Source organism: Teredinibacter turnerae T7901, assembly GCF_000023025.1.
In the GTDB taxonomy this organism is placed as follows: Bacteria; Pseudomonadota; Gammaproteobacteria; order Pseudomonadales; family Cellvibrionaceae; genus Teredinibacter; species Teredinibacter turnerae_B.
The window spans coordinates 3747900-3978585 of record NC_012997.1 but is presented as its reverse complement, the minus strand read 5'-3'; the positions used below and the strand labels follow the sequence as shown (position 1 = coordinate 3978585).

Genomic DNA, 230686 nt, shown 5'->3' with positions numbered 1-230686 from the left:
TACTTCCGGCTCGGGCTATGGCATCGGTGATCACGTGATACTGCTGGCCTATGCAAGTGGGGCCGAATCGTTCGATGACGTCAACGGAAATAATATTTACGACGAAGGCGAACAGTTTGTCGATTTCCACGAAGCATTTGCCGATGAAAACTTTAATGGCATGTACGACTTGGGTGAGTTCTTCGTCGATGCTAACAGCAATGGTGTTTTTGATGCCGTGGGTAATGGCGTGTGGGATGGCCCGTGCCTGACCGACAGCTGTGCTGGCCAGGACTCTACCATTATCTGGAACACTCTGGTTCTGGAATTGGGTAGTTGCCCAGAGGACGGTTGTTCGGCTAACTAAACTTCCTGTGGATCTACATCCACAGACCAGCGGGTGCGGCGTGCCAGTGCCTGCTGGTCGATTTTCTCGATTCCCTCCTTCAATAATTTTTGCAACGCTTTGCGACTTCCTGCTGTGATATGCAGTTGGTAGCGGAAACGTTCGTTTACTCTCTCCATTCGTGCTGGGATCGGTCCCAGATACTGTAACTGCTGTGAGGGCGGCATTAAGCTGGACAACTGTTGACGAGCCATTTTTAGAAAATCTATTGCATTTTGCGGTCGTTTGGATTCCGCGCGTATCAGGCACTGGTGAGTAAATGGTGGCAAAAAAGCGGTTTGGCGTTCGTTGAGCAGTTGACGGGCAAATAAATGGTAGCCCTTGGTAAGCAGCAGATCTAACAGGGGATGATCCGGGCTGTGGCTTTGGATAAGAACCTGCCCAGGGATTTCTCCCCGGCCTGCTCGGCCTGCAACCTGTATCACCAACTGAGCCATCCGCTCCGGGCCGCGATAATCCGCGCTCATGAGCCCCTGGTCGCAGTCGGCGATAACGACCAGCGCGATATTGGGGAAGTGGTGCCCTTTGGCGAGCATTTGGGTGCCAATCAGAATGCACGGCTTGCCGGATTTCACCACCGCAAGGGTCTCTTGCAGGCTATTCTTTTGTCGCGTTGAATCTCTATCAATGCGGATAATCGGTGTGTCGGGAAACCGCTCCTCCAGCCACTGCTCCGTTTGTTCCGTGCCCAAACCTCTCGGGTTTAGATCGGGACTGTTGCATTGCGGGCAGTGTCGGTTAACCGGTTTTTGTGCATCGCAGTGGTGGCAGTGCAGGTGGTATGGTGCTTTATGCAGCGTGAGGTTGGCGTCGCACGAGGGGCATTCGGCGATCCAGCCGCAATGGTGGCAGAGCAGGGATGGCGCGTACCCGCGACGGTTCACGAAAACAATCGCTTGCTGGCCTCGCTCTATGGTTTTTTCAAGCACTGCAACTGATGCATCACACAAGCCGGCCGTTAGCGTTTTACCGCGTAAATCCACCCGACTAATTGTGGGGGGCTTGGCTGCACCGGCGCGGCGTGTTAGGCGCAAGTGGGCGAACCTGCCGTGGATGGCGTTGTAAAAGCTTTCCAGTGAGGGTGTGGCTGAGCCAAGCACAATGGGAATCTGCAGTTGATTAGCGCGGTAAATTGAGAGGTCTCTCGCGGAGTACCGCAACCCATCCTGTTGTTTAAAAGACAGGTCATGCTCCTCATCGACAATAATTATTCCTAAATCCTGCATCGGGCACAGGGAAGCCAAGCGAGTGCCAATAACGATGCGTGCTCTGCCATCGCGGGCGGCGAGCCAGTTGTTGGTACGCTGGCTGTCGCTTACATTTGAATGCAGCTCTGCTACCGAGCACGCGAATCGTTGCTCGAACCGCGCCACCGTCTGGGGTGTGAGGCCGATTTCCGGTATTAGGACCAGCGCCTGTTTACCCGCTTGCAGGGTGCGTGCAATAGCTTGTAAGTAAAACTCAGTCTTGCCGCTACCGGTTGCCCCCTCCAGCAAGTAGCAGGTATAGCGATGAAAACTCAATTGACTGAGAGCAGCCTCTTGCTCCTCTGTAAGAGCTAACGGTGACTCGCGCAGCAGCTGATCTGCTGCGTCTTTGGGCGCTTGATGCTCTGGAACCCGTTCGACTTTTTCCACCAGCCCTTTTTTCTGCATCGCCGCCATGGTTGTACTGTTGATGTCCAGCTTGCGCGCGTCGGCGTCTAATAAGAAATCGTTGTGCAGGAGATATTGCAGCGCTATTTGTTGTTTTTTGGCACGCTTGAGCGCGGTTTCCGGTAACCCTTTCCCTTCTGTCGTCAGTTGCCAGGCTGCGAGTGTCGGCGCACTGGATTTGCCTTGCCGGAGCGGGGTTGGCATCGCGGTTGAAAGGGTTTCACCCAGCGGGTGCTGGTAGTAATCCGCGGCCCACCAGCATAAATTTAATAGTTCAGCGGTGAATAGCGGTTTATGGTCCAGGATTTCGAGCGCCGCAACGATCTTCGCCGGATCGTATGTTGAAGTCTGGTGGCAAGAGAGAATAATGCCAACCATCGCCTGGTGGCCGAAATTAACCGCAACCCGACATCCCATGTAGTTCGCAGTTGGGTCTGCCTCGGTCGGGAGCCGGTAGTCGAACGTGTTGCGCAGGGGAACGGGTAGTGCAACGGAGATGAACCAGTCTTGGGTGGTTGTCATCTTGAGTGTGAAATTGGCAGTGTTGGGGCTGCAGATTCTATAACGAAAATACCCGCCTGGTTAGGCGGGTATTCGGGAACGCAAGAGCGAATTACTTGCTGCGACGAGTAAAGCGCTTGTTGAAGCGATCAATACGGCCGCCGCTATCGACAACTTTTTGCTTGCCGGTATAAAACGGGTGGCACTCGGAGCAAACGTCGACATGAATGTCTTTCGCCAGAGTAGAACGGGTTTTAATGACATTGCCACAGCTGCAGGTCGCAGTCATGTCGCCGTATTTTGGTTGAATATCTTCTTTCATTTTCGCCTCTTGCCTTATTCAGGCCTTGCTGGATGCCGCCACCTGATCTATTGCCAGGCACCGCACCTCGTGGGTAAGACTATTGCCGGATGTCCGGACTTAGGGAGGCGGCATACTACCAGAAAGTGCCGCCAGTGCAAGTAGCTAGCGCTACGGGTTGACTAAAACAGCTCTTCAGTAATGGTGGCACTGGTATCGTAAGGTGATTTCCCGTTGGGCTGCTCTTCGTCAATTTCTGCGGGCGCGAATTCGCTGCGGAAAATTTCGAAGATGGCATCGGGATCGCCGGCGCGTGCCCGCAGTCCGGTCTCCGGATCGATTCGGACCGTGACAATGCCCGCAGGTTGAGGTCGCGGTGTTTCCGGGGTGTTTTCTAGTGCGGTTCGCATAAAATCTATCCAGATGGGAAGCGCCGCAGAGCCGCCGTATTCGCGATTTCCCAAAGGCTCAAACTGGTCAAATCCAACCCAGGTGGTGGTGACTATCTCGCCGTTATAACCAGTGAACCATGCGTCGTTGGGTCCGTTAGTCGTACCCGTTTTACCGGCCAGGTCGCCGCGGCCAAGCGCTTTGGCTCGCACACCTGTGCCTTTGCGAATGACATCCTGGAGGATGGAATCCATGATGTAGGCAACGCGATCATCGAGCACCTTTGCTGCGCGGGGGAAATCTTGAGGTTCGAGCAATCCCAGTAACCGCTTTATATCAAAAGGCAACTCGAACGCGTCGCCGGTAAAGGCAAAGGGGGCGTTGAGGTTGGTTTCGCTGCTATCGTCGCCACCTGTCTCTTGATCACAACTCTTGCAGACAGTGTGTGGCAGAGCTTCATACACCACGTTAGCATCGTAATCTACAATTCTCTCTATTAGGAAAGGCACTACACGGTACCCGCCGTTTGCAAACACGGCGTAGCCATTGGCGATGTCCAAGGGGGCCAGGCCGGGGCTGCCCAAGGCCAGCGATAAGTCACGAGGCAGCTCTGCTTCATTGAAGCCATAGCGGTGCATGCCGCTGATAGCAGTAGATACCCCTATTTCACGCAGTATGCGTACTGATACCAGGTTGCGCGAGCGGTAAAGTGCACGCCGCAAGCGCGTTGGCCCATCAAACCGGCCGCCATCGTTTTTGGGCCGCCAGGTACTCTCCAGTGCATCGTCTTCAATAACAAATGGGGCATCGTTAATAATGGTGGCAGCTGTCATGCCATTTTCTAACGCTGCGGTGTAAATAAAGGGTTTGAAATTGGAGCCCGGTTGGCGCCTGGCCTGAGTAACGCGATTAAAGTGGCTTTGATTGAAATCGAAGCCACCCACGAGTGAGAGCACTGCGCCATTGTGCGGGGAAAGTGCCACTAGCGCTGATTGCGCAGCCGGTATCTGTGACAACTGCCAATGACCATCCAGTTGGCGCAGGCGTATTAGAGCGCCTGGCTCGAAGATCTCCTGTGCGGAGTCGGGCCGCGGCCCCACACTGCTTTCATTTATATATGGGGCTGCTGTTTTAAGACCTTGCTCCCAGCCGAGTTCGAGCTGTGTTCCGTCCTCGAGCAGTACCCTGGCGGTTTGCTCGCCAACGGCGATCACGACGGCGGGAATGAGACCGCCGTACACGGGTATGGTTGAAAGCTTCTCTTGCCAGGGGGTGTAGTCAATCTCGATAGCGGTCGTTTGTAAGCGCTCGCTATCGCCAGATGGCTCTTCCTCGTTAGCTTCTGGTTCCGGCGTATTCATTCCAGGCAGCAGCGGCCACTGCTGCTCCGCGCCGCGATAGCCGTGCCTTTCATCATAGAGAATGAGCCCGTCGATCACTGATTGCTGGGCTTTGTTTTGCAGCCGGCTGTCGATTGAGGTGTATACTTTGTAGCCTTCCGTGTAGGCATCCAGGCCAAACAGTTCAATTGCTTTGGTGCGCGCCATTTCGGCGACATAGGGAGCGTTTACATCGACGTTACTGCTATGGTACTCAGCGGTTACGGGTTCGGCGACCGCCAGGTTGTATGCTGCGTCATCGATCTTTTCCAGTTCCAGCATGCGGCCCAAGATCCAGTTGCGTCTTTCCAGGGCTCGCGGAGGATTAGCAATGGGGTTCATCGAGGACGGGCCCTTGGGCAGGCCTGCGAGCATTGCAATTTGAGCTAAACTTAAGTCGTGCAGTTCCTTGCCGTAATAAACCTGACTTGCCGCTTTAATACCGTACGCACGATTGCCCAGAAAAATGACATTGACGTAAAGCTCCAGGATTTCCTCTTTGCTCAGTTCTTGTTCTATTCGCAACGCCAGTAAAATTTCATTGAATTTTCTAGCGAAAGTCTTGCGCCGTGAGAGGTAATAGTTGCGCGCAACCTGCATTGTGATTGTGCTGCCGCCAGAGGCGCGCCGTCCGGTGGTGACTAACTGGGTTGCTGCCCGCATCAAGCCTTTGAGTGACACGCCGCCATGCTCAAAGAAAGTGTCGTCCTCAGCGGACAGCAGGGCGTCAATATAGGCTTGCGGGATTTCATCATACTTGACTGGGTTTCGTCGTTTTTCGCCAAATTCGGCGATCAACTTTTTGTCCCTCGAGTAGATACGCAGGGGGGTTTGCAGTTTGACGTCGCGAAGGCTATCGACGGACGGAAGCTGCGGGCTGAGATAAAGGTACATGCCGGCCAACAGCGATAGGGCGGCTCCGGTGCCGGCCAGCACTAACCATGCTGTGGCTATTAGGTAGGGGTTCTTATGACTCATTCGGCTATTGTAATTCAGAAATTAAGGCGGGAATGGCGTGAGTTTGGTCATTATAAGACCTTTTTCACACTTTACCTACGTAGTATCCGGTTGCAGCCTCTACTTAAAGTGCTATAACATAAACATAACCTAAGTAGCGGATATAGATAGAAAAATGGGCATTCTCAGTTTGTTCGACAAAAAAAAGAATCCCGTACTCGGCTTAGATGTGAGTTCGACAACAGTTAAGTTGTTAGAGTTCAGTCAGCAAGGTAACGGCTATAGGGTCGAGAACTATGCTGTGCGTGCTCTGCCACCCAATGCAGTAGTCGAAAAAAACATCAATGACGTTGAGGCGGTCGCCCAGGCTATCAAAGCTGTGGTGCAATCGTCGCGGACCAAAGTCAAAGATTGTGCCGTTGCTGTTCCAGGTTCCTCTGTTATTACTAAAGTGATTGAAATGCCCGGAGATTTGGGAGAAGAAGCGCTGGAGTCGCAAATCTCTCTCGAGGCAGATCAGTACATTCCTTACCCGCTCGAGGAAGTCGCGATCGACTTTGACGTGTTGGGGCCTTCCGCTAAAAATCCAGACCAGGTCGAAGTATTGCTTGCAGCTTGTCGGCGTGAAAACGTTGATATACGAGCGTCTGTTCTTGAACTAGCTGACTTACGCGCCAAAGTGGTTGACGTGGAAGCCTACACCATGGAACGCGCGTTCGGGCTCATTCAGGAGCAGCTGGAGGATCAGGAAGAGCAGGTGGTGGCGATTTTAGATATTGGCGCCACTATGACCACCCTGAGTGTGTTGGTGGATGGCAAGACTATTTATACGCGCGAGCAGTTGTTTGGCGGTAAGCAGCTAACTGAAGAAATTCAGCGCCGCTATGGTTTGTCCGCGGAAGAAGCGGGTCTGGCGAAAAAGCAGGGCGGTTTGCCCGATGATTACGAGCCGGAAGTGCTCGAGCCTTTTAAAGATGCCGTCGTTCAGCAGGTAACACGTTCGTTGCAATTCTTCTTCTCATCCAGCCAATACAACGATGTCGACCACATTGTTCTCGCTGGGGGGGTGGCTTCTCTCTCCGGCTTGGCCGGTTTAATTGAAGAAAAGCTGGGCACATCTGCGACAGTCGCAAATCCGTTTGCGAATATGTCGGTTTCATCGCGGGTAAATGCAACCGCGCTTTCAAACGACGCGCCTTCGCTGATGATTGCAACGGGGCTGGCTATGAGGGGCTTTGTGTAACATGGCTCAGATCAACCTTTTACCTTGGCGCGAAGAGTTTCGTCAGGAAAAGAAAAAAGAATTCCTTACTCAGTTGGCGGGGGTTTGCATACTCGCGGTGGGTGTCGCGTTTTTATGGGTGCGCTCGGTAGACGGTTCCATCCAAAATCAGAATGCGCGCAACAATAAGCTTCAGGGCGAAATTAATTTGCTCCAGAAGCGGGTTGTCGAAATCCAGGATTTGAAAAAGAAGCGCCAACAGTTATTAGACCGAATGAAGGTCATTCAGGATCTCGAGGGTAAGCGGTCGATTATTGTGCATTATTTCGATGAGTTTGCGCGTGCCGTTCCCGACGGCGTGTTTGTAACCACCTTGTCGAAATCGGGCAATCGCATCTCAGTAGAAGGTGTAAGCGAATCCAATAACAGGGTCTCCACCTTTATGCGCCAGCTGGATGAATCCCCGTGGTTTTCGGATCCAAACCTTCGCTCGGTCGTGGCCTCTCCGGCGGACGGAGAGCAGGCGAGCCGGTTCAAAATGGATCTGATGGCTGTTTTACCTAACGCTGAGGCGGAAGAATAATATGGCTGACCTCAACCAACTACTCGAGCAAGCGCAAAACTTCGATATAAACGATGTGGACTGGGATCGTGTCGGCGTATGGCCGGTGCCGGTGCGCGCGCTACTATGCTTGCTGGCTGCCGCGCTGATCGTTGCCGCTGGTTATTTCTTCGTTGTAAAAGATAAAAACTTGCAGCTGGAGGCCGCGGAGCGGCAGGAAACGACACTTCGTCAGTCGTTTGAGCGCAAGGCTTTTGAAGCGGCAAACCTGGATCGTTACCGGTTGCAGATGCAGGAAATGGAAGAGTCATTTGGCGCCTTAGTATCCCGCCTACCCAGCGATACTGAGGTGCCGGGTTTGCTTGAAGACATCGACGAAAAGGGTGTGGAAAGCCGTTCTGTCATTGAAAGTATTGAGCTTCAGCCTGAAGTTTCGACCGAATTCCATATTGAGCTTCCCATCAAGATAAAAATATCTGGGGGCTACCACGAATTTGGTGCTTTCGTAAGCGGTGTAGCTGGTATGCCTCGAATCGTGACTTTGCACGATTTTACAATTACCAAACCACGTGAAGACGGGCCGGCGCCGCTCAATATGGACATTATCGCCCGAACCTATCGCTATAAATCCCAGGACGATCAGTAATGTTGCGCGTACGTACACACTTAGGATTGGTCGCGGTTGTTCTGCTGTTGGGCGGTTGCGATACAGGTAACGATTCCGATTTGGATGCCTATATTGCAGAAGTTAAGCAGCGCCCTGCGGGAAGTATTGAAGCATTGCCCGGTTTTCGACCCTATGAGTCGTTCGTATACAGTGCTGCGCGTTTGCGGAGTCCTTTCGAGTTGCCGGTTGATGTGGAACGACGAATTTACTCGCAGTCATCCAGTGATGTGAAGCCGGATTTCAACCGCGAAAAAGAATATCTCGAAGGCTTTGATCTCAGCTCATTGCGCATGGTGGGTACCCTTGAAAAAGGCGGTACTTTGTGGGCATTGGTGCGGGACGATGCCGGGATGATCAACTGGGTTACCGATGGTAATTACATTGGTAAAAACCACGGCAAAATAATTGAAACCACCGAATCAAAAATTGAAATCCTCGAAATCGTCTCCGACGGCCTAGATGGTTGGGTGGAGAGACCAAGTGTTCTCGCTTTATCGGAGAAGGAATAATCACATGTTAGCTAATAAAGTAAGAATTCTGCTCGCCGTTGCGCTGCTGTCGATGTGCAACCTGGCTGGAGCGAGCAGCTTGAATGATATTTCTTTTTCGGAGCTGCCCGGGGAGCGCGCAGAACTGAGACTTAAATTCGGTGGTGATGTAGTAGCGCCACAAAGTTACACCATCGATCAGCCTGCACGTATCGTGTTGGATTTTGTTGATGTGGACAATGCTCTGAGTCAGAAAAAATACAACATGTCAGTGGGTGAAGTGGCCAGCGCAGTTATCGTTGCCGGTGGCGGCCGCACCCGAATGATCGTGAACCTGAATAAATTAGTGCCATTTGTTTCTCGTGTTGAAGGCAATGAGCTGGTGTTGGAGGTTGGTGAGGAGTCAACTGGTATCGGCTATGCCCCGCGCAGTGAAGTGGCGGATTTGGGGGTTGTTGAACAATCCAGCCCGGCCGAAGTTTCGGGGGCTTCAGTTATTCGCAATATTGATTTTCGTCGCGGCGAGACGGGTGAGGGTAAGGTAATCATTACTTTATCTAATCCCAACATCAGTATTGATGTTCAAGAAAACTCCAAGGGCATAACGGTGCGCTTTGTCGAAACCAAAATCCCAATGGAAATGCGACGCAAACTGGATGTGGTTGACTTTGCGACTCCGGTCAGCATCGTGTCTTCTTCGATGGAAGGCAGCACTGCACTCATGGAAATCGAAGCGTCCGGTGACTACGACTATCTGGCGTACCAGGCGGACAACGAGTACGTGCTCAGTGTAAAACCTTTAACCTCGCAAGAAATCGCCGAGAAGAAAAAGGCCTTTGCTTACACTGGAGAACGCTTGTCGCTCAATTTCCAAGACATTCAGGTGCGCTCTGTCCTGCAGTTAATTGCAGACTTCACTGAGCTGAACCTGGTTGCCAGCGATACCGTCTCAGGCAGTATCACACTGCGGTTGGAGAATGTGCCCTGGGATCAGGCGCTGGATCTGGTTCTGAAGACTAAAGGGCTGGACAAGCGCCAGGTAGGCAATGTGTTGATGGTTGCCCCGGCCGCTGAAATCGCTGAACGTGAAAAGCAGGAAATCGAAACCAAGAAGCAACTACAGGAGCTGGCGCCACTGCGCACCGAATATATTCGGATCCGTTACGCGAACGCCCGTGAACTGTTTAACCTGTTTTCCGATAGCAGTGCTGGTGGCGAAGGTGGTGGCACCGGCGGTGGTGGTGCAGCAGGTGGTAGTAACGAGCGCAATTCGACCGGCAGCATCCTTTCCGAGCGCGGCCAGGCGATTGTGGACGAGCGTACCAACTCCATTATTCTTACCGATACCGAAGAAAAAATTGATCAGTTCAAGCAATTGATCGACCGTATTGACATACCTGTACGACAGGTAATGATCGAAGCCCGTATTGTGGTCGCGAATTCAGACTTCCGCAAAGAGCTGGGTTTTAGAATTGCTGGCGATGCGGTGGAGTCAAGTAAGTCTGGTAGTCATATTCATGAATTTACCGGCTCGCTGGACAGTGTTTATGCGGATGAAACCAGTATCACTGGTGCTTTCGTGGATTCTGACGGCGATGGTACCGCCGATCGGGCACACACCTTCCCGCAAAACTCTTTTGTCGATCTTGGTGTGTTCAATCCGACAGGCTCTCTGGCGTGGAACGTGATCAGTAATAATTTCATGATCGGCATGGAGCTGTCTGCGCTACAGGATTCCGGTTTTGCAGAGATTGTTTCGCAGCCCAAAGTGATCACTGGCGATAAGCAGCAGGCGTCTATCCAGTCTGGTACATCTGTGCCATTCCAAGAAGAGTCGGCAAGCGGCGGCACTACAATCTCATTTAAAGATGTTGTGTTGCGTCTGGATGTGACCCCCCAGATTACGCCTGACAACCGTATTATTATGGATCTGGAAATTCTTCAGGACTCTGTGACCGGTTATGAATCCGGTGTCCCAATTATCGATATTACCCACCTGGATACTTCAGTCCTGGTTGCGGATGGCGATACGGTGGTTCTTGGGGGTATTTATGCGACCGAGCAGCGCAAAGGGCAATCGAAAGTGCCTTTGCTCGGCGATATTCCCTTGCTGGGCCGACTCTTCCGCTACGATATTAGTCAGGAAGATAAGCGCGAGCTGTTGATATTTATCACTCCTCGCATCATGAATTCAGATTTCGTCGAATAGTTGTGACCCGTCCTGTGTTTCTTGTCGGCCCGATGGGGGCCGGCAAATCCACCATTGGTCGCATGTTGGCCCAGCGCCTCGAGGCTGAATTTCACGATACGGATCAGGTGATTGAAGCGCGCACCGGTGCCGATATTCCCTGGATATTTGACGTGGAAGGTGAGGCGGGCTTTCGTGATCGTGAAACCAGTGTGCTGGACGATTTAGCCCAGTATCAGGATGTGGTGATTGCGACTGGGGGTGGCATTGTTACTCGGGAGCAAAACCGGCATATTCTACAGGCTGCGGGTACCGTCATTTATCTCACTGCTAGCATCGATCAACTGGTAAACCGCACTTATAAAGATAAAAAGCGCCCCTTGCTTCAGGTCGATAATCCTCGCGAAAAGATCGTTGAACTGTATACCGTGCGAGACCCGCTCTACCGAAGTGTCGCTGATTACGTGTTGGTGACCGACGGTCGCAGCCCCAAGTATGTTGTCCAGCATATCGCCGAATACCTGCAACGCTAAACCACTCAGGGTGATCCTCGCTGGTTTCTTATATACAATGCAGCTTTATTCAGGCATTGATATAAGAGAGACAAATTGTGCGTACGCTGAATCTCGATTTAGGTGAGCGGAGCTATCCGATATTTATCGGTCAATCACTGTTGCAGAATCCTGCACTTTTCACACCTCATCTATCTTCACAGCAGGTGTTAGTTGTTACCAATACGACTGTCGCGCCGCTCTATTTGGCGCAGCTGAAAGCCACCTTGTCTCATTGTGACAAACTTGATTCGGTCGTCTTACCCGATGGTGAGCAACACAAAACTCTGGGTGTGCTCAACACTATTTTCGATACGCTGATAGCGCAGCGCCACAATCGAAAAACGACCTTGATTGCTCTGGGAGGTGGTGTCGTTGGTGATATGACTGGCTTCGCTGCGGCCTGTTACCAGCGCGGAGTGAACTTCATCCAGGTGCCTACCACTTTGCTGTCGCAAGTTGACTCTTCCGTAGGCGGCAAGACTGGAGTCAATCACCCGCAAGGCAAGAACATGATCGGCGCTTTTTACCAGCCGCAAGCGGTGGTTATCGATACGCAGGTGTTGGACACCCTGCCGGAACGAGAATTAAGTGCAGGTTTGGCGGAAGTCATCAAATACGGAATAATTGCAGATATCCCATTTTTTGAGTGGCTCGAAACGAATATGCCAGCGCTGTTAGCGAGAGAGTCAGAGGCCTTGGCGTATGCGATTGAAGTGTCATGTGCGATTAAAGCCCGGGTTGTTGCCCAGGATGAAAAAGAGTCGGGAATTCGCGCAATTCTAAATTTGGGTCACACCTTCGGTCACGCTATCGAATCTCATCAGGGGTATGGTGATTGGGTGCACGGCGAGGCCGTGGGCGCAGGTATGGTGTTGGCTTGCGAGCTTTCTTCGCGATTGGGGTGGCTTGACGCGAAGGAGTGTGATCGCGCAGTAGCATTGATCGCCGCAGCAGGCTTGCCGACTGAGCCTCCGTCAGGTATGAGTCCCGATGCCTTCATGAGATATATGGCTATCGATAAAAAAGTGCTCGACGGGGGGCTCCGCCTGGTGTTACAGCGTGGTTTGGGTAATGCCGTGGTGACAGGTGACTTCGATGCCGTGGTATTGCAGCAGTTGCTCCGGGATCGCTGCATAGGCTAAGTGCTCTGCAGGGTGAAGACATTCTTTGCGTGCGATAGCAAAACACCTATTCAGCGATGTAAGCGGACATTTACACACATTATTAGCCAGGCGAGGTCTTTATGGGGGAACGTACGGACAGGCACGAAGACATCGTCGTATCTTCTCCCGCTGATTCCAACAGCCCTTACTATACCAGTCACGAGAGAGATGCTCTGCTCGATCAGGTGGTGCATCTTGTCCAATTTGGCGATGGTCTGCCAATTGTTGTTGGAGCAGAAGCCACCGGTAAAACCACGTTGATTCACGAACTCGGTCGTCAATTCGATAGTGTCGACGAGTGTATTCTGGTTACCCTCTCTTCAAAAACAGAGCTCGGCGATCTGCTTGCTAAAATTTTGCGCGCCCTTGGTGTCCTAGCCAAATCAACCGCCGGTGAGCTTCTGGCTCAAGTGCGGGTTTGGTCGCAGCAATTGGCTGCAGAGCAGATGAAAGCGGTCGTGCTCATCGATAATGCAGATTTTGTGGACGATGCTGCGCTGGGTGCGCTGTTGAGTCTACTTCAAGGAGGCGGCAATTCGGGTTTTGGATTGCGGCTTGTCTTCTCCGCCGAGCGAGGTTTTCTAGAGCGTGTCGACGCTCTGCAGTTGGTTGATGTGCCGGTTTACGATTTTGAGTGCCCGCCTCTGTTGCGCGATGACTGGGTGGCTGGATTCCTCCGTGCCGGCGGCGATGACTATTCTGCAGAGGTGTTTGATCAGGCATGGGATCAAGCGCAGGGTAATCCTGGGAAAGCCGAAGTTTTGTTAGCGATTAGTGCCGAAGCACAGGGTAACCAGTCGATGTCGCAGGTCACTTTCGATTTGCCCGAGGTCGGCGATCTGGACCCAATAGAAACGCAGCGGGCGCCTCGAAAAACGTTACCTGTCGGGCATATCGTTGCGCTTGCACTGCTGACCACTGTTTTAGTTTGGGCACTAGTATTGCGCGACGATAGTGAGCCTTCGATAAATCATACGCCTCTGCCTGCGCCAATTTCAGATGGTAAAACGCTAATCCCGGCTGATAGTGATGCTGAAAGCGCGTTCAAACCTTCTTTCGCACCGGAGAGCGAAGTTGATCAGGTTGCTGGCGATCTCGATGAAGGCACTCGTGCTGCAGTTCAGGGAGAGCGCGAGGTGAATGAACCGCTCGAGATGACTGTCGCGGAACCAACTCCCACTCCTGCACCAAGTGTTACCCAAGTGTCATATCCAAAGAAATCTACGGTGAAAGTAGACGGTTTAACATCGGACGAGGTATTTTTACTTTCACGAAAGGACACAGAATTCACTCTGCAGGTTCTCTCCGCGACCAAAAAAGGCGCACTCGAGGCCTATTTGGCACGACAATCTAACAAAAAAGACCTTCATTTATATCGCGTTTTGCGTGCAGGGCGACCCGTGTATGTGGTTTTGGCGGGCGTTTATGAGTCTAAAGAAGCGGCACTTTTAGCATTAAAATCTCTACCTAAAGAACAAAAAAGCGCCGGACCCTGGCCTAGAGCAATTGGCGATGTTAAGCGCGAAATAAAAGAAAATCGATGATTTTAGGTGCGTTTTACGTATTTTAAATGCTACATCAAAGGCGTTCGCCGATATTCTTCTTGCTATCAGAGGGACATGCAGTTAACATTCTGCGCCCAAATCTCAAGAAGCCCCAGTACTGGGGCTTTTTTGTCTGGCGGGAAAAGATTTCCAACGCCGTTTTCTGGGACAGTTTCTGAAGGTGCCGCATTGCGGTGCGAAACATGCACTCGCATTGCTTTGGCGATTTCGGATCTAACTGATCAAGCGAAAGTATGACAAAAGTGAATGATTCTATGAGTACAGGTCTTTACCGTCTGGATGAGTTTAAGGATAACTGTGGTTTTGGGTTGATTGCCCACCTCAAAGGCAAACCCAGCCACAAGTTACTTCAAACCGGCATCGAAGCACTCACCTGCATGACCCACCGTGGTGGTATTGCGGCCGATGGCAAAACAGGTGATGGTTGCGGTCTGCTAATCCAAAAGCCCGACAGTTTTTTGCGTACCATTGCCCGAGAGGAGCTAAACCTCGAGTTGGGCAGTGATTACGGTATTGGCAGCATTATGCTGAACCGTGATGAAAAGTTAGCAGACGCGTCGCGCAAAGTTTTGGAAGAGGAGCTGGCCGCGCAAGGTTTAACAGAGATTGCGTGGCGCGAAGTGCCGACAAACTCCGATTGCCTTGGCCCCATTGCCTTAAAAACCTTGCCATCAATCTTTCACGTCTTTGTCAACGCTGACGGAGCAGACGCGCGCGAGCTTGGCGCCAAGTTGTTCGTTGCTCGCCGCAAAGCCGAAATACGTCTGGGGCAGGACAAATCATTCTATGTGTCGAGCCTGAGCAATAAGGTCCTTTCTTTTAAAGGGCTGATGATGCCGGTCGATCTACCTTCCTTTTATAGGGATTTGGCGGACGAGCATTTGGAGACCGCAATTTGCGTGTTCCACCAGCGTTTCTCCACCAATACCGCGCCTGAATGGCCGCTGGCCCAGCCGTTCCGCATGCTTGCCCACAACGGTGAAATTAACACCATTATGGGTAACCGCAACTGGTCTGTGGCGCGGACTAAAAAATTCCAGACGCCACTGCTGCCAAATGTTGAAGACATTGTGCCGCTGGTCAACCGTGTGGGTTCAGACTCCTCCAGCCTCGATAATATGCTTGAGTTGTTGCTGGTTGGCGGTATGGAACTGCACCGCGCAGCGCGGATGCTGGTTCCGCCCGCGTGGCAGAATGTAGACCACATGGACGCAGATCTGCGTGCATTTTACGAATATAACTCAATGCATATTGAGCCCTGGGATGGCCCGGCGGGCCTGGTGCTGACCGACGGCCGCTACGCCGTCTGTACGCTGGATCGCAACGGTTTACGCCCGTCCCGGTGGGTTATCACTAAAGACGATATCATTACGGTGGCCTCCGAAATCGGCGTTTACGATTATGCGCCGGAAGATGTGGTAACCAAAGGCCGCTTGGGGCCAGGTCAAATCCTGTCTGTCGACACCTTGACCGGTGAACTTCACGGCACCGAAGAAATCGATCAACTGCTGAAGAAGGGGCAACCCTACCAGCAGTGGATGAAAGCCAAGGCTTTCCGTATTGAAACAGGTCTGGATAAAGAGCTGCCGGAAAATCACTTTACCGATGCTCAGATTACCGCAGCGATGAAGCTGTACCAGGCGAGTTTCGAAGAGTGTGATCAGGTTGTACGCCCGCTGGCGGAATCTGGCCAGGAAGCGGTTGGTTCGATGGGGGACGACACCCCGATGGCCGTGCTTTCGCTAAAAAATCGCTCGCTCTACGATTATTTCCGTCAGCAGTTTGCGCAGGTCACCAACCCGCCAATCGATCCCCTGCGGGAAGCGATTGTGATGTCGCTGGAAACCTGTATTGGACGTGAGTTGTCGGTTTTTGACGAAACCGAGGATCATGCCAACCGAGTGATCCTGACTAGCCCGGTGTTGTCACCGACCAAGTTCCGCGCGCTTATGACGCTGGATCGCCCCGGCTATGAAGTCGCGCAAATCGATTTGCACTACGACCCGGCAACCATCGGTCTGAAGCAGGCCATCGAGCTGATGCTGGAGAACGTGATTGCCCAGGTTAAAGCGGGCAAAACCCTGGTGGTACTGTCGGATCGCAAGTTTGTTGAAGGCAAGCTGCCTATCCACGCGCTCTTGGCGACCGGTGCTGTGCACCATCGTTTAACGCGCGAAGGCCTCCGCTGCGACGCCAATATTATTGTGGATACCGGTACCGCGCGTGACCCACACCAGGTCGCGTCCTTGATCGGATACGGTGCCACCGCGGTGTTCCCTTACCTGAGTTACTACATCATCGAGCGACTGATCAAGTCTGGCGAGTTGTTGCGTGACTATGCCGACGCGGCCACTAACTATCGCAAAGGCTTGGACAAAGGGTTGCTTAAAATCCTTTCTAAAATGGGAATTTCTACCGTCGCCTCTTATCGTGGTGCGCAATTGTTTGAAGCGATTGGCCTGTCTGAAGATGTGGTGGATATCTGCTTTAGCGGTACCGCCAGTCGTTTGAAAGGTGCTGAATTTAGCGACCTTGAGGCGGACCAAAAAGAACTGGCAAAAGTTGCCTGGAAAGCGCGCAAGCCAATCGCCCCTGGCGGTCTGCTCAAGTACGTGCACGGGCAGGAGTACCACGCGTTCAACCCGGACGTGGTTAAAACGCTGCAAACGGCGGTTCAGTCGGGCGATTACGCCACCTGGCGGGATTACGCCGAGCTGGTGAACAAGCGCCCTGTGGCGACACTGCGCGATATGCTGCAGTTGAAAGTGGGCCAGTCGATTCCGCTGGAGGAAGTCGAGCCTGTTGAAAGTATTGTTCGCCGTTTCGATTCCGCGGCTATGTCCCTCGGGGCGCTCAGTCCTGAAGCGCACGAAGCGCTGGCGGAGGCGATGAACAGCCTGGGCGGCCGCTCCAACAGTGGTGAAGGCGGTGAAGATCCCGCCCGTTTCGGCACCAACAAAGTATCGAAAATCAAGCAGGTGGCTTCCGGCCGTTTCGGTGTGACCCCGCATTACCTGGTCAACGCGGAAGTATTGCAGATCAAGGTTGCGCAGGGGGCAAAACCTGGTGAGGGCGGTCAGCTACCCGGCGGTAAGGTCAATCAACTGATTGCGCGGCTGCGTTATTCGGTGCCTGGCGTGACTCTGATTTCTCCACCACCGCACCACGATATTTACTCGATTGAGGATTTGGCGCAGCTGATTTTCGACCTGAAACAGGTTAACCCCGATGCGCTGGTATCGGTGAAGCTGGTGTCTCGCCCTGGTGTTGGCACTATTGCCGCGGGTGTGGCCAAAGCTTATGCAGACTTGATCACGATCTCTGGCTACGACGGTGGTACCGCTGCCAGCCCGCTCACGTCGATTCGCTATGCCGGTTCGCCCTGGGAGCTCGGTCTTGCCGAAACCCACCAGACGCTGCGCGCCAACGATTTGCGCGGCAAAGTTCGCGTACAAACCGATGGCGGTTTGAAATCCGGCCTGGATGTTGTGAAAGCTGCGATCCTCGGTGCGGAAACCTTTGGTTTTGGTACTGCGCCTATGGTTGCGCTGGGCTGTAAATATCTGCGGATATGCCACCTGAACAACTGTGCGACCGGCGTTGCTACTCAGCAGGACCGGCTGCGGCAGGACCACTATATCGGCACTGTCGAAATGGCGAAAAACTTCTTCCTGTTTGTCGCGCGTGAAGCGCGGGAATGGATGGCTCAGATCGGTGTGCGCACTCTGGATGAATTAATCGGGCGCGTGGACCTGCTGGAAGCGATCGACGGGAACACTCAGAAGCAGCAGAAGCTGGATCTGTCGCCAATGTTATACACCGACGCCCTGCTGGACTCTAAGCCGCAGTTCTGTGTCGAGCCGCGCAACGCGCCTTTCGACAAAGGCGAGCTGGCTGAGCGTATGGTGGCTGAAGTGCTGCCAACGATCGATGCGAAGTCTGGCGGTGAATTTGCGTTTAATGTCACCAACTGTGACCGCTCTATCGGGGCGCGCATCAGTGGTGAAATTGCCAAGCGCCACGGCAATCTGGGTATGGCCGACAAGCCATTGGTGCTCAAATTGACCGGTGTGGCAGGCCAGAGCTTTGGTGTCTGGAATGCGGGTGGTTTGCACATGTATCTGGAAGGCGATGCCAACGACTATGTCGGCAAAGGCATGGCTGGCGGCAAGCTGGTGATACGTCCTCCAAAAGGCTCTGCATTTGCCAGCCAGAAAACCAGCATTATGGGTAACACCTGCTTGTATGGTGCTACCGGCGGTAAATTGTTTGCGGCCGGCCAGGCGGGCGAACGCTGCGGGGTGCGTAACTCCGGTGCGCACGTTGTGGTTGAAGGCGCAGGCGATCACTGTTGTGAGTATATGACTGGCGGTATTGTCACTGTGCTGGGCGAAACCGGGGTTAACTTTGGCGCGGGTATGACGGGTGGCTTTGCCTATGTGCTCGATGAAGCCAATACCTTTGTCGACAAGTACAACCACGAGCTGGTCGATATTACCCGCGTGAACACCGAGCTGCTGGAAGCGCATCGCGTACACCTGCGCGATGTTATTAAAGAATTTGTTGCGGAAACCGAGAGCGCCTGGGGCCAACACCTGCTGGATAATTTCGATGATTACATCGGCAAATTCTGGTTAGTGAAGCCTAAAGCGGCGAGCTTGGACAACCTTCTTAACAGTGTTAAGCAACGATCTGAATAAGTTTTCTCTTGCGATGATGGGTATCGCAGTTGATTTAAAGGGCTGAATTTTATGGCTGAAAGACTCAACAATAATTTCCAGTTTCTCGACGTGGGTCGTCAAGACCCGCAGAAGAAAGAAATCGACACCCGCAAGAAAGACTTTGTGGAAATTTATCAGCCCTTCACCGAACCTCAGGTGCAAGGGCAGGCACATCGTTGTTTGTCTTGCGGCAACCCCTATTGTGAATGGAAATGCCCGGTGCATAACTACATTCCCAATTGGTTGAAGCTGATTTCTGAAGGCAATGTTATTGAGGCGGTAGAGTTGTGCCATCAAACCAACTCGCTGCCGGAAGTGTGCGGACGCGTATGTCCGCAGGATCGTTTGTGTGAAGGCGCGTGTACCCTGAACGACGGGTTCGGTGCCGTCACCATTGGCAATACGGAGAAATACATCACGGATACCGCTTTCGCCCTGGGCTGGAAGCCGGATATGTCCAAAGTGGTTTGGACCAACAAGAAAGTTGCGGTAATCGGTGCTGGCCCGGCTGGGCTTGGCTGTGCCGATGTGCTGGTACGCAATGGTGTTAAGCCGACCGTGTTCGATATTCATCCGGAAATTGGTGGCTTGCTCACCTTCGGTATTCCTGAATTCAAGCTGGAAAAAGGCGTGATGCAGCGACGCCGTGAAATCTTCACTGAAATGGGCGTGGAATTCCGTCTTGGTGTTGAAGTAGGCAAAGATATTTCCATCGAGGAAATTCTAGAGTCCTACGACGCGGTGTTTATGGGGATGGGCACCTACAATTATATGAAGGGCGGCTTCCCTGGTGAGGAATTACCGGGGGTGTATGATGCGCTGCCGTTCCTGATTTCCAATGTAAATCGCAACCTTGGTTTCGAGAAAGATCCGGCTGATTTTATCAGTGTAAAAGGTAAGAAAGTGGTGGTGCTGGGAGGTGGCGACACGGCGATGGACTGTAACCGTACTTCCATTCGCCAGGGTGCAGACAGCGTAACCTGCGCCTATCGTCGCGATGAAGAAAATATGCCGGGCTCCCGACGGGAAGTTGCCAATGCTCGCGAGGAAGGTGTGCAGTTCCTGTTTAATCGCCAGCCTATCGCAATTGTCGGTGAAGATCGCGTTGAGGGTGTAAAAGTTGTAACAACACAGCTGGGTGAGCCGGATGAAAACGGTCGTCGTCGACCAGAGCCGGTCGCCGGGAGCGAAGAGGTTATCCCCGCGGATACGGTGTTGATTGCATTTGGTTTCCGCCCTAGTCCGGCGCCCTGGTTCCAAGAGCAAGGCGTGACCGTTAACAGTTGGGGTGGTGTGGTTGCTGAGGAGCATCAGGAATTTAAATTCCAGACATCTAACCCGAAAATTTTTGCCGGTGGTGATATGGTGCGTGGATCAGATCTCGTGGTAACGGCAATTTGGGAAGGCCGCCAGGCGGCGGAAGGTATTCTCGATTTCCTGAATGTCTAAACCCTGTAGATGTTGAACCCCGACGATTAAAGGTACAACCGGTAAACCAAGGGCCGTAATTAGAGTATGACTGAATTAAAAAACGACCGCTTTTTACGAGCCCTGCAGGGACAGCCTGTGGATGTAACGCCCGTTTGGATGATGCGTCAAGCGGGGCGCTACCTTCCCGAGTATCGGGCTACGCGCGCCCGGGCCGGTGATTTTATGGGGTTGTGTACCAATCCCCAATTGGCTTGTGAAGTGACATTGCAGCCTCTGCAGCGGTATCCGCTGGATGCGGCCATCTTGTTTTCCGATATTCTCACCGTGCCAGACGCTATGGGGCTCGGCTTGTACTTCGAGACCGGCGAAGGGCCGAAATTCCGCAACCCAGTGCGCACGGCGGCGCAGGTGGAAGCATTGCCTGTGGTCAACGCCGAAAACGAGCTGACCTACGTCCTCGATGCGGTGAAGACAATTCGCCACGAACTGAATGGCGCTGTGCCGCTTATAGGCTTTTCTGGAAGTCCGTGGACTTTGATGACCTATATGGTTGAAGGCGGTTCGAGCAAAGATTTTCGCCGCTCTAAAGCGATGCTCTACAGCGAACCTGAGGTTGCCCGTTTGCTGTTGGACAAACTGGTCGCGTCGGTCACAGACTACTTGAATGCGCAGATTCGGGCTGGTGCGCAGGCTGTGCAGATATTCGACTCCTGGGGCGGCGCTTTGGCTCATGACGCATACCTCGAGTTCTCTCTCAAGCCTATGCAACAGATCGTTAACGGGTTGATACGCGAACACCAGGGTCGCCAAGTGCCGGTTATCCTGTTCACTAAAGGTGGTGGGCAATGGCTCGAAGCGATGGCCGAGACGGGTGTGACGGCCTTGGGGCTGGATTGGACCACCGATATTGGCAATGCTCGTGAGCGTGTAGGCGGCAAGGTCGCGTTGCAGGGAAACATGGACCCCAGCGTTTTATATGCCTCAACCTCTGCAATTCGCGATGAAGTCGGCCGTATTCTGGCATCCTATGGTCACGGTAGCGGCCATGTTTTCAACCTGGGCCATGGGATTACACCCGAGGTCGATCCCGTGCATGCAGGAGCGTTCATTAACGCTGTTCACGAACTGTCCGCCGGATACCACCAGTAACGGCGTCTTTGGCGCGGTCCGGCGCATTGCCGACCGCAGCCGCCTCTCTATTTTTTTGTCTTTCGGTTACATTGATCCATTCGAGCACACCGATCTTCACCAATATCCTGGTTCTGGCGCACGTTGTCTGGCTCAGTGTGTGAATGCCCGTTTATCGATTGGGTATTCCGTTAGAGGCTCGCTCGTATATAATTTGTCCATTACAGGACTTTTTTAGATCCCCTAATTCTTAACGCGGATTAGCAAATTGCAAGGATGTTGGCAGTTTAGGCTTACCAAAGTCGATACGCTGGGATCGTTTCTCCTACCTCTCGAGGAAGCATACTTGGGTATCAAGCAAGTCAAAGTTGAAGTTAACGAGCTCACAGTTGGGATGTTTGTGTCTGGCCTTGATCGGCCATGGACGCAAACGCCGTTTCCTCTGCAGGGGTTCTATATCCGCGATCTGGACGAAATTAAAGAACTCAAAGTTCATTGCAATTTTGTTTACATCGACGTGGTTAAAGGCTCCGCTCCGGTAAAGACCGATCTGCGAAAATTGACCGGCGCAAGTGGTATGCGCAAACCGCAACGCGCTGCCCGCCAAACGCGGATGGTCGATGTCGCACCACTGAAAATACGCCGCGACGTGTACCGCGAAGTGCAGCCGCTGGAGAAGGAGATTGAGCCGGCCAGGGAGCTTCACCAACAGGTTTACAATGCGGTTGGTTCTGTGATGGAGCAGGTCAACCGCGATAATTACAGCGTACCCATTAATGAAACTAAGCGCGCAGCCAGCCAGATGGTGGACAGTGTACTGCGCAGTCCCGACGCTTTCACCTGGCTCAGCCGCGTGCGGGAGAAAGACCAATATACATACGCCCACGCCGTCCGTTCGGCGGTATGGGCGATTCTCTTCGGGCGTCATATTGGCTTACCCAAGTCTGATCTTGATGTACTGGCGTTTGGCGTATTATTAAAAGACATTGGTAAAACTCGTTTGCCACAGCATTTGCTGGAAAGCCAGAAGCGATCGGAGACGGAGCAGCAGGCCTACGAAAAGTTTATCGATTACGGGGTAGAGATTTTACGCAAGTTGCCAGACGTGCAGCCGCGCGTTACCTCGGTGGTAAAAACCCATTGCGAGCGAGTGAATGGCAGTGGTTTTCCTCAGCACTTGCGCGGCGATAAAATCCCATTACTCGGTAAAATCGCAGGTGTGGTTACTTTTTATGATGAGACAATCAACCCGCGTGGGCAGTCCAAGCCGGTGTCGCCATCGAAAGCCGTTGGTAAACTGTATGATCAACGGGGAATTGAATTCCAGGAAGAGTTGGTGGTGGAGTTTATTCGCGCTATCGGCCTATATCCCACCGGTACCCTGGTGGAGCTCTCGACAGGCGAAGTAGGCGTTGTTGTAGAGCAGAACTTCGAGCGCCGTCTCAAACCTATTGTGATGGTTGTGATGGACGCATATAAGCAGCCCTTGCGCGAGCCTCAGCGCTTAGACCTTGCGGTTGAAGAGCGAGAAACACAGGCAAAACTGGATTCGGGCAAGTACCTCGCTTCAGAAGTTCGCCGAGTAGATATATTGCAAGATCTGGAGCCGGGTGCTTACGACGTGGATATCACATCTATTCGCGATCAATATATTCAGGGCAAGCAGGGTAAGGGGTTGCTCGGGCTCTTTAAACGTAAAGGGTTAAAACTCCCAGGCTTTTCCTGATAAACAGTTATACCTTATGAAAAAGCCCCGATCGTCGGGGCTTTTTTTTGTCTCTTAGCTCTCGGTTGGGTTCTTCGGGGTAAGTTGTGCGAGGGGTTCGCCCAATCGCACGGGGGTGCCGCTGGAGAGTGATTCCCATTCAGTTACGCCGGGCGGGAGTACGAGAATGACGGTGGAACCCAGCTTAAAGCGACCCATTTCTTCCCCTTGATGTAATTCAACCGGAGCTTGCGGCCGGTAGTTAAAGTGGGTGGGTTGCTTGCCTCTTGGTGCGATCTCGCCTGCCCAAACGGTTTCGATCGACGCGACAATCATAGCTCCCACCAGTATCACCGCAACCGGTCCAAGGTGCGTCTCAAAAACCGAGACGACCCGTTCATTTCGCGCAAATAAATTGTCAACGCCCTCAACAGTGGTTGGATTTACCGAAAACAATGCACCGGGCACGTGAGTCATGGTTGTGAGAGTGCCGCCGATAGGCATGTGCACCCGATGATAATCCTTTGGTGAAAGGTACACAGTGCAAAACGAGCCGTTGTGAAACTGCTCTGCGAGTTCAGCGTTGCCGCCAAGCAAAGCCTTCAGGCTAAAGCTGCGCCCTTTAGCCTGAAAAATCGTTTGCCCGTCGATAGTGCCAAGCTGGCTGATAGCGCCGTCTGCCGGACAGAGCAGGCGGTTTGCATCCAGAGTCATAGGGCGTGCATCGGCGCGCAGCGGGCGGCAAAAAAATTCGTTAAAGCTGGCGTAACTCGAGAGGTCGGGATTCTCGGCTTCCGCCATATTGACCGCAAACTGTGCGGCAAATTTTTCGATAAAAAGGCGCTTAATCCATGTGATTTCGGTGTTCGCAAACCAGCCCACCAGGCGCGAAAGCAGGTGGTGTGGGGTGATGTATTGGAGCAGAATAAATAAGGTAGACTTCACAAACTTGCCTCTTCAACGGGGGTATCCGGATGATTGCCCCACTCAGACCAAGAGCCGTGGTAGCCCTTGATAGAAAAACCTAAAATTTTACCAACCAAGTAAGTGAACCCCGACCGGTGATGAGATTGACAGTGGGTGACTATCGATTGTCCTTTTCTTATGCCGAGTATTCCGAGGCGTTCTTCGGCATCGGTGAGAACGCGGAAGTGGTTATCCGGGTCCATCAGGCTGGTCCATTCACAGTTTATTGCACCTGGAATATGGCCACCTTTTTGAGCTAGAATTTTTTCGCCGCGATATTCTTCTGGTGAACGGGCATCCCAGATCACAAAACCTTGATTCCCCAGTTCACCGAGGATGTAAGGTATTTCTGCAATGGGCTGTTCGTGTATCTGCACATTGACATCTGTTGGCTGGGCTAGATTTTCCTGGGTTTCGACCGGCAGGCCTTCGCCGCGCCAGGCCAGGATACCGCCGTTTACGTAGGAGTATTGCTGGTGGCCAATAACATCCAGGGTCCAGATAAAACGGCCGGCCCAGCCACCGCCCTCATCGTCATACACAATGAAGTGCGTGTCAGGCGTTAACCCCAAATGGGAAAAAACGCGATTAAGCTGCTCATCGCCCGGTAGCTTTCCTGCCGCCGGGGGGTAACCGCAAATCAGTGCTTGGGCAGGTAAATGCACTGCGCCAGGTATATGGCCCGACTGGTAGGATTGTTCAGAACTCAAGTCCACAATACAAATTGGAGTGTCGGGTTGGGGGTTCTCGGCCAAAAACGCAGCGAGATCTTGCGGTTCAATCAGCAAAGGAAGTTCTGTGGTCGCCATCGGGGCTCCTTTTTAGTTTGGATGCTTAACCTGTACATCATCCAGTGTGGCAGCAATACGCAGGAAGCTCTCGTAGCGCTGGGGCTGTATTTCACCAGCGTCGACGGCTTCGCGGATAGCACAACCGGGGTCGTTGTTATGGCTGCAGTCGCTAAATTTACAGGAACCACCGTATTGACGCAGCTCCACAAAGCCATTCAGCAGTTGTGTTTTGTCGAAGTGCCACAGACCGAATTCGCGTATGCCCGGAGAATCTATGCAATTTCCGCCAGAGCTAAAGTGGTATAAGCGAGCGTAAGTCGTGGTGTGTTTACCTTTGCCGACCTGTTCGGAAAGATCGCCAATTTTGAGATCTTCTCCAGGCAACAGGTTTTGCAAGAGTGATGACTTACCGACGCCGGACTGGCCCACAAAAATACTGGTGCGGTTTGCCAGTTGCGCCTCGAGCGCTGCCATACCCATATCTGCTTTGGCCGACACATGTAATATTGGGTAGTGGAGCGAGGAATACAATTGGGCTATTTCAGTGAGCGTCTCATGCGAGGACGGGGCTATCAGGTCGGATTTGTTGACCAGCAACAGCGGTTGAACATCAAGATTTTCTGCTACTACCAGATAACGATCGATGAGATTGGGGTGGGCCTCAGGCTGCGGAGCGATAACAATGACCATTTGGTCGATGTTAGCTCCGATCGCTTTGAGTTTTCCGTAGCTGTCTGGGCGTTGTAAGCGGTTTTTTGCTGGCTCAACCGAAACAATAACAGCGCCTTCGTCTTCCAGTTGGAGCGCGACCCGGTCGCCGGTGACGAGATCTCCCAGGTTGCGTCGCAAATGACAACGGTACAATTCACCGGAGGCGGTTTCCACGTCGGCCTGTTTGCCATACCGGGAAATGACCAAACCCGGTAGCACATTCTCCAATTCTGTCGTCTGGCGCAGCGCTTTTTGCTGCTTGGCGATGCGCCGGCTTTGTTGCTGGGTCAGCTTGCGCTTAGCCATGGTAGCCTCGTGGAAGGCCGATTGTAAGGACGCTAATGGGATATACCCCGTTTATACTGATAAAATAATTTTTCTATTGTAATGGAAATGATTATGGGTAGCAGCGAAAACAACCTTATCTGGGTCGATTTGGAAATGACCGGCCTGGTTCCCGAGCGGGATTTTATAATTGAGATAGCCACCGTTGTCACTGACGAGCATCTGAATATTTTGGCGGAAGGGCCGGTGATGGCGATCCACCAGCCGGATGCTGTGCTCGACTTGATGGACGAGTGGTGTACCAATCAACATGGAAAATCCGGGCTGACGCAGCGTGTACGCGATAGCGACGTGACAACGGCGAACGCCGAAGTTGCGACGCTGGCGTTTTTGTGCGAATGGGTACCTGCGGGTAAGTCACCCATGTGCGGTAACTCAATCGGGCAGGACCGGCGTTTTCTGCAACGCTTTATGCCAAAACTGGCGGACTATTTTCACTATCGCAATCTGGATGTCAGTACCTTGAAAGAGCTGGTAAGCCGGTGGCGACCCGAGTTGAAGGATGGCTTCACAAAGCAGGGCACGCATCTGGCACTCGATGATATCCGCGAATCTATAGCGGAAATGAGCTATTACAGAGACCACTTTATACAGATGGGTTAGCCTCTGCTCGCGCGCGGCTCTTCTCTTAAGTGCTTAAACGGTTCGGCGGCGCATTGCCACTGTTGTTATCGCGGTGGCGCGAATGCTAAGGGGGGCAGCGTACCGCCGTTCGTTTTGTCTCGTCTTCATTGCGCAAATCGTGTCAGTACGATCTCCTGCGAGCCAATATCCGGTGTTTAGATTTCCCAAGTTTATGGTGAATATGTCCTTGAGCAGGTTGGCGCTTCGCCGCTAATCTACTGGGCAATGCTTCAGCCTGTCGTTTAAAAATCTGCAGTTTAAAAATCTGTCGTTTCCAAAAACGCAGTAAACCGGAGGGTTTCTCGCCGCAGACGGAACTTGCTACTGTCAGGGGTGGGGCCAAATCAGAGTGTTATCTCGAAGGAATGAATGCCATGCGATCTAATTTCCAGTCCCGCCTTCCGGGCTACACGGTCATTGAGACCGATGAGCCCTATCCCAGCTCCCTGACTGTCGCCAGGCACGCGAATCGCGATCGCCGCAACCGCTGTCAACCAGTGCCATTCAACCTCTCAACTTATCTCAATGATGAACAAACCCTGTCGCTCAGGCATTTGGAAAGTTTTGGCTGGCAATTGGCATTCGTCCGTCGGCAGCTTTTCCGGCGGCCAACCGTTGTCGTTTTGAACTGCAACGATAACCGCTATGGCGTATTGGACGAAAGCGGCTCCATTGATATGGATCGGCGTTTGTCGCTGCGACACTAACCTCGGAAATTTTATTGCGGCACGGCATATTGCGAGCCTGATCGGTATAATGGCGCTCCATGTTGTATTACAGGTGTTGCACCATTGCCCTCCGCATTCTTATCTAACGGAAAGTATTTGCTCGCGTTCGGCTTTTTAGCCGTATTTGTGGGTAATTTTGGCCAATCCTTCTTTGTCGGTGCATTTGGCGCACCCATTCAAGCTTCCCTCGGGTTAACAGCCTCCGGTTATGGGCTGATTTATTCGCTGGCAACATTGCTCGCCGGGACCAGTTTGATGGTGGCCGGCAGCTGGATAGATCGTATTTCGCTCGCTCGTTTCACCTTGTTCGTGTCGATTGGTTTGATCCTCGCTTGCGCCCTGTTCACCGTGGCGATGCACCCGGTAATGCTAGTGGCGGCACTCTATTTTTTGCGGCTTTGCGGTCAGGGGTTACTGCCTCACACCGGGGTGACGGTCATGGCGCGCTGCTTCGACAGTCATCGCGGCAAGGCAATCAGCGTTGCCGCTTCTGGGGTTCCGGTCGGAGAAATTGTTCTGCCACTGCTGGCTGCGCTATTGATTACCCAGTTCGGGTGGCAAATGACTTGGCTTTTTGTCGCCGGTTTTGTAATCGTCATATTCTTGCCGATTTATCCTTTTCTGCTGAGCCGCGCGGCGGCGGCCGGGTATCAGTTTAACCCAGCGCCAAGTAGCGTTGATCAAGGCAAAAGCAACGGTAGAGCCGGGGCAGCCCGGCGCGAGTTATTGACGGACCGACGCTTCTGGTTTGCTCTGCCAGCATTGGTGGCGGCGCCTTTCGTTGTGACGGGTATTTTTATCCACCAGAATTTCGTTATGGACCAGCGCGCATGGAGTAGTGATTTTTTTGCGATGGGGTTTGTGCTCTATGGCATCGTACACTGGGTTAGCTCGATTGTGGCTGGGATTGCCGTGGATCGATTTTCGGCCAGTCGCTTATTGCCGCTGTACAACTTGCCAATGTTTCTGGCGTTAGCTGCGGTTGCTTTTTTAACCGGCGACTATTTAGTTTTCGTCTTGCTGGGGCTTCTCGGTGTGTCTATCGGTAGTAGTGGCCCTGTCGGTGGCGCCCTCTGGGCGGAGACCTACGGAACCGCTCGCTTGGGAACCATACGCTCAATGGTCGCGTCATTTGGGGTCTGGTCCACATCGCTCTCGCCGTTTCTGTTTGGCCTATTGATCGACGCAGGGGTAACACTGACCGAGTTATCTGCAGCTCTGGCGGTGTATGTGCTGCTAGCTTGTATTCTGGCTTCGCGCTCCTATCGCGTATCTGCGACGGTGTTAACACGTTAATTGTTTGCTTCATCTGGTAAACTTGCCGCCCGTCGGCGGGTGAAGTTTGTCCAGTATCAAATTCTCCCTCCGCAGCACGACTAACATAGCGCATCTGGCCGGCACATTTTCGCACGCGAAGTCGCGTGCGCCTCTCCACCTGACCCTCTCGATGTCCGCCAGGATAATAAAGCTCGCGCAAGTCGTGCAGCTCCAACAATAAAAATAAATTTACTCTATCAATCAGTCTTACTACATGAGGACTTCTTATGCCTAAGACGTATATAAAACCTTTGATGTCTGCCGGGCGAAATCTGGCGATTGCCGCTCTGTGCATTGCCCCATTTGCTCAAGCAGACTGTGAATATCGTGTCGACAGTGCCTGGAACAGTGGCTTCACCGCCACAATAACGGTAACTAACGACACCGGAAGCAGTGTGAACAACTGGCTGGTGAGCTGGGAATACAGCGGCAATAATCGCGTGACCAACGGTTGGAACGCTAACTTCTCTGGCACCAATCCATACAGCGCCAGTAGCCTGAACTGGAATGGGAATCTCAGCCCTGGCGGCAGTGCCTCATTCGGCTTTCAAGGTCAGGGTAATCCCGCTGAGATAGTCACTGTGATGGGGGATCTTTGCGGTGGTGGATCGACCAGTTCCTCGTCCAGTAGCAGTTCGTCCAGTAGTTCTTCCTCAAGCAGTTCTTCGAGCAGCAGCTCCTCAAGCAGTTCATCCTCGAGCAGCTCTTCATCCAGCAATAGTTCATCGTCGAACAGCTCCACGACCTCGAGTTCCAGTTCATCCAGCAGTTCCAGCTCGTCAAGCTCCTCGTCGAGTAGCAGTTCATCTTCCAGCAGTTCCTCCAGTAGTTCCTCCAGCAGTAGCTCTTCTAGCAGTAGCTCTTCTAGCAGTAGCTCGGGGCTTCCAGTTGCCGGTGACTGGTTGCACGTGGAAGGCAACACCATTGTCGATAACCGCGGCCGCGCTGTATGGCTGACTGGGGCCAACTGGTTTGGGTTTAATGCCTCTGAGCGGGTGTTCCACGGTTTGTGGAGTGCGCATCACGAAACCTTTATGCAAGCGATTGCTGATCGCGGCATTAACATCATACGGGTACCTATCTCTACCGAGTTGCTGTACGAGTGGAAAAACGGCATCTTCAAGCCGGTTAATGTCAACACCTATGCGAACCCGGAACTGGAAGGGCTTAATTCGCTGCAGATTTTTGATCGTACTTTGCAGCTGGCCGATCAAATGGGTTTGAAAATTATGCTCGATGTACACAGCGCAAAAGCTGACAACAGTGGTCACGTCGCACCTCTGTGGTACAACGGTGATATCACCGAAGAGATATTCTACGAAACCTGGGAGTGGGTGGCTGCGCGTTATAAAAATAACGATACGCTTATTGCCTACGACCTTGAAAACGAGCCCCACGGTAAAGCGCACGCAGAGACTGCAGCGGCACGGTGGGATAATTCGAATCATCCGAACAACTGGAAGCGCGTTGCAGAGGAAGCTGCGAATCGGATTTTGGCGATTAACCCGAATGTGTTGATTCTGGTTGAAGGGGTGGAAGTGTACCCGCGAGACAGTGTGAACTGGGAATCTGATGATTCACACGATTACCATTTCACCTGGTGGGGGGGTAACTTGCGTGGCGTAAAAGACTACCCATTAAACGTGACGGGTAACCAGATTGTGTTCTCTCCTCATGACTACGGCCCCTCTGTGTGGGATCAGGATTGGTTCTACGATGGGTTTGATCGCAACACATTGTTGTCGGATGTGTGGTACGACAACTGGTTCTATCTGCACGACCAAAATATTGCCCCCTTGTTGATTGGTGAGTGGGGTGGCTTTATGGACGGTGGACGCAATGAACACTGGATGACGGAGCTGCGCGACTTTATGGTTGAGCACAAGGTGCATCATACCTTCTGGTGTATCAATCCTAACTCTGGTGATACGGGCGGTTTGATCGGTTACGACTGGGCCACCTGGGATGAAGCCAAATACAACCTGTTCGAGAAGTCGCTTTGGAAATTCGGCAGTCAGTATGTGGGGCTAGATCAGGATACTCCGCTGGGTAGCAATGGCCTCTCTGTTAATCAGTATTATCAGAATGGTGGGGTGGAGCCGCGCGGTAATTAGTTGTTAGAGTAATTTTTACTGCGAATAAAAAGCTGAGCGCACAGGCAAAGTATCGCTTGTGCGCTTTATTTTGCGCCGCCGCCGGCGAGGGTTTTGCTGGCGGTGGATTGCCCAGTCAATATGTTCCTCTACTAAAGGCGAGACGCCAACTTCCTTCTTTTTTTGTAGTGCGGCTATCACTTCCACTGACGGGTTTGCATTACCCAGTCCAACCGCCAGATTTCGCAACCATCGCTCGTAACCGATTCGACGAATTGCGGAACCTTCGGTATGTTTTAAAAACGTCCTCTCGTCCCATAAAAATAAATCGATCAGGCGGCTGTTTTGCAGTCCGTGCCTGGGGTGAAAATCCTTTTCACAAGTGGGCTTGGCGAATTTATTCCACGGGCAGATCGCTTGGCAATCGTCGCAACCGAACACCCGGTTGCCTATGGGTTCACGATACTCCTCGGGAATCGGCCCTTTATTTTCAATAGTGAGATAGGAAATACAACGGCGCGCATCCAGTTCATAGGGTTTTGGAAATGCATCAGTGGGGCAGATCTGAAGGCACGCCTGGCAGGTGCCGCACTGGTCTTTGTGCCGTTGGTTGTTTACCGGCAACGGCAGATTTGTGAATATCTCCCCCAAAAAAAACCAACTGCCAGCATGGGGATTCAGTAGCAAAGTGTGTTTGCCCACCCAACCAAGACCCGCCTTCTGCGCGAGCGGGCGTTCCATCACTGGCGCGCTGTCCACAAACGGGCGCTGCTCAATGCCAACCGCGTCGCAGTGCTGGCGAATGTTGTCGGCAATTTTTGCCAGGCGTTTGCGTATGAGCTTGTGGTAATCACGGCCCAGACTGTAGCGGGATATATATGCCTGATCAGCCGATTTGAGTACCTTGATCTGATCTGTGTCTGGCGGCAGGTAATCCATGCGCGCAGATATAACCCGCCGTGCACCGGGTACCAACTGATCAGGCTTGGTGCGCATTTCGCGATGCTCTGCCAGCCACTGCATACTGCCGTGGTACCCCTTATCCAGCCAGGATTCCAGCCGGGACTGCTCTGCATCGAGGTCGGTGTCGGTGATTGCGATTTGCTGAAAGCCCTGCTCCCGCCCCCAGAGTTGGATCAGTTCAGCAAGCGCGTTTAATTGCGTCTGATCGAGTGCGGTTACAGTTTTTTGATTTTGGGGGCTGATATAAGTCACGTATACTTTGGCCAGTTTTTGGGGAATCGGCAGATGGCAAAAAATAATTTACCTACTTCATTGTACACCGCCGCACAGGTGCGGCAGCTGGATAACCTGGCAATTGAGCAGGGGGGAATTCCCGGAATACAGTTGATGAAGCGCGCAGGGCGAGCGGCATTCGACTATCTGCTTGCGCGCTGGCCAGAATGCTCAAGTCTGATTGTGTTCTGTGGTGGCGGCAATAATGGTGGCGATGGTTACGTGATAGCAGCGTTGGCTGCCCAACGCCAGCTGAATGTCGTGGTGGTGGCAGTAACGGAGCCCGCATCACTGGTGGGTGACGCCATGCGTGCTTATCAGTATGCGCTACAGGAAGGTGTCGCCATAAAGCCGATTACGGAACTCGCCGCGCTCGAACCCGATGCCTCGACGGTGTTTGTGGACGCGTTGCTGGGTACTGGTATACACGGTGCTGTCCGTGAGCCTTTTAGTCAGGTGGTGGAATATATTAACCAGCAGGCGCAGCCAACTCTTGCTGTTGATGTGCCATCAGGTATCTGCAGCGATTCGGGGCGTGTATTGGGATGCGCGGTAAAAGCGGATGCAACTATCACGTTTATCGGTGTGAAACAGGGGTTGCTGACTGGCCGTGCCCCTGCATTTGTGGGCGAGCTTATTTTCGATGATTTGGCGACGGTAAATATTGAAAGCGATGATTATCAGTCGGCTCGCGCACTGCTTAAAGCGTCTGCGCTCAGGATCGACGGTGCCCAAATGCAGGGCCGTTTGAGGCAGCGCGAACAGGATGCGCACAAAGGTCTGTTCGGGCATGTGATGGTGATCGGCGGAGACAGCGGCTTTGGTGGCGCGGTTGCTATGGCGGCGGAGATGGCGGCTCGTTCCGGAGCCGGGCTCACCAGCGTCGCCACTCGGCCTGAACATGTCGGCCCTGTATTAACCCGCTTGCCGGAATTGATGGTATCGGGTGTTTCTTCCGGGCAATCGCTGGAACCGCTACTTGCGCGTCCGTCAGTCCTTGTGGTCGGGCCAGGTTTGGGGCGCAGCCCCTGGTCGGAACAGATGCTACAGCAGGCTGCAAAAAAAGATTTGCCTATGGTGGTCGATGCCGACGCACTGAATATTATTGCTGAAGGCCGGGTTCTGCCCTCGCCCTGGCGGGAAAACTGGATACTCACTCCTCACCCGGGCGAGGCCGCCCGCTTACTCGATACCGATATTGCAACGGTACAAGCCGATAGATTTAAAGCCGCGCGCAAATTACAGTTAAATTTTGGTGGTGTGGTTATTCTTAAGGGGGCGGGTACGGTGATTGCCGCAGACGATAGCGTTTATCTCGCGAATGTCGGCAATCCCGGGATGGCAACCGGAGGTATGGGCGATGTACTGGCTGGTCTGTTAGGTGGGTTGTTGGCGCAGGGCGTCGCGCCACTGGAGGCTGCAATGATTGCGGTATGCGCGCATGGAGATGCGGCAGATTTAGCGGTTGCCGACGCAGGTATGCGTGGCCTGTTAGCCACCGACCTCATTCCTTATATTCGGGAATTACTCAATTGAGTCAGTCAACTACCAGCCAGTCAACAATCAGCCTGTTAACAACGGCAGTCTATCTCGCCGATGAAGCTGCGACTGTTGCCGCGGGTCGGGCGTTGGGTGAGTGTCTAACCCCAGGAGTGGTGGTCTACCTGGATGGTGTACTGGGCGCAGGTAAAACGACTTTCTGCCGTGGTGTGTTGTCTGCGTTTGGTCATTCAGGTGCGGTTAAGAGCCCAACTTATACCCTTGTGGAACCTTATGCTTTTTCTGCGGCCAATATTTATCATTTCGATCTCTACCGGCTGGCGGATCCGGAAGAGCTGGAGTACCTCGGTATCCGGGATTATTTTTCCAGCGACGCGATCTCGCTGATAGAGTGGCCGGTGCGGGGCGAGGGTTTTTTGCCATCAGCTGACTTTATCGCTAAGGTATTACCAGAGGGTCATGGCCGCCGATTGGAACTAATTGCGCTGAGCAAAAAAGGCATGAGTGTTGTGCAGACCTTTACAGATAAAACGGGTTAACGAGGAGAGGGTAGTGGGAAATTCCCGTAAAAACAGGTTGTACGGCAGTGTTGTTGCCTTGTGCCTGCTTTTTCTGGTTGCTGCCTTTTCATCGCAACTTAGCTACGCCGCAGACGTTAATAGTGTTCGCCTGTGGCGAGCACCAGACCACACGCGCTTGGTTTTCGATCTTAGTGGGCCGGTGGAACACAAAATTTTCCCATTGAAATCACCCGCCCGCCTTGTTATCGATATAGCGGATTCTGCCATTAAGTCTGCACCGACGGATCTCGAATTTAGCGAAACGCCTATTTCCAAGCTGCGCTATGGTCGTCGCAACGATAAAGATTTACGTGTAGTGCTGGATCTCACCGACGACATCAAACCACGTAGTTTTGTGCTGGCGAAGCACGGAGATAAACACGATCGTCTGGTGATCGACCTGTACGACAAAGAAAACGAAACCGTGAAAACGGTGAATGAAGTAACCGACATTGGCCAGGGGCGTCGGGATATTATTGTCGCTATTGACGCCGGGCATGGCGGCGAAGATCCCGGTGCGCTGGGGCCGAAAAAGATTCGCGAAAAAGACATCGTCTATAAAATCAGTCAGCAACTGCAAAAGATGGTGGACGCAGAACCTGGCTACAAGGCGCATATGGTGCGCAGCGGCGATTACTATATTCCGCTGCGAAAACGCCGCAACACCGCACGTGAGGTGCGCGCAGATATTTTTATTTCCATTCATGCGGACGCGTTTAAAAATCCCCAGGCTAGCGGCGCGTCCGTGTTTGCGTTGTCCCGCCGTGGTGCTACGTCTGAAACCGCCCGCTTTCTAGCGTCAAAAGAAAATGAGGCCGACCTAATTGGTGGTGTTGGTGGTGTCAGCCTCGGCGATGTGGATGAGATGCTCGCTGGCGTGCTGGTGGACTTATCCATGACAGCGTCTTTGGCGCACAGCCTGGATGTGGGCGCAAGAGTGCTCGGCGAGATTGGCAAAATCACCAAATTGCACAAACATCAGGTGGAGCAGGCAGGGTTTGCGGTATTGAAATCCCCGGATGTGCCCTCAATTCTTGTCGAGACTGGCTTTATTTCCAACCCTGAAGAGGCGCGCAAGCTTAATACTTTTGGGCACCGGAAAAAGCTGGCGGAAGCGATTTTGAGTGGCGTTAAAGCGTATTTTCAGGATACGCCTCCGGCGGGCAGCCTTGTCGCCTGGAAAAAATACGTCTCGGGTGAGGTGAGCCACACAATCGCCAAGGGCGATACCTTAACCGGTATTGCAAACCATTATCGTGTCTCTGTTAATGATATTAAAGCGGCCAACGGTTTGACCAACACGCAAATTAAGATCGGCCAAATTCTCAAAATTCCTGCATCCTAATGAATAAAATATTTACCTTGAGCCCGCGGCTAGCCAACCAGATAGCTGCGGGTGAGGTCGTTGAGCGACCGGCGTCGGTTATTAAAGAGTTGGTTGAAAACAGCCTGGATGCTGGCGCTACCCAGCTTGATGTGGAAGTTGAACAGGGCGGCGTGAAGTTAATTCGCGTGCGCGATAATGGCCATGGCATCAGCAAGGAAGACCTGCCGTTGGCGTTGAGCCGTCACGCAACCAGTAAAATTATTAACCTGGACGATCTCGAGGCCGTTGTCACTCTTGGTTTTCGCGGTGAGGCCTTGGCAAGTATCTCCTCTGTCGCGCGCTTGCGTTTGACTAGTAATACCGGCGAAGAGGAATCTGGCTGGTGTGTGGAAGCCGAAGGGCGCGATATGGAAGCCCGTTTGGCGCCCGCAGGTCATCCGCAGGGCACTTCGGTTGAGGTGCGTGATCTATTTTTTAATACACCCGCCCGACGAAAATTTTTGCGTACTGAGCGCACCGAATACGGCCGCGTAGAAGACGTGCTGAAGCGGTTGGCTTTGTCTCGGTTTGCCCAAGGCTTCAGCTTGAAAAATAATGGGCGAGTGGTGCACAGCTGGCGCCCGGCCACAACGCAGCCAGAACAGGAGCGTCGGGTAGCACAAATATGTGGCCCTGCGTTTATGGAAAACGCTGTTCATGTGGATATTGATCGTGCCGGTTTACGGTTGTGGGGGTGGGTGGCACTGCCGACTTTTTCTCGCAGCCAGGCAGATTTGCAACACTTCTACGTCAATGGCCGCGCGATCAGAGATAAGCTGGTGAGCCACGCGATTCGGCAGGCCTACCAGGATGTGCTTTATCACGGTCGCCATCCGGCATTTGTACTTTATCTTGAGTTGGACCCTGGCAACGTGGATGTGAACGTCCACCCGACAAAACACGAAGTGCGGTTTCGCGATAGCCGTTTGGTACACGACTTTTTATTCCGCAGTTTACATAAAGCGCTCGCAGACGTTCGTCCGGGCAATGAGCCGAGTGCGCAAGAGGACATCGGAGCGGAAGCCGATACGGCGTCGGAGCTTTCAGCCCAACAATACTCGCCCACGGAGCAGCCCGGATTATCGTTTTCAGCCCAGCGGTCAGAGCCCTCTGCGGTCGCAGAGCGCGCCCCGAGCTGGAGCCCGACATATACAAGCGCGGGTTCAGCAACTAGCAAACGACCTTCGATGGGTTCACCGGCATCTGTAATGCCACCCGCATCCGATAATGAAACTGTGCCGCCATTGGGGTATGCGGTCGCTCAGCTCAAAGGTATTTATATTCTGGCGGAAAACGCCGACGGCATGGTCGTGGTGGACATGCACGCGGCTCACGAAAGAATTACCTACGAGCGCATGAAAGAGCAGCAGCAGGCGCAAAAAATACAATCGCAACCGCTGTTGGTGCCGCAAGCCATGGCTGTCAGCGAAAAGGAAGCGGATTATGCCGATGAATTCGCCGATATTTTTGTGAATCTTGGTTTTGAATTGGAACGCGCCGGGCCCGAGTCGCTGTTAATTCGCCAACTACCGGTGATCCTTAACCGGGCAAATGTTGAGCAATTGGTGCGGGATGTCCTCTCGGATCTGATTGAGTATGGTTCGAGCCAGCGCATCCAGCAGAATATTAACGAAATCCTGGGGACTATGGCGTGTCACGGTTCTGTGCGCGCGAACCGACGTTTGAATATTGCGGAGATGAATGCGTTATTGCGTGATATGGAAGCCACCGAACGCAGCGGCCAGTGCAATCACGGTCGTCCAACCTGGACCCAGATGTCCCTTGCTGAACTGGACAAGCTTTTTATGCGAGGCCAGTGACTGTGGTTGATAGGCAAACTAAACCGCTCGCCATCGCACTTATGGGCCCGACAGCTGCCGGCAAGACTGATCTTGCCATGGCGCTTCACCACCACCTTAATGCAGAAATTATCAGCGTGGACTCGGCGCTTGTGTACCGTGGCTTAAATATTGGCGCCGCCAAACCCAGTGCGGCTGAATTGGCTGCGGTACCGCATCGACTCATTGATATACGCGACCCCGCTGAGCCTTATTCAGCGGCCGATTTTTGTAAGGACGCGACGCACGAAATAACGAATATTGTGGCTGCGGGCAGAACGCCGCTGCTGGTTGGCGGTACCATGCTTTATTTTAAGGCATTACTCGAGGGGCTCTCTGACATGCCGGCGTCGCAACCGGCGGTTCGCGCCCAAATAGAGCAAGAGGCGTTGGCGATTGGCTGGCCGGGCATGCACCAACACCTAATGGATATTGACCCCGAAACCGCTCGCGAGCTGCATCCTAACCACTCTCACCGGATCAGTCGGGCGCTGGAGGTCTATCGCATTTCGGGAAAAACCATGAGTCATTTTCGCGCCAATTCTGGCTCGGGATTGTTGGATAGCTACCAATGGGTACAGTTAGCGGTAGCGCCTAGAGATAGAGCGGTTTTACATCAGCGAATTGCAACCCGATTCGAAAATATGCTGGACGCGGGGTTGCTCGGCGAAGTTGAAGCGCTGTATCGGCGCGGTGACCTGCACCCGGATCTGCCGGCAATCCGCGCTGTTGGATACCGTCAGGTCTGGGAGTATTTGAGTGGCGAGATCGACCGGAGTGAAATGGTCGCGCGCGGCGTGGCAGCAACCCGGCAGCTGGCAAAGCGGCAATTGACATGGCTGCGAGGTTGGCCGGATCTTTGCTGGATTGACACTCAAAATGCCTCAGGTGATTTATTAGAGGTCGATGAAATTGTGAATAAAGCCTTGAGTTTTTTACCCCAAAGGCCCATATAATGGTGTACAGTTTGAGTAAATATGCGCGGGTTCCAGGACGCATAGTGTTTGCACAAATCTGGTTCGCTCTGGATTGAGCCAGTGACAAACACGTACCACCGACTATTATTCAATTTATACGCTTAGAGACTAAAGTGCGCTTACGCTAACTTGAACGAAGATTTTATCGATGTTCGACAGGGTTTAGTGGAACGAAGGTTAGTGCTTACTTATTATAATTCCTATCCTTATAAGGAGAACTGACATGTCAAAAGGGCATAGCTTACAAGACCCTTATTTAAATGTATTACGTAAAGAAAGAATCCCAGTTTCCATCTATTTGGTCAACGGCATCAAGCTCCAAGGACAAGTGGAGTCGTTCGATCAGTTTGTTGTTTTACTGAAAAATACCGTGAGCCAAATGGTTTACAAGCACGCGATTTCTACAGTCGTGCCTTCTCGTCCCGTACGTGTGCCTATGCTGAATCCCGAAAGCACTGGCAATGACGATATGGAAAGCGGCGCTTAAGTTACGTTGTTGCATGGCTAGTAGATATCCCTTGTTCTACAACGGAGAGCTATTTGTTTTTTGATAGACCTGATTCCGGTGAGCTGGCAGTGCTGGTTCACTTGGAAATACCCCAAAGCGCAGAGTCAGACGATCCACGTGAGTTCGAAGAACTGGTGTTATCCGCCGGTGGCGACCCAGTCGAATTACTGTCCGGACAAAGATCCGCCCCCCACCCCAAATACTTTATCGGAACTGGCAAGCTTGAAGAATTGCAGGCTCTGGTGCAGCAGCATCAGGCGGAGCTTGTTATCTTCAATCACGAGCTGTCACCGAGTCAGGAGCGCAATCTCGAAAAAGCACTGGAATGTCGCGTGTTAGACCGTACAGGCCTGATTCTCGATATTTTTGCCCAGCGTGCTCGCACTCACGAAGGTAAGTTACAGGTGGAACTTGCCCAGCTTGAACACATGTCCACACGCTTAATTCGTGGGTGGACACACTTGGAGCGACAGAAAGGCGGGATTGGCTTACGCGGTCCCGGTGAGACCCAGTTGGAAACTGACCGTCGATTACTGCGTGCGCGGATTAAAACAATCGGCAAACGTCTGGAGAAAGTCCGCAAGCAGCGTGAGCAGGGCCGCAGGGCGCGCAACCGCGCGGACATTCCTACCGTGTCACTGGTGGGTTACACCAACGCCGGCAAATCGACCCTGTTTAACGCAATCACTGATGCGGGAGTCTTTGCGCAGGATCAGCTGTTTGCTACGTTGGACCCCACGATGCGGCGTATAGGCTTGCCCGACGTCGGGCCTGCCGTACTGGCAGATACAGTGGGATTTATCAGTAATCTGCCACACCGTTTGGTTGAGTCGTTTCGCGCAACTCTTGAAGAAGCGTCCAGCTCAGATCTGCTGTTGCACGTAATTGATGCCGCGGATGACGAAAGGCAGCGAAATATTGAGCAGGTTAACCTTGTGCTGGAAGAAATTGACGCACATGAACTTCCTTGTTTAATGGTGTACAACAAAATTGATCTGCTGAGTGACATGGCGCCGCGCATAGATCGTGATGACCAGGGACGCCCGGTCGCGGTCTGGCTCTCCGCAAAGAACGCTGCAGATAACCCCGTGAACATCTCGCTCCTGTTTCAGGCGCTCGCCGAATTGCTCGCTGAGGATATTTTTCAGCAGTCGGTCTACTTAGGCGCGGCTATGGGGAGTTTGCGGGCTCGACTCTATCGTCACAATGCGGTGCTGAATGAAAGCTATACTCCGGATGGGATCTGTGAGCTGGAGATTCGAATACCAGAGGCCGATCTCAAACGCATGCTGTCGGCAGAAAATATCGCGTTGGACGACCTGCTTAAACAGCCTGAGCAAACCGACTACCAACAACTAGCCGTATAAAATAGCAGCGAGTTCTCAGGGGGGAGTATTGAAATACGCCTCCCCACCTCAATATCGAGCAATCAAAACTTAAAAAAACGGAGACTCTCTATGGCCTGGAATGAACCGGGTGGGAACAAAGACCCCTGGGGAGGCGGCAACCGCGGCAACAACGACGGACCGCCAGATCTGGATGAGGCGTTAAAAAATCTGCAAAAAACGCTAGGTGGATTATTTGGCGGTAAAAAAGCCGGCAATACTGGTGGCAGCTCGGGCGGAACATCAGGTTTTGGCTGGACGTTAGTCGCGCTAGCACTTATTGCCTTTCTACTGATTTACGGGTTCCTGGGCGCAGGGATCGTTAACGAACAGGAACGAGCGGTAGTACTGCGGTTAGGTGTGTACAACCAGACACTGCAACCAGGGTTTCGCTGGAATCCACCGCTGATTGACAAGGTTTACCCTGTTAACGTGACCAAAGTACGCCAGTGGTCCACCTCAGAGCAGATGCTCACCAAAGACCTGAATATTGTCGACATCAAACTCTCGGTGCAATACATCATTAGCGACGCGCAGGAATTTGTACTCCGTGTGAGAGATCCTGAGTCGAGTCTCAAACAGGCGACGAACAGCGCATTGCGCCATGTCGCAGGCTCTACGTTAATGCACGATATTCTTACCGAAGGCCGTGAGCGAGTGGCTTACGAGATTCAAGACCGTTTGCAAGCTTATCTGAATGCCTATCAAACCGGTATAAGTGTCGAGAAGGTCAACATCGAAGATTCGAACCCTCCTCGTGAAGTGCAAGACGCTTTCGACGATGTGATTAAAGCGCGTGAAGATGAAGAGCGCTACAAAAATCAGGCGCAAACCTACGCCAACGGTATTCTGCCCGAAGCACGTGGTGCCGCGCAGCGCGTTATTGAGGAAGCAACCGCCTATAAAGAGCAGGTGATCGCGAAAGCGGAAGGTGAGGCTAAGCGCTTCGAGTATCTGCTGAATGAGTATAAAAAAGCGCCGGAAGTTACCCGTCAGCGCCTGTATCTTGATGCCGTTGAGGACGTTATGTCTAATGCGTCGAAAGTGCTGGTGGACGTCGAAGGTGGTAATAACATGCTTTACCTGCCGCTGGATAAGATTGTTAATACCAGCCAACAAGCCACCTCGCGCGGTTTGAGTTCGTCGGAAATGGATCAGGTGGTCAATGATGTTATGGACCAGTTGCGCCGTGAAGCCGCGATAAATTCGCGCCGTAGAGAGGGGAGGTAAGCTATGTCTGGGAAATCGTTTTTTATCATTATTGGAGCGTTACTGGCCATATTCCTCCTTTCGAACTCACTTTTTATTGTTCAGGAATATGAACGTGGCGTGTTGTTAAGGTTTGGTAAGGTTGACAACGCGGATCTAAAACCTGGGCTAGGTATAAAGCTGCCGTTTGTTGACGAGGTGCGTACCTTCGATGGCCGGGTGCTTACGCTGGACGCCCGTGCAGAGCGTTTTTTGACTGTCGAGAAAAAGAGCATGATGGTCGATAGCTTTGCTAAATGGCGTATCATCGAAGTGGGCACTTACTACAAAGCCACTAACGGCGAAGAGCCCAGGGCTGAACGCCTGCTTGAGCAGCGTATTAACGAGGGCTTGCGCAACGAATTTGCAGCCAGATCTCTGCAAGAAGTTGTGAGCGGCGAGCGCGACCAGCTTATGGTTGATCTCACCAAAGCTCTCAACCAGTTCACTCAAAACTCATTGGGTATTGAAGTGGTTGACGTCCGGGTTAAACGCATCGACCTCCCTACAGAGGTGAGTGGACCTGTGTTCAGCCGAATGTCTGCCGAGCGTGAGCGCGAGGCGCGGGAACACCGCTCTAAAGGTAAGGAACAGGCTGAGATCATTAAGGCAGATGCAGATCGACAGCGGACGATTATCGAAGCGCAGGCCTACCGCGACTCTGAGTTGTTGCGCGGTGAAGGTGACGCAAGTGCTGCAGCCATCTACGCGGAAGCTTATAATCGCGACCCTGAGTTTTACGCCTTTGTGCGCAGTTTGACGGCCTACCGCAAATCCTTCAGCGGCAAAGAAGATATTATGCTGGTAGATCCGGGCAGCGAATTTTTCCGTTACATGAAAGACTCGAAAGGGAAGTAATCGTCTAAGCGTAACAATTCGTGGTAAAATTTCGAACCGGCCAATTGGCCGGTTTTTTTGTGTTCGGATTCTGCCGGCGGCCCGTACATTGGGCGTGCCAAGAGGGGTATTCCTATCCGTCTGGCACCTGAGGGCTTTCGGCGACCCACTGGTTTAGCGTACACCACTTCAGGCGATATTCACTTCATGTGGCACGAGCTGGCAAAAGCCTTCTGTCTGGTATTGATCATTGAGGGAATTCTTCCTTTTTTGTATCCCAATCGCTGGCGCGAACTTGTTGCGAGCCTCGCGCAAGCCGATGATCGCGTGCTCCGGCTTATCGGTTTCATAAGTATGCTGGCGGGTGCGGTTTTTTTGTGGGTTATCAAGTAACTGACGAGTAAACAAAGAGAGAATAATGAGTAAAGTAGACCGATGGCTATTACCTGAAGGTATCTCCGAGCTCCTGCCGGATGATGCCTTGCAAGTGGAAACCCTGCGACGCCGTCTGGTCGACGTGTTTCAGCGCTGGGGCTATGAATACGTTATTACTCCAATGATCGAATTTACCGATTCGCTGCTGACTGGCTCGGGCGGTGACATCGATTTGCTGACATTCAAACTGACTGATCAACTTACCGGTAAAACGCTGGGTATTCGGGCAGATATCACGCCACAAGCCGCGAGAATGGATGCGCACAGCTTGAAGCGCAGCGGTGCAAACCGGTTGTGCTACGCTGGCCACGTAGTCCATACCAGGCCGCAGGTGGCGCTTGGGTCTCGTACACCAATTCAAGTGGGCGTCGAGTTGTTCGGTGAGCCTGGCTTAGATGCGGACATTGAAGTTATCAGTTTACTGTTAGAGGTGCTTTCCTTGGTGGGAATGCCAAAGCAGTATCTCGATATTGGTCACGTCGGAGTTTTTCGCGCTTTGACGGAAGCCGCCGGGTTTTCCAAAGAACAGGAAAATACACTGTTCTTACTGTTGCAGGCGAAAGCAGCTACTGAGATTAAAGACTGGGTTACCACCCATGTCCGGGAGCCCAAGTTGCAACACTGGTTCCTGGAGTTACCAAAATTGTCTGGCAGTGCCGGCGTCTTGGACCGTGCACGCGATGTGTTTGCAGACGCGCCGGCTGAAGTGATGGTCGCTCTTGATGAGTTGAGTTCCATCGCCGATGTGGTTCAACCACGCTACCCCGATGCGCAATTGTACTTTGATTTAAGCGAACTGCGCGGCTATCACTACCACACAGGTATTGTTTTTGGTGCGTTTTCGCCGGGTGTGGGCAACGCTATTGCGAAAGGTGGGCGCTACGATCATATCGGCGAAGCTTTTGGCCGTGCGCGTCCGGCAACTGGGTTTGCCGCAGACTTGTCTGTGATTTGTCGAACGCTGAATGTTGAAACTGCACCACCGAATCCTGGTGTATTCGCTCCAGCATCGACCAACGCAGCACAATGGCAGGAGATTCAATCGTTGAGAGAGGCTGGCGAGCGCGTAGTGAGCGGTCTCTCCATTCAGGATGCACCTTACGATCATCAAAATTGCGACCGTATTCTGATCGAAACAGATACGGGCTTTCAGGTTAAAGCTCTCTAGGAGCCAACTTTTCGTTATACAGGTTTAAATCATGGGTAAAAATGTTGTGGTTTTGGGCACCCAGTGGGGTGACGAAGGCAAAGGGAAAATTGTTGATCTTCTGACGGAGCAGGTCACTCACGTTGCACGTTTCCAGGGAGGTCACAATGCTGGACACACTCTGGTGATCGACGGCAAAAAAACTGTACTGCACTTAATTCCCTCGGGCATTTTGCACAGCGGAGTAACCTGTTTTATCGGTAATGGTGTCGTGCTGGCGCCCGACGCCTTAATGAAAGAGATACACGAACTGGAAGCGCAAGAGGTTCCTGTACGAGAGCGCTTGAAGCTCTCGCCGGCATGCCCGTTGATTCTTCCTTATCACGTGGCTCTTGATCAGGCGCGTGAGTTGAAGCGTGGTGAAGCCAAGATTGGGACCACCGGACGCGGCATCGGACCCGCGTACGAAGACAAGGTATCGCGTCGTGGCCTGAGGTTGGGCGACCTTCTGCATGAAGAGCGCTTTGCAACCAAATTGAAAGAAGTGATGGAGTACCACAATTTTGCACTTACGCAATATTACGGTGCCGAAGCCGTCGATTATCAAGCCGTGTTGGATGAGGCTCTACTGCTGGCTAAAGAACTGCGGCCAATGATCGTCGACGTATCGGACGAGCTACACCTGGCGCGTGAAGCCGGTAAAAATATTTTATTCGAAGGAGCGCAAGGTTCGTTGCTCGATATCGATCACGGCACCTATCCGTTCGTAACTTCGTCCAACACTACGGCTGGCGGTACGGCGACTGGATCGGGTTTTGGCCCCCTTTATTTGGACTATGTATTGGGCATCACCAAAGCTTACACCACCCGTGTTGGTGCAGGACCCTTCCCTACAGAGCTGGATTGTGAAGTCGGTGAGCACCTGGGTGTTAAAGGGCACGAATTTGGCGCCACAACCGGGCGTAAGCGACGCACGGGGTGGTTCGATGCGGTAGCGGTTAAACACGCGGTTCGTATCAATAGTATGAGCGGAATGTGCCTGACCAAGCTGGATGTGCTTGATGGGCTCAAGGAAGTAAAAATCTGCGTGGGCTATAAGAACAGCGCAGGTGAAGACGTGGGCATACCATGTGACGCCGAAGGTTGGGAAGATATTCAACCAGTGTATGAATCTCTCCCTGGTTGGAGTGAATCCACCGTTGGAGCAAAGAGTGTTGATGCGCTACCGCAGGCTGCACGCGATTATATTGCTCGGCTCGAGGCGCTGGTGGGTATTACTGTGGATATTATTTCGACCGGGCCAGACCGCGTAGAAACAATCATACTGAAAAGTCCGTTTGCATAAACCGAACAGAGCCCGCGCTAATGCGGGCTTTTTTTTGGAATTGATTCTTCTGCTCGGACGAAACAACTCATTTCAAACTTTGGTTAGCAAGTGGCGAAGTGTTTTAGTAAATCTTGCTTAAGCAGGGTGGTTCTTTCAATATATATTTCGGTTTCAAGTCGCTCGCTTAATTCTGGCTAACAGGTCCAGAGGTATTAAATATCGGTACCGCAAGCTGATTTAGATTATCTTTTTTTAAAAACCCTCTTAGATCTTTATTCTTATTGCCTTGCAATATGTATTTGTAGATACCGGCCTTAATGCATAGTTTTGTATGTGCTAACGCGTAGCACTCTACCGGTTTGGAATCCCGTCGAATTTTAAAGCCTATACATACATGTGCGCTAAGCGATTGTTTTTGTTAATGCCGGAAAATTGTCGATGAAAAGATAGTTAAAAAGATGTGTTGATATAAACCAAAACTTCACAGCGCTTTAAATTTTAGGTTTGCCTATACTGAGCTTAGATTCTGCTGGGATTGTATTATTTGCACGTTATTTATGAATTGGGCCTGCTGGTCCAGCACATCTTGCCTGTGACTTGATGTGTAAATACTAGCCCGCGCTTTTTGTGCGGGCTTTTTTTGTCATTGAATTGTCATGTTAAATAAATAACAAACCTAAGACTGAGTTCGTTAGGGATTTTTTTAATACGATTTTTAAATTAAGAAAATTAATGTAGAACTTAATAATAAGGTGTAATTGTTGTTTTTGATGTCAACAAATTGCTCGTCACGACCGATAGGAAATTTTCCGTGATCTGTTACCGATTTACTCGAAAAAAAATTAAATGCCCAAGAATAAAGATTCTATTGCTGAAGTTTGTGGGTATAATGTTACTCGAGGTAACGAAATGAGTAAGTCGATTTTTTCGGCAAATCAAAGAGAAGTGCATAAGCGGACATCTAGGAGGTACATCTTATGCGAGTTTTGCTGGCGCTGACCATGTTGATAGCTGTTCAAGCTCAAAGTGCAAACGCAACTGAGCAGGAGATCGCATCTGCAAGGGTGACGGTAGAAGAATACAGAGAATTACGCAGACAGTGTTCAGATTCAATCGGCGATGAAAGAAAAGCCTGTTTTCGTGAACTTAATGCAGCCACTGAATCTTATCAGGTTGCGAAAGGTTTGTTGGCAACCAGCCACACGCACGATTCTAACAACTTGCATTTGGTGTCTTACGTAGATTACTGATCGGTGCGAGTCACAGCCATGACAAAATCGTATCAATAAAAGCCCGCTTATTCGCGGGCTTTTTATTTTTCCGGTTTGCTTCTGGATAGTATTAAGCGGGGGTTTTATCAAGTTTGTGAGTTGTATAGCCTTCGTAGGCCGGGTGAACTCTTTTATCCTGTAGGCTGTGCGCGACTTCAGCAACAGTTCTACGCAACCATTGGTGGGCTGGATTGAAGTGTAAAAGCGGGCTCCACGCCATGGTGAGTTCCAGCGGTGGTATTAAAAAAGGTGGTTCTGAAAAGCACATCTTCGGATTATCTTTCATAAGCTCGGCAGCCTTGGTGGGGATTGTCAGCAGCAGGTCACGCTGCTCCGCCATCCGCATTGCAGCTTGGTAATGCCGCGTATAGATTTTGATGCGCCTTGTTTCTCCGATCCGGCTCAATGCAGCATCAACCCAGCCAAGCCGCTGTACATCTTCAGGGTTTACCCCTACGCCAACACCCATCCCCGTTTTACTGACCCACACATGATTGGCCTGCAAATAGGTATCGAGGTTGAAGTTGTCTGCGATAGGGTTATTCCTGCAGTAAACACAGGTGAAGCTATCGCGCCACAACAGTGTTTGATAGAAAGACTGGGGCAATTCATCAAACCGGTTAATGACAAAGTCTACATGGCCCTGTTCCACATCGTGATAGCTCACATCACTGGGTGTTAGGATATCCAGCGTCAAATTGGGGGCGGAGTCGCGCAGGCGGTTCAGTACTTCGGGGATTAGAGTGGACTCCGCGTAGTCTGTAACTGCAATACGAAAAAAGTGGTTGCTATCTAGTGGCTTGAATTCACTGACCGGTTGAACCACCTGTTCAACCTGGATGAGAAGGTCGCGAATCTGAGGCTCGAGTTCTTTCGCGCGTTCTGTGGGCTTCATTCCTTCACTGGTTCTCACCAGAAGCGGGTCATCAAACAATTGCCGCAACCGTTTTAGGGCATTTGACATGGCAGGCTGGGTTATACCCAGATAATCTGCGGCGCGTGTTACGCTTTTTTCCCGGAGAAGTACGTTGAGCGCTACCATCAAATTCAAATCTACGCCGTGCAAATTCATATGTCGGATACCATGCCAATGTGCTATCAATGCTTTGAATGATTATGTACGAAACGCGTACACGGAACATTCCCGATACCTTATACCCTAGGCTGGCAATATCCACGGTGTTCGATCAAATAAATGTGTATTTTGGCGGAAAGGCGCGTGTTATGCAGCTCTTTGCGGGGTTTTGAGCCAGCGGAATAGGCGGTAACCGAGCAAAGCACAGAGTGCCAGGGCGTAGGGCACCACTTCACGGTAATCAGCCCGGATAAGCCAAATGTAATGGAATAGGGCTAGCAATCCAACAGCATAGGCCAGTTTGTGAAGTGTCAACCAACGCTTGCCGAGTCGTTTTCGCCAATTTTGCGTAGAGGTGATAGCGAGGGGCAGCAGGAAGAGCCAGCCGAGAAATCCCAGTGTAATGTAGGGGCGATCAGAGATGTCCTCCCATAAATAGGCGACGGAGAGTGATTGATCAAACACCCAGTACACTAGAAAGTGCAGCGTGGCGTAGAAAAACGCGTAAAGCCCAACCATTCGTCTTAACAGCATCAGCTTTTTAACGCCGGTAAGTTGACGCGCTGGTGTGATAGCAAGGCTCAGTAGAAGGCAAATAAATGCCCACTTACCGGTTTGGTGAGTGAGTGTCTCGACTGGGTTTGCGCCAAGGTTGTTGGAGAAGAATCCGTAAACCAGCCAAACACACGGAGAAAGCAGCAAAAAGAAGGTCGCGAAGCGCCAGCTAGTGAATGGCATGGGGTCTCTTAATTTTGTGTTTGTAATGCGCTAAAAATACTTCTGCAGATCCATCCCTTTGTAGAGTTCAGCGACTTCCGGGGCATAACCATTAAGCATTTCTGTACGTACCCGGAATAACTCGCCTATGCGCCTCTCGCGTTTCTGGCTCCACCGCGGGTGGTCGACTTCTGGGTTTACGTTTGAGTAAAACCCGTATTCCTGCGGCGCAAGCATATTCCAGCTTGTTTGGGGTTGATCGCGGGTGAACTTGATTTTTACGATGGACTTTATACTCTTGAAGCCGTATTTCCATGGTACTACGAGCCGAAGCGGAGCCCCATTCTGGTTGGGTATGGGTTTGCCGTAGAGCCCAACAGCAACGAATGTCAGCGGGTGCATGGCCTCATCCATGCGTAAACCTTCCCGGTAGGGCCAGTCGATGACGTTGCGGCGTTGGCCGGGCAATGGACGTGATTTGTCGTAGAGCGTTTCAAATGACACGTATTTCGCATCGCTAGTTGGTTGGAATTTTTTTAACAGGCTGGCAAGCGGAAACCCGCTCCAGGGGATAATCATCGACCAGGCTTCGACACAACGCAATTTATAGATCCGCTCCTCCATTGTCTGCCCGGCAATCAGATCTTCGAATGTGAGCTTGCCGGGGTTTTGGCATTCTCCTTCAACGGAAATACTCCATGGGTCGGTGCGTAACGCCTCAGCATTGGCCGCTGGGTCGCCTTTGTCTGTACCTAACTCGTAAAAGTTGTTGTAACCGCTCACATCTTCAAAACGCGTCAGTTTTTCATTATGGCTAACGGTCTTTGTGGCGCCACTCAGCCGGTCCGCCAGATCGCCAACTTTCGCCGAAGCTAGCATTGGCAAATAGGCAGCTGTCGCCACTAGAGTGGACTGCGTGAGAAACTTGCGTCGATTGAGGAACAGGCGCTCGTCGGTCACCTGGTTTTCGGGGATAGCCCATCTTGGAAGTTGGATGATGTGTGGGTTTCGCGCCATGGTGGTTCCTCAAGCGTGGGGACATGACTTTGACACAAATTGGCGGCTAAGTTCCCGCAGGCTACACTTTGGGTAGTTGTATCTTGCAGTTGTCCTGCGTAAGGCGGCCAATTTCGCGTGTGAAGTCCAGCTCTTTATCGAGTGCCGCCATTTCATCGCGGTATTGCTGCTTGGCGTGCTTGCGATACTTACCTTTTACAAAGCGACGAATTTCTGCTTCGCTCTCAAGAATAAGCCCGGCTACTTCTACCGGTTGGCGCGTATCTTCGTTGAGGGCAACCATCGAAAAATAGGATGTGTTGGTGTGTTTACAGTGCTCGTTTTTGAAGTCCTCAGACTCAACACGAATACCGACCTCCATGGAAGACCGCCCCACGTAGTTAACTGAAGCATAGAGCGTAAGAAGTTCGCCAACCTCCACGGGGTTGAGAAAATTTACGGAGTCGACAGAGGCGGTTACGCAATAACTTTTGGCGTGACTGGCGGCACAGGTGTAGGCAATTTTGTCCATCAGGGAGAGGATAACGCCGCCGTGCACTTTCCCGCCGAAATTGGCGTAAGAAGGAACCATCAGCTCTTTTAGAATGACTTGGGATGATTTTACAGTACGAAAAACACTCATAAGGCTCTACAACAGTGATCCGTTACAACGTAGGAGCCTTAACAGTGCCTTAAATCCCCATTTTGTTCAAGGCATCGAGTATTTCTCTAACGCAGCGTTCTGCAATAGGGTGATCTACCGCAAATCGGGACTCCAGTTCGGTGAGTGTATCTTCGATTGTTGGGTCGATCGGGCTACTGGTGTTTAGTACGGCCTGGAGTTGCGTATCCAGGCTCAGCATGAGGTCGCGAGTTTCTTCGTCGGCATTTTTCGCATCCCGTAGCTCGGACTTCAATTCCTGTAAAAGAGACTTTAATTTTTCCGTAGGCATATCTACTCTCGGTCGATTAGTGGCGCTGCCAGGCTGGTAGAGCTGGATCATAGCGCTAACGCTTGCCTGTTGCCTTGTGATTTCACCCCGTTCCAAAGTTGAGTAAACAACCAGTTTACCCATGCGGTAATTTTAAGCACTCATCGTCGGTCAAGCGCTTTATATTGGCTGTGTTGTCGTCGGTTAGTGTTAGTACCCCGCAAGATGCAGTCTGGCGGGGCGCAGTTGCCAGTCTAATCTAAACTTGGCTTGCTGTGTGTGTTAGCGCTTACTGACCCTTTGCGGTGTTTGAGTGCCGATTCGAGCTTTTTAACGGTATTACCAATCGCTACATAGAGGTCTTTGTCTGAAGCGTGTACAGCAACCGTTGCACCGAGAAACTGGGTTTGGGCTTCAACTTTTTGTTCGTGCTTTTCGACGGTGAGAATGACGCCGAGTGCGTCAAGTTGCGGGAAATGGTTTTCTATTTTTGCGAAGCTATTGTTGACTGCCTCACGAATGCCGTCGGTAATGTCTACGTGGTGACCAGAGAGATTCAATTGCATATAACCATTCCTATTGTCGTTATGTCGTCGGCCCAGAGGGCGGTTAGGTCCTAATTCGAATTATGACCATATTGTTAAGTTATGGTGAACTTAGCGGTTTTTCAAGCGCTGGCTTATTTGGGTTTGCGCTGACACAAGCAATAAAGCGACAATGTCTTTGTCTGTAACTTTTATCTGGAATACAGGTAAGCACAATCAGGAGACCTCATGCCTTCATTTGATATTGTTTCTGAAATCGACAACCAGGAGGTACGTAACGCTGTGGAAAATGCCCAGCGTGAGCTCGAAACCCGTTTCGATTTTCGTGGCGTGGAAGCCAGCTTTGAGTGGACCTCAAAGGAAACAACCCTGTCGGCCGAAGCCGATTTTCAACTACAGCAGATGCTCGATATCTTGCGGAACAAACTCATCAAGCGCAATGTTGACCCGGATACCATGGAAGTTGGAGATCCAGAGCACTCGGGTAAAACATTCAGCCAGAAGATCACCTTCCTCGAAGGTATAGACGCGCCAACTGCGAAAAAGTTAGTAAAATTAATTAAAGACAGCAAATTAAAAGTCCAGGCCTCTATTCAGGGGGATCAGGTCCGTGTGACGGGTAAGAAAAGGGATGATCTGCAAGCCGTGATGGCGCTGGTTCGAGAGGGTAAGCTTGGTCAGCCATTTCAGTTTAATAACTTCCGCGACTGATGTTCGACAAACAATGGTTAATCAAGCTCGCCAACATGACTATGCCGTTTGGCAAGTATCAGGGCAGAGTATTAATTGATCTCCCAGAAGAGTACTTGCTCTGGTTCGCCGACAAAGGGTTTCCGGAAGGAGAGTTGGGGCAATTGCTCGCGCTGGCGTTGGAAATCCGCATCAATGGACAGGAAAATCTGTTGGACCCGTTGCGCAACTACCCTTCTATCCATTAATTTGCTCGCTGCCTTGGTATGTTTTGGCAGCGACAATTCCTGCAAGCCTCAGCCCCGCAAATCCATGCCCGTGCGTCTCAAGCTTGCAGGTTTGTAGTCACCCACATCACTCGTTCTCACTTTCACTCTTTTAACGCACGCTGCGCTGGCGCGATTCGATAATAGTAGATTTGGATCGAAAAATATCGTTGGATCGACATAGCGTAGTAAAACGCGTTGAGCTGCTGAAAATAGAAAATACGTTTTTAGAAATATCGCACAGCCCTTTTATTGAAAAACAATGTCGTGGTTTGATGATGATTGTCGCTGTAAAAATTGAAAAATCAAAGGGGCGACGTGAGATTCACATTTGCTTGAGTTTTATTTTGACCCGGGTCACTTTTACAGGTTATCAATAGCATCCTTTCGCCGGGTGTTCAGTGTTGGAGCGAGAGTGCCGTTGTTTTTTCTTTTAATAAAGCTACTGGGTGACTCTATGAATAAATCCACTAAAAAACTGTCGCACATGTTGTTTAGTAAGCTGACTAAAAAAATACGGTTCGGAGCCGTTGTTGTTTGCGCTGGCGCATTGCCGTGTGTTGGCGCGGAAATTAAAGGTGAATCGGAAATATTAGATTTGATCAATCCTAGGCCGACAAATATCGTTCTCGAACGCGTCGGCGAGGGTAGCGCGGTGTTGCGCGCGATGTTTACATCGGCACCAAACCAGGAGGTATTGCACGTCTTTGTTGAAGGCGAACCTGTGCCCTTTTTCGATGATGGCAAAAAATTTGATAGTCGTGCAGGGGACGGTGAATTTACCGCTGAGGTGCCTTTTGATTTTGAACTTTTTGCGCAAGCCAATCAGACGCTGGCTGAAACGCGTCGAAAAAATAGTGAGCGGCCATTATTTGCTGCAGGAACGCGGCAAAAAATCGGCACCCAGTCGTTTACAGAAATGGGTGACGGGTTGTTAATCGACAGTCAAATGGATGACTCCGAAGCTTCCGTCTTGCTTCCGTTTAACGATTCTCAGCTGCGGTTGGGGGAAAGGCTCTCGATAAACTTTACCGGGCTGCCGCTCGGCACAATATCTCCTTCCAGCAGCCTGTTGCCGACCGATCCTGCGCGCTCTCTAATGATTACTGATCTCAGTGTGGTTTCGGATCCGACGAGAACCTGGGCATGTCGTCGTGCAGGCCTTCCGCCAATGGGCAATGCAACAGGTAGCTGGACCTTCTGGACATTGATGGCAAACGTCGCGAATGGGTCCGCATCAACATCAGACTATATTAAACACTTGTTTAAGCACTGGGCTTCATTGCAAACGGTAAACAACTTTGGGGTGCCGGCGCGGCCGAATGTTTATCAGCAAATCATTGAACAGTGGGAAATGCGCAGTGGTGGCCCTGGAGTCAGTCTCGACCCTCGACAAAGCCCCTTTCGGCTGCTGGGGATAGTTCTGCGTGCCGACCTGCGCAGCGATGGTAGCGCGACATATGGTGGGGGCGACGCTGGCGAAGGACGTTTTGTGTTCGCTTTGCACGACGGTGAATGTCACAGTGAGCGAATGACTCTGATTATGGAGTACAAGGTGCCCATTGACGGGTGCGAAAATGTGAGGGACTGGGCAATTAAGTGGAAGAATCTCGCGAATTCAACGCAATACAATGATGATCTTGCGTCGTTGACCGATGTTTTTGCCAGCGCCGGCGCTGCGCCCTCGCGCCCGAATCAAAGCGCAATCGGCCAGGTCAGAACCAACGAATTACTCGCGGGTTCGCCATTTTGGGAACTGCGTGAATTCTTCCTTCCAGACGCCGGGGGTTTTCTGGCGCAAACCACGGTGAAACAGGAGCCGGACAATGGGCATAATAATACGGGTTTGCTGGCTAAATACGTCAACAGTGAGTGGCCTAACCTCGTCGGCCCTCCCGCGGCACAGCACCTGGTTCCCGATAGCTTTCTTGGGCAAGACTTTCTTGCGGGTGCGGCCCCGGCGCCAACCTTATGGGATGCGCCAAACAGCCTGCTAACGGTGCCTACCACACCGTCACCCATTTCACCTCCTCCCGCAACCATACGAGATGACGCGCTTTTCCAGCTTGCGCTTAATACCTGTAGCGGTTGTCACACGGTGGAAACGAATACCAATTTCGCCCACCTCGATTACGGCACGCCTGCGGGCACGCCAGCAATTCTGTCCGGGTTTCTCACAGGTATTTCGTTATTGGATCCCCGTGATGGCGCGCTTACCCGTAGTTTCGATGATTTGGCACGTCGTGCTGATGACCTGGACATTCTTGCCGCGTCCAGCTGTACACGCTCCTCCGCCAGGGTTCCCACTGGAAACCTGGTGTTGCACGCACTCACGGCGCCCGCTCCCCAGCGGTCTCCGCATTAATCGCGCGGTCGGTAAAGAAAAGTAAAGCTGGCCTGGTGACGCGTGCTTCTTGGAACTCGGGTGCCGGCTTTGCTTCTAAGTAACTACCTCGCCTTGCGCCCCTGGAAATAGTCCTTGTACCTAGGGGTAGAGGCGCACCTCCCCAGGAGTGTTAAACCGCTCCGATCTAGTTAGCTTTATACGAAGCCTCTCGGGAGCCTTTTAGGCTCCCATTTTTTTGTCCTATTGTTTACCGTTAATTGGTGCAATGGTTGCAACAGCGCTAACGAATACAGGCGAACGCCCGGGATTTCCGCTTAGATTGTGTGATTGCCACTATATTGAGCGGAGTTATATTTGAGAATTGTCGGTTCTCAGACAACCCTGATGCATAACTTGGGCGCAATAGAGCTTTATTCCTGATATTCAGACTGTTTGGAAATCACATCTCGTCTTCAATCTGGAACTGCGTGAACATGGATAAAATCGGCTTCTTTTTTGGTACCGAGACGGGCACAACCCGACTGGTCGCGAAAAAGCTCTACAAACTTATCGGCGATGAGCGCATTGCCAAACCGGTAAACGTCAATCGAATTACAGCGGAAGAATTTCTTCAGTACGATGCCTATATTCTCGGCACGCCCAGCTACGGTGTTGGCGAAATTCCGGGCTTGGCTGCGGGCTGTCTGGAGAAAAACTGGGCTGAGTTCCTGGCGCAACTCGGTTCCCCAGATCTGTCCGGCAAACGCATTGCTATGTTTGGCCTGGGTGCACAGGAACGCTACGCCGAGCGATTTGCCAGTTCGCTGAAAGCACTGCACGATGTTTTTGCGGGTTTGGGAGCGGAGATGATTGGTCAGTGGCAGAATGAGGGTTATGAGTTCGAGAATTCTGCCGCTCTTGTGAATGATAAATTTGTCGGGCTGGTGATCGATCAGCGGACGCAAAGCATGTTTACTGATGAACGCTTAAAAGCCTGGATCGCTGATGTACTGCCAGCCTTGGAGGCTAAGCTCACAGATACGGTTTGAGCCGACACGCTCATAAGTATTTAAGAAAGCACGAGATAACCCTGAGCGTGAAGATACTTCAGTAGCATAGACGCGCTCATAGTTATTACGAGCCAGCGCAAATATTTGGGGTTGATGCGATACAGAAAGTGGGTACCCATATAAGCGCCGATCATCTGCCCGCACATCATCGCGGCGCCCACCTTTACCAGAATACTCCCACTCAGTGCGAATACTGCCAAAGAGCCAATATTGGTTGCAAAATTCAGTGGCTTTGCTGTCGCCGTCGCAAACACCAGTTGCGCTTTTCTAAACATCACCCCAGCAAGCGCGAAAAATGACCCTGTACCCGGTCCGAACATACCATCGTAAAAACCAATTCCTCCAACAACCCAACGGGCATAGCGTCGCGCCGGCATTTTGATTTTAGGCAACCAGCGAGCGCCAGGTCGATACAGTAAAAAGTAAACCAGGATAAAGCTGAGCACTGCAGGTACGATAAGCGTCAGATATTGTTGATTGATGAATAGCACAGTGGTACTGCCCAGAACGGCCCCTAAAAACGCCATTGGGAGCAGTTGCCGAATATGCCGCCAACGGAGTCTGCGTCGCTTAAGGAGCAGAAATGTCGCCGTTCCCGTGCCCAGGCAGGCCTGGAATTTATTGGTACCCAATGCCATCACTGGCGGCAGCCCACATACCATAAGTGCAGGAATGGTGATGAGGCCGCCACCTCCCGCCAGCGTGTCGATTAGGCCGGCGACCATCGCAACGGCAAATAGGATGAACAAAAGATCAATGCTGATTTCCATGGCAATCTGAAAAACTCGCTTTATCGCCTGGGCACTCAGGCTTAATTAAAAGGGAAAAGTAATTGTCAGCGAATTTTTACCAGGCGCGCCCGGAATGATCGACCTTTGATTTTTCCTGTTTGAATTTTTTCCAGGGCTTCGCGAGCATGTGAGCGCTTTACGGCCACAAAACTGTGAAATGGAAAACAATGAATTTTGCCAAGTGTTTTTACAGACAGACCGCCATCGCCGGTGAGAGCTCCAACAATATCCCCAGGTCGGACTTTCTGTTTTTTTCCGCCCTCTATTTCTAATGTTACAAATTCTGCTTTTTGAGGTGTTTGCAAGCGGTTGACCGGTGGATTTTTGAGTTCTGGGCTAGCGTCGCTATCAGCGCAGATCAACTCCACTTTGAACTTTTCATTTTCGTTGAGCATGCTAACCGCGCGGCCGCGCTTGCCTGCACGCCCAGTGCGACCGATACGGTGCACGTGCACTTCGGGGTCCCGTGACAGCTGGTAGTTCACAACCAAGTCAACTTCGGCAATGTCCAGCCCGCGAGCGGCAACGTCTGTTGCGACCATTACGGATGCGCTTTGGTTGGCAAACAAAACCAGGGTGCGATCACGGTCTTTTTGGATCATATCGCCATGGAGTGCCACCGCAGAGAAACCCTGCTGCAAAAGCGCGTCGGCCACGTCCTGAGTTTCGCGCTTGGTATTGCAGAACACCATGCAGGACTCTGGCAGATATTTCTGCAGCAGCAGCCCCAACACTTGGGTGCGGTTCTCCAGTGGAACCTTGTAGAACATTTGCTCAATGTCATGGTCTGAATGCACGGCTTCAACTTCAATAACCTGGGGGTTGTGCTGCACACGCTTGGCCATGCTTTCGATGGCTTCTGGGTAAGTTGCGGAGAAGAGCAACGTCTGTCTTTGTTTGGGCGCCAGATCTAAAATAGCGTCGAGTGTTTCGGCAAAGCCCATATCGAGCATGCGATCCGCTTCATCCAGTACCAGGGTTTGTAAATCTCCCAGTTGCAGGTTCCCTTTACGTAAGTGGTCGTGCACTCTGCCGGGGGTACCGACAATAATGTGTGCGCCGTGCTCAAGTGAACCGACTTGGGGGCCAAAAGCGGCGCCCCCACACAAGGTCAGGATTTTGATATTGTGGATGCTTCGAGCGAGCTTGCGTAACTCGGCGGCAACTTGATCAGCCAGTTCACGGGTTGGGCACAATACCAGCGCTTGTACACGAAACCGCTCCACTTCGAGTCGCTGAAGTAAACCCAGGCCAAAGGTCGCCGTCTTGCCCGAACCGGTTTTAGCCTTTCCCAGAACGTCCGACCCTTGAAGTATGGCTGGTAGGGCCGCGGCCTGAATCGGCGTCATGGTGTTGTAACCCAGGTCACTCAGGTTGGAGAGCAGGGCGGGTTTCAGGTTTAAGCTGGAAAATTGTGAATCGCTGGCCAAAATACGGCTCCATCGGTGGTAATACGTCGATCCGCTATTATAGATGAAAGCACAGTCGTAGATGAAACCATAACCGCACTGGGGATTGTTTCATTCTTGGCGCAACCAAAGCCGCTGGGTACACTTGCGGATGCCGTGCCTTAGTGGCGCTTCGCCGGTTTGTCCTATTCGAATAACGCGTTGGGGGGATTTATGCAAAGCCATTTTTTCGCTTATATCAGTAAAATTCGCTGGATTGTCCGCTGGGGCCTCAAGCGCAATGCCATTCCCGAAAACGTGATGGAGCACAGTTGGGAGGTGGCGACGATCGCGCATGTACTGGCGGTTATCGGCAATAAACGCTATGGGGCCGATTACGATGTAAACGCGGTGGCGACTGCGGCCCTCTATCATGATGTCTCTGAGGTTATTACCGGAGATATGCCAACGCCAATTAAATATCACTCTGCAGGCATGCAAAAAGCCTTTAAAGAGGTCGAAATTCAGGCTGAACAAGAGTTGGTAAATCTCCTGCCGGAAGACTTGCGCGATGCCTTTGAGCCTCTGGTCGTGTCTTCCCGAGTGCCAGCCGATGTGACTAAGTTGATTAAAGGCGCAGATACGATTGCAGCTTTTTTGAAGTGTCAGGAGGAATTAAAAGCCGGTAACCCCGAGTTTGCGAAAGCTGCAGAAGACATAGCGATGCGCCTTAAGGGATTTGCTATGCCGGAAGTAAACGACTTCCTTGCGATCTTTGCGCCCAGCTACAAGCTAACGCTGGATGAGTTGTTAAACGGCAATGACAAAGTTCGTCATTTACCGTTGCAACAATAAAATTTTGTGCACGAGTAAACGCTCCACAATTGTTTCACTATTTTTGCGCAAGCGATGTTTTACCATTAACCCAGTTATGAGATTTAACAGGCCCTAAGTTTGTTGACGTTGCAGGCACGAAAAAGATTATGAACAAAGCTAAAACCGCTGCACTCTATTCTGCGTTTATTTTTCCTGGTGCTGGGCAGGTGTGGTTAAAGTGCTGGCTTACCGGTGTACCTTTTATTCTGGGCACTGTGTGGGCTATTTATCTGCTTTTGGATGTGGTTTTTAGTATTGCGTTTAAAGTCGTTGATCAAATTCAATCGGGTCAGGTTTCGCTTAACCCATTAAGTATTCGCGAAGCTATTTCCTACGAGATCGCGCACACAAGTGGTCTGCTTACCAGTATGCCGATGATCATTCTGGTCGGATTGTGGTTACTTAGCATCGCAGATGCTTATCGCGTTGGACGCACAAAGGATAAACAATCCGCCGAATAAACCCGGTTTCCCCACCGAAATTCGAGTTTCGCTGTCGGTATTCGTATGGCACGTAACTTGATACTCCTCTCTTTGTAAAATCAACTTTCGAAATCAATTAGCGTGAATTCTGCTGCAAAAACAGTCAGTTAAATTTTCCGTGTCTACGGATCATCCAGCAGGGCGGGCCAAAGTGGACACAAGGGGAAGGGGTTTTGTCTCACAACACACAAACTTGTGATATTGCGATTGTGGGTGGCGGGCTCAGCGGCCTCTACCTGGCGCACTGTCTTACGGAGCAACGCGGAGAGAAATGGGCGGCGACTAATTTGCGGCTGTTTGAGGCCGGTCCTCGGCTAGGTGGGCGAATTCTCAGCCTGGAACTTGAGGACGATTACGGGTTGGATCTTGGCCCGAGTTGGGTTTGGCCAGAAGATCAGCCGTTGATATACAGCTTGGTTCGGAGCCTGGGTTTGTCGCTGTTGCCCCAATGGCAGGAGGGGAATGCGATATACCAGCTTTCAGGGGATCTACCTGCGCAGACCTATCGCGACCAGCGGGGTTATGCAGGGGCTTACCGCATTGCTGGCGGAACGGGGCGAATTATCGAAGGTCTTCAGCAAACGCTGCCTATCAGCTTGTGTACCCGACACCGATTGGTAAGCCTAGAGGACGCTGGCGATAGGGTAGAACTTATTTTCAATAACACCCTTACGGGAGTGACGCATGTGGTTTGGGCGCGGCAGGTGGTGTTGGCGATGCCTCCCCGCATTGTGGCGAGTCGCATCCAGTTTTTTCCGGCTCTGCCGCAAAAACTTTTCGATACGCTGTTGAAAACCCCAACCTGGATGGCCGGTCAAGCGAAAATGGCGGTGAGCTACGAGCAGGCATTCTGGCGTCAGGACGGCTGGTCCGGTACGGCTATGGCGAATTTCGCTGGGGTCGCGATTGCAGAAGTTTTCGATGCGTGTGGCCCTGACGCCGCGCCTGCCGCGCTGGGTGGTTTTATTGGTGCACCACCCGGTGCACGTCAGCAGGATACTGGCGCCTTGCGTGAGAAAATAATGCAGCAGCTGGTCAGCTATTTCGGAGAACTGGCGGCAAGCCCGCAACGCTTACACTTATATGACTGGTACGGTAACGAAGATATCGCCCATCCGCTGGATGCCCAGCCGCTTTATTCGCATCCGCGTTACGGCCATCCCTGGCTGAGCCTGGATCACTGGAATGATAAGTTGTTGTTGTGCGGAACTGAAACAGCCCGTGAGTCAGGTGGGTATATGGAAGGCGCGTTGAACTCGGCTAAACGGGTTTGCGCGCAGCTGAGCGTCTCTTTGGAGTCTGTGAGGAGTCGTTGATCGCGATTGAGCGAGACTTGAACTGTAGGACACAAGCGTTCACCCGCCATTAAAACACGATTGATTTGGAGATGAAGAATGGACGATTCAGCTGCGGCTAACCCGGAGGAACTGGCGTCACTGTTACAACAGAAACTCCCACAAATGCATCGTCACTATATTCGGCAGGTCAATATAAGCTTGGCAAAGCAGGACGATCAGGGGATGTTTGGCCGTGCGAGTGTTGCGGTGGTAAGAGATGCCCTGGCTACCATCAGTCCATTACTTTCGCAAACGCATGTCCAGACAGCGGAGGTGACTCTCAAGCGCTGGATAGATGAGTTTTTACAGCACGCCCTCCAACATAATAGGAGCTCCTGCGCGATCTCGAATTTTCCGCAGGAACATTCGCCTTCGCAAGTTTATTTAAACGCGGTCTCGACAGAGTGTACGGATCTCTGTCGGGCCTGGCTCAATGATTGAGGAAAGTCGTTATGGCCTGTGTTCAATTAATAGTTGGTACGGTGGGCGGTACTGCCTGGAAAACAGCGCAGGCGGCAGCCGTTATTCTTAACCAACTCGGGCACAGTGCGCGGGTAAACGAAGAATCTCAACCCAAGGACTTGCTCAACCCTGAAGAAATGCTGCTCATATGCACATCGACAACTGGTAATGGTGAGTTGCCGCCGAATATTCGCGCACTCTATTCCGTGTTAGACGACGAAGCTGTACAGCTCACTGGCCGGCGTTACGGTGTTATTGCGCTGGGCGACACTGGTTACCCTAGGTTTGCGCACGCGGCATTTCTGTTGGAGGACGCGCTCTATCGGTGTGGAGCAACGCGCGTGGGCGAGATTTTACGCCTGGATGCCCAAGTCGATGATCGTCCCCATGTAACCGCTGCACACTGGGTGAAAGACTGGATTAACAGTTAGTATCTGCCGATTCTTAGCGAGTACGTCTCTGTACTCGCGTATTCTGAATATGAGCCTGCCGCAATGCTTAATCGGATAACTTGTCGATTTTGTCGGTAGTCAAATCCAGTTTGAAGTGATTATCAGGGGCGCCCTGCTGAAAGCCGGATAATACCGCCAGAACATTCTTTAAACGTTGCTGCAATGGCGTTGGTGATGCTTGCGCGCGATAGGCTTTGAGCAGGAGCTGGTAATCCGCCAGATTTTGTGACGATATATCTGCTAATGCCAGGCTCCCTGCGTTGCGTAACCGATAAAAATCTTCCGCAAGGTTTTGTCCACGCCATTCGCGCAAGTTATGATTTTTCCCAGTGTTTTTCTTTAGCCATTGTTGGCACTGCGTTTGTGCTGATGCCCACTGTGGATCTGATTTGGCAAAACCATATGACGCGGTGGATTTTTCGTTCGCCTGCCAGAACGCTAGCGTGAGAAGCTCCTCGCCAGTAAAAGTGCGCAAGGTTTCCCGCAGATCCGCCGGCCATTCCCCTGGGAGAAAACGCAAGCGAACCAGTTCTCGCAAATGCCACTCGGTAAACTCCCGGTAGGTTTGTGCAGCGAGTATCGCTTCGTTCCAAATAGGAGCGTTTAAAGTACCAGAAGGCCTGGTTTCCAGTGCTTTATGCTCTGTACGGTAGTGTTCGAACAATTCGCGAAAGCGGGGTACCTGATCTACGACGACCGTTTCCACTTCCACACTTTTTTGTCCGCGGAGTGTTACCAGCTTGAATGCGGGCACATAAGCCGCAAGGCTAGGCGCTTGAATATTCACAAGGGTGTTTCCGGCGGAGGATGTGATGATGCCGGTATCGTTCATATGCATGTGACCGCCAATATGAATTTTGAGACCGAGATCGGCAAGCCAGTCACTGGTGGTTATTTCCGGTTTGCGGGCAAGTTGAAAATTGGTATTCCCGAAGATGTCGGCAATAGTATTTGATTGGCCGTCGTAAAATTCAACCATCGGGAAATGGCTGAACGCAATAAGCGTTTTTCCTCGCTTATTGGCTTCGCCAACAACCGCTTTAATCCATTTTTCAAGGTAGGGTTTGTGTTTGCGAACGGCATTGTAGCCCGCGTTACCCGAGCCAGAGAAAACCCATTTGCCGGTAGGGTCGATGCGCGCTTGTGGCAAATATACATTGGCGTCGATAGCTAATAGCCAGAGCCCTTCAACCGGCTCGACCAGATAGCTTGCGTCCAGCATTTTTTCGCAGAGCACCTGTTTGTCTGCTGTAATTCGCTGGCAGATATCGACACGTCTTTTACTCAGGCGTGCCGCGGATAGCGCACGGGTGAAGGTATAGTCTTCTGGTGTGTAAGATGCGAAAGGGGTGGTCCAGAAAAGATTTTTTTTACTGGGCGTAAAACCAAAGTTGGCCATTTCCCGCAGAATATTCTCGTACCCCCATTGACGAATATCGGGCGTGCAAACGAGCGACTTTCCTGTTGTGGAATGCGTGTTGTTTTGCTTGCTTTGGCAGCGTTCTGAGTCCGGACTGTAGATCGCGATGGGGGTGCCATCCGCTGCCATAAAATCAGGCTTGCCGCCCGGTGTATCGAACGGTCGCACCGGATCGTGGTTGCCCGGCGTGGCAAAAAATTGGAGGCCATAGGTGCTGTGGTAGTAACTCAACAATTTAGTCAGACCGCGAATATGAACCGGCTGACCATCGTCACTAAAGTCCCCCGGCAGAGCGATATAGGTTATCTTACGTTTAACGATTTCATCGAGCGCGGCGATCAGCACAAAGTAATTTTCGTTAAACAAGCGAGTCGAGGTAAGCTGCGCTTGCATGGTTCTTATCAGGGCCGGATGGCCCATTGGGCCCGTTGGAATACCTTTAAACGCGCTGCCTTCCAGTTCACCATACACATCGTGAAAATGAATATCTGGCATAAATGCGATCTGCACACCATCCAACGGATTTGCGTGAACTGGCGTTGTTAGCGCAAGACACACCAAGCTGGTACAGGCGGCGGTGTTAATGTTTCGAATGGCTGAACGTGCACTGCTTGCGCAGATAAAAAGACGTTGTAATGTGTGGTATCTCAGCTGTGCTTGCAGCCGTTGGAGAGAGTCAAGTGTGGCATTAAACATGGATGCTCCAAATAAAAATCCCGCCTGGAGCCAGATAATTTTGATCGACGGCTCGCGGCGGGATGTTTAGGGCCAACAGGCCCTAATTAACCTGCTTAGAAGTTGGCGCGCACGCCCAGGGATATACGTCGGCCCGAGACTTCGTACATGGTCGGGAATTTCGGATCCATGGTGTAGCCTTTGGTCACTTCGTCTGTCAGGTTGATCACTTCCAAGTTTACTTTAACGTTATCGAGCACGCGGTATCCCATAGATAGATCCATTTGTCCATAGGCGTCGCGGTATACCGGGTACATGTCGCGCTCGATGGTCTCTACGTACTTATCTTTATAGTTGTAAGAAATTCGCGCATCGAAAGTGTCGTTTTCGTAGTAGAACGTCATATTGTAGGTATTCTCTGCCAATCCGACTGGCGCAGTTGGAATATCCAGATCCGATTCACCGGTAAGTGAGTTGTCCAGCATCGTATAGTTGGCGTTGATCCCGAAGCCTTCCATCGATGGGTGGATCAACGAGAGTGGAAATTGCGCAACTAATTCCAGTCCGGTTACATCGTATGAGCCGTCCGCATTAACCTTCTGATAAATCTCAAAATCGTATACACCGTCAAGTGTGCCGTTGTCGTTGTACTTGGTTACGTCTGGCTCAATACCAGTTAGTGCTTCACGCACAACACCTTCGATTTCTTTACTGAAATACGAAATCGCGAACACACCACCGTCGTCGATATAGTGTTCTACACCGAGTTCCCACTGGTCTGCGTAAGTCGGTTGTAGATCAGGGTTGCCATCACGGTATTTGAAATCGTTGACACTGACGGTGCGTTTGTAGGCAATGTCCCCCAGCGCTGGTCGCATCAAGGTTTTTGACGCGGCAGCGCGGAACAAGGTTGATGGGGTGATTTCAAGTACATAGTTCATGCTGGGGAGAAGGTCGGAGTAACTGCCTTCTTTTGACACCGGGGATGAGGTATACCCTGTGGAACCATCAGCATTTTGTACCTGGTGATACCCGGAAGACAGCACCTCGGTATCTATGAAACGCGCACCTAAATTTAAAGTGGATGGCAGACCTGCGACGGTGAAATCAAGATTAGTCATCGCGTAAAGTGCAACAGTCTCTTCATCAACTTTGTAGTACTGGTCTGGTTCGTAGTCCACGTGGAATCCGTCGTAGCGGAAGAAATCACGCGCGTAGCCGTTGGAAATTTGCGACCAGGTGGGACTGTAAGAAAGCTCTGGCAGGAAGTCGCCGCCAGGAACCAAATCGTCAATTGGTGTGAGTTCGCTGTCCTTTAGAGTGCGTACACCGCTCCAGCTGCTGTCACCTTCAGATGGCCCTTTAACCTGGTTTGTGCCCTGGTTGCGTTCTTTGGCTTTATCGGTATAGCGCACACCGAACTGAATATCGGAAAGCGCGGGGAAGTTACCCAGATCGAATTCGCGGCGGAAATCCAACTGCGCAGCATATTTATCGTCTTTAATTTCTTCCAATACAACTTCATAGAAATCGAACAGATACGCATCTGGCGAGTTGTACATGTCGATGGTGCCTTCCTGTTCGCTGGGGACGGTTTCACCACCTTGGGAGGTATAGCGTGTGCGGGAAGGCGCATAAGCTGTATGTTTGAGGTTGGTGCGATCAGACAATTTTTCAGCGCCGGAATAACCCACTAAACCGGTGATATCAAACCCCCATTTTTGCCAATCGAGGTTCACACTATATTGGCTGTAGTCCGTCTCGTTGACGTTTTCTTTGCTCAGGAATTCGTGCTGGGTATAGGCGTATGAGGTATCGGTTAATACAGTGATGCCGTAGCGGGAAAGCGTGTCACTGTCATAGTCGTGAATCCGGTAAAGAGTGCTGGGGCTGGAGGCGGCATACGCTGCTGCGTCGTACTCGTCTTCGGTGGCATCGTAGCTGCCCACCAGCAGATCAAACCCCAGTGTGAAGGTATCGCTGGGTTTGTATTGTAATGCGGCCGTTGCTCCCCACTTATCCTGATCATTTAAATAAGCTCGGTTGCCGACTTTATCCATAAATACGACGCGGCTGGTTTCGTCAGCATCGAAGCGGTCATTAATCACAATGCCGGTATCTCGCTCAAGTACGGCGGCAGCCTGATCCGATTGAGCTTGTTTGGAATCCGAACCTTGTTTTTCCAGCCAGCGGGACAGCGGGCGGAAATTAACACCGGAGTTGCTGTCGGTGCGGTTGGTCCGCTTGGCGCTGGAGAAGGATACCAGTCCACCCCAATTGCCAAAAGTATCGCTGGCAAGAAATGCAATATTCGGGTCGATCTCTTCGGAGATGGAATTGTGAGCGGCTTCTGCGGATACAATTAATTTGCGACCATCATAATCGAACGGTCGTGCTGTAGTGATCTTTACAGAGCCGGCGATACCGCCTTCTTCATCGGCGGCGGTGGGGGATTTTTGCACGTTCACAGCTTGAATAATTTCAGATGCAAAAACGTCGAATTCTACATCGCGGCCGCCGCTGCCAGAGGCTGTTGCCAGGTTGTTGATAGACACATGGGTAAATTCAGTAGGTAAGCTTCGCACGTTAACTTTGGTGCCCAAACCCTTGTTGCGTTCGATGGTTACACCGGGCATTCGCTGCAGTGCTTCTGCGAGGTTCTGTTCGGGAAAATCGGCGATATCGGATGCGACCACGGCGTCGGAGAAGCCGATATTGGAGCGCTTCAACTGCTCAGCTTGTTTGAGACTGCGAGCATAGCTGCCGGTAACAACAACTTCTTCCAGCTGTGCTGATGTGGTTTCTTCCGCACTGACGGCTGAGCCACTGAAAGCCGCAGCGATCATAGCGATAAAAGCGGGTAATTTTTTTTGCTGAAACTTCACGTTTTCTTCCTCGTTCGGCGGTAACTCACTTACCGCTATGGTCAGAATCCGGCTACTACTGAAAACAGCGCGCAGGCCTGTGTCGGCCAGCAATTTGTCGATGGCTTCCACTAACGTAAAGCGACCGACAACGGCATTTGTTTGTATTCCCTTAACCCTCGCGGATGGAAACAGCACTTGTATTTCAGCTTGTTGGGCGAGCTCAAAAAGACTTCGCTCTGCCGGTTTTTGATGTATTTCAAATGTCATTAATTGTGCTTCGCGCGCTTCTGCCAGGCAGGCTTCACTCGTTCCGAGCAAGCCCAAAATACTTAACACGAGCGCAGCGACATTAAAGCTAGCGATGCGTAAACACGGCGAAGTCTTGGGGGGCCTTCGCGGTGCGTTTACGCATCGCCCAATAAGACAAATGAGGAAGATAAATCTGCCAATTAAGTTTTTATTACAATTTAAATTCACCGCTATGAATAAAAAAAATGCGGAACAAAGTTCCGCAGCTGGTTTGAATAAACAACGACAAACCTGGAAGGAGGATGAGTTCATTTTTTAGACAGCAGAATACGGTTGCCCTGGTGTTCTGCGCTGAGGTTAAAGCTGAGCTCCAGCACTTCTAGCATGGCATCTACTTCCCCGGCTTTAAAATACCCGCCAACAGGCAGCTCTGCGAGTGCAGGGTCTTCGATAATGATGTGGGTGTCCGTGTAGCGAGATATTTCTCGTACAGCTTCTGCCAGGGGAGTGGAATCGAAAGCAAGCATTCCCTGTTGCCATGAAAGCTGACGGTCTATCTCTTGCTGGCTCGGGTTGGTATGGTGTTGAGTTGTGTTGCCAAAGCGCAATTTTTCGCCGGCTGAAACGGCAACAATCTGCTGCGCGCTACGGTCGGGCAGCTCGGTTCGCGTGCTAGGTTTATCGTCATATCGAACTGGCTCAAGCACACTGCTTGCGGCGTCCACCTTAACCTTGCCTTCCGTCACGACCAGATCAATGCCAGACGACTGAACGCGAACATTAAAGGCGGTGCCGACTGCCGTGATTGAGCCGCGGTTGGTATAGACCACAAACGGGCGCTTTGGATCTTTAGCTACCTCAAAATTAGCTTCGCCTTCCTGTAAATGGATAGCGCGCTCGTGTGCCGAGAAATCTACGACAACATTCGAGCGTGTGTTGAGTTTTATGCGCGAGCCATCGGGTAGCAGGTATTGCTCTATTTCACCGGTTGCCGTTTGGTATTCGGCGTGGATGTCGGGCACATTCGCCGTGCGCAAATGGAAAGTGAATAACGCAATGGCAAGAAGCACAGCCGCCGCGGCCGACCACACTATCGGCATTTGTTTTTGTGATGGGCGCGCTGCCTGCTGGGTAACGGCTTCGCTCTCGCTAGTGAGGCCATCCAGCTCCTGCCAGACATCCGCCAAAGCTAAAAAACTGCGGCGGTGGGCCTGACTTTGTGCGAGCCAGCGCTCCAACTCATCGCGTTCGCTCGCGCTGAGTGGCTTTTGATCAATCTTGATCACCCACGCTGCCGCTTCCTGCTCAATGTGTTCGCGGCTTTTAAAGTGTCGAATCTGATTCATAACATGTATCTGGGTGATTGGCTGCCTGCGAGTTGCTCGAAGGTGCTTTGCGGGGCACGCGATGCATATCTCCGTGGCCTTGTTTGCGCAGGTGCTTGCTACAGGCGATAAGCCCGCGTGCCAAGTGAGTGTCAACTGTACTCAAGGATATTTTTAGGGCTGCTGCAATGTCGCTGTTGCTGCGACCTTCTATCTTTTTCATGATAAATACGCGTCGACATTGTGCCGGCAGCGCGTTTACCGCCTGGCAAAAATGTTCGTAACGCTGCTGCTGTTCGATTACGTCATCAAGACTGACACTCTGCATCAGATTCTCTTCCTGTGCGAGCGTGAGCGATTCGCCCTGGCGTTGATGAGCGTAGGCGCGCTGGTTGAGCGATAGATTGCGGGCGACTTTGTACACAAAGGCGCGCGGATGGCGAATATTTTCAGCACCGTATTCGCGTTCGACTAAGCGCAAGTAAAGATCTTGTATGACATCTTCAACGTCCTGTTCGCTGGTGAAAAAAGAACTGACGTAATGGCGAATGGCTTTCATATTTTCGATAAATACGCCACTCATGGTTACTGCAGTCTGTTTTCCGCCCGCTGCGTGATATTCCTGCTCCGATACCGACATGAGGAAAACTCCGAGGCGAAGTGTGCCGGCCACAGTGGCGTCGCACCTGGCGAGCCGGGCACTGTGGCGTCGTTTAATGATTTTCTACAATTCGACGACAATACCCAGCTTAGATTGCAGATTTGTGACTAATTTAAGGCCTTGTCTTTACGCAAGCGTTCCTGCATCAATTCGATGAACGCGCGCACCTTGTGAGAGGAGAGCCGGTCTTCTCTGTGGACAATATGGATAGGCAGTGGCTGTGAACAAAATGGATCCAGAATACATTTGAGCCGTCCATCGGCCAGATAGTCCGCAACCTGGTAGGAAATAACCCGAGTGATACCCAACCCGGCCGCAGCGGCATCTATCGCAGCCTGGTTTGTGGTGACCTGCAGCCGCGGGGTGATCCGCAAGGATAGATTCTTACCCTCGCAGCGAAAATGCCAGTTTTGGGTGAAGTTGTTGGAATTGGAGCTGATCAGCGTGTGGTTTTTCAGGTCGTCTGGAGTTTGCGGAATGCCTTCTGCTTTTAGGTAAGCAGGTGAAGCGACGAGAATGAGATTGACATTGCCCACGTGGCGCGCACGCATGCTGGAGTCGGCGAGCTCGCCAATGCGGATTCCCACATCGAACCCTTCTTCTAACAAGTTAACAACCCTGTCGAGAAAGACTGCGTCGACCGATGTATGACGGTAGCGCTTTAAATACTCAACCACTCCGGGAAGCACGTACTTTTGCCCGAACAGCACAGGTGCGGTAATGCTCAAACGGCCCCGCGGCTCGCTGTTAACCCCCTGAGCTGACTCGTTGGCGAGCTCTACCTCGCGCAGGATGCGGTGCGCATCGTCGTAGTAGTGCACCCCTGCATCTGTTGGGCGCACATGCCGGGTCGTCCGGTGCAGCAGCTTCACACCCAGTCTGGATTCCAGCGTTGCTATTGCCCGCGTAACTGCGGGAGGGGAGAGCCGCAGCTGGCGGCTTGCTGCGGCAAACCCTTGTTCGTCCACAACAGCCACAAATACTTGCATGAGATGTAGTTGGTCCATAGCCGGTCGATTATTCCAGTTAGCGTAATAGTCTATTGTGCAAAATGGATATTCTTTAATCAAGCGATACGGTAGATACTTTCTCTCACTTGAGGAGCACTGCTCCACAACAACGACCAACATCGTCAAAGGAGAAAATCATGAGTCGTATCAACGTAGTTAAAAACGACACCGCCAACGTTGAACAGGCGGCGTTATTTGAAGCAATTAATTCAAAATTGGGTGTGGTTCCCAATGTAATGCGCGTTATCGCAAATTCACCATCGGCACTGCGTGCCTTTCTGGGGCTGCACGCGATTGCGGAAGAGGGCGAACTCGAGCCAAAAACCCGCGAGCGCATTGCGCTGGGCGTGGCAGAGCAAAATGCCTGTGAATATTGCGTTTCCGCGCACACCGCCATCGGCCGCAAAGTGGGCCTTTCCAGTGCAGAAATTGAAGCCAACCGAGCAGGTGGCAGCCAGGATGCGAAAGCAGCTGAGGCTGTAAAGTTTGCCCGTTCGGTAGCGAAAAATACCGGCGAAGTCACCACCGCGGAGCTTATGGCTATCCGCGAAGCTGGCTTTAGCGATGCAGAAATAATCGAAATCATCACGCACGTAGCGCTGAACCTGTTTACCAACATGATTGGTAAAACCAGCCGAGTGGAAATTGATTTCCCAAAAGTTCAACTCCTGGGTGCAGCGTAATTTTTTCGCATCCAATGGAATTGTTTTATCTCTACTAAACCTCTCAAACAAAAGGACCTCTGTTATGAAATATTCAACGTTTGTTCGCGCACTCGCAGTTAGCGGAGCGCTATTGCTTAGTTCGGTAAGCTTTGCATCGGCGGTAAACACTGGTGTAAATGATGTTGCTATTCACGGTTACGATCCTGTTGCCTACTTCACTAAAGACAAAGCAGTAAAAGGCAAAGAAAAATTTACTGCGATTTATAACGGAGCGATATATCGCTTCGCCAGTGAAGAAAATCGAGACCTGTTTAAAGCGAATACCGATAAGTATGCTCCGCAATTTGGCGGCTACTGCGCGATGGGTGTTGCGCTGGACAAAAAACTCGACGTAGACCCGGATGCATTTTACATCGCCGATGGCAAACTCTATCTCAACCTGAACAAAACCGTACAGCAAAAGTGGCTGGAAGACGTGCCTGGACATTTAAAAACGGCATCCCGCAAATGGTCCGGTATTCAGGATTTATCAGTGGCAGATGCAAACGCTGAAGAAGAGTAATTACTACTGACGCGTAAATGGATTGCTATCCGTAATTTGAGCGATCTCTGCGGGGCAAATAAGCAAACTCCGCAGAGAAAGTAAATATATAGGAGAAAGACCAATGAATTACAAATCAACTCTCGCGGCTGCGGCTGTCATCTTAGCCGCTACCTCAGGTGCGGTATCACCAGCCATGGCTGCGGGTAAAGAGAAATGCTATGGCATTGCAGCGGCAGGCCAAAATGACTGCGGTAATCTTGCAGGTACGCACTCGTGTGCGGGCCAATCCTCTGTCGATAATGACCCGGGTGAATGGAAATTAGTTGCGAAGGGTAGCTGTAGCAATTTAGGCGGCATGTTAAAAGCTGAAGCCAAGCAACGCTATCAGGAACAGCAGGAAGGCGCGTAGGGAGGATTAGCTATGCCACAAGCCGACCGCTCTGTCATTCAACCGACGCCCGTGCCGAAGGTTGGCGTCGGTTTGCGTCACCCTCACTACCGCGAGGCTCTGACAGGAGAATGGAATCTCGATTTCATCGAAGTACATACGGAAAATTTTTTTGCTGAAGGCGGTTTAACGCGCGTTTTATTGGAAGATATTCGCAGCAAATTTTCGGTGAGTTTTCACAGTACTGCGATGGGGCTCGGCTCGGCTGTAGGAATATCGGACAAATATTTACAACGACTGAAAACACTTGTTGACGAGTATCAGCCGTTGTTTGTTTCCGACCACTTGTGCTTCGCCTGGGCGGATATAAAGGGAAATCAATCGCACGCCGGGGATTTGTTGCCCTTGCCGTTTAACGAAGAGACATTGTCTATCCTGGTCGATAATGTTCGGCGTGTGCAGGATATGCTTGGGCGTCAATTACTTGTGGAAAATATTGTCAGTTATATCGAGTTGGATGCTAACACTCTGACTGAAACTGAATTTATAACCGCTTTGGTTGAGCGCACTGGATGTGGATTGCTAGTGGATTTAAACAATGTATTAGTCAACGCGCGGAACAGGAATGAGCGTGATCCGATCGAATTCGCACGCGATTGGTTGAGTAATATTCCGGCCAAAGCGGTGGTTGAGTTGCATCTCGCAGGTTACGCGCCGCCACCAGATGGCGGGTTGATTATCGATGATCACAGTCAGCCAATAAACGATGAGTGCTGGTTGCTTTATAGGGATGCTTTGGCGCTCAACCAGACTGTGGCCACGCTCGTAGAGTGGGATAACGATTTGCCCACCTGGCAAATTCTGGTCGCTGAAGCCAACAAGGCGCGACTGCACCAGCGTGCTCTTCATCAAAACGCCTAAAACTGATACGCACAGAACCAACATGCATAGAACCAACACGTATAGAACCAATGCAGTGGCATTGCAACTCAGCCAAGCTGTGCAACTTATTAACGGATAAATCAAGTATCGAGGAATGATATGAACAGACCACTTAGCCGAATCATAAATTTTCAAGCGGAGGTGATGAAGAGAATTTTATCTGCTCCAACTCCGTCGCTTGATAGCGATAGCACTGAAAAAGGTTGGCAGGTGTACCGGCACAATCGCCTTTTTACTGCGGCCCGCTCGCTTTCAATATCGTATCCAGTTGTTAAGAAAATGTTAGGACCCGACGCGATGAAAGTGCTGGCCAAACGTTTGCTGGACAACGACGGCCCCGCAACTGGCGATTGGGCTGAGTGGGGAGGCGCATTAGCGCAGCTTTTGAGGGACAGTGAACTTATGGAGCCACTACCGTTTCTCGCGGACATGGCGGAGCTCGAATGGCGTGTTCATCTGGTAAAGCGTGCGGGTATCGATATCGGGCATCCCACACGCATTGATTTGTTGCACTCTCAGGCGCTGGATACAGTGCGCTTTACTTTTCAGGAGAAAGGTTTGATTTTTGGTTGTAGCCAGTTTCCTGTGGTCGCTCTGTGGCAGGCTCATCGCCCCTGGGACGAAGATTTTATCCCAGACGATACCGCGCTCATGGAAATTTTCTCTGCCGGGGCGATGCGATGTCATTATCAAATACATCAGCATGGCTATATTGCGCATGTGAAGGAAATTACACTAAGTGAATACCACTGGATGGAAGATGTGGCTGAGGGCTTTGATATAGCCCGTCTTATTGATCGGCATCTCACATTCGACATCGTCGGTTGGCTGCAAAAGGCGGCAGAACTGGACGGTCTTATTTATCTTGAAAAAATTTGTGAAGGAGGAATTTGTAATGATTAATTATCGAGTATCCTACGGCGCTGCATACCAATGGCTTTTTAGTAAAGCAAGTGTACTTCATCACCTTGCAAGTCTGGCTGGTCGGCTTTACGTCGCGAATGTTTTCTTTAGCGCGGGCCTGGTAAAAATTCGCGATTGGGAGACAACGATTTTTTTATTTGAAGAAGAATATCAGGTGCCGTTGCTATCTCCTGTTCTCGGCGCGTATCTAGGTACATTTGGGGAGCTTTTCTTTCCCATATTGTTATTAATTGGGCTGGGTACAAGATTTGCTGCAGCGGGGCTTTTCGTTGTTAATGTTGTGGCTGTATTGAGTCTTGCGGAGATCGCTCCAGCCGCATATTACTTGCACGTGATTTGGGGGCTAGTGCTTGGACATCTGGTCATTTACGGCGGAGGATGGTTTAGTGCCGATGCGTACTTGAAAATTGAGTGCCCCAAACTCATTAGGCGTCAAACAGCACTTTATTAGTGCGTGGAGGCAATTTATGCCGCACAAGTATTCGGAGATTGTTTTTACAGAGACGGTAAAACAACTGCAGTCTGCATACGGGTCGCGTGAAGGCTATGCGGGTATGGCGAATGGCCCTGATTACAACGATGTATTAGGGCCAAGGGAAGCTGCGTTTATATCTGCTCGCAATAGTTGCTATATGGCGAGTGTGACTGAGACGGGATGGCCCTATGTACAACACAAAGGTGGGCCGGACGGATTTATGCGTGTTCTCGATGAGCGCACCTTGGGATTTGTCGATTTCTCGGGCAATCGTCAGTATGTTACCGCTGGGAATGTCATTAATAATAATCGAGTTTCTTTATTTTTTATGGATTATCCCCATCGCATGCGACTAAAGCTAATGGGCATTATATCGCTTCTCGATGACGAAGATTCTCGGGCTCGGACGCTTTATGAACTCGGCGGCTATCGGGCCGCTATTGAACGAGCTTACGTTATTCATGTTGAGGGTTTTGATTGGAATTGTCCTCAACATATTACGCCGCGTTACTCTGAGTACGAATTGGAGCCGGTAGTCAATGCATTGTTAGCGAAGAGATTGAAGGACGCGAGCACTTCGCACCAATATCCGCAGGAACTTGGCGCAGGTGCATTGCCGCTGGTGGTTACAGGAATACGCCAGCTGAAGGGAGGTATGCGCGCTTATCTGTTGAGTCATATTGATGGGGTGGCACTACCTGAAGTTTCGTCAGGAAAAAAGCTCCGAGTACCTGTGCAATTGCCCGACGCTAGTCTGGTGCTGCAAAACTATGTGATTACTTCTGTGGGCGAAAGCGGCGAATATTATGAGATTGCGGTGGGTGAACGTACGCCGGATAGCAACTGTGCGAAAGTAATAATCAGCCATTTTAGTCTCGGGCTGAAGCTGAATTGTGATTTTTCGGTGTAGTAGGAGCCCAGCCAAAGCATACTTATTGGTGCTTAACAAATAAAAGGTTGTTAGGGAGGCTCTTTGGGAACAGCAGATTTGTAACTGCTCTCTAATAAAACTGATGACTAAACCAGGTTTTGAATTACTTTATTTTTAAATTACCCTCGTTTTAAGTGAGAAAATTATCTTTTGACTGATTTTCGCTCTTGAGTTGATTCAATATCTTAACGAGAAAGTTTTGTAAATCGTATACGACGACTACCAAGGAGATGATCTATGAATTTTGATTTGTCAGTTGAAGATGTGCGCGAGCCGCTGCCCCCGTTTACCCGGGATACGGCGATAAAAAAAATTCGTCTCGCGGAAGATGCGTGGAACCTGAAGAACGCGGAGAAAATTGCGACTGCCTACAGTCTGGACAGTCGCTGGAGAAACCGTGATGTGTTTCTACAAGGCCGCGACGATATTGTGACCTTTCTGCAAGGTAAGTGGCGGAAAGAGTTGGATTATCGTCTGATAAAAGAGTTGTGGTCGTTTAGTGAATATCGTATCGCTGTTCGCTATGTCTACGAATGGCATGATGAGAATGGACAGTGGTTTCGATCTCACGGCAATGAAAACTGGGAGTTCAATGACCGGGGACTAATGGCGCAACGGCATGCAAGTATTAACGATGTGGCTATTGCTGAAAGTGATCGAAAGTTCCATTGGTCATTGGGTCGACGCCCTGATGACCATCCAGAACTATCTGAATTGGGCCTTTAGTGGACTGACGAATCAGATTGTATTCCCCCAAGGTTTGCAGCGCATTTCGCGCTGCTTTTTTTCGACCGGAGCGCTTGAGTTGGTGCTATTGTGTTTTGTATCGGCTGACGCGTTTTGAAAGATCGCTAGCGATATTACTTAAATTTCGACTGTGTTCCGAGGTGATATCGGACTGACTGCTCACGTTGTTGGATGCATCGGCAATCTCGTGCATATCCTCGGATATTTGCTCGATGGCAATCTGTTGTTGCTGGGCTTCATGAAGGATTGCGTTACTCAATTTTCCTACATTGACGACCGAAGACATAATTTGCTCAAGCACATCAAACATAGAGGATATTTGCGCTACATTTTTTTGCGCGTTCTCACTGTTTTCATCCATAGTTGCTTTGGCTTTTTCTGCTCCCGCCTGCAGGCGTTCAATCATTTTATTGATCTCGCCGGTCGATTCCTGAGTACGGCTGGCCAGTGAACGAACTTCATCCGCGACCACAGCGAAACCTCGACCTTGTTCACCCGCTCTCGCGGCCTCAATGGCGGCGTTGAGTGCAAGCAGGTTGGTTTGTTCTGCAATATTCTGGATAACCTCAAGAACTTTACCAATACCTGAGCTCGCTTCGTTAAGATCACTGATTACCCGTGCTGATTCTTCGAGGCTTTTTGACTGGATGCGAATGGCTTCAACACTGGCTTTGAGCTGTGCGCTACTGTCTGTTGCCAGTTCGTTGGTCGAGCTGACCGACTCGTTTACTGTATTTATTCGTTGATTAACTTCATTCAACGAGTAGGATATCTCGGTGACAGCGCTCACAATACGCTCAGTACGTTGGGATTGATTGGCGATTTCTGCATGAGATTTGTTTGCACTTTCTTTAAGTGCGGAGCAGGATTCAGTGAGCGAAGCCGACATGCTTTTTACGGCGCTGAGCATATCGCACAATTGACCCAGTAGCGAGTCGAAACCTTGCGCCATTTTTGAAAGCTCATCTTCACCGCGCATGTTAAAACGCAAGGTAAGGTCGCCATCCCCTTTGGTGATTGCATGTAGTCGCTGTGAAATCTCGCTGAGCGGGCGGGTTACCGATTGGCGCAACAGGAATGTTATCAATGCAATAAGACATATTAACGTAATAATGCATATCGTAATTATCTCCACACTTTGCGCGAGCAATGCGTTGCTGATTTCGGATTTGGGGTAAGCCAGAACAACTTTATAATCCCAGTTGCCAAAGGTCGCTTCGCGTACTTCCCAGTCGTTATTTCCGTTTATCGCGGTGACGACCTCTGGTTCCGGGACATTGTCTGAATGGCTGCGAATTCGCCCCTTATCGTCGATTAGGGCAACAAAACCACCTTGCATAATTCGTGAACCTTCAAGATAGGTGGTTAGTAATTCAAGGTCGGCCTTGTAACCAACGTACCAAATTCCAATTACGCTGCCGTCTTTATCGTGCATTGGCTCGTAGCCAGTAATATATGGCGTACCTAGAATATCGACGTCGCCGTAGTAGGCTTGGTTGCGTTTTATTTTTTGGATGGCGGCCCCTTGAGGGGCGAGGATAGTGCCTATCGCTCTTCCGTTTTTGGTCATGACATTCGTTGTAACGCGTACAAATTCATCGCCGCTTAAAACAAATAAAGTTGCAGTACCACCCATTTTTTTCGTGAGATTGTCCACCAGATCAAAATTGTTTGCTTGAGGTTGATATCCTAGATAGAGCTGCGGCACGGATTTCTCTTTGACCTTCACCTCCTCATCGCCGAGAAAGGGTGTTCCGATGCTGAGTCCGGACTCTTTTAACTGCGCCATACTGCTGCGTACTTGTTCCATTTTAAGCTGGTCGATAATCGTGAGAATACGCAATGTTTGCGATTCGGCTTCGCTCATGTGTGCCGATGCTTGTTCTAACAAATAGGTGCGTTCGCTTTTGATGCTCAAAGCAATCGCGACCACGGCAACACCACTGAGTACGCCGGCAATAGTGATATTGAGTTTGCGCGCAATAGTCATGAATAAATTACTCAATCGATTATCAAAATGATTTTAAAAATCAGACGGTTCTCACGAAACTCTAGTTCAAGAGCCCATGGTTCGGTAGAAAAAAAGAAAAAAACGTCAGAAAGCGACTTTCTTAATACAAACGAGTTTTAAACGGTAGGAGGTTTACTACTTTTTAGGCTTATTACGCGTTGTCACTCCCCGGGGCGATACTTGTTCTCTCCCGCCGAATAACTCAGTGGATGTGTATGAACTGCACTCGGCTCCGGAATAGATGAGAGTTGTTATTACTTGATGTAACCGATTACAGGGGGCGTGGGCGACGAAAGTAGTCAACCTGGTTAATCCTTTGGTTATATAAGGGGATGTAGAATCAGGTTAATTTATTTGCAATATCTCTTGTTTTCTGTAGCAAAACTTTTACAATCAGGTCGAATACTGCGTCACTGTATACATGTGTGCCAGTATTCAAATTTAATAAAAGCAATAAGTTACGATTTGTTAAGTACCAAAAGACACACTGAATAACCATAAAAACATAAATAACACGGGGTTTTAGACGCCTGTCTTCCGCCCTGTTCTTGCTTCTCAGTCATAGAGGAATTTTCATGAAAACTATAAAAGCATTTGCTGTGCTTTCCGCGGTAGCCCTGTTGGCCGCCTGTGGTGGCTCAGATGATAATGACACGCCTGCAGGAGGGTCCAGTTCGAGTTCGTCCTCCAGTTCATCAAGTTCTTCATCAAGCTCTTCGAGCTCATCTTCGGGTATGCCCGCGACTCCTGAGCTGGTTTACGCGATAAATGCGGGCGCCGAAGAAATTACCATGAGTGGTATTGTTTTCCACGAAGACCGCTTTTCTACAGCAGGTACAGGCCACACGCATGGCAAAGATATAGCTAACGCGCCAGCAAATGGGGTTTATCAGTCGGAGCGCTATGGTACCTATTCCTACGAGATTCCCGTTACTGATGCGTCTTACAATGTCGTTCTCTACGTGGCTGAAAGCTACCAGGACCAAGTAGGTGGCCGTGTATTTAATGTAACAGTGGAGGGTAACACTGTCGCCAGTAACTATGACCCGGTTGCTGAAGTCGGTGCATTTGCCGCCGATGAGCTGACCATTGATGATGTGGCAGTCTCCGATGGATTCCTCACTGTTTCAGTCGAATCGATTGTGGAAAACGCAACCCTTTCCGGTATTGCGATTTACTCAACTGATGGTGAGTTCGTGGAGCCGCCTCCGACAGTCCCGGAACCCCCAACTTTACCCGACCCAACAGCTGCCACACCTGAAAATATGGGGTCTGACTGTGATGTTAGTGGTTTAGTCGCTGTTGAAGATTTGGCCGTCAACCCGAACTTGCCAGATCCTTTCACCAAGCTGGATGGTAATCGCATGACGGCTAAATCCGAGTGGCGCTGCCGCCGTCAGGAAATACAGCGTGAAGCGGAAGCCTATATGTATGGCTTTAAGCCGCCTAAGCCGGAAAAAGTCACCGGTTCGGTCACCTCTGATACGATTACCGTCAACGTTGAGAACGGCGGAAAGATGACGTCATTCACTGCTGAAGTTGATCTCCCGGATGGCGACGGTCCTTTTCCTGTGTTGTTTATGTACTCCAGCTTTGCGCACGCAGATCTCGCAAAAGCTGAAGGCGTGGCGGTAGTTAAATACAACCCCTACGATGTTGGTGCAGAGAGCTTTGGTGGTGGTAGCAGAGCGAGCAAGAAAGGCGCGTTTTACGATATTTACGGTTCTGACAGCGAAACCGGCCTGCTGGTTGCTTGGGGTTGGGGGGTCAGCCGTTTGATCGATGTGATCGAAGCGTCGGATGGTTCGATTTTGCGTGCAGCCGATACTGCGGTTACGGGCTGTTCACGATTTGGTAAAGGCGCCTTCATTGCGGGTGCTTTCGATCAGCGTATCGACTTAACGATTCCATTTGAATCCGGTTCTGGCGGCGTGCCAATTATGCGTGGTCTTCCTGGTGAAGGTGCTCAATCTCCAGGTAGCATCTATGGCGAGCAATACTGGATGGGCGATGCTTTCAAAGATTTCGCCACCAACACCAAGGTGAAGAAATTGCCGATCGATACTCATGAAGTCGTTGGTATGGTCGCTCCTCGCGGCTTGTTGATTCTGGATAACCCGCATATCGACAACCTTGGGCCACTGTCTGCGCACGTGGCAGCGTTGGGCGGTGCTGAAATTTATAAAGCGCTGGGTGCAGAAGCCAATATTTCGTATCAGTCCAATGTTGCTGATGGCGGTCACTGCTCCGCTCGCCCTGAGTTCGAGCAGCCCTTACGCGACAATTTTGCGAAGTTCCTGCTGCACACTGGTGATGTACCTGGAGAAATGAATCCACACACCAATAAAACCGGCGACCTGTCTAGCTGGATCGATTGGACGACCCCGACGCTGGCGGATTAATCGTTAGCTGAATTGGGTATCTCAAAAGGCCGGTCACTCTGAAGAGTGATCGGCCTTTTTATTAATTGGCGCGCTCTTTATGAGGAAGTTTGTCCGAGATCATGGTTACGCATTGTGTGAGGATTAGAATACGCGCGCGAACTTAAGCTGTTTGCACTTATGAGTTTTGGCGTGCTGATCGTGCGCCAAAACGTCTAGAGGTTCTCTCCAATCATCTCATTCAGGGAGAAATCGAAATGGAGTATTTTGTCGCTTTAACCCTATGTGCTGTGCCTTTAGTTTTTTTGTCTGCGACACTGTATGTTGCCTGTCGTAACGTCAATCGACTACACGCTAAAGCCGCTTAAATCGAAAACGTGTATAAAAAGACGCCTACCACGGGGTGCAACGTTTATCGAGTCATCGTTTCAATCAGTCCCAGCTTCAATTGCAGTAAAGAACTCAGTAGCTAACTGGGTTCTTCTGGCGGCTGGCATTCCTGCTTACTCATTTTCTGGCTAAGTGTACTGCGGCCAATTTTCAGTATTTTCGCCGCGTGGGTGATGTTTCCATCTGTTTTCGCGAGCGTCTCGTTGAGTATCTGAGTTTCATACTCCTGTAGTACTTTTCTAAGCCCTCTGTCAGGCTGCGCGACTGATTCTGCCAGGGAGCGTAATATCCGGCTTTCCCTGGAAAATGGCATATAGCTCATTAATAAAAATTGATTTTTTGCGATGTGTGTGAAGCAAACGAACCACAAGGTGATGGCAAATAGTATCGAGGTGACTCCTGAAATGTAGATTGGTAGGCTGGAAGTGAACAGATTAACAATACCGGGAGCCGCAGCTAGTAAGGGCAGTAGTGCCACGAGTAGCGATTTTACTCTTAGCCGCACGTTATGAGTTTTGGTCGATGCCATGGTGTAAAGGAGCACCGTAACAATAATGAAGGGCTGTAGGTAGTATCCCAGCTGCACTATAAAAAAGTAGTGTCCTGACAGTTGGGTAAAACTGTCGTCCCAACGAACTATGGTAGTAATCCCTATACCCGTCAAAAGAACGAATAATTGAGGGGCGAGTAGTAATCCGGTCGTGATGATCTGCCACCAGAGTTGGAAATGTGGTGAAAACTGAATGGCGTAGGATAGGACAGCATAGATCCCCAGCAGGGAAAAGACATAATAAAGCGTTACCACCGTATAGCCGCCATCTTGTTCAAGAAGAACATGTTGGAAGCAGAGTTCGCAGAGATTCATCGCTATAAACGAGAATGCAATTAAGAGAATGCACACGGGAAATGTGCGAAAACATTTCCTGAATTGTAATAATGTGAGTAGCTTGAGCAGCAATGAAATGCCACTAAGAAAAAAAAGGTGCGTCACTGAACCTGTCCTCTCCTAAAAGACAGCGCGCTCCTGCGGTCTGTGCTCTTAGAATAATTGTTTACGTCTTCCTTAACTTAAGGTTTTCAGTACTTTCTGGTGTGCCTTAAATTTGTGTTAAATCACTGGAAACTAATACTTCGGGATGGCTTAGCCTTTGTCCCTCCTCCTTGGGCTTAACCACCATTAGCCACTTGCTCATGGTGGCCTAATACTTTTCACCGCCCTTGATGCTTGCGTGTGAACAATTTTTTATGTGGCGCGTTTTAGCAGTGTCGCAACATAACTCAAGCAAATTTAGTTGCTATACCGCCAAATCTGCTGCTCTAACATTTATTGGTAATTCACTGTAACAAAAGACATCCAACCTTCCGGTCTATACTTGTTTCAGATGCCTTCGCCAAACAGGAAATGCTCGCGAGTGGAAGAAGCGCTCCTCTACCCAGGCATGGGTAGCTGCAATATAGACGGTTTTGATTACAAATTAATTGTATTGAAATTCGCGTTATGGCAGTAAAAATGCTGGTGAAAAATGGACAGACAGCGAAATTCTTACCACTTTTCGCGAAGTTTGGTGTGCTGGCGACCAGTATATTTATTTAAAAGTTAGAGTTTTGGCAATTTAAAAATATTTTTGGTTTAAATAAAAGAATTTTGGCGCGCATAAATTTTTATTGGCGTGTTCGCCATGTCGAAAACTGGACGCCTATGTCTATGCACCAAATATGTTGACTCTGGAGCGATCCGAACTAATCTCTAGATCCGGAGCAAATGGAATTTGCTGAAATCAGGATGTTAAAAAAGGGTACGATATGAAAATCAGAGGTTTTGATGATGTAGTTGCTGACGAGGTCGATTTATTGGTTTCCGCCATGCTGGAATCGATGCCTCCTGCAGAAGTAAGGTCTTTACTTGCAAACTTTCGCGCTTTGCGTTCTGGCTGTGCCCCCGTTATGCCTCTCGAACCGGAAATTCCTCACCCTCAGGCCGAACTCACTTCTTGACGAGCGCATGCCCTGCTGGCGTATCGAAGACATCTTTAGACGATCCAGATTTAGGTGGCAGACAGTCGGGGATGTGTGAGAGATCCGCGCGTATGTTGTTGAGTGGAGTGGCTTGTTTAGTATCGGTAGACTATTGCCGACGCGCTTTACCGCATTGGTAACCCGTGTTTATCTGATCGAGCTGGTGAAATACTGTCAAACCTATACCGTTAACGCAGAGCGTGGTAGAACTGTGGGAGGTTGATTGGTGTGAGGGTGAATGATAGGAGGTTGAGCTGCGGGAATACAAGGGTCGTCTGGCTTAAGTCCGGGTTGACCCAGCGTTGGATGGGAAGGGCTAAAAGGTTCCTGGGGACAATGGGCTTCGGGGCTTGGATTCCGGGCGTAGATTCCCGGCTTAGCCACGGAAGTAATTATAAGCCGGCACTGCCGCTATTGGTGCTCCATCAAATACTGAATTACAAGCTTCACCGTAAATCCAAACAACCCTGCGCCCAGTCCAATAAAAAGTATCAGAGTGCCGAATTTCCCGGCTTTACTCTGCCTGGCAAGGTCCCAAATAATAAACACCATAAAGCCCATCAGCGCTGTTAGGCCCAGAGTGAGGCCCCATTCGCTTATAAAGTGCTCTAACGTCATACCTACCTCATGGAATCTAGCCCTGGCCCACAAATTTTCGCCGAAGGCGCGGCCGATCGATTTCGGCCCTAACGCAAAATGTAAACCTGCCTGAGCCTCTTGGCTGCTGGAGACGGCCTGGGGGCGAGTAGCGACTTAAGACGCTACTCGCCCAGTCGTAAAGCCCGCCATCATACAGATTGATCCCGTGTTTTCAAACGGCCTTAGCGTCCACGTTTGGGTATGGTCATTGGGAAATACCCATTTGCCATCAGTTCGGACCGTTCTTTCTGCGGTGCCATTATTGCAGGAACACCCACACGCCCATGCATAGCATTAGTAGATTTTCTGTTAGTGATACAGCACCCAGGGGGACGCGGCTATTTCCGCCCACACAGGCGCATTTAAGCTCTCGTTCATCAATATAGACGGCTTTAATTACTGAGATTGCCCCCAGCAAACCGATAAATATTGCGGGCGGGCCGACTAGCATCGCTGGCAGTGAGGCCAGCATGCCGATTCCAGCGTAAGCCTCAACAAATGCGTAAACGTAAGCATAGCGCACCCAATGCATGGCTAGCAGGTCGTAGGTGATAAATTGCATGGAAAAAGCGCGTAAATCTCGCAATTTCTGTATTGCCAGAATACACATGCTCAACGCGATAAATGTTTGCGCAACGCCAGTTGCGGTGAAAGGTTCGGGGTTGCTCAATTGCAGCCCCAGTGCCATCAAAAAGGCAGTTGCGAAGATGGCGATAACGGGGGTATAGCTGGGTTCATCGTCGTTGGGTAAGGGTTCTCCGAAATACGCTTTCAGATCGCTATAGCCTCCGATGCGTTCGCCGTCGATAAATGTTTGGGGTGTAGTTTCGACGTTGTGCTCAGCTTTAAACGCATCAGTTGCCTCTCGGGTTTTAAGCAGGTGATCCTCTAGTTCAAAACCTTTACGTTTTAGCAACGCGCGGGATTTCAGTCCATACGGACAGATATGTTCAGGTGTGCTCATTCGATAAAGTACAGCTTTCGATTTCATGGTCGCATCCTGTTGGGTGTTCTGTTTTTGGCAATGGCTTTGCACTTACATCCTGCGGTCTTGTTGCTGATTGGCAGGTCTTGTGCATTCGTGCTGTAGTGGATTTCCACTAGCTTTAAATAAGGTTACGCAAGCGATGTGCCACCCGATTTTGTATCGAATTTTGCCCAAAAGACCCGGCAAAAGGATTTTAAGTTACAGTTTTTTGTAATGTTTACACGGACCGCGTTCCCCATAGTGCTTATTTCAGTTCACGGAGACATCTCAGGTATGAAGCGCTTTAAAATTACTCACACAACTCAGTACGACTACAATGAAGCGGCAACGTTCGGCTCCCATGAGTTACGGTTGCGTCCAAAAGAAAGTCACGAACTACGTATTGAATCCTCCAAATTGGATATTCAGCCTGCGGCGCTTCTTTATTGGTGCCGGGATGCGGAAGATAATTCGATAGCCTTCGCAGAATTTACTGAGCCTGCGATGCAACTGGTAATAAAAAGCGAAGTGGTCGTACAGCAATACAACGAGGCTCCGCTGGATTTTATTTTGACAAAAAACGCCGAATTGTTCCCTTTCACCTATGATGCTAGAGACCAGACCTATTTGGATTACTATCTCAAAATCCCTTACGGACACGCTGGACGCCGTTTTAGAGAGTGGGCCGCTGGCGTGCTAAACAGCGCTGAAAACCTGGAAACTTACGCATTTCTCAGCCACTTGAGCAAAAAAATTCAGAGTGAATTTAAATACAATGTCAGGGAGGACGTCGGTGTCCAGACCCCGGAGGAAACCCTGACGCTGGGAACGGGTTCATGTCGTGATTTTGCTACGCTCTTTTTGGAAACTGCAAGATTCTGGGGGTGTGCAGCGCGATTTGTCAGTGGCTATTTACACACCCCGTCATCGAGTGAAATACCGGGAGCCACCCACGCATGGGCGGAGGTTTATCTTCCCGGAGCGGGGTGGAAGGGATTTGATCCTACTATTGGCTCAATTGTGGGGGCTGAGCATTTTCCCGTGGCAGTAACCGCGGACCCTGAATCGGTACCGCCAATTGCTGGCGAAGTCCTATGTAGTGCGCCTGGTCAGTTAACGGTGGGTGTTTGGGTTGAAGAGTTAGATAGCGACGAGCCTGCAGTTCAATAGTTCGCTAACGAGAACAGCTTTGTTGGCAGTGGATGCCCAGCTTAATATTTCGCCGGGCATTTTTTTGGGTAACGGTGTATAACTCTTTTGTGTGCCGCTAGGGCGTCACTTTGCGGTACAGTGGGTTTTATGCGCTGCTTTTTAGTAGTCCCAGCTTTTATATTCTGCGTTATTGTTTTTCATCGATTCATAGAGCCAGACCATCCGGTCCAGGTACCAACTCTTGCCTATGTAAGCAAGAGAAACACCCAGCACTGCGCCCCAAACGGAGTAGTAAACGATGGCCCATATTGCCAACAGCATCCCCACTGAAGAAATCAGGTTGAGTAAGGAAAACAGTGGGGTTTTGTGAATATCTGGGATGTCGATTTTGTCTCGATTTAGGTATACCCTCTCACCGAGCACGGATTTTGAAGCCCAGTTACGCGTAGAGGCGGGGCGATTGAAAAAAATAGGATTCAAAAACATCCAGAATAACGATGCCAAACCTGGAATTAAACACCACCAGCCGATCCAGGTGCGGCTCCAAAATGCCAATACAATAAAGGGTAGAACAGAATATCGAGTCCATACACTCCAGGGGTTGGAGTGCTTCATCCAATTTTCGTCATCCAATTGAAATACGTTCGCTACTTTACGTTCCAGAGTCATGATTATTCCTTATCGCTGCGTCTAACGGTGTTGCGAAATTTGACAGTGGTAGTTGCGTGTTAACAGGGCGCCTGGTTATTTCGCCTGTAAAGCCTATCACAGGCTATTCCTTAAGTTGCGGCGAGATGATTAAACTCGGTCGTGCTTCACACGAAACATGTACGCATAAATGAAAGTGCAGAATTTACTAGGTGAAGCAGAGGTTCCTATATTAAGACTTAGGAGAAAGAAAACTGTAACGGTTTATTTCATTAATACTCGATAAAAACCTTAGTATATTGGTAAGCCCGCCATTTGCATTGCACTAATGGCGGTCTAATTTCCTGGTATTTAATATGACAATCAAAGTGAATTTTTGCGCGAGGAAGAATTGGTGTTAACAGGCTTTAGGTAAAGCGTCGTGCATGCCGAAGCACGACGCTTCGTGTCAATTAGAACTGATACCCGAGGCCTATTCCCAGCGTTGTTGCGCTGGTTTCGTCCAATTTAAAATATTGGTAACTCACATTTACCGAAACAGCTTGATAATTTAACTGAATTCCCAAGCCACCCCATGGGTCCAGCCCCTTCTGTTCCGCTTCTATATCGCTTTGGCCAACGTGAATTTTTGAGCGCCAGTAATAAAGTCCTGCATCTGCATAAATTGTAAATGCAGAGTGCAGGTCGTAGTGGAATCGGGCATTGGTGGTAACACCTTTGCCCAGGTGAGGGTAAGACTCCTCCAACGCCTTGGATACAATCGCATCATCCTCGTCCAGGAAGCTTAGTTCTGTGTCTGCCTTGCCCAGATCCAAGTAGCCAAACATGGATGAAACAAAAGGGGTGAAGGTGTGGCCTAGATTGATGTGGTAGCCGTTGGACTTGGCATCGTAGTTCAGTACCGTTGTTTCCACCCCGTTGGCAGTCATAGTGGACGCGTAGTCGCCGGCGCTGTGCTGTGATTCGCTCGTAAGGGCGGTTGCGCTCACAAAAAACGTTTCCGGTTCGTAGGCTTGTGCTGGGGCAGGAGCTGTTCCAGTCAAGCCGCCAGCCAGCAGTGCGGCCAATGGCAGTTTACGGCTGACTTGTGTGCGTCTTCCGATCGCCAGCAGGGCAATTAGAAGCATCAAAACACCGCTAGTGGCACCACCGCCAGTTTTGATAGTACGGCGTTTTTGTGTTGCCACCGCGCCTGGATCGGAAACGCTGCCGTTCACCTCGCCATCGGCATCGTTGGGGCCACCATCTTCAATGGTGAGCTGCACACACCAGTGACCTTCGGTAAGCCCTGGCTGCCAGGCGCTGTCACCGGGTGGAGGGCAGAAGCCCTCGGTGCCTGCGGTCGAGTGCAACAGGTTGTTGGTATCCTCGATAAAGGTACGCCACTCGCCATTTTGAAATTTACGGTACAACGCGTTGGCGGGAATTGGCGCGATTTGCGGAATCACCACCGACGTGCTGCGCCCGGCTTCGGGCAGGTCCGCCAGCTCAAAGTCAAAAATACCCGAGCTGTTGAAGTGAGTGTCCTCGTTGAAGTCGTTAAGGGCAGATCGCTCATCTTCCAGCAATCGCGCACCGCTACTCGGCGTTTGGATGGAAAATTCGCCGAGGCGGCAGCGGACTCCGGGATCGCACTCGATCAGGAACGAGTCGGTCTGGCGCGCTCGTTCGGGAAGCACATTGGTCGCAGTAATGTTATCGAGATAATCGGCGATGCCATCGTCATCGCTGTCGGCGGTACCTTCGGTTTCATCGTCAATACCGTCGTTGTCGGTGTCGTCCGTTGCCAATAGCTGGGGCAAGCTCTGCACAACCACAAAGTGCAGGACGGCGGTGTTGCTGCCATTTGCGCTATCCGTGGCTTTGGCTTTTACCTTGTAGCGGCCGCTGGCGAGGTCTGCGGGGGAGAACGTCAGTACCGTTGGTATAGCGCTGGTGTCGTTCAGGAGGCTGTCAGTGCCGCTCCAGTCGATACTGTGGGTATCGTTTGGATTTGGGTCAACAACGGCGCTTGTGACCGTAACTTCGCCACCATTGGGCGTTACCTGGATGGTCTGTTTACCCGCTTGACGCAGGGTAAGTGTCAGCTTGGGCGGCACGTTGCGTTCAACAATGGTGAGTGCGAATGTGGTTTTCGCACCGGCGTTGATATCGTAAATATCTGCGTCGAAGCCATCGCTCAAGTCTTCAGCTGCGCTGGTGCGATCATCCAATTGCACGCGCAGTACTTCATCGTTTTCAGTCGTGGTGTCTGCCAGGGTGCGGATCGCGACAGAAACCTCGGTTTGCCCCTCATTAAATACAACACTGGTTGGCACTGGCTCGTAATCTGTCTCTGTGGCTGTAGACGAGGTATCGATCATTAGAGGCACTTCAAACGGATAGCTGATCGCCGGGCCGTTCAACAGCACCTGAAAGCTTGCGGTTGCACCTTCAACCGAAGTCTGATCTTTACTCAGGCTCACCAGTGGTCGCACAAACACAGTTTGGGTAACCTGGCTGCTGTTGCCCATAAAGTCTTCGGCGGTCCAATGGGTGGCATGGACACCTGGGCGAAGCTGATAGCGACCGTCAGTGATGCCTTGGGGAGCAGCGTTGCAGCAGCCATCGCCATTCACATTGTCGGTTACCAGCGCAGCAACCGCCTCGTCGAGCTCTGCTTGGGTTGCATCCGCAGCCATTGACAGCAGCTGCGCCAGGGTTACCCGGGTGAACAGACCGGTCGCATCCACAATAATATCTGCCGGAGCGAGCAGGTCTGGCGGCGTCAAGTCGAGATAATCCAGCGGGTCGTTCGGGTCGGTACCGTCGAGCTGCTCCTGGTAGTCGCTGATGGTGTCGTTGTCCGTATCGACATCAGCGAACACCTCCACACTAAACGCGCTGAGCACACTGGTGTTAACGCCGTCAGACACACTCAGAGTGATGTTGTCATAGGCGCCGACGTCGTCGCGGGTAGGTGTGCCGGATAAGCTTCCGGTGGCGCTGTCGAATGCCATCCAGGCGGGCAGGTTCTGCACACTGAAGGTGAGCGTGAACAGGCTGTCAGCGTCCATCACGGTAGGTGTGAAGGAAAACGCCTGACCTTCGATGATGTCCTCCGCCGGAGCGCCGGTAATCACCAGTGTTGAGCCAGGTACAAACGTGAGGGTAACGGTTGCGGTGTTTGAGCTTTCGCCATCGTTGTCCAACACGGTGTAGCTGAAGCTGTCGCCATCAAGCGGCGCAATACCCGCACTGGGGGTGTAGCGCAATGTGCCATCGTTGTTGTTAGTCAGCGTGCCCTGAGCGGGCGCAGCCACCACAGTAATACTTGCGGCGTCCAGGCTGCCATCGATATCGGCGTCGTTTTCCAGCACCACCAGATCGCTGGCACTTGCGGCTAGGATAGTGAAGTTATCGTCAGCGGCTTTAGGCGCGTCGTTAACCGGGTCAACGGTGAGCGTTACAGTTGCCGTGTTGGACACGGTGCCCGCGTTATCGGCCACGGTGTACGTGAACGTATCGCTGCCAACATAGTCATCCAACGGCGTGTACACCACTTGGCCGTTGTCCACCCCGGCAATGCCGGATGCTGCGTTGGTCACAATTACCAGGGTCGCAGGGGCCAGGGTGCCGTCCACATCACTGTCGTTACCGAGCACATTGATGGTGAGGCTTGCATCCTCCAGCAGTCGCACAGTGTCGTCGTTGGCCTGTGGTGCGTCGTTCACGCTGTTGACTGTTATGGAAACTGTTGCTGCTGCAGATACGGCGCCATCATCATCGGCGACAGTGTAGGTGAAGCTATCGCTGCCGAAGTAGTTGCTGGCGGGCGTGTAGTTCACCGTGCCGTTGCTGGTCACACTCGCTGTGCCGTGCATTGGCGGCGTGGCGATTGCGACGCTGCCAGGGACCAATGATCCGTCTGGATCAGAATCGTTGCTGAGGACGGCGATGGTTACCGGTGTATCTTCATTCGTGGTGGCAGAGTCGTTTGCGGCACTCGGTGAGCTGTTGGGGTCGATAACACTTATGGTGACCGTTGCCGCGTTGGAACTGAGGCCATTAGTGTCGTCAATGGTGTAAGTGAAGCTGTCGTTGCCCAGATAATCCGTGGTCGGCGTATAGCTAATACTGCCGTTAACAACTTGCGCGGTGCCGTGCGCTGGCGCATTTACGACGCTCAGGCTCGCGGTATCCAGACTGTCGCCCACATCAATATCCGAATCATTCGCTGCCACATCAATCGTGACAGGGGTGTTGATGTCGGTAGACACCGCGTCAGCGACAGCGACAGGTGCGTCGTTTACCGCGCTAATTGTGATCGACACCAGGGTCGAGGCAGAGGTGTCACCGGTTGTATCCTGCACGGTATAGCTGAAGCTATCCACGCCGTTAAAGTCTGCGTTCGGTGTGTAGGTGATATCACCGTTGGCTGTATTAACGCTTGCCTGACCGTTACTGGCAGCCGCAACAATCAATACGCTGGCGGCGTTAATGGTATCGTCCGGGTCAACATCGTTGGCCAGTACGTCCACGGTTACCGGGGTATCCTCATTGGTTGTGGCGGTATCGGCTGTGGTGTCTGGGGCGTCGTTCTGTGGCGTTACCGTGATCGCAAACGTTTGTGGACTGCTGGTGTTATCCAGTGCATCGGTCAGCGTAAAGCTGAAGCTGTCGCCGGTGCTTTCGCCGCCGTCGTGGCTGTATTGAATGTTTCCTTGGGTTATTTCCGTTTGATAAAAGCTGCTACCGGCGCTAAGTGCGACACCGTTGCGACGCAGATTTCCATTCGTAGGGCTACTGCTCAGAGAAATCAGAATATCCGCTACGGCAGTGGTCTGATCAGTCGCCGAAAGCAGGCTGGCGCTAATGGGGGCACTGGCGCCTTCATCCAGGGTCAGGCCTGCATTGGTGGCGAGTACTGGCGCAGTTGCATCTATGGTAAACGCACTCAAGCTGAGCTGAGTGCTCAGGTTTCCGGCGCCGTCACTAACGCTAATAGTGCAATTGCTGTAAGTACCGTCAGCAAGAGCGTTGATATTGTCGGGTTGAGTCAGGGTGATGGTGTGAGTGCCGCTGGCCAGCGGGCCCTCGTCCGAACTGCCACAGTCACCGCCGACAGTAATGCTGCCCGCTTCTGACAAAGTGATGCTCAGCGTTGGGGTGGCATCGCGGTTCGGGCTGGTTACAGCGGCAGACTCGGTGACAACTGGCGCTGCGGTATCCACCTCGAAGCTGCTTAACAGGAGTGGCGTACTCGCGTTGCCGAGGTTGTCAGTCACAGTGACTGCACAATTGCTGTAACTGCCATCAGCCAATGGCGTTACCCCGTCGAGTTGGGTGAGAGTAATTGTCACACTGCCGCTGGCGACCGAGCCAGTATCGGGGCTGCCGCAGTTACCAGTAATGGTTAGTACACCGGCTTCACTGCTGGTAAAGGTCACGCTGGGCGAACTGTCAGAGGTCGGAGTGTTTACGGCGCTGGTTTCGGCCAGTACCGGGCCAGCACTGTCGATAGTAAAGCTCGACAAGGTAACCGGGGTACTTAAATTACCGGCGCTGTCGGTTGCCTGAGCAACGCAGTCACTGTAGGTGGCGTCGCTCAGCGTTGCCAGAGTTACGCTGTTATTGCCGGTGATCAGTGCGCTAGTACTGCCGAGGGCACAACTGCCCGTGATCTGCAGGGTGCTGGTTTCGTTCACCGCCAGCGTCAGGCTGGGCGTTGTGTCCGCCGTGGGTGTGCTGACTGCAGTTGCTTCCGTTAAGGTAGGCGCCTGGGTGTCTACCTGGAACGCAGATAGGGCGGCGGGCGCGCTGCTGTTGCCTGCCGGGTCGGTAAGGCTCACGGTACAGTCGCTGTAGGTGCCATCTGCCAGCGCGCTGCTGTTGTCTGTCTGGGTCAGCGTGATGGTTTGGCTACCTGCGCCTATGCTGCCTTCCGCCGCGCTGCCACAACTACCATTCACCGCCAGAATACCCGCTTCACTCAACAGTAAAGCCACATCCGGTGTTGCATCATTGGTGGGTGTTGCTACGGCGGTTGCCTGGGCGATAGATGGCGGTGTGGTGTCGATGGTGAACTGTGCCAGCGCCAGTGGGGTACTGCTGTTGCCGGCACTATCAGTCACAGTCAGAGTACAGTCGGCGTATGTTCCATCGCTCAGACTGCTGCTGTTGTTGGTGGCGGTGAGGGTGATAGGGGTGTTGCCACTACTTATCGTGCCTATGTCGCTGCTGCCACAACTGCCGCCGACAGCAAGTGTGCCCGCTTCTGAGCTGGAAAAGGTGAGGCTCGGGGTTGAGTCCGTACCCAGACTCGGCACCGCGGTCACCACGGCCAATGTCGGCGCACTGGTGTCGATAGTGAAGCTGCTGAGACTCAGCGGGCTGCTGGCATTGCCTGCGGCGTCGGTGAGTACTGCCGTACAATCGCTGTAGGTACCGTCCGCTAAATCGGCGGACGCGGATGAATTGAGCAGCGTGACACTGTTGTTGCCTACACTCATAGCTGGACTGCTGCCCAGGCCACAACTCCCACCGATCGCGAGGCTGCCGACTTCGGACGCCGCGACTACGAACGCTGGTGAGCTGTCGTTGCCAAGTGTTGTTACTGCCGTGAATTCTGTGAGCGTTGGCGAGGTTCGATCAACTGTAAAGCTGCTCAACGATAGCGGCGGGCTGGTATTGCCCCCCGCGTCGGTAGCCGTAATTGCACAATCGCTATAAGTGCCTTCAGTGAGGCTGGTGGTGTTATCCGGCTGGGTGAGCCGCAAGCTGACATTGCCCGCGCTCACACTGCCCGCATCCAGGCTGCCACAACTGCCGGAAAACGCGAGGGTTCCGTCTTCCGAAACATTGACCACCACACTTGGCGTTGTTGCATTGGTGGCACTCGCCACGGCAGTAAACTCCGTGAGCGAGGGTGCTAGGGTGTCGACCAGCACCGAAGTCAAGCTGCCTACACTGGCGAGCGTGGTGCTGATACTGTTGCCCGCGCTGTCGGTTATGGCGCCGCTGTTCAAGTCCAGCGAACCATTTAAGGAAATGCCATCGCTGTCGTTAAGGCCAGACTCAACAGAGTAAGAAAAAACCAGTGACGAGGTACCCGAGCCGGAAACATAGCTGGCGTAACGTGTAGCTGCGCCAATGGTCATTGCCAGCCGCGGCGTGCCGCCTGAGGTGTTGACCACAACCGTGTCGTCCAGATTAACCACGAAGCTAAGCGTGTCGCTCAAGCCATAGGTATTGTTGACTGGCACGGACACCGAAGTAACAGCCGGTGCGGTGGTATCGATAGTGACACTCAAACCTGCCGATGCCGCCGATGTATTGCCTGCAATATCTGTCACGGTGCTGGTTATTGTGTGCGCCCCTTGAGACAGGGTTGATGCGGTAACCGTCCAGTTGCCGCTGCCGTCAACGGTTGCCGAGCCAATACTGCCATCCAGAGACGACTGCAGGCTCAGCAGCCCGTTTGCTTCAGCGGTGCCGGTGAATTGTGGTGTTGTGTTCGACGTCAGATCGTCCGAACTCGAGGTGCCGAGATCGCTCGCAGCGGCGAGATCCGCGGTGGATGGCGCTGATGGCGCGAGGGTGTCGATAAGGATGCTTAAACTGGTTGAGGAACCGGAAGTATTTGTCGCCTGATCAGTTGCCGTCGCGGAAATCTGATGCGCACCGGCGCTGAGCGTTGACGCGGTCACCGTCCAATTGCCGCTGCCATCCGCGGTTGTACTCCCAACAATGCCATCTACGTTGGAAGACAGAGTGATTGTTGCGCTGGCCTCGCTGGTACCCGTGAAGCTCGGTGTGGTATCGGCTGTGGTGTTATCGGTGTTCGAGCTGCCGCTGTCACTGCCAGCCTGCATATCTGGCGTGGAAGGGTTGGCGGGTGCAGTGGTATCAACAATAAACGTGCTGAGTGCCAACGGACTGCTGGCGTTACCTGCGCTATCTGTCACTGTTAGCGTGCAGTTCGTGTAGGTCGAATCGGTTAGCGGTGTGCTGTTATCCGCTTGTGTTAGCGTAATTGTATGATTGCCCGTGGCGCTGATCGTTGTCGATGTACTGGTGCCGCATAAACCGCCGACGGAGAGGGTGCCTGCTTCGTTCGTCGAAAAGGTCACGTTGGGCGTGGCGTCGTTGGTTGGGCTGACGACTGGTGTCACCTCGCTCAACACCGGCGCACTCGCATCGACTGTAAAAGAGTTGATGGCCAGCGGAGTACTGCTGTTGCCGTAAGAATCCTGAACCGTGACCGTGCAGTCGCTGTAAGTGCCATCTGCCAAGGGGGTGCTGTTGTCGGTTTGGGTCAAGGTAATAGTGTTGGACCCGGAGCTTATTGCCCCTTCGTCAGAGCTGCCGCAAGAACCGCCGACAGTCAGGGTTCCCGCTTCATCCGTGCTGAAGGTGTAGTCTGGCGTCGAGTCCGTTGTGGGCGAGGGTACCCCGGTGACAGCGGTTAGCGTCGGTGCAGTTGCGTCAGGGGCTTGCAGGTTATCGACGGTGAACGAGGCGATAAGGAAATAGCGGTTGTTGGGGGCTGTGCCCTGATACTTAACCACAAACCGCGATAACGCCTTGCCCGCGCCAAAGGTTGAGGAAACATCGACGGTATCCACGTCCCCGTAGCCGCAAAAGGTGGTAGGCGTTGCCACGGTTACATTCTGGGTCCCGGCTGAAGAGTTGTTGGGGTAATAACCTTCAATAGTGACGTTTACCGAAATGTCCGATGCGGTGCAGCCCAATTCACCCACGGAAAGCTGTAAGGTATTGAGTTCGAAGGTACCTACATTGGTACCGTCGGCGGCAATTTGTAGGGTTTTACCGTAGAGCCCGGAGCCTGTCGATGCATAGAGGTATCCGTAACTGCCACCACCGTCCACGGCTGAGACTCTGCCGCCGAGGTTGGTAGCATCAAAATAACCATCGCCCGTTGATATCACTGTCTGGTAGTAGTAACTCGATGGTGTGTTGTCGTTATACAGCTGCTGCGCTGTGTATGTTTGTGGAGCCAGCACGCCGGAGAAATCTCGCAGCGCCTGCTCACTGAAAGGCGTTTTCGCGGTAATGTCTCCGCGGGCTATTTCAAGGTCCCAGTCACCGTCATTCGCCGTGTTGCCGGTGAGGTCTGCGGAAGCTGCAGTGTCCAGACCCGTTGTATGACTCACCAGGTCGAGAAAATCCTCACCCTCTGCGTTCGCAGCAAAATTACAGCCGTACAACAAAAAGTCTCCACCTGGACTTACCGCATTTTCCAACGTTGCGAATAATTCAGTTTTTTCGCGCAGTTCTGTCGCTGGAATTTGCCGACCCGCAAGCTGTAAATTGCCGCTGTTGCCGTGGCTGAAAAGATGTACTGCGTCCAAGTGTTGGTACTTAGCGAGAATCTCCACGAGCTGTGTTACGCCATCCTCGCCAGGAACAATCTCTGCGACAGCCACTCCCGGCGCGATACCGTTGAATAAGGTCTGCTTGTCCTGCACCGCAGAGTCAATGATCACCAGCTCTCGCACCGGGTTGCCGTGCATTAACACTGGCGCGTTTGTGTTCAACGTCTCTGGCGAATAAGGGGCAGCGACAGAGTGAGCCTTGTCGTTTGACCACAGCAAGGCTGCCTGTTGTGGTGTTTGTGCCCGCGCATTGCGCTGATAGGTGTTGGCGTAGCTGCCTGTTGCCGCGTAGGCGGTGAACGGGAGAAGTATCGAGGTAATTCCTTGTGCGAGAAAATGTTTCATAAACAGGCTCAGGTTTTAGTCGCTAAAAATATTAAGGGTATAAGTCTTATCGAGGGGCGATAGTGCTGGCGGCGGTGCCGGTCGTATCCTGCCAAAAGGCCATATCCTGGTATTTGTTAAACAGATCCGGCGGTAACAGGCTGCGCCTGGGCGAAAACTCCACTTTGCGCTGCACCGTATGTAAGTCGCGCACCCCAAGTTGCTGATCGAATTCGGTTGCTTCGTATTCCACATTGTCAAAATCGTGCTGATAAAAATCTTCGCCGATAAACTGGTATAGCAGCTCCAGCGTGCGGCTGGGATGCTGGGTGAGCAGTTGATAGTCGATGAGAAGTAAACGATCGGAAAAATCGCCGTAGTAGGCTTCCTTCAGCGCAGTCCAGGCTCCGCCCAATGCGCCGTTTGAATTGGCGAGCGTTTCGCAGCGCGAGTAGACAGTGGCGCGATTGCCAGCGGAGAACATGCGGCTGTAATCAAAAGGATTCTTACGATGGATACGTTCGAAACTGTCCATAATCCAAGCTGGGTTACGCACGCAACAAATCACTTTAAAGTCACCGAATAGTTCGACCAGTTGGTGCAGACGCGCAGTCCAGGCACGACTGGTATCAAAAATAATCGGCGGATTTTCCTCTTCGGCGTAGTAAGCCTCAAATAGACTTTTACACAAGCGCTTGCGCTTATCAGCATTGAAAAAAGAATAAAATTCGCTGCCTGCGCCTGTTTGTTCCAGGATGGAATTCATTAAATTTGAGACAGGGCTGCTCATCGCAGCGTGGAATCGGGGATTTTGTCGCAATAGGCCTGCGAGCAGGGTCGAGCCTGATCGTGGCAGACCTGAAATGAAGTGAAATTGAGACACCTGGCTAACCTTCTTGTTCTTGGCACGTTGCGTAAACGCGCGGTGTAGTACACGTTTTAAGCTTAGCAGGCGGATTCAGAACTGTTAGAAATAAGCCCCTCTGGTTATAAAAATAAGCCAATTCATTTCAATAGTAAGAAGACAGTTTTTATCTTGGTAACCTGGGTAGTGCGTTTGTCGCGAATTTGTTGCGTTTTGTCGGAGGAGCGAGCCATTAAATAGTGCCGCCCGCACGCTTAAACATCGGCTTCCACATTTCGATTTAGAATTTTATCAGCCCAGCTTTAAACGTACGGGTCAGTCTGTAAGTAACTGCCGGTGGTGCAGTGTCAAAAGGTGTTAGGTTAATCAGGTTCCCTAGGGCCTGTTAACACTAATTCAATTCGCTCTGCTGGAGCCTGTATTTTCAGGATGAAAGGCATTTTTGGCGTTGTTTAGCGGGCTAAACGAGCGAAAAATAACGCATCAGCCTGGAAATACAGACCCAGCCCTGCGGGTTGCGGCTAAAATCCCGCTCTCAGCGTTGTTTATCGCTCATTTGGAACAATCAAACTATGCTCCAAACGCCTTGATAGCGAAATTTTAGCCGCAACAGAATGAATCGAATTAGTGTTAACAGGCCCTAGCTTCTATTCGGGTACACACCCTCGGTGGCGATTGCGTAGCTGACCGCCAGGCAGGGTTGCAACAGGCTAAATAAACTGGAATTACCTGCGTTACCCACTTGCACTTCTCCGGTGACATCCAGGCCGCCGAGGGTCACCGGGTTTGCGGTAGTAACCGTGTAAATTTTTTCGGGTTTATCAGCTCCCGTGCCACCGGCAACTACATTGGCCAGTACGGCGCCTGTTTCTGGCGTTGTCAGGTCTGCGGGCTCGGTAGTACCGAAGAGACTCGATTGTGAGCTAAAGTTAGCTGGATGGCTGTGGGTCGGCATTTGCGATTCCTGGATGACACAGGTTTCCGCGCCTGCATCGCGCCCCATCGGCCATTGGCTGCCGCCGGGGGGATTTCCTGTTCCCAGTGGCACACGACCTCGCAAGTCGGGAATACCGAAGCTCGAACGGCCATCGCCACCGTATTGGGTGCCGATTAGCGAATACAGTGCGGTGTTATCCTGGATGGCCATGAGCTGTCCCTGGCAAAGTGCCCAGCCTTCCTGTCCGAAGTTAAAGCCGAAAAGATGTATATCACCTATGATGGGTTGCATTGTGTTCCCTCATGTCACGTGAGTCAGGACTTCAGTTGAATTCCTGCGTCCAGAGAAAACCGTTCTGCAAAGGCATAGCCAGTAAACAGACCGTCGGCGCAGGAGATGATGTCAAGGCGAACGGCATTTTCCCGAGTTGCGACAATTAACCCTTCGGGTTCGCCAATAAATAAAATGGTGCCTGCTGTAATACCAAATTGTGGGTAATCGACAGGCGTAGCCTGCTGCAACAGCAGTGGACAATTGTTGTAATAAAACAGCGCAGAAAATGGCTGCCCGGCGCCGGCACGGCACATCGCACTAATCGCTTCTGCAGACATGTTGTGCCAAATAATTTGCAGATCACTCGCGCGCGGCCGGCGAGCATAGTTTTTCCCTGGCATCGACTCCCAGTTTTTGTCTGCCGTAAGTTGTGGCTGGTAAGTAAGTTTCTGGCCCGCTAAAACCTGCTGTAATTCGGCGATGAGCGGCAGCGCCAGCCACGCCATTTGGTTGGAAAGGCTTTGTAGCGTGTCCAGCGGATGAATCGGAATCTCCCGCGTAGCCACGATGTCTCCTTGATCCGGCTCGTTGGTTGCCTTGTGAAGTGTGAGTGTGAGTACGGGCTCGCGATTGCGAATTTGCCAGTAGAGCGGGCAGGGTCCGGGATAGGCCGGTAGGCGAGAGCCGTGGAGATTGAAAACACCGTGCGCAAAATAAGCAAGTAATTTTTCTGGTAACACGTGTGGGTAGGTGAATATAACCCCGACCTCTACTTGCATGCGATCCAGATCGTGCACCAACTCGGAGAGTTGCTCTTTGCCGCAGTTCAGGTAGGGAATACCTTTTTCCTGTAGTCGTGCACGCAGGTTGAAAACTTCATGAGCGAACGGCGAGCTACTCTCCAGTGCGGGTAGCACGACCGTCGTCAATTGTCCGTTTTTCTGCAATTGGTTAAGTAAAGGAAGCGCGAGAGACGAGGCGGTGAACACCACCAGTGGTTTAGTATTGTTATCGTTCATGAGGCCACTCCACTTTCGCAGCCCGATTCGCTGGTGATTACCTTCACAGGAAGAAACCCTGGAATACCCACATGGCAGTAATAAAATTGCAGGACATCGCCAGAGTGCGCGATAAAATCTCCAGGTTCGGGTGAATTTGGTTGATAGTCGATACACACTTGCGGATCGGGTAGCGGATGAGTAATACCTGATTCGTATTCGGCGATGTCCAGGCCATCGCATACGCTCACGGTGGAATGAATAATGAGTGTGTAGGGTCGCTGTGAAGCAGGAAGTGTTGGTAGTGTGATCTTGCCACAGGGAATGGGCTCGTCGCCGGCATAGTCAGTTGCCTTATTCCAGCGTCGTATCTGCTCAATATCCAGTGCGAGCAATTGCCCTAGAAAAAGACGTTGGGCGCGCGCGGATGTTGGTTGTGCGTGCAGGAATCGATTTCCTGTTTCGCTGTGCCATTGATCGACAAATTCCGTTTGCGCATTTACCAGTGAAGCGCCTACGATTATTTTTTTGGGCAGCAGCACACCATCGGGAGTCAGGTGGCGCGCGAATCGCATCGCGAGTTGCAAATGCGCCTCTCGGCTAAAACCGTGTTGCATGGCTTCCAGCACTACAATATCGAAAGGTTGTGTGGGAGTGTACTCTAGCGCATCTACGCAAACTGTATCCTCAACAAAGCGGCTCATGCCCATTGTTGTCAGCAAAAATTTTAGTGCGTGTACTGCGCCGGGCTGTATATCGATAAATGTGAATGTGCAGGTGGGTGAATCTCGTATTGCGGAGTAATACGCCAGCAGCGGTAACACAAATGGGGCGAATGGCCCGCACGCAGGGTAGGCAATTCGTACTGGATGACCATCGCGCGCCATATATACAATTTGTTGATGTAAGCCTTTAATAAAACAATACACTCGCTTCGCGTCTTTGATGGTATTCACGCAGTGGTCCGGCGAAATAACGAGGCCGCCCTTGTTGATAAAGCGACGTGTACGCATATTTCTGGGTACATCGGCAGCCACATATAATTTATAAAGAGTAGGGAAAATCGCTGCGAGCTTTTCTTCCACCGCCAGGGAAAAGTCCTGTTGCAATATTAAATGAACGAGTTGATTTAGGTCTTCGAGCACTGACTCGCCAAGTTGTGCCACGGATTGCGCTGTGCTTGTCGCTATCTGGTTACGGATATGTTCCTTGAATTCACCAATCGACATGCCAAGCTGCGAAATGACCGTTGAGCGGGTTGCGCTCGTGGCGGAAGTACCGACATTCAGTGGTCGCGACATTATTATTCTCCTTGTTGGCTACCTCAAGCGTAGACGCGCTAGTCCTCAGCTGCTGAAGAAAACCAGGAACGGGATTATGTACGTGACAAAATGTTTATGCAGGGAATTTGGGTAATTCATTTGTTTCGTTTCTACCCGGATTGCGCAGGCGTCAGGGAATCCTTTATGGTTGTTGCAGGCACACCCTGAATGAAGGGACTATCAACAGTCATGAAGCAACAGACGTAAAGCGAATTTAATTAGATGCAGGTGAAATAAAACCAGGGAGTTGTTAGTGTTAACAGGCTCTAAGCGAATTACCTGGGTACCGAGACGATAGGGGGCAAGAATGATTAGACATTTTCGAGTCCGGGGTAAGGTTCAAGGGGTAAGTTTCCGCGCTAACGCACGTAAGCGGGCGCGGGCATTACAGTTGCGAGGATGGGTGCAGAATTGTGAGGATGGTTCGGTGGAAGCCTGTGCTTCCGGTGACGAGTCTGCGCTCGAGGAATTTGAGCGATGGCTTGGTCGGGGTCCGGTATGGGCAAGAGTTGACTCGGTGGAAGCCAAAACACTTCTCGAAAGCCAGATAGAAAAAGAGCAGGCGCAATACCTGCTCACAGAATTTACTATTCGCTACACAGATTAAACCGCGCTACGCGAGTAACGGATGTCGATTGCAGTGCACCAGGTTGTGCACTATGTTGTGCATTAATAAAAAGTAAGCAGATACAAACTTAGTACGTGTATACGAAGGTGACCGCAGTCTGGGTATCTGTTTGCTCTATATCCTCATCGGATACTACAGAATTATGCTCGTATTTAAACGAAGTTTTAATCGCAAAAGAGCCGTTTAGTGCGGCGGTGATCGCGGTTTCTGACTTGGTGCGCGTATTGTCTTCGTCACCAAATGCAATATCACTGCTCAAGCTCTGGGTGAACTTGGTGTTTGGATTAAACCGATAGACGTATTTAGCGGATACGCGCAGTATAACGGCATCTTGTTTGTCCGCAGGCACGTATACGCCATCTTCGTCTTCGCTGGGCTCGGTTTCAGCCATGGACATACCAGGACCCACGCTGTAATCCAGATGCTGGTTTTGCTTTTCGAACGCCCGGTCTGAATAACCGAAAGCGGCGGTTGCCTGGTATTTGTAGCCGCTGAATTTATTTTCCTCATAGGAAACGTAACCGAACACACCCTGGTACTCTGAATTCAGCTTGTAGTCTGTTTGCGCTGAAAAGAAGTATTTTTCTGCAGTGACCTGATCTTCTTTGTAGGCGTTGTCCCCGTCACCAACAGTCACTTCATCGCGTTTATACAGACCCTCTACGATATACTCGTTACGCCAGTGCTTTAATTCGTGATTGATGTCCACTTTGCCTTTGAACGCGCTGGATTGGGTGTTGCCGTTAGTGAGCAGTGCACCTACTTCCGCATCGACCGATACGGGACCCTGATGTTCTTCATGCTCGGTGGCAAGGGCGTGGACAGATACAAAAAAGGATGGAATTAAGAACAGCGGTACAGCTCTGTTGGTCATGCAGAATCCTATGTGATTACTTTGGCTTGGCTTAACGATAAAACGGAAGTGTTACGGGTTTGTGTGCTTTGCCGTAAAATGGCGGAAAGCGAAAACGCCGAAAAAATGGTCAACTTTTTGCTGACGTGATTTTGCCACGAAGTATTGATATTACAACCCTTATGAGCCAAAAAAGTTCACATTCCCGCTACGAGTTCCCCGTCATTGGCGTTGTTCAATCCTGCTTTAAGGAAAAATTCGGGGTGCCGAGACAGCCGGGCCTGGCACCGGCAGCGCGCGCGAGTATCGCGATGCAGGCCCCGTACAGCGTGAAGGCTGCATTCGATGGGCTGGAAAGCTGTTCCCACATTTGGCTGCAGTTTGTGTTTCATCTGTCATTGCGCGAGCAATGGAAGCCGAAAGTGCGGCCGCCCCGGCTGGGCGGCAACGCCAGCCTCGGGGTGTTTGCGACCCGCTCCCCGGTGCGGCCTGCCGCAATTGGTCTTTCTGTCGTACGCCTTGAATCCATAGAAGACACCCGCGACGGCATATTGGTGCATATCGGCGGTTGCGATCTGGTAGAGGGTACCCCGATACTCGATATCAAGCCCTACGTACCCTACGTGGATTGTGTTGCCGACGCCCATTACGCTATTGCAAGCGATCAGCCTCCACACATCCCGGTTCGATTTTCACTCGCGGTGGAGCGGCAGCTGGAAGCGTGTGATAACCATTCTCAACTAGTGCAACTTATCGTTCAGGTGCTCCAGCAGGACCCTCGGCCCAAATATCAAAAGCACCAGCCCGACCGGGTTTATGGCATGCTTTTGCTGGAATATAACCTGCAGTGGTGTTATCGCCAGCTTCCTCATGGCGAAGAAATCGAAGTCCTCGGATTACACGCTTAAGCGTTTCACGCCACATTCTTTTCCCCTCTGGGTTTAAAAGCTGCCGCCGGTTGCGTCAGGTCAATACCTTCGCTCGCGCATTCGCCTAATTTGATTCTGGGCGAATGTGAACCCCTGGCCCGACGGAGCATCGCACCGAGGCGAAGCCGCTCTGTCATCCACATCATTTAGCGACACCCGCTGTTCCAGGTGCGCACACTCGCATCCTCCAAATTCAGCACTGCGGTACGACGTACCGCATCTCGCCCCAGCTATGGCAATTAGCGGGGAATCACAGAATAAACCACGAGTGAGGCAATCATGAGAATACGTTCCACGGATATGACGGCACCGCCGGATTTAACGCTGAGTAAAGGTACGGGGCCAGCGGCAAACCAGCGCCCGGTGTATCAGGACTATATGCCGCCCTGCAACAACGCATGTCCGGCGGGCGAGAACATTCAGGGCTGGCTGGCTCTGGTCCATGATGGTAAGTACGAGCAGGCCTGGGATCTCCTGATGGAGAACAACCCTATGCCAGCAGTACATGGCCGGGTGTGTTACCACCCATGTGAATCCGGCTGCAACCGGGATCAGGTCGATGGCGCTGTCAGTATCCACCAGGTGGAGCGCTTTCTTGGCGATATGGCCATTGAGCAAGGCTGGATGCCCACGTTTACCACTCGCAAAACGGGTAAGCGGGTGCTGGTGATAGGAGCCGGCCCCAGTGGCTTAAGCGCGGCCTATCATCTGGCCCGCCTCGGACATACGGTGGAAATTCGCGAGGCCGGTAGTGTAGCCGGTGGCATGATGCATTTTGGTATTCCCGCGTACCGACTGCCGCGCAATATTCTCAAAGCGGAGATTGCACGCATCGAAAAAATGGGTGTAAAGATCACCCTCAACTACAAAGTGGAAGACCTGCAGCGGGAAAAAGACGAAGGCGCGTTTGACGCGGTATTTGTCGCGGTAGGCGCGCACATTTCGAAAAAGGTGGAAATTCCCGCGAAAGAAGCGGGCCGCATTCTTGACGCGGTGACCTTTCTACATGAGGTGAGTGAGGGCAACCAGCCGCTGATTGGTCGCCGCGTTGCAATTTACGGTGGCGGCAATACCGCGATGGACGCCGCGCGCACAGCCAAGCGCCTGGGGGCCGAAGAAACCCTCATTATTTACCGCCGCGATATGGAGCATATGCCAGCCCATAAATTCGAAGCGGAAGAGGCGATGGAAGAGGGCGTGAAAATAAACTGGCTGCGCACTATCCACGAATTTGAAGACGACCAGATTAAGGTGGAAAAAATGGCGCTGGACGACGATGGTCGGCCACAACCTACTGGCGAGTTTGAGACCCTGTCTGCGGATGCGCTGATTCTGGCGCTCGGACAAAATATCGATTCCAAACTGATGCAACATATTCCCGCCATCGATTTTTCCAAAGACGGCACAGTGCAGGTCGACCCGAACATGATGACCGGTTCGCCGGGAATATTCGCCGGGGGTGACATGGTGCCCAGCCAGCGCACCGTTACTATTGCCACTGGGCACGGTAAAAAAGCTGCACTGAATATTCATGCGTTTATCAGCGGGCAAACACCGCTAACCAAAAACAAAGCCAAAATTGTCGATCTGGAAGAGCTGAATATCTGGTACTACGCCAATGCCAGCCAGTCGCAGCAGCCAACTGTTCCGGCCGAAGAGCGCAATAAAAGTTTTGATGAGGTGCTGGGCGGCCTGAGCGAGCAAGAGGTGCAATACGAAGCCAGCCGCTGTTATTCCTGCGGCAACTGCTTTGAGTGTGATGGCTGTTACGGCGCATGCCCGGAGCACGCCATTATCAAACTGGGGAGCGGGCGTTTTTATCAAATCGATTATTCCCGCTGCACCGGGTGTGGTGCCTGCACCACCCAGTGCCCAACCGCCGCCATCCACATGACTGAAAAAGCCTGAGCCACAAGGAGTTTGCCGTGTTAGATCCCAATATCAAACAAGTGACGCTTGATGGTGGTGAGGCAACTGCCTACGTTGCTTATCGAACCAACGAAGTGTGCGCTATTTACCCCATCACACCCTCATCACCCATGGCCGAGTTTGCCGATCAATGGTCGGCGAAAAATGTGAAAAACCTTTGGGGAGAAACGCCGTTAATCGCCGAAATGCAAAGTGAGGGCGGTGCTGCGGGTGCGGTGCATGGCGCGCTGCAAACCGGTGCCCTGACCACCACATTTACCGCATCACAGGGACTCATGTTGATGATCCCCAATATGTATAAAATTGCGGGGGAATTAACGCCCACCGTATTTCATGTAGCGGCCCGTTCGCTGGCCGCGCAGGGGTTGTCCATTTTTGGCGATCACCAGGATGTTATGGCGGTGCGTGCTACCGGTTTCGCGCAACTGGCGTCAGCGTCGGTGCAGGAATGTCACGATATGGCGTTGATCGCTCAATCCACCACCCTAAAAAGTCGGGTACCGGTTATCCATTTTTTTGATGGTTTTCGCACCAGCCACGAGGTGAGCAAAATTACGCTGCTGAGTGATGCGCAGATACGCGGCATGATCGACGATGAACTCGTGTTTGCGCATCGCCAGCGTGCGCTAAATCCAGACCAGCCGAAAATGCGCGGTACCGCGCAAAATCCCGACACCTATTTTCAGAGCCGCGAAACGGTTAATCCGTATTATCAGCAGAGCATTCGCATTTTCGAAGAGAGCTTCGCTCAGTTCTGCGATCTCACCGGCCGTGAATATAAATTATTTGAGTATACCGGCGATCCGGAAGCCGAGCGGGTAATTGTACTCATGGGTTCCGCAACTGAAACGGCGAAATCGACAGTCAATTATTTAACCGCGCAGGGTGAAAAAGTGGGTGTGCTGCGGGTGCGTTTGTATCGCCCGTTCAGTGCGGCGCATTTTCTTGCCGCGCTGCCCGAAACCGCGCAGCGCATTGCCGTGCTCGATAGAACCAAGGAGCCGGGGGCCAACGGCGAGCCACTGTACAAAGATATAACTACCGAACTGGCGCAGGCATTTTGTGCGGGAACTCGCGCGTTTATGCCTAAAATTATTGGTGGTCGCTATGGGCTTTCCAGTAAAGAGTTTACGCCTGCAATGGTCGCGCGCGTATTTGAAGAGCTGGCGAGTGATAACCCCAAAAATGATTTTACGATAGGCATCACCGACGACCTCTCGCATTCCAGCCTGGACGATATTAAACCGCTGGATATTGAACCGGATGACACCGTGCGGGCGCTTTTTTATGGCCTGGGTTCAGACGGCACCGTAGGTGCCAATAAAAACAGCATTAAAATTATTGGTGATGAAGACCGCTTCTATGCGCAGGGTTATTTTGTTTACGACTCGAAAAAAGCTGGCAGCATGACAACATCGCACCTGCGTTTTGGGCCGCAACCGATTGAATCGCCCTATCTTGTTACTTCGGCCTCCTTTGTCGCCTGTCACCAATACAATTTTGTCGATCATGTAGAAATGCTGGAACGGGCGCGCCCTGGTGCAACTTTCCTACTTAACAGTCCGTACGATAAATCCGCTGTATGGGACAAACTACCTCGTCATGTGCAGAAAGAGATAATTGAAAAGCAGATTCAGTTTTATGTAATCGACGGTGCGAAGGTGGCGCGCTCAGTGGGAATGGGCAGCCGTATTAATACGGTTATGCAAACCTGCTTTTTCGCGTTGAGTGGGGTAATGGATAAGGACGACGCCATCGGCAAGATCAAAGCCGCAGCCGAAAAGACTTACGGCAAAAAAGGCGAAGAGGTGGTAAAACGCAACTTTGCCGCGATTGATCAGGCTCTTGCACATTTACAGCGGGTCGATTACCCCGCAGAAATTACCAGCGATTACGACCCCGATGCAATGGCCGCGTTTGCCAACGCGCCGGACTTTGTGCGCGAGGTCACCAGCCAGATTATTCACGGCAAAGGCGATTTAATTCCGGTGACACTGTTGCCCGATGACGGCACCTACCCAACCGGCACCACGCAATGGGAGAAACGCAATATTGCGATGGATATTCCCATCTGGGATTCTGAGTTGTGCATCCAGTGTGGCAACTGCTCGATTGTGTGCCCGCACGCGACCATACGCGCGAAGTTTTATCGGGAGAGCGCGCTGGTTAATGCTCCGGACAGTTTCCGATCTGCCGATGTCACCGCACGGGGTTTCCCGGATTTACGCTACACCCTGCAGGTGTACCCTGAAGATTGCACCGGATGTGGTTTGTGCGTTCGCGCCTGCCCGGTCAACGATCCGCAAGACGAAAGCCGTCACGCCATTAACATGCAGCCGAAACAGGAATGGTTCGAGTCGGAAAAAGAGAACCTCAGTTTCTTCGATTCGCTTCCATATAACGACCGCGCCACGGTGGATTTCTCCAATGTGCGCGGTGTGCAATATCTGCAGCCTCTGTTCGAGTTCAGTGGTGCATGCTCCGGCTGTGGCGAAACACCTTATTTGAAACTGATTAGCCAGTTGTTCGGTGACCGAACGCTGGTGGCCAACGCTACAGGTTGTTCGTCCATTTACGGGGGCAACCTGCCCACCACGCCCTGGTCGCAAAACGCCGAGGGCAAAGGGCCAGCATGGTGTAACTCGCTGTTTGAAGATAACGCTGAATTTGGCTTTGGTTATCGCCTCACCGCTGACCAGCATCTCAAGCTGGCTCGGCAGCGTTTGCAGGACTTGCGCAGTCAATTGGATATTGATCTGGTGGACGCCACCCTGGCCGCACCGCAGGCGCTGGAAAGTGATATTCGAGCACAGCGGGCGCGGGTGGCACAACTGCGCGAGGGTTTGAGCAACCTGGATGACCCCAAAGCGCGCGACTTACTGTCAGTGATTGATTATCTGGTGCGGCGCAGTATCTGGATTGTCGGTGGCGACGGTTGGGCCTACGACATCGGCTACGGCGGTGTCGACCACGTATTGGCAAGCGGGCGCGATGTGAATGTGCTGGTGATGGACACCGAGGTCTACTCCAATACCGGCGGGCAGGCCTCCAAAGCGACGCCAATTGGCGCCGTGGCCAAGTTTGCAGCAGGCGGCAAAGTCGTTCCGCAAAAAGACCTGAGTTTGCAGGCTATAGCCTATGGCAACGTGTATGTGGCGAGAGTCGCTATGGGTGCGAATCCTCAGCAGGCTTTGCAGGCGTTCCGTGAGGCCGAGGCCTACGACGGGCCGAGCCTGATCATTGCGTACAGTCACTGTATCGAGCATGGCATCAGCATGGACGAAGGGCTGAATCAGCAGAAACTGGCTGTAAAATCCGGTTATTGGCCGCTGTACCGCTATAATCCCGGCCTTCACTCTGCGGGGCGAAATCCGTTTATTCTGGATTCGCTGCGCCCATCCATCACCATGGCCGACTACGCTTACCGCGAAAATCGCTACAAAATTCTCCGTAAAAATAATCCGGAAGAGGCGGAGCGTTTAATGCATTTGGCGCAGAAGGTCGTCAACCAGAAATGGAGTGTGTACGAGGAAATGGCAACGCGCGATCCCCACGAGTTTATTCCGGATACGCGTAGCAATTAACCTGGCGATTAAATAGGTTTATTGAAATACGTTGCTTTTTCGCTGGCGGATAAGCAGGCTTCAGAGCCGGTTTTTCCGCCGCTTATTTTTCTCTGTTAAGTTAAGCACATTTCTCCGGCGTACGGCAAAGCATCTAATTGAGTAGCGTGTTAACTTTGTCGCGCAGACAGCACGCCTTTTCGTATACCCTCAAGTAAAGTAAATTTCAGCGCGCTAGTTCCACTCAGCGTTTAAGAATGTGGCTAAGGAATGCCATGCAAATATCCCATTGCGCCCTTAAACAGCGCAACCACAACAAGGATTGTTTATGTTGCTTTCTAATGCATCGGCGGCCAGTCGACGCTCTGTGATTGTCGAACTGGAGGGCGGTGTGTGCTATGCCTATTTAACGCATCCGAACGGTTCTCGTCCGGCGTTCGAGGTCCTCGTCGCCTCATCGGTTATTCTTACGGATATTCGTGAAGCCAAACGTTTGGCAAAAGCCGGTTGTCCGCCGCCGCCCACCCGAGATTACACCACCGCATTCACCGGTAACCTGCCCAGGTCTGCGCGGGATATATCGTTTATTTGGTCGGACGCGGGGGACGCTATTATTATTCTGGTGCGGGGTGCCAAACAGGCGGCGATTGCCGAAGGGCGGGTTTACTCGCGGGCGATTGGCAGGGTTGGCCCATACGGTTACCCCTGGGATGAAGAAGCTGTACGTCAGGCATTTCAGCATGTCTGTGCTTGACGAGCGCTGGTGTTAAAGGACCGTCTATTTTGCCGTCGCCCTATAAATCTGGCGGCTTTGTGCGAAAACCCTGGTTTTTTTAGGGCTCGCACGAACTTTCAGTTCATGGCGGTGCGTCCCTGCACCGCCTATATAACCAGGCATAAACTGCCGCCTAGTTAATAGGAGAAAGTAGCTATGGCACAAGAAGTCACTGGGCACTGCCTTTGCGGTGCTGTACATTATCGCGTCGCAGATAATCTGGGTATTTTTCAATACTGTCATTGTTCCCGCTGTCGGCGGTTTACCGGCAGCGCCCATGCCGCCAATTTATTTGTCCTGCGTGACAACTTTTTCTGGGTTGCGGGGGAAGAAAATATGCGCGAGTACTCGCCGCCAGACACTAAATATTTTCGCACTGCGTTTTGTGCTGTCTGCGGTTCATCGCTGCCATGGTTGTCGAAAAATGGCAAAGTGATGGTGGTGCCCGCAGGTACGCTGGATGAGCATCCGGGTGTGGAGCCGTCGCAAAATGTATTTTGTGGTTCGCGGGCGACGTGGTACAAAGCGGCGGCAGACTTGCCGGAATACGATACTCTGCCGCCCAAAACTTAGCAATGAATGAGGTAATTAGATGACAATATGGGTTGATGCGGACGCGTGTCCGGTGGTGGTGAGGGAAATATTGTTTCGCGCCGCACGCCGCACCGGTGAGCCACTAGTGTTGGTCGCCAATCAATCCATCGCGACACCCTCCGTACCCAATATTTCCATGCTGCAGGTGCCGCAGGGATACGACGCAGCAGATGACGAAATCGCCCGTAGAGTCGTGGCTGGTGATTTGGTCATTACCCAGGATATCCCCTTGGCCAAAGAGGTGATCGATAAAGACGCGCTGGCATTGAGCCCGCGCGGCGAACTGTTTACCCGGGCCAATATCGTAGCGCGCCTGAATATGCGTGATTTTCTGGAAACCATGCGCAGCAGCGGCGTGCACACAGGTGGGCCCTCGGCGCTCTCGCAAAGCGATAATCAGGCATTCGCCAAACAGCTGGATAAATGGCTGGCGAAACGATAGCTCTCAGCTGTGTCGGATTTCTGCGATAGTGCCTATGTATCGCTAAAATGTATCGCTGAAATCTTTAAACGTATCGCCAAAAGCTCTAAAACCCGACCACACATTCGCGCATCTCGCTCTCGAAAACCTCCCCTTGCGCTATGCTCATGAAAACATCGAGCTAATTCGCCAGCGGCGTTGTGCACGGAGGATATCAATGTGGTTGCTCAGGCATTCAACACAGACTTTACCGGAAATACCCATGCGGAGGGCGCTTATATCACCTTCCGCGCTGGCGACACCCATTTTGCCCTTGCGGTCAGCTACGTACGCTATATCACCACATCACAATCGCTGAATCGCCGTAGTTCACCAACCAAAGAAGGTAAGACCCATATTGTGTTCGACTTTGGCGGTGAATCGCTCGCGCTTTATAACTTCAATGAAATGATAAAAACCGGCGCCCACACCGAAGAGATCGAAGCCCTGATTACGCTGCTGAACGATCGGCAGGAAGACCACGTTAGCTGGCTCGCTGAGCTGGAGACCAGCCTTAAAACAGGCCAGCCCTTTACCAAGGCTGGTGATCATCACCAGTGTGCGTTCGGTAAGTGGTACGACAGTTACCAAGCCCAGGACGCGGAATTAAAACGCATATTGGCCGCATTTCGCGATCCTCACCGGCGCCTGCATGCGCTCGCTGAAGAGTTAACCGGGCAGGTAAAACGCGGCATTGCGTTGGAGAGCGTGTTGCGTCAACTGCAACAGGCTAGAGAAACCACTTTTGGTGAGCTGCTGACCTTGTTCGACGACGCCCAGCGGCGCCTGGAAGAATTGAACAAGCCGGTGGTGATCGTTCTGGAAGATGGTCGCCACAAATTTGGGCTCCAGGTAGAGTCTATTGGCGACATTAAGCAGTTTGAAACTAGCGCCTGGTTGCCCGATCAGAACGCAGGCGACAACTGTTGTTACGACGGCTACTTTCAAACGGGCGACGCGCTTTATCTCAATATTATGCCGCAGAGCTTGCTGCAGATGGCGTGAGTTGGGAGCGGCAAGGCCGCCGCCCCCAGGGGTCACTATTGCTGTCTAGCGCTTCAGTACTGCCAATTCAGCAGAATCACTTCTACAACCACCTCGGCTAAGTCCTAGTTGCAGCTCAATCCAGTGATCACTTCATTGATCATCGTGTTAAGCGCGGCTACGTTTACGCCTTCGAGAGTGTCGCGTGGAGTGTCCATTCCGTCGGTGCGATTGTCGGCTTCGGCAAGCTTGTTACACGCCTGGTTAAGGCGCCCTTCGCTGTTGAGATCGACAATATGTGCGAGTAATCGGCTGAAATACCCGACTCGATCAATTTCCGCCAGTGGGTTTTCACCGGCACCGGACAGCGTACCATCAGCGATCCAGGCATCGAAGGCGAGCTTGAGTGATTCCGGGTCTGCCACTGGTGCGGAGTCCATGCGTAACCCTACCAGCACAGGATCATGGTCGGAATTGCGGGTTGCGGTGCTGCCGTCGTAATAGGTGAGGCTGCGTCCGTAATCGGTGTTGTAGTCCAGTGCATCGGCTTCGTCGGAATTAACATGCCAAATCTCCGCCTGCTCGAATTTACTGTATAGGCTGTCGCTGAGCAGCACATAATCCAGTGTGCCCACCTGGCCATCGAATACGTAGGAGTAGCTCTCGGCAGACTCGACATTGCTGTAGCCGTTGCTGAGCAAAAATGTGAGCGGCGCTTCAGCGGCGTAAGCGTTCAGGTCGCCCATAATAATTGCATCGTTATCAGCAATACCGGTGGGTGCAGTTTGCAACCAGGCGTCCACTGCGCGCGCGCCGTCCAGACGCCGCTGGTTCCAGGCACCGGCACCATCAGTGTGATCGGCGTTGGGGTCGTCGGAAGCCAGGCCGTCGCCACTGCCCTTGGACTTCAAGTGGTTAACCACCACGGTAAAATTGTCGCCGCCGCTGATATGTGTAAAGGTTACCGCCAGAGAGGCGCGGTTAGTGGACGGGCCGTCAAACAGCGGCTCGTTTACAAAATCATGGTCCGCGAAGATCGGCAGAGTGGCCGCGACTGTATCGTCGAGTATCGCGGGTGCACTGCCGTCGGCGATAGCGACAACTGCCGGTTTGTAGATCACACCTACAGCAATCGCATCGCTGCCCACGAATCGACTGCCGGGGTACACGTAAGCGAAGGTGTTGCTGCCCAGGCGGCTGTTGAGTGCGTTTACCAGCATTTCAATCGCGGTTGAGCCATCGTTTACCGGGTCAAATTCGTTCTCCAGTTCTACCAGCCCCAACACGTCCGCATCTAAAGATACAATCGCGTTAACGGTTTTCTGCAACTGTCGGGTCAGCTCTTCGGCGTTATTGGCGCCGCGCGGGTCGTGGCCGAGTGCTGTGCTAGCACCGTTGTCGAGTGTTTTGAACAGGTTGAGTACGTTGAACGAGGTTACCCGCAGGTCGCCATCCACTTGTGGCGCTGCGGCCGGTCTAGGGTTGGTGGCAACGAATGTGTTGGCGTCATCGGTGTGCGCACGCACGCGCCAAGTGGATTGTGAACTGCCGTTTCCAGCCCATTTGTAGTCCATCACACCTGTTAACCCATAGGCGGTATCGCCCATGCGCGGTGCGGTTGCTTCAGCATAGGGGCTGAAGCCTGCGAGCATGTCGATCGCGGCATTTTGTTCGTTGAGGCCGTCGTCGTACACAATTCCCCGTGCGGCCGTTCGTTGCAACCAGGCATCGTAGGCGGCAGGATCCGGTGTATGTAACTGACTGAATTGAGCCGGGCGGTCGCCAGCGGTTACGCGAATTTCGTTGAACCGATCCAACTGAAACTGCTCGATAATTTGCACCGGCTCCGCCAGGGTTACCAGCATGCCTTCGTAGGCTTCCAGGTCGGCCTGATAACGGTCAGCTCCACTCAGGGTTACCGCATCGCTGCTCAGCAATGAAACACTTGCCGCGGTGATGCTGCCGAGCTGATTTTGCGCAACGACCTCAATGCTTTCAACACTGCTCAACTGGGTTTCGCCAAAGTATTGATCTACGGTGGCCACAACTTTTACGCGGTCGCCAACATTCACGTCTGCGGTGGTGTCCGGGTCAAATACAAAAACACCCTCGGACGACGCCGGGTCGCCGTCTTCGTCAGCGGTTTCTTCCTGAATGTAAAAGCCGCTCAAGTTGCGCTTGGGATCGCTGTCGTTATCCTGAAAATCGCCGACCACGACAGCCTCGACCACCACGCGGGTATCCAGCATCGGGCTTACATCGGTTTCGCCGAAACTGTTGCTGGTCTGGGTATCCGGTGTGCCCTGAATTGCGGAAATAAACGCGGCAACCGGCTCGTTGCTACAGTCGCCGCAGCCGGTGCCACCGTCGGCGAAACTGCCAATGGGAATCAGGGTTTCGGCGTTATTTACGGTTTCCCCATCCAGCGCATTTGGCTGGGAGAAAGACCATTGGGCGGTTGTGAAAATCGCGGAAGGTGCGCTGCCGGTCGCGCGGTAGGCCCAACCGTCCATGTAATCCCAAGCAGTGCCGGTGCCGTCTGCGTTTGGGTCGCCAAACAGATCAAACAGAGTACCGTTGTGGAACAGTTCAATGGCATCGTCGCCGTTGATGCTCATGGCGGATGAGGTAAAGTCAGGCGCGAAGCCGAAGAACGCTGTAAAGCCGTCGTTTTCCGAAGCCACATAGAGGTAAGTGCCTGCACTTACGCTGATTGGCGGAAAACTAAATTCTTCGCCATCGCTGCCGCCGCCGTTGTTGGCACTGCCCAGGCCGTAGCTGCTTAGATCTGCGATATCGTCGAGTACGTAGAGCTCCACGCCCTTGGGTACACCGCCGCTGAGCGGGCCGTCGAACACTGCCGTTAATAAAAGATTTGCATGCGCACTGGCACAACCGCCAGCGAGCGCGATAGCCAAACCGAGTCGTTTCATAATTTTCTTTCCATGTTAATGATGACGAAGAGAGTGTTTACCTCAGTGAACGCTGGGTAATCTCTGCCGGCTTCGCAACTGTCTGGTTGGTTATCGTTATTGTTTTGTCTTTGCGAGATTGAAGACGCACCTAAGTGGCGGAAACATTACGGCGGGCTGCATGGCAGGCGGCAAGTGACTTGCCGACTCTTTACGAAGCGCCAGAATGGGCATACCAAGGCTTGAATGTCGTGTCTCGTCGGACTGCGTAACAACAATTGCGAATGCAACAGAGCTTCACAGCCTTCAGTGACATTCGTATAACGCTTTTTTGTAACTTGCGCGTCAACTTTATGACGAGCGACGGGCCTATTGCAAATGATTGTTGATACGCACTCGCCAAAAATTTATCGAATTTGGTGGCAGTTGGTTGGTGACTTGCGGTTGCGGAAAATCCTGCAGGCTTACCCGGCCTTTATCGAAAGACGGCTTGTGCCCGTTGATGCGCAGTTTTTTTGCGGTCAGTTTTGTGGCGGTAAGTTGATATATTTCCGTTGGTTCGCCGAAGTGGGGGGTACTGATTTCGAGGTGATCATTTGCGATGTTAATCAATAACAGCCAAATGTCTTCTGCGTCCTGGCTTTGGTGCGCGTAGACGCGTACATCCGGGTTGTTGCTCTGCACCCGATACACATCGTCGCCCATAAGTTGCGCCCAGAGCCAGCTTACCCAGTAATCGGGACGGGGTTTCAGCGTAATGCGATCGATCATGCCGTAGTCGCCGCCGATCAGGCTCTGGCGAATCATCACTTTCTGGCCTTGCGCGGCACCCTGGCCGAGTTGATCCGCCCACCAGAAGCAGGATGCGAAGCGGTCAGAAATTTTCGGTTGGCCTCCGCACTGAGCCGAGCCGGTTTCGCCGGTCCACAGTTGTGCGTTCGGCTGGTAGAGGTCGCGCCAGGCGCGCAGGCGTTTGCTGTAGTCGGTGAAATATTCAAATGATCGCGCGTGCAGCACATTTTTAACATTGGCGGCGCGGGTGCGAATGGGGGAGCGATCACTTTGGAATGGGTAATAGTGCCAGTCAACAATATCCAGTTCGGTGGGCAGGCTCTCTAGAAACCGTTTGGTTAAATTGGAAAACGGTTTAATGGTTTCGCCCAGCTTCGGCCAGAACGCACTCCCGGGGCCACAAATTTTAATGTCTGGATAGTAGCGGCGCACCAGTTGCGCAAAGGTGGCGTAGTCCTGAGCGAGGTTTTTTGGCCCCGGCTGGGCGCGCAAACCGTGAAATGCCCAATAGGCATTGAGTTCATTGCCCAGTTCGCAAACGTCGATGTGGTATCCCTGCTCCTTGGAATACTGCAGCAGTTTTTGAATTTCTGTGCCCTGCCATTCACCGTGGTATTTGCGTTTGAATAAACCGTATTTAAAAGTGAAAGAAAATTTCAGGTTATTGCGTTGAATAAAGGCGTGCAGGTTATCCCACATCGCTTTGGTGAGAATAAAATCGGAAGGGTTGCTTTCGTCGCATTCAAAATAGTGAATTTTGTCGGCTTCGGAGCCACCTACGCGCAAATAGGCTGGGCCAAGCGCCTGGACCAGACGGTCCAGTTTCTTCGTATTTAAGTCCAGTGGTGGAACCCGCAAGGTGCCGAGACCTTTGCGCACCCCGTTGCTGCCTTCCCACCAATATCCCCCTGCCAGGACTGAAATGTCGATAGAAAATGAGAGGTAGGCTGGGTCTATTTTTTCCACCGGCACGCGATTGAGTAACTCGACCTGTGCCCGCTGCTGGCCAATATGGTGATAGGGGTGGGTAAGGTGTTTGCGTCGGCCGAAGCGGAGCAAACGTTGTAGGTGAGTCAGTCGCATAGAAAACCGGTGTTAACACCTGCTGGTAGGGTCGAGGTCTGTGTCGAAGGTCTGTGTCATCTTATTCGCAAGTGTGGTTACACGCTGTCAAACATATACGCAGATAACGGCGTTTTAGCGATCTTCTAATGGCTTCCATTAATCGCGGCTCGCGCATGGTATGACATTCTTATGACGGCTAGATTAAGGAAATGTGTTACGCGTGGCTGTTCCACCTGCCCGACGAAAAGTACCTCTGACTGGGTCTTTAGAGTGTAGGTCAGGTGGAAATGGTATGACGAAAATGTCGCTTATAATTTCATGCTTGGATTGCTGTCACTAGCCCGCGTTTGCGATATAAGCTCGCCAACCGCCCAACGATGAGATCTCCTTCGCGCCGTCCAACCCCCAGTTGTCGCAGATAAAACCACTCAGCCAACGGCCGTCTGCCAGTTCGACTTTGCCAATGCCCAAAGGTGCCGGAATTTCGGCGATAAATGTGCCCACGGCATCGGCCGGTAAGCGCCACACTTCCACTTCAATAGCTGTGCTTGCATCCGCATCGCGCAATAGCGCGGGCCGCGCCGGGGGGCCACCAGGGAGTGCAAACAACCGATAGTTGTCGCTGGTGGTGGTGCGTGCAACAAACTCGGCGCCGCGCTCGCGCAGCTGCCAGTTCAGCGGCAGACCCTCGAGGTGAGCACCGCAGACTACGATATCCACCCAAGTTGAAGGCGGTAGAGATGTGGTTTGCCCCTGCACCTTAAACGGGCTGTGGCCACTCCCGGGGGGGATCGCCAACCTATTTTGCAGTTGGGCGGCAATGCTGAGCAGGTCTTTGTCGCGCTGGGCGTGATGGAACAGCGTGACACCGAAGCCGACACCGTTGGCGAAAAAATCCACCGGTATCGCCAGCGCGGCGTAGTCCAGCAGGTTCATAAAATTGGTGTAGTAACCCATTTGCGAGTTGAGTGCGATAGGGTCGGCTTCCACCTCGGCGATGGTATAGGCGCGCGGATTGGTGGGCGTAATCACCGCATCAACGTCGGCCAGCACCGCATCGGCGGCCGCCTTCAGCGCCTGCAACCTGTATTGTGCGGCAAATGCATCGGCCGCGCGGGGGTGTTTGCCGCCGCCGATAATGGTGTTAATTACCGGTAGCAGCGCCTCAGGGTTGGCGTCGATCAGCGGTAGTGTTGCCAGGTAGCGCTCTGCGACCCACGGCCCTTCGTAGAGCAGTTTGGCGGCTTGCAAAAACGGGGTGAAGTCCACCCCCACAACATCGTGGTCTATCGACAGGGTATTGGCGACAAAGTGGTTGAACAGGGACTCCGCTTCACTGCTACCAAAAAATTCGAGGCTGGCTTTGTCCGGTACCCCGATTTTGCGACGCTGGCTTTCTGCGCGGTAGTAGCGCGGGCCATTCGCAAAGTGTGCTTTGCGGCTGAAGGGGTCGTTGCGGTCGTGCGCCGTTGCCACATCCAACACCTGATTGGCATCATCGACATTGAGCGCGAATATGCTGACGCAATCCAGACTTTTACACGCAGGCACCACACCGTGACAGCTGAGCAGTCCGCGGCTGGGCTTGAGCCCCACCAGATTATTGAGTGACGCGGGCACCCGGCCCGAGCCTGCGGTATCGGTGCCCAGTGAGAAGCTGGCGAGACCCAGTGCCACGGCTACGGCCGAGCCGGAGCTTGAGCCGCCGGAAATTATGTCGCTATTGAGTGCATTGCGGCACGCGCCCCAGGGTGAACGCACGCCCACCAGACCGGTGGCGAACTGGTCCATATTGGTTTTGCCCATCGGAATTGCCCCCGCCGCAATCAAGTGCGCGACCACTGTGGCGCTGTCGTCGGGGGTAAATTCGAAGGCTTTACAGGCGGCCGTGGTGGGTATTGCCGCGAGGTCGATATTGTCTTTAATGGCGAAAGGTACGCCGTACAGCGGTAAGTCAGCTTGCCCTTGGCTGTCAATATAAGCGAGGTATTGCGCGATCTCGGCTTCGCTTACGCGCGTAATCCAGATCGGGTTATCGCCCAGGCTGTCGGCTTTTGCGTTGAGTGCGGCAACCAATTGTGCCGGGGTAAAATCGCCGTTGCGGTAGTGTGCCTGCAGCCCGCTAATGGTTAAATCGATATGGTCGAGGTTAAGCATGGCTTATGACTCCTAGCGTTTGGCCAGCGGCAATGACATCGCCCTGGTGACGTTGTTGTTTTAGCAGGGTACCGGCGGCGGGGGCGTAGATTTCAATTTCCATTTTCATGGATTCCAGAATACATACCACATCGCCTTCGTTAACGGTTTCCCCTTCGGCCACACACCATTGCCAAAGGCTGCCTGCGGCCGGGCTTTCCAGCGCGGTGCAGTTTGCGGCGAGGGGTGCCTCGTCTTCCGCCGGTGCGCTCGTCGTGGTTGCATCAAAGTTCATCTGGCCAGAGCTGATCCAGCGCGCTAATTCCTCGTCGAACGCGGTTTGTCGCTGTTCAACAAAATTGTCGATACTGGTTTGATGCTGCGTTAAAAACGCCTGGTAGTCAGCAAGGCTGAACTCGGTGTCCTCAATTTTTAGCGGATAATCACCGTGGGGGAAGCGGCGGCGAATATCGATTAATTCCTCTTCACTCACTTCGTAAAAACGAATTTGATCGAAAAAGCGCAGCAGCCATGGGCGACTGAATTCCCGGGTGGTTTTGTTTTTATTCCACATTTGCAGGGTGCGACCAATAAACTGGTAACCGCCAGGCCCTTCCATACCGTATACGCACAAATAGGCGCCGCCGATACCCACCGAGTTTTCTGCGGTCCAGGTGCGCGCCGGGTTGTATTTGGTTGTTACCAGGCGGTGGCGCGGGTCCAGCGGCGTCGCCACTGGCGCCCCCAGGTACACATCGCCCAATCCCATGACAACGTAAGAGGCATCGAACACAATGCGTTTTACATCATCGACCGAGTCGAGGCCGTTAATGCGGCGAATAAATTCGATATTGTCCGGGCACCAGGGCGCATCTTTGCGCACCGATTGGGTATATTTTTGCACTGCCAACTGGCAGGCCTGGTCGTTCCAGCTCAGTGGCAGGTGGACCACGCGCGCGGCAATTCGCTGTTGCTCGACATCTTTTAACGCGCGTTCGGCACTCAACAATAATTGCAGCAGCGCCTGCGCAGGCAGGGCGAGATTATCGTAGTGAATTTGCAGCGAGCGAATCCCGGGGGTGAGCTCCATAATTGCCGGGTGGTTTAATTCCTGCAATTTCAGCATAAGTGCGTGCGCGCGAAAACGCAGTGCAATATCCAATTGCTGGGGGCCGTATTCCACCAACAAATAGTCATCGCCCGCCAGCCGGTAACACACCTCTACCGCATTTTCCTGTTCGCTAAGGCGATGTAAAACCGGGCTTGCCGTGGCAATATCTTCGCTGCTGTATAGTGGCTCGGCACTGGCGGTTAACTGGGTGCAGCAGGCAAGCTGATGGCGTTCGAGTTTTTCTGCGGTCGCTAAATTTACGGGAGTGAATCGTACACGGTCGCCCGCTTTTAATTGGCCGAGTTTCCACAAGTCGGCTTTTATCACGGTGGCCGGGCATACAAACCCACCGAGGGAGGGCCCATCCGGCCCCAGAATCACCGGCATATCGCCGGTAAAATCAATAGTGCCAACCGCGTAGGCGTTATCGTGAATATTTGACGGGTGCATGCCGGCTTCGCCACCGGTGGTGCGCGCCCAGTCAGGTTTGGGGCCAATCAGGCGAATGCCGGTGCGACTGGAGTTGTAATGAATTTTCCAATCACTGTTAAAAAAAGTGGCGATATCTTTTTCGGTGAAAAAATCCGGCGCACCGTGAGGCCCGTAAATCACCCGGATATTCCAGTCAGTATTGACCGTCGGCTTCAGGTGCTGAATGTTGTCGGCGGCGATTGCGCTCGCGCCTTGCGCAAAATGCAGCACGTCGCCCGTGCGCAGAGCACGGCCGCTGTGGCCGCCAAACTGGCCCAGGGTAAAGGTGGAACGCGAACCCAAATACACATTGCCATCGAGCCCGCCAGCGACCGCGAGGTAGGCGCGTGCACCGGCCCCGAGAGGCTGGCCGATGCGCAGCACCTGGCCTGCAGTGGCTGCGTAAACCCGATAACTTTGCAGCGGTTCTGCATCCAATTCTGCGGAAAAATCTGCGCCGGTCAAAATAAACTGGGTCGCGCAATTAAAGCGCAACGTTGGGCCTTGCAGCGTAATCTCCAGACCGGCGGCATCGGCCGGGTTGCCCAGCGCGGCATTGGCCAGGCGCAAAGCAAGATTATCAAACGGCCCCGACGGGGGTACGCCCACATCCCAGTAGCCGGTGCGCCCGGGAAAATCCTGCAGCGTAGTCAGCGTGCCGCCGCTGAGTACATCCATCGTTTGCGGTACAAAGCTACGATTATTGAGGTAGCGGGTGTACAACCTGCCCTCCAGCAATACCGGGTCATCCAGCAGATCGCACAAGTACGCCATATTGGTTTCGATACCCTGGATGCGGCTGGCGGATAGTGCGGCGCTTAGTTCGGCGATTGCCGCTTCGCGGGAATCCGCGCGGCAAATAAATTTGGCCAGCATCGGGTCGAAAAATGCCGATACTTCCAGGCCGGTTTCGATCCAGTGATCTATACGGCGCTGCGACGTATTGTCCGGCAGCGCGACACAGGACAAAAGCCCGGCGCTCGGCTGAAAGTTTTTGTGAGGGTCTTCGGCGTACACGCGCGCCTGAATCGCGTGACCTTGCGGCGCGAGCTGAGCGCGCAATTTGGTAATATCGCCGAGTTCACCTGCGGCTTGGCGCACCATCCAGGCGACCAGATCCACCTTAAACACCTCTTCGGTAACCCCGTGCTCAACCTGCAAACGGGTATTGACCTCCAGAAAGTAAAACTGGTGGGTGTTCTGGTCGTAAATAAATTCTACCGTGCCGGCATTGAGGTAATTTACCGCGGCCAGCAATTTGGTGGCCGTGAGATGCAGTTGACTGCGTACGTCGTCGGGAATGTTGGGGGCCGGTGTTTCTTCGATAACTTTTTGATGGCGGCGTTGTGCCGAGCAATCTCTCTCGCCAAAGGCAACGGCGTTGCCTGCGCCATCACCGAAAACCTGCACTTCAATATGGCGGGCAAACTCGATGTATTTTTCGATAAACACGCCGTCGTTGGCAAAGTTGTTCGCGCCCAGGCGTTTTACCGACGCAAAATTTTTCTGCAGTTCGGCCGCGTCTTTGCACACCTGCATGCCGATACCGCCGCCACCGGCGGTGCTTTTTAAAATAATGGGGTAGCCAATTGTCGCGGCAGCGAGAAGTGCTTCGTCTTCCGAATCCAGCAGGTCACTGCCGGGCAACAGGGGCACCTGTTGCGCCACTGCCAGAGCGCGCGCTTCGTGTTTTAATCCGAACGCCTGCATGTGTTCCGGGCGCGGGCCGATAAAAGCAATGTTGCGCTTATCGCACTCGGCAACGAAGTCGGCGTTTTCACTGAGAAAGCCGTAGCCGGGATGCACGGCATCAACGCCCGCCTGCGCCATAATGGCAAACAGTTTTTCGGTGTTGAGATAGGTCTCGGCGGCGCCGCCCTCGCCGAGCGAATAAGCTTCGTCGGCGGCGGTCACATGCAACGAGTGGGCATCGGCTTCGCTGTAAACCGCAACCGAGGCTACGCCCATGGTATTTAACGTACGACTGATACGGGTGCTGATTGCGCCGCGGTTGGCGATAAGAATTTTGTTAAACATGGCGGTCTACACTCATGTTTGCGGCGGGTCGTCCCGCGTGAGCTTGCGTCCTGATCCGGTCGTCCGGAGACGCGTGGAGCGGCAGATTACCAGAGCGTAATTTCAACCGGCGTCGGGTTGTAGCCGTTGCAGGGGTTGTTCAGTTGCGGGCAGTTGGACACCAGCATATACACGTCCATATGCGCCACCATTTCCACGTATTTGCCGGGCGCCGAGATGCCGTCTTCGAAAGTCAGTCCACCTTCTGCCGTGACGGGCACGTTCATAAAAAAATTAATGTTGTGGGTGATGTCTCGTTTGCTGATACCGACAGATTCGTGTTCGCCGATAGCCAGCATCCAACTGTCGCGGCAGGCGTGCATACAGCGCTTGTTCAGGTCGTAGCGCACGGTGTTGCTCTCGGTCGCACAGGCGCCGCCGAGGGTATCGTGGCGACCGCAGGTGTCTGCGGTAATTTCCAGCAGCGGGTTGCCAAAATTACTGCGCAACAGCGTTCCCGCGCTCAGGTATACATTGCCCTGTTCGCGAATGGTATCCATGGCACTGTAGCGTTCGGCCGTATTGTTGGCGTTGTAAAACAAGGTGTCTGCGGCCTGATTGCCTTCCAGGTCGGTAATTCTCACGGTTTGGCCGCGCTTGATTTTTTTCAGTAAATAATCGCCAGCGGGTACGACAGTCGATTCCTGCGCTTCGCTTAACAACATGTCACTTTCTCTGATCATGCGCCTATCCCCAAATGGTACAAACGGTTATTTTCAAAACCCCGTCCGTTTTCCGGGCGGAAGTTTTTGCAGAAGTCATCGTCGGCGACCGGCGCCGCTTCAAACAATTCACACAGCACCGGCGTGCGGGGGTAGCTCGCTGCCTGGTTGAGTGGATGTGGGCAGCTGTGCATTACCACCAGCGTGTCCATTTCAAAGCGCAAAGTCAGGCTTGCGCCGGGTTTTGCTGCGCTGGCATCGAGGCTGAGATTGCCGCTTTCGTCGGCTACCACTTTGCTGAACAGGTTAAGGTTCGCCCCCATGTCCCGCTCGTTGAGACCGTATTTGGTCAATTCCACCAGAAAGGCATCGAAGCCGTTTTGGCGCCAGTCGTTTTGCGCATCCTGATAGGAGAGCGACCCCCAGGTTTTTTCGATATGCTGCTTGCGGCTGTTGCCGCACACGGTCTCGTGCCAGCCAAAATTATCTGCGGTAATCGAGCAGAAAATGCGGCCCATATCCGAGTACAGGCAGTTGCCGCGCGTTAATTTAAAAGTGTGCTGACACTTCAGGGTGTCGGGTGCGTTGTAACGTTCCAATAAATTTTCCGGGTTGTAGAACATCATTCCCAGATTGGCTCCACCGGTAATATCGGTGAGTGTCAGTTCGAGGCCGCGTTTGATTTTTAGCGACCAGTGGCTGGCGGCGGGCAATTCAAACGTATAAAGCGGTTGTGCTGTTGAATGTGTCATGGAATCGGATTCAGGCAAGGCTGGCCTGTACCTCCTCTGTGGGTTGTGAGTGATGGTGAATAATGTGCTCCAGCTGAGCGCGGTCCTTTTGCGATACATCCAGGTCGTAAGTAATCTGTGCGCCGAACGCACCTGGTGCCTGCGGGTCGTAGCGGTCTTTGTCGAATACCCACAGGCGGGTGCCCAGATGAAAACCTTCTTTCAGGTCGTGGGTAATCATAAATATGGTGAGCTGGTGTTCGTGCCACAGCTGTAACACCAGATTGTGCATGTCGGCGCGAATGCCGGGATCAAGTGCGCCGAAAGGCTCATCTAACAATAAAATCGCGGGCTTTTTAATCAGCGACTGCGCCAGTGCGAGGCGCTGTTGCATCCCGCCGGAAAGTTCATGCGGGTATTTGGTTTTGGCGTGGCCGAGGCCAACCGCATCCAGCAAGGTTTCTGCTTCTGTGCGCGCGGCTTTTTTTGCCTTGCCAAACAGGCGGCCCAATACCGGGCTTTTTTCCAACTCGCGCGCGATAATCACGTTTTCCAATGCGGTGAGGTGCGGAAATACCGAGTAGCGCTGAAAAACGATACCGCGTTCGGCATTGGGTTCGGGTTTCAAGGGGGCACCGTTCAGCGTGATGCGGCCCCGTGTGGGCTGCTCGGTACCGAGTAATAAATTGAGGAAGGTGGTTTTACCGCATCCGGACGCGCCGACGATAGTAATAAAATCGCCTTTGGCAACCTGCTTGTTTAGCTGTTCCAGGACGACTTGATCGCCGTACTCCTTCCACAAATGTTGTATTTCTAAAAATGCCATTTTAATCGTTCTCCTTGGCCTGACTGTGAAACCAGGGATAGCACAACAGGGATACCCGACGCAGCAGATAGTCCACGACAAACGCCAGAAACGTTATCCAAATGACGTAGGGTAGGATCACATCCATGGCCAGATAGCGCCTGACTAAAAAAATGCGGTAGCCGAGCCCATCGGTAGACGCAATGGCCTCTGCCGCAATCAGGAACAGCCAGGCAGCACCAAGCGACAGGCGCACAGCGGCAATCAGGCGGGGCATAATTTGCGGGAGTATCACCCGCACAATAATCTGCCAGGTGTTGGCGCCCAGAGTTTGTGCTTTGATAATTTGTTCGGTCGGAATTTCGCGCACGCGCTGCAGCAGATCACGTGTCATAAAAGGCGTAATGCCGATCACAATCAGCACGATCTTGGATACTTCACCCAGGCCAAACACAATAAAGAGCACCGGCAGAATCGCCATCGGCGGCACCAGCGATATAGCGGTGACTAGCGGTGACAGTTTGGCGCGCGCAAACGGGATTGCTCCCATCAGCACGCCGAGAATGAGCGCACAGGCAGCACTGATGCTGACGCCAACCGCGAGGCGACCGAGACTGCTGGCGGTGTCCCGCCATAACAGTACATCGCCGCTGCGTTTGTCTGGCTGGAACGCCATACGCTCAATGGCCGCGCCTATGGTCGTGAGCGCGGGCAATAATTTATCGTTGGGGTTTGCTGCCAAGCGGGCATTGCTGGCGCCGAGATAGAGCACCAGCAGCAACAGGAATGGCAGAATCCCCAGGATCACGCGAACAGGGCGCGATGGCTTGCGATTGATAAGTTTCATAGCGGTCACGCCCTGGTGTTGCGATTATGGGTGGCGGTTACAGAGAGCCTTTTGCGGCCATATCCATATAGGTCGGGTCGAACCGCAGTTTGATATTGCTGCTATCGCCGTAGACGCCTGCGGGTGTTTCAATACCGATGAAAGACGCATCACTGGCACCTTCGCCCAACAGGCCGTGGTCAAACGAGAATTCAGCAACCGTTTGCATGGTGGTTTTCAGCTTGTCGCTGTTGACGAACTCAACCGCTTCGGCGGGCTTGTAGAACATCTTGGTGGAGGCCAATTGCGCGTCGTAACCGGCAAGGTCAGTACCAGAGGCACTGCCCATAAAGGTGCGCGCGGCCACCGCAGCGTCACTGTCGCCGTTCATCGTACTCATGATCTCGTACCAGGCGCCAGCCAGCGCTTTACCCAGTGCAGGGTGCTCGCTAAGGGTTTTGGTGTTGACCACCATCAAATCGATAATTTCGCCAGGGATGTTTGCTGAGTCGAACACTTTGTTGGCACCAGGCATAGTGGTGATTTCACTCAACAGCGGGTTCCAGGTGACTACAGAAGAAACACTGTCGGTGGAATAAGCGGCGACCATGTCGGCGTCGGAGGTGTTCACCACGGTTACATCTTTTTCACTCATCCCGACCGATTCCAACGCGCGTGCCAGCAGGTAGTGAGACACACTCAATTCCACCAGGTTAACGTTTTGGCCTTTGATATCGGCGAGTTCAGTTTTGTCTTTCAGCACAACACCGTCGTTGCCGTTGGAGAAGTCCCCCACGATCAACGCAGTGGAATCCACGCCACCCGCCGCCGGAATTGTGAGCGCGTCCATGTTAGTCATGGTGCAACCGTCATATTCGCCAGCGGTGTATTGGTTGATGGACTCGATATAGTCGTTGATTTGGGTTACTTCGATTTCAATGCCGTATTTGTCGGCCCATTTTTTCACGATGCCTTGCTGCGCACCGAAATCCCAGGGCATCCAACCGACGTAGATAGACCAGCACACTTTAAATTTTTCGGCGGGCGCACTGGCGACCGGGGCAGGTGTTGCTTCGGAAGTGGCGGGTGCCGGTGATTTATCGGAACAGGCGAAAAGCAGAGCGATGGTCGTGCCCAGAATTGCGCGGGCAAAGATGTTGTTATGCATGGTTAACCTCCCAAGGGTTACACGGATAATTGAGGATTCAATAGCGCAGTGCTATTGAGAAGCGACCGGTAGCGCAGCCGAGTGCGCCTTGCCGTTGCTCCATTCCTCCCGGGCTTTTATCCCGCCGTGTAACCTGCCAGGGGGTAGTGATGGTTACCCGTGGAAGGTCGACAGCTCTCGGACCAGTCACTTTCCAGCTCATGTAATCCACCGAGATTACTCGAGCAAGAAAGCCGGAACCCTAGCCGTCCATTAACGTCCTGTGGAAACTCAATAACCCGGCGGTTATTGAATCCTCGCGTTGTGTGACTCTTGAACAGCAATTCTAATGCCAGTTGGCAGAGCATGTTTTTGCTGTTTTATATGCCATTTATGCGCTTTTGTGGTGATTTTATAAAAAATTGATCGTCTATGGTGCGTTTTTTTGCGGCTATACGGTAGAAGCCGGCGTTACAGGTTGTTCTATACTCAGGTTTAAACCACTCACGCTTGGCTAAATCGCCGACGGTGATTTCCCCTACATTTTGTCTCGAGACTGTCGTTCATGACGCGATAACCGCCACGCAATGAATACCAGTAAATTCATACATCGCAAAAGTTTCCTTACCGGCACTCTGATCGCTGCTGCGGTGGCACTGCTGTCGGCAGCTGCAGGGTTTTCCGATTGGGTCAACAATGAGCGTTTCTACCAGCAGCAACGCCTGCTTGCTCAAAATGAGCTCGCTACGGTTCGCGCGCGCCTGGAAGGCAACCTGAATACAGATTTCGAAGTATTACGAGGCCTGCAGGCCGTGGTGAGCCTGGAACCGGAAATGAGCCAGGCGCGTTTTGCGCAGCTTGCCCGTCAAGTCATCGAAGCGCACCCTCAATTGCGTAACATCGGTGCGGCGCCGGATATGGTGATCCGTTATGTGTACCCTCTCGCCGGCAACGAAGCGGCCTTGGGACTCGATTATAGAAATCACCCTGAGCAGCGAAAAGCGGCTGAATTGGCGCGTGACACTGGTGAGATGGTAGTGGCTGGCCCTATCCAACTGGAGCAGGGCGGGGTCGCCTTGATTGGGCGACTGCCGGTGTACACCCGCTCGGAAAGCGGGTTGTCGGATCAGTTTTGGGGCCTGTTATCGGCGGTGATCGACCTCGACGAATTCTACCTTGCCAGTCAATTGACGAAAGCGGAAACACTACTCCAGATTGCCATTAAAGGGCGTGACGGAGACTTGGTTGAAGGTCAGGTGTTCTACGGTGATGCCAGTGTATTTGAGCAAGAACCTGTATTGACACGGGTAGATTTCCCCAATGGTGGTTGGGAGGTTGCTGCGATCCCGCGCAAAGGTTGGCTTAGGGTCGCAGACGACGCCTGGGTTATTCGTTTCCTGGAAATCATTACCATTGGTTTGTTTGCAGCAGCTGGCGCTTTCGTTATACGCCTGTCACGTATACGCGAATTACAGCAGGCGAGGCTACGTAGTTTATTCGATATGTCGCCGATTGGAATTGCACTAAACGATCTCGCCACGGGGAACTTTCTTGAAATTAACGACGCCCTCCTTGAGCCAACAGGCTATGCCAGAGAAGAGCTGTCTCAGCTGAGTTTTGCAGGCATTACCGCGAGTCGCTTTCGCAAAGAGGAGCAGGCACAGAAAAAAATTCTTTTGCGGGAAGGCCGCTATGGCCCAGTCGAGAAAGAGTTTATTCGCAAGGACGGCAGCCACTACCCGGTCAGCTTCATGGCCGTGCTGGTGGACGATCACTCGGGGCGCCAATGTATCTGGTCGATTGTAGAGGACTTATCGCAGCGCCAAGCGGCGCAGCAGGCGCTGGACGAATCCCGCGAAAATCTGCACCGGTTTTTTGAATTATCCGGCAGTTTAATGTGTACCTTCACACACCTCGGTGAGTTTAAAGTTTTTAACAATGCGTTTTTGTGGTTGTTGGGATACAACAAAGAAGAAGTGCAGTCGTCGCCTTTTCTTAGCTTTGTGCACCCGGAGGATTATCGCGAAGTGGTGGCGGAACTGGAGCACTTGCTGAAAGTTAAAACCTCCACATCATTCGTTTGCCGGGTACGCTGTAAGGATGGCAGCTATGTGCACCTCAATTGGAATGTGAGTGTCGACCCCGCCTCGAGCAACGTATATGCGACGGCTGTCGACGTTACCAGCCATCGCGAACACGAGAGCCGACTCGCGCAGCAACAGGAAATGCTTCAGTCGATGAGCAAGCTCGCACGCATTGGCGCCTGGGAAATTAACCTGGCAGAGGCAGCCGTGTATTGGTCGGGAATGACTAAAGTTATTCACGAGGTCGACGAAGATTTCGAGCCGTTTCTCGATTCCGCGCTGCAGTTTTACAAACCAGGCAAAAGTCTTTCAACTATTGAACAGGCGATTCAATTGTGCACTGAGTCTGGCCAGGCATTCAGTGAGGAAGTGCAAATTACCACGGCGAAGGAGCACGACCTTTGGGTTCTTGTCACCGGCAAGGCAGAATTTCATGATGGACGCTGTGTGCGTATCTACGGATCGTACCAGGATATTAATGCGCGCAAGCTAATCGAACAAAATATCGAGCGCACCCAGCAGGAACTGCAGCAGCAGATGAGTATGTTGCAATTAATCGCCGAATCTCAGGCGAGTTTTATCGAGCAAAACGATATCGATAGCGCATTTCAGGAGTTTCTCGATAATATCCTTAAGCTTACGCGCACAGATTTTGGTTTTATTGCTGAAATCGATTACGACACAGGCAAGCGCCCCTACCTTCACCGCTGGTATTTTGCTGGTGCTCAAACCGCGTGCGATAACGATTTAAGCTCCTGCAAATTAAATGATTACGAGCAACACCTCCGCCAGGCACTATTTCGCTTGCAGCCTGTGGTTTTGGAAAATATTGATCAAACCTGGCATATGTGTACGTCACCCCAAACCGCTGTGCATATCAACAACTTTCTCGGCGTACCGATCACGCACAGTGGTAACGGGATTGCACTAGTGGGGCTTGCAAATCGAATCGGTGGGTTTAACGACGATATTATCGAGTGGCTCAAACCTTTAATGAATACCGTGGGTCAGTTCGTGCATGGAGCGCGAGGAATTCATGCTCGGCAGAAAGCTGAGAAGGCGTTGGTTGCCGCTAAAGAAGCTGCGGAACAGGCGGCCCATGCGAAAAGCGATTTTCTGGCGATGATGAGTCACGAAATTCGCACCCCGCTCAACGGGGTAATGGGCATGTTGAGCTTGTTGAATCGCACGCAATTAAGCGACGAGCAGCGGCGTAAACTCACCATCGCCAGCCACTCATCAAATACGTTGTTGAATATTATTAACGATATTCTCGATTTCTCTAAAGTGGATGCTGGAAAAATAGAACTCGAGTCTATTGAGTTTAATTTAATCGCGCAGCTGGAGGAGTTTTCTGAATCAATGGCGATGCGCGCGCAGGAAAAACATGTTGAGCTCATTTTGGATACGACCGACATTAACACCCCAATGGTATGTGGTGACCCAGGTCGTATTCGCCAGGTACTCGCGAACCTGGTAGGCAACGCGATTAAATTTACCGCTGAAGGCGAAGTGCTGGTGCGCTGTGCTTTAGTGCCACAGAAGGACGATTTAATATTTCAGGTATCGGTAGTGGATACCGGCATTGGAATTGAAAACGACAAGCTCGATGAACTGTTTAACCCTTTCACCCAGGTCGACGCATCGACTACGCGGGAGTATGGCGGTACCGGGCTTGGCTTGGCAATCTGCAAAAAATTGTGTGTATTGATGGGCGGCGACATTGCAGCGCACAGTGAACTCGGTAGCGGCAGTACGTTCGATTTTCACGTTCTGCTTCAGGCATGCGAACAACAGGTTGCTGTACCTGTTATGAATCTGGAAAATAAATCGGTACTGCTGATTGAAGACAATAAATCGGTTCGTGAGTTGGTATATCGGTGGTTGGACAGTTGGGGAGCGAACGTATTCGCGGCGGAAGATGGCGCACAGGGCCTGGCTCGGTGTCAGGATTTAAAAGCGTTGAATAATCTGCCCGATGTCGTATTGATCGATCAGTATTTGCCGGATCAAACCGGCTGCGACTTAGCTAAACAGATGCTCGGTATCGAAGGGTGCGCGGATTTACCCGTGCTGATACTCAGCCGCATCGCCGAGGGCGAATTGCAAAAGTTTTGCGATGCCGGTGCGCGAGGTTATGTCGCCAAACCGCTAACGCGGGCAGGCCTTGTGGAGTCTGTTAAAGTTCTCCTGGAGGGAGGATCGACCCTGCGCGGTTGGACGCAAATCAAAGAACACAGCCAGGCCGCGGGAGAAGGTGATGAGCTGGACTCCGGTCAGGTTAACGGGCGTGTCTTACTGGTTGAAGACAACCCGGTAAACCAGGATGTTGCCCGTATGATGCTTGATGATGTTGGAGTAGTGGTAACGACTGCAGGCAACGGGGTAGAAGCTCTGGACGCTTTGCAAAGCGCGCAACAATGGGATCTGTATTCGCTGGTATTAATGGATTGCCAAATGCCGGAAATGGACGGCTACGAAACTACAAGAAGTATTCGCGCCGGCAAAGCTGGCGAAATTTACAAAAAAATACCTATCATAGCGATGACGGCGAATGCGATGAAAGGCGATAAGGAACGGTGCTTTGCGGCCGGCATGGATGACTACATCAGCAAGCCCATTGACCCCCAAGTACTGGAAGATCGTTTGCGTAAATGGTTGCCCCGAGTACCTGAATCCAACGCCCAAAAGCCAGCCACAGACACGTTGCAACCCAAGGCTATTAACCCTGTGGTGGAAATGTTCGCAGCTAACTTGAATGTCAGTGGTAATTCCACAGATGCAAGCACTGGCAGCGAGGTAGCACCAGATCAACGCTGGGATTATGACGCGATGCTGGCGTCGCTCAAAAACCGTGATGACAGGGTAAGGCTTTTATTGCGCTCCTTTTGCGGTCGAATGCCGGAAACGCTGGAGGAATTTAAGCTTGCTCGCGACCATTTCGATTACGAAAAAATTGGCTTTATTGCACATTCCACTAAAGGAAGTGCTGCGCAATTGCGCGCCTATCAATTGCAGGACATTTCTGCGGAGCTTGAAAAGCAGGTAAAAGCAGGCGAGCATAGTGCTGTCCCTGCGCTCGCTGCGGCTATGGCCACAGAAACGTCGGCTTTGCTGATTGTTTTGAACGCTCATCTCGAAAGCTAACTTCACCATCGGTGACCGCTAGTCTGCTGGCGGGGCCGTTCATTTGGAATATCAACCATCTGCAAACCTGCCATTGTTGCGCTGTGCAACAATGTCCGCATTCATAGACGTTTAAAATAGCCGCTAGCCTAATTTGCCTGCCACCTTATTTGAGGATGTCCGATGTTTTGGTTTACCTATGCGTACTCGCGAAGCTTGTGTCTGTACCGGGCACTCCTGTTTCCGTTGTTGCTCTTCTGTGTTGATGCTCCGGCAGCAGAGCGTCTTTCGCAACCACCGACAAAATCGGTAAATCACGCTGGGTTAGCACCGTTCGTGCTTCCCTTCGACGATGATGGTGCGGGTATTACCGCTTTTAATAACGGGTCGCACCAGCGAGGGGAGAGGCTTGCTCCGCTCACTATCGATTCCGCCGGACATTTCTCCGTCGCCGGGAATAGGTTTAGGCTTTGGGGCGTAAATATAACAGGGGACTCCGCCTTCCCCTCACACAAGGATGCGGAAAAAGTTGCCGGACGTTTAGCAAAATTCGGCGTGAACATTGTTCGGTTTCATCATTTGGACAATAACTGGGGTGGTGCGGGCCTAATTGATTATCGACGGGGAGACTCCCGTCATTTGAGTAAGGAAAATCTCGATAAGCTCGATTATTTTATTGCCGCTTTAAAATCGCGTGGAATCTACAGCAATATAAACCTGCTTACCGCGCGCGAATTTTTACCTGCTGACGGATTGCCTGCATCGATTACTCAAATCGATTGGAAGGCGCGGCAAATGCTCGGCGCGATTTCTCCCTCGGTCCGCAATTTGGAAAAAGCCTACGCGAAACAAATTCTGCAACATGTAAATCCGTACACGCGCTTGGCGTATCGGGTAGATCCGGCCATCGCGTTTGTTGAAATAAACAATGAAAACAGCCTGTTTCAACAGTTTTTTGACGGCAATATAGACCGCTGGCCGGAAGCGTTTAGTCAGCCACTGGCGCAAGAGTGGAATGCTTGGCTGGCTCGCAAGTATAAAGATCACGCTGCACTCGAGCGTGCCTGGCAGGTGATTGATAAACCTCTGGGCAACAATCTGTTAAAAAATGCGGATTTTGTGGCGGGCTTACAGGGTTGGCATTTAGACCAGATCGACGGCGCAAAGGCGCAGGCCAATCCGCTCGCATCCGCTGGTTTGCGTATCCAAATAGATACCGTAGGGCCTGCGTTATGGAACATTCAACTTTCTCAAAACTTACCTGAACTCAAAGACGGTGAGATTTACACATTGTCGTTTGCCGCACGCTCGCAGTCGCACAGCAGAATTACACCTCTGCTGATGCAGAGTGTGGAACCCTGGCAGGTGGTCGAATCTTTCCCTTTGAAGCTCGATTCCGAATGGCAGGAATTCAGGTTTCAGTATGTGCATACTGGATCAGCGCAACCGTTGCGCTTAACGTTAGGTGAATTGGGTTCGGTAATAGGGGCAATAGATGTTAGGGATCTTCGCCTGCAGTCTGGCGGAACTGTCGGTGAACTTGCTAAGAACCAGACTCTCGAACGCCGTTCTATAGGATTAAACCGTAACGATGAATCCTATCTCGCGCAGCGGCGGGAAGACTGGTTTGCATTTTTGTACAGCCTTGAGCTGGCTTACTGGCAGGATATGCGCGGCTATTTGGCTGATGAACTCAAGGTTAAAAACAATATTTATGGGACTATCGCGAGCTTGAGTCCGCCTTCAATTCAGCGCGAATTTGGATTTATCGATAGTCATATCTATTGGGCGCACCCACATTTTCCCGCTGGAGCCTGGGATGCACAGCAGTGGAGTGTCGATATGTCGTCCATGGTTAACGCCTTCCCAAACAACACGTTAAGCGCTCTGGCGCGTCAGCGCGTGGCCGGGCTGCCTTTTGTAGTCTCTGAATATCAGCATGCTATGCCAAATCCCTATTCTGCAGAAGGCCCGCTGCTGGTAGCGGCCTATGCGGGTTTGCAGGATTGGGACGGCGTTTATCTGTTTTCGTACGATCAGGGGGAACTGGGTTGGCAACAGGAATTTATCGACGGATTCTTTAAAACTAATTTGAACCCAGCGGCAATGGTTAATTTTGCCGTCGGCGGTAATCTGTTTCGACGTGGAGATGTGCAGCCTGCGCAGGGCAAGCGCTGGTTAAATTTTTCGCGATCCGGCGAGCTCGCACGAATTACAAACGCCGGTGCATCTTGGAGTGTGAGTCCGGCGGACTTCCCTCCGGAATGGCGTGGCTACGCTTTTCACGAGCAAATGGGCTTGCAGTTGGGTATGTCAACGACGGAGTCTAAACCGCCTGTGCTTGATGTTAACAAAGTGACTGCCGAGACGGGCGAACTCAGTTGGGATACAACTATCCAAGCGCAGGGTAGGGTGACAATAAACACAGAAAAATCCGCTGGCGTAGTGGGCTTTGTTGCAGATCAACACTTCCAGCTCGGTGCGTTGGGGTTGACCTTGGGCGATCTACAGATGGGCTGGGCCAGCTGGATGGTCACTGCGCAAGAGGGTAGTTTGCAGGATCTTGCAGCAGGAGCTTCGCTGTTGGCAGTTGCGACCGCAAAAATTGAAAACAGTAAAATGCGCTGGAACGACGCTCATAATTCGCTCGGCCGCAATTGGGGTGAAGCGCCGACGAGGGTTGAAGTTGTGCCTTTTAGTCTCTCGTTGCCAATTGCTGCCAGGCGGGTTAGTGCCTGGTGTTTGGATGAGCGTGGTCAGCGAATGCGGTCGTTGAAGGTTGTGCAAACAGCGACAGGCAGTCGTATCGATGTGGATAGCAAAGCGCGAACATTATGGTACGAGATCGTCATAACCCCGAAAATATAAAGCGAGAGTGGTCGACATAACCTCGGTTTTTGTGCGTCGAAAGGCCTGCTGTAAGTCGACCAGAATTTTACCGATGTGCCAATTCTTCGGGGAAGGGCGCCAGGTAGTAAGAATCGGCAATGTACTCGTTCGGATGTTTGCGAAAGTGATGTTTGAGTAACGTGCGAGGAATGGTCAGCGGTGCTTTTCTGACGCGACAGTTCTCTATTGCCTGTACCATTTCCTGCTTGTCTTCGGCATCAATCTGGTCACCCAGGAAACCCTGAATGTGCTGAAGCACATTTATGTGATTTTTCAGTGTGGCAGGTTTGCGCAAACAAAACATCAGGCGAGCTATGTAGCCTTCCGCGTAGCTGTGTAGGTCGTTTTTAGGAATGGCGGCGATGTATCTCCCCAGTTCCCGATAGAGCTTCTGGTTGTGGGCCATCGCTATAAATTTGTGGCGGGCATGAAACTCTACCAGGGATTTTGCCGTGAGACCCTCGGCAACGAGTGCACGCCAGCGGTGATAAACATAGACGCGTTCGATAAAATTTTCGCGCAGGTCTTCGTCGTTTAGCCGCCCTTCTTCTTCCACAGGAATTAGCGGGTTGTTTTCCATAACTGTGCGAGCGAACAGGCCAACGCCTTGGCGTGTCGGCTGTGAGTTGCGGTAAGCTTTTACGCGTTCCATTCCACAGCTTGGGGAGTCTTTTTTGAAAATGTACCCGGAAAGGTCTGTCAGCCACACCTGCTGTGCATTGGCACAGTCGATAAGGTCCTGAGTGACATCGATACTCGGATCTTTTGTTCCGACGACTCGTATCGGGTGGTCTCGATCATCGTCTAACACCAACCGAATCGGTTCTCTGGGAATGCCGAGACCAATGGCCACTTCCGGACAAAATGAACGAAACTCAAAAAATTTTGCGAGCTCACGAGTAATATATTTTTGGTGTTTGTGACCACCATCGAAGCGAACCTGTTCGCCAAGCAAACAGGAGCTGATACCGATCCGTATTTTTTCGTCAGCCATGGCTGTGATTGCGTTTCACCAAAGGATTGAGAAAACGGGAGAACATGCCGGTAAATTCAATAGGCGCGTCCAATACCATTAAGCAAATACACTCAGAGTCTTTGGTGACCATGGGTTTGTGCTTATGGCGGCTATCGCGACTAACAAAATCCCCTTTACGGTACAACCCGGTTTCATCCGAAAACGCCCCTTCCAGCACAACAGTGAGCTCATCACCCGTATGGCGATGATGCGGCATTTTGCCGCCGGGTTTTACGCGGCTGAGCGCGATTTGCGAACCGTCTTTATCCTTGAGCAATGTTGTGATCTTTATGGACGGAGACACCTTTACCCAGGATAGTTCACTGTAACCGCCCTGCAAGAATTGACCGAGTGCTCTGGGTACACGGTATTTTTCTATTGCTGAGTCGATTGCGGACTTGCTCGCACTATTCACTTCAGGTGTGGCGTCGTCGTCCAGGTTGGCAAACACTGCCGCCTTAAGTGTATCGGTATTGGTCGCTGCTGGCGCGCGCAACTGGTCAAAAAGCTGGGCGCCCAGGAGTTCGAGCTGCATTGCCTGACGGCGGCAGCTTTCGCACTGTTCCAAGTGAGCGGCAATACACAGTGAATGGCTTGGTTTCAGGCTGCCCGATGCGTAATCGGCAAGCAATTCAGCAGATGGATGGTGTTTTATCATCGAATTTACCTCGTTACGCTGATAGCCATTTTGTGGAGCGCCAAGCGGATACGGGACTTGACCGTACCTAGGGGTAAGCCAAGGTCAGTGGCCACTTCTTTATGGGTTTTGCCTTCCATATAGACTTTCATAAGCGCGGTCTTTTGCTCCTCGGGTAGCTCTGCCAGGCTATCGCGAATCATGGTTTCGTTTCGTTTTTGCTGCGCGGCGAGAAATGGATCGTTGCCCTCGTCGACAAGATCACCCCACACATTCTCGGGGTCGATATCGGATTGGTGACGGCTGTTTTTGCGCAGGTAGTCAATCCGCGCGTTACGAGCCAGAGTGAAAATCCAGGTGCTGACCGACGCTACGTCGGGGTTGTAGGTGTGAGCTTTTTTCCAGACTTTGATCATCACTTCCTGAGCGACTTCGTCAGCCAGGATGTAAGCGCCGGGCTGGGCACTCAAGCTGAACGCTCGCAAGAGTGGTACGAAGTGGTCAAACAACCGTTCGAACGCCTTGCGGTCGCGCGTGTCTGCAACCGCTTTGATGTCGTTAAGGTGTTGTATTTGCTCGGGTTTCCGGTTTTCTACCGTCGCCATTTGCGGTGTCCTGAGATCGTTTATGCAACATGTAACATATCTTGCTGGAGTATACGCGCTGCGTCTCAAGTTGGATGAACTCAACTAGAAAAGAATTTTCCATCAGCCTATATCGCTGCTCTCACCCCGCTCACGACATGTTTTTGGCGACAAACGTCTAATTTATGGCTTTGTTGCAGAGCTTGAGTGATCTTGTGAACACCCCTGCGCGTAAGGTTATCAAACCGAATGTTAGGGGCGACACATGTCTGCAAAATCTACTGTTTTGATTGTCGAGACGTTCAAGGAGTTCTACCGGGACCTCAATGGCACCCGTTTGGACAGCCTGCCGAACGTCTATGACAGCAAAATATTGTTCAAGGACCCGGTGCACGAAGTGCGTGGCATAAATGCACTCCATTCGTATATGAGCGATATGTACAAAAACGTGACCCGTTGCCGCTTTGAATACCTGGACCAGGTAGTGAGCGACAATCGTGCTTATATCAAGTGGAATATGTACTTCAGCCACAAATCGTTAGGCGGTAAACAGATTAGTGTACGTGGAATTAGCCAGATCGAATTTGGTGATCGAATTTATTACCACGAAGACGTATATGACATGGGCGAGCTGTTATACGAGCATTTACCCATTATGGGGCGAGTAACCCGGTGGTTGAAGAATCGCATGGCCAAGGCGGTAAATTAGTATGGCTGTGTGTAACGAAACGATTTGGATTACCGGCGCAACATCCGGCATTGGACGCGCGCTGGCACTAAAGCTCGCGCGTCAGGGGAATCTGGTCATCGCTAGCGGGCGTTCAGTCGAAAAGCTTTCGGCGTTGAGGGTAGAGGAGCCCAGCATAGAGGTTTTACCGTTCGATGTAACTGCTGAAGACACCATCAAAACAACACAGCAACGTTTGCGTACACTCGCACCGGTGCTGGATCGCGCGATATTAAACGCCGGGGATTGCGAGTACCTGGATCTAAGCTCGGAGAACTGGGCTAGTCTTGAAAAGATGGTACAAGTGAATTTTCTCGGCATGGTAAATAGTGTGAGGGTGTGCCTGCCACTGTTGAGACACAGTGAACGGGGACATCTCATTGGTGTTGGGTCGCAAGCGATATTTGCACCCTTCCCGCGTGCCGAAGGGTACGGCGCATCGAAAGCCGCGGTAAGCTACTTTCTCTCATCTTTGCGCATGGATGTGTACAAAGAGGGTATTGATGTTACTGAAATTCTTCCGGGATTTGTGAAGACGCCGCTGACTGCGCGTAATGATTTTGCGATGCCATTTTTACAGCCTGTCGATCAGGCCGCAGACAGAATTGTGCGCGCGATAGAAAAACGCCCATTCCAGTATTACTTCCCTAAGCGGTTGTACCTAATGTTGCGCATCGCATCTTGGTTGCCGCGTTTGTGGCTTAAGTTGCAGGCGCGTAGCGCGCAAAAGAAAAACTAAAAAATTTACTCCGGGAGATCACAGGTTCGTGAAAATCGCCATTATAGGTTCAGGTATATCCGGCTTAACTTGTGCGTATCTTTTAAACGCAGAGCACGAGATACACGTTTTCGAAAAACAGGCGCGCATAGGCGGGCACACCGCCACTAAAACAATTGAACACAAGAACCAGACCTACCACATAGATACGGGGTTTATTGTCTACAATGACTGGACCTATCCCAACTTTATCAAGCTTATGAATGAGCTAGGTATTGCCAGCCAGCCGACAGAAATGAGTTTTAGTGTCAGCTGCCAAAAAACCGGCCTTGAATATAGCGGCACCAATCTAAATACCTTGTTCGCCCAGCGAAAAAATATTTTTAGCGGTAGTTTTTTGGGAATGCTGTTGGATATCTTGAGATTTAATAAAGAGGCGATAGCAGACCTTGAGGCAGACTCGTTGCCGACAGATATGTCGCTGGGTGACTATATACGTCTGCGCGGTTATGGAAAACTGTTTGCAAGTCACTATCTTGTTCCAATGGGAAGTGCGATTTGGTCGTCCACGTTACAGGAAATGCTCGACTTTCCACTGCTGTTTTTTGTGCGATTCTTCAAGAACCACGGTTTGCTAAGTGTGAAAAACCGGCCGCAATGGCGAGTGCTCAAAGGCGGTTCACACGCATACCTGGAACCACTGACTGTAAACTTCAAGCAGCGTATTCATACGTCCGCAACGATATCAAAAGTTAAACGCAATGAGGATTCGGTTGTTTTGCTGTTTAAGGACGGCAGTACTCAGGTTTTCGATCAGGTGGTGTTTGCATGCCACAGTGATGAAGCCCTTGCGTTGCTCGAAGACCCATCAACCCGCGAAGCCGAATTACTCGGCGCTATTCCTTACCGCAAAAATCAGGTTGTACTGCACACGGATGCGAGTATTTTGCCGCGTAAACGACTGGCGTGGAGCAGTTGGAATTATCAGCTGGGCCTAAATCCAGATACGCCTGCGACCTTGAGTTACGACATGAATATTCTCCAGGGTATTCAGTCTGAAGATACCTTCGTAGTGACGTTAAATTCAAAAGAGCGTATTGATGAGAAAAAAATATTGGGTGAGTACAGCTACGCTCACCCGGTATTTACGCTGGCGGGGATGTCTGCGCAAAAGCGTTGGGGTGAAATCAACGGTGTCAACCGCACCTGGTTTTGTGGTGCATACTGGAAAAACGGTTTTCATGAAGACGGTTGTGCGAGTGCTGTGCGTGTTGCTGAAGGTCTGGGAGTGGCGTGGCCATGAGTGCGAAACCATTGAAAAGTGGTATCTATCGGGGGTGGGTGCGCCACCGACGATTGACGCCTGTTGAGCACAAATTCCGCTATCAGGTTTTTATGATGTATTTGGATCTGTCCGAGTTGGATGACGTATTTGGGCAATCCGTGTTTTGGTCTACGAACCATGTTGCACCAGCACGTTTTTGCCGCAGTGACTATCTCGGTGACCCAGCGATACCTTTGGATAGCGCTGTGCGAAACTGTGTGCGAGAGAATTTGGCAATCGATATTGATGGCCCGATCCGGATGCTCACCAACGTGCGTTACTTTGGGTTCATTATTAACCCGCTGACCGTCTATTATTGTTTTGACGCACAGGAAAATTTGCAGGCCATGGTATTGGAAGTTACCAATACGCCGTGGAAAAAACGGCACCAATATGTGGTTCGCTGTGATCCTGAATGCGCCCATCAGCGTAATGTTTTTGGAAAGCAAATGCATGTTTCGCCATTTAATCCCGTAGACATGTGTTACCAGCTCGATAGCACGCTACCGGAAGCAACTGTGCTGGTACACCTGGAAAATCACCAGACAATGGAAAGATCCTCGCGGGTATTCGATGCGACGCTTTCTATGCAACGGCAGGAAATTAGCGGGTTTACATTAAATTCGATTTTATTGTTGTACCCAGTAATGACGCTGAAGGTCGCCTGGGGTATTTACTGGCAAGCGCTGAGGTTGTGGTTAAAGCGGGCGCCTGTATTTAAATATGGCGAAGTCAGTTCATCTAAATCGTAAGAAGGCAAAGGTGAGTCAAGTGGATTCCGTTGGTCTGAGCACCCAAAAATTATTTAGTCTACCCAAGAGCAACTGGATGGAGTTGCTTGCTAAAAAGTTTGTACTGCGTTTTCTTGGTACGTTGAAAAAAGGCCATTTGGTGCTCGAGGATGGAGATGAGCGCTATACATTTGGACAAGCACGCGGTGACAGCGATATAAATGCACATATTGAAGTGCTCGATAGCAGCGCATACGTCGATTTAATGTTGCATGGCTCCACTGGTTCAGGCGAAGCCTATATCCGGCGGGCCTGGACATCCCCAGATTTACTCAGTGTCATTCGATTTTTTGTAACGAACATCGACCAGTTGAACGATATGGATAACGACCGCCCGTGGTTATTGCGCGTGGCCATGCAGATGGGGCACAAGCTCAATGCAAATAGTCGTAAACGCGCAAAAGAAAATATTTCGGCACACTACGATTTGGGAAATGACTTTTTTAAGGTATTTCTCGATCCAACCATGATGTACTCGGCAGCGATATTTGCCACGCCGGATACAACCCTCGAGGATGCGGCGGTGGCCAAACTCGATGCGATTTGTAAAAAGCTGCAGTTGAAACCCGCAGATCACCTGCTTGAAATTGGCACTGGTTGGGGCGGCATGGCGATACATGCCGCAAGTCATTACGGCTGTCGGGTTACCACTACAACGATTTCGCGTGAACAATTCGAATTCACGCGAAGCAAAGTGAAGGCCCTCGGCTTGGACGATAAAATTACTGTGCTGCTCGAAGATTATCGGGATTTAAGCGGCCGTTATGACAAACTGGTTTCTATCGAAATGATTGAGGCAGTTGGTCACGAATACTATCGAGAATATTTTTCCAAATGTAACAGCTTGCTTAAAGTGAATGGTTTGATGTTGATACAGGCGATCACTATTCCTTGTCAGCGATTTGATATCGCCAAGGATTCGGTCGACTTCATCAAAAAATATATCTTCCCGGGGGGTTGCTTGCCCTCTGTCGCTGAGATCGCAAATAACTGCCGCCGTTATACCGACATGGTGCTGGTGCAAATGGATGAAATAGGCGAGCACTATGCGCGCACGCTGGCGGAGTGGCACACCCGTTTTGAGCGCAATCTGCACGATATTAAAGCGCAAGGCTTTGACGATAAATTCTGTCGCATGTGGGAATTTTATCTCAAGTACTGCGAGGGTGGCTTTCAGGAGCGAGTGATTGGTACCGGTCAGCTGTTGCTCGCAAAACCCGGCGCCCGCAATCTTTAGCCGCCATGGTACCGTTTTTTTTCTGAAACTTTTTATAAAGTCTCTTCTAAAGTAACTCTTACAATGCAGGCAGCGTGAAGCTGCCTGCTAAAACTTCCGCTTATTGATGTGTTGGTGTTATACCTATGGTTAAACGCATTCTGATCAATAGCATTTTATTCCAGGGTGTTTGGTGGGTTGCCGTTCAGGGCGACAATACCCTGGCGGTAGCCGCGTTGGCGGTGTATTTTCTTCTGCAGATATCCTTTTTGCCGCGCAACACGAAGTTTTGGGGCTTTTGCTTTTGTGGCGGTGTTGCTGGATGGTTGCTGGATTCTGTTTTGGCGCATAGCAATATCATCCACTATCAAACGGCAATATCCGTTTTCGGAGTACAGGATCTGCTTGCGCCTGTCTGGTTGTTGTGTATCTGGTTGGCATTTATGCCCCTGCTGTTGTTTGGCTTGCGATGGCTCATGCCACATTTGTGGTTGGCAGCCCTACTTGGCTTTACCCTCGCGCCGCTGAGCTATATCGGCGGAGCCAAGTTTGCCAATGCTTCGTTAAACCTTCCTTTATCTATTTATTACTTGGTTGAGGGGCTTGTTTGGGCGCTGGTCCTGCCTGCTTATCTCATCGTTGCTGCAAAGGTGGAACGAGCGATGAAGAGCAGTCGTCTAGTCGTAGGAGAAGAAACTAATGCGTAGGCGAGGCTGTGCTTTTTTTTATGGGATACGGAAAAGCGCGTTTGTATGCGCATTTATGATGTTTGCGTTCACTGAACCCGCGCATGCGGAAAAGGTCATTCATGGTACGGCGTTCGATTTAGAGTCGAATAAAGTTGCCTATATCGAGATTCACCGTTTCCCCTCGGACACACGACACAAGGTTATTTACGCGGAGCCCTCCGGGGATGTGTTTGCGCGCAAGGAGCTCGACTATAGCAGCGGTAAGAGCACGCCGGGATTCACTCAAACCAATATGCGGCTTGACGAAGTTATTGAAGTTTCGCATCTGTCGGACGGCGCAATATCTGTACGTTACGCGATAGAGGGTAAATCGGCAAAAGAGAAAACCCTAAAAAATGCGGACGAACTGGTTATCGACGCGGGCTTCAACAATTACGTGCTCGAGCATTGGGACAAATTGCTTGAAGGCAGTTCGCTTGAGTTCGATTATTTATTACCTACCCGTCAACAGCGGTTTCGTTTAAAAGCAGAGCGGGACGACTGTAAGGACGAGGCGGCTACTTGTTTTACTATACGGCCTGCCAATGGTTTTTTTGCATTGTTGATGAAGCCGCTTAAGTTGAAATATGTGGATGGCTTATTGGCGCAATTCAGCGGGCGCTCAAATATCGCGCAAGAAAGCGGGGAATATCATCAGGTAAGGATTGAATATGTGCCTCTGGAAATAGCAATGGAGTGTGCCGACTCAGAGGCCTGTGTGCTAACCCATGCACGGGACAGTGTTAGCTTTCAAGATGGTGGCGGGAAATCTACCGTTCTAGCTAGATACTAGAGGCAGATTCTGAGCGCGGGGCTATTACTAACAGTTTAGTAATAGCCCCATCACAGTTAACAATGTGTTGTGATTTTTTTACCCGTTTTCTACCGCGCTATTTAGTAGTTAGCTGATCCCGCTGGGTAAATGACATCAGTAGTTAGATGCCGTTGTTTTTGTAGGCATAGCGCGTTTGTTGTTGGGATTAAACAGCCAGACTTCCACTCGTTCGTTCTTCGCACTGGTGTTGCCATTGTCGTTGGCGACCAGTACATCGGAACCGAATCCCATAATTGGCGCGGTTGTTAAACCGTTGCGAAACAACTCAATCTTTACTTTGGATGCACGCAGTTTAGATAGTACATCCGCCCGATTGTCGCTGTCTTCAGGGTTGCTGAAGCCAACCAGTTGTACATGAAGTGGTTCGCCGGGGAGGCTTTTAACATAGTCTACCAAGCGCGATATATCGTGCAGCGCTTTGTTATCCAGATTGGCTTTTCCCGGTTGAAAGCGAAAGTTGACCGACAACCGCTCTGCGTAATCTTTTAGCGCCTGATACTCGTTGGGGCCGTTTAAGTCAGGTATTTTCATACTGACTGGATTTTGAGAAACGAAGCCGATTTTCTCAACGACGGCCTGGCCTGCGCTACCCTGCGCAAATTTCAAAAACTCCAGAATGTTCGGGTCAGTTACCTTTTCGGGTGTGTACATAAACAGGCGGCGTGACAGCGGATAGTCTTCAGTGGCGACGTGAATTTTCTCCGGCAGCAGAGCTAGGGTTCGCGCTTCGCTCACCGCAACGGGCTTGGCTGAACGCACCGAGGCCAGCCCAACAAAACCGATACCCGACGGGTCGGCGGCAACGCTGTCCGAAAGATTGTCGTTCGATTCGTAGCGCCCTGCGCTTGCAACCAGCTTATGTGTCTTTTTAAGCACCAGACTTTTGAAGGTGTCGTAGGTTCCCGATTTATCATCGCGCGCATATACTGTTATAGGTCTGTTTGCGCCGCCCACATCAATCCAGTTACGGATCTCACCGGCGAAAATCTGCTGTATTTGCGACACCGTCAAGCTGTCTATTCGGTTGGCAGGGTGAACAATGACTGCAAGTCCATCAATAGCTACAACATGCTCGGCGGAAAAATCGAGCATGTCGCCATTGTCGGCCGCAAGAGATTCGACCTCGGACGATTTAATAGCGCGTGATGCCATAGCGATATCCGCGGTTTTCGCCAGCAAGCCTGCAAAGCCTGTAGTAGAGCCGTGAGCGTGAATATCGATGTACACCGGGTTGAGGCCGTTGCGGCCGAGTATGCGGTACTCGTTGTCTTTTTCAGACGGCTCTATGGAAACACCTGTAGCGCCCTTAGCGGTCATCCACTGTTCAGCCCAGGTGGGCGCCAGATGGGCACCAATGGTGTTGGAGCCCTCCATAGTAAACAGCAGACCTTTAGTTGCGGGCGCAAATGGCTCGGGTTCGAGGCTGCGGGCAATGGGCGATAAAACGAGAAAGAAAGCAAAACAGAGTAAACAGGTTCTGGACAGCATCTTAGTAAGGGAGTCTCGACAATAGGTAAATCGGATAGTCTGTTCGCGGCTTTTATACCGGAATGGCATAGGAAACCACGTGGCTGTGTCAAAATTGTTACGCTAAGGTGTGCAGATACTGGAAAATCTTTGTCTACTCTACCAACGAAAAATTAACACTTTGTTGCGATCTTGTAGTCTTTGACGAAAAATTGCCGTCGACAAGAAAGCGATATTCCGCCTAGAAGCATACTTATGCGGCAAAATGTGAGCAACGCCGCCGCCTGATTTCTGAGACGCGTCAACGGTTTTTGATCGCCTGTCACGCAGCTGCAATAAAACCTTCATAAAACAATCGTACGAACGTAAAGATCCGCATTTACCGTAACGGGCTGCGGATTCGATCCTGTCTTGGCGGCCACTGCCAAATTATTTGAACAAAAAACGCACAAAATCGTGTCGATGGCCGACCATAACTCATCACATTACTTACACGGGACAACCTTTGTTTGTTAGTCACGCGGCTGTCATATATCTGTAACAGATGGCGGACAGAATGCCGAGGGAAATCAAGGTGACAACAGTGCGCTGGACTAGCCGCGTTCCAATCCTGAATTTGTAATGGGGCGATTCCATTGGGGTCGCCCTTAATTAATTAGCCTATATGCTGGCCCGAGCGGCCCACTCAACTTTACTTGGGGTGTAATAGATGAAATCCACTAACTGGTCACCGACTGTGGCCGTTCTTGTTGCCTGCGGTGTAAGTCAGGCATTCGCCGATTCTGCCACTGCCGATGCCACAACAGATTCAGCCGCCCCAATGGTTGAAGAGATGATGGTTCTGGCCAGCTACACGCCGATGGAGAACGCGACGGATATTGAGCGTCAGAACTCCGAAATTATTGATGCTGTGGATGCTGATCAGTTGGCGAAGTTTGGTGATTCCAATGTCGCCAGTGCGGTTAAACGCGTTGCCGGCGTTTCCGTACAGGACGGTAAGTACGCTGTTGTACGTGGCTTGGACGGACGTTATATCTCCAGCACGTTAAATGGCACTTTAATGCCAACCACCGATCCATTGCGACGCGATGTGCAGATGGATTTGTTCCCCGCAAATATTCTCGGTGGAATTGAAATTCAAAAGAGTTATTCCGCGGCAATGCCCGGTAGTACAACCGGTGGCTCGGTCGGCATGAAAACCAAGGGTTTGCCAGATGAAATGGTCTTCAAGCTATCCGGCTCTTTGGGTTATAACCTGGATGTCACGGGCAACGACATAGTGACCTACGAAGGTAGCGGTTCTGACTGGTTAACCTACGACGATGGTTTGCGCGATGTGCCAGCGGAAGTGGAAAATACTTTTCAGGGTACCGACGGTTCTGTAAATATTGAAACCTGCGATTTTGATGATCCCGCCTGTATCATCACCTATGCGGAAAGCGCGCGTTTAGCTCAGCAATTCCCCGTTATTTATAACGTTGATCGTGAATCCGCCAGTCCCGATTGGGGGGTGGGCTTGAGCCAAGGCAATCGCTTTGATCAAAGCTTTGGTAGCCTCGGTTACTATCTGGCGCTTGGGTTGAGTAACAGCACAAGTGCACGTCAGGATGCGACGAAAGATGATCCTGATGTTGTGAGCAGTTATGAGCGAAGCACAAAAACTTCGAAGCTCAACGGCTATCTCGTATTTGGTTTAGAAGATAATGCGGACGGCGAGTGGTTAAGTAAGACTATCTGGTTGCGTCAAGCGGAAGATACCACCAAATTGGAATCTGGCTACGCGACTTATGAAGACACTGTTTTTGATCAAGCGGTATTGCGTTGGAGTGAGCGCGAGTTTTTCTCTGAGCAGTTGTCTGGCAAGCATTATTTTTTCTCCAGCCACGAACTTGAATGGCAAGCCGGCATTTCGAATACCGGGATGTACGAGCCAGATCGTCGAACCTGGCGTATTCTGGGAGGCAACTTTGCTCCTTCAGCTACAGAGCGACGCTTTTCAGATCTAAATGAAGATGGTGTGGATATCGGGGTGAGCTACTTGATGCCCGTAGACTTTTCCACGTCCGTTTCTACCTCATTTAAATTGGGTTACCTGTATAGCTCGAAAGACCGAGACTGGGTCCAGTCGCGCTACAGTTTTGTTCCTGGCCGCAATGGCGCGCCTGCAGATCGAGCCACAGATGTAGAAACCCAGCTGTCAGCCGAAAATCTCGAAAATCAACGATACCGTTTGGTTAAGCGCACCGACAACCAGGACACTTTCCAGGCCGACTCTGAAATTAACGCGGTGTACTTCAATACGGAAACCTTGATTGCTTCTAACATCACCTTGGTTGCAGGTTTGCGACAGGAAACATTTGAGCAAAATATTTTCTACCCTAACGGGAGCAATAAATCTGGTGCGACCGAACCTTCCGTGGATGAGTCGAACTTACTTCCAGCAATTTCTTTGAATTACGCAGTTGATGACAATTGGCAAGTTCGCGTGTCAGCAAGTCAAACTGTTTCCTACCCGGGTATTATCGAAAAGTCTGATGCATCACTTTTCGATCCCGATACTGATGAATTGATTATTGGTAATGCGAACCTCGAAGTATCTGAAATTGATAATTTCGATTTGCGTGGTGAGTATTATTTTGAAGATGGCGGCAGCGTGTCTCTGGCGCTTTTTTCTAAACAAATCGCTAAGCCCGTAGAAAAAGCTGTTACCGATGGCTCTGGTACTTCGGCCGATGGTTACACTTTCCGGAATGCGGTGTCGGCTGATTTACTCGGTGTGGAACTGGACTTCAATAAAGTTTTGCTGGAGACAAGCTCCATTGCGTTGGACCTGGGTGGTAACGTCAGTGTCATTGAGTCGGAAGTTGAATTGGATGAGGATAGTATTCGACTCGAAGGTGAGGGCGCGAATGGTCGCGACTTGCAAGGCCAGTCTCCCCTGTTGGCTAACATACATTTCGGTATTGAGCACCACGCGACGCAACAGCAGCTCAATATTTTGCTGAATTACTTTGACGACAAAATCCACCGTGTCGTGCGTGGGGCCAATTCAAACATCATTGAAAAAGGGCGTATGTCCCTTGATATGAATTATCGCTTGACCTTCTCGAACGAATCAGAGTTCAAAATAAAATTGGAAAATATTCTGGATGAAAAAACCGAATACCAATTTGAGGACTCGGGTAAGGCGATTGAAAGCTATTCAAATGGTGCAGAAATCTCTATGAGCTACTCGTACACCTTTTAAGTGTTCAAATTTCACAAATTAGATCATTTGTGTAATTTATTTTTAATATTTGATTGGTAAAACACACACTAATTCGAAAACCGTCCCTTTTTCAGAAGAGGAAGAGGGACATCGAATCGTGAGGGATATTGAAAACCTGTTTTTCGGGTAATCAAATCACAAAATTTACAAGCGGAAACTCAACATTATGAAAACATTGAAATTAGCTCTACCGCTGATGGCTGCCAGCTTTTTGCTGACCGCTTGCGGCGGCGACGACAATGACAAAAAGACTCCTGAACCTACGGCAGTGCCTTCAACTACGCCAACTCCTACTTTGAGTTGTAGTGACGGTCTGCCACCGTTTGTTAGCTGCGTCGACGGTTCCGGTAGTGAGCCAGATGTGTACACCATTAGTGGTGACATCACTGAAGACTTCACTGTTGACATGAGTTCCGATAAAGAGTGGCGCATGAGCGGCACTGTGCGTGTTGGCAACGGCAACACCACTGAAGTAACAACTGATGCGGAAGTTGCTGCACTACAAGCTGCTGGCGTAACTCTGACTATCGAACCAGGCGTGCATATTCATGCGCTCGGCACAGCGAAGTTGATTGTAACTCGCGGCTCGAAAATCATGGCTGACGGTGAGCGCGATATGCCAATCACCTTTAGCTCGCTCGACGAAGGTTATGACGGTACTGGCGAATGGGCCGGTGTTGTCGTTCAAGGCTTCGCTCCACAATACGGCGGTGGTGACACGGGTGCGTGTTACGGCACGGGCACTACATGTAATATTGAAGGTGAAGGCGGTACAGATATCGGTTACTACGGTGGCGACATCGAAGACGATAACAGCGGTGTTATTCGCTATGTACGTATTGCAGAAGCGGGCCAGGTTGCCGGTTTAAATAACGAAGTTAATGGCTTGACTCTGCAAGGCGTTGGTTACGGTACAACTGTTGAGTATGTTCAAATTCACGGTAATTTGGATGATGGTATCGAGTGGTTCGGTGGTACTGTAAACTTGAAGTACGCTGTTTTGACCAACAATGACGACGACGATATTGATTTCGACGAAGGTTATGTTGGTAACATTCAGCACGTGTTAATTGTTAAGGATCAGTCTACTAACGCGGTAACTGGCGATAACGATCCTCGTGGTATTGAAGCCAACTCCAATGGTGCGGAAAAGTATGTACCGCAAACTAATGCTGTGCTGGCTAACTTTACCATCATCGGCAGCGGCATTAACAACCAGCCAGGCAACATGCAGCCCGGAATGCGTTTGCGTGGTGCGGTCAACGTAGAAGTACACAACTCCGTCGTAGAAGGCTTTGACGCTGGTTGTGTTGAAATTAACGATGAAGCCAACGTTAACTCCAACGTTGTATTCAGTAATGTTATTGGTCACTGTGCAAACGGTTTCTATAAAGTAGATCGCCCAGCTGACGAGTCTGACAACGTATTGGCTCAAGTGGCTACTTTTGATGATGCGTATGCTGTTGTTGAAGCTCAGGCTGACCTTGGCTCCATGTCCGCTATCACAGCGGTTGGTAATTCAAACTTCACCTTCGATAGCACAGATTATATTGGCGCAGTCGCTCCTGGTACCGCTCCCGCTGAAGCTTGGTGGGCTGGTTGGACTATCCCTGGCTCTTTGAGCGAAGTAGGTGTGCCTGCTGAGGCAGACTTCGTTTCTTGTGCTGATAACGTGTGTACATTGTCTGGCGTAATTGACGAAGATTACACCCTGATTGCTGGTATTGACTGGCGTTTGAGTGGCACTGTTCGAGTGGGTCGTGGTAATACCACTCAGCTTCTGCTTCCATCAGATGTTGAAGAGCTTAAAGCCAGCGGCGTAACTCTGACTATCGATCCAGGTGTTAGCGTTAAAGCTCTGGGTTCGGGCAAGCTACTCGTAACCCGCGGCAACAAAATTATGGCCAACGGTACCAAATACGCGCCGATCACTTTCAGCTCTCTTGATGCAGATTACGACGGCGAAGGTGAGTGGGGTGGCGTTGTTATTCAAGGTCTGGCTCCACAGTATGGCCAGGGCGACACTGGCCCATGTTATGGTACAGGCACCACCTGTAACGTAACTGGTGAAGGCGGTTCCGAAATCGGTGTTTACGGTGGTAACGATCCTGCCGACGATAGCGGTGTGTTCCGTTATGTTCGTATCGCTGAAGCTGGTCAGGTTGCAGGTTTGAATAACGAAGTTAATGGTCTTACTCTGCAAGGCGTAGGTTACGGCACCGAAATTGAGTACGTACAGATTCACGGTAACCTGGACGATGGTATCGAATGGTTCGGTGGTACGGTCAACGTTAAGTACGCTGTGTTAACTAACAACGACGACGATGATCTGGATTTCGATGAAGGCTACATGGGTAATATTCAGCACGTTCTGATTATTAAAAACCAGACTGCAACCGCGTTGGCCGGTAGCAACGATCCTCGTGGTGTCGAAGCTAACTCCAGCGATGCTGACTATGTTCCACAAACTAGCGCTGTACTCGCTAACATCACCGTTATTGGTAGCGACATTGTTAATCTGGACGGTAACAAGCAACCAGGCATGCGCCTGCGTGGTTCAGTCACTGTTGATATCTACAACAGTGCTGTAACTGGCTTCGACGACGGGTGTATCCGTATCGACCAGAGCAAAGTGAGTGATACCTTAACAGTTGATACTCCAGCGACTTTGGTAAACATTCTCACCGAATGCGAAAATGGCGCATACAAAAGTGGCACTCCAACGGCTGCATCTTCGAACGTGGTTGAGCTTGCGACAATGACATTCGACGACGCTTTTGCTATCACCGAAGCACAAGCTAAACTGGCTGCCGCACCAACTATCACTGCGATGGATAACGGTTCAGGCTTTGAGTTTGACCAGACTGACTATGTCGGCGCGGTAGCTCCAGGTACTGCTGCTGCAGACGCATGGTGGGCAGGTTGGACTATTGATTGGGCAAATAACTAAGCCTCTGAGTAGTCAACGAAGTTCCCGGGGGTAGCTGCGCAGCTACCCCCGGAGCCGGAACACCGCAAAAAAGCCAGCCTCGTTCGAGGCTGGCTTTTTTTATTTACGGGTAGCTAGTGCCTGTGTCGTCACTGCCTTCGGTGTTGTATATGCACACTTTGGGAGGGAGCTAAGTAGATCGGTCGAGTGGACATGGAGCAATAAAGTTTTATACTGAATTTAGCATTTCAAACCGCTGTCTGAGTGATTCAGCGACCTATTGTTTTTGAGCATGCGCTAACTAAAACCATCTTCTGAAATTTCGATTCGTCGATTGTTAAAATATTTTTTTGCGGTCGATGTCGTTGGTTTCTGATTGTTGAGCTTCGGACCGACTTTCATCTATATTGTGAGACGTTTTTGTTATTGAGCGTTTTCTCGTGAATTAAATTACGTAGCTTCTCGGTATCGTGTCTGTGCTTTAATTTCAAAGCGAGAATATATAAAAGATTATCAGACGAAAGGATTAGCGTTTGGCTTGGCAATGTTGGCGTCAGGCTATATTTCAGCTGGCACTCTTAGCGATGTCTATGTGAATGAAGTGACTGTGGCCGCCGATTTAGCATTTGTTGAATCAACGAAGTGGGAGGCCGTGAAGAATAGTTGCGATGATCAGACTCGCTTATACGTTAGTTACACCGCCGCCAACTCGACGCCTATCCTGGATATTTTGATCCGAGCAAAATTCGAGACTCGCCGAATAGATTCTATCTACTACACATGGGACAAAAACACTGAACGCTGCTATATTCGTCAAGTTATATTGAAGTAAAACTTGGGTTCTGAAAACTGGATAGTGGTGCTAGTTAGCGGTGACTGAGCGACAAGGTCACCGCATTTAGAGCTTCGCGAATTTTATTATTTTCAGAGCTAGCGAATTTGAAGTAACGCCCTAAGCCGCATCCAACTCCCCATCATTGCCCTCCAGAACGCCACGGTCGGAGGCTTTCAGCTCTACTCGATCGACGCAGTGCAACAGATGTAAATTCCCGGCGTAATCTTCCGTGAGTGCTGTGCAGCTTTCTATCCAATCGCCGGTGTTGGCGTAAACAAAGTTATCGCTTGTATCCAGGTCGGCACGATGAATGTGTCCGCAAATAACGCCATCGTAGTGGCGCTTTTTAGCTTCGCGGATGACCTGCTTCTTGTAGCGTTCGATGGCGGCACGTGCGCCGTGAATATTATCTTTAATTTGCCCTGCGAGTGAGAAATAGGGCATGCCCGCGAGGCGACGAAAACGGTTACCCCAGCGGTTGATAAACAGTAATAAATTATAGGCTGCATCACCGGTCATACGTTTTAGCCAATCGTATTTCATGTAGGCGTCAACGGCGTCACCGTGGAGTATCCAATATTTCTTGCCGGATACGCTGGTGTATTCGTGTTCGATGGCTATTTCTATCGGCCCGAATTTCTGTCCGGCGAAACGGCGCATGGGGTCGTCGTGGTTGCCTGGAATGTAGATGACCCGGGTGCCTTTGTCTGCCAGTTCGTAGAGCTTGAGCAGAATATGGTAGTGCTCCTGCGGCCAGTAGATCCGCTTTTTTAGGGACCAGAGGTCGACGATGTCGCCCACCAGGTACAAGGTGTCGCATTGCACAGACGACAGGAATTTATAGAGGTAGTCGACTTTGCAGTCTTTGAAGCCGAGGTGGACGTCAGAAATCCACACGGTACGCGCATTTACGTGTTGAGAGACTGTCATGAAAAATGCTCCTCAAAGGGTTCGTCTGGCAAACTCATTAATTCGTCCCATTAGCCCTAAAAGGCGTACGAGCGATTTCCAGACAAACGTATCTATTGGCGCACAGTGTCGATTCGCAGGGTGACGGTTTGTTAACAGCAATATGAAGGTTTGGTTAAAATCCGCACTAATTTGCTCTTTAAGTGTTTGTTTTTATGAGAATATTTCATTGGCGGCTCATTTTGGCAACGCACCCCAGCAGAAACCGGTGGTTGGCGCGTCTAGTTATACCGAAAGCCTTTGGAGGTCAAAGAGTCAAAAGGGTGTAGCAGGCATCATAGAAAAAATATATCAGAATCATCTACTCTATTGCTTTGATGTTTTATTGAGAGTGATTATCATTAATGTAAAGTGATATTCAACTGGAGCACCAACCCATGATCAAAACTCTCACATTTGCCGTAATGCATTTCTCTATAGCGTTCGCCGTTGCCTGGGCGTTAACCGGCGACTGGGCCGTAGGAGGTGCAGTTGCGTTGGTTGAGCCAGCAATTAACAGCGTCGGTTATATTTTTCACGAGAAGATTTGGGCGCACTTTAAAGGTAAGTCCGCGCAGGACGTCACTTCCACCTTGGCGTGTTGATTCTACCTAGCGGGCATTGACAGTGTAGTGCGATTCGGCTCCGCTGCTACGGGACAGAAGTGTGTGATAGACCCAGCGGCTGACCTTGCTGAGCAAGCTGGAGGCTGTCACAGAATCTGCGGTGTTGCGCATGTAATCCTGATAGTTGCCATTCCCGGGAATGCCATGAGCCGAAGAGTAGCTCGGGCTGGTAGTGCAGTCGATCACTTGGGTGGAGGTGAATGTGCTGCGAAAGGTGTAGCTGAGCTCCGTAGGCCGTTCCGGGTTAAGGTGAAATTTGAGATAAAAACCTGAAAATTCTACGATCTGGCCTAAGGTTTCGGCTATGCCCGCCATAATGCTCTCGCTTTCACAAGCATTGGGTACAGGTGCGGCCGTTACGCTGGGTTGTGGGCTTTGTGGAGCGTGGGTTTTACAGAGCGCTGTTGCGTCCACGTTGCAAGCTGCTGAAAGTATTGCCGTTATCACGAAACTACCGGCAGTGCTGATGTGCCGAGTCATCTTGGCCTCCGAAGCCAGTTAACGGGTAGGTAAGAGCCGCCATTATTTCACCGAAAGCGTGACACCTTTGTAACGAAACGTTATCGATTTACGCTAAGGCAGAAAAACGCGCACAACGCATGTTGGTCCAACAAGCAGCTTTTCGGGCTTAGCGCGTTATTCGGGTTGAACTGCGTCAGCGTATCAACCCAACTTCTAAACCGACAAACTTCCCGGTGATGTTTAGATACGATAGTCGAGGCCAACACTGACGCTAGGCAGGGACACATCGTCTGTATACATCAGGTTGCGTAATTCGACGTTCAGGTTTATGCCGTTGTTGAAAAACCAGCCAGCTCCAAGCCCGGCGGATAAGCCACTTTCGCTTTCGTCCAGTTCGCTACTGGTAGTGCCAGCCAGGGTTTGCAGTGCGACTGTGCTCGACAGCTCTGTGTACCCCAGGAGCGCATAGAAACGCGCCTGGTCGTTGATGCTTTCGAATCGAAAGTAAGCGGAAGTGTAGTTGTCGATGCTGTATTCGTTGCGACCATTCTCTGCAAACTGCAGGGTTTTATCCCCCAGGCCGTTGCCGTAGCGCAGATCGATGCCGAGATAACCGTTGTACTTGTAGCCCACCAGCAACTCGGTCGCGGCCAGTTTCAAGTCGTCATCTTCATCCATCGGCTCATTGACGATCAGGTCGTCGGCGAGAATACCGGTGAAATTGGCTCCAACGTAAAACCCGCGTGCATTGTCTGCGAAGGCAGATGCGGACGTTAGGCCAATAGTAAGTGCCAAAGCCAGGGCGAGAGGCGTCGATCTCATAGGGAGCTCCGTGATAGGTCAAGCTGCGGTTTTGCTGTTATGTGCGCTTGTAGCGTCTTTTATTGGCGCAGAAGATTACCACAGAATATTTTTTCAACCTATGGCCCGCGTCTCACCGGCGGCTCAGCGGCTGCTCGGATGGCAGGGGTACCTGGTAGCGTCCGTCAGGCAATTTTGCGCTGCGCCGCGACGGTGGCGCGCTGTTTGTGTCGCTCAACTTCATCCAGATTGCAAACTTCACTCGGGTCCAGATCCCTAACCTCCAGTAGTTCACATATAACGGCGCCGATAATTTCAGCGTGATCGTTGATCTTAAGGTTAGGGGGTAGCTTGGCACGAAGGCTACCGTTTTCAATTGCGATGTGCAGGCGCGCCTGCATCTGTTGAATGTGGTATGCAAAAAGCTTTGCGATGGCTGGGTTGAGCCAGGAGTGTCGTTTGATCACAAAAAACCACGTGGTTTCGTGGAGCACTTCTTTCGCCATTGGGCTGAAATTTTCAAAGCACCAACGTGCATAGGTTTCTGTTTCCGGGCCGTCGATATGCAAATGGTTTTGGCTGAACGGCCAGTTAAAACTTGTACGCATAACTCTCATCCTGACTTTGGACCTTTAGCAAATCGATTATAGAACAGTCAATTTTTCGCTTCTCGGAATGTTGAATTAGATGCAGTAAGTTTTCGTACGGATTTTATTTGTGGACACTGAGGGCGAAATAACGTCGCTGAAGTTTGGTTTATATCGCTAACTTTTAGTCAATTTGTTCGCGCTTATTTGTTGGTGATTATATAGATTTTTATAAAAACCTATATAAAACAATGGTTTGCCAAGTTGGCCTCGTAATTGCTATTACTGAGCCAACCATAACAAACCATCAAGGAACAACAATGAAAAAATTAATAGGGGCTTTGCTGACAGCAGTAGGTGGAATGAATCTGGCGCCGGCAGCGCTTGCTGACGACACCGTGAGTAAGGACTGGAGCTACGATCTAGCGCCTTATCAACGATTGACACTCTCGGCCGAACATACTGACGTGCAAATCTCTCAGTCCCAGCAAGATAAGATTTACCTAGAATTGGAGCAGAAGGTAATTTCTGGTGATCCGCAGACCTGTCTTCTTGATATTCGTGCAGTGGTTCGAGAAAGCGAACTTAAAATTGCTACCGACTGGCCATACGGTGCGGATAAAAATCACTGTAAGGTTAAACGCACGTTAAAAGTTGCTCTGGACGAGCGGGCGATACGCCGATTCGATCTAAAGCTGGAGCACGGACATTTAGATGTGGCGAGTTTGGGAGTAAAAACTCAACAATTCTCTGTAGAGCATGGCGCTGTAAAAGCAGGGACGTTTGCTGGTACCACAACCTCACTGAACACCAGGCATACAAATGTAAAAATCGACAAGGTTGAGGTAGCAAATTTTAACCTGGATGGTAGCCACGGTGACATGACTGTAGGGACTTTACAGAGTGATACTCTTTCCGGCCGTTGGCGCCATGGTGATATTCAGCTTGCGAGTGTAAGTACAAAAACAGTGGATTTGGACCACGCCCACGGTGGCGTGGTGTTAGCTGAGCACCGTGGTACAAAACTATCAATTCACAATGAACATGGCTTAATTAAAGCAGCGAAAAGCGATGCTGTTGCGGTTGAACTGGCGAATAGTCATGGCGATATTTCCTACTCGGGAGCGAGTGATCAAATAAACGTAAAAAGTTCGCATGGCGATGTAAAACTCATTCAGAAAAACAGCGAGTTTAAGCAGGTTATTGGTCGCACAAGCCACGGTCATATCAACGTAAAAGTGCCTACTGCAAGTGTATGTGATTATCGTATAGGGAAAGAGTCCAAAATTGACCAGGATGTTGTACGCCAGTCTGGCGACTGTTCGAAAGGTGGCGAAATTTCTCTCGCAGGCCGCTCAGGTGGACAGTCAATCTCTGCAATATAGCATGCCGTATCTACGGCTATTCATCTCAAAGCATATTTGAAACTATTGTTCGGGTAACTGCCAAAAATCGCGAATCTGCTGGCTCAGTTGGGCTGGCGATTCGCTGATTTGCATTTTTAAATGTGTACTCAGGTAGTTCCAGTTATCCGCTCGCAATAGCCGCGGTTCTACGAAAATAATAATACCTTTGTCGCTCTCTGTGCGGATCACTCGTCCGGCCGTTTGTCGTAAACGTATCAGGCCCGGAAACTGGAACGCGTACTGAAAACCGTTTAAACCACAACGCGAAAAATACTGGCTCATCTGTTGTTGTTCATCATCTGGTTGTGGCATGCCGGTACCGATAATAATCGCACCCAATAATGCAGTACCTGCGTAATCAATACCTTCTGCATATATACCGCCGACTATCGCAAATCCGAGTTTCGGCTCGCCGCCGTTTAAAAAGAGGTTGATAAATTCCTGGCGTTGACTGTCGGAACTCGCGGCGGTTTGCAGGAATAGTTCGGTCTCAGGAAAAGCGGCTTGATAAGCCGTTGCTGCCATTTCCAGATAAGCGTAAGAAGGGAAAAACACCAGATAATTGCCGGGTTTTGCGCGTGTCAGTTCACGAATGAGTTCAACAAGCGGGTTCAGGGACTCTTTCCTCTTACGCCAGTGGGTAGGTATATACGTGGTGCAAATTACGTATTGGTTTTCCTCTGGGAACACTGGTGGCAGGCGGTAACCTTGTGTCTGTTGTGGCAGCCCCAGTTGCTGCCTGGTGAAATTAAACGGGTCGAGCGTAGCCGAAAAGGCGATTGTTGAGCGGGCTTGAGACTGTAGTTTTTCTAAATAGCCACTCGCATCAAGGCAGCGAATTTTTAGCACCCGCTCTTTGCCATTTTTAGTCAAAATAGATATGTGGGCGGCTGAAAGCAGTTGTAACATCACCGCAAATCGATACAACTGCTTTAGCCATTCTCTAAAGCTGGAGTTGGGCATAGCTGAGCTTCCCGTTATTTCTGCCTCCGCTTCATCCTGTTGCAGGGCCTGCAAGAGATTTTGCAGTGGAAAATACATCAATCGCGTTAAATCTTTTTCGTTAATCGGATTTTCGTCTAGAAGTCGTAGCAGATGCACCAGTTTGGAAATGGCTTTTTTCAGCTTTGCAGCCTTACGCGGCAGGCTCTTGCGTACACCTTCACTCAATGCGGAATCCAATTCCGCGGAGTACATGTCACGTGCACGGCCGGGAAGGTTGTGCGCTTCATCGAGAAGAATTACCCGCGAATTAGTGTGTTCATCGAAGCAGCTAAGTCGTACCAGTGGATCATAAAAATAATTAACATCAGCAATGACAAAAGACAGCCATGGTGCTAGATGCAGGCTTAAAGCAAATGGGCAAATATGATAAGTATCTGCAATTTCCGTAAGGGCAACTTTGGTGAGCGTAGTTCTTAGCGCTTCGTTACGCGCAGAGGGAAGGCGATCATAAAAACCCACTGTTCGCGTGCAATATCCATTGTCGCCAGTACAGGAACTGCGCGTGTTTTCGTTGTTGGAGAGACAGGGGCAGACTTTATCGCGCGCTTGAATAATAAGCGTGTCCAGGTAACCCTCTGGGTCCAATTGGCGCACAGTGGACTCGGCTTGAACCTGGGTTGAGCCTTTGGAAGTAAGGTAGAGAGTTTGCGTATGCAAGTTTTCGCCAAAGGCTTTTATTGCAGGAAACAGTGCGGTTAACGTTTTGCCCGAGCCCGTGGGTGCTTCGATTAAGATAGGCTGTTTGTCGCGAATGTGTCGGTACACCTCGGCGGCGGTTTCTCGTTGCAGGGGGCGGTAGTGTGCAAATGGAAACGACAGGTCGCGGGCAAAAGCGCGCGCTGCGGTACGGCGATCGTAAATCTGTTGCCACCAACGCAAATAAACAGTAAGTAAACTTTCGCAATATTCAATTGCTTCTTGCGGGAGAATGTCGTCGTCCTGCTGAGATATTTGTTGCGTCGTGAGATCGAAATAGGTGAGGCGCAATGCCAGCGGCGCATTTTCTTGGCGCTCAGGCGTCATGTGAGCATAGAGCGCCGCGTATACCCGAAGTTGCGCCCAGTGTAAAAGCTTGCGTGTTTCGGGTATGAGATGACCGGGAATCAGGCAGGTTTTTATTTCCTCGAGAATTATATTCTTGGTGCTGCGGTTAATTAAATCCGCCCGGCCACCTAGTGTCACGCGCTGGTTTTCCACCAGCCACTCATCCTTTAGCGTAACTTCGGCTTCCCATGGCGCTTTACGGGATTTTTGAATTTGCTGATGTCCGCGTTGGCCTTGTTGCGCATCGGGTCCCCCGGCATCATCATTGAACAGATCCCCCTTTCTGGCAGCAAAGCTGACCAACTCTGTGACACTTAAATTCAGGTCTGGATAGCAGGCTTGGGCAGCGGCGTTTGGTGGGGGCTTATTGCCACTGCACATAGGCCACCTGGCAGGGAATTTGATGTTCGGCAAAATAGTGTAGCCACCGCAGCTGATTTTTTTGCAAACGATCGCCGGGGCCTTTTACTTCGACGAGTTCATAGCCGCCAGTATTGGGGAAATAAATTAGATCGGGTAGGCCGTTGCGGTTTTCCTTAAGGTCACGCAACAAGCGCTCGAATATTATCTGCCAGTGGCGCAAAGAGATGCGTGTTATTGCTAACTTCAGTAGCTCTGGCGCTGGCATAAACCCCATATGAAAGGGTGTGGCAATTCCGTGTTTCTGCTCGGCAACCTGGATGAGATCGTCCGGTGCGCGCTGCCAGTGCTCAAGCTTGCGCCAGCCTGATTCAAGATGTTGGCTGCGTTGACTGGCGAAATCCTCTTCGTAAAAATCGTGTGGACCAGTTTGAAACTCGTTGCTAAACGCACCGGGCACATCGGCAAAAATAGCCTCCCAAAATACGAGGCAAAACATACTCAGAAACAGCGTATTTTCTACGTAAAAACAGTCGCCGCTAACGCTTAAACTTTGCGCAGCGGCGAGTTCCACGTTTGGTGAGTCGCCAGCGGTCAGGAACAACTGGACTTCGTTTAGGGCTGGCGGCGCCGGTTTAGTCGCTGCCTGGCCGAGTGCTTTCAGCAATTTGGGGTGGAATTGCCGGGCGAAAGTTTGTTCGGCTTCACTCGGGCTGTCGAACATCTGCTGGCACAGTTTGAGCGCTGCCTGATGTTGCGCCAGGCGGTGCAAAATGCGGACTTGGCGCTCGCAGCTCGGTTGCTGCTGGCATTGTCTGTAGAGCGCCAGTGCATCCTGCCAGGCTTCTAGCCTTTCCAACTGGCGTGCAAGCCGCAGGCGCAATCGCTCTATGCGCCTTTGTACAAGGGTGTTACCCCGGCACTTATCCTGCTGCTGGGAGCACGCAATTGCTGGCAATTGGGTGTTCAGGGCGAGAATTTCCTCGCGACTCAAGCTTGCGAGATCGTCCAGTACATCCCGGAGCCGATAGTAGGCGAGCATCTTGTCTATTTGCTCGCGATGGGTGAAAACGCGCGTTGCTCTGGCCAGGCTGTAATTCTCGTAGCGGTACACGCCGAGGTCGCGCAGGACAAATTCGGTCAAATCCTGGCGGCCATTACTGAAATAGAGCAGGCAAAATGTAGCGAAATGCTCGCTGCTATTGAGCTGGATTAGGGTTTCGCCCTGCTGTTCTATTATCGTTTGTACTGGCTCGGGCAGGCTTTGCAGGAGTGGCACAAGGGCTGCCTTTGCAAGCCGCTGCGCCGCGGCACCTGGTAGTAACTCTAGCCACTCCTGTTTGGTGAACAGCGGGAAGGTATCGAGTAGATTGATCTCGGAAGGCTGGATGACGAGCTGTTGCGCGACCAAGTCTGCAACCGCCTGTGATTGATCTGATATCTCCTGGTAGCGTAATTTGGAGGTGCGAAACAGGGGGCCTTTGCGGGTGAGCAGGCGTACGTACAAGGCCTGTGCATCACCACTCAACAGCTGCAGGCGTCGGTAAAAATCCTGCTCCTCGGTGCTGAGTAAATCGTCGTAACGCTCATACACTCGCTGGATTACGCGCTGGAAGTTCGCCAGGTAATACAATGGGTCTGGCAGAACGGTGCGCGCAACGGGTTGTGATTGTGCGGAGGCTATTGGCGGCATTCGAAGCGGCTGGCAAAATAAGTACTACTGTATATGCGATCAGTTATTGCCGCAAGCCCGCTCAGGTTTCTGTAAGGGCGTTCTGGCTGGCGGTTTTTGTTTAGGGGGCGTGAGAGGCTAGGATGAAAGAGTTTGAATATGAGTTGCCAGACGTGCGTGATGGGCTGACGAGCAAAGAGCGCATTGTGCTCACATGCTTGCAGGAGGCGCAGCGGGAGCTGAAGGGGCGCAATGTCCCTACGGCCATGCTCTATGGTCGCGTGTTGGAGCATGTTGACCTGAGTGAGCAAGAGTTTGTGGCGATAGTACAGCGCATGCTCACGAAGCGGTGATGCCGCAACACCACAGCGATGACTGAGTGTCCGAGATGGCGGATTTTCGATTATTTTTCAGTCTGGCGCGCAAATCATTTATTAATCTAACCTGTTGATTCTTCGTTTGCTTATTTCTAAAGCAATTATTCTTCCTCGCCATTACTCGGCGCCCAACCTGCATCAGCAAGTTTTTTAGAAATATCTAATACTTTTGTGCTATGCACCCTCTATTGTAAGTGAGCACATACATACTTTGCTTCTAGTATAAATTCAGAGGTTTTCAAGTTTTTATAATTATAAAGTTTTACTGATGGCATACATATAAACGTAACAATGTCCATATACCAAAATAAATATAAGAAAAAAGTTTTATTTGTTTTTTCTTTCGTTTAATCTTGGAACTAATCGCATTAAAAAGTGACATGGATCACAAAAGTTGTCGTTTAAAGCATCTCTTATAGCGTTTAGTTTGGTTCTCGTGGCTGCTGTTCCAGCATTTGGTCACGGCGGGAGTGCGCCCATGCTGGGCGAGTGGCACGAAGAAATTGTTCGATTTCGTGTCAACGACAATTGGAGCCAGGAAGTCTGTTTCCGCCTGGACGAAAAAACCGAGGCGAGTGTGCGCTACGAATTTACCGCGCAAGTGCCAGTGAGGTTCGATTTTCATTTTCACCCGTCTGGGGGTGAATACGCCACAACGCATTTTCTTCGCCTGAAGGGTGCAGATTCGCACCAGGGCGTGGCCGACATCGGTGATGTTGGTATTTATTGTTTTGATTTTTTCCCGGGTACCCGGGTGAAGCAGGAGCGCACCGCAACGCTGCGCTACCGCGTCGACTAATTCCCTTTAACTCCAACGCAACCTGAGGATCTGGCTCAGAGGCACTCTTATGTTTAAAAATTGGCACCTTAAACAACTAAAAGCTGCAGCGCTGTTTCTTGTCGCTTTAACGCCTATGCGCAACGCACTGGCAGACGAGAATGATCTTGTAGTTATCGACCCGCAAGTAGATGAATGGCAGGCCATGGTGTCTGACCTGGGCGATGACACACAAGTTTTGATGCTGAAACAAGGAACCAACCCGTTCGCGCAAATTCGCGATGCACTGGCCGCGCGTTCTGCGCCGGTGAGTCGCTTGCACCTGGTATCGCACGGTGCAGCTGGTGAGCTTTTTCTGGGGGGCCAGCTGATTGACAGCGTATCTTTGCCTTCTTACGGGCGAGACCTGGCGGAAATGGGCCAGCAACTCACACCTGGCGCCGACTGGTATGTGTATGGGTGCGACGTGGCAGCTGGCCGGGATGGCGAGCACTTTTTGACGGCGATGTCGGATTACTCTGGTCTGGACGTGGCAGCATCTATGGACCGCACCGGCGCTTCTGCGTTGGGGGGAAACTGGACGCTCGAATATGAGCGCGGTGAAGTTCAACCGCAAGCGCTGTTTTCAGCCCGTTTCCAGCAGCAGTATCAGGCGGTATTGAGTCACTTCCGTGGTGGTTCCATGAGCTGGCGCCTGGTGGATGCCGATGGCGATACCCAGTTGGACGACCTCGAGTTGACGGTAAAATCCGCCTGGCGTTGGAATTCTATGTCGCCGCCTAGCAATAGCAGCCTTATCGTGAGTGGTACCGATCAGCCTTTAACGTTTGTTCAGACGTCTGATGAAGTGGTGTATGTTAACGGGGAATACAATGCTCCTGGCGATACTACCCCCACAACAGCCGATTATGCGTTAAGCACACGCACGTTTACGGCTAACGATATACCGCAAGGGCAAGCCTTTCTGATTCGCTGGAATGGTGGCGCCCGCATTAGTGATTTGCGGAACAATGCGGATGGTAATTGGAATATCCAGACGTTGGTGAATACCAGCAATGGCAACCTTGCGCCCAAGATCGATCTGCCGATTATTTACGAAGTGCCGCAACTGCAGTCGGATGGTGTGAGCACGTTGCAGAGTTACACCTTCCCGGTGACCTCAACCGACCCCAATGCCGATAAAATGCGCTTTCGTCTTGCGACAGAAGACGAGCTCGGTGGTCTTGCCGGGGGTTACGTAAACCCTACCGGTTTTACAATCAACACTAATACCGGTGTTGTTACCTGGAACGATTCAGGGACCTTAACACCGGGTCTGTACAGCGCCGGCATTGTAGTTGAAGACGTGCGGGCCGACGGCACGGTTATCTCCAAGAGCCACGTCGACTTTATTCTGGATCTGCAACCCAAAGCGGCCGTGCCGTTTGAGGTGAGCAACAATATTCCAGAAAGTCGTAACGTTATTGTTGAAAAGGGCGACTCTTATAATTTCCAGATTACCGGGACTGCGGTTGATGTTAGCAGCCTGGGTACCCTGCAAGGTACGCTGACCGAATCGTCCACGGTCGACGGGGATTTCACCTTTGCCCCGGGCGCGATTGGCACCGGTCTAGATCCTGGCACCTACCCCATTACGTTCGAAATCTATGACACCTCAGACGCCCGCTCAAAGAGCTATCTGATTCTGAACTTCATCGTGCCCGATCCTCTGGCGCCACGCCTGCAAAATGTGGAGTCGGATACAATCACTTATGCGAGTACAGATGCGCAATTGGTGGATGTCGATAGCGATGCGATTCTCACCGATAGAGACAATGGCGGTAACCCGGTCACTCACCTCAATAACGGCTTGTTGCGTTTTAACGTCTCCTTTGCTGATGGTGAATATGAAGTGTTGGGTTTCACGTCTGAGGGGGATGGCCCGGGTCAGTTCCGTCGCGACGGCTACGAAATTTATTATGAAGGCAGCAAAATCGCTGATATCGACACCTACGAGGACGGTGTGGGTAATGCATTGCGCATTCAGTTCGGCACTGTTTCAACAGCGACTGTGCAAGCACTGGTGCGTAAACTTACTTATAACGACACTTTTGTTTTACGTGCCAGCGGTCGTCGCAACCTCTCGCTCTACGTGCAGGACGGTGACGGTTTAGCGCGCAACTACTCGCTGTATGTGGATGTGCAAGAGCATCCGGAGAAGCCCGCAACAAGTGGCCCGGTTGTGGTGAACAACCACCTGCACCTGCGCAATGTGGCCGATAACGTTATTACCTCAAACGACTTGCAGTTTGCGGACGCAGACACCGATCCAAGTAATGTAACGATTGTTATAAATTCTACGCCCAACGGTATATTCTGGCGCCTTGGTGCGCCTACAGTGGCGATCACCAGCTTCACTCAGCAGGAAGTGAATGATGGCAAGATTTATTACGATCACCGCACCGGGCCTTATGCGCCCCCGGAAGTTAACCTGAGTGCTACCGATGGCACAACACCCGCTGGCCCCTACGATTCTGAGATCAGCTTTACCAGCAATGACAACTCCGCATACACCCTGGATGAAAACACCACTTCGGTAGGGCTTGTGCCTGTTCACGGCGAGTCGGGCACGGTAACCTATTCTTTGATTCCATACCCTGACTACAACCAGGGCGACCTGTTTAACGTTAATCCGAATTCGGGTGCCTTGTCATTCAAGGTTGCGCCTGATTACGAAAACCCGGTGATGTCGGGGATACCAAACCAGTACAAGCTCGCGGTTCAGGTGATTGGTTCTGCGTCTAGCGGCCACGTTCAGAAAATTACGGTGGACGTGCGAGATGTTAACGAAGCACCGGTGATTACCGGTACCCCGGCAGCAAGTGTTCGCGTGCCAGCAAGCTACAGCTTTACGCCGACTGCGACCGACCCGGAAAGTGATGCTATTTCCTGGAGTATTGCGAATAAACCAAGCTGGATGTCTTTCGATACGTCTACTGGCGCGCTGTCTGGATCACCGTCGGACTCTGACGTTGGCTCTTACACCTACATATTCATCATCGCGTCAGATGGCAACTTAAATTCTCATATCACTCTCGATATAGACGTTGTTGAGCGCAATTACGCGCCGGTAATTATTGTTGAGGGCAAGAGTACCGCTGAAAATACGCCGTTCAGTTACACTCCAACGGTGGCCGATGGCAACAGTGGCGATGTCCTGACTTACTCCATCACTAACAAGCCGGCCTGGGCCAGTTTTAATACCGCTACGGGTGAAATAAGTGGCACCCCTGGTTTTGACGATGCAGGCGCCTATAACGGCATTCAAATCACCGTTGATGATGCTAACGGTGGCGTTACTCAGAGCGACGCATTTCAGATTTTCGTTACCGATACCAATCGGGCCCCAACAATTTCTGGTACTCCAGCAACTACCGGGTCTGAAGGCGTCGCGTACAGTTTTGTCCCGACCGGTTTCGATCCGGACGGGGACCGCCTGGCTTTTAGCGTACTCAACCTGCCACCGTGGGCGAGCTTCGACGATACTACCGGTACCGTGAGTGGCGCCCCGGGCTTCACCGACTCAGGTACCTACAGCAACATTATTGTTGGTGTGAATGATTTGCGCAGCGGCGTGGATACCCTGCCTGCATTTAGTATCGTTGTTGCTGAAGTTAACCGGGCGCCGACCTTGAGCGGAACACCGGCTGTCAGTGTTGCGGAGGATGCGAGCTACAGCTTTGCGCCAGTGGTTAACGATCCGGATACCGACAATACCCTTACCTTGAGTATTACTAACAAGCCGAGCTGGGCGAGCTTTAACACCACCACCGGTGCGCTGACCGGTAAGCCAGGCTTTGAAGATGCCGGGACTTACAGCGGCATTGTTATCTCAGTGGTGGACAACCTTGGCGAAGGCAATAGTCTCCCTGCGTTCACCATTACGGTTACCAATACTAACCGCGCACCGACTATTACCGGTGTGCCTGCCACCAGCGTAACCGAAGCCAGCAACTACAGCTTTGTACCGAGCGCGACCGAGTTGGATTCCAGCGATAGTGTCAGTGGGTTCAGCATTACCAACAAACCTGCTTGGGCCAGCTTTAATCCTACGACGGGTGAGTTGTCTGGTACACCAGGTTATGAGGACGCGGGTAGCTACAATGGCATCGTTATTTCAGTAACGGATACTGTGGGCGGTACCAGCAGTTTGCCTGCGTTTAGCATCACTGTTGCCGATCTCAACCGCGAGCCAGTGATCAGTGCACTCCCACCCGGCCAGCCAATCGCTGAAGCGGAAACCTATACCTATGCCGCCACGGCGACCGATGCAGATAGCGATATCCTGACCTATAGCATCGTTAACAAACCCTCCTGGGCGAGTTTCAATACTGCTACCGGTGTATTGACGGGCACGCCCGGTTACGACGATGCCGGTCGCTACGATGGCATCGTGATTGAGGCGCTCGATGGTAAAGGCGGACGTGCCGCCGTGGGGCCATTCGGTATCCAGGTGCAGAATACCAACCGCCTGCCTACCATTAGCGGTACCCCGCTACCCACCATTGCAGAAGGGCAGCCGTACAGCTTCACGGTATCAGCAACCGACCCGGATACTGGTGCAAGACTGAGCTATCGCGGTGAATACCTGCCTTCCTGGTTGTCGGTTGATCCGACGACAGGGACGGTCACGGGTACACCTGGCTATGAAGACGCGGGTACTTACGCCAATGTGGCGATTATTGTAGAAGACGAATTGGGCGGCAGGGATACCCTGGGCCCGTTCGCCATCACCGTAACCGACACCAACCGTGCGCCGACCATTGCGGGCACTGCACCTGGGTCGACTGACGAAGGGGGCTCCTTCTACTTCACGCCAACGGCGAGTGACCCGGATAGCGACCCGCTGACTTTTGCAGTTAGCAACAAACCTTCCTGGGCGCAGTTCAATTCCAATACCGGTGTGCTCAGTGGTACGCCTGGCTATCTGGACGCGGGTCAGTATGCGGGTATTACCGTTACCGTATCCGATGGTCGCGGCGGCAGTGCTGTTTTCGGGCCATTTAGTGTTGATGTAAACAACTTGAACCGCGCTCCGACCATTTCCGGCACCGCGGCGCCCAAGGGCACAGAAAAGCTGGCCTACAGCTTTACCCCCAGCGTTGTGGACCCGGATACCGACGATGTACACACCTTCAGTGTGACCAACAAGCCCGCCTGGGCGAGCTTTAACACCGCCACCGGTATGCTGTCTGGTACACCGCAAGACGGTGATGAAGGCACCTACAGCGGTATTGTGATCAGCGTTGACGATGGCAAAGGTGGCAGTGATGCGCTGGCGCCGTTCGCTATCCAGATCGACAATGACAACACCGCACCTGTGGCGAGTGGTATCAGCGCAAACATCGTTGAAGACCAGCCCTATGAAGTGACTATCACTGCGCAGGACGGGGAAAACGACCCGCTGACCTTTATTGTGGTGGATCAGCCTGAACACGGCACCCTCACTGGCACCGGGCCTAAGTTTGTCTACACCCCGAACCTGGATTACGTGGGCGCCGACCAGTTTACCTTCCGTGTATCGGACGGTGAACTTCAGTCCGACCTGACCACAGCAAGCTTTAATGTAGAAGCGGATCTGGACGGTGACAAAATCATCGATGATCTGGATTCAGACGTTGACGGCGACGGTATTCCCAACGCGGAAGATGGTTCTGGCGATAGCGACGATGACGGCATTATCGACTCGCGCGATACCGATTCGGATAACGACGGTATTCCCGATAGCGTAGAAGGTGCGGAAGATCAGGATCAAGACGGTATACCCAACCATCAGGATCTGGACTCCGACGGCGATAATCTGCCGGACGCGCTGGAAGGCACCGTGGACTCTGACGAAGACGGCACCCCGGACTACCTGGATACCGACAGCGATAACGATGGGATCAGCGACCTGATTGAAGGTGCGGAAGACAGCGACAAAGATGGCACGCCAGACTACCTGGATAGCGATTCCGACAACGACGGCATCAGCGATAAGGACGAAGGCGCTGACGACATCGATAACGACGGTATCCCGAACTATCTGGACGACGACGCCGATAACGATGGCATGAAAGACGCCGACGAAGGCACCGCGGATTCTGACGGAGACGGCACCCCGGATTACCTGGATACCGACAGCGACAACGACGGTATCAGCGATAAGGACGAAGGTGCTACCGACTCCGATAACGACGGCACCCCGGACTATCTGGATACCGACAGCGACAACGACGGCATCAGCGATAAAGACGAAGGTGCTGACGATATCGATAACGACGGTATTCCGAACTATCGGGATGACGACAGCGACAACGACGGCATGAGCGATAAGGACGAAGGTTCAGCCGATTCCGATAACGACGGTACACCGGACTACCTGGACAGCGATTCCGACAACGACGGTATCAGCGATAAGGACGAAGGTTCAGCCGATTCGGATAACGACGGTCTGCCGGACTATCTGGACAGCGATTCCGACAACGACGGTATCAGCGATAAGGACGAAGGTTCCGCTGATTCGGATAACGACGGCACCCCGAACTATCGCGACGAAGACTCGGATGGCGACGGTATTCCCGATGCGGACGAGAGCCAGGCCGATAGCGATGGCGACAACATCCCTGACTTTATTGATACCGACAGCGATAACGACGGCATCAGCGATAGCGAGGAAGGTGCTCGCGACAGCGACAACGACGGTGTGAGCGATTACCTGGACACGGATTCCGACAACGACGGCATCGACGATAAAGACGAAAGCACTGGCGACAGCGATGGCGACGGTACCCCGGACTACCTGGATACCAGCATCGATGAAGACGGTGACGGCATTCCCGATATTATCGAAGGTGCTGGCGACGACGATGGCGACGGTATTCCGAACTACGCGGACATCGATTCCGACAACGACGGTATTCTGGACAACCAGGAAGAAGGGATTTCCGGCAAGGACAGCGACAACGATGGTATCGACGACTCGTTTGACGTCGATGAGACCGGTGGCGTGGACCTGGATAACGATGGCATCGACGACGGCTATGTGCTGCGCGATACCGACGAAGACGGCATCCCCGATATGCTGGACCCGGACTCTGACGGCGACGGTATTCCCGATGCGCTGGAAGCGGTGCGTGAACCAGTGGATTCCGATAACGATCTGATCGACGACCGTTTCGACGTGGACCAAACCGGCGGTATCGACACCGACGGCAACGGCATTGATGATCGCTTCGACGCTGGCCAAACGGGCGGCCCGGATGCGGACAACGATGGTATCGATGACACCACCGTGCCGCAGGCGGATGCGGACCACGACGGTATTCCGGATTACCTGGATTCCGACAGTGACAACGACGGCATTCCAGACAGTGTTGAAGCGGGTAACACCGGCAACGACACCGATGGTGATGGCATTGACGATCAGTATGATGCGGACTTCACTGGCGGTGCAGACCTCAACGGCGACGGTGTCGACGATGACGCTGCCTTGCGAGATTCCGATGGCGACGGTATCCCTGATCTACGCGATCTGGATTCCGACAACGACGGCTTCTTCGATGTCGACGAAGCGGGCTACCCGGATCTGGACGAGAACGGCATGGTGGATGACGAAAGCCTGGTCACTGGACCTGCGCTGGACTCTGACAACGATGGCATTCCGGACTATCTGGACCTGGACAGCAACAACGATGGCATTAACGACATCGAAGGCAACGCTGCTCACGTACTAGATGAAGATGGCGACGGCCGCATTGATAACATGGTCGACTCCGATCAGGACGGTATCCACGATCTGCTGGATCAACAGCCGAACGCGTTTGGCTCGGGTTCTGACAAAGATCACGATTCCGTACCTGCTGGTTTGGATCGCGACCAGGATGGCGATGGTATCTCCGACGCGGTAGAGGGCATGGGTGACCTGGATAACGACGGTCTCGCTGATGCACTGGATCTCGATAGTGACAACGACGGTCTGCCAGACAGCCTGGAAACCGATCGCCCGGCACCTACCGGTGTAGACACTGACTTCGACGGTATCGACGATGCCTATGACGTTGATGTGACCGGTGGTGTAGACGCGGACGGCGACGGTGTCGATGACCGCTTCCAAGAGGTAGATACTGATGGCGATGGCCTGCCGGATTACCGCGATCTGGACAGCGACAACGACGGTATCCCCGATAGTGAAGAACAGCTGCTGGTACCCTTGACCGGTATGGATAGCGACAGCGACGGTATTGACGACGCAGTCGACGTAGATAATACCGGTGGTGTAGATGCCAACAACGATGGCGTTGACGATGCGTTGGTGGTGACTACCGACTTCGACAACGACGGTCTTCCAGATTACCGTGACACCGACAGCGATAACGACGGTGTACTGGACGGTGATGAAAACGGCGACTTCAACAACGACGGCATTGTCGATCGTCTGCAAGTGGACAACGGTGTTGAAACCGGTGTTAACGGTGGTGGCTCGTTCGGTCTCTGGTTGTTGATGATGATGGGTGCGCTGGTGCTGGTTAAGCGCCGCGCCTCCCGTCCGCTGCTGGTGGTAGCTCTGTTACTGGCGTCCGTTGCCGGTCGCGCCGCAGAGTGCGACTACAGCAGCGCCTATCGGCAGGCGGGATGCTGGTACCTGGGTTTGGGCGCAGGTGTCAGTAAGCTTGAGCCAGAACCTACTGACGCTACCAGCTGGCAGGTCAATGACAGTTCCAGCAATGCAGTCGGTGTGTTCGCCGGATTGCGCTTGAGCGATCACCTGTTTGCTGAGCTGAGTCACTACGATCTGGGAACGGCAACCCTATCCAGCGTAAACCCTAGCATTACACTGGAGCCGGAAATCGACTACAGCATTACCGGGCTTTCCGCTGGCTACTGGTTGCGCAACTACGGCGCACGTTTGAACGCTTTCGTGAAAGTCGGCCTGCAGACCCTGGATACAACCTCGACCAATATTTCTCACCAGAATAACAGCACCCAGTTCACTCTGGGTGTGGGTGGCGAATGGTTAATCAGCGAAAAATGGTTTGCACGGGTATCGCTGGATTCATATGACAAGGATGCCCAGGCGGCGACTTTGAGTGTGGCGCGCTATCTTGGCAAGGCCAGTCCCAAGCCAGCCAAAGCAGAGCCTGTGGCGGCGGCACCTGCAGATGCCGACAACGACGGTGTTATTGACGCCGACGACCAGTGCCCACAAACACCGGAAGGTGTTGCGGTGAATCACTTTGGTTGCCCTGAAATTTCGCCGGTTACTGTACATTTTGCGTTTAACTCCGCCGTTTTGAGCGCAGAAACCCAGGCTCAATTGGATGCCTTGGCACAAGGTGTAGCGGCCGCGAACTATGATTTCCGCGTAAAAATTGCGGGTCATGCGGACTGGGTCGGCAGCGAAGCCTTTAACCAGGGGCTTTCCGAAAAACGCGCGAATGCCGTTGCGAACTACCTCAGCGAGCGTCTGCAACTGAATGCAGAAAAGTGGGACACTCGAGGTTACGGCGAAGTGAAACCCGTTGCCGACAATAACTCGGCTCAAGGTCGGGCGCAAAATCGCCGTGTCGAGATCACGTTCAAATAGGTTGAGCGGCGCATTATTACATTTCGAACGGGCAGCTCAGGCTGCCCGTTTTTGCATTCGGAGCCTGGCAGTTTTCAGTAGTTCTCGATGGAAAAGGAACTTGATCTGCCGGTGTTTGTCCATTTTCAGCGGTCGCGGCGTAATTTGAGCACGCGATCTACTGTAGTCAGAATTCAGACCGATTGGCGGCCGGGCGCAGTTGATCCTCAGCCCAGAAGCGCATACTCTACGGCCCTGGTTTACACACATAATAATTAAGCACCCGCGTTTGCTGGCCTTTATACGCCCCAGCGCGAAAGGTGCGAAAGACGGGATCTCACCATGCAAAAATATCTGCTAGTCCTTTTGCTTGCATTGCCACATCTGGCCTTTGCTCAGCAACAATTATTTTATATTGGTCGTTTTCAGTCGGATGAAGCCAAGACTCTTGCAAGTATGCGCGCCATCCCGGGGATTCCCGAAAAAGAGCGTAAAGCCTACGAGAAGGATTTTTTCGGCCGCCTGGTTAACGATATTCGCTCCGACTCGTTCACGACCTATTTTGCGAACGATGTGCCGGCGAGCCCGGTGTTTATTCCGGCGCAGATTCAGCTGGTGTCGGGCGATACTATTCGGATGCGTTACTACCACGAATATCGCAAAGAGTTTGTTGAGCGGGAGCTGACTTTTAAAGACGGTTGCTACACCGTGCCGGTAGGTCCATGGGGATTTGAAGAGTTTTTCTGCAAGCTGCCCTGATGCCGGTAGTCGTAGGAGGAAGGCGCTTGTTTATTCATAGTGCGCCAGCTTGTGCAGTTCGCCAGTGAATTCTTCAAAGCGCGCCTCGAGTGCGCAACTGTGCTGGATGATTTGGCTGGCGCCTGAAATTGCCTGATCAACCGAGGCAATGAGCGCTTTTTCCTCGTCTTCATCCAGACCTAGCCGGTAGACGGCCTGTTCAATCTGTTCTTTTATTCCATCGATTACATCTTCGGTGAGATCTGACTGGCGGAGGATAATTTCGCGAATCTCTGCCAGCTTTTTATCCGCGAAGCCCGCCAGGGAGCGAATACCTGCCTGGCGTTCCTGCGCCATTTTCTCATTGATCTCGAATGCCACACAGCGCGCCTCTGCGCCGTCGACCAGCACGGTTAAATTGTCTTTCAGACGACCGTAGTCCTCAGGGTTTTCTACGGGCATGTTTTTGATTAGCAGGGTCACATGTTTGTCGGTGATGATCGTCCGCGCCCCAAAATCCAGTATGCGATGCTTGGTGGTAATTTTTTCCAGCACTTTCGCTTCTATGGATTCCGGCGCACAGTTGTAGAGGTGCTCCTGGCCACCAAAGGCGAAGCGGATACAGCAGGCCACCCCGTACTGCTCGGTGGCTTCAAGTAATTGTTTTGCCAGTTCCTGCTCATTCTGGCACTGAAAACTGGCCTGCAGGAAGCGAATGGTGAGGCCCAGTTCTGCGCTGCTGGCCATCGCCTGAAATGCCGTATGCATCGCTTCCTGGCGCTGACTTTCGATGTTTTTGACCGCGATTCTAGCGGCTAAAACCGATTCGACTCGCGCAACGACCGTATCTTCATCGAGCGGTTTGGTTACGTATTCGTCCGCACCCGCTTCGTATCCCCGCAGGCGCTCTTCTACGGTATCGAGACCGGAGACAAAAACGATGGAGATGTTCGCGGTAGCGGGATTTTCGCGTAATTGCTTACACACGTGGTAGCCGCTGATGCCGGGCATGTGCGCGTCCAGAAGTACCAGGTCGTAGCTGTTTGTTTGGACTGCCTCGATGCAGGCTTCGCCGCTCTCCAGACAAGTGACGTCGTACTTTTCGGCAAATATATCCTGCAAAAGTACGCGTGACATTTCCTGATCGTCGACGATGAGTATGTGGGGACGATTGGCTCTCATAAGTGTGGTTTCGCTGGGGGTTCCAACCCGGAAATGAGGCTTGTCGTCTAAGTGTAGATCAGCTTATAAAAAGTGGTGTTGGCTAAGACGGCAGAAGAATGAGAGGTCGTTGGAATATAAAAAAAGCGCTGTAGGTACAGCGCTTGGGAGGGAGAGAAAATGTGTTTGGCGTTTTAACGATGACCTGTTAGCGACGCCGTTTTTTGTCCGTACTGGAACACACCTCAGTACGGACCATCGGGTTTTTTAGAAGTCCAGGTTGCCGGACAGGTTTGGTGTGGTCCAGTTGATGTAGGAGTCCACGTTCACTGTGCTACCAGAGCGGGCATTGATAGAGCCTGTATTGCCGCTGCCGCCTTTCAGGAACTTCGACACGTTATCGCGCAGAGGTTGGGCAAACTCGCTTTTCCACGCGCAGTGGCTGCCGTCACTTACGTTATTGTGGAAGCTCATGTTGCTGCTCACACCCAGTGCTTCATAAATGCGCTTACCGGCTGCGGCTGCAGCGTAGGAGGAGCGATAGTCGAGATTGCCGATGTGTGGGTTATCCAGAATAAGCAGGCCGCGTGGCGCCACCAAACCAATAACCTCATGGGTATCAATCGGCAAGCGGTTCGGGCTGCTGGCGAAAGTGCGGAAAGCATTTGGCGAGAACCAGGGTTCGTAGTTGATCGCGTGCGAAGGTTGTTCGCCACCGCTGTCGACCACGGGTACCAGGCGCAAGGCGGGTACGCCGCCGATACCAGACTCGTTGGGGATGGTCAAAGCGACACGGCCGTCGAATGCGCCGGCGATAAAGGCGGCTTTACCGAAGCGCGAACACCCGGTAACACCCACGCTGTCAGCGTCGATCAGGCTAGAGCTTTCCAACACGTCGATAATACGGCTGGCGCCCCATGCCCACGCGGTAAGCAGACCCGCCTGGCTTGAGCCATAGATGTCGTAGAAGCGTCCGTTGCCTTGTCCGCTGCCTTCTGCACCCACTTGGTATGGATCGAAGTTGATAATCGCAACGCCCTGAGATTTAAGGACATCTTTCATGCCACCTGCGATACCGAAGAATCCACCACCGAAGCCAATGACTGCGGGGTAGGGAGCGGAACCCGTGGAAGGCAGTTCGACAGACGCGCTGAACGAGGTTGAACGGCCGTTGTGCGACACGCTGACCTGCACCGAGGAGCTGCTGACAGTACCCGTCACACTGCTGGGTTTGGCGGGTTTTTCACCGTAAATATAGGTGTAGGCCTGCTCGAGGATTTCCGCACGGCGACAACGCCATTCGGTCTTGCTCGTCATGCGCGTGCCGTCGAGTTTGCGGAACGGATCAGGCAGGTTGTTGGTGCCAGATACTGCTCCGGGCAGCGGACCTACATTACAGCTGGCGCTGGGGTTTTCGTTGGAAGGTGGCGGTGTGGGCGGTTCGGTCAATTCGCCGTCCGGGGAGTAGATCGCGAAACCTGCAATTGTGCCGTTGTCGACCAGTGTTTCCAGTTCAATATCGAGGCTGCCGTCGTTCACGTAGATATTGTCCACACTAAACTCGTAAGCGCCATCGTGACCCGCAAGGGTGTAGAGGTCGACGTTGGACATTTCGAGTTGGTCTTCAATATAAAGGTTGAAGGAGCGGTCGCCTGCTGCGGTTTGATAGATTTCGGCAAACTGCATGTCGATAGAGAAGGTGCCTGCTGTTACCGGAATGCTGTAGGTGTAGGAACCGTAGCGTTCGGTCTGGAACACGGCGTCTTCGGTGGTGCCAGCAATCGGGTCGGTTGTCGAGCTGACGCTGCCGCCGTTGTAGTACTCATCCGCTTGGTATTGCACACCATTGTAGGTGGTCGCATTACCACCTGCATTGATGGCAACCACCAGCTGTGCGCTACCTGAAGAGCTCGAAGAAGAGCTGCTGGAGGATGAGGAACTGGATGAGGATGAGCTGGAGGAGCTGCTACTGCTCGAGTTACTGCTTGATGTAGAGCTACTTGATGTAGAGCTGCTTGATGACGAGCTACTGCTTGACGATGAGCTGCTGGATGAACTGGTAGAGGATGTACTGCTGCCAGTTCCGCAGGCACCCAAATTGGTCCAGGACGCGTCGCTGCCGGGTACTGAGTTAGTGTACCAGTTGGCGCGGTACAGGGTGTTTTGATACACCATCTGATCGCCAGCATTGGCGTGGTTATAGGCACCACCAGACCAGTCACGTGCAGTCCAGCTGGGGTACACATTCACACCTGCACAGCTGCCCCCGGTCGCACCCGAACTGCTGGAGCTGCTGGAGCTAGATGAGCTCGACGAGCTGCTGGAAGAGGAATTGCTGCTTGACGATGATGAGCTGGATGAACTGCTGGAGCTCGAGGAGCTGCTGGAGCTGCCAGTGCCGCAGTTTCCGCTGAAGCAATCGTCCGTCGCGCCAAAGCCAATTACACCATTACAGTGCATAGTTTCGGAGAAGGAGCCGTTGCCGCAGCCGCCGTCGTAGGTGGAGGTGTTGTACTCCATATCTTCGGCTTCGCGCACTTCGCCATTGGCGTAGACGTAATCCAGAATGACATCGCGCCCGCTCGCATCGTTGTCGAATTCAACCTGAATGTCACCGCTGGCGCTGCCGCTGTACACGTAATCTGCGTCGGAGGTGGTTAAGGTCCAGTCAGCGACAGTGACGCCGCCAATGTTCAAGTTGATATGTTCTGAGCCATCGGTACCTCGGGCGCGGACAATAATATCGGATCCGCTGGGGCCACCACTTGACGATGAAGACGAGGATGATGACGTGCTGGAGGAAGATCCTGACGATGTCGTTTGGCTGACGGTAATGTCGGAGTTACCGCTGCTCTGGTAGCCTTCCGTCGCCAGTACCATGTAATCGTGGCTGCCCAGATTCAAACCCTGGCTCGCCCAGTAGTTGAAGTGATTGGCTACGTTGATCGTGCCGCTAATCTGGCCAAAGCCCTTCTTCGGCGTACGCACACTAAAATACTGATAAAAAGTGGCGGTACCTTCAATGGATGGCTGGTTGACTCGCTGGCAGCGGCGGACATTGTAGGTCGCGCCATCGCTCTGGAAGCTGCCGAAGTTAGTGCCGCCATTACAGCTGGATGGGTTGTAGGAGCCGTAACTCTCGATCACGTAGTACTCAATGAGAGGGTTGCGCGTCCAACCGTACAGAGCGAGGTAAGAGTTCTGTGAGTTGCTCACGCCATAGTAACCTTCATAGGCTACGGTGCGGGGGCCACCAGGGTTCCAACCTTTACCGCCAACCCAGTTATTGGTGGCGTTGGTCCATTGCGAGCGATAGCGACCGCCAGACATGAGTTCGAACGACGCATCACCACTGTCTTTCCAAAAGGAGTAGTAGTAACCGTTGTGTGTGCCGGTCGCGTTAGATGTCAGGGTTTGTGCCATAGTACCTGCAGACAGCAGCGCTGTGGCACAACCAATGGCGGCTAGAAATCGTTTTCCCGTGCGCGCAACCTTGTCCAATTGGCGCGGTACCACGGTTTTTCGTGCATGTGACGGCGAAGATAGATTTATCCGCCACGGTGAGTGATGTGAATTCATTATTAGAATCTCCACAAGTTCTGTTCAGGATTACAGGGTTTGATGTCCCAGTGGGATGCTCAGCCGGATGGGTTTATCCGTTGTTATCCTTTATATCCATGTTGGCTGATCTCGAAATCGCATCGAGGCGCGGGCCTGAACTACGCGATAGGTATCTCACATAGGAAACAGTCGTTCCCCCAGGGTGAAAAAAAGAAAGAAACCTAAATTGGCGCCATAACCGCAGTTAATGGCAGAGAACATCTTTTTTATTGTTATTGTCTAGTTGACTGTATGCTAGTACACAGTAAAGGCATATTGGACCAAAGTCTATCCTGGAAAAAAGACTGGTATACATGTCGACGTTGCCGTCAGCTTTCTGCTACCTAAGTGTTGTACTTTCGTTAGTGTTTTCAGGGAATTAAGCGAATTAAAGTCGTTTTCTTTAGTGGTATTTCAGAGGTCTGTGAGTGATAAATTTATACGGTTGGCAGCCGACCATTGGTGATCCGACTTTTTTGGGCTGGCTTACTGTGCTGGCGTATTGTTTCGCGTTTTTGTTATCCGTGCGCGTGGTGTCTTGCGCAGAGCGTTGTTTTACCTCGGACACTCAAAAACAGGTATGGCTTTGGGCCGCAATGGCTGGCTTGATGTTATTTCTGGCAATCAACAAACAGCTGGATTTACAGAGCTTTTTTACTGCATGGGCTAAATATAATGCGCGTGAATACGGTTGGTATGAGCACCGTCGATCGATTCAAATGGGGTTTATCGTTGCGGTAATAGTTGCAGGCTTTTGCGTCTTGGTATTTCTCTTGGTGCTGTTTCGTAAACAGCTCAAAAACAACAGTCTCGCGCTGGCTGGCTTGTGTTTTTTAGTGTCTTTTATTGTAATTCGAGCAGCATCTTTTCATCATTTTGATCGATTGATTGGCGTTCACCTGGGGGTGCTGCGCATTAACCACCTCTTTGAATTGAGTGGTATTGGAATGATTTGCGCTAATGCGATGACGCTACTTCGCTGCGTTCGCTAAGTGCGCGTTCAATGCGCTGTTGGTTTTTTACAGCTGCGCTGTCGCGGGTAGATACATCGCGGGTAGATACACAGTTTTAATGCGACCTAAGCCAGGCCTGCGCGCGCACGGCGGGAGTTCTTACCCCAGTGCCGCAAATATTTGCGCTCAAAAAATATTACGAGTGCGCGCCAAATGTTCATCGGCGTGGGCAGTTGCCACACAGTGCCGTACTCCATGAGTGGCTGATCTGGAATATTGTGTTCACGTTTTATCGTATTCCAACACTCAATACGTTTTTGCTGGCATTGCAAACGCTCGATTTCACGGCTGCCGCCTTTGATTTCATCTTCAGGGTTAATGCAGACCACGTCGTGGATAACGGCAACTTTGTTTTTGGGGTATTGGAGAAAATGCATCAGCCACAGATCGACACCCCAGCCTACCAGTTTAGGGTCGTATACCTGAAAGAAGGCGTCTAGTTTATCTGTGCGTATGAGCGGCGCGCACACTTCGACAAAATTGGTGTAGGTAAGCTTACGCAGGGAACGCACGCCGGTGAGTCTATGGCTGATCTTGCCTGCAGGCGAGAACGCTGGCTGTAAACACCACAACTGGTACTTCTTAAGATAGTTAAAGAGAGTATGAATATTTCTGTCTGGAAACATAACATCGTCATCCAGTACCAAAACAGCATCATATTGACGGAACAGTTCCGGATTCTCCTGCCACGCGTGATACAGGTTGGGAAATTTGCCGCCCTGACGGTCGCAATAGTAGTCGGCATGGGCAGCTTGAGGGTGGCGCTGCTTGCCGTAATTACACAGAAATAAATCCCATTGTCGGTCTTTTGTTATCCACTGTTCGATATTTGCCCAGCGTCCCGCAGATGTAAATACTAGATACGGCGAGCGGGGGGACGAAATATTAATCTCCATGTGTGTCTGCAATTCTCACTACGTCGGTTGGGGGTTGTTCGGGTAAGCTTGCTGCAGGTAATCCCTGTATCCTGCGCAGGCTTTTTACCGCGTTCAAGCGTCGTTTGGGGGCTGAATATGCCCAGGTATGGCGACTTCACCAGCGCATTGGTGCCGCCAGCCAGGGTTTCCATAGGTGCCGCCAGCCAGGGTTTCCATAATAGGTGAAGCGTATTGGTTTTGTCTCGACACCTTGCACTTTTATACATATTTACTCTCGCTTGTTAGTCATCACTGTGCCCCTGTGCTAGCATTTCCGACCATTTTTCCGGTGCGACAATCTTGCATGCAAACTCCCTGGCTCAGCCTGCTCATACCCGTGTTTAACTGTGAACCCTACTTGGACGACTGTGTTAACTCCTGGTTGGCGAGTGCAGATGGCAGCATTGAAATATTGTTCTACGATGACGCCTCCACCGACGGTTCTTCCGAAAAATTGCAAGCCATAGGCGCGCGCGCAATACCTGGATTGAAAGTGATCCACGGCGGAGAGAACAGAGGTGTGTCGGTGGCCCGCAATAGATTGCTGGCCAACGCGACTGGAGAGTATGTATGGTTTCTCGATGCCGACGACTATCTCTTTCCTGGCGCGCTAAGCCAATTGCGAACGGTACTGCTAGAACACCCGGAAGCCGCCGTGCTGTTCGACTACCAAATTGTTCCGGAATCTGTTGATGCAAGTGTGGATTCACCTGCTGATGCGCGCAGAGTGACCGTTTTCGGCGGTACGTCAAACCGATTGAGTCACGATAAAAACGCGCTGTTCGAAGGTATGTTCGCCAGGCGGAGATTTCACTCCTGGGGGCGTGTTTATAAGCGTGAACTATGGAATGCGGGTGAACCGTTTCCGGAGGGCCGTTATTTTGAGGATCTCTACTCAGTCGCGCGCACGAGTGCGCTGGTGGAGCAGTATTTTTATTTGCCGAAGGCTCTGGTGGCGTATCGCAGTCGCGCGACCAGTATCGTGCGTTCGCCCAGCCGGCAGAAAGTCGAAGATCTACTGGCTGCACCACGCGGTGTGTTGGAGTATTGGGCTGCCCAGGGTGTGGTGTTGGACGAGCGGAGTCGTTTCGCCTACTACAGTTTTTGCGTAACCAATTTTGTGAATGCGGTGAAGCTGATGCGCAAAGCGGGAATTAATACGCGCGATTATATTGCCGTGCAACGAGCGCAATTACTGGCCGATTTAAATATTTCCATGGCGAGGCTGATTTTCCTTCACGCCCGCTATGGCCGTGTTGCAGCGATATATCGCGCTCTGCGCTATATGTACGCCAAGCGCTAATAACATGCTCGGCTTTAAAAAGATCAAACGGGGTCGCCGCAGAGAGTTTTATTTTTGCGGTGTGCGGCTGTACGGTTATCAAAAAAAACCGACACCTCGGGAAGCCGCTGACCTGAAGCTACAGGCAGCAATGGAGCGGGCCTTTTGGGCGTCCCATTCTGCGTCATTTTCCGAGGGTGGCTTGCTCGTTTCCCTGACGACATTTGGCAAGCGAGCAGACACTGTGCACATCACGCTGCAAACATTGCTGGAACAAACGCTGCCGCCAGCACGTATCCTCCTCTGGCTGGATGAAGCAGAATTTCAGCCAGACAATTTGCCGGCTAATTTGTGTCATGCCCTGGCCCGTGGGGTTGATATTCGTTTCTGTAAAAACCTGTTGTCCTATAAAAAAATTATTCCGGCGCTAGAGGCTTTCCCGGGAAACGCGGTGATTACTGTTGACGACGATGTTATGTACCCACCGGATTTCATCGCGGGTTTAGCGCGCTCCCATGCTAGATACCCGGAACATATTCTTTGCTATCGCGCTCACGAAATGATGTTTGACGAGCAGGGTGCGCTGCTACCCTATCAGCAGTGGCGAAAGTGTGTTCGTTACCCTGCGGCTGGAACACTGTTGTTCCCCACGGGTTCCGGTGGTGTGTTGTATCCGGCGGGAAGTCTGCATCCTGAGGTTCTCAATGTACCGGCATTTATGCAGCTGGCGCCGCGTGGCGATGACATCTGGTTAAAAGCGATGACGATGATACAGGGAAGGGCGGCGATGGTCGTGCCGGGCGAAAACACCTGGGTGGATGTGCCCCCGAGCATTGCCGATACCCAAGTGGACTGCCTGGCCATTGAGAATTTGCGAGAGGGAAATGATCGCCAGATTGCCCAGGTGTTTGACGCCTATGATATCTGGCGGCTGCTGACGGTTACTCCGGGTGCTAAATAGATGATCCTATTTATTGAGTCTACCTGTTTAGTCTATCCATTTAGTCTATCTATTGAATCGCGTGCCTTTGAAATACTGGCGAAAATGTGTGCATTTTCTGATGATTCTACGGCTTAGAGCGCCTTTCGGGCAATGGCGGTAGTTCCGTTTACCGCCTGTTAACTGCGCAAGTTTCATTGTCCGGTAAATAGCTAGGGTTACATCTATATCAACCAGTTGCAGGTGACGTTAAAACAATTATTGCTCTTCATGTTTGCTATCCAGATAGTCCAGCCAGCTGAGAACGATATCGTTGTAGCTGACCACGCCGATGACTTCCTCATTGTCGATCACCGGGGCGGAAGACAGACCAAATGAATTGAACAGACGGGCACAGTATTTAATGTCCATCCCGGGGCGTACCGAAATAACCGGTTTCGCCATTATTTCGTAGCAGTTCACGCGATCTGGCGAGCGGTCTTTGGCTATCACATGCTTGGCGATATCCGATAGTTGTACCTGCCCCCACTCATCGTGTTCGTCCCGCTTTTTTACAATGACTTTTTTATAGTTGTTGCTGTTCATTATCCGCAGCGCATCGGATACGGTGGTGAGCCCGTCGACGATGGCAAAGCGCTGGTTCATAACGTCGCGACAGGTGATGACTTTTCGGCTCATAGCTCTTCCTCTATTTTCTTCGAAATATTACTGGCCTGGTGTGCGATACCAACCGCATCTTCCACATCAATTTGTACGGCTATGCCGGTGCCAGGGGAGGTATCAAATTCACCCACTTCGGCAATACGCTCGAGAATCTGGCGACTCATATGCTCTTCTACCAGAAACAGCACAACATCGCGCTGTGACTCGAGCGTAAGCCCAAAAAATGTTTTTTTTGCTTTGAGGCCTTCGCCGCGCGCGTGGTTGATAATCGTCGCTCCAGTGGCGCCCGCCTCGCGAGCGGCGTCCATAATTTTGTCGGTTTTAGCATCTTCAGCGAAAACCAAAATCAATTTAAAACGCATGAATTACTCCTTAGTGGCCGAATCAGTTGTCAGGTTTGCGGTGCCTTCGAACTCATCTGCCTCGATATTGTGGCGAGCCTGCCGGGCGGCGGTCCAGGCGGCGAGTTGTGCGTAGGCCATCACCGACATTATTGGAAACAGACTGGCAAAGGCAATGAGCCCAAAGCCGTCAATAAGCGGGCTGCGCCCGGGAATATGTTCAGCCAGACCGAGCCCGAGTGCGGCCACCAGCGGCACAGTCACTGTGGACGTTGTGACACCGCCGGAGTCATAGGCGAGCGGGACAATGGTGCGTGGAGCGAGAAACGTCTGGATGACTACGATGATATAGCCCACGATGATGAACCAGTGAATAGGGTAGCCAGTAACGATTCGCCAGGCGCCGAGGGTGATACCGACTGCGACGCCCAAGGCGACGGAAATACGCAGGCCCCACACGCCAATCGCACCACCAGATACTTGCTGTGCTTTTATTGCAACGGCGATAAGCGAGGGCTCTGCGATAGTTGTGGCCGCGCCGATTGCGAAGGCAAACAGGTACACCCACAAGAAGCCAACACCGGTATCACTCATGGCGGTAAGCTGCTCTGCCATTAGGCGCCCGATCGGGAAAAGGGCTTCTTGTAAGCCCAGGAGAAAAAACGTAAGGCCGAGCAATACAAGGAAGAAGCCAAGCAGCACATTGGCCAGATTAGGAATCGGTTTGCGGATTACAAAAAGCTGAAAGCCAAACAGGATGCCGGCGATTGGCAGCACATCACGCAAGGTGGCGATAAAAACGCCGATAAATTCTGTCAGTAAGGCCATATGGATGTTCCTTACAATAAAATGCCGTAGATCATGACAAATATCATGGGGGTCAGTGAGGCGAAAGCGATAAGGCCAAACCCGTCGAGCATCGGGTTGCGGCCCTTGATCGCTGAGGCGAGACCGACACCGAGCGCGGTAACCAGAGGCACAGTAATTGTCGAGGTCGTTACGCCGCCGCTGTCATAGGCGATGCCAACGATCTCTTTGGGTGCGAACCCGGTGATGACGATAACGGCCACGTAACCGCCAATGATCAGGTAATGAATCGGCCAGCCTTTTAATATACGTAACACGCCAATCACGATGGCGAAGCCCACAGAGAGCGCTACGGTAAGCCTCAGCCCGGTTGCATAGGTTTTCTTGGCGCTGTCTGTTTCCTCAATTACCCCCCCTGCGGCTGCAACATCAGCCGCTTCTGCGGCGACCGCGATCAATGCGGGTTCGGCGACGGTGGTACCGAACCCCAGGCTGAACGCAAACAGCAGCAGCCAAACCACACTGCCTTTACGCGCAAAAGCATGGGCCATGGTTTCGCCGATGGGAAACAATCCCAATTCCAAGCCTTGGATGAACAGGGTTAGCCCGAGCACCACAAACACGAGGCCCAGTAAAATGGAGGCGATATCGGGCAGGGGTTGCTGTAAGACCGCGAGCTGAAAAAAAGCGATGACCAGCACGATGGGTAATAGGTCTCGCAAACTTCCCAGCAACGATGACAATAGGGCATTCATAGGCACGTAGTTTTTAGGGCTGTTCCTTCGCAATCAAGTGTAACGCGAAACCGGACTGGCTCCCACCCGTTGGGCTTGCTCTGAAGTGCTTGTCTAGCGGAGGCCCTGTCGAAGGTGTGTTAAAGTTCGGCTCTGACAAGCAAAGGTAAGGTTTTCGGTTATGCCATTAATTCTTGGGGTTGATCCCGGTTCACGCAAAATGGGCTACGGGATAATCAACGCCACAGGGAGTCGTTTAGGCTACGTTGCCAGTGGTGTAGTGCGTATCCCCCAGCCGCTGTTAGTGGCGGACTGCCTTGCCGAACGTTTGAAAGTGATCTTCGATTCGCTCAGTGAAATTATCGAGCAGTATCAGCCGCAGGAATTTGCGATAGAAAATGTGTTTATGGCAAAGAGTGCGGGTTCCGCTTTGAAATTGGGGCAGGCGCGTGGTGCGGCCATCGTCGCTGCCGTCAATAAGGATCTGCCGGTGTCTGAATACGAAGCGCGCAAAGTCAAACAGGCGGTGGTAGGTACAGGTGCCGCGGACAAACTCCAGGTACAGCACATGGTCTGTACGCTGCTCAAGCTCAGCAAAGCGCCCGCGGAAGATGCCGCAGACGCCCTCGCCGTGGCTATTTGCCACGCCAATAGTCAACAAAACCTGATTCGCATGGCGGGCGCGCGGCGTTACCGTCGCGGCCGAACCGTATAGTGAAACACGCGAGAGACAAAACATGATAGGCAGACTAACGGGAAACCTGGTGGTAAAACAGGCGCCTAATCTGATGGTGGATATCAACGGTGTGGGCTATGACTTGCTTGCGCCCATGTCCACCTTTTACCAGTTACCGGAGCTGGACGCCAAAGTGGTTCTACATACCCATTTCGCTGTCAGCGAAACGTCGCAGCAACTGTTTGGGTTTATCGATCAGCAAGACCGTGAATTTTTCCGCATGCTAATAAAGGTGAACGGGGTGGGGCCAAAAATGGCAGTGGGCATCATGTCGATGGAAACCAACGATATTGTGCGCTGCATTCTCGAGGACAACCTGAATGCGCTGGTGAAGGTGCCGGGGGTTGGCAAAAAAACCGCTGAGCGCTTAATTATTGAAATGCGGGACAAGCTTAAGAGCTGGCAGGTGACCCCGAGCGTCGATGCGACCGGAAGCCTGGTCGCATTGGATAGCGCGGCTCCCTCGCAAAACGCCATTGTCGCCGAAGCCGAAAGCGCGTTGGTGGCTCTGGGTTACAAGCCGGTGGAAGCGAGCAAGGCGGTTGCCCGGGTAACCAGCGACGAGATCACCCGCAGTGAGGATCTTATCCGGCTGGCGTTGCGCAATATGATCCCGGCATAATAACGACGTTTTTATACCCAGTGAAAGCTCATTTATGATTGATCAGGATCGTATTGTCGACGGCCATGCCAGTGGCCGCGAAGACCAGTTGGACCGCGCTGTTCGCCCCAAACGTCTGGCGGAATACATTGGTCAGCCCGCAGTGCGTGAGCAGATGGAAATTTTTATCGGGGCGGCCCGCCTGCGCGAGGAGGCTCTGGACCACACTCTGGTATTTGGTCCGCCGGGATTGGGTAAAACAACGCTCGCCAATATTATCGCTACCGAAATGGGCGGCGATCTCAAAACCACCTCTGGCCCGGTGCTGGACAAAGCGGGCGATCTCGCCGCGCTGATGACCAACTTAGAAGCGGGCGATGTGCTGTTTATTGATGAAATCCACCGTTTAAGCCCGGTTGTCGAAGAAATTCTGTACCCCGCAATGGAGGATTTTCAGCTCGACATCATGATTGGCGACGGTCCTGCAGCGCGTTCCATTAAGCTGGACTTACCACCATTTACCCTCGTCGGCGCGACCACGCGCGCGGGGCTGCTTACCTCGCCGCTGCGCGACCGCTTCGGCATTGTGCAGCGGCTGGAATTCTACAGCGTGCAGGATCTTACACATATTGTGAAACGCAGTGCGCAACTCAGTGGCGTCGCAATGGAAGAGGCTGGCGGCATGGAGATCGCGCGGCGCGCAAGGGGTACACCGCGGATTGCCAATCGCTTATTGCGCAGGGTGAGAGATTATGCGGAGGTCAAAGGCGATGGCGTAATCACCGCCGCAATCGCCGATAGTGCGCTCAATATGTTGAATGTCGATCACCACGGGTTCGATCATATGGACCGACGGTTACTGCTGGCATTAATAGAAAAGTTTGGTGGTGGCCCGGTGGGTGTGGACAGCTTAGCCGCAGCAATCAGTGAGGAGCGGGACACTATCGAAGACGTGCTGGAGCCTTATTTGATCCAGCAGGGATTTCTGGTGCGAACGCCTCGAGGTCGAATGGCGACACAGAACGCGTATAATCACTTTGGAATTTTGGCGCCAAAACACCTGGAAAGCCAGCAGCAAGATTCGCTTCCTGGAATCTGAAAACCGCATACAACGGGCGATATTCGCCTGTTAACCCGCCTTTAAGAGCGTAGGGACGACTGTTTTGAAAGAATTTTCTGTGCCAATGCGTGTCTATATAGAAGACACGGACGCTGGCGGAATTGTTTACTACGTGAATTACTTGAAATTTATGGAGCGCGCCCGCACCGAACTGTTGCGATCTCTTGGCTACGGCAAGGCTGCAACACTGAACGGCGACCTGCTGATGGTCGTCGCTTCCGCAGAAGTTAATTATCTTGCACCTGCCCGGCTCGATGATGAACTGATGGCCAGTGCGGTGTTTGAGCGGGTAGCGCGAACATTTATTGTCTTTTCCCAAACGGTGATGCGCGGAGACACCTGTTTGTGCCGTGGGCGTGTGAAGGTGGCCTGTGTCACACGCGACACCATGAAACCGACGCCCCTGCCGAAACAATTAATCGCTACTGCAAAAGAATTAATGGGAGAACCGCAGTAAATGAACCAAGAACCTCTTTCTATTCTTAATCTCGTGCTCAATGCCAGCCTTCTTGTTCAGCTGGTTATGCTGCTGCTGTTTATGGCGTCTGCCGTATCCTGGGTGATGATTGTTCAACGTGGCATGTACCAGGGGCGCGCCCGGCAGGCTTTCCGCGAATTTGAATCGCAATTTTGGTCGGGCATCGACCTCACGCAGCTTTATCGCCAGGGTAATAGTGGAGCGAATAAACATAGTACCGATGGCATCGAGAATATTTTTCGCGCGGGCTTTAAAGAATTTACCCGCCTGCGTCAGCAGGGCAGTACAGACCCTGATGCCATTATGGAAGGCACCCAGCGCGCCATGCGGGTTGCGCACAGTCGCGAAGAGGAAAAACTGGAGGCCAACCTGCCATTTCTTGCCAGCGTCGCCTCTGTCAGCCCCTATATTGGCTTGTTTGGCACTGTCTGGGGCATTATGAACTCATTCCGTGGGTTGGCGAATGTACACCAGGCGACACTTGCCACTGTCGCGCCCGGCATTTCCGAAGCCCTGGTAGCGACAGCGATGGGACTGTTCGCGGCAATTCCCGCCGTGCTTGCGTATAACCGTTTTTCTGCAAATGCGGAGCAACTCACTGGCAAGTATCAGACGTTCGCAGAAGAATTTTCTTCAATCCTCCATCGCCAGGTCCACGCCAAGAGCTGATTATGTCCAATAAGAAGCGCAAGCCAATGGCGGAAATAAACGTCGTACCTTATATCGACGTCATGTTGGTACTGTTGGTCGTGTTTATGGTGACAGCGCCACTTTTAATGCAGGGGGTCAAAGTCGATTTGCCGCAGGCGCCCTCCGCCCCCATCGACAATAAAGATGACGAGCCGTTGATCGTCTCGATCAAGCCGGACGGAACCTACTACCTGAAACTTGGCGATAAACCGGAAACCGCAAAACCCTTGCCGGAAATAACCAGCATGGTGGGCAAGGTGCTGCGCCAAAAGCCAGCCACACCCGTTCTGGTGTGGGGTGATGCCAAGGTGGAATACGGTATTGTGGTTGCTCTGATGACCCAGTTACAGGCTGCGGGTGCGCCATCGGTGGGTCTGGTGACGGAGCCGCCGGTTAACTGATGCTCGCTCGATCCTACGCTTTTCCAATCGCCGTCAGTGTTATTTTGCACGGCTTGGTGGTGGCTGTATTGTTTGTCAACTTCGGCTCTACCCCGCCTCCGCGTAAAGTCGTTGCGCCACAATATATAGAAGCAAAGTTGGTCGAACTGGAGAAAAAAGCGAAACCGGCTTCTGCCCCTAAAAAGCCTAAAGTGGTCGATCTCACGGCGCAGCGAAAAGCGCAGGAAATCCAAAAGCGCGCAGCGGAGAAGCAACGTCAGCTGAAAATTCAGGCAGATAAAGAGGCTGAAGCTAAACGCCGTGCGGAAAAAAAACAGCGTGAGAAAGAAGAGCGCGAAAAGCTCGCTCAGCAACAGCGCGAAATGGAACAGCAAAAGCGGGAGCGAATGCAACAAGAGTTTGCTGAAGCGCTCAAAGAAGAGCAGGGCTTGCTCGCAGCAGATGAATCTGCCACGGTCGCGCAAAGCTATGCTGATGTTATCCAGCGCCGGATTGAGCAACAGTGGAGTCGTCCACCCTCAGCGCGCAACGGCATGCGGTGTGAACTGACGATTGATATGGTACCCAATGGGCGGATTATCGACGTTAATTTGAAAAAAAGCAGCGGCAACAGTGCGTTCGACCGCTCCGCTATTGCGGCGGTGAAAAAAGTTGAAGTGATTCCCGAAGTAAAAGATATTCCTATCGATGTGTTTGAGCGGCACTTTCGCAAATTCAGTTTGGCTTTCCAGCCGGAGGATTTACGCCAATGATTTATCGGATGGTTTTGATACCACTCCTTCTACTGTTATCGCTGTCGACTCGCGCCGAGTTGATGATTGAGATCACCCAGGGGATGGATAACCCAACCCCTATCGCCATAGTTCCATTTTCGGGAAGTGGTGATCTGCCGGAAAATATCCAGCAGATTGTTTCATCGGATTTATTGCGCAGCGGGTTTTTTCGCCCACTGGCACCGTCGGATATGCTCTCACTTCCATCGCGACAGCAGGACATTTTTTACCGGGACTGGCGAATACTCGGTGTTGAATATCTGGTGATCGGTCAGGTACGCGAAGCTGCGGTTGGTGCGGCAGACGACTACATTGTTGATTTCCAGCTTTACGATGTGCTCGGTCAGCGCAATGTGATGCAGAAAACTATTACAGGGAGTGTCGCAGAGCTCAGAGATATTGCTCACGAAATAAGCGATGTTCTTTATCAAACCTTGACCGGTATTCGCGGGGCCTTCTCCACTAAAATTCTCTATATTGAAGATTTACGACGGGAAGGTGCCGGTCGTTATCGTCTGGTGAAAGCGGATGCTGACGGCGCCCGCGAGAAAGTGCTTTTTACCACCAGCGAACCACTTCTTTCGCCCACCTGGTCCAACGATATGACACAGGTGGCTTATGTTTCATTTGAAACCGGCCGACCCGCAATTTTTCGACAAAATCTGTTAACGGGTGTGCGCGAACAATTAACAAACTTTAAAGGGCTTAATGGAGCGCCTGCCTGGTCACCGGACGATTCAAAACTGGCTATGGTGTTGTCGAAAGATGGCAACCCGGAACTGTACACATTGGATATTGCGAGTAAAAAGTTGACCCGCGTCACCAATCATTTTGCAATTGATACCGAACCCAACTGGACGGCAGACGGGAAGGGACTAATATTTACTTCGAATCGCGGTGGTAACCCACAAATTTATCAAGTGGGGCTTGAAACCGGGCGGGTAGAACGCTTAACCTTCGAAGGAGATTATAACGCCAGACCGCGTGTGACACCGGACGGTAAAAGTCTTGTCATGGTTCATCGCTATAAAGGCGTATTTCACATAGCATGGCAAGATATAGCCTCTGGCGACATGCGGATTCTCACCGAAACCTGGCTTGACGAATCGCCGAGTATAGCGCCTAATGGCGCGATGCTTTTGTATGCTACAAAGTACAACGATAAAGGGGTTTTGGCTGCAGTTTCTATGGATGCAGGAGTTAAATTCCGATTGCCCTCAAAACAAGGTGATGTGAGGGAACCTGCGTGGTCTCCTTTCGTCAAAAAGTGAGTGGGTTAACAAACAGGTTTGAAACGCTATTATTAACACTTGGGAGTGATAAAAATGAGTAACATCTTAAAATCCTTGATTACCTTGGTTGCTGTTTTTGGCCTGTTGGCTGGTTGTTCTTCCAGTACCAAGAAGGACGAAACTGATTCAGCTGCAAACGATTCTGCCAGCACTGATACTTCAGCATATGAAGACACCACTGAAACAGTCGATCCTTACGATGCGCTGAATGGCGTAGCCACTGTTTTCTACTTCGATTTCGACCAGTCTATTCTGCGTGCAGACGCGCGTTCTGCTTTGATGGTTTACGCGGAAGTATTGAAAGCTGCTCCTAAGTCAGTACGTTTAGAAGGTCACGCCGATGAGCGTGGTACTCGCGAGTACAACATGGCTTTAGGTGAGCGTCGTGCGAATGCGGTTCGCGACTTCCTGATCCTGCAAGGTGTTGATTCTTCCCTGATCGAAACTGTCAGCTACGGTGAAGAGCGTCCTGCGCAAATGGGCAGCAGTGAGTCATCCTGGGCTATGAACCGTCGTGTAGAAATCGTTCTCTAAGACGGACGTTAAAATCGCCATATGTATAGATCCATACTCGCCGCTGTCTCTCTGACAGCGGCTTGTTTAAGTTACGCTCAGGTCGAAGTCGTCGACCGCTCTCCCTCCTCGCGCGGAACAACGCAAGCGCCGCCCAGTCAGCCTACCCAACAAACTACTACTGGCAACCAGCAGGTCGCCGAGTTGTACTACCAGCTTCAGGTGTTGCAGCAGGAAGTTCTGGAGTTGCGGGGCCTGGTTGAAACGCAGACACACGAACTCAAACGCTTAAAGCAGCAACGGCTCGATGACTACCTCGATCTCGACCGACGGCTAAGTCAGCTTGGCAGTGGTGCGATCAGTTCTGTTGCTAGCCCGGCCGCCGCCTCGGTTCCTTCGGCGAGTGAAAACGCGGGTACGGCCTCTCCTGCCGACGAGCTCAAAAGCTATCGGGCGGCCATTGATTTAGTGTTAAAGCAGCAAAACTATGATGCTGCGGTGGTGAAGCTCAAAGAGCACTTACAGAATTATCCCAAAGGCCGTTACGCAGGAAATGCGCTTTATTGGCTCGGAGAGATTTATCTGTTGAAGGGTGAGCTGGAAACATCGCGACAGTGGTTTTCTCAGCTCTTGAGCGAGTTTCCTGATCACCCCAAAGTTGCCGATGCCCAGTTTAAATTAGGCAAAGTTCACCACTTAATGGGGGACGACGCGCAAGCGAAAACACTGCTCGAACGTGCAGCTAGGGCGAAAGGTAACGCGGGGCGTTTGGCTCGAGATTATTTGCAAGAAAATTTCGGCAGTTAAAACACTGTACTCTTGCTTCGTTCAATCGCAGCCGCTGCTTGTCAGCGGCTGTTTGCTTTTTATTCGCGCGCACTCTAAGTTTTGCATATCCATCTATCAACTTCGGTATTAAGTGCGTCTCGCGTGGAATTTCTACTTTCTATGATGATTAAGCCTCAAACCAGGGCTGCTGCGGGTATTGCCCGATGACAGACCTTCGTATCACTGAAATTTTTCATTCGCTCCAAGGCGAGGCACGCACGGTTGGCGTGCCCACGGTTTTTGTGCGACTTACCGGGTGTCCATTGCGCTGTCAGTATTGTGATTCTGAGTACGCTTTTTTTGGTGGAGAAAAAAAATCGCTCGACGAAATTGAAGCCCTGGTTATCGGGTTTCGTTGCAGTCACGTCTGTGTAACGGGCGGTGAGCCGCTTGCACAGCCCAACTGCATCCCTCTTCTGGAGCGCCTGTGCGACGCGGGTTTGGCGGTTTCGTTGGAGACCAGTGGGGCCATGGATATTTCTGCTGTCGATACTCGGGTGAGCATCGTTCTGGATTTGAAAACGCCAGACTCCGGAGAGCGAGACAAAAATCTGTTATCGAATATTCCGTTGCTGGCCGCAAAAGATCAGATCAAATTTGTCATTTGCAGTCGCTCCGATTACGAGTGGGCGCGCTTCATGCTTGACGAGCAGCAACTGGTCGGCCGGGTGGGCGATATATTCTTCTCTCCCAGCTACACACAGTTAGCGCCAGCAGAGTTAGCCCAATGGATTTTGGACGATCGACTGCCAGTGCGTTTCCAAATGCAATTACACAAACAATTATGGGGGGACAAGGCAGGTGTCTAAAAAAGCCGTTGTGTTGGTATCCGGTGGGCTGGATTCCGCAACTGTACTGGCTATGGCCAAAGATCAGGGGTACGAGTGTTTCACGTTGAGTTTCGATTACGGCCAGCGCCATCGCGCGGAGCTTCAGGCTGCGGAGCGAGTTGCCCAGGCAATGGGAGCGGCTCAGCACAAAGTTGTTAGCCTGGACCTGCGGACCATAGGCGGCTCTGCACTCACCGATGACAGCATTTCAGTGCCCGAAGGCGAGACCAGTGGAATCCCTGTCACATATGTGCCCGCGCGCAATACAGTGTTTCTGTCTATTGCCCTGGGGTGGGCCGAAGTGGTGGGTGCGCAGGCCATTTTTATTGGCGTTAATGCGGTGGACTATTCCGGTTACCCGGACTGTCGTCCAGAGTACATAAAGGCCTACCAGGCGATGGCGGACTTAGCTACCAAAGCCGGGGTGGAAGGCAGAGGCGTCGCTATAAAAACGCCGTTAATAGAACTTTCCAAGGCGGACATCATCTGCCACGGCCATGCGTTGCACGTTGATTACGCGCTCACGGTTAGCTGCTATCAGGCGGACGACGATGGCCGGGCGTGCGGGAAATGCGATAGCTGCCGGTTGCGCCGTCGCGGATTTTTGGATGCAGGTGTTGAGGATTCCACCCGTTACGCGGGTTGATCGGTATTGCTTTGATGTTTATTTACGCGACAAGATTGGTTTTTATGCACGACAAAAAAATCAGCAAGAAAACTGTAAAAAAGTCTTGTGTTTTAAATTTAAATCATTATTATGTGCGCCTCTTTCGGGGGCAACCTGAAAGAGATTAGCACTATGCTAAGGGTCGTTAGCTCAGCTGGTAGAGCAGTTGGCTTTTAACCAATTGGTCACTGGTTCGAATCCAGTACGACCCACCAACACCGAAAAAGGGGACGCTTAGTCCCCTTTTTCATTTCTCGTTCCCGCCTGGAAGTATTCTACCCAAGGGCGTAGGCTTTCAAGCATAGGGCAGCGCGCTGAATACTATGTCTGATCACATCCTCACTGCAAAACAAGTCGTTAACTCCTACCTGGACACCGCTCTGGCTAAGCCGCATAACACGCCTGCGAATAGCGATGAGCTTATTCAACGCATTAAAGAGCGTTTACAGCAGCATGGCGCGGCGCTAGTAGCCCACTATTACACCGCACCGGAAATTCAGGCGCTGGCTGAGGCGACCGGGGGAATGGTGGCAGATTCTTTGGAAATGGCCCGCTTTGGCAGGGATCACTCGGCGCAAACGTTGATTGTTGCCGGGGTGAAGTTTATGGGCGAAACAGCAAAGATTCTGTCTCCAGAAAAGCGCGTATTTATGCCGACGCTCGAGGCCACCTGTTCTCTGGATCTGGGTTGTCCTGCGGATGAGTTTTCCGCGTTTTGCGATCAGCACCCGGACCGCACAGTTGTTGTTTACGCTAATACGTCCGCTGCGGTAAAAGCGCGTGCAGATTGGGTGGTGACTTCAGCCATTGCCCTGGATGTCGTCGACTACCTGGACAGCCAGGGCGAGAAAATACTCTGGGCGCCGGACAAATACCTTGGCAGCTATGTGCAAAAGCAGACTGGTGCGGATGTATTGCTGTGGGATGGTTCCTGTATTGTGCATGAGGAGTTCAAAGCGCGTGGCATTCTGGACCTGAAGAAGGTGCACCCGGACGCTGCCGTGCTGGTCCACCCGGAGTCACCTGAATCCGTGGTCGAGCTCGCGGACGCTGTTGGTTCCACCAGTCAATTGATCGCCGCGACGCAGCGGCTGCCGAACAAAGAATTTATCGTGGCGACTGACCAAGGCATTTTCTACAAAATGCAGCAGGCCAGCCCGGACAAAGTTCTGCATATTGCGCCAACAGGCGGAAATGGTGCCACCTGCCGCAGTTGTGCCAATTGCCCCTGGATGGCCATGAATGAATTGGAAAACCTGGCGCAGCTTCTGGATAACCTCGAGGCATATAGCGCCACCTGTGAGATCCATGTGGAGCTAGGCTTGGCCGAACAAGCGATGAAGCCTCTCCAGCGCATGCTGGACTTTTCTGCGAAGCGCTAGCCTGCGGCAAAGGCCCTAGTGACACACCCGGTGCGAAAGCGGCATAATTCGCGCCTTCTATTTCCTATGTAAAAACAGCGAATAACAGCGAGACACCCCATGGGACGTACCTACGAAAACCGCAAAGCATCCATGGCCAAAACTGGCGCCATGAAAACCAAGCTTTACTCCCGCTACGGTAAAGAAATTTATGTGTGCGCGAAAAACGGCGGCGCAGAAGTGGACAGCAACTTATCGCTGCGCCGACTGATCGAAAAAGCCAAGAAAGAGCAGGTGCCAAGCCACGTTATTGACAAGGCGCTCGATAAAGCGCGCGGCGGTGGCGGTGAAGATTTCGTTACAGTGCGTTTCGAAGGTTTTGGTCCAGGCAATTGCATGGTGATTGTGGACTGCCTGACCGACAACAACAATCGCACTTTCGGTGATGTGCGCACCTGCTTTAACAAGGGCAAAGCCAAACTGGGTGGACAGGGTGCTGTGGCGCACATGTTTGATCACCGCGCTATTTTTTCTTTCGCGTACGACGACGAAGAGCGTGTGCTCGAAGCGCTCATGGAAGAAGACGTGGATGTGGCGGATATTGAAAACGACGATGGCATTATTACCGTTATTGCGCCTCAAACCGAATTCTTCAAAACCAAAACGGCGCTGACTAACGCCTTTGGTGATGTGAACTTCGAAGTGGAGGAAATTACCTTCGTACCGCAGACCTACGCCGAGATTGAAGGGGAAGACGTAGAGCAGATGGAGAAATTTCTCGATTTGCTGAATGATTGCGATGATGTGCAAGAGGTGTATCACAACGCGATAATGTGATGCGCGAGAGGCGGCGCGAAGCCGCCCTCAATCCGTTCGATTTTAGGAAAAAATCGCGCAAGTCGTCTCTGCTTCGCACTAATTTTGTTATTTTATTTCTGCGCAGTCTCAATATTAGGATGATTATTGATTCTGCTCGTGCTGGCGCCTAGACTGGCGCAATTATGGGTAATGCGGTTGTGGTGTGTCGTCACAGTCGCTTCATTTCTGCTGCATCCAGGCAGCAAGCCCTCCCGGCTTTTACACTTTTCACTATCAAACGTCGGAGCTATGGGCACGCCGCGTGTCGAGCTAACGACTGCCGGCGCCATTTTGTTGGAGATACGCAATGAGCAAACCTAAACTGGTGATTTTCGATACCACCCTCAGGGATGGGGAACAAAGCCCGGGCGCCTCAATGACCCGCGATGAAAAGATTCGAATTGCCAAAATGCTGGAAAAGATGCAGGTTGATGTAATCGAAGCCGGGTTTGCGATTGCCAGTCAGGGTGATTTTGAATCAGTGCGGGCGGTCGCCAAGGCAGTGAAAGATTCGACTGTGTGCAGTTTGGCGCGCGCAGTGGATGCCGATATTGACCGAGCTGCAGAGGCGCTTAAAGGCGCCAACTCTGCGCGAATCCATACGTTTATCGCGACCTCGCCAATTCACATGAAGTACAAGCTGAAGATGGAGCCCGATGCGGTGCTGGCGCAGGCGGTACACGCAGTGAAGCGCGCTCGCAATTACACGGATAACGTAGAGTTCTCGCTTGAGGATGGCAGCCGCTCAGAGTTCGACTTTATGTGCAAGATCGTTGAAGCGGTGATTGATGCAGGTGCAGGGACCATTAACGTGCCTGACACTGTCGGCTATGGCGAGCCGGGTGAATACGGGGCAATGTTCCGCCACCTTATTGAGTCCGTTGCCAATGCCGATAAGGCCATCTTCTCTACCCATTGTCACAACGACCTTGGGCTCGCGGTGGCCAATTCTTTGTCCGCGGTGATGAACGGTGTGCGCCAGATAGAGTGCACAATTAACGGCCTTGGTGAACGCGCTGGTAATGCCTCGCTGGAAGAAGTGGTGATGGCGGTGCGCACACGCAAAGACATCTTTCCTGTCGAAACGGGCATAGTCACAGAACATATCGTGCCTACCTCCAGGCTGGTATCTTCCATCACCGGTTTCCCAGTGCAACCTAACAAGGCGATTGTTGGCGCTAATGCGTTTGCCCACGAATCCGGTATCCACCAGGATGGCGTATTAAAGCATCGTGAAACCTATGAAATCATGCGCGCAGAAGATGTTGGCTGGCACGCGAACAAAATTGTTCTGGGTAAGCACTCTGGTCGCGCTGCAGTGAAAGCGCGGTTTGAAGAGCTCGGTATCACCTTCGACAGCCAGGATGCATTGAACCAGGCATTTGCGCGGTTTAAGGATCTGGCAGACAAGAAGCACGAGATCTTCGATGAGGATCTGCACACGCTGATTTCCGGCAAAGCCAACGAAAATATCGAAGAGCATTATCTGCTTGTGGATATGCATGTGTGCTCGAAAACCGGTGAGAAGCCGGTCGCGCAACTGCGCCTGCAGGTGCGGGGCCAGGATCTGGACGCCGAAGCCGAAGGCAGTGGCCCGGTCGATGCGGTGTATAAGGCCATTGAAAGCATCGTCAGCAGTGGCGCAGAGCAACTTCTCTACTCCGTTAACGCCATTACCCAGGGCGCGGATGCCCAGGGCGAAGTGACAGTGAGACTCGAGCGCGACGGCGTGATCGTCAACGGTATTGGATCTGACACGGATATTGTGTCGGCATCGGCGAAAGCGTATCTGCACGCGCTCAACCTGCTGGACTCTGGTACTGCACGCTCCCACCCGCAGCGAGACGGGGTGTAACGCCCGCTGGTGACGTGGTCAGGCTCAAGGTAAACTGTGGCCATGAATGAACATCAACGTATGCATTATATGGAGGCCATGGGGATCGACATGTTCGTTCCCCGCGTGCACTTGCCTCACGCTTTAGCGTCCCGCCCGCTCTCGTTTGCCGCTGTAGACGAGCTGGTTCCCTCGCCAGCACAAGCCTCTGTGGCCGGACTTATCGGCGTGGCGGCAGGCGGGGAGGCGCTGTTGGAAACACCGGAGGCAGCTGTAACTCCGGCGCCTCAGACTGCCGTTACAGAGGTCTCTGTCGAGCGTATTCTCGGCAAATCCGCCAGCTTGAGCCTGGTACCCGATACCAAGCCGCGGGTAGACAGCAGTGCGAGTACCTCTGCAGTGGATGCGCCTGCTGAGAGATTTTCCCTCGAAATCTGGCAACTTCCGGAATATCTGGTGTTGGATAGCCATGTCGCCGGCAGCGGTTTGCCCACCGCTGCACTTCTTCACAACCTTCTTCGTCATCTTGTCTATACTTTATCGGTATTACCAGAGTCAGAGCTTATTCACTGGCCTATGGTTGATTTACCTAACAAGCCTAAACACCTATCCGCCGCCAGAGATATGATGGGACCTTTGCTGGAAGCAAAGCTCAACCAATCGAAGCAATTACTTCTCTTTGGCGAGGATGTTTTTCGGGTAATTGCCAGCGATGCTGATCTGGCTCGCGGGTTTACCGAGGCCTGTTACACCACAATAACAATAGACGACGGTAAGCGAGCACTGGTTTTGCCAAGCTTGTCAGCGCTTTTGCACGAACCTCAGTGGAAGAAGGGGGTTTGGCAGGCGCTTCAGTTGCTCACACCGCAGACGTAGATGCATGATCGACGATATCCACAATGGCCTTCAACGCCGGCTCCAGCTCAGTAATGGAACTGCGTGTGAGTTAGTCAATTTTCAGCAATCCCACCTTGACGATATATACGCGCTGGAATGCGAAGCAAACCCTTTTCCCTGGAGCAAACGCAACTTCGTTGACTCCATTGCCAGCAGCCATATTTGTACAGGTGTGAAAATTGGTGACCAGTGGATTGCCCAGGCGGTGTTTTCAATCGCATCCGGTGACGCAGAGATACTGATTATTTCCGTCGATCCAAAGTGGCAGGGGCAGGGTGTCGCAAGCCAGTTGCTCGATACTATGTGCGAAATACTGGAAGATTACGCAGCAGAGATTTTTCTTGAAGTGCGTGAGTCGAACGAAGCGGCAATTCGGTTGTACGAAAAATGCGGGTTCAATTGTCTGGGCATTCGCCCAAATTACTACCCGCGAAAAAAAGGGCGGGAAGACGCCCATATTTACGGTAAAAGCCTGCGCATCGGCTGATGCCGCAAAGCTGCACAGGCATATACCAAACTCCATCTCGACTTAGAGCCGCTCAATCACCACTTTTGCGACGGGGCCGCGCCAATCGTATTCTGCCGCGTCAATGTCCCCACTGCCGCTGATACCTGCGGCAAGATGAACAAAGCCCTCTCCCGAATCTTCTGGTGAAAACGGGACGCCTCCACACAAGGGGCCAGGTATTGTGGCGCAAGTTTCACTGTTTGTCTCAGAGCCAGCATCGTAAGCGTAGGCCAGGTAGGTCAGCGCACGCTGTGTTGGCAGGGCTACGGCATCCAACGCTACAAAGGTATCGTTGGTAGGCAGCAACATGGCCGCCAGCGACAGGGTGCGTACTCCTGCAGCCGCTGCAATGGTTATCTCAACAGAAGATCCTGCCGCCAGCAAGCCTTCGCTTTTGGCGATATCACTCACGCCACGACTGTTGGACAGCTGTTCCGCCAAGAGGCTGGTATCTCCCCCTTCCGCGATATTGGCGATCGCCTCGCTCGCAGGTTCGCCCAAGCTGAAAAAATGCACAGCGGGTTTATGGCTGGCGACTATAAAAGGTGTAAAGCTTTGGTGTTTGGTAATGTTGGTGATGGTGATTTTATACTGGTGTTGCGGTCGATCACGCTCTGGCTCTGCATTCACCGCGGTGGTAATTAACAGGCTGGCCAGTGTAATCCCAACGGCTTTCTTTAATGATGCATACATTTTCTCGTCTCCTTGTGTTTTTTGTTTGTCACGGCAACACGATAAATAAAGAGCGAGTCATAGGCTTAACGAAAGCATTACCAATTCATCACCAAATTATCACGGGCTTGCCTGCCGAGTGGTTCAGCTTGTAAAACTTTGTCTGATTTACATTTACGTAATGTTTTTTGAGGGGGGCGAGCACTATGATTTATTTCAACTTCGAAACGCTTTAAACCGGTCCAGGTTATGGCAGTTGGGTATTACCAGTGCATGATTTAGGGACCAATGTAATTTTCTCGCAATAATCAGAGATATAGGGCCGGAAATAGTCAGGATGCAATCGCGATGAATATTAAAGAATTATCTTGCTCAGTTGTTTTAAGTTTACTTTCCTCCGTCTGTGCAGCAGAGGCATTTCACCCCTTTTTAGTGGGGGGTGGCATAGGTACCGCAGACATCACCCTGGAGGGCTTACCGTTCGAACAGGAGGATGAAATAGTTGGTTTGACCGCGAACCTGGGCTACAGCTTCACGCGAAACCTCGCGGTGTCTTACCGATGGAGCTCCCAGGATGAGTCCGATTTTTTAGATATTTTTGATTTCGATCCAGATCTCAAACTGGTGCGAAACGACCTTCTCGCCAATTACACCCACTATTTTGGTCGTGGTTTCATCCGGGCACAGCTCGGTCTGAGCGCCTGGCGTTCCAAAGGTAATGTGCGAGAGACTCAGGTGACAGGATTTGAGTATATGGATTTTGATTCAGCTAAGTGGGATATAGAAAAACACACCACCTATAAAGCGAATTACACCAAAGAAAGCGTGGACCCGGTGGTCGGTATTGCGGTCGGCTTTGATATTCGCCGCCGCGTGGAATTCGTGTTGGGTTACGATTATATGAATACGGATTACTTTAAGTTGGGTAGTACGTCGTTTATCGTAAATGTGAGAATTTGAGCGAATGCGGTAGCTTGAAGGAAAGGCGAGTCGTACTCGCCTTTCCAAAGAAATTACCTTGGTTTTCCAGTGTTAAACGCCTGCCGCTTTAAACGTGTTCCCTACAATCTCTTGCGCTTCGCTGAGAATTGAGTCCAGGTGATCTTTGCCTTTAAAACTCTCCGCGTAAATCTTGTAAATCTCCTCTGTACCTGAAGGCCGTGCGGCAAACCAGCCGTTTTCTGTACACACTTTCAATCCGCCGATTGCGGCGTTGTTGCCAGGCGCGTGTGTGAGTTTTTGGGTGATGGCTTCGCCGGCAAGTTCCGTTGCGGCTACGCTGTCGGCGCTGAGTTTTTTCAAGCAGTTTTTCTGTGCGGAGTTTGCGGGTGCGTCTATACGTGTGTACACCGGTGCACCGAATTCTTCGGTTAAGGCGGCGTAATGTTGCGACGGGTCTTTTTCGGTAACCGCGCAAATTTCTGCAGCAAGAAGGCCGAGAATAATACCGTCTTTATCGGTCGACCAGACGTTCCCGTCGCGGCGCAGGAAGGAAGCGCCCGCGCTTTCTTCGCCACCGAAGCCATAGCGGCCTTCGTACAATCCATCCACGAACCATTTAAAGCCGACAGGTACTTCGGCCAACTGGCGGCCGAGCGAACTGGCGACGCGGTCGATCATACTGGAGGATACCAGCGTTTTGCCAATGGCGAGGTCGCTGCTCCACTGGGTGCGGTGAGAGAAGAGATATTGAATGGCGACGGCCAGGTAGTGGTTCGGGTTCATCAGACCGGTCGGGGTTACGATGCCGTGGCGGTCGTAATCCGGGTCGTTGCCGATGGCGATATCGAACTTGTCTTTCATGCCGATCAGGCCCGCCATCGCGTAAGGTGAGGAACAATCCATGCGGATTTTTCCATCTTTATCGAGCGTCATAAACGAGAAGTTGGGATCGACTCTGCGGCTCACCATTTCGATATTTACGCCCCAGGTGTCGGCTATTACATCCCAGTAAGCAATGCCGCTGCCACCGAGTGGGTCGACACCGATGCGTACCCCTGCGTTGGCAATAGCTGTCATATCCAGTACTTTGCCCAAGTCGTCCACATAGGGTTTTATAAAATCGTACTCGGTGACTGCATCACTCGCCCAGGCGGTGCTGAAGTTCTGGCGTTTAACCTCGCGGTTGTTATCGTCGATAATCTGGTTGGCGCGATCCTGAATAATTTGTGTGACATCGGTATCCGCCGGGCCACCGTTGGGTGGGTTGTACTTAAAGCCGCCATCCTGCGGGGGATTGTGAGATGGCGTGATAACAATACCGTCTGCCAGATGTTCGCTACGCCCGCCGTTGTATGCCAGTATGGCGTGAGAGATAACTGGCGTCGGGGTGTAGCCGCGGCCGGCCTGCACAATAAGCTGTACGCCATTCGCGGTAAGCACTTCCACCGAGGTGATGAAAGCGCTTTCTGATAGGGCATGGGTATCGATACCGACATACATAGGCCCATCAATACCCTGCTGCTGACGGTACTCCGCCAGCGCCTGACAAACGGCCGCGATATGGGTTTCGGTGAAGGTGCCGGTCAATGACGTGCCTCGGTGCCCGGAAGTACCAAATGCCACGGGTTGTTCTGCCGTTGTGGGAATTCGCGTGTAATATTCACTGATTAAACGCGGAATGTTTGTGAGATCCTGCTCCTCCACCGGGAGTCCTGCACGCTCATGTAACGCCATATTAAAAACCTACCTTGTACATCTGTTGTTAGGATTACGCCCTCCAGGGCCGTGACTCATCATACGAAAACCCCCGCGGATTTGAAATATAAGACCTTCGCCGAAGAGGAGGGGTGACCTTATAAAATGATTCTGGTGTCAGGTGAAAGTTCAACCTCTATCGAATGGTCTTGGTCAGATCGCCAATGCATCAGTGATGGGTATCCTGTTTAAACAACTCCTCCAGCTCCCTGCGCCCCTCCATTGCGATTTGTTGCAGTTTGGTCAGATCCTCCTTGTGAGCGACGGCGTTCATCATCATCTGTTCATCGTGCTGACGGAAAATTTCAATTTTATTCAGCGCCTGGCTCTCGGTGTAGCCGAGTAACTCCAGGGTGTGACGGGCAGCGATAAGCCCGCTCTCAAAGGTTTCCCGCACGACTACGTCCACTTTGCGCGCGAACAGCTGGTAAGCATGGGCGCGGTTATGGGCACGGACAATAATTTTTAAGTTGGGGTAGGCGCTTTGCACATTGTCGACAATCGTCAGCGAATCCTTTTCGTCGTCGACCGCCACCAGGAGCAGTCGGGCGTGGGCCAGCCCGGCGGCGTTGAGCAGGTCTAGCCGTGTTGCATCCCCGTAGTAGATTTTGTTGCCGAATTTACGCACAAAATCCACGTGGCTCGCATCTTTATCCAGCGCTGAGAAGTGCATTTCGTTGGCAGCGAGAATACGGGCCGCGATCTGACCGAAACGCCCGAGGCCCGCAATAATCACTTCTGGTTCCTCGTTGTCGATTTTGTCGTAACTGCGCGGCGTGTCCTGATGCCGCTTGCGCCACAGATTGAACAGCATTAGCGCGGGTGAGGTGAGCGCCATGGATACACCGACAACAATTACCACGATATCGCGTGTTGCGTTATCGGCGACGCCGAAATTGACCATCTTCGTGAGCACCACAAACGCGAATTCGCCGCCCTGGGAAAGCATTAAACCCAGTGCCAGTGCGTCCCAGATATCGGTGGATTTGTTGCGGCACAGCAGGGTGATAACCGCCGTTTTAAGCAGCATCAGGCCCACCGCCAGGCCGAATATAAGCAAAGGTTTGGTGACCAGTAGCTGGAGATTTAGGGTCATCCCCACGGCCATAAAAAACAGTCCAAGCAGCAGTCCCTTAAATGGCTCAATATCGGTTTCCAATTGGTGACGGAAGCTGCAGTTGGCGAGTACTATGCCCGCCAGGAACGCCCCCAGGCCCATACTGAAGCCGACGCTCTGCATTAAAAACGCCGTGCCGATAACGATAAAAAGGGCCGCTGCGGTGAGTAGTTCGCGGATATTGGTGGCGGCGATAATGGTTAGTAGCGGGTTAATGGCAAAGCGACCCACTAAGAGTACAGCGGCGATGGCCAGGGGGCCGTACCACCAGGGCGCAGTGTTGTGACCTGCGGTGGCGATTTGCGGGGCAAAGGCGCTGACCAGAATCAGAATCGGTATCACTGCCATATCCTGCAGCAGCAACATGGAGAAGCCTTTGCGGCCGAGGTCTGTTGCCATTACCCCGTGCTCATCCATCAGTTGTACGGCGAAAGCTGTGGATGACAAACCGAGTGTTAAACCCAGTAGCATGGCGATTTGCCAATCAAAGCCAAACAGGAAATGGCACAAGAGCGCGATAACCACCGCCGAGCCCAGTAATTGACCGCCGCCCATCAGCAGTACCTGGGTACGCATTTCCCATAATTTCTGTGGGTTGAGCTCCAGCCCGATCACAAACAGCAGCATGACAATGCCAAACTCCGCCAGATGCAGGGCATCGTCGGGGTTGATTACCACATGAAGGATTTGCGGACCAAGCACGGTACCGGCTACCAGGTAGCCGAGAATGGCACCTAACCCCAAGCGTTTAAAAATTGGCACAGCTACCATGGCTGCCAGCAGGTAAGCCAGAAAAACAAGAATGCCGTGATGGTCCATAGTCAGAATTACTCGATAGGATTGGTGAATGTCGGTGTTTCAGCGGCGAAGTGTAAGAGTAGCGCCCTTCGCGGTGAACAGGTAGCCGTGGTGTTAAAAGATGGAGTCGGGTGATGTCGCCTATTATTGCATATACATGTCCTTGACCCCGTAAAGACGTCCCCAGTTAGCATGTTATCCAAGCGTGTAACACATACCTTATATGCATAGGCGCTCGCCCCCAGTTGGATTGTACAACTGTAGCCAACGTTTATTCCCGCGCCAATCAGCGCTCATTCGATACCAGCGCTCATTCGATAGCAGCGCTCATTCGAAATAAGCCTCGCATGTTCAATGGCGTGGTGGACTGGCGACATCCAGGCCTGGAATAAAAAATTAGTTTTTATATTTCGCTCCGTCACACTTTTATAAGCGCGCAGGCTTTGCATTGGCGTTTTTGTACCGACTGTTCTTAACTCAAATGACAACGCAAATCATAGGAACCTGTGATCAACCTAGGGCCTGTTAACACTAATTCAATTCGCTCTGCTGGAGCCTGTATTTTCAGGATGAAAGGCATTTTTGGCGTTGTTTAGCGGGCTAAACGAGCGAAAAATAACGCATCAGCCTGGAAATACAGGCCCAGCCCTGCGGGTTGCGGCTAAAATCCCGCTCTCAGCGTTGTTTATCGCTCATTTGGAACAACCAAAATACGCTCCAAACGCCTTGATAGCGAAATTTTAGCCGCAACAGAATGAATCGAATTAGTGTTAACAGGCCCTAGTAATTACTCTGCGTGATCTGCGGTGGTTAGTTGTTCGGCGCCTTTTGCAATTAATTAGTCCTTAGCAAGAGAGGTAAGGTCACGAACGATCGCCGCAGGTCGCCCCTTTATGCCCGTGGGTGCTGCGGGGCTTACAGGAATCACCAAGTTAATCAGAGGTTTCTATACAAAAATTGCGCGAGTGCTGGGCTGTTGGAAAATAACGCCTTTTGATTTCTGGTGTTTTCAGGCGTGCGGAAAATTATGTCTGTTGTGAAAAAAATTCAGCTGTACGCCATGTCCGATAACGACCGAATGGTGTTTAGCAGTTTGCTGTCACTGCTGTCTTTTAAAACGGCGTTTACCTGTCAAATTGTGGAGCGCGATGGTGACATTGCCGTGGTAGACGTGGATTCAGACATCGGTCGTGCGCAAGCAGACAGTCTGTTTGGTCAGGTGGACCTGGTGATAAAAATAAGCGCCCAGACAACATCAGACACAACGAGTAGTGCGGGTGATTGTGTCGTGCACAAGCCATTGCGCTCAATCGATATTATCCGCGTGCTGGAATTAATTGAGGGGCGCCCGAGCGCACACGCTGAAATGCCGCTGTCTTCTGACAAGTCGAGTGCGGAACAGATTCAGCTGTATAAGCTTACCCGTTGGCCACCCAAGGCGGTGATCAACGACTTTGCAAAAGGCGCGCGCTTATGTGCTGCGTTTATGAGTCATGAACTTGCCGTGGAAAAAGCGGCAACAATGGTTGGAGTGTCCGCGGCGCAGATTGAGCTGTTTCTTGCCCGTTGCCGCGAATACGATTGTGTAGCAACCCGTTTAAGCCAGCATTCGACAATTGAGCATGCGTCTGCGGGTGCGAAACACGCCTCCCTTTTCAGTAAATTGCGCATGAAGTTGGGGGCGAGGTAACCATTGTGAGCGAATTGAAATTTGTGATTACCGGTACGGCTGGCGTGGGGAAATCCACCGCAATCAATGCGATAAGCGATATCCCTCCGATAAATACCGATGCGGAAACCACTGATGAACTCCAGGCCCTGAAGCAAACGACCACGGTTGCCTTCGATTTTGGTGAGGTTGTGCTGGATGAAGATACGCAAATTCGTTTGTACGGTACGCCAGGCCAGGAACGGTTTCGCCATATGTGGGAAATTATTGCGGATGGAGCGTTGGGTTTAATTATTCTGGTGGATAACACGCGCGCTGACCCGGTCGCGGATATGAACATGTATATCGACAACTTTGCGGAATTAATTGACGCCACGGCGTTCGTGGTAGGCGTCACTCGCTGGGACCAGAACGGGAAGGCTTCACTTGATCAGTATTTTACGGCGCTTGAGCAGCGGGGTTTGTTTGCGCCAGTGATCGAAACGGACCCTCGCAGCCGGGACGATGTGGTGCTTTTACTGGATTCGTTGATGTCCGTATTGGAGTTTGCCTGAAGATGACAGAAAAAACTGAGTTGGTGCTAAAGCGCAAGGTCGTGGACTCACATTTGAGTGCATTACTCGACTCTAATGACGGCGTTTATGCCGCTTTACTTTCAAGCATTGATGGGCATGCCATCGCGAGTAAAGCGCGGGGTGATGTCACAGACTCAAAGTTAGCTGCGATGACCAGCTCGTGCCTCGCGCTGGCTGAAAAAATCGCATTGGAGGCGCATCAAAATAACTGCGATTTTGTGATTCTCCAAAATGAAAATGGTTACGTTGCTTTAAAACGTATAGGCAAAAAACTGGTGCTCAGCGCGTTGGCCAAAAAATCGGTAAGCCTGGGCCTGTTGTTATCGTCAACCCGTACGACAGCGGAAAGTTTCCAGCGTGATATTGGTCTTTAGCGCCGTCATTTCGTTTCTATGAGGAAATATCTATGGCAGATTTGAATTCATCCTGTGCTGAACTGGTCGGTAATGTGAACGATGCTCTCGGCGCGGCCGTTGTCGACCTGAGCTCGGGTTTATTGTTGGCAGCACACCACACTGTTCCTTATTTTACGCAAAGTTATCTGGATGCTGTGGCCGCCGCCGCCGTCGATATGTTTCGCGGTAAAACCATCACTACTGTCGAACAGCTTCTCGCCAATCAGCGAGGCACTGCTGTGCAGAACTCCATTAAAGAGGTTCAAATGAGTACCGAACACACTTATCACTTTATGAGTGTGATCCCGGGCAAGGAAAATTGCTTGCTGGTACTTATTACCGGGCGCAAGGCGAACTTGGGTATGGGGTGGTCGTCATTGCGAACAGCATTGCCGAATGTTGCTTCCATGTGTCCTTAGCAAGTTGAGTGGGTGCATTGGCGGCAGTTTCAAACCTATATTGGGGATCCCCGGCAATGCATTTCCGGTCTCGCCAATGGGGGCATGTTGCGCTGCGCCTGCGCAACATACTAGCCCTCGCTTTTGCACAGCCAATAAATTGCGATGTTAACTGTTGTTGGTGGTGTGAGTGGTCGCGAGCCCATTGCTGTCTCTGATATTGCCGCCACTCTGCAGCAGCCCCAGGAGCTACAGCACAATACCCTGTTCACCGGTCGTCCTGCGACACAGTTGTTTGTGGCGAGCCGCTTTGTCGCCAAGTTACGTACGGATTTCGTATTTCAGTCACAGGACGCAGAAAAACGCGCACTATCTGCTTTAGCTCTGGATCGTCGGTTGAATGCATACCACCCGGAAAAAACGTGGTTTCTGTGGCACACCGATGACCAGATATTTATTGGTAATATCGCTCCTCGGATACATACCTTTCACAGTACGCTTCCTGAGTTATTGCAAAGAAAACCTGCCCAGGCACTTACGTTATTGGCGCAGTTATGTCGCTTGTATTTTTCGGTTGCTCACGAAAGTGGCTTCCGGTTGGACGAGGGGCTATCCAATTTCGGCTGGACCGACGCCGGAGCGGTGTATTACCTCGATGACGATCGCTACCAGTGGGACCTTTTCACCAGCTTTGCCAGTATTCTGGCCGTTTGGATCCGCCAGCTCGCGGAGTTTAGTACTGAGCACGCCGATATTTTCGGGCAGTCATTGTGTGACATTTTATTGGACGTGTTTCAATCGCCCCATAAGATTCAAGTGTTGCTTGGACAGCTGCGGTATTGCATTGCGGTGGGGGGGCGCGAACAACAGTGTTTGAATACCATTTCTGCATGCTTGACTAAAGCGGCCTACCCCCAAAGGCCAGACCGGCATCGTTCGCTTGCTGTCGGATCTACCCAATTGTCTGCTGCTGAAACATCAGGAGATTGTAATGCGAATGTGACATCGCCCCTGGCGATCTTGGCGGACATTCACGCGAATTTATTCGCTTTACAGGCCGTACTTGCAGATTTGCGTGTGCGGCAGATATCGAGAATTCTGGTGTTGGGGGATATCGTTGGATACGGGCCGCATCCGCGTGAGTGCATCGAGGTGTTAAAGCAGCAGAACGCAATTATCATCCAGGGCAATCATGATTATGCCGCTGCGTCGGGAGATGTGAGCACCGGCTTTTCCAAGCTCGCTTGCTGGGCGATTGATTGGACGCGCAGGGTTCTAACACAAGACGATATGCGTTGGCTGGCTGAGTTGCCGCCTTACTTTCAAAGTGACTCCTGGTTGGCGGTGCACGGAGCGCCTATAGACAAAAATTATTTTTACGGTTATGTCTACCACATGACCTACGAAGCTAATCTCGATTGGCTGGTACAACATCAAATAGCCTTGGCATTTCATGGGCATAGCCATGTCGCCGGCGTCTATCGCCGTGACGCGGCAGGTGATTCGCGTTGTGACCATGCGCTTCAGCTCTTGTCCTCCGCGCGCTGCGCGCTCGCGTGCCCCGGTTCTGTAGGTCAGCCTCGAAGCGGAAAAACCGCAGCGGAGTACGGCATTTTTCGCCCTGCTGATGCGACCTTTGAATTACTTAGCGTCGGTTATGATTATCAGCGTACAATGGATGTCATGCGTGCAGCCAATTTCCCACCAGCTCTTTATGAGCGGCTCGCGCAGGGCAGATAACAGGTTAAGGATTCATCTATGGAGCAAATCGCTCGAACTCCCTCGCCCCCGTATTACGCCGTGATTTTTACCAGTTTGCGCACGTCGGTAGAGTCTGGTTATGACGATATGGCGAAACGCATGGTAGAGCTGGCGCTGGCGCAACCAGGTTTTTTGGGGATGGAATCAGCGCGCGAGCAACTGGGTATCACAGTGTCCTATTGGCGAAGCTTGGAAGATATTAAAAACTGGAAACAAAACGCCGAGCACAGGATCGCACAGCAATACGGGCGTGAAAAGTGGTATTCCCAGTTTAAAACCCGAATCGCACTGGTAGAAAGAGACTACAGTTTTTAATGGTTAGGTTGTGCGTGATGACAAAAAGTCAGTGACTTCCGCAGGCGAGCCACGAAATATAACCCGGTGTTTTTTCTTTTCCATTTGGAAGTTGTACATTGGGTCGTAGTAATCGCGCAACAGAATTTCGATCCAGTGCAGGTGACTGCTGTTATCCCCCAAACGGTGCTGTGCAAGCGCGTTGTCGAGTATCCCGCTGAGTTCTGCATAGCGTTGGCCACCCAGGCGTCGCTGAATATTTTTCATCGCTTGGCGCAATTCGTTCGCGAAAAGTTCAAATCCTTGGTCTCGTCCTTGTTGCGCCACATGCTCAGCGAGGTTGAGTAAAATATAGTTATGAAATGAGTGCTCCACTCGCTCACGCAGCTCTGTTTGCACGACCACGATCGGTGAAGACTTCATCGCATTTTCTAACTCCAGCGGCAATGCGCATCGTCCGATTAAGTGGCTTTCATCTTCAAGTACTATCGGCGTGTCGCCGCGTCGGGCGTCGGCTTTAAACAGTTCGATAAAGGTGCGATTCTCGAATGTGGTTTGTGTTGGCTGGCCGCCGAGCCGTTTGCCAAAAGCGCTACCACGATGATGAGCGAGTTGCTCCAGGTCAACACTGGTTGCCACGGTTTTAAGCAGTTCTGTTTTGGCGGAACCGGTATGGCCGGCGAGAATAACAAACGGCCGCTGTTGGCAGATACGTTGGTTAGTATCAATTAAGAAACGTCGCATGGCTTTGTAGCCACCTTCCACTCTAACGCAGTCAACTCCCACATCAGCGAGCCATTGCTGACAGGTTTGCGAACGCAACCCCCCTCGCCAGCAGAACAATACGCAGTTCGGGTTGGCTTTGATGTACTCGGCCCAGGCGGTAACGCGTTGGCTTTTGATTACTCCGTTAACTAATTGGTGACCCAGGGTAATAGCCTCAGCCTGCCCTCGTTGTTTGTAGCAGGTACCGACTTGTGCGCGCTCACTGTCCGTCATTAGCGGCAGGCTTACCGCGTTCGGGAAGTGGCCCTTGGTGTATTCGCCAGGGGAGCGGGTATCGATAGCCGGAACGTCGTGCAGGAAAATCTGAGCGTATTGGTTGGTAATCATTGTTTTATTAGGTGGGTTCGGTTTACGAGTCAATAACGACGCGTGGACCGCTGTTCCAGGGGGTGAGCTCGCCAATGCGATGAATAGGGGTGTTATTAGCCTTTAGGCAGGCCTCGACGGCGTCTACTGCGTCCGGGTTGACGGCGATCAGCAGGCCGCCACTAGTTTGCGGGTCGCAGAGGATCTGTTTTTGCTGCTCGTTCAGTGGCGACAGATCTTCCCCATAGCTGTCAAAATTACGTTGCGTGCCACCTGGAATACAGCCCTGGTTTAGATAATGCTTTGCTTGTGGAATTACCGGTATGGCATCGAACGACAGCTGGGCAACCAAACCGCTGGCGACGCATATTTCACTAAGGTGCCCCGCCAGGCCAAAACCGGTAACATCCGTGAGCGCGCTTACCCCATCAATTGTTGCCAACCGACTGCCAACCTTGTTCAGTACGCACATAAGATCGCGTGCGATAAATGCGTCCTCTTCCGCGAGCTTTTTCTGCTTTTGTGCCGTAGTGAGAATACCTATACCCAATGGCTTGGTCAGATACAGCTGGTCACCGGCGTTAGCCGATGCATTGCGGCGTAAATTAGCTTTGGCAACTCTACCGGTTACGGCAAGGCCAAAAATGGGCTCTGGCGAGTCGATACTGTGGCCTCCGGCAAGTTGAATGCCGGCTGCGTGGCAAACCTGGCGACCGCCTTCAATAACTTGCGCAGCGACGTCTGCGGGGAGAATGTTTACCGGCCAGCCAAGAATGGCGATTGCCATTATGGGGTCGCCACCCATTGCGTAAATATCGCTGATGGCGTTAGTGGCAGCGATGCGGCCGAAGTCGAGTGGATCGTCGGCGATAGGCATAAAAAAATCGGTGGTGCTTAAGATAACGTCGCCGTTGCCGAGATCGTAGGCTGCGGCATCGTCCTTGGTGCTGTTACCCACCAGCAGGAACGGATCCGTAAAGTCACTGCTGGTATTGCCGATGATCTTTTCCAGCGTCGCCGGAGAAATTTTGCAGCCACAGCCGGCGCCGTGGCTATATTCAGTGAGCTTGATGCTGTCTGGCATTGTTGAGGTGCACGTGTGGTTAAAGCCAGTAATTGTGCAGCCAAACAGCAAACAAGTAAATCACGGGGCTTGTTTAGCGTGCCGCTCTCACTTTACCAGAGCCGATAACCGTTTGCGCTAACGAAGGTTTGCCGTGGTAGGTTACATCACCGCTGCCTGCGATTTTGACGGCTAACTGATCTGTCGCATGGGTTTCGATATTGCCTGAACCAGCGATAACAACGTTCGCCGATTTGGCTTCCAGCTTGCCTGCGTCAATGTTGCCGCTGCCCGCAATTTTCATCGCCAGGGTTGCTGTCGTGCCTACCGCTTTTACCGAACCAGATCCGGCAATTTTGATGCTGAAGCTCTCACTGTCCACGCCGTTGATGTCGATATTGCCTGAACCTGCTGCAGCAACAGATTTTAGGGTAGGGAGGGTCAGCTCGATTCGAATGGGAGAGCGAAAGTTATAGTCGTCATCATCGTCGTCGAAGCTGCCGATATTCAAATCAGTTCCCTCTACACTCCATTTAATATGTTCGCTTTGCTCATCATTGGTATGGATCACCAAAGTGGGGGCTCCCTGCGTGATGATGACATCAGCGGGTAGTGAAATACGCAGGCTGTCGACGCCTGTAAGTTCAGCGTTGTCGATTTCTCCGGCTGCGTTGTGGGCATCGGCATTTGAGTCACAGCCAAGCATTGTGAGTGATAAAAATATCAGAACTAAAATTCGTACTTTCATTGGTGCTCCCTACTATTCAGAGGTCTAATTTTTAATGGATTGTTATGAAATAAGTGGATGTTTTGTAATTTTTTAAACGCCGGCTCGCTTCATTATCTTTACGGCATATCATTTACCATGCCAAGAGTGAATCAATTATAACCCGTTGAAATATAAAGGGAAAAAATATTGAACCTCATTGGTTGCTATTTCTGGTATGAGTGATCCTCACGAAGCCTTCGCGGATTTCGCCAAATGCTGAAGATATTTGCCACAGATTAAACCGGCGTGAAAAAAAGCGGTTTTGTGAGATTCGCGTGTTCAATTTATTTGACGCTGTGGCAAAATGTGCTCGGGTATTTATAGCCCGATTATGCTTTCCAAGTTAATACAATTAGCGCACACAAGTGGGTTTTCCCCCACCCAAAATAATAAAGCGCACCCAGACAGAAAAAGTAACGAGTTTCATATTGCGTGTGAAGTGCAAGTTTTAGCACTTTAGTCGTTCTCACGTGGTTTCCTGTTTCGATAAGTCCAATAAATACAATGGGAGTTTTCGCTATGTTGACACATCCAAGAAGGAAGATCGCATCGCTGGCGTTTGCCGCTGTGTGCGCACTGCTCGCCAGTGCCTCGCAGGCAGTAACGTCTGGTGCTGGCGAGGCAACAATCGATGTAAATAACAATTGGGGCAGTGGTTATTGTGCAAATGTTGTTATTGCCAATAACGGCACGGCCAATATCACTAGCTGGACAGTCGGCCTCGCCTTGAACGGGTCCAGCATAAATAACCTGTGGGGCGGCCAGCGCAGCGGCAGTATTGTTACCCCAGAAGCGTACAACGCAAACATTGCTCCCGGAGCGTCGGTATCCTTTGGCTTTTGCGCGACCGGATCGAGTGTCGCATCCATTGGTACATTTTCTGTGACTGGCGGTGGTAGCGGTTCATCGACATCGTCTACCAGTTCTTCAAGCAGCTCGTCTTCCAGCAGTTCGTCCAGCTCTTCGAGCAGTTCATCGAGCTCGGGTGTGGCGTCATCCAGCTCGTCTTCGTCCAGCAGCAGTTCATCGTCGAGCAGTTCCTCCTCCAGCAGCAGTTCGAGCTCCAGTGGCTCAGGCCAGTGTACTCAGATGTGCCAGTGGTACTCCGATGAGCCCCGCCCGCTTTGTCAGAATACCGATGATGGTTGGGGTTGGGAAAATCAGCAGAGCTGTATCGGTATCAACACCTGCAACAGCCAGAGCGGTGGCGGTGGGGTGATCAGCACCTGTGGCGGTGGCTCATCCAGTTCGAGTTCATCCAGTAGCTCATCGTCCAGCTCCAGCAGCTCTTCGTCGAACGGCGGCTCCAGTAGCTCCAGCTCATCAAGCTCTTCTTCCAGTAGTGGTTCACTTCCCACTTGCACCGGTTATGCAACGCGCTATTGGGATTGCTGTAAGGCGCACTGTAGCTGGACTGGTAATGTGCCAAGTGAAGTTGAGCCGCTGGGTTCCTGTTCCGCGAGTGACCAGCCCCTGCCCGACCCAGACGCGGTAAGCAGCTGTGATGGTGGTGATGCACATATGTGCCACGGTATGGCGCCGTGGGCGGTTAACGACAGCCTGTCGTACGGTTTTGCTGCGACCTCTAGCGGCGATGTCTGTGGGCGTTGCTACGAAGTTATATTTACTGGCGAATCCTACAACGGTGGCGCCGATCCAGGTGCGGCGGCGCTGGGCGGCAAGCGCATGATTGTACAGGCAACCAATATTGGCTTTGACGTGGGCGGTGGCCAGTTTGACTTACTGGTGCCCGGCGGGGGTGTTGGTGCCTTTAATGCCTGTTCGGACCAATGGGGCGTTTCCAACAGCGAGTTGGGTGTGCAATATGGCGGCTTCCTTGCAGCGTGTAAAAACGAGTTGGGCTGGAACGCGTCGCACGATTCCTATAAAAATTGTGTTGCGCAACGTTGTGATGCCGTATTTGGCAGTCGCGGTCTGACTGAGCTTTACGAGGGTTGCATGTGGTTCGTCGATTGGTTCCAAGCGGCAGATAACCCCTCGCTGCGCTATCGCGAAGTGGCTTGTCCTACCGAAATCATCAGCCGCTCAGGTGTTGATCGCGGTTGGTTGAACGACGTTAGTAACGCTTGCAACTAGTTCATTGATCTCGTCGCTGGGAATTCACCCGGCCCAATGAGACAACAATAAAAAACCCCGCGCTGTTTCAGGCGGGGTTTTTTTATGTTCAATACCAAGTGTCGACTACTGAGGGTCGCCGTTCAGGATAGGAGTCAGGCGGGTTCCGCGTTAGCTGGGCCGGTACTCTGGGCACGTTGGAAGAAAGCATTCTTGACGATGAAGAAGAACACAATGCCAGCAAAGATTGCGGTGACTGCATTGGCCAGGATCAACGCGGTGTTGCCAAGCATAATGCCGTAAAACAGCCAGAGCACGACACCCAATACGAACGCGGCGTACATCACCGGGGAAAGGTCTCCGGTACGCTGGGTTCGCATAACCTTCAGTGCCTGGGGAAGAAAGGCGAAGGTTGTCAGGCAGGCTGCGATTAAGCCGATTACTTCAGTCATTGATCTGTTATCTCTCAGTATTGGTTGATTTGTGCGCAGTGTAACCTAAGGTAACGTTTTGGTCTACATTATTTTGTTTAAAATCAAAAAAAGTTAATAATCGCGCCACTTATTTTTATAAGCTATTGAAATATAATGGTTTAATGTTTTTTGTGAGATGTGTGGTTTTGTTACTCTGGGTTACATGAGTGCTTGGTTGGCGGCTCCCATGTCAGCCAGCCCCTCTTTGTCTGGCTGCTTCCAGGGCTGCTTTGGTGACCGCCCCCTAGGGTGGAACTGCGTTATCACGACTATCAACACAGGGGCCAACTAACCTTCAGGCCCGGCTCAACAGGGAACTGAGTCTTCTGAGCGCGCTCTACGCACAAGAGGAGCGTGGGCTGTTTCCCCGCCAGCCTGCTAAAATGTTGCGAGCTGTACCTTGTCCATGCACAACACAATAATTTAAGAGTCTTTGCCTTATGATGCGCGTTTTCGCAATTGCACTGCTGCTTCCCCTTTCCTCGCTATCACTCACACTTAATGCTGCTCCAGCAAACTCTCTTCAGCAGGCCTATCACGACGCCTTTAAAGTGGGGGTGGCGGTAAACCCCAGTATCACACGCGGTGAGGATAAAGCAGTCCAGTCGATTGTACTGAGCCAGTTCAATAGTATTACCGTTGAAAACGCACTAAAGGCTGCCCCGATAAACCCCGAACCCGGTGTATTTGAGTTCGGTCCGGCCGATGATTACGTGGCGTTTGGCGAAAAGCACGGGATGTTTATTGTTGGTCATACCTTGGTGTGGCACAACCAGACGCCAGGCTGGTTTTTTACCAACGGTGATGGAGAGCCCAATACCACGAAGCAGCAGCTGGCGCGTATGGAGAGCCATATCAAAACCGTTGCAGGTCGTTATGCCGGGCGAATTCACGCCTGGGATGTGGTCAATGAAGTGATCGATAACGATGGTTCTTACCGGCCGACAACCTGGGTTAATGGGGTTGGCGATGGCGACCTGATGGTCAAGAGTGCGTTCAAATACGCCGAAAAATATGCGCCGAATACAGAATTGTACTACAACGATTTTAACGCCTGGCGCCCGGCTAAGCGCGACGGCATTGTGCGTATGGTGAAGATGTTACAGGCCGAGGGGATTCGGATTGATGGCGTAGGGATTCAAGCCCACTGGGGGCTCAATTTTCCGAAAACGGAATATATTGAAGCGGCGATTGAGGCCTATGCCGCCTTGGGCGTGAAGGTGATGATCACTGAACTAGATGTAGATGTGTTGCCGCTGACGCGAGAGGGGCAAATAATTGGCCAGGGGATGATGCATCCGCAGTTCCAACTGGAAGAGTTCGAGACTTATCTCGACCCGTATAAGCAAGGGTTGCCTGCCGATGTTGAGCAGGCGCTGAGCGATCGGTACGCAGCGTTGTTTCGCTTGTTCTACAAGCATCGTGATGCTATCGACCGGGTGACCTTGTGGGGCGTGCACGACCCTATGTCCTGGAAAAACGACTATCCGGTTCCGGGGCGTACCAACTATCCGCTGCTGTGGGACAGGAGCAAACAGCCTAAGCCTGCGCTAAAGGCTGTTTTGGCCGTGCCCTCGGAAAAATAAACCGGACCTGGTTTTGCTGGCAGTGGGGGATCTTGCTGCCTGTGGGTGATGTTATGGGAATTCGCGGTCTGTGTTGATCGTTTTTTGCCAGTAGCCGACATCGACCCACTGGCCGTGCTTGCGCCCGACGTCTTTGAAGTGAGCGACTTTTTCGAATCCAACCTTTTCATGCAGCGCGACACTGGCCGCGTTAGGCAGTGCAATTCCTGCGACCAGAACCCGGCAATCTACTGAGGTCAGGGCCTCGAATAGGGCCTCGTAGAGCGCTTTGCCGAGGCCCCGCCCTGTATGGTTGCGGTTGAGATAGACTGTAGTCACAAGTGAGTGGCGATAGGCGACACGCTCCTGCCATAGCGCGACATAGGCGAAACCGAGGATTTCTCCATTCTCTTCGGCAACCAGCCAGGGGTAGTTCGCGGAAATCTTTGCGATACGCTCTGCCATCTGGGCTTCGCTCAGCGGCGTTTGTTCAAACGATATCACTGTTTCGTTGATATAGTAGTTGTAAATCTCAGCAATAGCGCCAGCATCGGCTGGGCGACAGGCTCGTATCATGATTGAATATCCAGTTACAGCGTGGAGGTGAGCGCACAAAATATCTGCCGTTTTGGATACGCGCAAGTGGAATACATCAATCTGAGTTAAAACCGCCGAGAGAAAGTGCATAACAGGCAGAGAAATTTGCAGTTTTCTTCGCGCTAATTTTTGTAGAATTCGTGGCTGGTTTGCCCCGTATCTTTAACCTGTGAAACCTGATGGAGGTTCTCATGCGAAAGCTGTTACTCAGTGCAGTAACCTTATGTTTATTTTTGACCAGTTATGCCAATTCGGCTGAAATCACATTCGAAAGCACCAGTGTTGGTGATGGTCTCTATGTGCTGCAAGGGGTTGGCGGTTTTGCCGGCGGAAATATTATGCTGTCTGTGGGTGATGACGGTGTAGTGATGATTGATGACAGCATGCCTCCACTGCTGACTAACCTGAAAAAGGCGATTAGTGAAATCACCCCCAAGCCGATCACATTTTTGGTAAACACCCACGTCCATCAGGACCATACCGGGAACAACGCGAGTTTTGGTGGCGAAGGCGTGCATATTATCGGTCATGATAACTTGCGTACGCGGTTGCAGGCGCCTGCTGACGACGGTAGCGCTGCCCCGACAGATGCGCTACCGGTTATCACATTCCCCAGCGAGATTACATTTCACTTGAATGGTGATGACGCGCGTGTTTTTCACCTGGAAATGGCCCACACCGATGGCGATGTGGCGATTTATTTCAAAAAAGCCAATGTCCTACATACTGGCGATGTGTTGTTTAACGGGCTTTTTCCGTTTATCGATACCAGTAATGGTGGCAGTGTGCAAGGCTATATCGCGGCGCAAAAACTGTTGTACTCAATTGCAGATGAGAATACCGTTATTGTGCCCGGCCACGGCCCCCTCGCAAAACGCGCTGACCTGAAAGCCGCGCTCGATATGCTTGAAGATTCCGTGAAGCGCGTTGCCAAGCTGCACAAGAAAGGAATGAGTGAAGACGAAGTGGTAGCGAAAAACCCGCTCAAGAAGTACCACGAAAAATGGAATTGGGATTTTATTACTACCGAGAAAATTACCCGTACCATTTACCAAAGTTTATAACAATTTTATACCGTTCAAAAAAACCGGCCTGCGCCGGTTTTTTTTCGTCAGTGCGTAGGCCGCTACTCACGGTGCTTTGGCCAGCCCCGTTGTTAAGCGAAGGATTTACACACTGCATGCCTGTGGCAGCTGGTAACGTGGTCGTTCACCATCCCGACAGCCTGCATAAAGGCGTACACAATTGTCGGCCCAACAAAGTTAAAACCGGCTTTTTTTAGAGCTTTGCTCATGGCCTCGGACTCTGCTGTTGCGGCGGGGATATCGGCCATGGTTTTACGCCGGTGTTGGAGGGGGGCTCCTCCGACAAAATCCCAGAGAAAACGACTGAAATCGTCGGTTTCCTGAATAGCGAGGTAGGCGCGTGCATTTTGTCGCGCGCTATTGATTTTAAGTCGGTTGCGCACGATATCTGGATTTTGCATCAGCTTTTCCAGCTTTTTATCGGTGTAGCGGGCCATTTTTTCTGGATCAAAATTGTCGAACGCTTTGCGATATCCCTCGCGTTTGCGCAGGATGGTAATCCAGGACAGACCAGCTTGAGCGCCATCTAACACGAGTTTTTCAAAAAGCTCCCGGCTATCCCATATGGGCACTCCCCACTCCTCGTCGTGGTATTGTTGGTAGAGTGGGTCGTCTCCGCACCAGCTACAGCGTTTCACCTGTGCATTGGTCATGCAATATTCCTCGCACGAAAAACCTGGAAGTGCTCACCATTCAGCGACACCGTATGCCCAGGCCAAATCAGTACCGCTTCGCCTTTTTCACAGACGATTGCAGAGCCTGAAACAATGTCTGTGAGTGTCGCGGTGCCGTCAAGACAAAGCAATATCTCCGGCTGCTCTACTAGCCAGTGCGGTGATGCCAACTGGCCCGGGTTCCAGCTGCTCAGTTCGAAATCGGGAAACGGGGTAGGGTAACGTAACTCGCCCTGCTCGGTAGACTGGGTGTCGATAATAAATTCTGCGGGAGGAGTGCTATTAAAATTGGCGATTTTCATGAGCTCTGCAACATCAATATGCTTTGGGGTTAGCCCTGCGCGCAGAACATTGTCAGAGTTAGCCATCAATTCGATGTTTTGCCCTTCCAGGTAGGCATGTAGCAGACCGGAGGGCTGAAATATCGCTTCACCTGGTGCGAGATGTACCAGATTCATAAATAGCACGGTAAGTATGCCATTAGGCGTTTGCGGATTTTTGCGTAACCATTGTTGCACCCAGAATAGAATATCGGTTTTAGCATACTGCTTAGCCACGATATCGGCGGCGAGTGCCTGGTGCATGTGTTGAGTATCCGGGTTGCCGGTATCGAGCGCCAGGCGAAATGCGGCTTCAGTACCGCCTTTCATATACGCGTTCAGTAGCGGCTTCAAATACTCCGCCCGGTTTAACCGAGAAGTAATCTGCTCGTCGTTAGCGATACCGTGCAGTAGCCAAAAATCACTCAGCGCTACCGCCAGCTCCGGTTTGTCGCTGTTATCTTTATAGTTACGATGGCTCGCAGTGAGAGGAATATCTGAGGCGTTCTCGCGGGTAAATCCCTCTTCGGCCTGCGCCTTGGTGGGGTGGACCTGAATGGAGAGCATATCTCGCACGTCCAGAACTTTAAATAGAAATTTAAGTGCGGGAAGTTGATTACTGGCGAGGTACTCCGCGAGCGCTATTTCCTGCTCGCTGCCAGCGGCAGCGATAACGGTTGAGGGGGCGGCAGGGTGAGTACCGAGCCAATATTCCGCGCAGGGTATTTCGGGGTTTTGTGGTTGCCCCAGCAGCTGGGGTATATAGCTGTGGCCGCCCCATGCGTAGTGTTGTATCCGGCCCCGGATTTTTAGCATATGCAAGTTTCCATTCGCTTGATAATGAATTGTTCTGACTCTGATAATGTCGGGGCGCAGCATTGTTGTACAAGGCTGCAGTGGATGCAACCTATAGTATCCACAAGCCTTGGAGCCTGGTTGTGTTAATCAGAGAATCTCTGAGGCTTACATTGGAATTATCAAATGCACCGCTGCGCCGCCGAGACTTTTCGACCGCAAAATCTGCAAGTCAGCTCCCAGCCATTCGGCGATGCGTGACACAATTGCCAGGCCCATGCCGTGGCCTTTGCGCTTTGCGCCTTGTTGGCCGCGCCAAAAGGGCTTGGTTACATGTTCGAGCTCTTCGCTAGCAATGCCTGCGCCATCATCTTCAATTTCTATGTGCAGGCGTGTTCCCTGCCTCCGCAAACCTACCCGAACCCGACTGCTGGCGTAACGGGAGGCGTTGCTCAGCAGGTTGTTGATCAGCATTGAAAAATAGCGCTGGTCGCTGTGTATTGTCAGGGGGGCGTTTGAGCAGTCAAACAGAAATGCGAGGTCGTCGCGTTCGTAACTTTCGATAAGAGACTGTACTAGCGGCGCTACATCGAACTCCTCACGCTGAATCTGGATACGATTTTCATCGAGACGTGCGTATTGCAATAAGGTGTTAATCAGTGACTCCATTTCTTCCATATCGCGATTGACGCGTATCGCATAGCGCGCGCGCTGGGTGGCATCACTGGTATCGGTAAGTGCATCGAGACCAAAACGCAGGCGAGCGAGCGGCGTTTTTAAATCGTGCGACACGGCGCGGGTGAGTAATTTATTGTCATTAAGCAGCGATTCGATTCTGTCGGCCATACGATTAAATTCAACTTCGATCTCTCGAATGTAAGAAACCCCGACAACATTGACGCGCGCGCTGAGCTCGCCTTTACCAAATTTTCTCGCAGCGTCGCTGAGGCGCAGCAAGCGATGAATTAATGGCCAAACCCACAGCAAAATAATGACGGTAACGCCGCCATAAAAACTGAGTGTGAGTATCAATTCCAATTTGCCATCGGATTCCGTGAACGCGTGTGAAGGCCAGGTGATCGCAAGCACTTCGAGCCCATCATCCAGCGCGTAATGGGCGCCTACGCCTTCGCCGGATTCGAGTATCAAACGTTCGCCCTGATCAAAACTTGCTGCGAGGGTGTCGGGCAGCGGGAAATCTTCCCGTGGCAGTAACGCAAGCTGGATGTGGCTGTGCCGATTCCAGTTCTGGATGAATTCCACCCGCAGTGGCGAGTTTGCGAGGCTGCTGTACAAATCATCACTGAAATCGAGGTAAGCGGCGTAGGCGGAGCGACCGGGGTCATCCCCACGAGTTTGAATATAAATTCGGTTGAGTACCCAGCCGAGTGAAATAATGGAAACGACGACTACCGCGATCAGAGACAGACTAAGCTTGCGCATTTACCACGCGTCTCCGGCGAACAGATAACCCTTGCCGCGGATGGTTTTGATTTTGGCGGGGTTGCTCGGGTCGTCACTGAGTTTCTTGCGAATTCGACAAACGCGAACATCGACAGATCGGTCGAAACCATCGTACTCAATGCCGCGCAACTTGCTAACCAAATCATCACGGCTGATAACCTGTCCGGCGCTTTCGGCCAGCAGCCAGAGCACTTCGAATTCGTTTGAGCTAAATGGGATTGTGTTGTTTTGCAATTTCACGGATTTCGACTTTTTATCTAGCACCAGGTCGCCAAATATCAGCCTGTGTCCGGCCGCATCCATTTCAGTTCGACGCAACAGCGCTTTGATTCTAGCGAGTAAAATCCTTGGCTTCACCGGTTTGTTAACATAGTCATTGGCGCCGAGCTCCAGCCCCAAAATCTCGTCCGCGTCTTCGCTGCAGGCGGTCATCATTAAAATGGGTTTGCTATAGAAGGCACGGGCCTCGCGGCACACCTGGAAACCGTCTTTTTCTGGCAGCATAATATCCAACAGCACTAAATCTGGCGTGTCAGAGCGAATTAACTCGACTGCAGTATCGCCGCGGTTGGCGACAGTAACCTGGTACCCGTTGTCGATAAGGTAGTCTGAAATCCACTCGGCGAGAGAGGTATCGTCCTCCACCACCAATATGTTCTCTTGCTGCTGCATCACTTCCGTCCCCTGCTTATACATATCTTTTGCGCCTGACACTGGGTCAACCGAGTTGCCCCTGCTTTGCGCTTACCACCTGCACTCTCGGTGGCTATAAATCCGCACATATTAAACGGGATGGCCAGTGTTTTGGGCTGTTACAGTATGTTAAATGATGTATGTGAGCCTCAGGTTTCCCGGTCGCCCCCCTTCCAGCCCTTTCGTGCCTGTCGAATGGTGTTTGTACGATTTTACGTTACAGCTTCACAGGTAAACTGATCCGAATTTGGCGTCGGGCGGTGGCGTAAAATAAACATTTTGTAAATGACGTCACTATATAAGTCTGTGCACGCTTATTGCGTTAAAGACTAAGAATGCGAATACTTTGTATTCAAATGAGAAACGCAAGCAATGGATGCACTTCTCTGCCGCCACCCTTCGGACTCTTAGAGCGGTTCCGCTAAATCCAATTCTTTTGGGGGCTACATGACTTACACGAAACCTATGATAGACCTGATGCGAGAGATCAGACGTCGAGTACCCGCTGACGACAAACCGTCGATCAAGCTGGCTAACCCGGATGTACTCAGTGAGCTGATTCCCATATACCGTGCGACGTCCGACAATATTTTACGAGCCTTGGTCCGCGACCTTATGGCCATGGCTGGGGCGGATTGGAGCACTCGTCTGGAGGTGGATGTTACCCCGCCTGTGGAAAACAAAGAACGGTTTATTACTCGGGTTTACCGTGGGCAAACGACACTTGTGGAGGCCATGGGTGGGAGCGGCGAATCCGAAGAACGGCGACAGGAAAGACGTAAGCGGGTATACCGGGGGCAGGTTATTGCCTAGGTTGGCGCGCAATGTTGGTGCAAGCAATGAAATATGCGCCGCTCGGAGGCTCTGCTAGTAACGATATCCTTATGATTTAAAGGGAATGTTTCTCGATCGGTCCAATAATCGTTCTGTTCCATAGAGGCGTGCACTGTTATGATACGGTGTATCAACCGTACAGGTTTTCCGGGTTTAATGGGCCTTTTCAACTTTAGGGCTCTACCAGCTGGAAAGCCTGGATCGCGGTAAATTTTCGCGGTTTGTGGACGCAGGGGTAACGGATTGAATCGGTACACTCTGGCTTCAGGCCGCGTATGCGTACTCTGGAGAGCCTATGCCCGACATCGATGTAAATAGAATTTTGACTCGTGCAGACCAGCTGTGCTCTGGTGCGGGTGTTCGTCTTACCGAAAAGCGCAAACGTATTCTCGAATTATTAGTGGAATCAGGTGTACCGCTTTCCGCCTATGAAGTGGCCGAAGCTTATAACCGCAGCGCGGAAACAAGTATGCCTGCAATGTCGGTTTACCGGATCCTCGATTTTCTTGCCAGCGAGCAGTTGGTTCATAAGCTGGCATCCCATAATAAATATATTGCATGTGCTCACATCGCGTGTGATCACCCACACCGGATACCACAGTTTCTGATTTGCCGTAAATGCAAAGCGGTAAAAGAGATCGGTATCGAAAAAAGTCTGGTGGACAACCTTTCCCGGCAAGTCTCTAAAGCAGGTTACACTCTATTGGATAGTCCGCTGGAATTGGATTGTCTGTGCGAGAATTGCAGTTAAACACACTTTCATCATAAGCTACCAATCGAGAGGTGCACCTCGAGTGGTGGCTTTTCCCAACTCCGCAATTGGTTGTTTTTTCCCGCCGTTTCACATTTTGCAAAAAATTTCGACGCCAGATTTCAATTTCCCCGCCGTCTTTTAATTGGGATAATTCAGCATGATCACGGTCGCAGACAGACCGTGTTGTGAGTTGCTGCATGCGTTTTACCTTGCCAAACCACCAGGGTAACGCGCTCAACTTTCACAAGCCATGGATTGGAGACGCAACCGGAAGACATTAAAACAATATGAAGGCTAGGAATACCATGAAATCACGCTTCGCTTTTCTGTCAGCACTACTGTTGCTGACACTCGGTGCGCATACCAGTCGCGCCGCTGTAAAACCAGACCATCCTCGCTCCCAATCTCCGGAAATTGTGCCCTACATTGTTGGTGGCGGAAATGCGGAAGCAGGTGCATGGGGATTCACTGTGGCGTTAATGCGCAACGCCAGTTCGCCGTTTGAAGGTTATACCTGTACCGGCACATTGATTGGTCCAGACGTGGTTTTGACCGCAGCCCATTGTGTTGAAAATGCCTCTACCGAGAGCTTGCAGGTTTATGCGGGTTCTTATGATTTGAACAACCGCAATGGCGATGGTCAGCTAATCGATGTGCGCAAGATTCGCATCCATGAGGAATACAACACCCGCACGTTGGTAAACGATATTGCCGTGGTATTTTTGGCGGAGCCTGTTGATCTGCCGACGGTGAAACTTATTTCTGCGCAAGCGCTAGCGGCACTTGTTCCGGGTACCCGGTTATCTGTTGCTGGATGGGGTAGCACCCGTCCAGTGGGTGACCGCTATTCACCTACCTTAAAATCCGTGGATGTTAATTACGTCGACAATGCGACCTGTAATACCGCCTTTGAAGACGCCGTGACCGACGAGATGATGTGTGCTGGCGTTGCCGAAGGTGGTAAAGATGCCTGCGATGGTGACAGTGGCGGTCCGCTGGTGATGGAGCTTGATGGCACTCGCTACCAGGTAGGTATTGTTAGCTCCGGTGCATCCGAATGCGGCCAGGCCGGGTTTTATGGGGTGTACACCCGCCTGTCGGTTATGGACAGCTGGTTAGAAAAAGCCGTTACCGAGTTAATTACACTCAACACCGTTGATGATCAAAACCTGCAAGCGTGTATCGAGCAGACAGCCTTGTCTCGCGGTTGGACGCGTGTTGATGAAGTTTCTGAGGTGGTTTGTGAAAATGCGAATATAACGTCGCTGGATGGTTTGGCTGTGTACACCCAGTTGCGCACGCTCGGACTCGCTGGGAACCCGTTGCAGGATTTGACCGTGTTGCCTGAATTATCAAATTTACAGCAACTGGATCTTGCCAATACTGCGATTGCTGACTTAGGAACGCTTGCAGAAATGCCCTGGTTGAGTTCGGTAACGCTGTCGGGGCTTGACCATATTACCTGCGTGGACGTGAACAGCGGCCCATATAGCTACGGCGAACTTGCCGACGCTGCATGCTTCAATAATGTGCTCGGCATTGAACTGGCAGACGCCGCACTTGCTTCCTGCATCCGCAATATTGTTTTGGAAGATGGTGTTACTGCGCCGGATCAAATTGAACTGGTCAATTGCAGCAATAAAGGAGTCGCCTCGTTGCAGGGGTTACAGGCGTTTACAGGATTGCGCAGTCTCCACGTGTTGGGTGGCCAGATTTCCGATGTGTCGCCGTTAAGTAATCTGGTTGAGCTGCGTCAGCTTACCTTGTTTGCCAATAACGTGAGCGATTTAAGCCCATTGGCGGGGCTGGTAAATCTTTACTGGTTGGATATTTCAGACAATCAAGTGTCGGATTTGTCGCCACTTGTGAATCTGGTTAATTTGTCCGCCTTTTTTATTGAAGGGAATTCCGGCATCACCTGCATGCCGGTGAGTGGCAGACAGTTGGCTTACGATGATATTCCGGCGAGTTGTTTTTCTACAGAGCCGACGCCAGATCCCGAAGAAATTGATAGCGATGGCGATGGCATTATCGATGCCGAAGATAATTGTCCCGGCCGCGCAAACCCGGGTCAGCGCAATAGCGACGACGATGAGCGTGGCGATGCCTGTGACCATGATGACGACAACGATGGCTTTTCGGATCGCGCTGAAAGGGATGCAGGGTCGAATCCACTCAACCCCTATTCGACACCGGAAACCATTCATCAAGACGCGGATGGCGATGGTATTCTGGACGCGGAAGATAACTGCCCGCTGGTGTATAACCCAGGTCAGGTTGATCGCGACGGTGACGGTATTGGCAATGCCTGTGATGCGCGTTAATGCAATTTGCGCCGTTGAAATACTGGGGAACTCACACATCTAGTCCTGTATTTCATGGTTGTCCGATTAAATATTTGGGTATCCGACGAAGTAGAATAAGTCGATTTATTTAATTGCTGAAACGCGAAATGCTAAAAAGGTAAAACGCAGACTCGTAATAAATAAGATAAAGAGCGGCAGTCTGCGCCGCTCCGTATTGTCAGTGGTATTGCAGAGCCAATGGTATAGCAAATAGTCACGACAGGCGCGACTGCTGAGCGCCCGTTGTGACTCTGCTAAATTTTAATAGCCCACGCTCTGCGCATAACTCAGCAGGCGCTCGCCATAATCACCGCCCCAGCTGTACCCGTTGCGACGCTCTTCGGAGATTTGCATGAGGTCGTAAACCTTGCGGCTGTCACGATCGCTAAAGAAACCGCGATTGGTATTCAGGTCATAAAAGCGATACCACATCCTGCTGCCGGGTGAATACACAATTTTCTCTTCCACATTTTTATCGTATCGGTAGTCTTCCAAAATCGTGTTGGGGCTCCTAAACCACGCGAGAGCAGCTTTCACTGCAGTTTCGACGGCCGGTGTTTGAGGTTGCGTCATCAAAAACGCGGCTATTTCCACTGATTCACTGCCACTCAGGCTTTCAAGTTCGTAAGCGCGAGCCATTTTCGGCGCGTAATCATAGGCGCCGTGCTGGGCACACCAGACGGTAAGCACGCCGTTTTGTCGCCATTGCGATTTTAGAATGTAATCTACGCCTCCGCTGATCGCTGTTTTCATTGCGTTGCGGTCGCTATCACTGAAAATATTGCCGGAGAATGGGGATTTTTTTTCAACTGCATTGTGCAGTACGGTAAGTGCACTGGCCATGGCGTTATCGTTGAAAGTCGCGTGATCGTGATAACCGCCGGTGAGTGGATAAAACTGCGGCCAGCCGCCTGACGAGTACTGGGCTTCTAACAGATAATCCATTGCTTTGCGCACCGCATCGCGATATTTGGTTTGCCCGGTGTTTTGGTATACCTGTGCGAGATACACCATTTCGGTGACCGTAGCGCCGTTGTCGATAGTCGCCTCGCCGACACCGCTACCACCACTGCCTGTGGAATCGTATTCCTGATTTTTCGGCCAGCCGCCGTTGTCGAACTGGTGCGAGAGGATGATGTCTGCTTTGCTTTGCGACCATGCCGATTTGGCGTTGTCGAAGCGGCGTTGCGCAGGGTTGCCATCTTGTGGCAGTACCGGTCCAGTTCCGCCGGTTGTTGGACAGTCTGCGGCTTCTGCTTGATTTCCGATCACCGTCAAAGAATCGATGTTGGCCAACCCTTCGCTGTTTGTCGACACCAGCTCGATGCTGTTCTGGCCTTGTTCAAGCGCGACCACCACCCCCGAGGATGTCCAGCTTGTCCAGTCGCCAGTGGTGTCGAAATCGACACTCCCGGTAGTGTTACCGTTTACTCGTATGCTAGCAGTTCTCGGATTGGACGATCCGTTTGCGTAACGCCAATCCAGTTGATAGCTACTGCCATACGGGCTTGCAACACTCCAGCGGATAGCGGCGCCATTTGCGTTGGTGGTGTTTGCAAAGCCAGCACCGGTGTAGCCGGTATTGTTGTTGTCGATACTACCGTCGACGCCGCAAAAACCGGGTGCTTCCTCTTGAATAACAATCTGGCTTCCCGATCCGGAGCTGCTGCTGGATGAGGAACTACTGCTGGATGAAGAGCTGCTTGAAGAGCTAGAGCTCGATGAACTGGAACTTGAAGAGCTGGAGGATGTGGAGCTTGAAGAACTCGAGCTCGAACTTCCTGCGCCCGCTGAGTCGCCAGTGCACGTCGGCATCACGAAGTTACCTTCGTGTGTGCCTTGAAAGCCGAAGCTTGTGCTCTGGCCTGCAGCAAGGTTCCCGTTCCAGGAGATATTGGACGCAGTGGTAATGTTGCCGTTAGTGGTTAGCTCCGCATTCCAGCTGCCGCTGATGCCCGGGGGTTGATTAAACGCCAGCTCGACACTCCAATTGGAAATTGGCGTCGCGCTGTCGTTTAACACGTTAACCTGAAGGACGTAACCGCTATTCCACACATCGGCTGTTGTGGAGCAAGTGATTGCATGACTGAAATTGGCAAGCGCGCAAAGCCCGAGAAATGCGGCACCATTTCGGGTTTTCTTATGTGGTCTCATTGAGGGGTCTCCAGTAGGGGATTATTGTTATTGCTACTTAGGGAACGCTGTATATGGTTTCCAAAAATCTATATTGGTAAGGCCAATGATATCCGAACTGGCTACCTGCGGCTGCAGATTCTTAAGAAGTATTTGCACTAATGAGTAGTGTGTAGTTTGCGGAATGCGACGGGGTTGTTTTTTTAAGGCTTGGTGAGCAGGTGCGTATCGCTGGTATTACTTGTTATGTGCTGGACATGACGTCGGTGATAGGCCTGGCTGGCCAGGCCCCGGAACCGGTATACCATCCCGCTTGAACAGAGTGTGTCAGGCAATAGGTGTGTTGGTTAGTATGTAGTGCGCGGTTCAGGTGGAAATACCAACCTTCATTGAGAGTGGTATTTCCTGTGGTGCTGGAGGCTTAGTCTTCAACGCTGCCTGGGGTGGTGACAAAGGTGGCTGATGGGTCTACAAGTACCCTGTCTCCCATGCCTTCACGGCCCAGGAGCATAAGGTAGGTCATATCAGAGCGGTTGCTAAGGGTGATATCGATTGGCCAGGTTTGCCCACCCAGATCAATGGTCGTGCGAATGACATAGCGCTGCTGAGATTCGCCGTTGGACGATTTGATGCGACGAATATCATGCACTGGCGATTCACAACGCACGATGTCGTCGGTGTTGTAGAGATCCGGGTGTAAATCGAAGCACACCCAGGGTCGCCCGCTGCGCTGAATGCGTTTGAGGTTGTCCACGTGCAGGGAAGACGATTGTGCGCCTGTATCGATGCGCACTTGTAAATCGCGAATACCCAAGTCAGGAAGGTGGATGGATTCCAAATTGCCGATAATCAGTTTATTCACAAAGGTTCATCTCCAATGGGGGGAACAATTCCGTCCGCGAGCAATGTGTCCTGCAGTATTTCAATATGCTCTGCCACGTCCTCATCAGCCTCGTTGAAAAATGCGAGATGGAACATGGCTTCGCCTTCCTGTACGAGCGGGATATTCTGTTTGCCGATGATAATCCCATCCCGGTCAGCGCGCACAGCGACAACGGTTTCACCAAACGGGGTGCCAATTTCCGCCAACAGGTCACCAGTGCAGACTTGATCGCCCAGATTTTTATACATTCTTACAATGCCGCTGTCTTCCGCGCGAATCCAGGCGCTTTTTCGCGCCTCGAATGGTTCGACTTTTGGTCGTCGCGTGGCCTTTCTCGGAGGCAGCATATTCAGGTGCGAGAGTATGTTAAAGATGCCGCGTACCCCGGCTTTAATTGCAAGCTCGTCGAAACGCAGTGCTTGACCTGCCTCGTAGAGTAATACTTTTACGCCAGATTTAACCGCTGTTTCGCGTAGCGATCCCTCGCGCAGCTCTGCGTTTAGCAGCACCGGTACACCGAACGCGTGAGCGAGCGCGCGCGTTTCGGGATCGGTCAGGTCTGCTCGCACTTGTGGCAGGTTGGAGCGGTGGATCGCACCGGTATGAAGGTCGATCCCGTAGTCGCATTTCAAAACGATTTCATTGAGAAACCGGTCTGCTACACGCCCGGCAAGCGCGCCTTTGGGTGAGCCGGGAAAGCTGCGATTGAGATCCCGCCGGTCTGGTAAATAACGGCTCTGACTCAGTACGCCGTACACGTTAACCATGGGTACTGCGATAAATGTACCTGCAGTCAGCTTGAAGGATTTGGTGTGGATCAGGCGGCGAATAATCTCGATGCCATTTAATTCATCGCCGTGGATCGCCGCACAGGCAAATACGCATGGACCAGGCTTCCTGGCACGCGTTACATATACGGGCATTTGCATTTCGGTGCCGGTGTATAAATCGGCAACAGGTAACTCCAGGTGGGTCGTGGAACCCGGTTTTATACTAATTCCGTTAATTACCAGTTCTTCCACTAGCCTTTGCCTCGTGTTTTAGTGCGGTGGGGACGCGCGTTTTTTTCAATAAATTCGACAATCATCCCTGCGACGTCTTTGCCTGTGGCGTACTCAATGCCTTCGAGACCCGGGGATGAGTTAACTTCCATTACAACTGGCCCGCGCGTTGCCCGCAGCACATCCACACCGCACACATTCAACCCCATAATTTTGGCGGCGTTAACCGCCGTCGCGCGCTCTTCTTTGGTCAGTCGGACCAGCTCCGCACTTCCGCCGCGGTGAAGGTTTGAGCGAAACTCGCCTTCGGCGCCCTGGCGCTTCATGGCGGCGATAACGCGGCCGCCGACTACCAGACAGCGAATATCTGCACCCCCAGCTTCTTTAATAAACTCCTGTACCAGAATGTTGGCTTTGAGGCCCATGAAGGCTTCGATCATGGCTTCGGCTGTTTTTGGGGTTTCTGCCAGCACGACACCAATTCCCTGGGTACCTTCCAGTAATTTGATTACGACAGGTGCGCCACCAACGTTGCGAATAAGGTCTTTGATGTTATCTGGCTTGTTGGCGAACCCGGTACGCGGCAGGCCAATACCTTTACGCGACAAGAGCTGCAATGAGCGAAGTTTGTCTCGCGAGCGGCTGATGGCCACAGATTCGTTTACGACAAAGGTTCCCATCATTTCAAACTGGCGCACAACAGAGGTGCCGTAGAACGTAATTGACGCGCCGATGCGAGGAATGACTGCGTCGAAATAAGGGAGTTCTTCACCGTCGTATCTCACTGCGGGTTTGCTGCTTGTAATATCCATGTAGCAGTGAAGTGTGTCGATGATATGGACCTCGTGGCCACGTAACTCCGCAGCTTCTTTCAAGCGGCGTGTGGAATACAGGGCTGGACCACGAGACAAAATGGCAATGCGCATAGCTTCTCCGAAATAGCTTTTAAAATACAGACGCTGTAACTGGGGTTAAGTTGCCGATCGGAATGGTGTGTGTATATGAAAGAAAGATAGCTGGAAGTGACCGAAAGGGTGAGGGTGTTGCGTGTTTGTTTATCCCATGCTCGCGTGCGCTAAGTTTACACCACTATAGGCGGAAAGAAATGCCAGCAAGGGAACGGTCAAATAAATATATCGAAAGGATCTCTCGATTTCCCATAATCACCCACAGCCATTCAGCTCAACGCTGCCAGCAATTTCTCGACGTTGAACGCCTGAAACGGCGTTGCACTCAGTCCGATTTCTGTCGGCAGCCGATTTTACGCCCGTCGCCTAATCTTTCTCGTGGCCGGTGGATGTGCGGTGGAGTACGCCGATATCAAGCACCGGGGAGGCATCGATGTGTTCCGCGTCCATCATTTGCGCAACCCGTTGCAGGGCTGAAATGATCATTGTTTTTTCCCACTCGTGGAGAGCGTCGAACTGTCTCGTGAACTGCTCCTGTAACGGTGTTGGAGCTTCCTTCAGCACTTCCTGTGCCTCATCGGTCAACAGCGGATAAACCTTGCGTTTGTCGCTGTGAGAACGCTGCCGATAGACCAGTCCTCGCTTTTCCAGACGGTCGATGATGGTGGTGACTGTAGCCTGACTGAGGCTCATGCTGCTGGCGATTTCACCAATAGTTTGGTCTCCGCCTTCTTTGATCGTTTGCATTAACAAAATTTGCGGGGCGGTCAGCCCGGTCGTTTTTGCCAGACGCTTGGAGTGCAGGTCGGTGGCGCGTATTACCCGTCGCAACGCCACCAGTACTTCGTCAATCGTGTTCAATTCCAGTTCTCTAATCAGCTCTCTTTTGGATAAGGCTCGCATAAAAATGCCTTTAGGTCGCGCATTTTAGGCGCCGGCGCTTGGCGTCCAAAATACTTTTCGGGTTTGAAGTGAATTTGAAATATATAATACTTAGTGTACTATATAAATAACTTTCTTGAGATTGCTCAATTAATGTGCGTATTTTGCTGTTATATGGGTCTTTTAGGGTTTTTATCTCAAATAATGACCTAATATATGTTTAGACAACGAAATATTAGAGAACAAATTAAAAAGCTGTGTTGGAGTACCCTTTGTCGAACCTAGACGATCTGGTTTTACGTAAGCCCAAACTTGAAGATGGGCTTGCAGTTAATGAGCTGGTGGCCAGTTGCCCACCATTAGATGCAAATTCCAGCTACTGCAATTTTCTGCAGTGCAGTCATTTTGCCGACACCTGTATTGCGGCGGAGGCTGACGATCAAATTTTGGGTTTTGTGTCCGCTTACCCCATTCCATCCAAGCCCGACACCTTGTTTGTCTGGCAGATTGCTGTGCACGAGTCTGCAAGAGGGCAGTCCCTGGCGCCACGTATGCTCGAAAAGCTGCTCGAGCGCCCGGTGTGTGAAGGCATCCGTTTTCTCGAAACCACTATTAACAGCAGTAACGCGGCATCCCGGCGGGTGTTCGAGCGTTTGGCTGCAGAGCTCAACGCCAATTTGCAAGTGTCCCCCTGGCTGGATTCGGAGCGTCATTTCGACAGCCTTCACCCCAGTGAGCCGCTTGTGCGAATTGGTCCCTTTAATCAACCACGGGAAGATTTATGAAAATTTTTGATGAAATCGAATCTGAAGTTCAAAGTTATGCACGCTCATTTCCACGCATTTTCCATCGCGCTAAGGGCGAGTTTATGTGGGATGAAGAAGGTAATCGCTATCTGGATTTTCTCGCTGGCGCAGGCACACTGAACTATGGCCACAATAACCCTTTGTTTAAGCAGGCTCTGCTCGACTACATCGAAGAAGACGGTGTAACTCACGGATTGGATTTGCACACCCGCGCCAAGGGTGAATTTCTGCAAACCCTGAACGACCTGATTTTGAAGCCGCGCAACATGGAATACATGGTGCAGTTTACCGGGCCTACCGGCACCAATGCGGTGGAAGCAGCGATGAAGATCGCTCGCAACGTCACCGGGCAGCAAAATATCGTGACCTTCACCAACGGCTTCCATGGCGTGAGCCTTGGGTCGTTGGCGGCCACCGGCAACTCGCATCACCGCGATGCAGCAGGGGTTAGCCTGAATGGTACGCATCGACTCCCGTTTGACGGCTATCTTGGCGATAACATCGACACTACAGAGTATCTGGATAAGGTTCTCGGCGATTCCAGCAGCGGCATTAATTCGCCGGCCGCGGTGATTGTGGAAACTGTTCAGGGCGAAGGGGGTATTAATGCTGCCTCGATAAAATGGCTGCAAAACTTGCAAAAGGTTTGTCGCAAGCACGGAATTTTATTGATTGTTGATGATATCCAGGCGGGTTGTGGCCGCACCGGAACCTTCTTCAGTTTCGAGGAATCGGGTATCGAGCCAGACATCATCACCCTTTCCAAGTCGCTCAGTGGTTACGGATTACCATTTGCGGTCGTTTTAATGAAGCCCGAGTTGGACCAGTGGAAACCAGGCGAGCACAACGGTACTTTTCGCGGTAATAATCTTGCGTTTATCACCGCTAAGGCCGCGCTGGAAAACTATTGGGCGGATGCGACCTTCAGTAACGAAGTTAAAAAGAAAGGCCGCTACATTACCTCTCGCCTCGATGACATAGCGTCGAAATATGGCAACGGACGCTTTTCAACGCGTGGGCGGGGTATGTTTAGAGGGATTAACTGCGTAAACGGTGAGATTGCTGGAAAGATTACTCACCTTGCATTTAAGAAAGGCTTGATTATTGAAACCAGTGGTGCCGACGACCAAGTGGTGAAATTTCTTTGCCCACTGACGATATCTGAAGAAAATCTGAAGCATGGACTTGATATCGTGGAAGAAGCCGTCGCAGAGACCTGTGCGGGCCTTGATAAGGTTCCCGAAAATGTAGTTTATTTTAAAGCCGGATAATTATTTGACCCCATAGGTACTTTTAGGAATACAGGATAAATTATGATAGTTCGCAACTTAACCGAAGCGCGTGATTCAAATCGCAGAATTGTATCGCCCGATGGCAACTGGGAAAGTACCCGGATGTTGTTAAAAGACGACAAGATGGGCTTCTCGTTTCACATTACAACCATTTATAAGGGTGCTGATTTCCGAATGCACTACCAAAATCATTTGGAATCGGTATATTGCGTTCGCGGCCGTGGTGAAGTGGAAACTCTGGCCGATGGCAAA

General features: G+C 51.7%; 185 protein-coding genes, 1 tRNA gene and 1 riboswitch (2 of these 187 only partly in view). Of the genes, 112 read left to right on the top strand and 74 right to left on the bottom strand.

Annotation, left to right across the window (positions count from 1 at the left end):
* Window positions 1-346 carry the 3' portion of a hypothetical protein gene (locus tag TERTU_RS15910; protein WP_015819210.1) on the top strand. 725 nt of this gene lie to the left of the window's left edge, so only the last 346 of its 1071 coding nucleotides appear in the window; its start codon lies off the left edge, out of view; it ends in the stop codon at window positions 344-346.
* Here the strand turns inward: TERTU_RS15910 and TERTU_RS15905 are convergent.
* From TERTU_RS15905 to TERTU_RS15895, 3 genes are all read right to left on the bottom strand, one after another.
* Complete coding sequence (locus TERTU_RS15905; protein ID WP_015819468.1) at window positions 343-2562, bottom strand: primosomal protein N'; 2220 nt, start codon at window positions 2560-2562, stop codon at window positions 343-345. The genes TERTU_RS15910 and TERTU_RS15905 overlap by 4 nt on opposite strands.
* Before the next feature lie 91 nt (window positions 2563-2653).
* Window positions 2654-2863 (bottom strand): 50S ribosomal protein L31, encoded by a 210-nt coding sequence (rpmE, locus tag TERTU_RS15900; RefSeq protein ID WP_015820904.1) that lies wholly within the window; start codon window positions 2861-2863, stop codon window positions 2654-2656.
* Between the two features lie 161 nt (window positions 2864-3024).
* Complete coding sequence (locus tag TERTU_RS15895) at window positions 3025-5589, bottom strand: penicillin-binding protein 1A (RefSeq protein ID WP_143876292.1); 2565 nt, start codon at window positions 5587-5589, stop codon at window positions 3025-3027.
* Between the two features lie 154 nt (window positions 5590-5743).
* Between TERTU_RS15895 and TERTU_RS15890 the strand changes: the two genes are divergently transcribed.
* The 12 genes from TERTU_RS15890 (at window position 5744) to TERTU_RS15835 (ending at window position 22983) form a co-directional block, all read left to right on the top strand.
* Window positions 5744-6811 (top strand): pilus assembly protein PilM, encoded by a 1068-nt coding sequence (locus TERTU_RS15890; RefSeq protein ID WP_015817639.1) that lies wholly within the window; start codon window positions 5744-5746, stop codon window positions 6809-6811.
* Between the two features lies 1 nt (window position 6812).
* Window positions 6813-7373: a PilN domain-containing protein gene (locus tag TERTU_RS15885; protein WP_015818174.1), complete on the top strand. Its 561-nt coding sequence runs from the start codon at window positions 6813-6815 to the stop codon at window positions 7371-7373.
* A gap of 1 nt (window position 7374) precedes the next feature.
* Window positions 7375-7998, top strand: coding sequence for a type IV pilus inner membrane component PilO (locus TERTU_RS15880; protein ID WP_015818615.1), 624 nt, complete (start codon window positions 7375-7377; stop codon window positions 7996-7998).
* Window positions 7998-8528, top strand: a complete 531-nt coding sequence (locus tag TERTU_RS15875) for a pilus assembly protein PilP (RefSeq protein ID WP_015819582.1) — start codon at window positions 7998-8000, stop codon at window positions 8526-8528. The genes TERTU_RS15880 and TERTU_RS15875 overlap by 1 nt, the downstream gene beginning before the upstream one ends.
* A 4-nt stretch (window positions 8529-8532) precedes the next feature.
* Complete coding sequence (locus tag TERTU_RS15870) at window positions 8533-10716, top strand: type IV pilus secretin PilQ (RefSeq protein WP_015820035.1); 2184 nt, start codon at window positions 8533-8535, stop codon at window positions 10714-10716.
* Window positions 10717-10718: 2 nt separating this feature from the next.
* Window positions 10719-11228, top strand: a complete 510-nt coding sequence (gene aroK, locus TERTU_RS15865; RefSeq protein WP_015817934.1) for a shikimate kinase AroK — start codon at window positions 10719-10721, stop codon at window positions 11226-11228.
* A 77-nt stretch (window positions 11229-11305) separates the two neighbouring features.
* Window positions 11306-12391 carry a 3-dehydroquinate synthase gene (gene aroB / locus TERTU_RS15860; RefSeq protein WP_015817408.1) on the top strand — a complete coding sequence of 362 codons (1086 nt, stop codon included), beginning with the start codon at window positions 11306-11308 and terminating at the stop codon, window positions 12389-12391.
* 101 nt (window positions 12392-12492) lie between these two features.
* A complete protein-coding gene (locus TERTU_RS15855) occupies window positions 12493-13956 on the top strand; it encodes an SPOR domain-containing protein (protein ID WP_015819059.1) in 1464 nt (487 codons plus the stop codon).
* Between the two features lie 275 nt (window positions 13957-14231).
* A complete protein-coding gene (gene gltB, locus TERTU_RS15850) occupies window positions 14232-18677 on the top strand; it encodes a glutamate synthase large subunit (protein WP_015820346.1) in 4446 nt (1481 codons plus the stop codon).
* A gap of 51 nt (window positions 18678-18728) precedes the next feature.
* A complete protein-coding gene (locus TERTU_RS15845) occupies window positions 18729-20147 on the top strand; it encodes an FAD-dependent oxidoreductase (RefSeq protein ID WP_015817324.1) in 1419 nt (472 codons plus the stop codon).
* Window positions 20148-20213: 66 nt separating this feature from the next.
* Window positions 20214-21278 carry a uroporphyrinogen decarboxylase gene (gene hemE / locus TERTU_RS15840; protein ID WP_015819808.1) on the top strand — a complete coding sequence of 355 codons (1065 nt, stop codon included), beginning with the start codon at window positions 20214-20216 and terminating at the stop codon, window positions 21276-21278.
* A 325-nt stretch (window positions 21279-21603) separates the two neighbouring features.
* Window positions 21604-22983, top strand: a complete 1380-nt coding sequence (locus TERTU_RS15835) for an HD-GYP domain-containing protein (protein ID WP_015817528.1) — start codon at window positions 21604-21606, stop codon at window positions 22981-22983.
* Between the two features lie 54 nt (window positions 22984-23037).
* Here TERTU_RS15835 and asd read toward each other — a convergent pair whose 3' ends face one another.
* From asd to rsgA, 3 genes are read right to left on the bottom strand one after another with little or no spacing between them, the layout of a single operon-like run.
* Entirely contained in the window at window positions 23038-23907 is an 870-nt protein-coding gene (gene asd, locus TERTU_RS15830) for an archaetidylserine decarboxylase (protein ID WP_012779331.1), read from the bottom strand.
* The gene (locus tag TERTU_RS15825) at window positions 23904-24737 is read right to left on the bottom strand and encodes a sulfurtransferase (protein WP_015820726.1); all 834 of its coding nucleotides are present in this window, start codon (window positions 24735-24737) and stop codon (window positions 23904-23906) included. Before TERTU_RS15825 ends, asd begins: the two co-directional genes overlap by 4 nt.
* Before the next feature lie 12 nt (window positions 24738-24749).
* The gene (rsgA, locus tag TERTU_RS15820) at window positions 24750-25736 is read right to left on the bottom strand and encodes a small ribosomal subunit biogenesis GTPase RsgA (protein WP_015820043.1); all 987 of its coding nucleotides are present in this window, start codon (window positions 25734-25736) and stop codon (window positions 24750-24752) included.
* Between the two features lie 93 nt (window positions 25737-25829).
* Between rsgA and orn the strand changes: the two genes are divergently transcribed.
* From orn to TERTU_RS22050, 4 genes are all read left to right on the top strand, one after another.
* Window positions 25830-26378 (top strand): oligoribonuclease, encoded by a 549-nt coding sequence (gene orn, locus TERTU_RS15815; RefSeq protein ID WP_015819820.1) that lies wholly within the window; start codon window positions 25830-25832, stop codon window positions 26376-26378.
* A 395-nt stretch (window positions 26379-26773) separates the two neighbouring features.
* Window positions 26774-27106 (top strand): hypothetical protein, encoded by a 333-nt coding sequence (locus TERTU_RS15810; RefSeq protein WP_015819949.1) that lies wholly within the window; start codon window positions 26774-26776, stop codon window positions 27104-27106.
* Window positions 27107-27223: 117 nt separating this feature from the next.
* On the top strand, window positions 27224-28423 hold the full coding sequence (locus tag TERTU_RS15805; protein ID WP_041590277.1) for an MFS transporter: 1200 nt from the start codon (window positions 27224-27226) through the stop codon (window positions 28421-28423).
* A gap of 248 nt (window positions 28424-28671) precedes the next feature.
* Window positions 28672-30558: a cellulase family glycosylhydrolase gene (locus TERTU_RS22050; RefSeq protein ID WP_015817129.1), complete on the top strand. Its 1887-nt coding sequence runs from the start codon at window positions 28672-28674 to the stop codon at window positions 30556-30558.
* Between the two features lie 15 nt (window positions 30559-30573).
* Here the strand turns inward: TERTU_RS22050 and queG are convergent, their stop codons facing one another.
* On the bottom strand, window positions 30574-31752 hold the full coding sequence (gene queG / locus TERTU_RS15790; RefSeq protein ID WP_015820916.1) for a tRNA epoxyqueuosine(34) reductase QueG: 1179 nt from the start codon (window positions 31750-31752) through the stop codon (window positions 30574-30576).
* A gap of 33 nt (window positions 31753-31785) precedes the next feature.
* Here queG and TERTU_RS15785 point away from each other — a divergent pair, with 33 nt between their 5' ends.
* From TERTU_RS15785 to TERTU_RS15725, 13 genes are all read left to right on the top strand, one after another.
* Window positions 31786-33309 carry an NAD(P)H-hydrate dehydratase gene (locus tag TERTU_RS15785; RefSeq protein WP_015818921.1) on the top strand — a complete coding sequence of 508 codons (1524 nt, stop codon included), beginning with the start codon at window positions 31786-31788 and terminating at the stop codon, window positions 33307-33309.
* Window positions 33306-33812 carry a tRNA (adenosine(37)-N6)-threonylcarbamoyltransferase complex ATPase subunit type 1 TsaE gene (gene tsaE / locus TERTU_RS15780; RefSeq protein WP_015817650.1) on the top strand — a complete coding sequence of 169 codons (507 nt, stop codon included), beginning with the start codon at window positions 33306-33308 and terminating at the stop codon, window positions 33810-33812. Before TERTU_RS15785 ends, tsaE begins: the two co-directional genes overlap by 4 nt.
* A 13-nt stretch (window positions 33813-33825) precedes the next feature.
* Window positions 33826-35178, top strand: coding sequence for an N-acetylmuramoyl-L-alanine amidase (locus TERTU_RS15775; RefSeq protein WP_015820281.1), 1353 nt, complete (start codon window positions 33826-33828; stop codon window positions 35176-35178).
* Window positions 35178-37019, top strand: coding sequence for a DNA mismatch repair endonuclease MutL (gene mutL / locus TERTU_RS15770; RefSeq protein ID WP_015818124.1), 1842 nt, complete (start codon window positions 35178-35180; stop codon window positions 37017-37019). The genes TERTU_RS15775 and mutL overlap by 1 nt, the downstream gene beginning before the upstream one ends.
* The gene (gene miaA, locus TERTU_RS15765) at window positions 37016-37993 is read left to right on the top strand and encodes a tRNA (adenosine(37)-N6)-dimethylallyltransferase MiaA (RefSeq protein ID WP_018014300.1); all 978 of its coding nucleotides are present in this window, start codon (window positions 37016-37018) and stop codon (window positions 37991-37993) included. Before mutL ends, miaA begins: the two co-directional genes overlap by 4 nt.
* A 244-nt stretch (window positions 37994-38237) precedes the next feature.
* Window positions 38238-38501, top strand: coding sequence for an RNA chaperone Hfq (gene hfq / locus TERTU_RS15760; RefSeq protein WP_015819611.1), 264 nt, complete (start codon window positions 38238-38240; stop codon window positions 38499-38501).
* Window positions 38502-38554: 53 nt separating this feature from the next.
* Window positions 38555-39889 (top strand): ribosome rescue GTPase HflX, encoded by a 1335-nt coding sequence (hflX, locus tag TERTU_RS15755; RefSeq protein ID WP_015820229.1) that lies wholly within the window; start codon window positions 38555-38557, stop codon window positions 39887-39889.
* Between the two features lie 90 nt (window positions 39890-39979).
* A complete protein-coding gene (gene hflK, locus TERTU_RS15750) occupies window positions 39980-41137 on the top strand; it encodes an FtsH protease activity modulator HflK (protein ID WP_015819767.1) in 1158 nt (385 codons plus the stop codon).
* A 3-nt stretch (window positions 41138-41140) separates the two neighbouring features.
* Window positions 41141-42013, top strand: coding sequence for a protease modulator HflC (gene hflC / locus TERTU_RS15745; RefSeq protein ID WP_015817214.1), 873 nt, complete (start codon window positions 41141-41143; stop codon window positions 42011-42013).
* Between the two features lie 186 nt (window positions 42014-42199).
* On the top strand, window positions 42200-42385 hold the full coding sequence (locus tag TERTU_RS15740; protein WP_015817835.1) for a DUF2065 domain-containing protein: 186 nt from the start codon (window positions 42200-42202) through the stop codon (window positions 42383-42385).
* Between the two features lie 25 nt (window positions 42386-42410).
* Complete coding sequence (locus TERTU_RS15735) at window positions 42411-43595, top strand: ATP phosphoribosyltransferase regulatory subunit (RefSeq protein WP_015817351.1); 1185 nt, start codon at window positions 42411-42413, stop codon at window positions 43593-43595.
* Between the two features lie 31 nt (window positions 43596-43626).
* Window positions 43627-44919 carry an adenylosuccinate synthase gene (locus tag TERTU_RS15730; protein WP_015816929.1) on the top strand — a complete coding sequence of 431 codons (1293 nt, stop codon included), beginning with the start codon at window positions 43627-43629 and terminating at the stop codon, window positions 44917-44919.
* 959 nt (window positions 44920-45878) lie between these two features.
* Entirely contained in the window at window positions 45879-46151 is a 273-nt protein-coding gene (locus TERTU_RS15725) for a hypothetical protein (protein WP_015817820.1), read from the top strand.
* A 91-nt stretch (window positions 46152-46242) separates the two neighbouring features.
* Here TERTU_RS15725 and TERTU_RS15720 read toward each other — a convergent pair whose 3' ends face one another.
* From TERTU_RS15720 to hpf, 6 genes are all read right to left on the bottom strand, one after another.
* Entirely contained in the window at window positions 46243-47244 is a 1002-nt protein-coding gene (locus tag TERTU_RS15720; protein ID WP_015819491.1) for a LysR family transcriptional regulator, read from the bottom strand.
* A gap of 150 nt (window positions 47245-47394) precedes the next feature.
* On the bottom strand, window positions 47395-47985 hold the full coding sequence (locus TERTU_RS15715) for a protein-methionine-sulfoxide reductase heme-binding subunit MsrQ (protein ID WP_015816995.1): 591 nt from the start codon (window positions 47983-47985) through the stop codon (window positions 47395-47397).
* A gap of 30 nt (window positions 47986-48015) precedes the next feature.
* Window positions 48016-48981 carry a protein-methionine-sulfoxide reductase catalytic subunit MsrP gene (msrP, locus tag TERTU_RS15710; protein WP_015819032.1) on the bottom strand — a complete coding sequence of 322 codons (966 nt, stop codon included), beginning with the start codon at window positions 48979-48981 and terminating at the stop codon, window positions 48016-48018.
* Window positions 48982-49042: 61 nt separating this feature from the next.
* Entirely contained in the window at window positions 49043-49603 is a 561-nt protein-coding gene (locus tag TERTU_RS15705; protein ID WP_015820527.1) for an acyl-CoA thioesterase, read from the bottom strand.
* 49 nt (window positions 49604-49652) lie between these two features.
* A complete protein-coding gene (locus TERTU_RS15700; protein WP_018014295.1) occupies window positions 49653-49913 on the bottom strand; it encodes a DUF4404 family protein in 261 nt (86 codons plus the stop codon).
* Window positions 49914-50146: 233 nt separating this feature from the next.
* Complete coding sequence (hpf, locus tag TERTU_RS15695; protein WP_015819362.1) at window positions 50147-50458, bottom strand: ribosome hibernation-promoting factor, HPF/YfiA family; 312 nt, start codon at window positions 50456-50458, stop codon at window positions 50147-50149.
* A gap of 207 nt (window positions 50459-50665) precedes the next feature.
* Here hpf and TERTU_RS15690 point away from each other — a divergent pair, with 207 nt between their 5' ends.
* The 4 genes from TERTU_RS15690 (at window position 50666) to TERTU_RS15670 (ending at window position 54768) form a co-directional block, all read left to right on the top strand.
* A complete protein-coding gene (locus TERTU_RS15690) occupies window positions 50666-51148 on the top strand; it encodes a YajQ family cyclic di-GMP-binding protein (RefSeq protein WP_015818789.1) in 483 nt (160 codons plus the stop codon).
* Entirely contained in the window at window positions 51148-51375 is a 228-nt protein-coding gene (locus TERTU_RS15685; protein ID WP_015818201.1) for a DUF3820 family protein, read from the top strand. Before TERTU_RS15690 ends, TERTU_RS15685 begins: the two co-directional genes overlap by 1 nt.
* 433 nt (window positions 51376-51808) lie before the next feature.
* Window positions 51809-53758, top strand: coding sequence for a hypothetical protein (locus TERTU_RS15675; RefSeq protein WP_015818062.1), 1950 nt, complete (start codon window positions 51809-51811; stop codon window positions 53756-53758).
* 455 nt (window positions 53759-54213) lie between these two features.
* Window positions 54214-54768 (top strand): flavodoxin, encoded by a 555-nt coding sequence (locus tag TERTU_RS15670; protein WP_015819554.1) that lies wholly within the window; start codon window positions 54214-54216, stop codon window positions 54766-54768.
* A gap of 20 nt (window positions 54769-54788) precedes the next feature.
* Here the strand turns inward: TERTU_RS15670 and TERTU_RS15665 are convergent, their stop codons facing one another.
* Together TERTU_RS15665 and dbpA are read right to left on the bottom strand one after the other, a co-directional pair.
* Complete coding sequence (locus TERTU_RS15665) at window positions 54789-55559, bottom strand: TSUP family transporter (RefSeq protein ID WP_015818470.1); 771 nt, start codon at window positions 55557-55559, stop codon at window positions 54789-54791.
* Window positions 55560-55624: 65 nt separating this feature from the next.
* Window positions 55625-57010: an ATP-dependent RNA helicase DbpA gene (gene dbpA, locus TERTU_RS15660; RefSeq protein ID WP_015816836.1), complete on the bottom strand. Its 1386-nt coding sequence runs from the start codon at window positions 57008-57010 to the stop codon at window positions 55625-55627.
* A gap of 192 nt (window positions 57011-57202) precedes the next feature.
* On the opposite strand from dbpA, the gene yfbR reads away from it, so the two are divergent.
* The 5 genes from yfbR to TERTU_RS15635 all read left to right on the top strand — a co-directional run bounded on the left by yfbR (window position 57203) and on the right by TERTU_RS15635 (window position 60556).
* On the top strand, window positions 57203-57823 hold the full coding sequence (yfbR, locus tag TERTU_RS15655; protein WP_026160509.1) for a 5'-deoxynucleotidase: 621 nt from the start codon (window positions 57203-57205) through the stop codon (window positions 57821-57823).
* Window positions 57824-57951: 128 nt separating this feature from the next.
* On the top strand, window positions 57952-58305 hold the full coding sequence (locus TERTU_RS15650; protein ID WP_015818475.1) for a DUF5683 domain-containing protein: 354 nt from the start codon (window positions 57952-57954) through the stop codon (window positions 58303-58305).
* Window positions 58306-58499: 194 nt separating this feature from the next.
* On the top strand, window positions 58500-59642 hold the full coding sequence (locus TERTU_RS15645; protein ID WP_015816850.1) for a flavin monoamine oxidase family protein: 1143 nt from the start codon (window positions 58500-58502) through the stop codon (window positions 59640-59642).
* 78 nt (window positions 59643-59720) lie between these two features.
* Window positions 59721-60104, top strand: coding sequence for a hypothetical protein (locus tag TERTU_RS15640; RefSeq protein ID WP_015820980.1), 384 nt, complete (start codon window positions 59721-59723; stop codon window positions 60102-60104).
* A gap of 11 nt (window positions 60105-60115) precedes the next feature.
* Window positions 60116-60556 (top strand): flavodoxin domain-containing protein, encoded by a 441-nt coding sequence (locus TERTU_RS15635; RefSeq protein ID WP_015820294.1) that lies wholly within the window; start codon window positions 60116-60118, stop codon window positions 60554-60556.
* A gap of 67 nt (window positions 60557-60623) precedes the next feature.
* Here the strand turns inward: TERTU_RS15635 and TERTU_RS15630 are convergent, their stop codons facing one another.
* From TERTU_RS15630 to TERTU_RS15605, 5 genes are all read right to left on the bottom strand, one after another.
* Window positions 60624-62693: a metallophosphoesterase family protein gene (locus tag TERTU_RS15630; protein ID WP_015819996.1), complete on the bottom strand. Its 2070-nt coding sequence runs from the start codon at window positions 62691-62693 to the stop codon at window positions 60624-60626.
* A 95-nt stretch (window positions 62694-62788) separates the two neighbouring features.
* Window positions 62789-65875, bottom strand: coding sequence for a TonB-dependent receptor (locus TERTU_RS15625; RefSeq protein ID WP_015819134.1), 3087 nt, complete (start codon window positions 65873-65875; stop codon window positions 62789-62791).
* A gap of 221 nt (window positions 65876-66096) precedes the next feature.
* On the bottom strand, window positions 66097-67134 hold the full coding sequence (locus tag TERTU_RS15615; RefSeq protein ID WP_015818014.1) for a FecR family protein: 1038 nt from the start codon (window positions 67132-67134) through the stop codon (window positions 66097-66099).
* A complete protein-coding gene (locus tag TERTU_RS15610) occupies window positions 67112-67753 on the bottom strand; it encodes an RNA polymerase sigma factor (RefSeq protein ID WP_015816925.1) in 642 nt (213 codons plus the stop codon). Before TERTU_RS15610 ends, TERTU_RS15615 begins: the two co-directional genes overlap by 23 nt.
* Before the next feature lie 128 nt (window positions 67754-67881).
* Complete coding sequence (locus tag TERTU_RS15605) at window positions 67882-68763, bottom strand: LysR substrate-binding domain-containing protein (protein ID WP_041590274.1); 882 nt, start codon at window positions 68761-68763, stop codon at window positions 67882-67884.
* A 158-nt stretch (window positions 68764-68921) separates the two neighbouring features.
* On the opposite strand from TERTU_RS15605, the gene TERTU_RS15600 reads away from it, so the two are divergent.
* The 8 genes from TERTU_RS15600 (at window position 68922) to TERTU_RS15565 (ending at window position 74379) form a co-directional block, all read left to right on the top strand.
* Window positions 68922-69467, top strand: coding sequence for a carboxymuconolactone decarboxylase family protein (locus tag TERTU_RS15600; protein WP_015817309.1), 546 nt, complete (start codon window positions 68922-68924; stop codon window positions 69465-69467).
* A 64-nt stretch (window positions 69468-69531) separates the two neighbouring features.
* Window positions 69532-70011, top strand: a complete 480-nt coding sequence (locus TERTU_RS15595) for a YHS domain-containing (seleno)protein (protein WP_015819683.1) — start codon at window positions 69532-69534, stop codon at window positions 70009-70011.
* A gap of 103 nt (window positions 70012-70114) precedes the next feature.
* On the top strand, window positions 70115-70402 hold the full coding sequence (locus TERTU_RS15590) for a BufA1 family periplasmic bufferin-type metallophore (RefSeq protein WP_015820406.1): 288 nt from the start codon (window positions 70115-70117) through the stop codon (window positions 70400-70402).
* A 12-nt stretch (window positions 70403-70414) separates the two neighbouring features.
* Window positions 70415-71302, top strand: a complete 888-nt coding sequence (locus tag TERTU_RS15585) for an MbnB/TglH/ChrH family RiPP precursor modification enzyme (RefSeq protein WP_015818496.1) — start codon at window positions 70415-70417, stop codon at window positions 71300-71302.
* Window positions 71303-71422: 120 nt separating this feature from the next.
* A complete protein-coding gene (locus TERTU_RS15580; RefSeq protein ID WP_041590273.1) occupies window positions 71423-72226 on the top strand; it encodes an HvfC/BufC family peptide modification chaperone in 804 nt (267 codons plus the stop codon).
* Window positions 72219-72698, top strand: coding sequence for a DoxX family protein (locus TERTU_RS15575; protein ID WP_015817284.1), 480 nt, complete (start codon window positions 72219-72221; stop codon window positions 72696-72698). Before TERTU_RS15580 ends, TERTU_RS15575 begins: the two co-directional genes overlap by 8 nt.
* Before the next feature lie 16 nt (window positions 72699-72714).
* Window positions 72715-73632: a pyridoxamine 5'-phosphate oxidase family protein gene (locus TERTU_RS15570; RefSeq protein WP_015820470.1), complete on the top strand. Its 918-nt coding sequence runs from the start codon at window positions 72715-72717 to the stop codon at window positions 73630-73632.
* A 258-nt stretch (window positions 73633-73890) separates the two neighbouring features.
* Window positions 73891-74379 carry a nuclear transport factor 2 family protein gene (locus TERTU_RS15565; protein ID WP_015818973.1) on the top strand — a complete coding sequence of 163 codons (489 nt, stop codon included), beginning with the start codon at window positions 73891-73893 and terminating at the stop codon, window positions 74377-74379.
* 85 nt (window positions 74380-74464) lie between these two features.
* On the opposite strand, the gene TERTU_RS15560 is transcribed toward TERTU_RS15565, so the two are convergent.
* A complete protein-coding gene (locus tag TERTU_RS15560; RefSeq protein WP_228378171.1) occupies window positions 74465-76405 on the bottom strand; it encodes a methyl-accepting chemotaxis protein in 1941 nt (646 codons plus the stop codon).
* A 581-nt stretch (window positions 76406-76986) separates the two neighbouring features.
* Between TERTU_RS15560 and TERTU_RS15555 the strand changes: the two genes are divergently transcribed.
* Window positions 76987-78813, top strand: a complete 1827-nt coding sequence (locus TERTU_RS15555) for a carbohydrate esterase family 15 domain-containing protein (protein WP_015817974.1) — start codon at window positions 76987-76989, stop codon at window positions 78811-78813.
* A 448-nt stretch (window positions 78814-79261) separates the two neighbouring features.
* On the opposite strand, the gene TERTU_RS15550 is transcribed toward TERTU_RS15555, so the two are convergent.
* Complete coding sequence (locus tag TERTU_RS15550; protein ID WP_015818700.1) at window positions 79262-80173, bottom strand: helix-turn-helix domain-containing protein; 912 nt, start codon at window positions 80171-80173, stop codon at window positions 79262-79264.
* Window positions 80174-80985: 812 nt separating this feature from the next.
* On the opposite strand from TERTU_RS15550, the gene TERTU_RS15545 reads away from it, so the two are divergent.
* Window positions 80986-81177, top strand: coding sequence for a hypothetical protein (locus tag TERTU_RS15545; protein ID WP_015817685.1), 192 nt, complete (start codon window positions 80986-80988; stop codon window positions 81175-81177).
* Window positions 81178-81609: 432 nt separating this feature from the next.
* Here TERTU_RS15545 and TERTU_RS15540 read toward each other — a convergent pair whose 3' ends face one another.
* Entirely contained in the window at window positions 81610-81816 is a 207-nt protein-coding gene (locus tag TERTU_RS15540) for a DUF2788 domain-containing protein (protein ID WP_015818620.1), read from the bottom strand.
* Between the two features lie 280 nt (window positions 81817-82096).
* Window positions 82097-82828 (bottom strand): MauE/DoxX family redox-associated membrane protein, encoded by a 732-nt coding sequence (locus TERTU_RS15535; RefSeq protein WP_018014271.1) that lies wholly within the window; start codon window positions 82826-82828, stop codon window positions 82097-82099.
* A 270-nt stretch (window positions 82829-83098) separates the two neighbouring features.
* On the opposite strand from TERTU_RS15535, the gene TERTU_RS15530 reads away from it, so the two are divergent.
* Window positions 83099-83974: a transglutaminase family protein gene (locus TERTU_RS15530; RefSeq protein ID WP_015820096.1), complete on the top strand. Its 876-nt coding sequence runs from the start codon at window positions 83099-83101 to the stop codon at window positions 83972-83974.
* A 141-nt stretch (window positions 83975-84115) separates the two neighbouring features.
* On the opposite strand, the gene TERTU_RS15525 is transcribed toward TERTU_RS15530, so the two are convergent.
* The 6 genes from TERTU_RS15525 to TERTU_RS15500 form a co-directional block, all read right to left on the bottom strand.
* A complete protein-coding gene (locus TERTU_RS15525; protein WP_015818094.1) occupies window positions 84116-84625 on the bottom strand; it encodes a DUF6653 family protein in 510 nt (169 codons plus the stop codon).
* A 431-nt stretch (window positions 84626-85056) separates the two neighbouring features.
* Window positions 85057-94326, bottom strand: coding sequence for a tandem-95 repeat protein (locus TERTU_RS15520; RefSeq protein ID WP_015818704.1), 9270 nt, complete (start codon window positions 94324-94326; stop codon window positions 85057-85059).
* Between the two features lie 46 nt (window positions 94327-94372).
* Complete coding sequence (locus TERTU_RS15515) at window positions 94373-95188, bottom strand: sulfotransferase family protein (protein ID WP_015820789.1); 816 nt, start codon at window positions 95186-95188, stop codon at window positions 94373-94375.
* Window positions 95189-95810: 622 nt separating this feature from the next.
* Window positions 95811-96398, bottom strand: coding sequence for a phage tail protein (locus TERTU_RS15510; RefSeq protein ID WP_015820118.1), 588 nt, complete (start codon window positions 96396-96398; stop codon window positions 95811-95813).
* A gap of 23 nt (window positions 96399-96421) precedes the next feature.
* Window positions 96422-97399: a formyltransferase family protein gene (locus TERTU_RS15505; RefSeq protein ID WP_015820555.1), complete on the bottom strand. Its 978-nt coding sequence runs from the start codon at window positions 97397-97399 to the stop codon at window positions 96422-96424.
* Window positions 97396-98679 (bottom strand): SAM-dependent methyltransferase, encoded by a 1284-nt coding sequence (locus TERTU_RS15500; RefSeq protein ID WP_015817422.1) that lies wholly within the window; start codon window positions 98677-98679, stop codon window positions 97396-97398. Before TERTU_RS15500 ends, TERTU_RS15505 begins: the two co-directional genes overlap by 4 nt.
* 328 nt (window positions 98680-99007) lie before the next feature.
* On the opposite strand from TERTU_RS15500, the gene TERTU_RS15495 reads away from it, so the two are divergent.
* Window positions 99008-99307, top strand: coding sequence for an acylphosphatase (locus TERTU_RS15495; RefSeq protein WP_026337501.1), 300 nt, complete (start codon window positions 99008-99010; stop codon window positions 99305-99307).
* Between the two features lie 88 nt (window positions 99308-99395).
* Here the strand turns inward: TERTU_RS15495 and TERTU_RS15490 are convergent, their stop codons facing one another.
* Complete coding sequence (locus tag TERTU_RS15490; RefSeq protein ID WP_015817031.1) at window positions 99396-100202, bottom strand: DUF481 domain-containing protein; 807 nt, start codon at window positions 100200-100202, stop codon at window positions 99396-99398.
* 125 nt (window positions 100203-100327) lie between these two features.
* Between TERTU_RS15490 and tsaA the strand changes: the two genes are divergently transcribed.
* From tsaA to TERTU_RS15455, 7 genes are all read left to right on the top strand, one after another.
* Window positions 100328-101089 (top strand): tRNA (N6-threonylcarbamoyladenosine(37)-N6)-methyltransferase TrmO, encoded by a 762-nt coding sequence (gene tsaA, locus TERTU_RS15485; protein WP_041590271.1) that lies wholly within the window; start codon window positions 100328-100330, stop codon window positions 101087-101089.
* A gap of 300 nt (window positions 101090-101389) precedes the next feature.
* Window positions 101390-103018, top strand: coding sequence for an NAD(P)-binding protein (locus TERTU_RS15480; protein WP_015819933.1), 1629 nt, complete (start codon window positions 101390-101392; stop codon window positions 103016-103018).
* A 17-nt stretch (window positions 103019-103035) separates the two neighbouring features.
* Entirely contained in the window at window positions 103036-106623 is a 3588-nt protein-coding gene (gene nifJ / locus TERTU_RS15475; RefSeq protein WP_015819696.1) for a pyruvate:ferredoxin (flavodoxin) oxidoreductase, read from the top strand.
* A gap of 307 nt (window positions 106624-106930) precedes the next feature.
* Window positions 106931-107356, top strand: coding sequence for a hypothetical protein (locus TERTU_RS15470; protein ID WP_015819096.1), 426 nt, complete (start codon window positions 106931-106933; stop codon window positions 107354-107356).
* Between the two features lie 177 nt (window positions 107357-107533).
* Window positions 107534-107950 (top strand): GFA family protein, encoded by a 417-nt coding sequence (locus TERTU_RS15465; protein WP_015819895.1) that lies wholly within the window; start codon window positions 107534-107536, stop codon window positions 107948-107950.
* A gap of 19 nt (window positions 107951-107969) precedes the next feature.
* Window positions 107970-108413 carry a YaiI/YqxD family protein gene (locus tag TERTU_RS15460; protein ID WP_015819916.1) on the top strand — a complete coding sequence of 148 codons (444 nt, stop codon included), beginning with the start codon at window positions 107970-107972 and terminating at the stop codon, window positions 108411-108413.
* Window positions 108414-108611: 198 nt separating this feature from the next.
* Window positions 108612-109436, top strand: coding sequence for a CZB domain-containing protein (locus tag TERTU_RS15455; protein WP_015817254.1), 825 nt, complete (start codon window positions 108612-108614; stop codon window positions 109434-109436).
* A gap of 104 nt (window positions 109437-109540) precedes the next feature.
* Here the strand turns inward: TERTU_RS15455 and TERTU_RS15450 are convergent, their stop codons facing one another.
* The 9 genes from TERTU_RS15450 to TERTU_RS15410 all read right to left on the bottom strand — a co-directional run bounded on the left by TERTU_RS15450 (window position 109541) and on the right by TERTU_RS15410 (window position 124170).
* Window positions 109541-112348 (bottom strand): ExeM/NucH family extracellular endonuclease, encoded by a 2808-nt coding sequence (locus TERTU_RS15450; RefSeq protein WP_015818786.1) that lies wholly within the window; start codon window positions 112346-112348, stop codon window positions 109541-109543.
* A 348-nt stretch (window positions 112349-112696) separates the two neighbouring features.
* Complete coding sequence (locus TERTU_RS15445) at window positions 112697-114202, bottom strand: glycosyl hydrolase family 79 N-terminal domain-containing protein (RefSeq protein ID WP_015819393.1); 1506 nt, start codon at window positions 114200-114202, stop codon at window positions 112697-112699.
* A gap of 318 nt (window positions 114203-114520) precedes the next feature.
* Window positions 114521-116341 carry an allophanate hydrolase gene (atzF, locus tag TERTU_RS15440; protein WP_015819963.1) on the bottom strand — a complete coding sequence of 607 codons (1821 nt, stop codon included), beginning with the start codon at window positions 116339-116341 and terminating at the stop codon, window positions 114521-114523.
* Complete coding sequence (uca, locus tag TERTU_RS15435) at window positions 116334-119939, bottom strand: urea carboxylase (protein ID WP_015820061.1); 3606 nt, start codon at window positions 119937-119939, stop codon at window positions 116334-116336. The genes atzF and uca overlap by 8 nt, the downstream gene beginning before the upstream one ends.
* Window positions 119940-120025: 86 nt before the next feature.
* Window positions 120026-120661: an urea amidolyase associated protein UAAP2 gene (locus tag TERTU_RS15430; protein WP_015820630.1), complete on the bottom strand. Its 636-nt coding sequence runs from the start codon at window positions 120659-120661 to the stop codon at window positions 120026-120028.
* Window positions 120658-121392: an urea amidolyase associated protein UAAP1 gene (locus tag TERTU_RS15425; protein WP_015820799.1), complete on the bottom strand. Its 735-nt coding sequence runs from the start codon at window positions 121390-121392 to the stop codon at window positions 120658-120660. Before TERTU_RS15425 ends, TERTU_RS15430 begins: the two co-directional genes overlap by 4 nt.
* A 10-nt stretch (window positions 121393-121402) precedes the next feature.
* Window positions 121403-122197 carry an ABC transporter ATP-binding protein gene (locus TERTU_RS15420; RefSeq protein ID WP_015817184.1) on the bottom strand — a complete coding sequence of 265 codons (795 nt, stop codon included), beginning with the start codon at window positions 122195-122197 and terminating at the stop codon, window positions 121403-121405.
* A 1-nt stretch (window position 122198) separates the two neighbouring features.
* A complete protein-coding gene (locus tag TERTU_RS15415; protein ID WP_015818248.1) occupies window positions 122199-123023 on the bottom strand; it encodes an ABC transporter permease in 825 nt (274 codons plus the stop codon).
* 37 nt (window positions 123024-123060) lie between these two features.
* Window positions 123061-124170 (bottom strand): putative urea ABC transporter substrate-binding protein, encoded by a 1110-nt coding sequence (locus TERTU_RS15410; RefSeq protein ID WP_015818847.1) that lies wholly within the window; start codon window positions 124168-124170, stop codon window positions 123061-123063.
* Between the two features lie 103 nt (window positions 124171-124273).
* Window positions 124274-124426, bottom strand: a riboswitch (guanidine-I (ykkC/yxkD leader).
* A gap of 310 nt (window positions 124427-124736) precedes the next feature.
* Between TERTU_RS15410 and TERTU_RS15405 the strand changes: the two genes are divergently transcribed.
* Window positions 124737-129380, top strand: a complete 4644-nt coding sequence (locus TERTU_RS15405; protein WP_015819457.1) for a response regulator — start codon at window positions 124737-124739, stop codon at window positions 129378-129380.
* A gap of 162 nt (window positions 129381-129542) precedes the next feature.
* Window positions 129543-132227: a carbohydrate binding domain-containing protein gene (locus tag TERTU_RS15400; RefSeq protein ID WP_015819391.1), complete on the top strand. Its 2685-nt coding sequence runs from the start codon at window positions 129543-129545 to the stop codon at window positions 132225-132227.
* 67 nt (window positions 132228-132294) lie between these two features.
* Here TERTU_RS15400 and TERTU_RS15395 read toward each other — a convergent pair whose 3' ends face one another.
* Genes TERTU_RS15395 through TERTU_RS15385 form a run of 3 tightly spaced genes read right to left on the bottom strand, consistent with a single transcriptional unit; the run spans window position 132295 to window position 134505 of the window.
* Window positions 132295-133242 (bottom strand): YbgA family protein, encoded by a 948-nt coding sequence (locus TERTU_RS15395; RefSeq protein ID WP_015819246.1) that lies wholly within the window; start codon window positions 133240-133242, stop codon window positions 132295-132297.
* Window positions 133235-133921, bottom strand: a complete 687-nt coding sequence (locus TERTU_RS15390) for a ChrR family anti-sigma-E factor (RefSeq protein WP_015818426.1) — start codon at window positions 133919-133921, stop codon at window positions 133235-133237. Before TERTU_RS15390 ends, TERTU_RS15395 begins: the two co-directional genes overlap by 8 nt.
* A 5-nt stretch (window positions 133922-133926) precedes the next feature.
* Complete coding sequence (locus TERTU_RS15385; protein WP_015817872.1) at window positions 133927-134505, bottom strand: sigma-70 family RNA polymerase sigma factor; 579 nt, start codon at window positions 134503-134505, stop codon at window positions 133927-133929.
* A 244-nt stretch (window positions 134506-134749) separates the two neighbouring features.
* Between TERTU_RS15385 and TERTU_RS15380 the strand changes: the two genes are divergently transcribed.
* From TERTU_RS15380 to TERTU_RS15350, 7 genes are all read left to right on the top strand, one after another.
* A complete protein-coding gene (locus tag TERTU_RS15380) occupies window positions 134750-135193 on the top strand; it encodes a nuclear transport factor 2 family protein (protein WP_015817010.1) in 444 nt (147 codons plus the stop codon).
* Window position 135194: 1 nt separating this feature from the next.
* A complete protein-coding gene (locus TERTU_RS15375; protein ID WP_015816951.1) occupies window positions 135195-135950 on the top strand; it encodes an SDR family NAD(P)-dependent oxidoreductase in 756 nt (251 codons plus the stop codon).
* Between the two features lie 28 nt (window positions 135951-135978).
* Window positions 135979-137232, top strand: coding sequence for an NAD(P)/FAD-dependent oxidoreductase (locus TERTU_RS15370; protein ID WP_015820297.1), 1254 nt, complete (start codon window positions 135979-135981; stop codon window positions 137230-137232).
* Window positions 137229-138005 (top strand): DUF1365 domain-containing protein, encoded by a 777-nt coding sequence (locus TERTU_RS15365; RefSeq protein WP_015817649.1) that lies wholly within the window; start codon window positions 137229-137231, stop codon window positions 138003-138005. Before TERTU_RS15370 ends, TERTU_RS15365 begins: the two co-directional genes overlap by 4 nt.
* A 10-nt stretch (window positions 138006-138015) precedes the next feature.
* Complete coding sequence (locus tag TERTU_RS15360) at window positions 138016-139281, top strand: SAM-dependent methyltransferase (RefSeq protein WP_019602089.1); 1266 nt, start codon at window positions 138016-138018, stop codon at window positions 139279-139281.
* Window positions 139282-139406: 125 nt separating this feature from the next.
* Window positions 139407-139967 carry a DUF2878 domain-containing protein gene (locus tag TERTU_RS15355; protein ID WP_015820525.1) on the top strand — a complete coding sequence of 187 codons (561 nt, stop codon included), beginning with the start codon at window positions 139407-139409 and terminating at the stop codon, window positions 139965-139967.
* Between the two features lie 55 nt (window positions 139968-140022).
* Window positions 140023-140781 carry a hypothetical protein gene (locus tag TERTU_RS15350; RefSeq protein ID WP_015820784.1) on the top strand — a complete coding sequence of 253 codons (759 nt, stop codon included), beginning with the start codon at window positions 140023-140025 and terminating at the stop codon, window positions 140779-140781.
* Between the two features lie 135 nt (window positions 140782-140916).
* Here the strand turns inward: TERTU_RS15350 and TERTU_RS15345 are convergent, their stop codons facing one another.
* A complete protein-coding gene (locus tag TERTU_RS15345) occupies window positions 140917-142311 on the bottom strand; it encodes a substrate-binding domain-containing protein (RefSeq protein WP_015819295.1) in 1395 nt (464 codons plus the stop codon).
* Between the two features lie 688 nt (window positions 142312-142999).
* Here TERTU_RS15345 and TERTU_RS15340 point away from each other — a divergent pair.
* Both TERTU_RS15340 and TERTU_RS15335 read left to right on the top strand, forming a co-directional pair.
* Window positions 143000-145537: a TonB-dependent receptor domain-containing protein gene (locus TERTU_RS15340; protein ID WP_015820186.1), complete on the top strand. Its 2538-nt coding sequence runs from the start codon at window positions 143000-143002 to the stop codon at window positions 145535-145537.
* Window positions 145538-145724: 187 nt separating this feature from the next.
* A complete protein-coding gene (locus tag TERTU_RS15335) occupies window positions 145725-148508 on the top strand; it encodes a hypothetical protein (RefSeq protein ID WP_015820790.1) in 2784 nt (927 codons plus the stop codon).
* A 931-nt stretch (window positions 148509-149439) separates the two neighbouring features.
* Here TERTU_RS15335 and TERTU_RS15325 read toward each other — a convergent pair.
* A complete protein-coding gene (locus TERTU_RS15325; protein ID WP_015818709.1) occupies window positions 149440-150252 on the bottom strand; it encodes a UDP-2,3-diacylglucosamine diphosphatase in 813 nt (270 codons plus the stop codon).
* Between the two features lie 416 nt (window positions 150253-150668).
* On the opposite strand from TERTU_RS15325, the gene TERTU_RS15320 reads away from it, so the two are divergent.
* The gene (locus TERTU_RS15320) at window positions 150669-150875 is read left to right on the top strand and encodes a DUF2061 domain-containing protein (RefSeq protein WP_015818101.1); all 207 of its coding nucleotides are present in this window, start codon (window positions 150669-150671) and stop codon (window positions 150873-150875) included.
* A gap of 6 nt (window positions 150876-150881) precedes the next feature.
* Here the strand turns inward: TERTU_RS15320 and TERTU_RS15315 are convergent, their stop codons facing one another.
* The 3 genes from TERTU_RS15315 to TERTU_RS15305 form a co-directional block, all read right to left on the bottom strand.
* On the bottom strand, window positions 150882-151376 hold the full coding sequence (locus TERTU_RS15315; protein ID WP_041590270.1) for a hypothetical protein: 495 nt from the start codon (window positions 151374-151376) through the stop codon (window positions 150882-150884).
* A 222-nt stretch (window positions 151377-151598) separates the two neighbouring features.
* Complete coding sequence (locus TERTU_RS15310) at window positions 151599-152180, bottom strand: outer membrane beta-barrel protein (RefSeq protein ID WP_015819260.1); 582 nt, start codon at window positions 152178-152180, stop codon at window positions 151599-151601.
* A gap of 164 nt (window positions 152181-152344) precedes the next feature.
* Window positions 152345-152767, bottom strand: coding sequence for a hypothetical protein (locus TERTU_RS15305; protein WP_015819847.1), 423 nt, complete (start codon window positions 152765-152767; stop codon window positions 152345-152347).
* 299 nt (window positions 152768-153066) lie between these two features.
* Here TERTU_RS15305 and TERTU_RS15300 point away from each other — a divergent pair, with 299 nt between their 5' ends.
* Window positions 153067-154131: a DUF4097 family beta strand repeat-containing protein gene (locus TERTU_RS15300; RefSeq protein ID WP_015818895.1), complete on the top strand. Its 1065-nt coding sequence runs from the start codon at window positions 153067-153069 to the stop codon at window positions 154129-154131.
* 42 nt (window positions 154132-154173) lie between these two features.
* On the opposite strand, the gene TERTU_RS15295 is transcribed toward TERTU_RS15300, so the two are convergent.
* Entirely contained in the window at window positions 154174-156582 is a 2409-nt protein-coding gene (locus TERTU_RS15295) for an ATP-dependent DNA helicase (protein WP_015819462.1), read from the bottom strand.
* Complete coding sequence (locus TERTU_RS15290) at window positions 156566-158254, bottom strand: VRR-NUC domain-containing protein (RefSeq protein WP_015820203.1); 1689 nt, start codon at window positions 158252-158254, stop codon at window positions 156566-156568. The genes TERTU_RS15295 and TERTU_RS15290 overlap by 17 nt, the downstream gene beginning before the upstream one ends.
* A 122-nt stretch (window positions 158255-158376) precedes the next feature.
* On the opposite strand from TERTU_RS15290, the gene TERTU_RS15285 reads away from it, so the two are divergent.
* From TERTU_RS15285 to TERTU_RS15270, 4 genes are all read left to right on the top strand, one after another.
* Entirely contained in the window at window positions 158377-158586 is a 210-nt protein-coding gene (locus TERTU_RS15285) for a hypothetical protein (RefSeq protein ID WP_015819321.1), read from the top strand.
* A gap of 502 nt (window positions 158587-159088) precedes the next feature.
* Complete coding sequence (locus tag TERTU_RS15280) at window positions 159089-159409, top strand: hypothetical protein (RefSeq protein WP_015818446.1); 321 nt, start codon at window positions 159089-159091, stop codon at window positions 159407-159409.
* A 49-nt stretch (window positions 159410-159458) separates the two neighbouring features.
* Complete coding sequence (locus tag TERTU_RS15275) at window positions 159459-168992, top strand: putative Ig domain-containing protein (protein ID WP_015818993.1); 9534 nt, start codon at window positions 159459-159461, stop codon at window positions 168990-168992.
* 321 nt (window positions 168993-169313) lie between these two features.
* Window positions 169314-169730, top strand: coding sequence for a hypothetical protein (locus TERTU_RS15270; protein WP_015817472.1), 417 nt, complete (start codon window positions 169314-169316; stop codon window positions 169728-169730).
* A gap of 30 nt (window positions 169731-169760) precedes the next feature.
* Here the strand turns inward: TERTU_RS15270 and TERTU_RS15265 are convergent, their stop codons facing one another.
* Both TERTU_RS15265 and TERTU_RS15260 read right to left on the bottom strand, forming a co-directional pair.
* Entirely contained in the window at window positions 169761-170891 is a 1131-nt protein-coding gene (locus tag TERTU_RS15265) for a response regulator (RefSeq protein ID WP_015818088.1), read from the bottom strand.
* 246 nt (window positions 170892-171137) lie between these two features.
* Window positions 171138-174449, bottom strand: a complete 3312-nt coding sequence (locus TERTU_RS15260; protein ID WP_041590269.1) for a glucuronyl esterase domain-containing protein — start codon at window positions 174447-174449, stop codon at window positions 171138-171140.
* A 449-nt stretch (window positions 174450-174898) separates the two neighbouring features.
* Between TERTU_RS15260 and TERTU_RS15255 the strand changes: the two genes are divergently transcribed.
* A complete protein-coding gene (locus tag TERTU_RS15255) occupies window positions 174899-175462 on the top strand; it encodes a hypothetical protein (RefSeq protein ID WP_015819530.1) in 564 nt (187 codons plus the stop codon).
* An 86-nt stretch (window positions 175463-175548) separates the two neighbouring features.
* Here TERTU_RS15255 and TERTU_RS15250 read toward each other — a convergent pair whose 3' ends face one another.
* Window positions 175549-176379, bottom strand: a complete 831-nt coding sequence (locus tag TERTU_RS15250) for a hypothetical protein (RefSeq protein ID WP_015819142.1) — start codon at window positions 176377-176379, stop codon at window positions 175549-175551.
* A 325-nt stretch (window positions 176380-176704) separates the two neighbouring features.
* Between TERTU_RS15250 and TERTU_RS15245 the strand changes: the two genes are divergently transcribed.
* Complete coding sequence (locus TERTU_RS15245) at window positions 176705-177703, top strand: glycosyltransferase family 2 protein (protein ID WP_015818218.1); 999 nt, start codon at window positions 176705-176707, stop codon at window positions 177701-177703.
* 4 nt (window positions 177704-177707) lie between these two features.
* Window positions 177708-178643 (top strand): glycosyltransferase family A protein, encoded by a 936-nt coding sequence (locus tag TERTU_RS15240; RefSeq protein ID WP_015817726.1) that lies wholly within the window; start codon window positions 177708-177710, stop codon window positions 178641-178643.
* A 237-nt stretch (window positions 178644-178880) separates the two neighbouring features.
* Here TERTU_RS15240 and TERTU_RS15235 read toward each other — a convergent pair whose 3' ends face one another.
* Genes TERTU_RS15235 through TERTU_RS15220 form a run of 4 tightly spaced genes read right to left on the bottom strand, consistent with a single transcriptional unit; the run spans window position 178881 to window position 181188 of the window.
* Window positions 178881-179300: a CBS domain-containing protein gene (locus TERTU_RS15235; RefSeq protein WP_015817231.1), complete on the bottom strand. Its 420-nt coding sequence runs from the start codon at window positions 179298-179300 to the stop codon at window positions 178881-178883.
* Window positions 179297-179647 carry a P-II family nitrogen regulator gene (locus TERTU_RS15230; protein ID WP_015819948.1) on the bottom strand — a complete coding sequence of 117 codons (351 nt, stop codon included), beginning with the start codon at window positions 179645-179647 and terminating at the stop codon, window positions 179297-179299. The genes TERTU_RS15235 and TERTU_RS15230 overlap by 4 nt, the downstream gene beginning before the upstream one ends.
* A gap of 3 nt (window positions 179648-179650) precedes the next feature.
* A complete protein-coding gene (locus TERTU_RS15225; protein ID WP_015817411.1) occupies window positions 179651-180454 on the bottom strand; it encodes a DUF1538 domain-containing protein in 804 nt (267 codons plus the stop codon).
* A gap of 11 nt (window positions 180455-180465) precedes the next feature.
* On the bottom strand, window positions 180466-181188 hold the full coding sequence (locus TERTU_RS15220; protein ID WP_015817323.1) for a DUF1538 family protein: 723 nt from the start codon (window positions 181186-181188) through the stop codon (window positions 180466-180468).
* 160 nt (window positions 181189-181348) lie between these two features.
* Between TERTU_RS15220 and ruvC the strand changes: the two genes are divergently transcribed.
* From ruvC to rimI, 18 genes are all read left to right on the top strand, one after another.
* A complete protein-coding gene (gene ruvC / locus TERTU_RS15215; RefSeq protein ID WP_015816874.1) occupies window positions 181349-181882 on the top strand; it encodes a crossover junction endodeoxyribonuclease RuvC in 534 nt (177 codons plus the stop codon).
* A gap of 22 nt (window positions 181883-181904) precedes the next feature.
* Window positions 181905-182525, top strand: coding sequence for a Holliday junction branch migration protein RuvA (gene ruvA, locus TERTU_RS15210; RefSeq protein WP_015820905.1), 621 nt, complete (start codon window positions 181905-181907; stop codon window positions 182523-182525).
* A gap of 34 nt (window positions 182526-182559) precedes the next feature.
* Window positions 182560-183603 (top strand): Holliday junction branch migration DNA helicase RuvB, encoded by a 1044-nt coding sequence (gene ruvB, locus TERTU_RS15205; protein ID WP_015817304.1) that lies wholly within the window; start codon window positions 182560-182562, stop codon window positions 183601-183603.
* Between the two features lie 64 nt (window positions 183604-183667).
* Window positions 183668-184081 (top strand): tol-pal system-associated acyl-CoA thioesterase, encoded by a 414-nt coding sequence (ybgC, locus tag TERTU_RS15200; RefSeq protein WP_015819730.1) that lies wholly within the window; start codon window positions 183668-183670, stop codon window positions 184079-184081.
* Window positions 184082-184771: a protein TolQ gene (tolQ, locus tag TERTU_RS15195; RefSeq protein ID WP_015819216.1), complete on the top strand. Its 690-nt coding sequence runs from the start codon at window positions 184082-184084 to the stop codon at window positions 184769-184771.
* A 2-nt stretch (window positions 184772-184773) separates the two neighbouring features.
* Window positions 184774-185193, top strand: coding sequence for a protein TolR (gene tolR / locus TERTU_RS15190; protein ID WP_015818651.1), 420 nt, complete (start codon window positions 184774-184776; stop codon window positions 185191-185193).
* A complete protein-coding gene (tolA, locus tag TERTU_RS15185; protein WP_015819077.1) occupies window positions 185193-185945 on the top strand; it encodes a cell envelope integrity protein TolA in 753 nt (250 codons plus the stop codon). Before tolR ends, tolA begins: the two co-directional genes overlap by 1 nt.
* The gene (tolB, locus tag TERTU_RS15180) at window positions 185942-187237 is read left to right on the top strand and encodes a Tol-Pal system beta propeller repeat protein TolB (RefSeq protein WP_015817732.1); all 1296 of its coding nucleotides are present in this window, start codon (window positions 185942-185944) and stop codon (window positions 187235-187237) included. Before tolA ends, tolB begins: the two co-directional genes overlap by 4 nt.
* A 54-nt stretch (window positions 187238-187291) precedes the next feature.
* The gene (gene pal, locus TERTU_RS15175; protein WP_015818188.1) at window positions 187292-187792 is read left to right on the top strand and encodes a peptidoglycan-associated lipoprotein Pal; all 501 of its coding nucleotides are present in this window, start codon (window positions 187292-187294) and stop codon (window positions 187790-187792) included.
* 21 nt (window positions 187793-187813) lie between these two features.
* Window positions 187814-188578, top strand: a complete 765-nt coding sequence (locus TERTU_RS15170) for a tetratricopeptide repeat protein (protein ID WP_015817531.1) — start codon at window positions 187814-187816, stop codon at window positions 188576-188578.
* A 185-nt stretch (window positions 188579-188763) separates the two neighbouring features.
* On the top strand, window positions 188764-189408 hold the full coding sequence (gene queE, locus TERTU_RS15165) for a 7-carboxy-7-deazaguanine synthase QueE (protein WP_015818674.1): 645 nt from the start codon (window positions 188764-188766) through the stop codon (window positions 189406-189408).
* Window positions 189401-190075 carry a 7-cyano-7-deazaguanine synthase QueC gene (queC, locus tag TERTU_RS15160; RefSeq protein ID WP_015817092.1) on the top strand — a complete coding sequence of 225 codons (675 nt, stop codon included), beginning with the start codon at window positions 189401-189403 and terminating at the stop codon, window positions 190073-190075. Before queE ends, queC begins: the two co-directional genes overlap by 8 nt.
* Window positions 190076-190235: 160 nt before the next feature.
* A tRNA-Lys gene (locus TERTU_RS15155) sits at window positions 190236-190311 on the top strand.
* A gap of 108 nt (window positions 190312-190419) precedes the next feature.
* Entirely contained in the window at window positions 190420-191478 is a 1059-nt protein-coding gene (gene nadA / locus TERTU_RS15150) for a quinolinate synthase NadA (RefSeq protein WP_015819965.1), read from the top strand.
* Window positions 191479-191577: 99 nt separating this feature from the next.
* A complete protein-coding gene (locus TERTU_RS15145) occupies window positions 191578-192294 on the top strand; it encodes a YebC/PmpR family DNA-binding transcriptional regulator (RefSeq protein WP_015820479.1) in 717 nt (238 codons plus the stop codon).
* 328 nt (window positions 192295-192622) lie between these two features.
* On the top strand, window positions 192623-194170 hold the full coding sequence (locus TERTU_RS15140) for a 2-isopropylmalate synthase (protein WP_015819563.1): 1548 nt from the start codon (window positions 192623-192625) through the stop codon (window positions 194168-194170).
* Window positions 194171-194212: 42 nt separating this feature from the next.
* Window positions 194213-195025, top strand: coding sequence for a hypothetical protein (locus TERTU_RS15135; RefSeq protein ID WP_015818755.1), 813 nt, complete (start codon window positions 194213-194215; stop codon window positions 195023-195025).
* Between the two features lie 4 nt (window positions 195026-195029).
* On the top strand, window positions 195030-195533 hold the full coding sequence (rimI, locus tag TERTU_RS15130) for a ribosomal protein S18-alanine N-acetyltransferase (protein WP_015819190.1): 504 nt from the start codon (window positions 195030-195032) through the stop codon (window positions 195531-195533).
* 42 nt (window positions 195534-195575) lie between these two features.
* Here the strand turns inward: rimI and TERTU_RS15125 are convergent, their stop codons facing one another.
* The gene (locus tag TERTU_RS15125; protein ID WP_015819387.1) at window positions 195576-196247 is read right to left on the bottom strand and encodes a spondin domain-containing protein; all 672 of its coding nucleotides are present in this window, start codon (window positions 196245-196247) and stop codon (window positions 195576-195578) included.
* A gap of 327 nt (window positions 196248-196574) precedes the next feature.
* On the opposite strand from TERTU_RS15125, the gene TERTU_RS15120 reads away from it, so the two are divergent.
* Window positions 196575-197186, top strand: a complete 612-nt coding sequence (locus TERTU_RS15120) for an outer membrane beta-barrel protein (protein WP_015818197.1) — start codon at window positions 196575-196577, stop codon at window positions 197184-197186.
* A gap of 72 nt (window positions 197187-197258) precedes the next feature.
* Here the strand turns inward: TERTU_RS15120 and pgm are convergent, their stop codons facing one another.
* Complete coding sequence (pgm, locus tag TERTU_RS15115; protein WP_015818659.1) at window positions 197259-198902, bottom strand: phosphoglucomutase (alpha-D-glucose-1,6-bisphosphate-dependent); 1644 nt, start codon at window positions 198900-198902, stop codon at window positions 197259-197261.
* Between the two features lie 190 nt (window positions 198903-199092).
* Window positions 199093-200859: a monovalent cation:proton antiporter-2 (CPA2) family protein gene (locus TERTU_RS15110; RefSeq protein ID WP_015817252.1), complete on the bottom strand. Its 1767-nt coding sequence runs from the start codon at window positions 200857-200859 to the stop codon at window positions 199093-199095.
* Window positions 200860-201865: 1006 nt separating this feature from the next.
* Here TERTU_RS15110 and TERTU_RS15105 point away from each other — a divergent pair.
* From TERTU_RS15105 to TERTU_RS15080, 6 genes are all read left to right on the top strand, one after another.
* The gene (locus TERTU_RS15105) at window positions 201866-202528 is read left to right on the top strand and encodes a hypothetical protein (protein ID WP_015818249.1); all 663 of its coding nucleotides are present in this window, start codon (window positions 201866-201868) and stop codon (window positions 202526-202528) included.
* A 5-nt stretch (window positions 202529-202533) separates the two neighbouring features.
* Entirely contained in the window at window positions 202534-203061 is a 528-nt protein-coding gene (locus TERTU_RS15100; RefSeq protein WP_015819253.1) for a GTP-binding protein, read from the top strand.
* 2 nt (window positions 203062-203063) lie between these two features.
* Entirely contained in the window at window positions 203064-203456 is a 393-nt protein-coding gene (locus TERTU_RS15095; protein WP_015817856.1) for a roadblock/LC7 domain-containing protein, read from the top strand.
* A 32-nt stretch (window positions 203457-203488) separates the two neighbouring features.
* Window positions 203489-203896 (top strand): hypothetical protein, encoded by a 408-nt coding sequence (locus tag TERTU_RS15090; protein WP_015819793.1) that lies wholly within the window; start codon window positions 203489-203491, stop codon window positions 203894-203896.
* Window positions 203897-204040: 144 nt separating this feature from the next.
* The gene (locus TERTU_RS15085; protein ID WP_015819488.1) at window positions 204041-205615 is read left to right on the top strand and encodes a metallophosphoesterase family protein; all 1575 of its coding nucleotides are present in this window, start codon (window positions 204041-204043) and stop codon (window positions 205613-205615) included.
* Window positions 205616-205633: 18 nt separating this feature from the next.
* On the top strand, window positions 205634-205951 hold the full coding sequence (locus TERTU_RS15080) for an antibiotic biosynthesis monooxygenase family protein (RefSeq protein ID WP_015820721.1): 318 nt from the start codon (window positions 205634-205636) through the stop codon (window positions 205949-205951).
* A gap of 3 nt (window positions 205952-205954) precedes the next feature.
* Here TERTU_RS15080 and mnmH read toward each other — a convergent pair whose 3' ends face one another.
* The 3 genes from mnmH to TERTU_RS15065 form a co-directional block, all read right to left on the bottom strand.
* The gene (gene mnmH / locus TERTU_RS15075; RefSeq protein ID WP_015820264.1) at window positions 205955-207043 is read right to left on the bottom strand and encodes a tRNA 2-selenouridine(34) synthase MnmH; all 1089 of its coding nucleotides are present in this window, start codon (window positions 207041-207043) and stop codon (window positions 205955-205957) included.
* Between the two features lie 22 nt (window positions 207044-207065).
* The gene (gene selD, locus TERTU_RS15070) at window positions 207066-208106 is read right to left on the bottom strand and encodes a selenide, water dikinase SelD (protein WP_015818206.1); all 1041 of its coding nucleotides are present in this window, start codon (window positions 208104-208106) and stop codon (window positions 207066-207068) included.
* Between the two features lie 73 nt (window positions 208107-208179).
* On the bottom strand, window positions 208180-208833 hold the full coding sequence (locus TERTU_RS15065) for a GIN domain-containing protein (RefSeq protein ID WP_015817473.1): 654 nt from the start codon (window positions 208831-208833) through the stop codon (window positions 208180-208182).
* 540 nt (window positions 208834-209373) lie between these two features.
* Here TERTU_RS15065 and TERTU_RS15060 point away from each other — a divergent pair.
* Window positions 209374-210951: a cellulose binding domain-containing protein gene (locus TERTU_RS15060; RefSeq protein WP_015819118.1), complete on the top strand. Its 1578-nt coding sequence runs from the start codon at window positions 209374-209376 to the stop codon at window positions 210949-210951.
* A gap of 134 nt (window positions 210952-211085) precedes the next feature.
* Here TERTU_RS15060 and TERTU_RS15055 read toward each other — a convergent pair whose 3' ends face one another.
* Entirely contained in the window at window positions 211086-211382 is a 297-nt protein-coding gene (locus tag TERTU_RS15055) for a SemiSWEET family sugar transporter (RefSeq protein ID WP_018014199.1), read from the bottom strand.
* A 461-nt stretch (window positions 211383-211843) separates the two neighbouring features.
* On the opposite strand from TERTU_RS15055, the gene TERTU_RS15050 reads away from it, so the two are divergent.
* Window positions 211844-212989, top strand: coding sequence for an endo-1,4-beta-xylanase (locus tag TERTU_RS15050; protein ID WP_015820438.1), 1146 nt, complete (start codon window positions 211844-211846; stop codon window positions 212987-212989).
* A 51-nt stretch (window positions 212990-213040) separates the two neighbouring features.
* Here the strand turns inward: TERTU_RS15050 and TERTU_RS15045 are convergent, their stop codons facing one another.
* Window positions 213041-213544, bottom strand: coding sequence for an arsinothricin resistance N-acetyltransferase ArsN1 family B (locus TERTU_RS15045; protein ID WP_041590442.1), 504 nt, complete (start codon window positions 213542-213544; stop codon window positions 213041-213043).
* A gap of 212 nt (window positions 213545-213756) precedes the next feature.
* On the opposite strand from TERTU_RS15045, the gene TERTU_RS15040 reads away from it, so the two are divergent.
* On the top strand, window positions 213757-214629 hold the full coding sequence (locus TERTU_RS15040) for an MBL fold metallo-hydrolase (protein WP_015818866.1): 873 nt from the start codon (window positions 213757-213759) through the stop codon (window positions 214627-214629).
* Between the two features lie 92 nt (window positions 214630-214721).
* Here TERTU_RS15040 and TERTU_RS15035 read toward each other — a convergent pair whose 3' ends face one another.
* From TERTU_RS15035 to TERTU_RS15020, 4 genes are all read right to left on the bottom strand, one after another.
* The gene (locus TERTU_RS15035) at window positions 214722-215303 is read right to left on the bottom strand and encodes a DNA-3-methyladenine glycosylase I (protein WP_015820923.1); all 582 of its coding nucleotides are present in this window, start codon (window positions 215301-215303) and stop codon (window positions 214722-214724) included.
* Window positions 215300-216460: a mannose-6-phosphate isomerase, class I gene (gene manA, locus TERTU_RS15030; RefSeq protein WP_015819947.1), complete on the bottom strand. Its 1161-nt coding sequence runs from the start codon at window positions 216458-216460 to the stop codon at window positions 215300-215302. Before manA ends, TERTU_RS15035 begins: the two co-directional genes overlap by 4 nt.
* Window positions 216461-216607: 147 nt before the next feature.
* Window positions 216608-217882 carry an ATP-binding protein gene (locus TERTU_RS15025; RefSeq protein ID WP_015817621.1) on the bottom strand — a complete coding sequence of 425 codons (1275 nt, stop codon included), beginning with the start codon at window positions 217880-217882 and terminating at the stop codon, window positions 216608-216610.
* On the bottom strand, window positions 217883-218599 hold the full coding sequence (locus TERTU_RS15020; protein ID WP_015817181.1) for a response regulator: 717 nt from the start codon (window positions 218597-218599) through the stop codon (window positions 217883-217885).
* A 444-nt stretch (window positions 218600-219043) separates the two neighbouring features.
* Here TERTU_RS15020 and TERTU_RS15015 point away from each other — a divergent pair, with 444 nt between their 5' ends.
* The 3 genes from TERTU_RS15015 to TERTU_RS15005 all read left to right on the top strand — a co-directional run bounded on the left by TERTU_RS15015 (window position 219044) and on the right by TERTU_RS15005 (window position 222508).
* A complete protein-coding gene (locus TERTU_RS15015) occupies window positions 219044-219409 on the top strand; it encodes a hypothetical protein (protein WP_018014195.1) in 366 nt (121 codons plus the stop codon).
* 316 nt (window positions 219410-219725) lie between these two features.
* A complete protein-coding gene (locus TERTU_RS15010) occupies window positions 219726-220181 on the top strand; it encodes a Fur family transcriptional regulator (RefSeq protein WP_015818082.1) in 456 nt (151 codons plus the stop codon).
* Between the two features lie 308 nt (window positions 220182-220489).
* Window positions 220490-222508, top strand: a complete 2019-nt coding sequence (locus TERTU_RS15005; protein WP_015817537.1) for a trypsin-like serine protease — start codon at window positions 220490-220492, stop codon at window positions 222506-222508.
* Window positions 222509-222790: 282 nt separating this feature from the next.
* On the opposite strand, the gene pelA is transcribed toward TERTU_RS15005, so the two are convergent.
* The 5 genes from pelA to TERTU_RS14980 all read right to left on the bottom strand — a co-directional run bounded on the left by pelA (window position 222791) and on the right by TERTU_RS14980 (window position 228357).
* Window positions 222791-224683, bottom strand: a complete 1893-nt coding sequence (pelA, locus tag TERTU_RS15000) for a pectate lyase (protein ID WP_015819346.1) — start codon at window positions 224681-224683, stop codon at window positions 222791-222793.
* Window positions 224684-225083: 400 nt separating this feature from the next.
* Window positions 225084-225524, bottom strand: coding sequence for an ATP-dependent zinc protease family protein (locus TERTU_RS14995; protein WP_015820551.1), 441 nt, complete (start codon window positions 225522-225524; stop codon window positions 225084-225086).
* On the bottom strand, window positions 225521-226567 hold the full coding sequence (locus tag TERTU_RS14990; protein ID WP_015820015.1) for a succinylglutamate desuccinylase/aspartoacylase family protein: 1047 nt from the start codon (window positions 226565-226567) through the stop codon (window positions 225521-225523). Before TERTU_RS14990 ends, TERTU_RS14995 begins: the two co-directional genes overlap by 4 nt.
* Complete coding sequence (rimK, locus tag TERTU_RS14985; protein WP_015817572.1) at window positions 226567-227472, bottom strand: 30S ribosomal protein S6--L-glutamate ligase; 906 nt, start codon at window positions 227470-227472, stop codon at window positions 226567-226569. The genes TERTU_RS14990 and rimK overlap by 1 nt, the downstream gene beginning before the upstream one ends.
* A 348-nt stretch (window positions 227473-227820) precedes the next feature.
* Window positions 227821-228357, bottom strand: coding sequence for a MarR family winged helix-turn-helix transcriptional regulator (locus TERTU_RS14980; RefSeq protein ID WP_015816984.1), 537 nt, complete (start codon window positions 228355-228357; stop codon window positions 227821-227823).
* Window positions 228358-228608: 251 nt separating this feature from the next.
* Here TERTU_RS14980 and ectA point away from each other — a divergent pair, with 251 nt between their 5' ends.
* The 3 genes in view from ectA to TERTU_RS14965 are tightly spaced (at most 42 nt apart) and all read left to right on the top strand, a layout consistent with a single transcriptional unit that may run on beyond the window.
* On the top strand, window positions 228609-229121 hold the full coding sequence (gene ectA / locus TERTU_RS14975; RefSeq protein ID WP_015818239.1) for a diaminobutyrate acetyltransferase: 513 nt from the start codon (window positions 228609-228611) through the stop codon (window positions 229119-229121).
* Window positions 229118-230413, top strand: coding sequence for a diaminobutyrate--2-oxoglutarate transaminase (gene ectB, locus TERTU_RS14970; protein WP_015817633.1), 1296 nt, complete (start codon window positions 229118-229120; stop codon window positions 230411-230413). The genes ectA and ectB overlap by 4 nt, the downstream gene beginning before the upstream one ends.
* Window positions 230414-230455: 42 nt before the next feature.
* On the top strand, window positions 230456-230686 hold the 5' portion of the coding sequence (locus TERTU_RS14965; RefSeq protein WP_015819426.1) for an ectoine synthase. It continues 168 nt past the right edge of the window; the window shows 231 of its 399 coding nt (coding positions 1-231); its start codon is at window positions 230456-230458; its stop codon lies beyond the right edge, outside the window.

Excerpts from the sequence above, each read along its gene's own strand:
- TERTU_RS15905 (WP_015819468.1), bottom strand. The coding sequence starts at position 2,562 with ATGACAACCACCCAAGACTGGTTCATCTCCGTTGCACTACCCGTTCCC.
- rpmE (WP_015820904.1), bottom strand. The coding sequence starts at position 2,863 with ATGAAAGAAGATATTCAACCAAAATACGGCGACATGACTGCGACCTGC.
- TERTU_RS15895 (WP_143876292.1), bottom strand. The coding sequence starts at position 5,589 with ATGAGTCATAAGAACCCCTACCTAATAGCCACAGCATGGTTAGTGCTG.
- TERTU_RS15890 (WP_015817639.1), top strand. The coding sequence starts at position 5,744 with ATGGGCATTCTCAGTTTGTTCGACAAAAAAAAGAATCCCGTACTCGGC.
- TERTU_RS15885 (WP_015818174.1), top strand. The coding sequence starts at position 6,813 with ATGGCTCAGATCAACCTTTTACCTTGGCGCGAAGAGTTTCGTCAGGAA.
- TERTU_RS15880 (WP_015818615.1), top strand. The coding sequence starts at position 7,375 with ATGGCTGACCTCAACCAACTACTCGAGCAAGCGCAAAACTTCGATATA.
- TERTU_RS15875 (WP_015819582.1), top strand. The coding sequence starts at position 7,998 with ATGTTGCGCGTACGTACACACTTAGGATTGGTCGCGGTTGTTCTGCTG.
- TERTU_RS15870 (WP_015820035.1), top strand. The coding sequence starts at position 8,533 with ATGTTAGCTAATAAAGTAAGAATTCTGCTCGCCGTTGCGCTGCTGTCG.
- TERTU_RS15855 (WP_015819059.1), top strand. The coding sequence starts at position 12,493 with ATGGGGGAACGTACGGACAGGCACGAAGACATCGTCGTATCTTCTCCC.
- gltB (WP_015820346.1), top strand. The coding sequence starts at position 14,232 with ATGAGTACAGGTCTTTACCGTCTGGATGAGTTTAAGGATAACTGTGGT.
- TERTU_RS15845 (WP_015817324.1), top strand. The coding sequence starts at position 18,729 with ATGGCTGAAAGACTCAACAATAATTTCCAGTTTCTCGACGTGGGTCGT.
- hemE (WP_015819808.1), top strand. The coding sequence starts at position 20,214 with ATGACTGAATTAAAAAACGACCGCTTTTTACGAGCCCTGCAGGGACAG.
- TERTU_RS15825 (WP_015820726.1), bottom strand. The coding sequence starts at position 24,737 with ATGGCGACCACAGAACTTCCTTTGCTGATTGAACCGCAAGATCTCGCT.
- rsgA (WP_015820043.1), bottom strand. The coding sequence starts at position 25,736 with ATGGCTAAGCGCAAGCTGACCCAGCAACAAAGCCGGCGCATCGCCAAG.
- orn (WP_015819820.1), top strand. The coding sequence starts at position 25,830 with ATGGGTAGCAGCGAAAACAACCTTATCTGGGTCGATTTGGAAATGACC.
- TERTU_RS15810 (WP_015819949.1), top strand. The coding sequence starts at position 26,774 with ATGCGATCTAATTTCCAGTCCCGCCTTCCGGGCTACACGGTCATTGAG.
- TERTU_RS22050 (WP_015817129.1), top strand. The coding sequence starts at position 28,672 with ATGCCTAAGACGTATATAAAACCTTTGATGTCTGCCGGGCGAAATCTG.
- TERTU_RS15785 (WP_015818921.1), top strand. The coding sequence starts at position 31,786 with ATGGCAAAAAATAATTTACCTACTTCATTGTACACCGCCGCACAGGTG.
- mutL (WP_015818124.1), top strand. The coding sequence starts at position 35,178 with ATGAATAAAATATTTACCTTGAGCCCGCGGCTAGCCAACCAGATAGCT.
- hfq (WP_015819611.1), top strand. The coding sequence starts at position 38,238 with ATGTCAAAAGGGCATAGCTTACAAGACCCTTATTTAAATGTATTACGT.
- hflK (WP_015819767.1), top strand. The coding sequence starts at position 39,980 with ATGGCCTGGAATGAACCGGGTGGGAACAAAGACCCCTGGGGAGGCGGC.
- hflC (WP_015817214.1), top strand. The coding sequence starts at position 41,141 with ATGTCTGGGAAATCGTTTTTTATCATTATTGGAGCGTTACTGGCCATA.
- TERTU_RS15740 (WP_015817835.1), top strand. The coding sequence starts at position 42,200 with ATGTGGCACGAGCTGGCAAAAGCCTTCTGTCTGGTATTGATCATTGAG.
- TERTU_RS15735 (WP_015817351.1), top strand. The coding sequence starts at position 42,411 with ATGAGTAAAGTAGACCGATGGCTATTACCTGAAGGTATCTCCGAGCTC.
- TERTU_RS15730 (WP_015816929.1), top strand. The coding sequence starts at position 43,627 with ATGGGTAAAAATGTTGTGGTTTTGGGCACCCAGTGGGGTGACGAAGGC.
- TERTU_RS15725 (WP_015817820.1), top strand. The coding sequence starts at position 45,879 with ATGCGAGTTTTGCTGGCGCTGACCATGTTGATAGCTGTTCAAGCTCAA.
- TERTU_RS15720 (WP_015819491.1), bottom strand. The coding sequence starts at position 47,244 with ATGAATTTGCACGGCGTAGATTTGAATTTGATGGTAGCGCTCAACGTA.
- TERTU_RS15715 (WP_015816995.1), bottom strand. The coding sequence starts at position 47,985 with ATGCCATTCACTAGCTGGCGCTTCGCGACCTTCTTTTTGCTGCTTTCT.
- msrP (WP_015819032.1), bottom strand. The coding sequence starts at position 48,981 with ATGGCGCGAAACCCACACATCATCCAACTTCCAAGATGGGCTATCCCC.
- TERTU_RS15705 (WP_015820527.1), bottom strand. The coding sequence starts at position 49,603 with ATGAGTGTTTTTCGTACTGTAAAATCATCCCAAGTCATTCTAAAAGAG.
- TERTU_RS15700 (WP_018014295.1), bottom strand. The coding sequence starts at position 49,913 with ATGCCTACGGAAAAATTAAAGTCTCTTTTACAGGAATTGAAGTCCGAG.
- hpf (WP_015819362.1), bottom strand. The coding sequence starts at position 50,458 with ATGCAATTGAATCTCTCTGGTCACCACGTAGACATTACCGACGGCATT.
- TERTU_RS15690 (WP_015818789.1), top strand. The coding sequence starts at position 50,666 with ATGCCTTCATTTGATATTGTTTCTGAAATCGACAACCAGGAGGTACGT.
- TERTU_RS15685 (WP_015818201.1), top strand. The coding sequence starts at position 51,148 with ATGTTCGACAAACAATGGTTAATCAAGCTCGCCAACATGACTATGCCG.
- TERTU_RS15670 (WP_015819554.1), top strand. The coding sequence starts at position 54,214 with ATGGATAAAATCGGCTTCTTTTTTGGTACCGAGACGGGCACAACCCGA.
- TERTU_RS15665 (WP_015818470.1), bottom strand. The coding sequence starts at position 55,559 with ATGGAAATCAGCATTGATCTTTTGTTCATCCTATTTGCCGTTGCGATG.
- yfbR (WP_026160509.1), top strand. The coding sequence starts at position 57,203 with ATGCAAAGCCATTTTTTCGCTTATATCAGTAAAATTCGCTGGATTGTC.
- TERTU_RS15650 (WP_015818475.1), top strand. The coding sequence starts at position 57,952 with ATGAACAAAGCTAAAACCGCTGCACTCTATTCTGCGTTTATTTTTCCT.
- TERTU_RS15640 (WP_015820980.1), top strand. The coding sequence starts at position 59,721 with ATGGACGATTCAGCTGCGGCTAACCCGGAGGAACTGGCGTCACTGTTA.
- TERTU_RS15635 (WP_015820294.1), top strand. The coding sequence starts at position 60,116 with ATGGCCTGTGTTCAATTAATAGTTGGTACGGTGGGCGGTACTGCCTGG.
- TERTU_RS15630 (WP_015819996.1), bottom strand. The coding sequence starts at position 62,693 with ATGTTTAATGCCACACTTGACTCTCTCCAACGGCTGCAAGCACAGCTG.
- TERTU_RS15615 (WP_015818014.1), bottom strand. The coding sequence starts at position 67,134 with ATGAATCAGATTCGACACTTTAAAAGCCGCGAACACATTGAGCAGGAA.
- TERTU_RS15610 (WP_015816925.1), bottom strand. The coding sequence starts at position 67,753 with ATGTCGGTATCGGAGCAGGAATATCACGCAGCGGGCGGAAAACAGACT.
- TERTU_RS15605 (WP_041590274.1), bottom strand. The coding sequence starts at position 68,763 with ATGCAAGTATTTGTGGCTGTTGTGGACGAACAAGGGTTTGCCGCAGCA.
- TERTU_RS15600 (WP_015817309.1), top strand. The coding sequence starts at position 68,922 with ATGAGTCGTATCAACGTAGTTAAAAACGACACCGCCAACGTTGAACAG.
- TERTU_RS15595 (WP_015819683.1), top strand. The coding sequence starts at position 69,532 with ATGAAATATTCAACGTTTGTTCGCGCACTCGCAGTTAGCGGAGCGCTA.
- TERTU_RS15590 (WP_015820406.1), top strand. The coding sequence starts at position 70,115 with ATGAATTACAAATCAACTCTCGCGGCTGCGGCTGTCATCTTAGCCGCT.
- TERTU_RS15585 (WP_015818496.1), top strand. The coding sequence starts at position 70,415 with ATGCCACAAGCCGACCGCTCTGTCATTCAACCGACGCCCGTGCCGAAG.
- TERTU_RS15580 (WP_041590273.1), top strand. The coding sequence starts at position 71,423 with ATGAACAGACCACTTAGCCGAATCATAAATTTTCAAGCGGAGGTGATG.
- TERTU_RS15575 (WP_015817284.1), top strand. The coding sequence starts at position 72,219 with ATGATTAATTATCGAGTATCCTACGGCGCTGCATACCAATGGCTTTTT.
- TERTU_RS15570 (WP_015820470.1), top strand. The coding sequence starts at position 72,715 with ATGCCGCACAAGTATTCGGAGATTGTTTTTACAGAGACGGTAAAACAA.
- TERTU_RS15565 (WP_015818973.1), top strand. The coding sequence starts at position 73,891 with ATGAATTTTGATTTGTCAGTTGAAGATGTGCGCGAGCCGCTGCCCCCG.
- TERTU_RS15555 (WP_015817974.1), top strand. The coding sequence starts at position 76,987 with ATGAAAACTATAAAAGCATTTGCTGTGCTTTCCGCGGTAGCCCTGTTG.
- TERTU_RS15545 (WP_015817685.1), top strand. The coding sequence starts at position 80,986 with ATGAAAATCAGAGGTTTTGATGATGTAGTTGCTGACGAGGTCGATTTA.
- TERTU_RS15540 (WP_015818620.1), bottom strand. The coding sequence starts at position 81,816 with ATGACGTTAGAGCACTTTATAAGCGAATGGGGCCTCACTCTGGGCCTA.
- TERTU_RS15535 (WP_018014271.1), bottom strand. The coding sequence starts at position 82,828 with ATGAAATCGAAAGCTGTACTTTATCGAATGAGCACACCTGAACATATC.
- TERTU_RS15530 (WP_015820096.1), top strand. The coding sequence starts at position 83,099 with ATGAAGCGCTTTAAAATTACTCACACAACTCAGTACGACTACAATGAA.
- TERTU_RS15525 (WP_015818094.1), bottom strand. The coding sequence starts at position 84,625 with ATGACTCTGGAACGTAAAGTAGCGAACGTATTTCAATTGGATGACGAA.
- TERTU_RS15520 (WP_015818704.1), bottom strand. The coding sequence starts at position 94,326 with ATGAAACATTTTCTCGCACAAGGAATTACCTCGATACTTCTCCCGTTC.
- TERTU_RS15510 (WP_015820118.1), bottom strand. The coding sequence starts at position 96,398 with ATGCAACCCATCATAGGTGATATACATCTTTTCGGCTTTAACTTCGGA.
- TERTU_RS15505 (WP_015820555.1), bottom strand. The coding sequence starts at position 97,399 with ATGAACGATAACAATACTAAACCACTGGTGGTGTTCACCGCCTCGTCT.
- TERTU_RS15500 (WP_015817422.1), bottom strand. The coding sequence starts at position 98,679 with ATGTCGCGACCACTGAATGTCGGTACTTCCGCCACGAGCGCAACCCGC.
- TERTU_RS15495 (WP_026337501.1), top strand. The coding sequence starts at position 99,008 with ATGATTAGACATTTTCGAGTCCGGGGTAAGGTTCAAGGGGTAAGTTTC.
- TERTU_RS15490 (WP_015817031.1), bottom strand. The coding sequence starts at position 100,202 with ATGACCAACAGAGCTGTACCGCTGTTCTTAATTCCATCCTTTTTTGTA.
- TERTU_RS15480 (WP_015819933.1), top strand. The coding sequence starts at position 101,390 with ATGAGAATACGTTCCACGGATATGACGGCACCGCCGGATTTAACGCTG.
- TERTU_RS15470 (WP_015819096.1), top strand. The coding sequence starts at position 106,931 with ATGTTGCTTTCTAATGCATCGGCGGCCAGTCGACGCTCTGTGATTGTC.
- TERTU_RS15465 (WP_015819895.1), top strand. The coding sequence starts at position 107,534 with ATGGCACAAGAAGTCACTGGGCACTGCCTTTGCGGTGCTGTACATTAT.
- TERTU_RS15460 (WP_015819916.1), top strand. The coding sequence starts at position 107,970 with ATGACAATATGGGTTGATGCGGACGCGTGTCCGGTGGTGGTGAGGGAA.
- TERTU_RS15450 (WP_015818786.1), bottom strand. The coding sequence starts at position 112,348 with ATGAAACGACTCGGTTTGGCTATCGCGCTCGCTGGCGGTTGTGCCAGT.
- TERTU_RS15445 (WP_015819393.1), bottom strand. The coding sequence starts at position 114,202 with ATGCGACTGACTCACCTACAACGTTTGCTCCGCTTCGGCCGACGCAAA.
- atzF (WP_015819963.1), bottom strand. The coding sequence starts at position 116,341 with ATGCTTAACCTCGACCATATCGATTTAACCATTAGCGGGCTGCAGGCA.
- uca (WP_015820061.1), bottom strand. The coding sequence starts at position 119,939 with ATGTTTAACAAAATTCTTATCGCCAACCGCGGCGCAATCAGCACCCGT.
- TERTU_RS15430 (WP_015820630.1), bottom strand. The coding sequence starts at position 120,661 with ATGATCAGAGAAAGTGACATGTTGTTAAGCGAAGCGCAGGAATCGACT.
- TERTU_RS15425 (WP_015820799.1), bottom strand. The coding sequence starts at position 121,392 with ATGACACATTCAACAGCACAACCGCTTTATACGTTTGAATTGCCCGCC.
- TERTU_RS15420 (WP_015817184.1), bottom strand. The coding sequence starts at position 122,197 with ATGGCATTTTTAGAAATACAACATTTGTGGAAGGAGTACGGCGATCAA.
- TERTU_RS15415 (WP_015818248.1), bottom strand. The coding sequence starts at position 123,023 with ATGAAACTTATCAATCGCAAGCCATCGCGCCCTGTTCGCGTGATCCTG.
- TERTU_RS15410 (WP_015818847.1), bottom strand. The coding sequence starts at position 124,170 with ATGCATAACAACATCTTTGCCCGCGCAATTCTGGGCACGACCATCGCT.
- TERTU_RS15405 (WP_015819457.1), top strand. The coding sequence starts at position 124,737 with ATGAATACCAGTAAATTCATACATCGCAAAAGTTTCCTTACCGGCACT.
- TERTU_RS15400 (WP_015819391.1), top strand. The coding sequence starts at position 129,543 with ATGTTTTGGTTTACCTATGCGTACTCGCGAAGCTTGTGTCTGTACCGG.
- TERTU_RS15395 (WP_015819246.1), bottom strand. The coding sequence starts at position 133,242 with ATGGCTGACGAAAAAATACGGATCGGTATCAGCTCCTGTTTGCTTGGC.
- TERTU_RS15390 (WP_015818426.1), bottom strand. The coding sequence starts at position 133,921 with ATGATAAAACACCATCCATCTGCTGAATTGCTTGCCGATTACGCATCG.
- TERTU_RS15385 (WP_015817872.1), bottom strand. The coding sequence starts at position 134,505 with ATGGCGACGGTAGAAAACCGGAAACCCGAGCAAATACAACACCTTAAC.
- TERTU_RS15380 (WP_015817010.1), top strand. The coding sequence starts at position 134,750 with ATGTCTGCAAAATCTACTGTTTTGATTGTCGAGACGTTCAAGGAGTTC.
- TERTU_RS15375 (WP_015816951.1), top strand. The coding sequence starts at position 135,195 with ATGGCTGTGTGTAACGAAACGATTTGGATTACCGGCGCAACATCCGGC.
- TERTU_RS15365 (WP_015817649.1), top strand. The coding sequence starts at position 137,229 with ATGAGTGCGAAACCATTGAAAAGTGGTATCTATCGGGGGTGGGTGCGC.
- TERTU_RS15355 (WP_015820525.1), top strand. The coding sequence starts at position 139,407 with ATGGTTAAACGCATTCTGATCAATAGCATTTTATTCCAGGGTGTTTGG.
- TERTU_RS15350 (WP_015820784.1), top strand. The coding sequence starts at position 140,023 with ATGATGTTTGCGTTCACTGAACCCGCGCATGCGGAAAAGGTCATTCAT.
- TERTU_RS15345 (WP_015819295.1), bottom strand. The coding sequence starts at position 142,311 with ATGCTGTCCAGAACCTGTTTACTCTGTTTTGCTTTCTTTCTCGTTTTA.
- TERTU_RS15340 (WP_015820186.1), top strand. The coding sequence starts at position 143,000 with ATGAAATCCACTAACTGGTCACCGACTGTGGCCGTTCTTGTTGCCTGC.
- TERTU_RS15335 (WP_015820790.1), top strand. The coding sequence starts at position 145,725 with ATGAAAACATTGAAATTAGCTCTACCGCTGATGGCTGCCAGCTTTTTG.
- TERTU_RS15325 (WP_015818709.1), bottom strand. The coding sequence starts at position 150,252 with ATGACAGTCTCTCAACACGTAAATGCGCGTACCGTGTGGATTTCTGAC.
- TERTU_RS15320 (WP_015818101.1), top strand. The coding sequence starts at position 150,669 with ATGATCAAAACTCTCACATTTGCCGTAATGCATTTCTCTATAGCGTTC.
- TERTU_RS15315 (WP_041590270.1), bottom strand. The coding sequence starts at position 151,376 with ATGACTCGGCACATCAGCACTGCCGGTAGTTTCGTGATAACGGCAATA.
- TERTU_RS15310 (WP_015819260.1), bottom strand. The coding sequence starts at position 152,180 with ATGAGATCGACGCCTCTCGCCCTGGCTTTGGCACTTACTATTGGCCTA.
- TERTU_RS15305 (WP_015819847.1), bottom strand. The coding sequence starts at position 152,767 with ATGCGTACAAGTTTTAACTGGCCGTTCAGCCAAAACCATTTGCATATC.
- TERTU_RS15300 (WP_015818895.1), top strand. The coding sequence starts at position 153,067 with ATGAAAAAATTAATAGGGGCTTTGCTGACAGCAGTAGGTGGAATGAAT.
- TERTU_RS15295 (WP_015819462.1), bottom strand. The coding sequence starts at position 156,582 with ATGTGCAGTGGCAATAAGCCCCCACCAAACGCCGCTGCCCAAGCCTGC.
- TERTU_RS15290 (WP_015820203.1), bottom strand. The coding sequence starts at position 158,254 with ATGCCGCCAATAGCCTCCGCACAATCACAACCCGTTGCGCGCACCGTT.
- TERTU_RS15285 (WP_015819321.1), top strand. The coding sequence starts at position 158,377 with ATGAAAGAGTTTGAATATGAGTTGCCAGACGTGCGTGATGGGCTGACG.
- TERTU_RS15280 (WP_015818446.1), top strand. The coding sequence starts at position 159,089 with ATGCTGGGCGAGTGGCACGAAGAAATTGTTCGATTTCGTGTCAACGAC.
- TERTU_RS15275 (WP_015818993.1), top strand. The coding sequence starts at position 159,459 with ATGTTTAAAAATTGGCACCTTAAACAACTAAAAGCTGCAGCGCTGTTT.
- TERTU_RS15270 (WP_015817472.1), top strand. The coding sequence starts at position 169,314 with ATGCAAAAATATCTGCTAGTCCTTTTGCTTGCATTGCCACATCTGGCC.
- TERTU_RS15265 (WP_015818088.1), bottom strand. The coding sequence starts at position 170,891 with ATGAGAGCCAATCGTCCCCACATACTCATCGTCGACGATCAGGAAATG.
- TERTU_RS15260 (WP_041590269.1), bottom strand. The coding sequence starts at position 174,449 with ATGAATTCACATCACTCACCGTGGCGGATAAATCTATCTTCGCCGTCA.
- TERTU_RS15250 (WP_015819142.1), bottom strand. The coding sequence starts at position 176,379 with ATGGAGATTAATATTTCGTCCCCCCGCTCGCCGTATCTAGTATTTACA.
- TERTU_RS15245 (WP_015818218.1), top strand. The coding sequence starts at position 176,705 with ATGCAAACTCCCTGGCTCAGCCTGCTCATACCCGTGTTTAACTGTGAA.
- TERTU_RS15240 (WP_015817726.1), top strand. The coding sequence starts at position 177,708 with ATGCTCGGCTTTAAAAAGATCAAACGGGGTCGCCGCAGAGAGTTTTAT.
- TERTU_RS15235 (WP_015817231.1), bottom strand. The coding sequence starts at position 179,300 with ATGAGCCGAAAAGTCATCACCTGTCGCGACGTTATGAACCAGCGCTTT.
- TERTU_RS15230 (WP_015819948.1), bottom strand. The coding sequence starts at position 179,647 with ATGCGTTTTAAATTGATTTTGGTTTTCGCTGAAGATGCTAAAACCGAC.
- TERTU_RS15225 (WP_015817411.1), bottom strand. The coding sequence starts at position 180,454 with ATGGCCTTACTGACAGAATTTATCGGCGTTTTTATCGCCACCTTGCGT.
- TERTU_RS15220 (WP_015817323.1), bottom strand. The coding sequence starts at position 181,188 with ATGAATGCCCTATTGTCATCGTTGCTGGGAAGTTTGCGAGACCTATTA.
- ruvC (WP_015816874.1), top strand. The coding sequence starts at position 181,349 with ATGCCATTAATTCTTGGGGTTGATCCCGGTTCACGCAAAATGGGCTAC.
- ruvA (WP_015820905.1), top strand. The coding sequence starts at position 181,905 with ATGATAGGCAGACTAACGGGAAACCTGGTGGTAAAACAGGCGCCTAAT.
- ruvB (WP_015817304.1), top strand. The coding sequence starts at position 182,560 with ATGATTGATCAGGATCGTATTGTCGACGGCCATGCCAGTGGCCGCGAA.
- tolQ (WP_015819216.1), top strand. The coding sequence starts at position 184,082 with ATGAACCAAGAACCTCTTTCTATTCTTAATCTCGTGCTCAATGCCAGC.
- tolR (WP_015818651.1), top strand. The coding sequence starts at position 184,774 with ATGTCCAATAAGAAGCGCAAGCCAATGGCGGAAATAAACGTCGTACCT.
- tolA (WP_015819077.1), top strand. The coding sequence starts at position 185,193 with ATGCTCGCTCGATCCTACGCTTTTCCAATCGCCGTCAGTGTTATTTTG.
- tolB (WP_015817732.1), top strand. The coding sequence starts at position 185,942 with ATGATTTATCGGATGGTTTTGATACCACTCCTTCTACTGTTATCGCTG.
- pal (WP_015818188.1), top strand. The coding sequence starts at position 187,292 with ATGAGTAACATCTTAAAATCCTTGATTACCTTGGTTGCTGTTTTTGGC.
- TERTU_RS15170 (WP_015817531.1), top strand. The coding sequence starts at position 187,814 with ATGTATAGATCCATACTCGCCGCTGTCTCTCTGACAGCGGCTTGTTTA.
- queE (WP_015818674.1), top strand. The coding sequence starts at position 188,764 with ATGACAGACCTTCGTATCACTGAAATTTTTCATTCGCTCCAAGGCGAG.
- nadA (WP_015819965.1), top strand. The coding sequence starts at position 190,420 with ATGTCTGATCACATCCTCACTGCAAAACAAGTCGTTAACTCCTACCTG.
- TERTU_RS15145 (WP_015820479.1), top strand. The coding sequence starts at position 191,578 with ATGGGACGTACCTACGAAAACCGCAAAGCATCCATGGCCAAAACTGGC.
- TERTU_RS15140 (WP_015819563.1), top strand. The coding sequence starts at position 192,623 with ATGAGCAAACCTAAACTGGTGATTTTCGATACCACCCTCAGGGATGGG.
- TERTU_RS15135 (WP_015818755.1), top strand. The coding sequence starts at position 194,213 with ATGAATGAACATCAACGTATGCATTATATGGAGGCCATGGGGATCGAC.
- rimI (WP_015819190.1), top strand. The coding sequence starts at position 195,030 with ATGATCGACGATATCCACAATGGCCTTCAACGCCGGCTCCAGCTCAGT.
- TERTU_RS15125 (WP_015819387.1), bottom strand. The coding sequence starts at position 196,247 with ATGTATGCATCATTAAAGAAAGCCGTTGGGATTACACTGGCCAGCCTG.
- TERTU_RS15120 (WP_015818197.1), top strand. The coding sequence starts at position 196,575 with ATGAATATTAAAGAATTATCTTGCTCAGTTGTTTTAAGTTTACTTTCC.
- pgm (WP_015818659.1), bottom strand. The coding sequence starts at position 198,902 with ATGGCGTTACATGAGCGTGCAGGACTCCCGGTGGAGGAGCAGGATCTC.
- TERTU_RS15110 (WP_015817252.1), bottom strand. The coding sequence starts at position 200,859 with ATGGACCATCACGGCATTCTTGTTTTTCTGGCTTACCTGCTGGCAGCC.
- TERTU_RS15105 (WP_015818249.1), top strand. The coding sequence starts at position 201,866 with ATGTCTGTTGTGAAAAAAATTCAGCTGTACGCCATGTCCGATAACGAC.
- TERTU_RS15095 (WP_015817856.1), top strand. The coding sequence starts at position 203,064 with ATGACAGAAAAAACTGAGTTGGTGCTAAAGCGCAAGGTCGTGGACTCA.
- TERTU_RS15090 (WP_015819793.1), top strand. The coding sequence starts at position 203,489 with ATGGCAGATTTGAATTCATCCTGTGCTGAACTGGTCGGTAATGTGAAC.
- TERTU_RS15085 (WP_015819488.1), top strand. The coding sequence starts at position 204,041 with ATGTTAACTGTTGTTGGTGGTGTGAGTGGTCGCGAGCCCATTGCTGTC.
- TERTU_RS15080 (WP_015820721.1), top strand. The coding sequence starts at position 205,634 with ATGGAGCAAATCGCTCGAACTCCCTCGCCCCCGTATTACGCCGTGATT.
- mnmH (WP_015820264.1), bottom strand. The coding sequence starts at position 207,043 with ATGATTACCAACCAATACGCTCAGATTTTCCTGCACGACGTTCCGGCT.
- selD (WP_015818206.1), bottom strand. The coding sequence starts at position 208,106 with ATGCCAGACAGCATCAAGCTCACTGAATATAGCCACGGCGCCGGCTGT.
- TERTU_RS15065 (WP_015817473.1), bottom strand. The coding sequence starts at position 208,833 with ATGAAAGTACGAATTTTAGTTCTGATATTTTTATCACTCACAATGCTT.
- TERTU_RS15060 (WP_015819118.1), top strand. The coding sequence starts at position 209,374 with ATGTTGACACATCCAAGAAGGAAGATCGCATCGCTGGCGTTTGCCGCT.
- TERTU_RS15055 (WP_018014199.1), bottom strand. The coding sequence starts at position 211,382 with ATGACTGAAGTAATCGGCTTAATCGCAGCCTGCCTGACAACCTTCGCC.
- TERTU_RS15050 (WP_015820438.1), top strand. The coding sequence starts at position 211,844 with ATGATGCGCGTTTTCGCAATTGCACTGCTGCTTCCCCTTTCCTCGCTA.
- TERTU_RS15045 (WP_041590442.1), bottom strand. The coding sequence starts at position 213,544 with ATGATACGAGCCTGTCGCCCAGCCGATGCTGGCGCTATTGCTGAGATT.
- TERTU_RS15040 (WP_015818866.1), top strand. The coding sequence starts at position 213,757 with ATGCGAAAGCTGTTACTCAGTGCAGTAACCTTATGTTTATTTTTGACC.
- TERTU_RS15035 (WP_015820923.1), bottom strand. The coding sequence starts at position 215,303 with ATGACCAATGCACAGGTGAAACGCTGTAGCTGGTGCGGAGACGACCCA.
- manA (WP_015819947.1), bottom strand. The coding sequence starts at position 216,460 with ATGCTAAAAATCCGGGGCCGGATACAACACTACGCATGGGGCGGCCAC.
- TERTU_RS15025 (WP_015817621.1), bottom strand. The coding sequence starts at position 217,882 with ATGCGCAAGCTTAGTCTGTCTCTGATCGCGGTAGTCGTCGTTTCCATT.
- TERTU_RS15020 (WP_015817181.1), bottom strand. The coding sequence starts at position 218,599 with ATGTATAAGCAGGGGACGGAAGTGATGCAGCAGCAAGAGAACATATTG.
- TERTU_RS15015 (WP_018014195.1), top strand. The coding sequence starts at position 219,044 with ATGACTTACACGAAACCTATGATAGACCTGATGCGAGAGATCAGACGT.
- TERTU_RS15010 (WP_015818082.1), top strand. The coding sequence starts at position 219,726 with ATGCCCGACATCGATGTAAATAGAATTTTGACTCGTGCAGACCAGCTG.
- TERTU_RS15005 (WP_015817537.1), top strand. The coding sequence starts at position 220,490 with ATGAAATCACGCTTCGCTTTTCTGTCAGCACTACTGTTGCTGACACTC.
- pelA (WP_015819346.1), bottom strand. The coding sequence starts at position 224,683 with ATGAGACCACATAAGAAAACCCGAAATGGTGCCGCATTTCTCGGGCTT.
- rimK (WP_015817572.1), bottom strand. The coding sequence starts at position 227,472 with ATGCGCATTGCCATTTTGTCTCGTGGTCCAGCCCTGTATTCCACACGC.
- TERTU_RS14980 (WP_015816984.1), bottom strand. The coding sequence starts at position 228,357 with ATGCGAGCCTTATCCAAAAGAGAGCTGATTAGAGAACTGGAATTGAAC.
- ectB (WP_015817633.1), top strand. The coding sequence starts at position 229,118 with ATGAAAATTTTTGATGAAATCGAATCTGAAGTTCAAAGTTATGCACGC.